This is a genomic window from Oscillibacter hominis (assembly GCF_014334055.1).
Lineage (GTDB): Bacteria > Bacillota > Clostridia > Oscillospirales > Oscillospiraceae > Oscillibacter > Oscillibacter hominis.
This window is the reverse complement of sequence record NZ_CP060490.1, coordinates 622,631-851,590: the sequence shown is the minus strand read 5'-3', so window position 1 is coordinate 851,590 and position 228,960 is coordinate 622,631. Positions and strand designations below refer to the sequence as shown.

The window sequence follows — 228,960 nt, the reverse complement described above, 5'->3', positions numbered from 1 at the left end:
CAGCCCATGTGGTCTCCCCTTTTATCCGATGAATTTCACTGTTGGTTCTTTGCTGGAATCATAGCCGATCCGGAACCGGTAAGAGGTCTTCCCATCCGAGAGCACAAGGTCCGTGGTATCCTTGGCGCCATTGATGATCTCCGGATCGCTGATGAGGTAGAGGTTCATTCCCGGCGGCGCAAGCTCCGGCATCTTGTTGAGCGCGCTCAGGTTCATGCGGACCGTGCCGCCCCGGCTGCTGGTATAGGTGACCGTCCACTCCGATCCGTCCATCCGTCCGCTGAGCAGGATGCCATAGCCCAGAGGGTGCCAGTTTTTCTCCCGCACCGGCCACTGGGACGCCGGTTCTCCATCCAGCCCGATGCTCAGGCCCACGATCTCGGAGTTCCCGTCCGGCCCGCCTGCGCTGTTTTCCCCGCAGAGGATCACAGCCCCCAGATCTCCGGCGGCAATCTGCTCACTGCTCAAAGGCCAGTCTCCCCAGTGGTCCAGGGCAGAGAGCCGCGGATAGGGATAGGCTTTCCCCTGAAGCTCCTGCGCCCAGGGATGGCTCTGCTCCACCGCCGTGTCCAGTGTCCAGGGCCCCGCCATGCGCAGCACCCTCAGTTCGGCCAGCGTGATGGGCTGGCCCACGCCGCCCTGAAGTGCATCGTTGTATCCCGGCCCATAGCCCCACAAGCACGCTTCCGCCGTACCTAAGGGAGCCACTCCGTACTGCCAGGAGCCGCCTTTGATCTCCGCCACGCTGTAGCAGCGCTCCGCACGAAGGCTGCCTCCGGTCACGGCGGCGATTCCCGCGGCGGTGTTTCTTGCCGTTACGGAGCCCGCGGCGTAGCAGTCTGTGATGGTGCCCCCTGTGCAGACCAGGGCGCCCGCGCTGCCGCGCTCCGCCGTCACCGTACAGTTTGCATAGGAAGAGGCGATGGTGCCGCTGTTTTCCACCACCAGCCCCGCCGCATTCCCCAAGCCCGAGGACACGGTTCCCGCCGCATAGCAGCCGGAAACCGATCCGCCGCTGCGGAAGATCAGTCCGCCGGAGGCTCCCTGGCCCTCCACATCGCACCGGGCCCAGGAGTCGATCACGTAGCCGCTGTTCAAAGAGACCAGTGCAGCGGCGGAGTCGCTTCCCGTCCCGGTGATGCTTCCCGTAACGCCGCAGCGCTCCACCCATCCGGTGTTGCTGTTTACCAGCGCAGCGCAGGCATCCAGCTGCCGGATATCCACCTCCTCCAGCAGGAGGTTTCGCAGCGTGCCGTTGTTCCAGAGGAACAGCGTATCCTGTAGGCCCGTGATCCGGTTGCCTCCTCCGTCCACCGTGCAGCCCAAATAGTTGTCGATCCGCGCCGTGGAAGCTCTGGCCTCAATGTCGTGGGTCTGCCGAAAGTTCCACCAGCTTCCGGCGTGGCCGCCGATGTTCTCCAGGTGCTCCGCCGTGCGAAGCTGGAAGGGCTCCTGCTCAGAGGGATAGAGGGTGTCCAGGGACAGCGCCGCTCCAAAATAGAGATTGAAGGTCAAGGTGCGTCCGGTCTTCGTCTCATAGACCGCCTTCCCAGGCAGCAGCAGTGGGCTGAGAAGCTCCTGCCCCCTGTCGCTGAGGGGGTGCAGGTCGCCGCTTGCCCCGCCCCATACCACCGCGACCGAAGGGTTCAAAACCGCGTCGCCGTATCCCTGGAACCATCCGTCCGCCGATTCACCCCTCAGCAAGAGAACGCCGTAACCGGCCTCCGCAATGGACTTCTCATTCCCGGCAAGGCTGTCTTTCAGCGTGTTTTCCCGGTCATATCCATAAAAGCCCCAGGAACCATCACCATACCGCTCATAATAGCAAAGGCCATAAGGCAGTTCCCACTCCACAGGGGCTTCCGTCTCCAGAGGCCAGTCGCCGTAGTGGTCCGACGTCACCATGGGGAAGGGGAATGCCAGCCCCCGCAGTTCGTGGCTGTGGGGATGGCTGTTGCGCACGCTGTTGTCCGCCCGCTCCAACTCCCCATAGGAGGCTGCCGTCAATCCGGCCTGACCGGCTTGGGGGAGGTCATCGTTATAGCCGCTCTGAACCAGGTAGACACATCCGCTTGCACTCAGCGCGCCCTTTCCGAAAAATGCGCCGGAGGCGGTTTGAGCCGTCACCTTGCCGTAGACACGGCAGTCGACACACCGAACCGTGCCGCCTGCATTGCCGATGGCGCCGCCGGCCTGGTCCTCCTCCGCCCGCTGGGCGGTGACCGGGGCGCTGAGCGCGGCGGTCACGGAGGCCGTGGTATAGCACTCCCTGAGTTCCAGTACTCCGCCTGCGCTGCAAAGCCCCGTCAGGCCGCCCACCCTTGAGTTGCCGGTGACCGAACCCGAGGCATAGGAACGCTCCACATGCAAGCCGCCGTCCACCTGGCCCACCAGGCCGCCGACGTACCAGTTTCCGGTGACGTCTATTGCCGAAAAGGAGTCTTTTATCCGCAGTGTGCCGCTTTCGCACCGGCCCGCCAGGCCGCCCACAGCGCTGCCCCGGGCCGTCACAGAACCGGAACTCCCCTGCCAGACGCCGCAGTTTTCCACCGCCGACTCCCCGCCGATGCTGCCGGCCAAGGCTCCCGCGTAACTCCCGGCGGCACTGACAGCCACATCCTTCATCCGCACATTGCGCACGGTGCACCCCCGCAGGGAACTGAACAACCCCACAGAGTCAGCGCCGGCGATCCGAAACCCCTCCAAAAGGTTCCCGCAGCCGTCATAGCTGGTGCCGCCGCTGAAGAGGGGCTCATTTACAATGGGGGAAAAGACGGACAGCGGCCGTTCCCCCGACGATGCGCCGGGCATCACAAGCTCCTGCCAATTGTCCGGGGCAAAAGCGATGTCCGCCGTCTGGCGGATGCTGGTTCCGGCCCGGCCCTCATAGCAGTCGCCGCGCAGGTTGTTCAAATGGCGCAGGCAGGCCACGTCCAACTCCACAGCGCCCTCCGCCTCCCGCTTCTGCGCAAAAAGGCTGTTCACCGCGATCCAGGTCTCGCCCCGCAGGACCTCTTCTTTTCCACTGTAGGTGATGACCGCCGTCACGGTCAGGTTGTCGCCCGGCGTCAAACGCCCCTCGGTGAGCTCCGCAAAATGCTCTCCCTGCCGCAGGCTGTCCAACAGCAGCCTCGTGGTCACCTCTCCCGTGGCAAGCACGCTGAACTCCGCGTCGCCGCCCGTGTAGCTGCGGCTCCAGCGGTGATCCGCCGCTCCGGACTCGTCGGCCACGGTGATCGTCAGCGTCAAATTCCTCTGGTCAATCACCGCCTCTTTCAGGCCGGCACAGTGAAACACTATGTAAAGATCCTCGCTGTTCACTGCCTCCAGCGTGGGCTTGAGCGCCGGGTTCTCCCCGGCGGCAGCAGCGGAAAAGCCGCCGTAATAGCCGATCTCCACCGCTTTGCGGTCCTCCCTGCTGCGGCTGGACAGGGCGGTGACCTCCGAATAGCGCAGCGGCCGCTCAGCATAAAAAAGCCCGTACAGGCTGCCGCCGGCCGGGTCCAACTCCAGCAGGAAGCTGCCCTCCGGTGCCAGCGTAGAAAGGGTCAGGCAGGCGTCGGGAAAGAGCTCCTCCGCCTGGGAGGAAGGGATGTAATAGAGTCCGGTCCAGGTGTCGTCCTCCGCATCCTGGGGCTTTGCTCCCAAAACCTCCAGGCTCTGCTCCGGCGTCAGGGCCGCCTGGAGGTCCGGCAGGGTGCCTGTGGCCTTTCGGACGGTCAGCTCATTCTGCACGGTGAGATACAGAGAACGGGCGGTGTCGTCCAGCTCCCGAAGCTTCAGGCTCTGGCGCAGTGTGAGCACGGATGGAATCGCGATGGACGCCAATACAACGACCAGCACAACGGCCAACAGCGCCTCCTGAAGGGTGAAGCCGCGATTTTCCCGATTGCCCATTGCTGCTTCCCTCCCACAAGCGTACGCCAACCACCCCGGCCGAAGTAAAAAACTGCCGCTGTTGAGTTGCAGCGACAGTTTTAACACGGTTTCACATCAATACAGGGAAAAATTAAAGTTCCCCAATTTCTGTGTTGCAGCTGGCTGTCGTAGATGTCTGACGATCCTATAGCTTTGCGTCGCCGGCTTTCGCCGGGTTTGCCCTACACATGGGTTTATGTTACCACGCAGGCTTTGAAATTTCAACTTAAATCTCTTGTTTCTTCTTTATTTTACAGCATTTCCCACGGCTCCATCCATGAAGATCACCCGATCTCACAGCCTCACTGCCCTTTATCACGGGGAAGCCCATAGAGATCGTGGGCCCAGCGGAGGATTTTTTCCTGGCAGGCGATCAGCCCCTCCCCCCGCAAAAGCTCCCGGAACAGGTCGTCGGCATCCATCTGTCCCTCCGACGCGTCGTGAAACTCCGACTCTGACATCTCCGGCACTTCCTTGATTCCCAGCGCGTCCACAAGCTCCAACAGCGTCAGTCTGGTCATATTGTCCCTCCCTTACATCATGCTCCTATTTTGGCTCAAGATGGGAAAACTATGCAAAAAAATCCCTCCCCGGAGGGAGGGATGTCTATTCGATCTGATCCAGTAAAAATGCGATGGCAAACCCGCCGAAAAAGCACACCGCCGCCCCAAGGGCCTCTCCGGCGCCTGTATAGGCCGTGGGGATGATCATGACTGTGGAGGCAATGACGATCCCCACCACCCCATGAAACGCCACCGAGTAATGGGCGCGGAACAGATAGCTCATCAGCCTGGACAGCAGCGCCACCGTCACCACCAATCCCGGAATCCAGGCGGTCATCACCACGATGTCCAGATTGGAGATACCCTCTGTCAGATGCTGGTAGAGCCCCAGGGACATCAGGATGGAGGCCGTGGTCATGCCGGGGATCACAATGCCCAGTCCCCAGAGGAATCCGCAGAAGGTGTACCACCAGAAGTTAGGCTCCACCTGCACGGTGGCAACATGGCCCACATAATAAAGCCCTGCCCCCATGGCAAGGGCACAGACTGTCAACGCCGCCCAGGAGGGCCATCCGCGGCCCTCCTTTCCCGCCTCCCGGAAAAGCGAGGGCATGGTGCCCACGATCAAACCGATAAAAAGCCAGGTGGCCAGCAGCTCCGAGGCGCTGAACAAGACGGCAATCAGCTTGGCAAAGCCGAAAAAGCCCAGCACCCAGCCCATCGCCACGGGCACGAACATCCGCCAGTATTTGCTCAGCCCCCGCTTGGGGTGGGTCAGAATTTCCATCATGGGGCGGTAGTAGCCAAACACCACGCACAGCACGCCGCCGCTGACGCCCGGCAAAATCGCGCCGCCGCCCATCAGTGCGCCGCAAATCAGCCCAAGAACCCAGTTTTTTTTCTCTTCCCTGTCGCTCATAGCGCGCCTTCCCAACGTATGATCTGTTTGTCCAGAAGTATAACAGGTTTTTTCACAAGTTTCAATTCCACTGCTGAAGAATGCGGCCCCGCCCTGCTTTTTTCTTTATTTTGTACAGAATCAAATATTTTGTACAAATCCGCCCCGCTATTTTTCAATTTTTGCGTGCAACACGCACAGTTGACAAATCTGGCGTTTCCATGTAAACTCAAAACAATAACAACTGAATATGAAAAAGACAATGAAGAGAAGAGTAAGCGTTGAGATACGTTGCAGAGAGCCTCGGCCGGTGGAAACGAGGTACGGAAGGCATCGCTGAACATGGTCTTGGAGTTGCGCACCGACTGCTGGAAACCGCATAGGCTGCGACGGAAGCGCCCGTCATCGCGCAGGAGTGTGCTGGCACTCTCAAAGGCCGCTTTTGTGAAGAAGCGGCGAACCAAGGTGGTACCACGATTTTCGAATCGTCCTTGATGCAATGCATCGGGGACGATTTTTTTGTTTCGCGGCCCTTGGGCCAATTCCGTTACAGGAGGGATTCATTCCGTGAGTGAACCGATTATTCAGATTGAGCACCTGAGCAAGACCTTTGGCACCGGCGAGGGAGCCGTGACGGCGCTCAACGATATCACCTTATCCGTGGAAGCCGGGGAGATTTTCGGCATCATCGGCCTCTCCGGCGCGGGGAAGTCCACGCTGGTGCGCTGTATGAACCTGCTGGAGCGCCCCACCGGCGGCTCCGTGCGGGTCAACGGCGCGGAGATCACGTCTCTGCGCCCCAAGGAGCTGCGCCAAGCCCGCCGGTCCATCAGCATGATTTTCCAAAGCTTCAACCTGCTGATGCAGCGCACCTGCCTCAAAAACATCTGCTTCCCCCTGGAGATCAACGGGGTCGGCGCCGAGCAGGCCAAAAATCGGGCCATGGAGCTGCTGGACCTGGTCGGGCTGTCCGATAAGGCCGACGCCTACCCGGTGCAGCTCTCCGGCGGCCAGAAGCAGCGCATCGCCATCGCCCGCGCCCTGGCCACCGACCCCAAGGTGCTGCTGTGCGACGAGGCCACCTCCGCCCTGGACCCCACCACCACCCAGTCCATTCTGGCGCTGCTGAAAGATTTAAATGAGAAGCTTGGCGTCACGGTGGTGGTCATCACCCATCAGATGAGCGTCATCGAAGAGATTTGCTCCCGGGTCGCCATCCTGGACGGCGGGTCGGTGGCTGAACAGGGCCGGGTGGAAGACATTTTCTCCAACCCCACCACCGACGCGGCCCGGCGTTTGGTCTACCCCGGCGGCGCCCAGATCGAGCAGTTCCCCGCCCAGCGGGTGGTCCGGGTGGCCTTCAACGGCGGCTCCGCCTACGAGCCCCTGATCGCGTCGCTGGCCATTGAGTGCGGCGTCAAGGCGAACATCTTGGGCGCCGACACCCGCAACGTCAACGGCAAGGCCTTCGGCACCATGCTCCTGGGCCTTCCGGGAGACCCCAACGAGGCCGCAAAGGCCCTCTCCTACATCCGGGCCCAGCCCGACGTCACGGTGGAGGAGGTGGAAGAAAATGCTTGATCTCTTTACCTCCGGCTTTTGGTCCGAATACGGTAAGCTGCTCTTGGACGGCACCTGCGACACACTGGTGATGGTCCTTGTGTCCACGGTGTTCGCCTATGTGATCGGCCTTCCTCTGGGGGTGCTGCTGGTCCTGACCCAGCCCCACGGCATCTGGCCCCACAGGATGCTCAACCGCATCCTGGGCTGGATCATCAACATCGGCCGGAGCCTGCCCTTCATCATCCTGATGATCGCCATCATGGACTTCACCAAGCTGATCGTGGGCACCAAGATCGGCGTCAAGGGCGCCATTGTTCCGCTGATCGTCTCCGCCGCGCCTTTCATCGCCCGCATGGTGGAGACCTCCCTGGCCGAGGTGGACGCCGGTGTGGTGGAGGCGGCCCAGTCCATGGGAGCGTCCATCCCCCAGATCGTCTGGAAGGTCTATCTGCCGGAAGCCATGCCCTCGCTGGTGCTGGGCGGCTCCATCTCCGTCATCACCATCCTCGCCTACACCGCCATCGCGGGCGCCGTGGGCGCGGGAGGGCTGGGTGACCTGGCCATCCGCTACGGATACCAGAGAAACGTCCCCGCAATGATGTTAGCCACGGTCATCCTGCTGATCGTGCTGGTGCAGGTCATTCAATCCGTTTTCAGTTTGCTGTCAGCCAAGCTTGACAAGCGCTTGAAATAATCCAAACATCTTAAGGAGGAAATCGTATGAACAAGAAGGTATTGTCTCTCATCCTGGCCCTGGCCCTGAGCCTGTCCCTGGCCGCCTGCGGCAGCAGCGGAAACGGCAGCGCCTCCGGCTCCGGTTCTCAGTCCGGCAGCGGGAGCAGCTCCGCCGAAACCGTGGTTTTGAAGGTCGCCGCCTCTCCCACGCCCCACGCCCAGATCCTGGAGCAGGTGAAGCCCGTCCTGGCCGAGCAGGGCATCGATCTGCAGATCACCGAATACGGCGATTACGTGGTCCCCAACACCGCTGTGGAAGAGGGGGACGAGGACGTGAACTACTTCCAGCACCAGCCCTATCTGGATGAGTTCAACGAGGGCAACGGCACTCACCTGGTCAGCGTGGCCACCATCCACTATGAGCCCTTCGGCATCTACCCGGGCAAGACCGCCTCTTTGGAAGACCTGCCTGACGGCGCCACCGTGGGCGTGCCCAGCGATGTGACCAACGAGGCCCGCGCACTGCAGCTGCTGGAGGCCCAGGGCCTGATCAAGCTGAAGGAGGGCGCCGGATTGAACGCCACCCCCAACGACATCGAGGAAAACCCCAAGAACCTGCAGTTCAAGGAGTTGGAGGCAGCCATGCTGCCCAACGTCACCTCTGAGGTGGACATCGCTGTCATCAACGGCAACTATGCCCTGCAGGCCGGCTTCTCCTCCGCCCAGGACGCCATCGCCCTGGAGGATTCCTCCTCCGAAGCCGCCCAGACCTTTGCCAACGTCATCGTGGTGAAGGAGGGCAACGAAAACAATGCCGCAGTTCTGGCTCTGGTGGAGGCGCTGAAGTCTGACGCCGTCCGCGACTACATCAACGACACCTTCCAGGGCAACGTGCTGCCCATCTTCTAAGGCAGACTCTAAGGAGCCCCGGTTCCCAATTGGGAACCGGGGCTCTATTCTTCCTTCGACGAGACGATGGCTGCATCGGGCTCAGATTTCCCGTGCGGCGGCCATCTATATTCCCCCACTTTGCTTTTCGCCTCCGGTGTGCTATGATGTCTTATAGTTTAAATGCCGGCTATTCCGCCGGAGCATGTAAGGAGCGATTTTATGAACGTTTCTCGCACCGTCACCGACCTGGTGGGCCACACCCCTCTTTTGGAGCTGCGGCGGTTTGGGCAGGGCCTCCCGGCCACGATACTGGCAAAATTGGAGTATCTCAACCCCGCCGGCAGCGCCAAGGACCGGGTGGCCAAGGCCATGGTGGAGGACGCGGAAAAAAGGGGCCTTCTGAAAAGCGGCTCCGTCCTCATCGAGCCCACCTCCGGCAACACCGGCATTGGCCTTGCCTCCGTGGCCGCCGCCCGGGGCTACCGCATCATCCTCACCATGCCGGAGACCATGAGCGCGGAGCGCCGGGCGCTGCTGAAGGCCTACGGCGCCGAACTGGTGCTGACAGAGGGCGCAAAGGGGATGCAGGGCGCGGTGGACAAGGCGGAGGAGCTGGCCAGAACCATCCCGGGCAGCTTCCTCCCCGGCCAATTTGTCAATCCCGCCAACCCGGCGGCCCACTACGCCACAACAGGCCCTGAGATCTGGGAGGACACAGAGGGCCATGTGGACTTCTTTGTGGCTGGCGTGGGCACCGGCGGCACGCTCACGGGCGCGGGCCGGTATCTGAAGGAGCAGAATCCCAATCTGAAGGTGGTGGCGGTGGAGCCCGCCTCCTCCCCTCTGCTGTCCCAGGGCAAGGCCGGCCCCCACGGCCTTCAGGGCATCGGGGCCAACTTCATCCCCGACACGCTGGACCGGAGCGTCTACGATGAAATTCTGACGGTCAGCGACGAGGATGCCTATCGAACTGGCCGTTCCATCGCCCGCCAGGAAGGGGTTTTGGTGGGCATCACTTCCGGAGCCGCCCTCTGGGCCGCGGCTGAGCTGGCCAAGAGGCCGGAAAACCGGGGAAAGGTCATCGTCGCCCTGCTCCCGGACAGCGGCGAGCGGTATCTCTCCACCCCTCTCTTTTCTGAATAGCAAACGGAAGAAGCCGGCTGACAGCCGGCTTCTTCCGTTTGCCTGGTCGAACCCAGTCGACATTGGATTTGACTCACCTGCGGAGCTATGCTATTCTATAGTTATATTGGGAGCTTTTTTTCTTGAGGAGGAATACTATGACATTGGATCAACTTGCCGTCGGCCAGTCTGCGGTCATCACCAAGGTGGGCGGAGAGGGGACGCTGCGGTGCCGGCTGCTGGACATGGGCCTGATTCCGCGAACCGCTGTGACGCTCAAAAAGGTGGCGCCCATGGGAGACCCCATGGAACTGCGGGTACGGGGATATGAGCTGACACTGCGCCGGGACGACGCCGCAAAGATCGAAGTGGAGGCGCGGCAGAGATGATTTTTGCACTGGCCGGCAATCAGAACTGCGGCAAGACCACCCTGTTCAATCAACTCACCGGTTCCAACCAGCACGTGGGCAATTTCCCCGGCGTCACAGTGGATCAGAAGTCCGGCGTGATCCGGGGCCACAGAGACTGCACGGTGGTGGACCTGCCCGGCATCTACTCTATCCGCCCCTACAGCGGCGAAGAGATCGTCACCCGGGATTTTCTCCTCAATCAAAAGCCCGACGGCATCATCAACATCGTGGATGCAACCAACATCGAGCGCAACCTCTATCTGACACTGCAGCTTATTGAGCTGCAGGTACCCATGGTGCTGGCGCTGAACATGATGGACGAGGTCCGCTCCGGCGGCGGGACCATCGACGTGAAGAAGATGTCCCAGCGGCTGGGCATCCCGGTCATCCCCATCAGCGCCGTGAAAAACGAGGGCATTTCAGAGCTGTTAGACGCGCTGCTCCAGGTGGCCAAGAACCGGGTCCGGCCGGCTGTCACCGACTTTTGCAGCCAGGAAAGCCCTGTCCACCGCTGCATTCACGCCGTGTGCCACCAAATTGCCGACCATGCGGAAGCTGCGGGGATTCCCATCCGCTTTGCCGCCACCAAGCTCATTGAGGAGGACGGCGACATTGTGGAGCGGCTGCACCTGGCCCAGAATGAGATCGAGCTGACAGAGCATTTGGTGGTCCAGATGGAAACGGAGCATGGGATGGACCGCAACGCGGCCCTGGCGGATATGCGCTACGACTTCATTGAATCCGTCTGCCGGGACACCGTGGTGCGCTGCCATGAGAGCCGGGAGCGGGCGCGCAGCGAAAAGTTGGACAATCTGCTGACCCACCGGATTCTCGCCATCCCGCTGTTTCTTGGCATCATGCTGTTTATCTTCTGGCTGACCTTTGATGTGATCGGCGCCTTTTTGTCCGACCTGCTGGCCTCCGGAATCGGCGCGCTGACCGCCTGGACCGACGCCGGACTGAGCGCCTACGGCATCAACCCGGTGGTACATAGCCTGGTGATTGACGGCATCTTTACCGGCGTGGGCAGCGTGCTCAGCTTCCTGCCCATCATTGTGGTGCTGTTTTTCTTCCTCTCCATCTTGGAGGATACGGGATATATGGCCCGGGTGGCTTTCGTGATGGACAAGCTGCTGCGCAGGATCGGCCTTTCGGGCCGCAGCATCGTCCCCATGCTCATCGGCTTCGGCTGCTCCGTGCCCGCCATTATGGCCACCCGCACCCTCTCATCGGAGCGGGACCGGAAGATGACCATTCTCCTGACGCCGTTTATGAGCTGCTCCGCCAAAATCCCCATCTACTCCGTCTTTACCGCCGCCTTCTTCCCCCGCCACCGGGCGTTGGTGATGATCGGCCTGTATGTCACCGGCATCTTAGTGGGTATTGTAGCCGCCAAGGGCTTTGGAAAGACGCTCTTTCGCGGCAACCCCGTCCCCTTTGTCATGGAGCTCCCCAACTACCGCTTCCCCTCCCTCAAGAGTGTATTTCAGCTGTGCTGGGAAAAGGCCCGGGACTTTCTCCAGCGGGCGTTTACCGTGATTTTTGTGGCCACGCTGATCGTGTGGTTCCTCCAGACCTTCGACACCCGCCTCAACGTGGTCTCCAACAGTGCCGACAGCCTGCTGGCCCTGGTGGGCCAGTTCCTCACTCCCCTTTTCGCCCCGTTGGGCTTTGGGGATTGGCGCGTGTCCACCTCCCTGATCACCGGGTTCATTGCCAAGGAGTCCGTCATCAGCACCCTGGGCGTTCTCTTGGGCGGCAGTTCCAATGTGTCCGCCGCAATCGCGGGCCTCTTCTCCACGGCTACCGCCCTCAGCTTCCTCGTGTTCACCCTACTCTACACCCCCTGCGTTGCCGCCATCTCCGCGGTCCGGAGGGAACTGCACTCCGGGTGGAAGGCCGCGGGCGTGGCCCTGTTCCAGTGCTGTGTGGCCTGGGCCGCCGCCTTTTTGGCCTACCACGCGGCGCTGCTGCTCTTTTGAAAGGAGGCTCTTTTGGGCAGTTTAGACTATGGCATCCTGCTGTTGCTGGGCCTCTGGCTCATTTTTGCCCTCCGTCCCCGGAAACGGGGCTGCGGCGGCAGTTGTGAATGCTGCTCCAGGCACTGTGGGCAGAATCCCCGCGCCAAATAAAAAAAGCTGCCGCGGCCAAAAGCCGCGGCAGCTTTTTTCTAAAACCATTTCTTCTTTTTAAAGTACCAAATCAGCCCCGCGCAGATCAGCAGGCTGCACAGGATAAAAACCGGATAGCTGTAAGGCCAGGACAGCTCGGGCATATTCTTGAAGTTCATCCCGTACCACCCCACCAACAGCGTCAGCGGCAAAAACACCGCGGTGATCACCGTAAAGATCCGCATCAGATTGTTCTGCTCAATGTCGATCTGAGATTGATAGGCCTCCCGCATCTGCGTCACGTAATCCCGGAGATTCAGCACACTGCCCCGGTAGCGCTCAGTCCGGTTGGCGAGGATCGCAAGATGGCGGACCGCGTCCTCTGTCAAAAGGCCGTTGTCATTGGCCGTCAGATTGTCCAGAATGGCGTCCAACTGCTCATAATACCGCTTCAGACGTAAAAGCTCCTTTCGGTACTCCACGATCTTGTCCAAATAGTCCCGCCGGGAACTCTTCAGGGCCGCGTCCTCCGCATCGGTGATCTCCCCTTCATACTGCTCCAGATGGGCCAGGTCCTCCTGCAGAAGACCCAGGAAAAAGCGATACAGTGTCCGCTCATTCCCCTCCCCTTCCGGGAGCAGGGCCCGCACCTTTTCATACGCCTTTTTGTCCTCACAAAAGAAGAACAGGTCCTCCCGGTCCAGATAGATCAAAATGCGGGAGGTATCCGTTCCCGCATAGCTCACATCATACCAGTCAAAGGCCAGAAGGTCATACTCCGCCATGCCCTCAAATGTCACCACCTGGCCGGAGCGGATGTGCTCCGCCACCCGATCATCCATGTCAGAGGAACAGGTCTCCATCTCATTTATATAAAGGACCTTCTGCATCGGCACGCCTCCCATCTCAACAGTTGTGATTGTATCATATTTTCTATAAATTACAACCGCTCTTTGCGCTCCAACTGTTTCCAGCTATTCCGGTTGCATAAGCAACATGCATTTTGACGGAGGTATGCTACAATGAGTGCATCTTAGAGAGGAGGCGTCATATGGAAAAAACCTGCGCCGGCTGCGGGGCCTGCGGCCATCCGCCCCAGTTTCCCCAATTCCGTCCCGGCCGCCCGCCCATCCCCATCTGCCGCCTGAGCGGGGAACCAGGCGCCTTTGACAACACTCATCTGCTGATCGCCGCCTCCTGCACCGCTTACACCTGCAGTGAGTTCCATCAGCGCTTTGTCCGCAGCCGCACGGTTTTGATCGGCTGTCCCGACGCGGAGCACTCCGACTATCTTGAAAAGCTCAGCACACTGATTGCCGAAAACGACGTCAAGACCGTCACTCTGGTCCGCATGGAATCCGCCTGCTGCGACGCTTTGGCCGCGGCAGTCAGAGCCGCGCTGCTCGGCAGCGAAAAGTTCATCCCCTGGCAGATCATCACCTTGCGCCCCGACGGCTCTGTGGTGGAATGAGATCGTATCCGATTTTTTAAACGGAGGACCGCGTGGCTTTGCTTCCCTGCTCACCTCCTTTTTCCCTCATATGGATTTCAGACGTATGTCATGCCCTGTGAGTCCAGCTCCCAACGAAAACCAGCCTGCCGCAGTCGCAGCAGGCTGGTTTTCATATTTTCTTGTTCAATGCATGTTCCTTGATCTTCTGGAAGGTTTCGTCACTGAGATCGTGTTCCACCTTGCAGGCGTCCGACGCCGCCACCTCAGGGTCCACCCCCAGCCGGACGAAGAACTCCGTCAGCAGGCGGTGGCGCTCATAGATCCGCTCTGCAATCTCCCGTCCGGAGGGCTGGAGCTGAATGGACCCGTCGCCGCAAATTTCAATAAATCCGCTCTGGCGCAGCTTTTTCATTGCCACGCTGACGCTGGGTTTTGTAAAATTCAGAGCATTTGCCACGTCGACGGAGCGCACAGAGCCCATCTGCTCCTCCAGCCTGAGGATGGCCTCCAAATAGTTTTCAGATGATTCATAAATATTCATAATCAGATTCTCCTTGAATCCGCCGATTTTTCTACAGGTTACCACAAACCTTTTCATTTGGCAAGAAATCACAAAAGAGGGCTTGACAAAAAAACACATCCGGATTATATTAGTAGTCATCCAGGGAGTTAGCTTACACTAACTCCCATCAAAACCCCGTATTGTTAGTCTTGGCTAACCATTTGAGGAGGGAGGCAAAATGATACCTTTGACGATGGCAAAAACAGGCGAAACGGTGATCATCCGGAAAGTAACCGGGAAAGACGAGGTGCGCCAGCACCTGGCGGAACTGGGGTTTGTGGTGGACGGCACAGTGACTGTGGTCAGCGAACTTGCCGGAAATCTGATTCTTCAGGTAAAGGACAGCCGCATCGCACTGGACAAAACCATGGCAAACCGGATTATGATTTAAGGAGGCGAATGGAGAATGAAAACATTGAAAGACGCCAAGGTGGGCGAGACCGCAGTCGTACTGAAACTCCACGGTGCGGGTGCCGTCAAGCGCAGGATTATGGATATGGGCATCACCCGCGGCGTGGAAATCCACGTGCGCAAAGTGGCTCCGCTGGGCGATCCCATGGAGCTGAACGTACGCGGCTATGAGCTGAGCGTACGCAAGGCCGATGCGGAGATGATTGAAATCGGCTGAGGCCGCTTTTTTTGAGCCAAGTAGTTAGTATATGCTAACTAAAATCAGGAAGGGAGATTATCCATGGAACTCAAAATCGCGCTGGCAGGCAATCCGAACTGCGGGAAAACCACACTGTTCAATGCCCTGACCGGCTCCAATCAGTATGTGGGAAACTGGCCCGGTGTCACGGTGGAGAAGAAGGAGGGCAGGCTCAAAGGCCATAGGGGCGTGGTCATCCAGGATCTGCCCGGCATCTATTCCCTTTCCCCCTATACGCTGGAAGAAGTAGTGGCCCGGAGCTATCTCGTGGGCGAACAGCCGGACGCCATACTGAATATCGTGGACGGCACCAACATCGAGCGCAACCTCTACCTGACCACGCAGCTCATCGAGTTAGGTCTGCCCGTCGTGGTGGCGGTGAACATGATGGACCTGGTGCGGAAAAACGGGGATCAGATCAACCTGAAAAAGCTGGGCGAAGCCCTGGGCTGTGAGGTGCTGGCCATGAGTGCCCTGAAAGGCGAGGGCGGCATCGAGGCGGCGGACGCCGCAGTCTCTCTTGCCCGGCAGCACGCTTCCGCCGGCATACTGCCCCATGTCTTCACTGGAAGCGTGGAGCACGCCATAGCCCACATTGAGGAGTCCATCGCGGGAAAAATGGACGACCGCTTCCTCCGCTGGTATGCCATCAAAGTCTTTGAGCGGGACGATAAGGTTCTCTCAGAGCTGAATCTGAGCAGCAGCCTGAGCGAACATCTGGAGGGACATATCGCCGAATGCGAACAGGAGTTGGATGACGACGCCGAGAGCATCATCACCAACCAGCGCTACGCCTACATCAACAGCGTGGTGGAGCGGGCCGTGCGGAAAAAGGCCCCCAAGCACAGCCTGTCCGTTTCTGACAAAATTGACAAAGTCGTCACCAATCGCGTTCTGGCCCTGCCCATTTTCGCAATTGCCATGTTCCTGGTCTATTGGGTCGCCATGGGTCCGTTTGGTACCTTCCTCACCGACTGGACCAACGACGTGCTGGGCGCCGAGTGGCTTCAGGCCGGATCCCGGGCGCTGTTGGAGAGCTGGGGCTGCGCGGAGTGGCTGGTGGGCCTGGTGTCCGACGGCATTGTGGCCGGCGTGGGCGCGGTCCTGGGCTTTGTGCCCCAGATGCTGGTGCTGTTCCTGATGCTGGCCGTGCTGGAAGACGTCGGCTATATGGCCCGGGTGGCCTTCATCATGGACCGGATTTTCCGCAAGTTCGGACTCAGCGGCAAGAGCTTCATCCCCATGCTGATCGGCTCCGGCTGCGGCGTGCCTGGCGTCATGGCCTCCCGCACCATTGAACATGAACGGGATCGCCGGATGACCATTATGACCACCTGCTTCGTCCCCTGTGGCGCCAAGATGCCCATCATCGGCCTGTTCGCGGGCGCCCTGTTCCATGGCAGCGGACTGGTTGCCGTCTCCGCCTACTTCATCGGCGTGGCCGCCATCATCCTCTCCGGCATCATCCTGAAGAAGACCAGGGGCTTTGCCGGCGACCCCGCTCCCTTTGTCATGGAACTGCCCGCCTACCATGTGCCCGCGGCGGGAAACGTGCTGCGCGCCACCTGGGAGCGGGGCTGGTCCTTCATCAAGCGTGCCGGCACCATCATCCTGGCTTCCTCCGTCATTTTGTGGTTCCTCCAGGGCTTTGGCTTTACCGGCGGCTCCTTCGGCATGGTGGAGGACAACAACTCCTCCCTGCTGGCTGCTGTGGGCAGCGCCGTTTGCTTCCTGTTTGCCCCCCTGGGATTTGGCGACTGGCAGTCCACCGTGGCCACCTTCACAGGGCTCATCGCCAAGGAGAATGTGGTGTCCACTTTCGGCGTCCTGTTCCATATCGGCGAGGAGGTCGCTGAGGACGACGCGGCGCTGCTTGCCGCTGTCGGCGCCCATTATACCGCCATCTCCGCTTACTCCTTCATGATCTTCAACTTGCTGTGCGCCCCCTGCTTCGCCGCCATAGGCGCCATCAAGCGGGAGATGAACAATGCCAGGTGGACCTGGGCCGCAATCGGCTACATGTGCGGCTTTGCCTATCTGGCCTCTCTGATTGTCTACCAGCTTGGCGGGCTGATCACCGGTGAGGTCGGCCTCGGGCTGGGCACTGCGGCCGCGGCCGCAACCCTTGTGCTCCTGCTCTACATGCTGTTCCGCAAGAACACATACAACAACATCCTCACCGTCAGCGCTGTGGAGGCCGCGGTCTCCGGTAACAGCTGAGCTTTGAAAGGAGAGAATTTATGAATTTGCCCACCATCCTCATCGGCCTTCTCGTCTTGACGGCCTTCTTTTCAATTGTGGCCCGGGGCGTCTACAACAAAAAGCACGGCAAGGGCGGCTGCTCCTGCGGCGGCGACTGCGTCGGATGCTGCCACTGCAAATAAGCAAAAGGGCGCGGACGGATATGTCCGCGCCCTTTGATTGCCTCGCTCTACAGGAACACCTCTCCCGCACTGGGCGTAATAGTGCTGAACTGCAATTGACTTGGACTGGAGATTTCCCCAAGCACCCTCATCTTCCGGGGGTTGGCGGTATCTGGAGTGGGTTTCCCATATGCCGGGCGGGCCCGGAACCCTGTATGGATGAACTCTTCAGCCATATGCGGCCTCCTGTGTAGTAAGGGCAAGTTCCCTCCGCATACAGCTCATAAATGAAAAAAGCTGCATAGTTAGTGCAGCAAAATTAAGAGAAAATAAAAATCGGAGCATCCCATAAGGATGCTCCAATTGGTCGGAGTGTAATTATAGGACTTAAAGAAACCCTATAATATCAATGGTTTACAGGCTGTAGGCAAGAGGCTTTATCCTAAATATTCCATAACAATATCGACAAATTCCCCAATATCCAAGAAATAGTTTGGATAAGCTACCTTCAGGCTTTTAAATGATGCAGCGCGAACCAGCACAGCGTCAATCTGGGCGTCAGCTCGTGTAGCTTCGATTTGGCTATACATTTTGTTCGCCTCTTCAATGTCACCAGGCAAAAAATACTTAATGCGTAACCGTTTAGTGTTATAATTAAAAATCAGAATATAATAGCCTTTTTTATCTAAACGCTCATCCTCTTCATGATCAACTGCTACTCGAATTGCTTTCAACATGTCTAATAAATGGCGATCATCATTTATTTGTTCGATTTCTGCAATAAGCTCATTTACCTCATTAAGTGTGTTGGGAACAACAGGACAATTTTCTCTTATTGCAAATAACGAAGAAATCAGAACAAAAAAACGCTTAATCTCTGCATCTCCTTGCCCGGCTTTTAGTGCCTGTTTTGTAAATAAGCCAATGGTTTCTACTGCAGTTGCCCAAACATGTTGTAAATGTGTGCGAAATTGAAGTTCTATTAACATATTTCGATTATAAGTTTCTTTTGTGTCACTGTTAAAACGAAATACTAAATGTAAACTTCGATAGCCAGATGTTTTAGGGCTTTGTATGTAGTCATAAGTCTCGATATACTGATGTCTAATTCGTGAAGACTTATATTTTTTCGCATACTGATAGACTTCTGGCACGGTTGGAACTATAAATCTACAGCCACCCAAATCTTGCATTTCCCACAAACTCATAGTAGGTTGACGTTTCAGCTTAGCTACAATAGAATCCAAACGTTTCAACCGCTCAGCAACAACTATATCTTGCCTATTTGCTGCCATACCACGTAAGTGTATATAGATAACATGAAGAGGATAGGCATGGGCTGCTCGCCAGTTGTTAATTATAGTAGTCGCTTGAGCAATTTCCTCTTCAGAAGCCTCGGTTTTACGAATGGTTTTTCCTGCCTTAATAATTTGCGATCTTGAAAATTCAACTTCTTTCCATCTTGCCACTAATTTATCCTTCTCTCAAAGATTAAGAAATTCCAATTTTATTAATTATACTATGGAAATCTGATTCTGTCACCTGATTTTGTGTTGGAGTGTAATTATAGGATTTCTGAGTGTCTCAAAATCCTCAGCCTTGCATGAATACAGGCAAAGCAAAAGACCGCCGACAAAAGTCGACGGTCTTCTCAATTGTCGGGTGTTGACAGAAAAGATGCAGGAGCAAAGTCTTGTGTCGCAAGGGTTTGCGGGCTTTTGAGGCTCGATTTTCCGTTTTGCAATTCGAACCCCCAGCATCTTGTGATGACGGATGAATGATCTGTAAATGTGCGCGTGAATCTGTAAATTAAGTATACGTGAAAATACATAAAACGTCAATTCCAATAGACCAATTTTACGAGCCTTTCATTTGAAGATCCTTTGCGCTATCAATCGTCATGTTTGTTTCCTCCTGTTTTTTGTCTTGGGCGTAGCCTGCGTCAACACAATGGCATAACGTAGTCGGGAAAGCTATTCGTGAACCCGGACAAAGATTTATGCCTGAGCTTGTGAAAAACTTACTTAAATAGAAAGTGGAGACACATTAGCCAATCGCCAGTGCGCCTCCACTCATCATTTCAGTCGGATAATCTGATTATAGAGCATTACGAACTCTTTCTCTACCACCATGTTTTCGTGGTAGTGTCCGAAAAACCAGTATTGGAATCGGCATCGCTCTCGAACCTCATCGAGAAAGTCTGTCAGGGCATCCCGTTGGAACAATCCGCCGCTGAATGTGTCCTGAATGCTACTGGGGCAGCAGTGGGTGATGATGTAGTCCAAGTCCCAACCTGTTTTGTCCAGTGCTTCTCTTGCGGTCCGGTATTCGTCCTCGCCGGGCAGTTCCTCTTTCCACCAGGAGCGGTGATTGACTCGGTAGAGAGCGCCTGCGGCGTTGAGCTGCCACAGCTTTCGCTCATAGTCCGGATTATCTGGTTCCAGAATGCCGTCCCGGATATCGTGGCTGCTGGCGCCGCCCATGGTAAATATCCGCTTTCCGCAGATGTTATAAAGCTGGCCCCGCATCAGATGCAGGACGCTGGGGCGTATGGCCTGTACCAAGCCGCCGTGCCATTGGCTGATTGGATAGTTGCGGAGCAGATCATAGTTTTCATGGTTTCCGCTGACGAACAGCGTGGTAAAGGACCTGGTCTCCAGCCAGTCCAGCCACTGCTGCTCCGCATCGCCGCCATCCCAGACACCGCCGAAGTCTCCACAGATGATGAGGTAATCCTCTTTGGTCAGGTCACGTTGCTCATGGAATGCTGCAGGCAGGAGCCTGCTGAAATCACCGTGCGTATCACCGGTTATAAAAATGGCCATTTCCTTTCTCCCTTTTCTATTCATTCTACTTCCTGTTCCAGCACCACATCCGAGTCTCGGAAGTGGATGTGGATGGTTTCCGCATCCTCCACCGTGATCTTTTGGATGACCTGCCGGGCGAGCTCATTGTCAAATTCCGTGTAGCCCGCGGCGCATTCCATGATACTGTCCCACATCTGCCGGCGTCTGGCAGCCTGTTCCTCCAGATCGACCTCTGCCTGCTGCGCGTCTGCGATCTGCGCCTTAAGGGATTCCTTCTCATCCGTCAGCGCTTTCATTCTGGCATTCAGCTCGGTATCGGCCATGTTGACGAGCAGCCGATCCAGCACATCGCTTTGCTCCCGGCTCACCGCATCCATACGCTTCTTCAGCTGCAGCAGCCGTGCACCGGCCTGAGATAACGCCTGCCTGGCTTCCTCCGCCATGGCCAGCACATCGGGGCAGACCTCCTGCCGGATGGCGGCGTACTCGTTCATGGCCGCGAGGATGGCGCTGTGCAGCTTGCCTTCATCCAGTGTCGGAGAGTGCTGGCAGTATTTTGTACCGAACTCCAGCCGGGAGACACAGCGCCACACGATGCGCTTTTTCCCATTTCTGGCCCATGTGACCCGCTTGTAGGGGGAGCCACACTCGCCGCACACCAACAATTCTGTCAGAGCGTATTTGCCGGAGTATTTCCCAAGTTCCGTTTTTCCGCTCTTTTGCAGCACCTTCCGTTTGCTGGACCGGCGCGTCATCTCCTGCTGCACCTGATTGAACAGGTCCCTTGAGACAATGGCCGGATGGCTGTTCTCCACATAGTACATCGTGCGTTCACCACGGTTCTTTTTGACCTTTTTGTTGATGCAGTCCGTCACATAGGTTTTCTGCAGCAGGGCGTCTCCAATGTACTTTTCATTGGTCAGGATATTGTGGATGATGGAGGGAGACCAGCGCTCTACACCCTGTGCGGTGGGAACACCGTCATCGTCCAGCTCCCGCTTGATCTGTCCCAGGGTGCAGCCGTCCAGATACCTGTGGTAAATGCGGCGGATGATCTCCGCTTCCTCCGGTACGATCTCCGGCTGTCCGTCCGCCCCCTTCCGGTATCCCAGCATCTTTTTGTACTGGAAGGTAACCTTTCCCGCCTCCGCGCTCTTCTGCTTTCCCCATGCGACATTCTTGCTGAGAGACTCGGATTCCGCCTGGGCGAAGCCGCTGAACAGGGTGATGAGAAATTCGCTGGATTCCGTGAGGGTGTTGATGTTTTCCTTCTCAAAGTACACCCCAATGCCGTTTGCTTTCAGGAGCCGCACCGTATCCAGACAATCCACCGTGTTTCTGGCAAAGCGGGAGAGGGACTTGGTGATGATGAGGTCGATGTGTCCCCGCTTGCAGGCAGTGATCATCTTGTTGAACTGCGTCCGTTTTTTCAGGCTGGTGCCTGAGATACCCTCATCGGCATAGATCCCTGCCATCTCCCAATCCGGGCTGTCCTGGATCTTCTGGGTGTAGTAGGTTTTTTGCGCCTCATAGCTGTTAAGCTGCTCTTCACTGTCCGTCGAGACGCGGCAGTAGGCCGCTACGCGCATTTTCCCGTCATGGTCTCTGTGCAGTTCTTCCAGTTTTCTGGTTGCGGGGATCACCCGCACCCGCCGCTCTAAGGTGGCTGCTGTCGCTTCCATGGATCATTCGTCCTTTCCTGTCGCTTTTTTATCCGTAAATATAAGAGTTACTTCGGTATCCTGTGAGATGGTGATATGGGAAACCGCTCGTTGGAAGCGTCTCCAATCCGCCTCTGTTAGACTATCTGACGGCTCAGATTCGGCAGACGGCTCTGGGCAGCAGGCATACCGCGCTGCCGCACCCTGCAGGATCAGCGCCATCACCGCTTCCGGCGAGTCTGGCTGCTCCAGCCCCCGGTTGATGGCATTGTCCAGCCGCATGACCTCCGCAGAGGGCGTGTAGGCGGTGTAGCTGGGCTGTTCATGGTCCCGGAACTGACGGACGATCCCGTTTACCGTCGCCTCCATGTCCATGACCGCGGTATTTCCGCAGCCTTCGCATCTCAGATACAGCTTGCCGCTGTTCTGCCAGCCGCCGCCCAGCCGGGTCATCTTCCCGCCGCAGGTGCAGCGGAAGTATGGAGTCAACCGCGCAATGGCAGGCTTCTCTCCGTGGGACTGCTTCCTGGCATTCTTTTCCGCCGTCTTTCCCTGCGCCGCTTGGAAAATATCCGCTTCCACCAGTATGGGGTATCCCTCCTTACCGGTGTAACGGGGATTTTCCAAAAGGCGCTTTACCTTGTGCTTGTTCCAGAGCGGCACTTCCAGGCAATACGGAATACCCTGCCGGTTCAAGGCGTCTGAGATGGCCTGATAGGAAGCCCCGGCGTTATAGAGCGTAAAAACCATACTGACGGCCCGCTGCTCCTCCGGCACGATCTCCAACGCGCCGTTTCGGATCTGATACCCGTATAACACCTTGCGGTTGATCATCTTGCCGCCACCTCCCATTGTTCTGTCAGCTCCAAGCCTCCGTAAAGCCGGAAGCGGATACGGTTTTGAGACTCTGCAATGATCTTCTCCACCAGATGTTCGAACAGCTCTTCATCGAAGCCGTCCAGCCGTTCCGGTCCGTTGAGAAGCGTCTGCTCCACCTTGCGGAGCGCATCCATCGTTTCGTCTATCGCTTCGTTCTCTGTCAGCCTGCGCCGTTCTCCGCGAAGCTGCGCCAGTCTGGCGCTGATGGCATTCATGCGGGCGGCGCAGATATCCGCGTCCAGCAAGCCATTGGCCCGCAGAGTGCTGATCTTATGGCTTTCTTCTGTTGCTTCCGCGATGGCCCGGTTGATGGTCAGCAACTGCGGATGATTCTGCCGCAGGATCGTGTCCAGTGTGTTCAGCTGCCGGAGGGCCGGGGCCAGAATGATGTCCGCGTTGCTTTTGAGCCTGTGGTACATCCGCAGGAAGGCGGCATGGATCTCCGCTTCCGGGATGCGTCCTACAGGGCAGTCCGCGGCGTAGCGGTCGTGGGTTCGGCAGACCCAGGTCACATATCCGTTCTGGCTGCTTCGGCGCTGAAACACCGTCCCGCAGTTCCCGCAAACGATTTTTAAGGCAAGAGGGCTTTTTTCTCTGCGCTTTTTCTCTTTCTGCGCTTTCTTTTGCAGCAGTGCCTGCACCCGCTCAAAGGTGTCCCGATCGATGATAGCTGGATGGGAGTTCTCCGTGTAGTATTGCAGGCGTTCCCCGTGATTTCGTTTCTGCACGAAGGGGAAGCCGCAGCTGTAGGATTTCTGGCTCAGAGCGTCTCCGATGTACTTTTCATTGGTCAGCAGGTATCGAATCCCCGTTTCTCTCCAGCATTCCGCGCCGGACTGGGAGGGGATGCCTTTCGCCGTCAGCTGCTCCGCGATCCATCCGGAGCTGCGTCCCTTGAGGTATGCGTCGAAGATCCAGCGCACCGTGGCGGCTTCCTCCGGGACGATCTCAAGGTCTTTCTTATTTACGATTCGGTATCCGTAAGGGGCGGTGCAGGTGATAAATTCCCCACGCTCCATCCGCCGCTGATAGCTCATCTTCTGATTGGCGGAGATGGAGATGGATTCTTGCTGGGCAAGAGAACCGGAAACGCTCACCATCAGTTCGGTGGTGAGCGTTTTCGTGTCGATATTTTCTTTTTCAAACCGGACGCTGACGCCCATGGCGGATAACTCCCGTAGGGCGGACAGGCAGTCTCTGGTATTCCGGGCGAAGCGGGATACGGACTTCACCAGAATTCGATTGATCTTACCCTTCCGGCAGTCCCGCATCATGCGGTTGAAGTCATCCCGCTGATCCATCCGGGTGCCGGTCAGCCCTTCGTCGGCATACACATCCACCAGCTCCCAGCCGTCATGCTGGGCGATCTCTTCCGTATAATTGCGGATCTGGGCGGCGTAGGAATGCAGCTGATCCTTGGAGTCCGAACTGACCCGGCAGTAGGCTGCCACCCGCAGATGTTCCGCTTCCCGCGTCTGCGGCGCGATGATTTTTACCTGTGCCATGTTTTCACTTCCCTGTATCTTTTTTGTCAACACACAAGCTACCACACGATCCGCAGAATATCCAGCACTATTCCCAAACAGTCTGCGGGGAATATTTCTCTCTGGCCAGTCTCTTGGCGTAAGACAGTTCTTCCGCGCTCAGCAGGCCGATTTCCGCCAGATGCTCCAGCATCCTGACTGCCAGCCGATACTGCAATTCTTTCTTTGCGTCGATCATCTTTCTACCTCAAAATAGCTCTCCGGCTTTTTCTCCCGCAGAAACCTTGTCACTTCCCGCAGGCTGCCGGTCCTCCGCATTTCCGGCAATGCCTCACTCACAGCCTGGGCGTATCTGCGGCCACGGCAGGCCCGTTCATCCAGAATGGCGATGACGCAGGTATCGCTCTCCGTGCGGATGGCCCGTCCAAAGCCTTGGCGCAGCTTGATCTGCATCTCTGGTACAGCTACCTCACGGATGAATGCGTGAAGGGAAGAATACTTCTCCAATTCCCGTTCCTTTCGTGCGTCTGGGTAGGCGAAAGGCAGGCGTGGGATGATCAGCAGAGATACACAGTCGCCGGGGAAATCAAAGCCCTCCCATGCCGCGCCGGTGGCCAGCAGCACCGCTCCCGGCGTGTGCCGGAACTGTTCAATGATGTGGGGCGCGTTGCGGCCCAGCGTCAGCAATGGGAATGGGAGAGATTCCTCCCGCAGCCGCTCCTTCACAGCCGACATGGCTGCGTAGGAGGTAAAGAGCACCAGCGCGTGACCGGAAGCTGCTTTAATGAGTCCGACGAGCTCGGCAGTCAGCTCATTAAAGTACACATCCGTATCCTCCACTCTCTGGCGGGGCGGGATTTGCGGAAGGTAGAGCAGGCAGTTGTTCCGGTAGTCAAAGGGGGATGGAGAAACGGATTCCATAACGCGGTGTCCCTTCTTCAATCCTGCCTGCGTTTTGAAACGGCGGAAATCGCTTCCCACCGCCATGGTGCCGGAGGTCAGAACAAACGCCTGATCCGGCTGCCACAGGATCTTTTTTATTCGCTGCGTGATATCGCCGGCTGCGGCGCACAGCATGGCGCCGCCTGTGCTGACATCTTCGGCAGTGTAAAAAATCATATCTGTCTGGGAACTGGTGAACAGCTTGACCGCGTCCAGCACCGTATTCAGCTGGCGGCTTCCCAGCGGGGAGAGCAGGCTGCCGATCTGCCGCTGGATGATGGGCAGTGTGCAGGATGGCGCGGTCAGCAATCGCAAACAGGCTTCCACCGGCTCCGCTTCCTCTCTGGGCTGTGCCAGCTTGCGCAGCAGAGGGCCGGTGCTGTCCTCCAGCATTTCTGCCGCCAGTAAGTACCGTTCCTCTTTTAGCTGAAGGATAAGGTTTCGTATCTCTTCTACGGTCAGCGTCACACCCAGCATCTGCTGTGCGGTTTCCGGGAGCTTATGGGCTTCATCCACGATGATGATACTGTGCTCCGGGAAGATGGGGCGTTTTCCCTCGCTGCGGTGGATGGCGTCTGCCACCAGCAGATTATGATTGCAGATTTGAAACAGGAATTGACCTCTGTCGCAGGTTTTGAGAAACCGCTGATAGCGGCAGTCCTTCTGCTTGCAGTCGCAGACCTGCGGTACGCAGACACGCTCCCGGTCATAGCCGCTGAGATGGGAAACGCCGTCCATGTCCAGCGTTTCCTTAAGAGTCCGGAGCGCTGCCAACGCTTCCGGATTTTTCTTTGCAAGGTTTACCTGACGCAGCCGCCTGTCCAATCGCTCGTCGCAGACATAATGGCTTTTGCCTTTGCGGATGACCGCTTTCAGTGGCTTGGTAAGAATCCCGTCCGCCATTAGGACACAGGACAGCAGCGGCAGATACTCCGTCAGCACCGCGTTTTGCAGCGCGATACTGGAGGTGGAAATGATGATGGGGCGGGCGATCTGCCCTGTCGGGAAAGCAGACGCTGCCGTGGCAGCCGCCAGATAAGCGTAGGTCTTGCCGATGCCCGTCCCGGCATCGCACAGGGCGATCCTCCCGTCCTGCATGGCGTCCAGCATCCGGTGGCTCAATTGGATCTGCTCCGGGCGCTGTGCCATACCGTGGGCGGGAAGAAGGTCCTGAAAAATATGGTCGATCAGTTTATGGGCTTTCAGCCTGTTGTCATTGGTATTCATCCGATAATTACCTCTTTTCTTGTCATGCTTTGTTTTCGTTTCCACCGTATTTGCAGCGCGCGCCCCGGTGTGAAAAGGGAACAATACGGACAAGGTCCGGCAAGACCTTCACGGGCGTATTTCCGGGATCTCTACTGCTTTCAATCCCGGAGCAGCCCAGCCTCTTCATGCTGGCCAGTGCATTGTGTCTCATTATCTGCCCGAACAGCGTCTCTGCGGGCGGCGCTGCCAACGCCGCCCCCGCGCAGGTAAAATCGCTCGCCGCCAGAAGCTGCAAGGCTTCCCGCGGGTCGTGGCGCACACTGCGCGGATCGCTCTTCTGTCCGGGTGGTTATCCGTATTGCTGGTATGCAATTTTCAAGGAACAGCGAGGGGCATTCGGAGCCTCTCACTGTCCTCCCGAAAATTGCGTTCGGTGAATACCCTTATTTCGAGGAATTTTCAAAAAACTTTTTGAGATCCCGCAGGATGCGGTCTCTCCGCTTGATGACCGCCCGCTGGCTGACGCCCATTCTTTGGGCGTATTCCCGTGTGGATGCGCCGTCGAAGAACAGGGCGTTGATGAGTTCCCGGTCGGTATCCTTTAGTGACAGCAGCGCCAGCAAAAGGATCTGCTTCTGTTCTGCCAGATTCCGAAGTTCCTCACGCTCCAGTGCCTCAGTTTCGGCGCTGGGGGCCGTTTCTGCTCCGACATAGTCCGGCAAAAGCGCATCTTCCTCCATCTGCTCCAGAGAGAGCAGTTTTCCGGAGGACTGTTCCTCCGTGATATAGCGCTCCCTGCGGTCTGCCTGCGCATAGGCGAGGTAGACATCCTCCGGCACCTCTACGTCCATACCGTCTACAGTGATGATATTGGCGATGACTTCGCCACCTTCGTTTCGAACGCGCCGATAGTTGCGTTCTTCCTGCCATTTTTTCATGTTTCATGACTCCAATCTCAGATTTTTTGAAATGTCTGAGATGGGGTCACGGATATTTAGCGATATAGGGCTGCCAGCGTCTGCGCATTGTGTGCCTTTCCGCTTTTCAGCCGAAGAAAGGCGCAAAAAAAGAGCCTTACGCATAGCTGAAAAGCTACTTGTAAGGCTCCTAACTCAATGTTCCCATATTCGATGATGGGTGGCTGGTGCGCTTGACGAAGTCATATCAATTGATTTTTAATTTATGCCTGAACATATCCCATAAAGGGGATGGACGTGTGGATCAGGGGATGAGCATCCGGTGTCAGCACCGTGATGCCGATCTGTTCGCCGCACTTGGGGCATTTGGCAATCAGGTCAGGGTGTTCCGCTCTGTGCAGCGCAAACAGCCTGTACTGAGACTGTTCCGCACCGCTGGGGATATCCGCGATGCGGCCCTTGCCGCACAGCGGACAGCGCAGGGAATTGGTTTTTGACATAGCGCCTCGCTTTCTCTGTTCTCTTTTTTGAGAACAGCACATGAAAATTTTTTACAGCAGGTTATGGTTCTCCAACCGAATGCGCATGGCCTGTTTGGATACCTGAAAGATACCTGCCATATCCGTCACCAGCTGTTGGTTCGTCCGTCCGGAGCGCAGCTGATAGAAGCAGCGCTTGACCTGCGGCAGCGGCAGCAGAAGGATAGAGCCCAGCAGGTTCGCTTGCACTTCCAATGTGTTGTCGCTCTCATTGCCGGAACGGAGCGCCGCGTTTTCGCCGGTCCCGCAGAACAGTTTCTTGTGGAGCAGCCAGTGCCCCAGCTCATGGGCGCAGGTAAAGCGCAGCCGCCCGGTAGATGCTTCCTCTTCGCAGAGAGAGCAGTCGATGAGGATGGTGCCGCCCTTGACGGGAAGAAGGTCATAGCGGTGGTTTTCCCGGTCATAGATCGCTGTGAGACCGTCGTCAAAGATTGTCTCGCCCAAAACCCGCCCATTATTCCGCAGATATTGATACTCCAGCACCAGCCCCTGTGCCTCGATGATGTCCTCAATGGGAATGGCTGCGGGGGAACCGTAATAAAGTCTGGGGTCATAGGCGGTGATCACATCGCGGGCGATCCGCTCCAGCGCCTGTTCGCGGTAATATGCTTTTTTCATGTGTCTATTTCACCGCCCTCTTTGGATTTCTTTGCGCGCTGGGTGATCCGGTCGATAAATTCCTGCCACTCCTGGTCTGTGGCGTCTGTCTCCTTCGCCGTGCGGAGCGCGGCCCGGACGATCTCCCGATCCATGATGTAGTCCGGCAAGTCTGCGGATACACGGTTGTTCTGAGACTTGGCGGCAAGATCCAGCATCTGCTCGGTTTCCGCCTTGTTCAGATGCAGTTCCTGCTCCAACCGTTCCAAATATGCGCGCGTCGGCGCCGGTCTGCGGTCGTTCTCAATGTTGCTCAGATAGACCGGCGACAGATCCAGCTTTGCCGCCAGTGTGCGCAGGGACAATCCGATAGATTGCCGTTTCTCTCGAACGAAGCTGCCGAATGTCTGTTCCAAGTAATTCACCTCCTATCCGTGTGTTCTCTTCTCTGGAAACACTGTAGCCTCAGTATAGCAAACATTCGTTCGATTGGCAAGACGTGAAAAAGATGGTGTTCCCCGCAGGGAACACCATCCAGAAATTATTTCAGCCACGCTGCCATATCCCGCATTTCCTCCAACACTGCTGCTGGGCTGACGATGCGAATCTTACCGCTAAAGGTAAAGACCCAACTGAAGAACGGAGGGCTTGGCGCGACCTCGACTGTGGCACGGAAATGCTGTTCATCTACAGTTTCCGTCTGCACATTTTCACCGAAGCGGTCGATCACGCTGCGCATGACCTCATTATCGCACAGCAGCTCTACGGTACAGAGGTTGTCCGGGTACATCCCAAACACCTTTCGGACATACTCCGCCGGATCAAAGTCCAGTGTCTGGACTGCCGTCTGTTCCAGCGGTTCGACTGCCGTCATGCGATCCACCCGAAATTGTGCAATCTTTCCGTGCTTTTCCGACCAGCCTACGGCATAGTAGCAATCTCGGCTCCAGATAAGGGCATACGGGCTAAACTGATAGCGGTAGCCGTTATGCTTGAGTATCTTTTCTTTCTGCGGGGTGTATTCGTAATACTGAAAGGTGATTTGCTGTTTCTTCTGGACGGCGTTGTGGATGGTATCCACATTGTAGTAGATGCTCTCATTCTCCGGCTTTGGAGTGCCGCCCATGTAAATGCGGCGGTTCAGCTGTTCCGCCTGCGCTGTGCTGGTGAGATGGCCCAGCTTCTTGATGAGGGCGGTGCTCTTTTTCTCCGTGATAAACCGGGAGGATTCCACCGCATCCACCAGCAGCTTCAGCTCCGGCAGTTCGAAAAGCCGCTGCCCAACAAAGTATTTGTTCTGGCTGCTTTTGACGCAGACGATATCCATCCCGGCGTACTGCAGCAGTTCGATGTCAGTGTAAACACTCTTGCGTCCGGCCTGAATGCCGTGCTGCTGCCAGAATGCGAGAATGTCCGTGACCGAGACCGGATGCTGCTCGTCTGTCTGCTGATATAGATATTGCCGGAGAAGCAGCAGACCATATTGGGATTCATTTTTCATGTAGCTGTACTCCATTCAAATGGGAAACGGCGCGGCGGCAATACGTAACCGTCAAACGCAGCAGCGGATGGAAGATTTTCCGTGAAAATGAGAGAATGCCCCGTATAGAGCGTAGAGTTCACGCACTATGCGTGTACTCTACGCGAAAAAATGGAGGAGCGCTGGCGGTAGAGGCTGAGAAAGAGGCTTCACTTGATCTCCTGTTCCAGCGTATCGAATTCAGGCGTGGAGAAGAACTCACCGAGGGTAATGTCAAGACCATCACAAAGCTTCTTAATCGTCACGACGCCCGGATTTTTACTTTCATTATTAAGGATACTCTTGATGGTTGCTTGAGGAACGGCAGACAGATTTGCTAATCCGTTCGGTGTAATTTTTCGTTCTGCGCAAAGTTGGCGGATGCGAAGTGCAACAGTTTCCCGAGTATCCATAGTGTAAACCTCCATGACGATTTATCACTATGGTAAATTATTTGAGAAAAGGTTATTAGTGATACTTCACTAACAGAAAAATATGTGCTATAATAGTGATATAACACTATATTGTCCATGTGGCCGGCACCTGGCTTACAATTTATCCACCGATAAATTGGGAGGTCAGCACATGGAATACGGTTATGCAAGAGTTTCGACCAAGGAACAGAATGAGTTGCGCCAACTCATCGCTCTGCGGGAATTCGGTTTAACGGACCGGGCGATTTTTGTGGACAAGCAGTCCGGCAAGGATTTTGACCGCCGCAGCTACCAGCGGCTGCTGCGCAAACTGAAAGACGGCGATACGCTTGTGATCAAGAGCATCGACCGTCTTGGCAGAAACTATGAAGAAATTTTGGAGCAATGGCGCATCATCACAAAGGAAAAGAGTGCGGCAATCGTTGTGCTGGATATGCCTCTGCTTGACACGCGGCGGAATCGCGACCTCACCGGAACGTTGATCGCGGACATCGTGCTGCAGCTGCTATCCTATGTGGCGCAGACAGAGCGCGAGTTCATTCACCAGCGGCAGGCGGAAGGGATCGCCGCAGCGAAGGCGCGCGGCGTGAAATTCGGCAGACCCCGCAAGGCGCTGCCAGAAGGGTTCGGCGAAGTCAAAGCGCGTTGGGAGCGCGGCGAGCTGTCTGCACGTGCGGCAGGAAGACTGCTGGGCGTCACCCACCGGAGCTTTTTGCTCTGGGCGCAGGATGACGGATGTAAAGAAATTGTTAAGAAAGAGCGGACGGAGATGCTTGGATAAAAAAGTACAGGTTGCCGACCACAGCGATATACACAAAATCTTATACATCTACCATAGCACTCCCCCAACAGAATAGCAATAGGCCAACGGCTTAAATCCGACTAAAAAAACGTACTTTTTTAGCCACTGTGCCGGATACACGATCAGCTAAAAAAGACCCTTCCGCCTGTGTTGCAGGCGGCCAACTATTCTGCGGGAGGTGAGCGGTAATGCGTCCGTCTCTGTACGATTTCTGCACCGGGCATGAACAAACTCACCTGCTGGCACAATGGGACGGTGAACGCAATGCGCCGCTCACGCCGAAGGATGTGACCTACGGAAGCCATCAAAAGGTATGGTGGTACTGCGCCAGCGGGCATCACTGGCAGGCAAAGATCTATTCTCGCTCCGCCGGCAGCGGATATCCATACTGCTCAGGGCGTTTGGCAGAGCCAAAGAGGGCCCTGCGAATGTGCTATCCAGAGCTTGAGCCGGAATGGGATGCAGAGAAGAATGGCCCGCTGCAATTCTCTGAGCTGACGGTTGGCAGCCGAAGGCTTGTATGGTGGCGATGCGCTAAAGGGCATTCTTACCGCTCTGCAGTTAAAAGCCGCACGCAAGGGACGGGCTGTCCCATCTGCGCTGGCCGCATCGTTCTGCCGGAGGAAAACTCTCTGGCGGCAAAATTCCCTGATCTGCTTTCGGACTGGGACACAGAAAAGAATTCCCCGTTGCTGCCGACGCAGGTCATGCCGGGAGCACACCGGAAGGTCTGGTGGAGGTGCCCGAAAGGACATAGCTGGCAGGTGAGCGTTGCCAGCCGCGTCACATCAAATGCAGGCTGTCCGTTCTGCGCGGGACAAAAGGTCCTGTCCGGATTTAATGATCTCGCTTCGCTGCATCCGCGGCTTGCGGTCCAGTGGGACCGGAAAAAGAACGGCGCGCTGACGCCGGAGGCGGTGAGCGCATATTCCAATCGCCGCGTGTGGTGGCTCTGTGACAAGGGCCATTCCTTCTGTGCGGTCATCGCCCACCGTGTGAATAAGGGGAGCGATTGCCCGTACTGCACCAACCGCAAGGTCCTGCCGGGATTTAATGATCTGGAGACCAAGGAGCCGGTGATCGCGTCGCAATGGCATCCAACCCTTAACGGCAGCTTCACGCCGCAGCAGGTGACGCCCGGCAGCAGCCGGAAGGCCTGGTGGCTGTGTGAAAACGGCCATGCGTGGAAATCGGTCATCAGCAGCCGTACAGGAAAACAGCGCTGCGGCTGCCCTGTTTGCGCAGGCAGGCCGCTGAGCCAATGTACGGCGATCTTAGCCGGGCAGCCGGAGAAACCGACACACTAATATAATAGGTGCTCAACTGCGGGGAGCCGCAGAAAACATATACTGTAGGAGGAGATCACATGAAAAGATTGCTTTCGCTGCTGCTGACATTCTGTTTGACGGCATCACTGCTACCGGCACAGGTTCAGGCAGCGGAGAACGCAAGCAGCGGCGGACTTGGCCGACTGGGTATCCGGCAGATATCCGAAAAGGAATATGCCATGACACCCGATGTCAAGGAATACGAATGGATCTTGAACAATGGCGCACTGACCCAGCAGATGATGGGTCATGTGATGGAGGTCAAAGTGGGCGAAGGCTCCACAGCTTCCATTGCGGCTGGTTACAGTGATGATGATATCGAAACCATCAAAACCGGCAGAAACTGGGCCATGACGGAAACGACCAAGCAGGCGCAGAGCATGCAGACCCGTCGCGCAACCAATGTTGTCGGCGCGATCAACGCCGGCGGCTATGACATGAGCAACGGTCGCCCAAGCGGCGCGTTTATCATGAGCGGCACGCAGATCAATGCGCCGACCAATACGACCTTCTGGATCGATGCGAGCGGCAACGCGCACATCACCAGCGCACAGGAATGCAGCACCGCCTTTGCGGCAGGCAATGTTCTGGAAGCTGTCGCCAGCTTTGGCGATATCTTTGTGGACGGCCACGCCCGCAGCGATCTTGACAATTCTACCCGTGCTTCCCGCACTGCCATCGGCATCAAGGCTGACGGCACGGTGGTGATGTTCATGGTGGATGGCCGTCAGGCACCCTATTCTGTCGGCATGACCATGGCAGAGGTTGCGGCCTCCATGGAAGATCTGGGCTGCGTGCAGGCCATCAATCTGGATGGCGGCGGCTCCTCGACCTTCGCCACCCAGCGCGAAGGCGAGCCGGAAAGCAGCACCGCCGGTCTGACCCTGCGCTGCCGTCCGTCCGACGGCTACGAGCGTAAGGTGTCCAACACCATCATGGTGCTCTCCGCGGCGAAGCCCACGGGTCAGTTCGACCACGCGGTGGTGACGCCCAATAACGAGGTCTATACCCCCGGCAGCACGGTGCAGTTTACGGCGACCGGCATTGACGCCGCTGGCGGCAAGGCGGATATCCCCGCAGGTGCTTCCTGGGCGGTTCTCTCCGGCAATGGCCACATTGATGCAAACGGCCTTTACACGGCTGCCGGTACCTGCGACGAGGTCGAAGTCGGTCTGAAGGCCGGCGGCCAGATCATTGGCCAGACCAAAATTCAGGTGCAGTGGCCGGATAAGCTGGGCTTTACAAACAATAGTGTTTCCATCGATTTCGGAGAAGAGAGCGACCTCACCTTCAAACCTACCTGGCAGGGGCGCGAGGTCAACTACAAGGATGGAGACTTTGCGTGGAGCATCAGCGAAAATGGCCTGAGCTATAAGCATACTGTCGCGCTGGAACAGTATTATACCCCGTTTTGGCAGGCTGCAAGCGTTCGCTGGGCGCAGTTGTATCTTCCCTTGACTGGAACTGAGAAAATCGGGGATGAACTCCATCTTATTTATAAGTACGATAGTGATGTGCTCTATGATTCCGTATATATCGAATCCGGACGCACAATCACAACCATTCCCGACGGGTCTGTGCAGGTAGAAGAAACGCTGAAGCATAAGACGGCGACAATGTATTCTATGGCGGACCCGACGCAAGTTGTCAAGGCGGATGTTACCGAGAACTTTGAAGCAGCAAGTCTTTCTGACGGAAAGGCCTACGGCATCCGCAACTTGAACGCAGAAAACACATTTACGTTTTCACTGGGAAAATTCAATAACAATAAGTTTACCGCTGATGAGGATACCTCTCTGCGCGGCACGATCCATGTAGCGCTTGCTAACGATTCCGATGTCAACGGATCGGTTGATGTTGTCGTTGGTATGGAGCCGTTTGTGCTGATGGACTTTGAGGATCACGGTGATACGGCTGCGACGGCATACTGGGAATGCCATGTCGGTCCGTCGTCTGTCGGCGGCAGTGGGCAGCTTCTCCCTGAAGAAGTGAAGGCGAAGCGCCTTTGGATTCGTCAAGCGAACGGCACGGGTATCGTTTTTCCTGAGGGGTATAATAGGGTTGTGAGTGCCGACGAGGACGAGAATGTCCGTTTCGGTCAGTACGCGTTCAAGCTTGGCTATGATTTCACCAATGTTAAGCCGACGACGGTTGCAGCGGCAGACTTTGGCTTCTCTGGTGACCTTCTTGTCAACACGACGCAGCCGACCAAAATCGGCATGTGGATCAAAGTGCCAACCGCTTGTGCGGGCGATAACTCTGTTCTGAAGGCCATTTTGAAGGGCGGCGCGTTTGAAGCCGATCTGAATACCGCCTACATGAAGTTCAACAACGACGGCAGTGTCAGCTATGTTGACGGAAAGCAGCTCAACGGTACGGCGGCTTACGTTCAGTACTACAGCTACAATGCCGACGGCACGGTAAGCGGCAGTACGCTCAGCGACTGGGCGGGCAAGGACTGGACCTGGGTCGAAGCGGATATTTCCGCGTTCCAGATGCCCGTGGATGTTTCGCGCGCTTATACAGTTCGTGTTACATCCCCCCAGAACTGCACCAAGAGTACCGGCTATCTTTACATCGATAATCTCCAGTTCATCTACGGCACGAATACCAACGATATTACCCGGCCGGTGCTGGAATCGGTCACCGAGACTTCCTCCGGTACGGCGCTGGCAGGAGACGGCTCCACCGTGCTGAACGGCGGCAATCTTACCTTTAATGCCGTCTACTCCGACAGCGAGATGACCGATAAGTATGCCACCGGCATCGATACCAGCGGTATCCGCGTGCTGCTGGACGGTACGGACTATACCGGCAAGCTGGAGATCAATGACGGTTCCCTCTACCTCAAGGGCGTGGCGCTCCGTAACGGCACGCATACGCTCACTGTCCGGCTCAAGGACTTCTACGGCAACGTGACCACCGAAACACGCACCTTCCGTGTGGAGGACGCAAAGGGGATGCAGTCTGCCATTGATATTCTGCCCCAGCCCGAGCCGCCGGAGATCGGCAAAGACTACGTCTTTGCTATCGTAAATAACACTGGCGAGCCTGTCACAAAGGCAGAACTGACGGTGGATTTCCGCGCCATGGGCAACGCTGCGGAGTATCTTAAGGGCGCTGAGGTCGAGCCACTCAGCAGCGACTATACGCTGACACTGGACCAAAGCGCTTTGGCAAAGGGACTTGCCAAAATCACGGTCACAAAGCCGCAAGCTATGCAGGCCCGGCGGGCGATGCGTACCGGTGCGCAGGACACGGATTACAACTATGTTTCCGAGTTGGGCTATCTCATCATCAATATCCCCAAGAACGCCGCATCGGACAGCGAGCTGAAATGCACGGTGACGCAGGGCAGCTACACTATCGCGGGCGATACCGAAACCGGAACGACTTATACCTTCTCCGGTACGGAAAAGGTCGTCCCCATGACGGCAAGCTATCAGCTCACCTGTGAGCAGGCCATTGCCGGGATGCCTGCCGAACTGACCGTAACGGATGCCGACGGCAAGCCGATTTCCCGTGCGGATATCTATCAGGTGAGCAGTGACGGCAGCCATAAGTTGGGCCGCACCAGCATGAAGGGTACATTTACCAAAACCTTTGACACGGCGGGTGAATACACCTTCTACGCCGAAAAGGCCGGCAGCGGCCGCTCCTGGAACCAGCGCGTGATCGTCTGCGAAAGAACGGCTGAGAACGACGGCAAGCCCTTCGGTATCCTCACCAACGGCGTGACGACTGCCGGAACCAAGAGCATCACCTGGCTTACCCAGATTGATGACTCTGCGGCAAAGGCGCAGGTAAAGTATTCCACCGATGCCGAACTCAACGGCGCCGCTACGGTGGATGGAACCTCCGCGATCCAGACCTTTGTGCAGAGCACCCGCGGCGACGCGCTGCGGAGCAACAAGGTAACGCTTACCAATCTGGCACCAGACACCACCTACTACTATCAGGTGGGTGATGGCGCTACTTGGTCTAATACGCAGAGCTTTAAAATGCCTGCCGCGGACGCGGTAGCCACCAACTTCTTCATCCTGGGCGACATTCAAACAGGCGACACAGCAAATCTGGCTGCAGCGCTGGAAAAGCTGAAAGCAGAAAGCTATGACTTCGGTGTTCAGACCGGCGATGCCATCGACAATGTGACAATGTATGAAACGCATTGCCGCCCGTTCCTGAATGCGGTCAACAGCGGTACGCTGGGCGGAGTGGATCTGATCCATGTGCTGGGCAACCATGAGTATTACGGCGATGCGGATGGCAAGATCAGCAAGGCAATCTATGATCTGCCTGAGAGCGCGCAGAACAGCTGGTACAAAATGGAATACGGCAAGGTCTGTGTAGTCGTCGTGAACCATGGCACGAAGCTCTCTGAGACGTTGGCGGACATTGCAGAGAATCTGACCACCGACTGCGTCTGGAAGGTACTCGTGTCGCACGAGCCCATCTATGGCACCGAGTCCGTTTCCGCAACACCGGAGATCCTTGCCAGTATTGAGAAGGCAGGCTTCAGCTTCGTCTTCGGCGGTGATGACCATGCCTACGCCCGCACCTATCCCATGCTCGGCGGCGTGAAGCAGGCGGAAAACAGCCGGAACGGCGTTGTGTACTTTGTCTGCGGTGATTTGAGCAGCAAGAGCAACAAGTTTGAAAATCGAGAGTACTATGCGTGCGCCAAGCCTCATACCGAATACGACGGCATGTATCTCACAGTGCAGGCAACGGAAGCGTCCTTCACAGTCAAGGCTATCAAGTACGATGGCACTGAGCTGGATTCCTACACCAAAACGCGCACCGACTGCGAGTTGGGCAAGCACACGGTGAATGGCACCAGCAAGTACGATATGACCGCTGGAACGATCACTTGCACAGTCTGCGGGACGGCACTGAAACCTGAAGGCGACTATGCTTTCAGTGGTCTGCTCTCTACCACAGACAGCAAACAGGTCATCCTTGCAAACGGAATCGTCAAGAAAAACGAGTTCTCTTCTCAGGGCGAGGACAGATACCATTCCTGCGCGGACGGCTACGCCTTCCGGACCACGGAGAGCGACAGCCGCACCTGCGTGACCGGTGGCTATATTACCTATACCTGTCCGCAATGCACGGCAACGGATCGATCTGATTTTCAGCGCCCCGTCGATCACAAATGGGATGAAAACCATATCTGCACGGTCTGCAAGTTCCACGGCATCGATATCAACAGCAAAGATGTCGACTTCAAATTCGGAAGCCCTGAAAAGCCTCGCGATATCGAACCGGCCCCCAACTATTATTACACCGACACCGGTGTTCGTCCCGGCAGCTTTGCCAAACACGGTGACTATGTGCTGACGCAGAACAATGATGCCAACCTCATCAACGGACAGATCCCCGATCTGTATGTGGAATGGCCGGACAGCAAGAATGTCGGCAAGGCCGAGATCAAATGCGAAGGCCGAGGAAATTACTACGGCAATAAAACGCTGACCTACTACATTGTTCCGAACAATGTGGAGAATCTGAGATGCACCTCTGCTGCGATAGATTCCCTGACCCTTGCCTGGAGCGTGGCTCCCGGCGCGGAGTATTATGAGGTCTTCCAATGCGACGAGAAGGGCCAAAACCGTACATCGTTGGGAACCACTGAGAATACCGCTTTTGAAGTCACGGGGCTGAGCGCGGACACAGCGTATTATTTTGTAGCGGCTGGCCGGACTAAGGTTCCGACAGAAGACAACAAGGTCTACACCAGCGTAAAATGGTCCAATATCCTCTGCGCAACAACGTCTCCTCTTTCGGCAAATGTAACGGCTATGACTGCCACAGTAGATGGCATACAGATTCCGGCGGTCGATGTGGACGGTACAAATTATCTGTTCCTGCCTGCCTCGGCAGATCTTGCGAACCTGAATGTAACCATCACCCGCTCGGCTAATGACGGCAGTCTGGTGGTTGCAGGCGATCAGGGCAGCCAGCCCGTTAACGGCAATGCTGCTGCACTGAATGTTTCCGCACTGGCTTCTGAGACGGACGGCTATCGCCTCCTGACTGCAAAAGTCGGAAACGGTACAGCGTTCACCGTCCGCATCATGCAGGCGACGAATTTGCCGACCATCTATCTGACCAGCACGAATGCGAACACGCAGGGACGCAGCTATGTGGATAGTAGCAAGCGGAACACCACGACGGCGGCACTCAAGATGATCGACGCAGCCGGCAGCGAGATCAGTACGATGGACATCAAAGAGCTCAAGGCACGCGGCAATTCCACCTTTACCTACGCTGCGAAGAAGTCCTATCAGATGAAGCTGGAAACGGCCTCCGATCTGCTGCAAAACGGCGAGAACGTGAAGACGTGGGTGCTCCTGGCAAACTACTTCGACGCTACACTGATGCATGACAAGCTGTTCAAGGACATGGCGGCTGCTTTGGGAATGCCCTATACTGCGAGCTGCGATTGGGTGAACCTGTACTACGATGGTGAGTATCGCGGCGTGTATCTGCTGAGCGAAAAGAATGCGGTCAAGGATACCGGCATCAATATCACCGATCTGGAAGCTGCGTACAAGGATCAGAATCCGGAGTATGGGACGAACATGACCACCGCGACCGGCACCAATGCCTATGGTGGGAGCTATACCTATACGACCAGCCTTACTGACCCGACCGACATCACGGGCGGATACCTGCTGGAGCTGAACCACGACGCACCGGATGAGGTCAACGGATTTGTGACCAAGAAGGGTAAGGGCGTCAATGTCAAGAGCCCCGAATGGTGCGGCGATGCAGCTATGGAGTACATCAGCGAGTATTATCAGGCGTTTGAGAATGCGGTCTATGCCATGGACGAAAACGGCAATTACACCGGCATCAACGATGACGGCAGGCACTATTACGAGTATGTTGACCGTGATTCGCTCGTGAAGATCTTCTTGCTGCAGGAACTGGCGCTGAGTCCGGACGGCTTCATTTCCTCGCTCTATTTCTACAAGGATGCCAACGGAATCATGTATGCCGGTCCCATCTGGGATCAGGACATGACGCTCGGCACCGGCTGGACCAAGTATATCTCACCGGACACGACCGACTATCACTATCTGGCGGATGCGCTGATCCAGATCCCCGACTTCCGGGAGGCCGTCATCGCATACTATAACGAGACATTTGCTCCGCAAGCCAATGCTCTGATTGCGGAGAACGGTACGATCTATGGTTATGCGGACCGCCTGACAGATAGTGCGGAAATGAACTTCGTCCTCTGGCCGTATATCCGAGTGGGAGATCCGAATAATACCGAACACATTTGGAAGAACACCACCTATGCTTCGGTTCTTGCAGATATGCAGAATTGGCTCACACAGCGTATCGCAAAATTGAATGTGACTTTTGCGGAAACTGTCTTTGTGACGGGCGATGTGAACGGCGACGGCGTGGTCAATATTTCTGACGCAGTGGCTCTGCTCCGTTACCTCGCGGGGGATGAGAGTGTAAATATAATCATCGGAAATAGCGATATGAACGGTGATGGCACCGTAAATATTTCGGATGCCGTAACGTTACTGCGACGCTTGGCTGGCTACAACGATTGAGGTTCTCTTTTCTACCGAAGGATGCTGGATAGGGCATCCTTCGGTAGAAGCACCAATCCTTTGTGTATCATGTGATACAACATTTTTTATAAAAGAAAGGAACAGAAAAACATGAAGAATGCAAAACACTGGTTATCGGTGCTTCTTTCCGTAGCGGTAGTGCTCACAATGGCAATCACCCCTGCTATGGCAACTGGCACTGATGACAGCAGTGCGGCGACTATCACTGTTGAGACTGTGACAAAAGCAGTTACAGCGGGTGAGGAAGTCACACTGAATGTTTCCCTTGCGGACAACCCGGGCTTTGCTGGCCTTGATTTTACCGTTGTGTATGATCAAAACAAGCTGGAATTGAAGGACGTTGTCAAAGGAGCCCTGCTCAGCAATGGTTTCTTTACGCCCAATGCAAAACAGAATAAAGTAGTCTTTGCTAACACAGAACTCCTTAGTGGCGATGGTGCACTGTTTACTCTGAAATTCATTGCTAAGGCGGATTCGGATAATGCTAAGGTGGACATCGAAAACAAAGGATTTACGGGCATACAAAATGAAAGTTTCCAAGTGAATATCATTCCCGGCGGAGTGAATGTGCCTGGCAGCACGACCGGTGGCAGCACGACCGGCGGCAGCACTACCGGCGGCAGCACTACCGGCGGCAGCACTACCGGTGGCAGCACGACCGGTGGCAGCACTACTGGTGGCAGCACTACCGGCGGCAGCACTACTGGCGGCAGCACTACCGGCGGCAGCACTACCGGCGGCAGCACTACCGGTGGCAGCACTACTGGTGGCAGCACTACCGGTGGCAGCACTACTGGTGGCAGCACGACCGGCGGCAGCACTACCGGCGGCAGCACGACCGGCGGCAGCACTACCGGTGGCAGCACTACCGGCGGCAGCACTACCGGCGGCAGCACTACCGGCGGCAGCACTACCGGCGGCAGCACGACCGGCGGCAGCACGACCGGTGGCAGCACGACCGGCGGCGGCACGACCGGCGGCGGCACGACCGGCGGCGGCACGACCGGCGGCGGCACGACCGGCGGCGGCAGCACCGGCGGTGGCGGCAGCAGCTCCGGAGGCGGTTCCAGTTCTTCCACCAGACGCTATGACGTCTCCGCGCCCTCTGTCAAGCACGGCGATGTGACCGTTGACCCCAAGAACGCCAAGGCGGGCGATACCGTGACCATCACCGTCAAGCCCGACAGCGGCTATGAGCTGGACACCCTGACCGTGAAGGACGCCAGCGGTAGCAAGATCAAGGTGAAGGACAAGGGCAACGGCAAGTTTACCTTTACCATGCCCGCCTCCAAGGTGACGGTTTCCGCTGAATTCGCTGAGATCAAGGCCATGGACTTCGTGGACGTTCCCTCCAGCGCCTATTACTATGACGCTGTGAAGTGGGCCGCTAAGGAGAGCATCACCGGCGGTATCGGCGGTGGTCTGTTTGGCCCCGACCAGCCCTGCACTCGCGCTCACATTGTGACCTTCCTGTGGCGCGCCGCTGGCTCTCCCGAGCCTAAGAGCACGGTTAGCTTCGCGGATGTTCCCGCAGACAGCTACTACGCCAAGGCTGTGGCCTGGGCTGTGGAGAATGGCATCACGCTGGGTACCGGTGACGGCACCTTCAGCCCCGATGCCACCTGCACCCGCGCCCAGAGTGTGACGTTCCTGTACCGCGCGCTGGGCACCGCGCCCAGCACGGCGAACGGCTTCACCGATGTGGCGACTGATGCTTTCTATGCTGATGCAGTGGCCTGGGCTGTGGAAAACGGCGTGACCAACGGCACGACGGACTCTACGTTCAGCCCCGACAACGGCTGCACTCGCGCCCAGATCGTGACCTTCCTGTTCCGTGCCTATCAGGGCAAGTAAGGGAAGCGACTGACGGGTAACCCAAAGTGAATCAGAACGGCGGCTCGGAATCAATGATTCCCTGCCGCCGTTCTTTGGTAAGCTGTGTAAGTGCTCAGTAACCACCCGGTAACGTAAGCGTCAATTCCAGCGGCGTCTATACAGGCGAGGGTAAAGTGACAACTGCACCTACCCACGAAAAAACAGGCGTCAAAACTTACACCTGTGGGATTTGCAAGGCCACAAAGACGGAGAGCATTCCCAAATTGGTAAGCAGCGGCAGAGTCAGTAGTGGTGGCGGTAGCAATAATATCCCTGGCGGTTAGTTACACTCGACGCCTATACCGTCAAAGCTGAGGGCGGCTGGACACACATAGGACAATAACGTGCTGCGGTACATCAAAATAAACAGGGGCTGTCCCAGAACAAATATTCTGAGACAGCCCCTGACGCTATTTACTGTAGTAAAATGGTCTGCTAACGGCAGTAAATCCTTCCTTGCCGGTAACCACCACATTGTTCGCGCCACTGGCGCAGTGGATGATCATGATATTACCGCCGCTGTCAAAGCCGCAAACAATGCCGACATGGCTGTCACCCGGATAAAAGACAAGGTCTCCCGGCTGGGCGTCACTCCAAGCAATAGGCGTACAGTAGCTGTGCTGCGCAGTGGCCCCGCCGCCATGCCCAATGACGTATTGTCCGCCGCTCTGGTTGTAGAATACCCAATCCACCATTCCCGAACAATCCAGTCCGAAGGGCCGCACAGTGCCGGTGGTGGAGCTGCCCTCGGCTGTGACCTCCATCGGCATTCCCCAGCGGGAGTCCCAGCCGATTACCAAAGATTTTCCTCCCCAAAAATAATGGACTCTGCCCAAGAGCTGATATGCTGTCAGCACAACTTCTCTGCGGGCCTCGCTGAGATCGGCGGGGAGGTTTTCCATGATCTTCGCTACCTCGTCGGGACTCAGCTCAATGTCCTGGTAGCTACCGGTGAGCGCCGCGAACAGTTCCTGATACTCCGGCTGCATCAGTTCCTCCAACAGCTTGTGCTGCTCGGCGTTGAACCGATACTCGTCCGCCATTTGCAGATGATCCTTGACTGTGACAGTGATGTGCAGGATGACGGTATCGCTTTCATCCTTGTCGCCTGAGATGGTTTCCACCCAATAAGAGATGGCGTTCATATCCCAGAAAATCTGCCGCAGAATATCCAGCTTTTCTTCCGTCAGCGTCGCCACCTCGTCCGGCGACGATGCATCTGTCGTTGTCCGCACAGCATAAACAGCCAGCACATCCCGCCAGTTAGAGATCATGGCGGCGCTGCCCGCGTTGTCCATATCCAATTCATCATGCGGATTCTCCGCCTTGATCTGCTCGATGCGGTCTGTAAACTCTGTATTCAGCATAGTCACAGCCTCCGGCATCGTATATCTGGTGCCGCTGTCCTCGCCGGAAAAGAATATCCCAAACGGTGACGCGACCAGGAGTCCGATCAGGCAGATAACTAACACCATCGAGAGGACCGTACTGCCGCCAGCCATCATCGCCGCCGCAAGACTTCTGGCGGCGGACAGGATGGCCCGCAGCGCCCGTCCTGCCGCCTGGGATGCTTTCTGCGCCGTGGCCTGCACCGCTTTCGCGGCTTGCTGATACCGCGTTGTCTGCACCGCTGCTTCCCGTGCGGCATGGGCGTTGCTTTGCAGCATGGCCGCCTGCTTCTGTGCGGACTCCAAAGTTTTCGCTGTATCAGCCATCTTCCGGGAATGCGGTGAAGCGGAGACGATGTCACGTTCCACCGCCAAGTGGTCCTTCCGCGCCGATTTGGGCAAGCTGCTCATCGTCCGCTCTTTGATGCGAGGAGCCTGTGCTGAACGTTTCCTGTCGGGTATGGCGCTGCCGCCCCCATCTGAACGCAAGGCTTGTGCCGTCTTGACCTGGCGGCGCGATACGGCTCTTTTTTGTTCTGCCTGCCATTGGGCGGCTTTGCGCCCGCGTTCCTCCATGAATACTCTCTGTCCCTGCCGCTGCGGATCTGCTGCCACTGTGACCTGTGTCTCTGTTTGTGCGCCGATATAGATATCTTTTGTCTTGACCTTGGCGGCTTTTTGTGCGGCGTTCTGACGTGCCTGCTGCCGTCCATGCTCCGCAGCGGTCTGCGTCTGCGGCCCGGCAGAAGTGGTATCTTTTCCCTTGATAGCAGAAGGCTTCTGCACTGTGCCATCGGCAGCAGGAGTGCCGCCCTCTGGCGCCTGCTCCTGCGGTTTCTTCTTCCGCTGCCGGGTGAGTTCCTTTTCGGCGCGGTGCAGGCCGCTGGCGGCGGTGTCCTCAATGGCGTCGCCGCCGTACTCGTCTGCCTGCCCGTGCTGGGCCGTATCCCGCAGCTGCGTCCGCAGCCGCTCAGAGCCGTCGTCTAAGCCTTTGCGCAGCAGTTCTCTGGGTGTCGATACCGCCTTTTCTTTAACGCGCTGTGAAAGCGCGGGCTTTTCCTTGACCTTCTCCATAACAGATCAAGCGGCAAGGTCGGAGGGGCGGGTCGTCATCATCTGATACAGCCTGGTGTGGCGGGGAAAACTGTCCACGAAGGGCACGATGGCGCTGCCACATTTGATGAGTCCCCGACCGGAGTCCACATTAGTGATATAGGAGAGCTGATTATCCGAGATGTTCAGCAGGCGCGCCAGCTCCTCCCGATCTGTGGCCGCTTGGTTCAGCATGATGAGGAATTCACTGTTTGCCAGCATGGTGCGGGCCGTGTGGGACTGCAGCAGGTCCTCGATATTCTGGCTGATCCCCGTTCCGCAAGCCTGATACTTTCTCATACGTTTCCACAGGGTGAAGAGGAAATTGGCGCTGTACTCATGCTGGAACAGCAGATAGATCTCATCAATATAGATCCAGGTGTTGCGCTTCAGCCCACGGTTGCGGATGATGCGGTTGAAGATGCTGTCCAGCACCACCAGCATCCCCACCGGCAGAAGCTGCTTGCCCAGATCCCGGATATCGTAGCAGAGGATACGGGCATTGGTGTCCACATTGGTGGGCTTGGCAAAGGTGTTGAGACTGCCGTCCGTAAACAACTCAATGGCCAGCGCCACATCCTGTGCTTCCTTTTCTGGCTGGCGGAGCAGCTCCGCGTGAAAGTCCTGCAAGGTGGGGACCGCGCCGTGATAGCCGCTGCGGATATAGTCCCGGTACACCTGCGCGGTGCAACGGTCGATGACGGACTTTTCCTTGGCAGACAGCTTGCCCGCCCCAATGAGCTGTTCACAGAGGGAAAGCAGGAACTCGGATTTCAGCACCACGGGGTTCTCTCCATCCCCATAGCCCTGCTCCATATCCATGGCGTTGATATGGTTGGGTGAGGTGGCGGAGATATTGATGACCTGACCGCCCAGCCCTTCTACCAGCGGGCGGTACTCGGATTCAGGGTCGATGATGATAATATCATCGTCGGTAGACAATGCCAGTGACACCATTTCCTTCTTGGCGCTGAAGGATTTACCGGAGCCGGAGACGCCCAGAATGAATGCGTTGCCGTTGAGAAGCTGCCTGCGGTCCGCCACGATGAGATTTTTGCTGATGGCGTTCTGCCCGTAGTACACACCGCCACGATCCCAGATCTCCTGGGCCTTAAAGGGCATGAGAACAGCCAGCGCCTCGGTGGTGAGCGTGCGCAGGGCATCGATGCGGCGCAGGCCCAGCGGCAGCGCCGTCACCAGCCCGTCCGCCTGCTGCCAGTTCAGTGTCGTAAGCTGACAGAGGTGCTTGCGGGCAATGGACTGGAGCGTTTCCGTATCACTGTCCAGCTCTTCCTTGCTGTCTGCCAGATGCACCAGCGTCACCACGGCAAACATCATCCGCTGATCACGGGTAGTGAGATCGTCCAGCATCTCACGGGTCTCCTTGCGCTGCTGCTCCAGATCGTAAGGTACAACGGCAGAAAAGTTATTGTTAGCGTTCTGCCGGCGCTGCCAGTTGGTCACATTGGTTTCCACACCCAGCAGGCGGTTCTGCATCTCCCGTACCGCCTCATCGGTAGGGACAGGGATGATATCAATGGACAGCATAAGACTTCGGTTCAGGCTGGTAAGCTCATTGATCATGGAATCCTTAATGTAGCTGGCATACTCCTTCAAAAAAAGCACCCGGCCATATTTACCGCCCATGATAAAGTGATCCTTTTTGAATTCCATGCTGTCCGGGCAGATGGCGTCCTTGAAGGAGCGCCCATTTTTCATGTTCTCCCGGAGGTCAAAGCGAAACTCGCTTTCCTCTCCCACACGGTAGAAATCATGCAGGATGTGGAGACGGTCTGCCGCGTCCAGTTCCTCGCAGTGGGAGTCCATGTGGTTCAGACGGGAAGAGGCGTCATGGACCGTGCGGTCAAAAAATGCGCGGGCTTCCTCCACATTTTTCTTGTGGACGGACAGGGTGATGTAGCGTTCCTGCACCACACTGTTGGAGGAGTCCGTCACCTTATCCAGCAGCATGGCGTTGTATTCCTTGCGCCCGCCGTCCAGATCATCGCCCTTGGGCGGGATGAGGATCTCCTGCTCAAAATTGCGCCGATCCAGGCGCTTATTGTTGATGGTGATTTTTGTGGTGGAGCCGGTGTCCAGTGCGTTCAGCAGCTCGGAATAGCTGAGAAACATGGCTGTCTTATCCTCTTTCGAGGCGATGGCATAATTGATGTCGCTAAAACGCAGTGTTTTAGAATACTTGCTGCCAAATTGAAAGACCCCATCCGGCCAGATGCGGCGGATGGGGATGATGTCCTGTACAGATCTCGGAACCGTAAATCTTTCTTTGTCCTGCTTCAGTGTATTTTGCAGAGTTTTAATCAAGTTTGAGAGCCTCCTTTATCGTTGAATTTTCCAGAGCTTTGGCGTATATGTTGTCCGATTTGAACACGAGCCTGCGGGGAAACAGGAATTCCGAGCGGATATACGCGAGCAGAAAACGTTCCAGCGTCATGCCGTTATACTGAAAAAAGCCGCCCAGGGCAAAGGGAAAGGCTGCAAGCACGCAGACCCAGCCGATCTCCCCATTCCCCAGCACAGGGCGCAGGCCGAAATATACGCCCACTGCCACGGCGACCGCCAGCAGTGCGAACAGCAACTGCCGCAGGGACAGGCCGAAAAATAAACTCTCCTGGTAATTTCGTACTTCTTTGTTGATGCGGACCTCCAATGGATCACCTCCGAGTTTTTTCTGAGTTTTGCTGAACAGACTCTTGCTTTGTCTGTGCAGTCATGGTACTATGCCACAAACCCGATGAAGGAGGTCGTGACACATGATCGCTTTTTTGATGATCGCCGGACTTGGCGTCCTGGCGCTTCTCTCCCGGCTGGCCGCGCTGACGCGGATGACCATCCCACTTTTGTACACCGTGTCCATGCTGACGGTGTTCCACGGCTGGTACCGCGCCCATACCGTGCTGGCAGACCGCATCCTGTTCGTCCTTGTAGGGCTGGTAGTACTGTCCTGGCTGCTTTCGCTGATCCGCTTTGTCTGCGATCTTGTTATGCAGGCACGGGATGACGCTGCCGCTATGGAGGATTTCTCCTACCGTGTTCGCAAAGCACGGGAGAACGGCGAAGACACCGTCAGCACTGAGGGTCTGTGGCGCTGAATCAGCCAAGGCCCATCAGCTCCCGAATGATGCGGTCGCTCATCTTGATCGCGCCCACCAGCACCAGCATATTGAAGATCAGCTCGCCCACATAGTTCCACACGATGGTGGCTGCCGCCAGCGTATCGTCCGCGATGGCGGGCGGGGACGATGCAAAGGCGGAGAAGATCACACAAGCCAATACAATGACACAGCCCTCCAGACAGATGGCGGCATAGCTTTTCAGAAAGGCTACGCCAATACTGCTGGAGGGCTGTCCTGCGAAGCTGGCCAGCGGGATAGGCGCGATGGCCGTGGCGATGTAGAGCTTAAAAAAGCGGCTATACACCGTCAGGATCATGACAAGGGAGAGCACCCAGATAAAGAGCGAGCCCAGCAGCGTCACCGCCCAAAGGGGGATGGAGTCAATAAAGCCCACATCCTCGATGACACTCACCAGCTCGTCCGGCAATGTTGTGGCAGACATCGCCGTCAGCCCGGAGGAATCCATGATGGTCGTCACCATGCCCTGGGCAACGCGAAACGCACCGGTCATCAGCTCCATGCCCCACGATACCGCCGCCTGCGCCAGCACAAAGCGGATGAAGCATTTGAAGGCCACCTCCGGCTTTTTCATCTCGGCGAAGCTGCCGCAGGTCTTGACCACGCCCATGACGAAGAACAGCACCAGCAGCGCATAGCCTACAGCCTTCAATCCATCGTTGATATTCACGATGACATTCCAGACACCGCCGCCCTTGAAGGACTCCGGCGAGGTGCTGATGAGCTGCCAGATCTCTGCCAGCCTTCCGTTCCACATTTCCAGCGCGGAGTTTAAGTTGTCTACGATCCAGTTTCCACTTCCCATTCAAAATCACCTCCTACGGGAAGAACAGGGTGAACGGTATCATGCCGTTCACCCTGCCGCGTTTTTCAGCCAGTGATGAGAGTGAGGATCTCCTTGGTGAAGGTAATGACGATGCCGCCTGCCACCGTCAGCATACCGTTGGCGCGCTGAGAGGGGTCATGGCTCTTGAGGGACAGTCCCACCTGCAGGATGCCGAAGCCCAGCAGGATGAGACCAATGGCGCGGATCAGCGAGAAAATGAAATCAGACAGGTTGTTGACCACCGTCAGCGGGTCATCTGCCGCCAGCGCAGGCACCGCGGTGACTGCCAGAAGCAGGGCGACACAGGCAAAGACGGAATAGACCCGCTTTGCCTTTCTCTCAAAATTTTTGTTGTTCAAATCATGTTTCATGCTGCAGCATTCTCCTTTTCATTGTCAAAATCAGTTTGGAACAGCGGCTCTCCCGGAATAGGAGGCTCCGCCGTCCCGTGGTGGATGTAGGGCGGTGCGCCGCCATCCATCGTATAGCGGATGGCGGGATGCTCCATGAGCTCATACTTTTCGTCCATCACCGGCCGTGTGCCGCGGATGAACAGGATGCAATACCGGTTATCCAGCATCCGCACCTCGTCCGGCGTCAGCAGTTCTCTGCCGCTCATCTGGAAGTTAGTGGAGTAAGACCCGGACCGCCCTTTGGTCTGCCCGTGGGTCTTTGTGTCAATGGTGGACTTGCCCAACGCCTCGGAAATGTACTTGTGGGTGCTTGCCTCGTTGCCGCCCAGATAGAGCAGCGTGTCCGAGTTGCCTGGGATTGTTTCCCAGGAATCCTTGTATAGTTCCTTGATCTGTGCCATGTTCTGGATGATGGTACTGCAGGAGATGTTGCGGGAGCGCATGGTCGCAAGCTCCCGCGGCAGCCCCGGCAGATTGACCGATGGAGCCTCGTCCAAAATAAAGTGGACATGGCACGGCAGCGCCCCATGGTGGATCTGGTCTGCACAGTAGTAAAGCGTCTGGAATATCTGGGAGTACAGCAGGCTGACGAGGAAGTTGAAGGTCGTGTCATTATCCGGGATCACGGCATACAGAGCGCACTTTCGCTCTCCCAGCGTGTAGAGATCCATGTCATCATGGTCGGTGACAGCTTTGATCTGCGGCAGATTGAAGGGTGCCAGCCGCACAGCGGCAGACACCAAAATGCTTTTCGCTGTCTTGCCCGCAGCCTGCTTGAAAACCTTATATTGCCGCAGGGCAACGCTTTCCGGGTTCTCATACTCCATTGCCCGGAACAGCAGATCCAGCGGGGAGACATACTCGTCATCGTCCTCCTTCACTTCGGCATATTCCAGCACGCGCATCACCATGGAAAAATTCTGCTCGTATTCCGGCGCTTCCTGGAACAGCATGAGGATGATGGCCTGCAGCAGTGCTGTCTCGGACTTCGACCAGAACGGATCGGACTCGTGACTGCCCTTGGGCGTCGTTGCCTGGATCAGCGTGTTGACCAGCTTCAGCGCGTCCTTCTCATCCCGCAGATAGTGGAACGGATTATAGCCGTCTGACTGCGACAGATCCACCAGATTCAGCACTCGGATGTCGTATCCCTGCCGTTTCAGATACCCTCCGGTGGCGGTCAGTACCTCCATTTTCGGGTCCGTGATCACATAGTTGCTGTTGGCTTCCAGAATGTTGGGCTTGACATAGCCGCGGGTCTTGGCGGCGCCGCTGCCGCCAATGACCAGCACATTGAGGGAGCGCCGATGCTTGTGGGTATCCAGCCCCAGCCGCACATGGCGGGTGAGGATCTTGTTCTGCTTCTGCCGGAACTGCACATTGAGCTGCCGGGGCGAGCCCCATGCGGCGGAGCCGTGTTCCTCTCCGTCCCGTGTCCTGCCCTGTCCGGAAGCATAGAGACACAGCCCCATGAAATACGCGCCGGTGCAGACGAGAATGGACAACAGGCTCTTGTCTGTCCATTGGATCTGGAAGGGTTGTTCCAGCGCGGCGGTTAAGTTTGATAGCAGCTCCGGCAGACCGCCGCCAAGGGACTGGGCGATCAGCAGCGCCGCCCATATCACAGGGATATAGAGGAACAACGCAAGTACCAGATCCGTTGTTTGGGATGTCTTTTTCAGCCGCATCACCTCCTGCATAAAAAATACGAGGCCGGCAGAGCATTCCACTCTGCCGGCCTTACTGACGAAACGGCTTTCTTACTTTGTCCTGTCCGGTCGTACTTTTTGACGGATCTTTTCCTTGGCCGGGGCAGACTTCTGCCGGGTATCCAGCTGCGCCTGATAGCCTTTCAGCCGTTCCAGAACCGAAGGCCGCTCATTCGACATCGTCCCGGCAGCCGTTTCCCTGCCGCTGGATGAGGTCGATCTGCCTTTGGTATCTGGCAAGTCTGTTCCCGACCGAGATCCTTTTTTTGGCGTCACCTCCTGCCGCTCGCCCACAGGCGGCGTTACAGGCGTTTCTTCCTGCCGGGGGCGTTCCTGTTCGCACTGCGGCGCCTCCTGTCCCACACGGGCTTCCTGCTCCTTAGAGGGGGCATCCTGCCGCGCCTGCTCCGGCTGCCCGGTATATCGGATGCGCTCAAAGATCATATTGGCGCGGTCGATCTCCGTTACCGGCATGATCACATCCACGACTTTTCCCTTGTTATCCGAATCACGGATGGCAGAGAACAGGATCTTCTGTTTTCCTGCCCGCTGCCTGAATTGCTGATACTGTTCCGGTGACATGGAAAATCGCCGCACATCGCGGGTCTCCTTCAGCATCTTGACCAGATTGACTTTACCGGAAATGGTCTTGTGGTTTTTCGCCAGCGCCATGGTGAGCGCCAGCATATTTTTGATGGCGGAGCCGCTCAGCCGGACAGCGACCTCGCTGCCGGAGAGCATCATGCGTACCAGCTGGTCCGCCGCTTCACCGCCTCCGATGTTCATGCTCCCGCACCTCCTTCTGGTGTTCTTCTGTTTTCTGGATGTCCTGCTCCATTGCAGGCGTCTGCTGGCAGATTTCCCGACAGAGCTTCCACTTTTCCCGCTCCGCCCGGATCTTCCGATTCACCTCTGAGAGCTGTTCATACACTTCTGTCTTTTCTTTCTTCAACACCTCCTGCGGAATGCCGCTGTCCTCCAGCAGCTTCACGGCTTTCATATACTGCTCAAACTCCTGCTCCATGCCGGTGAGCCCTTCCTCGTATAACGCCCTGCTGGGTTCCAGCGCCTCCGCGTCTGCCAGCGCCGCATAGAGCGGCTGGCGTTTCTTCTTCCGCACATTGAGGAGGGTCCGCTGCTTTGTCAATCTGCCCAGCGTTTCCTCTGTGCGTTGTTCGAATGCCGCCATGTCAGCAGGCGTTCTGATGTCATTTTCCCGCAGGAACGCGAACTGCGCCTGGTACCGCTCAAAGTGCATGACCGCCTGCCGCAGATGCGGCGTCATGCGGGGCGGATACTGCCGCTTTTCGATCTTGCCCAGCAGATAGAGATAATGGACATAGAGAGCAAGGAAGCCGCTGTACTTGGGATGCTTCCGGTACGGCTGATACGCCAGACGCGCAGGCAAGACAGGCCGCAGTCCCGCTTCAATCTGTTCCAGGTTGCCCTGGATGGCAGCACGGATTCCGTCCTCTGTGAACAGCGGATCTCGCCTGCCGGGGTACTGGAAACGATCCTGTCCCCGCAGGCGGAAGCCGAGCCTGCCTCCATGATGGATCTCATACCCCTTATGCTCCATGAGCAGGAAGAAGTGGCCGAGGTCGTTGGCGTCCCGGATGGCATCCCGCAGATCTGCCTCCAGCATGGAGCGGAAGGTGGGCTGCCCCTTGGACTGCCGCAGCCACTCAATGTAGCTGACCGACCTGGCAGGCTCGCCCTGCACGATGACGGATAATCCATGCTCCCGGCAGAGCCGGTCTGAAATGGCACGGATCTGCTGGTAGTAGCTTCGGGCGTTGCTGTGGTATTTTTCGCCGGTAAATTGATTGACGGAATTGAATATGATATGGGCGTGGATGTGTTCCCGGTCTGTATGGATGCCGATCACCGCTTGATATCCCGGCAGATGCTCCCGCACGAATTCCTGCGCGATCTCCAGCGCCAATCCCGGCGTGATCTCGCCTGGACGGAAGGACTGGATGATATGATAGAGCTGCACTCCGTCTGTTTTATTCCAGCGGATCTTGGCATCCTGCATCTCGGCGCAGGCGCTTCCGATTGAGCACCCCTGCGTGGCAGTCAACACCTGTTCCTCCGTCTTGTCACCGTTGACCACATAGGCAATGGCCTGAGCCAAACCGCCTCTGCGGGCAAGGATTTTTGTGACTGCCATTACTGTTTCACCAATTCTGTCATTTTTGTCTCTATCGTCCGCATCAGGAATTTCAGTTCCCTGACATCCTCTTTTGTTGCAAAGCCGGCGTTGGCTTTGCGGGCGATCTGATTGATGTTATTGCCGATGTGGTTGATCTCCACATACAGGTCGTGAAGCTCCTGCGGCGGCCGCTGACGGATGGTAACGCCGCCGATCATCTCCCGGATCGCCGCGCTGACCGGCAGGCCGGAAACGGCGCAGATCTGCGACAGCTTCCTGCGCTCCGCGTCCGTCAGCCGGACGGAGATCATGTGTGTTTTTCCGGGCATATCGCCCTCCTTTCCCGCGGCGCTGCCGCAAAATCTTCCGCCCGCAGGCGGCATTGGGGACTGGGGATGCCCCCAGCAAGCGCGTTTGTCATACAAACGCTATGCTTGCGCCAGCGCCGCCCACGGCGGCGTTGGCTGTTCCCCGCCGATGGCGGGGCGCTTTTTGAGAGGTAGGTTGATTCCAATACAGGCGGACACGGTCCGCACCTTTTCCAGAAAAAAGAAATGTCTGGCAGCAGCGCCAGACATCCGGTTTCGCAGGGTCCTTCCGCACAGGGTGTCAATGTAACACCCAAAATAGAAACGGCAGGGTGTCATCAAGACACCCTGCCCGTTCAAATATTGAATCAACGCTCGATCTCTTCCGTTTTCTGCCTGCTGTTTCGTGCAGTAGTTCGAGCTGCGTCGAAAGGAAGGACGAACGAATCCTTCTACCTGTTGATAATAGCTCGTCTGTTCCTCTACAAAGAATGCCACAAGAGGCGCATAGCAAGTGCTGTTGCCACACAGCGCAGGCTCAGGCGGCGCACGCCAGTTCCTTCCGAATACGTTCCCGTGCCAGCTCCGCATAGGTGTCTGTGACTTCGATGCCGGTGGCGGTATAGCCCTCCTGCACAGCCGCCAGCACCGTGGTACCGCTGCCGGCAAAGGGGTCCAGAATATGCCCGCCCGGTTCCGTAATCTTCACAATGTCCCGCATCAGCTGCAGCGGCTTCTCCGTCAGATGGATGCGGCTCTGGGGATTGCCGTATTTGAACACCCCCGGCAGACACGGGACCGGACGGCTGATGGGCATATCGCCGTTGGAGCCCCAGACGATATACTCCGCCTGCTGACGGAAGCGCCCCTTCTGCGGGCGGCTGTTGCCCTTATCCCAAACTGCGGTGCCGCGCCAGATCCAACCGGCCCACTGGAGAGCGTCTGTCGCCGCGGGAAGCTGCCGCCAGTCGATGAACATACATACCGGCGCACCGCTCTTGCATACCTTTCGCGCTTCATACAACCACTCCGCCGCCCAGCGGGTCCAGGAGCGCTGGTCCTTGGCGTCCCCATCGAAAGGGGGCGGTGCGTTCTCGCCCATGCTGGAATACTTTCTGGCTGTGGATTTGTTTTTCTCCGTCTGGGTGCGCCCACCGGACGCATAGGGCGGATCGGTGATGACAGCGTCAAAGGTGTTGGGGGCAAAGGTCCCCAGCACCTTCAGGGCATCACCCTGGAGGATGCTCCATTTCTGATTATCGCTCATGCTCATGCTTCTCCTTCTTTTTCGTTCGATTTTCGCGGGGCGGAGACAGCTCCGTTTCCACATATTCGCTGATGATTCCCAGTGCTTCCTCGTAGCTGTGGCACGCTCCGCCCATGATGCGGGTCTGCATTTCCTTGGCTTCTGCCGCCATGCCATTCTGCCGAAGAACTCTGGCGGCAATACCCATCAGATGGAAGATGTTGCCGTCCTGCCCCAGCAGAGGGCAGAGAGGGCGGGGGTTCTCCTGCCGGACGGAGCGAAACTCGCCCAGCCTGTTGGGAACATAGTCAGAAAGCCATGTGCCGCCGAATGCGCCGTGGGTCTGCAAACGCCACATCGCCAGTTTCCCCATGTCCACCTGAATGTCCTCGAAGGGGAACAGCAGATTGGTGAGTCCATCGTGCTGAAAAACCTTGACCGTCTCAAAGCGGTTGCCATTCTGCAGGATGCCGTCCTGCGTCAACAGGTCATTGATGCCATCCAGCCACTCCTGCGCCTCTCCGCCGCAGCCCTGCAGCACCAGTCCCTCCTGATGCTCCATATCCCGCAGATCGTCCGCAGTGATCCTCTCAATTGGCATTTATCTCTCCTTTCTTTTGGGATGCCGTGCAGGCGGCGTCCGGCCAATGGTCTTCTGATCCGTCAACACGGGGATGCCCAGCTCGCCGGCTTTGTATATCTCCTGCCACATCCCATCCGTCCAGACCGGACCGTACACATTCATCTGCTGACAGGATTCCAGCAGGCGCAGTCCCATCGCCCTGGCTTTTTCATCCTGGGCGGGATCGTCGGGATCTGCGACAGGCGGGAACAGCAGGTGCGGACAGATAGGGATATTTCCCTCCGCAAACACCTCCTGCGCTTTCTGCCGCGCAAACTCCACATTGTTTGTCACATCGCCCCGCAGCGGAGCACAGATATAGACCAGCTTGGGGCCGCTCCGTTCCAGCTCCGGCGTGCGCTCCCGGAATGCGGACAGATACTGACCGACGGCATCCCGCAGAGCGGCATAGTCCGCGGCAGTGGGATGATAGGCGTACCATTCCACTTTTCCGTAGTCATCCCACAGGTGGGGAATGACGCCGCTGCGGAAGTTGGGATTGTTCGGCACCTGCTTTTTACCCCAGACATCCTGAAAGCGCAGCAGCGTCCGGTCCACCACGCCCTCCGTGCGGTTGAGCACCGTGAGGCGGATGGCGTCATATTGGCTGGAGATATGGGTAGAGAGAAACTCCACCCGTACACGCAGGTCCTTTCCGAGATCTCCCACGCACACACGCCCGGAGAATTGAGGCCGATCCACGAGATCGCTGTGTTCAAACAGCTTTCGCAGCTCCTGCTCATACACGGTCATCGCTCCACACCTCGTTTCTTTAGCGTTTTTGTTTTCATAGGACTTACTTCTTTTTGCAGAGGTTTCAAGGTCTCACGCCCGATGCCGCGGATCACGCTGCGGCTCTTGCCGCTCAGGACAAAGGTATCCCTTGTATCGTTGCGGACTTCCTCGCAGGGCAGGATCACGGCAGAACCGGTGATGCGGATATCCCCCTGCACCGTGCCATACACCTTGCAGTTGCCGGACAGGATGGGAGTCCCCATCGTATGGGGATCGTGAATGATCTGCGCGTTTCCGGAAGCCAGTGCTTTTCCGGTCATGGAGGCCCCGCGGAGATAGGCGTTGTCCTCGGCGTGGCTGTGGCCGCTCATCACGCTGCCTTTAGAAACATAGGCGCTGCCACAGGCAATGGCGTCGCCCCGCAGACAGGCATCCCGATCCACATAGGCGTCACCCGCTGCAATGGCGTCATCGAAGATCCACGCGCAGTCTCCCGGCTCCGCGGACAGGTTGCTTTCGCTTTCCACGAAGCCACCTATGTCGCCTGCGCGGATCTCGCCGCAGATGTCCCGCAGCGCGCGGATGCGGTGCAGGAACGGATATTCCTCATGGGCCATGTCTGTGATCTCATATTTTTGATTGCTGATGGTTCTCATCTCCTTTTCCTTTTTTATGCCGCTTTTTGGCACAGGGCATCTTCTTTTCGGAATGCCGCATCGATGTCGGAAAAGCGCTCCGTGCGGTTGAATTTCTCGGACACCTTTCCCGGCATGGCCTGCAGCTCCAGCATTCTTGCCCACAGCTCCGGATGGTGGTCATAAAGGTGCCGCAGTTCCTTCCGCTTGGCATTCGGGCAGAACCAGCAGCCGCCACGGTCTGTGAACGCATAGACAGGTGAAAGCAGCCCTGCCGTTTGGCAGAGCTGCTTTGCATCCTCTTCGGTGTAGTGATATTTTTCCAGCAGGGACACCTGATCTCCCTGCAAGCGGCGCAAGCGCACCGGCTCATCGCTGGCGATGCCCACATACTGCACAGTATCCGGCGTCAGAGTCCTATTATACCGGCGGATGGGACGGAGCTTACAGTCCCGCTGAACGTAGCAATGCCCGCACAGAGGGAATCCGCGCCGAAGTCCTTTTTTCGGACCGCGGGTAACTGTTCCTGCAAACAAATCCAGATAGGTCTTATCCGAACGCAGCACACGGACCGGGATGCCCAACCGTTCCAGTCTGGGGAGCGCAGTCTCATAGATGAATGCCCGATGCTCCGGCACCTCGCCGGAGGTCCTTTTATCGAACATCACCTCACAGTAGACCGCTTCATCCAGCGGTTCCCCGTGCTCCAGCGCCAGCAGGATCGTGGCAAGGCTGTCTTTGCCGAAGGAGCAGGACGCAATATGCAGGGTGTTCTTCTTTTCTTTTGAAATCATGATCATCCTCTCTGATTCTGTTTTTGCTGGCAGTATTGTCAGCAGGTGGGGAGTCTGCTATAATAGCGCATATCATTTCCAGTCATTTTTAGATATGAAGGAGACGAAATACGATGAATAAAACAGAACTGATCACCGCCATGGCGGAAGCCAGCGGCCTTACCAAGAAGGACTGCGACACCGCTCTGAATGCGTTTGTCGACACGCTGCAGACTGCGTTGAAGTCCGGTGACAAGGTACAGCTGCTGGGCTTTGGCACCTTCGAGGTGAAGGAGCGCGTCGCCCGCACCGGCAAGAATCCCGCCACCGGAGCCACCATTGAAATCCCCGCTTCCAAGGCGCCGGCTTTCAAACCCGGCAAGGCGTTCAAGGATTCCGTGCAGTGATAACACGCCCGCGAGAGACCATCTCTCGCGGGCCTTTTCTGTTATCGGTGCGATACGCCCATGTCCTTGGCACGACAGGCACATTCCAGCACCTCTGTCATATCCGTGCGCTCCCAGGGCGCGTCCGCATGGGTGAAGTGACCGTAATTGCAGAACTTTTGGAACATAGGCTGATCCAGTCCCAGCGTTCCGATCATGCCGTCCGGCGTCAGGTTGAATACCGTGCGGACTGCCTGCTCCAGCACGTCATCGGAATAGATGCCGGTATGCTCCGTATCCACCGTCACCGCCACAGGCTGTGCCTTGCCGATGGCATAGGCAAGGCTGATGGTGCAGCGCTTTGCCAGTCCTGCCGCTACGATATTCTTGGCAATGTAACGGGCCATGTACGCGCCGCTGCGGTCCACCTTCGTTCCATCCTTGCCGGACAGCGCGCCGCCGCCATGAGGGACGAGGCCGCCGTAGGTGTCCACCATCAGCTTGCGCCCGGTGAGTCCGGTGTCCGCTTCAAAACCGCCCTGGACAAATCGACCGGAGGGATTGACCAGCACTTCGGTATGCTCGTCCAGCGGAAGTTCCTGCATGGCGGGTCGGATCACATGGCGCAGGATGTCCCGGCGCAGTTCCGGCAGGGGCAGTTCCTCCTCATGCTGGCAGGATACCACCACTGCGGCAACGCGGTACGGGACTCCAGAGCGGTATTCCACAGACACCTGTGCCTTGCCGTCCGGACGCAGGCCGGGGATGATGCCCTGCCTGCGGGTATCGGTCAACAGGCGGGCCAGTCGATGGGCCAGCACCACAGGTAGGGGCAGCAGCTCCTTTGTTTCATCGCAGGCAAAGCCGTACAGGATTCCCTGATCTCCTGCGCCGGTCTCCGTGCCGCCGCACACAGCTTCCGCAATGTCGGGACTCTGCTCATGGGTGATGACCTCCACTTCATAGTCGCTGCCGCCGTATCCGGCTTCCCGCACCGTTCTGCAAATAATGGCAGGGATATCCGGAATCTTCGCTGCCGTGATCTCACCTGCGGCGATGATCTTTCCGGCTGTGGCCATGACCTCACAGGCAACGCGGGCAGCGGTGTCCTGCGTAAGACAGGCATCCACCACCGCGTCCGCGATGGTGTCGCAGAGCTTGTCGGGATGTCCCTCGGTGACTGACTCAGCGGTCAGAATGCAGTTATCTTTCATGTTCATGTTTCTCCTTTTTCATCGGTTTCTTATGTGCCTCCGGCTGTTTCGGAACAGAAAGGATCATTTCATGGCTGTATTTGTCCTGATACTTTTCGATCTGCTGCTCCGTCAGCGAGGCAAAATCATCCTCTTTAAGACCGGCAACAAAAAATGTGCCGCAGACAATGTCATACGGCACACCGTGATCATCGGTCAGGGTGCGGTTCCACGGCAGGCCCAGCAGCTTGCCCTCGTCATTACAGACGAGCGCCACCGGGTCATCGAAGGGGTAAACTGCCTGAATGGTGCCGCCTACCAGTTCCTGCATGGCAGAAAGAGTGTGGTCGATCTCCTGCACTTCAGGCATTTCCATGGGGCGCACCACAAGGACTTTCATTTTTTCTGTGCTGATATGGGTTCCTCCTTCTTCAAAAGAAAAGCGGCAGCGACAGATTCCTCTGCCGTTGCCGCAAATGGTGATTCTTATTCTTTTTTGGATGCCAGCGTCCGGGTCTTCAGCAGGGCATTCTCCAACGCCCGATGATCTTCATGCTCCGGCCACCATTGGGGACGCAGGAATCCCAGCGTCGCAGCCGCCCATTCATAATCGGCCCGTTCCAGAGCGCCGCGCATCAGTCCCTGCCGGAATTTCCGGTGCCGTTCCCGCACGGCCGGGTCCACGCTATCCCGGTCCAGATACAGTTCCAGAAAACCGCCGAGGACAGCGGCTTCCTCCATCGTGTAAAACATATCCGCACCCCTCCCGCAAACAGGGGATATTGTAACACAGACCGCGGAAAATGAACACCTCTTTTTTCGCTCCGACTGTCTGTTGCGCGGATACCGCGCCTGTGATACACTGTGCTTACGAACAAAAATATGAGGAGGCTGCTGTGATGATATGGCTTTGGGAGCTTTCATGGCTGTGGAAGATGCTTGGCGTCGCTTTACTGGTTTCCGCGGTATGCGTCGCCGCGGCCGCGTTGATCGGCAAGGCGGCAAAAGTCCGCCCCGGCGGAAAGGCTTTCCTGCTCGTTGGGATCTTGGCCTTTGTGATCTCTATTCTGGTGATCTTCTTTCTTGCACAGACGCCGGCGCTGCTCTGAGTTACCGCTCCGGCCCTCTGTTTCGCTCAGGCGCTCGCTTTGGCTTGTCGATCCTGCCGCTCCATACCTCGTCAATGGTCCTGCTCCACGCAGCCTGTAATGACTCCACCGGCAGGCCGTTGGCTTCAAAGCCTCGCTGGATCACGCGGTAATAATACGGGGACGGCAGTGCAGGCTGGCGGCAATACGGCTCCGCCATGATATAGACCATGACTGGGAGCTCAGCGCCAGCCGCGTCTTTAACAGTCACGGTTTCTTTCGTGTAATGGCGGGGATACCCCTCATACCGATCCAGAGACTGTTCACAGTTTGGCGTGATCTTCCACACCAGTCCGTGGACAGTACTGCCTTTTTTCGGTGCAACGGTAGCGAAGCCGCTGCCGCGGAAGCGCAGTTCGTAGTTTTCAAGCCTGACCGGTCCCACGATCTCGGCGTCCGGACAGCGCTGTGCCATCTGCTCCAGATCAAGGTTGCTGCCGTAGGCAAAATACAGGTTTTCCTCCACGTCACACCTCCAGCAGCTTCAGAGCGCCAAAGCGGTCCAGATGACGGAGCAGGGCTGCCGCCTGTGTCTCCGCATCGCCATCCGGCAGCGGACAGTCCATTCCCGTGGTGCGGATGACATTGTTCTGTACAAACCAGATGTAGGTCTCCACATCCGGGAACTCTGTGGGATCAAAGCTGAGATCCCGAAGCTGTTCCATGATCCCGGCTGCGGTCCCTTCGTACACGGTATCTTCAATTTGAATCTTCAAAGGCTTCACCTCTCCATTTCTCTGGATTTTTTCTTCTTTTGATTGACTGTATAGCTGTCCTTATCGAAACGCCACGCCCGATCACCGTCCAGATTTGCCAACAGGTGGTCACGGGTATGCTTGAATTCCTCGCCGTTGAGTCCCAGCCGCACCAACCAGACCCGGAAGGTGAACAGTTCATTGTCGCTGTGGGTCTTGCGCATGACCGTGCTGCGCTGGGCGATAGCCTGGGCGGAGATGGCAAGGCACAGATTCACATAGGCGGCAACTTTTCCCGCGTGGAGCGTGGAATTGAAGCAGCGCCATTCCACCGTCCCTCGGTAAAAGACCGAATGCAGATTCAGCGCGTAATAGCGGGTCCAGTTATAATGGTCTGCGCTGCCGTTATCTCCCTCATACCAGATATTCTCCAGCTGCGTCAGATCCCTTGTCTCATCCGACGAGAGCCTGCGTGCCTGCTTCAGCATGGGTTCCCGCACCTTCTGGCACCAGCGGGACGCCCGGCTTTCATTGACCTGCAGCGCTTTGAACAGGATATCCTCCTTGGAGTACATGATGCCGATGAGGTTTTTCAGACTCTGCCGGTTATGATTGGCTGCGTCCACATGGACATGGATGCCGCAGGAGCTGTTGGCCTTGGCTCCTGCGTGGCGTACCTGCCGGACACATTCCTGCAGCTTGGGCAGTTCCGCATAGGTAAGCTTTGGCGTTACCATCTCCACGCGGTATCTGTAGTCACCCGTTGCACGATAGCCGCTGCCGATCTTCTGCTCCCCGTGGATGCTGGAGTCACTCATGACTGTCCACTCTTTGCCGTCCCGATCCGTCACACACCATTTATCGTAAGCGCCGCCCACATAGCGGGCGTCCGTTGCAAAATACGCGGCCAGCGCTGTTGCCGCCTGCTCACGGGTGATGCCGGTCATTTCAACTTCCACGCCGAAGCACTGGTCCTTCAGCCCGATCATGCGGCAGCACCGGCTTTCAGTTCCGCATCCACCTCCCGGATACGGCGCCCGATGGCTTCAATGACATTGGCGGTGACGCTGTTGCCTGCCTGCTTATACGCCTGTGCATCAGACTGGATGGCGAGGATGCGGTCGATCTGCCACTCATCGAAGCCATGCAGCCGCAGACACTCCCGCGGCATCAGACGCCGGATGCGTCCGCCACGTTCCACGATGCCCTGGATGCAGCTCGTCTCCAATGTATGGGCGATATCCTGTCCCACACGACCACGGCGGGTATTGCTCCCGGAAAAGCCGAGATCGACGCTGTCACCGGGATTCGCCTCTTTATAGCCTTTTTTCGTGGCTTCCTTGATGAGCAGAACGCCGGAACGTTCTGCTCTATGATTGGACAGCGTTGTCTGTCCATAACGGGCAGTGAGGCAGCGGGCAGCCTCCGTTTGTCTCGCCTCCCCGGCACATAGATCCACAAAGGGTCTGTCCTGCGGAATGATATACAATCCTGTTTTGCCGCCCACACCTCCAGCGCCCGCAGTCTGCGTGCAGGCTATTCCGTCTGCGTCGTAGACACGGGAGCCTTGCGAGCCTCCGAGGACTTGTATAAGAGCTTTTCCACCTGTGCCGAAGACAGGAAATATTTTTCCGGCGCATCGGGGATCAAGATAGCAGATAAGGAACAGCCGCCTTCTGGATTGCGGGACTCCAAAATGTTTGCTGTTAAGCACCATCCATTCCACGCGGTACCCCAGGTCATTAAGCGTGGCGAGGATGACAGAAAACGTCCGGCCTTTGTCATGCGACAGCAGTCCCGGAACGTTTTCGAGCAGAAGATACGAAGGTCGTTTGGATTGAGCCAATCGGGCAATTTCAAAGAAGAGAGTGCCGCGGGTGTCGTCAAAGCCCTTTCTTCTGCCAGCGATTGAAAATGTCTGACAAGGGAATCCTCCGCACAGAAGGTCAAAGTCCGGCAGGTCTGCGGGGTCGATTTTTGTGGCATCGTGATAATATCGTTCCTCCTTTCCCGGCTCATAAATGGCCTCATAGCTGGCATTGGCGTATTTGTCGATCTCGCAGTGTCCTACACACCGGAAACCGCCCGCGCGGGTCAATCCCGTGCGGAAGCCGCCGATGCCGGCGAACATATCAAAATATCGGATCAGGTCATCTCATCTCCTTCCTGCAGGGCAAGCAAAAAGCCGAGGACGCTTTCATCTACATCCCCGGCGCCGCCGCTATCCTGCGCTTCTTCTTTGGTGAGCTGCACTCCCCGCAGTTCCTGCCGAATGGTCTGGCGAACGGCGTCCAGCAGTTCCTGCTGCCCTTTATACTCACAGACCATGCGGCAGACCGCGGCGGTACGCTGTCCTGCGGGGATCTCCGTCAGCTTCTTCCACGCCCTGCGCTGGATGGGCGAGGACATGGAAAAGGACAGATTGATCCGCTTTTTGTTACTGCTCATCGTTCTTGGAAAGACGTTCCGTCAGCCGCTCATAGCCTTTGGCGTTGAGGGATACATCGTCAAGGATGACTGGGCGGCAAAGACCGTCCGCGGCGGATACAGTCCGCTTCAGAAGCGCTGCGCCGCCGCCCAGAAAAACAGCAGGCATGGCACGGGTATCCAGTCCGCTCTCCGTAATGGCGGAGAGCAGACGATGGACATAGGCGTCTGCCTGCCGGTCAATAATTTTTCTGGCATCATCGTTGATATGGACAGCATCGCCGCGCAGCACGCTTTCCATCTGTGCTGCCGTCATAGACAGGCCCAGCGTGCGGCGGATCTGCTCACCGATCTCATCCAGACAGCGGATCATGCCAAGTTCCAGACTGCGGCAGGTCGATGCATTGGGAATACGGTTGTCCATGCGCATCAGATCCACGGTCCAGCCACCGATATCCGCCACGATCACAGAAGGCTCATCCAGCAGGATGCTCTGGGTCAAAACTGCGGCATAGCCCTGCGGGAACAGGGACACCTTGCGGATGGCGATGGAGTATTCCTGTCCCTCATAGCGGAAATTTACCGTTTTCCCATCCCGGAGCAGATAGTCCCGGAATGCATTTTTCTCCCGTCCAAAGCTGGTAAGGGGCAGTCCGGCCGCCAGATGGATCTCTGTCGCAGGCTCCGCATGACGGAAGGAAAGCTCCTTTGCAATGGCCGCCAGCGTGAGGAGGTAGTAGTCCTCTGTCTGCGTTTTGTTCTTCTGAAGCGCCTGACGCCCGCTGCCCACCACATAGAATTTTCCGCCGTATTCCAGCACGTCCTTCAGCGTATATGGCTCGTGCTCATACGCCACCAGGCCGGAGGGGAACGAGAAATGGGCCGTTTTCATAGCGGCATAGCCGTGGTCGACACCAACAATCATGGACTCGCTCATCTTGCTTCACCTCCACGGCTGCGTTTCTTCTTATTTGATGTCTGGCGCCGGTCATAGTCCTTTCCGGCATGGATCAGATCCCGGATCTCCTTCAGCTGCAGATTCCAGCGCGTTTGACCGTCCCACTCCGGATGCTTCGCACAGAGCCGGGGCAGATATTTCTTCAGATCCGCACCCTCTCTGGGAAACTCGATGCCGTCCTTATAGACGATATCTTGTTCCAGCTTCATCAAAAGCGCTTCATATGCGCTCCAATCTGTCTGATCATAGGCGCTTTTCCCGGTGAGCTGCTCGTAGGCATAGTCCCCGACATAGCTCAACTGCTCAAAGCAGCAATCGCCGTAGGGAACGACATCCGCAAGGCTGTCCGGGTCTGCCAGCGCGGCAAAATAGACCTCGCGCCCCTGTGCGATGAGCCAGGCGCGAAAATCGATAAACCCATCATCGCTGCAGCCGTATTCCTTCATGATCCCTGCCGCGTCCCACAAGCCGAACTTGTCCGCGAGATCTTCATAGGCGTGGATAATGTCGTGAAAATTCTGTGCCTGCGTGGGGCCCATAGAAACCAGCCGGTCTTTCAGATTGGCCAGCATGGCGTCCATATCCTGCCCGCAGGCGTTTTTTGCCTCATGGATCAGGTCCCAGAAGGATTCTTTGTTGATCTCTGTGATCGGTCCCTTCACATTCTGTCTCTCCTTCCCAATACGCTTTTTGATGTGCGCTGCCGCACCCGCGCAGATCTTCTGATAAAACGCGCGATACTCCGGTGAGGTCTTATCCACTTCACCGAGAATAGCCCGCTCATAGGGCGTGCCGGGGACGATTTCCCAGGTAACGACCCCAAAGTATGCCGCTTCCAGATACCGCAGCAGCGTGTGACCGTCTGCCATCTCAAACATTCCATGGTTATCCTCATAGGGAAATTCCTCATAGACCTTGAGCCCGGTGACTTCTTCCGCGGCGGCATACAGCGAGAAACCGTCTGCGTCCAGCGTCGGCGCAAGCTGCGCGTACTGTTCCTCCGGGGACAGCATTTCCTCATGCCGCTCCATCTGACCGCTCCTTTCTTACCCAGCCCATAAAACGCTCTAAAAAGTGAACGCGACCATGCACCTTCCCGGCAGACACATCCAGCCCATTCATCTGCGCCTGAATGCGGCGCTGGATGGCTTTCAACTTCTGCGGGTCATTGCAGCAGTCTACGATGACATACTCGCCGCCGCTGGTGGAGAGGATTTCCCGCTTGCCGTTCTCGTCCCGGATGCCGGACAGGAGACGCTGTCCCAGCCGTTTCCGGTAGGCGTCCTGGAGCGCGTCCATATCTCCGCAGACATCATGCTTTTTCAAGATCTCCGCGATCTCACAGGAAGTGATCTTCGTCTCGGCAGACAGCTTTTGCAAAATCTCCGCCTGCGCGTCAGGCGGGATTCCCGTCCGGCTGGGCATCGTTTTCTTCGCTTTCTGCATCGGCACACCTCCAATCCGCGGGCAGGATCTTCTGCTCGATGATATCCGCAATCGTCCGGAACACCTCCGCCAGATCGCGGGATTCCTTCACGGTATCCCGCATTTCCTCCGGGGTCATCCGCGTCCCGTCCGTCCAGCAGCGGACATTTTCCTCGGACGGTGTCAGCAGGACGGCTTTTTCATACGCTTTGCAGAAAAGTGCCGCGATCTTTCCTTTTCGGTCGATCTCGGCATCCTGCTTTTTCAGTTCTTTTTTCGCTTTTTCGTATTCCAGCGCTTCGGCGGCCGCCTGCTCCCGCTGCTCTTCCGGAAGGTTCTGAAGCTGCCGGGTCAGGTCATAACCCTTGTTGATGGACAGTTCCTTCTTATCCAGAGCCTCCTTGATGACCTCCGGGGCGTTCTCATCGATCTGCATGACCTTGCCCATGGTGCGCTCACCCAGGCCGACTGCTTCTGCCAGCTCCTTGCGGGTGTCCACAGTATCGGAACTTTCCGGCAATGTTGCCGAAAGGTCTGTGCGTGTCCCTTGGTTTGCCCTGGCTTTTGCCTCGATCTCCGGCTTCAGCTTCAGCGCGATCTTACCCAGCTCCCACTTTTCCAGATTTCTGCGATTTTTCTGCGTGTCCAGCGCCCACTGCTTGGCTTCCAGCAGATCCTCAAAGGAAAATACCGCCATCGTATAGGGCAGGCCATGCTTTTCACACAGCGACTGACGGTTATGCCCGTCCACGATCACCATGTCCTCATTGACGATGATGGGGGAGTAACAGCCGTTTCGCAGCAGATCCTCTTCCAGAGCGGCAGACTGCTCCGCGCTCAAAGGCGGGAGCAGTTCGGCCATCTCCGGCAGGATCACAGGACTGCGCTCTGCGCTGGTGTATGTGATCCCGGTGTTTTTCATCAGGCGGCGTCCTCACTGGCGGACATATCCTCCACCGCCTGTGCCGCGTCCTCCGCCTTGCGGGGAGACAGGAATTCCACATCGCTGGCTTTGATGAGGAAACCGGGCTGGCGCTGGGGATCGTCCGCGAAGGTGATGGTCTCGAAATCGCCGGTGGCTACCAGCTTACAGCCCTTCCACGCAAACGCCGCGCAGCGCTCGGCCAGAGGGCCGCGCACCTTGATGGAGATAAAATCGGTGAGCTTGTTGCCGTCCTTATCCTTATAGCGGCGGTCCGAAGCGATACGCAGGATGGCATAGGGTTTGCCGGTGGCCTCATTCATTTTCAGTTCCACATCGTGGGTCAGATTGCCAATGGCAGTGATTTTCAGCATGGTTCATTTCTCCTTTTTAATTATGATGTTTGATGTTAGAAAAGCCACCCTCCCGGCATCGGGAGGGTGGCAGGGTGTTTACTTGCCCCAGCTTTCGCTGTCACCCAGAATGGCGGTATGGGCGTTGGCGGCTTCCATGACTGCGTAATACGCCCAATGCTTGCGGCTCACATCCGGGAAGGTGTTGAGCTTGCGGAGATTGTCCGCGATGTAGTCCTCATCCGCTTCGCGGCCCAGCAGGCGGTTGACGATGGTGACGACCTCGGCGCGGTTGATCTCGCGGTCTGCGTGGAACGAGCCGTCCCCGTAGCCGTTAATCCAGCCGTGGAGCGCGGCGTACTTGATGTATTCTGCCGCCCAATAGCCGGAAGAAACATCATTGAAGCCGCTGAACTGCTCCATGATCTCAGCGTCGCCGTCGCCGTACACATCAAAGAAACGGACAGCCATCGTGGTAAACTCAGCACGGGTAATGGCATCGTTGGGGGCAAAGATGGTCTTGCTCTTACCATAGGTAATGCCGTTGTTGCACAGATACTTCACATAGCCGCTATACCAGGCGTGGGCAGGAATGTCCGCAAATTTGGTATTTGCCGCCGTGGAAATGGTGTCACCGTTCTTCTCCGCCAGCAGGCGGGCGAAGATCGCGGCGGCTTCACTGCGGGTCATGCTGCGGCTGGGGCCAAAGGTGCCGTCCGTGTAGCCGACGATGTAAACGCCGTGGCGCTCGGTCTGCTCCACTTCGGGGACGGTCAGCTCACCGTTTTTGTCGGTCTTGCCTACGGCAGACTGACCCAGATCACCCTTGACCGTGACATTTTTCCCCTGCTGGGGAGCCTTCTTGTGGTCGGTCACGATGACCGTCACCTGATGCTTGGCGTCCAGATCTGTGCCGTCCGGCAGCTTCACCGTGATATTGCCGGTCTTGCCGATGGACACTGCACTGCCGGAGATGGGGCGCTTCGTGTCCGTGCGGATGACCTTGACGGTCAGCGTCCAGCGGTCGCCGTCCGCGTCCTCATAGCCAGTAGTGACCTTGCCGTCCTCGTTGGTCTTACCGCTGCTGGTGGGGACGGTGATCTGACCTGCCTTGTCGGTCTTGCCGAAGGCGTAGTTGTCATTCTTATCCGTGACAGCGATGCTCATGTCCGGCACAGCGGACTTGTCCTTGACAAGCTGCACGGTCACGGTGGTCTGGTCGGCGTAGTCCAGCAGGCGGCTGTTCGGCAGGCGGATGGAGATGCTGTTATCCTTGTGGAGCGCAACTGCGGCGTTTGCCACAGGATTTTTGGTGTCGGTATCGGTGACGGTCACAAGATAACCGCCTACAACGGCTTCACCCTTGCTGTCCGTGGTGCCGCTGTTGTAGATTTTCTCGATCTCTGCCGTTTCCAGCTTCTCGCCGCAGTTCTCGCACTCCTTGTGCTTGCTGCCCGCAGCGTCGGTGGTAGGCTCCTTGTCGATGATCCAGTCGCCGGGTTTATGACCGGCAGACTCGGTATAGTCGGTCTTGGTAGTGTCGCCACAGCGGGTGCAGGTGTTGGTGGTGTATCCCATCTCCGTGCAGGTGGGGGCAGTCACTTCGGACTTGTAATCGTGTCCCAGCGCATTTTTCAGCACCGCGCCGCAGCGGGTGCAGAGCTGGGGTTCCGTGCAGGTAGCAGGAGCGCCGGGGATGTGTCCATCCGCAGGGTCGGCATCCAGACGGTGGTAGCCACAGCGGGTGCAGCGGTATTCCATGACCCCCTCGCCGGTGCAGGTGGCGTTGGTAACAAGGGTTCCCTTATCCCAGCTATGACCAAGCGCGTCGGTGTAGTCTGTGACGAAGCTGCTGCCGCAGCCGTCACAGCGGTGGATGGTCTTGCCGCCGTTTTCGCAGGTAGCGGCGATGACATGGGATTCGTAATTGTGAGGCAGCGCCGCCGTGATGTCCTCAATGTGACGATCCCCACAGGCGGAGCACTCGCGGACGGTATAACCGGGGCTGGTACAGGTGGCAGCCACGGTGTAGACCTCATAGCTGTGTTCGCCCTTGGGCGTGGCGGTCTGCTTCATCTGTCCGCAGCGGGAGCACAGTTCCAGCAGCTTGCCATCCGTTTCGCAGGTGGCGTCGCGGATGACGATGCTCTGCCATGCGTGACCGAGGGAGTCCACATAGTCGCGCTTTTCGATCTTGCCGCACTCCGTGCAGAGGTAGCGGTCATAGCCGAGGCTGGTGCAGCCGGCCTTGGTGCTGTCCAGCAGAATATACTTGTGGTTTTCACCACAGCCCTTGTCGGCACAGCAATTTCCGTTGCAATTCTTGTTCTGGCAGCCACAGTTGGGGTTAGAACAGCCGCAGTCGCAGTTGCCGTTTTCATCCGTCGTATCATCACGGAGCCAGACATAGGCCACACCGTTTTCCGTCATATCCACACCGTCACAGGTGTAGGTGATCTCGTAATAGACAGTGTACTGACCCTCGTCCGTATAGTTGGGCGCGGAGGTCATGGTGCAGCTATCCGCGCTGTTGCCGTAACGGATAGAGGTGCGGACACCGGCTTCAGACAAGTCCGTAACGCTGATGGTATGGGGCTGTCCGTCTACCACGCCGTAGTAGCTGGCAACAACGGCCTTGGCAGCCGTATAGTCATAGCGGGTATAGTCGCACAGACTGCATTTCTCTACCGTAGCAAAGCGGCCGTTTGCCGGCTGGGGCAGAACTTCCGTCACCATGCTGTGGCGCTCCAGCTTGCGACTGACCGTATGATTGGTACCGTAGCAGAATGCGCAGTAGGTGCCGCCCTTGGTGGTGACAGTGTGATAGGTATCGTCCGTGTACTCGTAGGAAACGGTTTCGTCCAGTTCCTGCGTAAATGCGGCGGCACAGTCATACAGCCAGTAGACATTTTTCAGATAGCCGTACTCGCTTTTGCTCATATTTGTGTTGATGCCGCCGCAGGTTTCACAGACGGCTTTGGTGTAGTGATATCCGGTATAGGTAGCGTCCTTGCCGGGGATGCCGTCCATGGTATCACCCTTACCGACACCATCTACCATCGTGCCGTCCGAATATTTCACATTGCGGCTAAGTGCCGGCTGGCCATTGCGGGTATATTCGGGAACGCGGAACACCTCAAAAGATGTGGCTTTGCCGCACTCACCGCACTTGAAGGTCTCGCGGGTCACAACACTGTTGGCGTCCAGCTCATTGGTACGGCCGGACGCCTGCATCCAGTGCTCGGCGGGGTCGTGGTAACTGTTCTGCTGGGCGGCAAAAGCGGTGGGGATCATGCCCACGCACATGACCAGCGTCAGCAGCAGTGCCAGCGCCCTGCGGGAATAATGGTTCTTTTTCAGATTCATAGGTCCTCCTTATATTTTTTGTTTTTTATCCGCGTTGAAAACAATGTTCTTTTGACTATCGCCCCCTTTCCCGGCTGCAAAGCCGTTTTTGCAGATACTCGTTCCAATCCTTGCCGCAGCGCGGTTTCTCCACGGTAACGGCATACCCCTGTAACTGATACTTTTCCTGTAATTGCTGGGCGGCTTTCTGCCCAGGCTCGTCCGCGTCCAGACACAGCGCAATACGGCGGATCTCCGGATGCGCCTGCAAATAGGTCTGCAGTGCGCCGTCATAGAGTCCGCACAGAGCAAGGGCGTTGGTTGTGTCTCTGTGGAGCGTGAGGTAACTCATCAGGTCAATGGGCGCCTCAAAGACAAGCACCAGATCTGAGCGCGGATCGTGCGGGAGGGAGAAGCCTGTGTTTTTGTCGCTGCCGGTTGCGTCTCCCTTGAAGCCGGGGCTGTCCAGATCATAGGTACCACGCAGCCCCGCGTACTTTGCCTGTCCGGATTCATCCCTGCCGACGAAGACGCAGTTATGATGTACCGCATCCTCATACAGCAGGCCGCTGTTCATAAACTGCCGGATCACCTGTGCGGCGATGCCGCGCTTACGGAGATAGGCGAAAACCCTTCTGTCATCCGCGTTGCGGAGCGGCAGGGAAAACTCCTGTTTCGGGCTGATCGGCTTTGGCTGCGGAATGGGCGCGTCTCTGGCTTTCCCATGGAAGGTCAGAAGGTACTCCACCGCTTCCGGAAAGGATTTTCCGCAAAACTGCTGGAGGAAGGTAATGGCATCCCCGCCGGTATTCTGGGAATACCGGAACCAGGTACGCCGATCCTTGATCCGCAGGCTGTCCATCTCCGTGGTAGTATGGAAGCGTCCCACGCGCTTCACCTGATAGCCGAGGTGGGAGAGCAGATCCGGCAGGTCCGTTTCTCTGGCGATCTGCATTTCTGTGTCTGTGAAGCGATTTCTGATCTCGCTTGCCATAATGTGTGCCTCCTTTCTGATGAAACGCAAAACGCCACCCAGGGCATCCGATATATTCGGATGCCCTGGGTGGCGTTTCCCTAAATCGTGTTCTTTTGTTTGGGCTTTAACGCGGGCCTAAACGGCGTTATCTTCATGGGGGGTGTCCGTGCCCGCTGGAGCGGTCACGTCGGCCACACGGGGCGCGACAGAGGCCTCAGTGGGGGCGTTCTGCTCTGCGGTGTTCTCAGCGTCCGCTTCGTCCAGCGCCTGCGTGATCAGGTTCAGCACGAAGTCTCGCTGGGTGAGCTTTTTGCCGGTTCGGAGCGTCTCGCGCTCCAGATGACGCTTGATGCGCTGGAAGAGTTCTTCGGGGATTTGGAATGCCATCGTTCTGCCTTTTTCAGTCATAGTGATGCCGCCTTTCTGATTTTCCATCATGTTGTAATAGTCTTGGATGAGGTTGGCGATGTACTCGCTGGTGGTCTGGCCCAGCCGTTCCCGTTCTTCGCTGACCCGCTCATGCAGGTCGATGGGGATCTGAGCACACAAGTTTTTAGTGGTTGCCATTCTCGGATACCTCCTCGTTTTTTGTAACGCAAGCATACCCGAAAGGTCCAGTAAAAGCTATTACCAACACCACCAAGGAATGATAGACAAACGAAGCGAAAGCAACATAAGCACCTATGAGTCGAAAAAGGCCGCCGTCCGCTCCCACATAGGGAGCCGAACGGCGGCCTGCCTTCTTATTCTTTATTCTTTTTTAAGCCTCAGTGTTCGAACCACACCAGACCACAAATCTGGCAGGGCGCATCTTCAAAATGTCGCCTCTCGCTGGGCAAAACTGAGATTTTGAAAAATCGAGTTTTTGCAACTTTTTCATTCTAAAAGTGGCGCATTATATGCGAAAACGCCGCACTTTCGTGCGGCGTTTTCTGTGCTGCATCTTTCATCAACACATTTTGGTCCGAGTGACTGGATTCGAACCAGCGGCCTCTTGAACCCCATTCAAGCGCGATACCAAACTTCGCCACACCCGGATAGCCAGCTAAGATAGAATAGCATATCCGGATTGACTTTTCAAGTCTCAATTTCGATTTTTTTCGAAAAACTTATTCTTCACACTGCGCATGTCCGCAGCTGTCACAGTGACCCGGGCACTCCCGCAGTTCATCTCCATAGGCAATGCCGTTTTTATCGTAATAGTCCCGCACCGCTGCGCGAACCGCCTCTTCCGCTAAAACGGAGCAGTGCAGCTTCTGGGGCGGCAGCCCATCCAACGCCTCCACAACAGCGTGATTGGAAAGCTCCAGCGCCTCGCTGACGGGCTTGCCTTTGATGAGCTCCGTCGCCATGGAGCTGGTGGCAATGGCGCTGCCGCAGCCAAAGGTGTTGAACTTCACATCCGTGATGACCTGGGTCTCCGGGTCCACCTTGATATACATGCGCATGATATCCCCGCATTTGGCGTTGCCCACCTCGCCGATTCCGTCGGCGTCCTCCATCTTGCCCACATTCCGTGGATTCTGGAAGTGATCCATCACCTTTTCACTATATAACATGCGTACGCTCTCCTTTCTCAAGTTCATCCCAAACCGGAGACATCTCCCTCAGGTAGGAGACGATCCCCGGCAGCACATCGATGATATAGTCCACTTCCTCTTCCGTATTGTATTCGCTCAGCGAGAGGCGGAGTGAACCGTGGGCCACCTCGTGGGGCAGCCCCAACGCCAGCAGCACGTGGCTCGGGTCCAATGATCCGGAGGTGCAGGCGGAGCCGGAGGATGCCGCGATGCCCTTAGCGTCCAATAGCAGCAGCAAAGACTCCCCCTCGATACCCTCAAAGCACAGATTCACGTTGCCCGGCAGTCTGCGCGTTAGGTCGCCGTTGACCACGCTGTGGGGAATCCGGCTCAGCTCTCGGATCAGCTTATCCCGCAGGTCGGTCAGCTTTTTTGCGTTCTCTTCCATATTGGCGCAGGCCTCATCAAAGGCGGCAGCAGCGCCGCAGATCCCGGGCACATTCTCCGTGCCGGCCCGTTTTCCCCGCTCCTGGGCGCCGCCCTGGATCAGGGCGGTCAAGGGGATCCCCCGTCTGACATAGAGCACGCCCACGCCCTTGGGCCCGTGGAACTTGTGGGCCGAGAGGCTCATCAGGTCAATGTGCATGGCCTCCACATCGATGCCCAGGTGCCCCGCCGCCTGAACCGCGTCCGTGTGGAACAGGACACTGCGGCTGCGGCAGAGCCGGCCGATCGCCTCGATGGGCTGGATGGTGCCGATTTCGTTGTTTGCAAACATCACGCTCACAAGGCAGGTGTCCGGCCGGATGGCCTGTTCCACCTGCTCCGGATCGATCACGCCGGAGGTTGGAATATCTATCAGCGTCACTTCAAAGCCCTGCCGCTCCAGTTTATTCAAGGTATGGAGCACCGCGTGGTGCTCAAATTTGGTGGAGACGATGTGACGCTTCCCCTTCTTCTCTCCCAGGGCCGCCGCCGAGCAGATGGCCTGGTTGTCCGACTCGCTGCCGCTGCCGGTAAAGGTGATCTCCTTTGGGTCGGCATGGAGCCGTGCGGCAAAAACCGCCCGGGCCTCTTCTAATTTCTCCGCCGCCCGCTGGCCCCAGCCGTGAAGGCTGGAGGGGTTGCCGTAGTCCTCCCTCAGGCAGGGGAGCATGGCGCCTAAGGCAGCTTCACTCACAGCGGTGGTGGCCGCGTTGTCCGCATAAACCTTCATCAATTTAATGCCTCCTTCCATTTCCTCTATTTCCTATTTGATAACTATGTTATAGTTGTATCACGCCCCTCCCTTTTTGTCAATAGCAAACAAAGCGCTTTTCCAGCCGCGAAAAAAGGCCGCCTCATTACTGAGGCGGCCTTTTGCAAGCGTAAGCCGCCTTTGAGAGGGCGGCTATTTATCTTTGAGAAAACATCCTGCGGCAATGAGGCCAAATCCCAGCACACCGCCCAAAATGGCGAAGAAATTGTTTGTACTGAGCGCAATCCCCAGAAGAATGACTCCAATCCCAAGCAGTTCCAGCCGTAGGCTCCTCATATACCGCTCCTTTCCGCTTCCGCACCATCAAGTGATCCGCCGCGCTTTTTCTGTTCCTCGCTCTCCACCAGATCAGCCAGCGTGTAGCGGTCAATGTAGTCGTTGACGGTTCGGTAGAGCCCCGTCCAAAAGTCCAGCGTGCCGCATTGACTGCAGCGGCTGCACTGGTTTTCCGCATCCTCCAGACAGGATACCGGCGCCAGGTTTCCTTCCGTCAGGCGGAGGATCTCCCCCACGGTGTACTCCTCCGGCCGGCGGGAAAGCCGATACCCGCCCTGGGGGCCTCGGCTGCTGCGCAAAAAGCCAGCCTTGCTCAAAAGCCCCACGATCTGCTCCAGGTATTTGACGGAGATTTCCTGCCTCCGGGCCACGTCCTTCAGCGCCACCAACTCCCCATTGGAATGCACGGCAATGTCCATCATCAATCGCAGGGCGTAGCGCCCTTTGGTGGAAATCTTCATAGTATCCCTCCTTGGTTCCCCTATTATGACATAGGAATTCCGGGATTTCAATCCCCCGTCAGAGGAACGCAGGCAATCAGCTCAAACCGGCCGTTGCGCACCAGCGTATCCAGGGTGCCGCCCCGGCGCTCCGCGATCTCCCGCATGCCGGTGATGCCGAATCCGTGGACGCTCTTGTCCGACTTGGTGGTCTCAAAACAGCCCTTGCGCTCCTTCAGTGTCCCGCCCACCGGGTTTTCCACCCGCAGCATCAGCATTCCCTTGTCCGCCCGGGCCCGGACGGTGATCCGCTTGTCCTCCGCCTTTCTAACCGCTTCGATGGCATTGTCCAGCGCGTTGCCCAGGAGGGCGCACAGCTCCGGGTCCGGAATGGAGAGGGCTTCCGGCAGGGAAACGGAGAAGTCCGCCTCCATTCCCTCGCTCTCCATGACCGCCCGTTTGCTGGAGAGCACCACGTTTGCGGTTTCATTGGCGCAGATGCGCCGGGATCCCTGGAGCGCCGGGGACTGGGCCATCTGATCCAAATAGCCCCGAACCTTCTCATAGTCCCCCTGGTCCATCAGGCCCTGCACCACCGTCAGATGGTTGCGCAGATCGTGGCGCAGGATGCGCACCTGGGCCTGCTCCTGGCGGACACCCTGGTAATAGATCTCCCGCAAATTGGCCAGCTGGTGCTCCTGCTCCAGCCGCTCCTGGCGGGAGAACACCGTCAGCGCGTACAGCAGGGCCAGCGCGGAGAGGAAGACAAAGGGAAGCACCGTGTAAGCCAGGGGCTTGGTCAGTTCGTCGTAGTCAAAGGACAGCGTCCAGCGCCAGCGCATATTCCAGATGGAATAGGAGAGCGTGCCGAACAGGGGCGCAAGGCACAGCGCCCCCACCGTGCCCCAGAGCCTCTGGGGCAGCTGGATGGCGCCGCCAGCAGGAATCAGGCGGCGTATCAGCAGCCACAACGCCAGATAAACCGCCGCCTTAAGGAAAATACCGACCGCGTCGTCCCCCTTAAACGCCATGCCCCAGTACCACAGGGTATCCACCATCATATTGACCGGTATCACCAGGATGTAAAAGAGCAGCGCCGCCACCAACCGGGAAAGCCGTGTTCCCTCATAGCAGCAGCAGATCACTGCCAGAAAGAAGGGCAGCAGATACAGGGGGTTTTCATCGCCGACCCAGCTGGGCATTTCGATCACAACAAAAAAGAGCGCATAGGGCGCAATGCGCTGCAGCGGCTTCCGGCCCTGGGGCAAAACACGGGAGACGGCCCGCTCCATGCAGGCGCTCCCCGCCGCCATGCAGGCCAGTACCACGAGGCCCTTTAAAACCGCAATCCATGTCATCGTCTCTCTCCTCACTCAAGCAGGCAGCGGGTCAGAGCCGCCAGCGCCGCGCTTTGGCAGGAGCGGCTGATGGGCAGCGCCCTGCCCTCCACCATCACCTCGCCGCTCTCCACCCGCTCCACCGCCGCGGCGCGGACCAGATAGCGCTGGTGGATTCGGATAAACCCCTCCCCCACTTCCCGCTCCACATCGTCCAACTTGGCATAAAAGGTGTAGGACTTATCCCGGGTCACGCAGGTGACCTGGCGGCGGTCGGAGCAGAAATAGAGGATTTTGCTTTTGGGCAGGCGGTAGGTCACCTCACCGCTGCGGCAGAGATAGGTCCGTCCGGCCCCCAGGTGCAGCGCCGCCTGGGCCCGGGTGAGCACATCGGCCAGCTGCTCCCGTTTGGGCGGCTTGACCAGATAGCCCAAGGCGCCCACGGAGTACCCGTCAAATACGTAATCGGTGTACCCGGTGACAAAGACGATCTGGAGCCCCTCGTCCGCGCTCCGCAGCCGCCGGGCCGTCTCCATCCCGCTCAGCTCACCCATCTCCATATCAAGGAAAACGAGGTCCAACTCCCCGGCATGGTTGGAAAGCCAGCCCAGCAGCCCCTCCCCGGAGGAGAATTCAAACATCTGGCAGGCGATTCCCTGGGGCTCCAGGATGCGCTCCAGCGCCGCGGCAAGGGCTGCCCGGGCGTCATAGAGATCGTCACAAATTCCAATGCGAAGCATACGCTCACCTCTTTTTCATCCAAGGGTACGGGGATATGATACCACATCTTTTCTCCCCGGCCAAACCAAAGTTGACGCCAAAGGCGCCGTTTTTTACATCCCGGGCCATCGGGCTGCAAAACTTTACATCCCAGCCGCCGGATATGACGGCTCCTTCCCCGCCTTCATCAAAGCAGCGCTACACTGAAGCCAGATAAGGAGGATTCAACCCATGTTAGAAACCAAGCTGAACACCAATCTGGACACCAACCTGCTGAAGCTGATCGCCATCACCTCCATGCTGGTGGACCACGTGGGCGGCGCTCTGTATCCGGATGCCGTGTGGATGCGCTGTGTGGGACGGCTGGCCTTTCCCATCTTTTGCTACTGCATGACGGTGGGACTCCTTTACACCCACGACATCAGACGCTACCTTCTCCGGCTGGGACTTTTTGCCCTCATCAGCCAGCCCTTCTATGTGCTGGCCTTCCACCCCCACGACTTCTGGGCCCAGTTCACCAACTGGAACATCTTCTTTACGCTGTTTCTCAGCCTTCTCGCCATGTACGGCTTCCAGTCCCACCGGTGGTGGCTCTTTGCCCTGGCGCTGTTTGCCCTGTGCTGGTGGAACTTTGACTACTCGGGCAATGGCGTGATCCTGATGCTGATCTTTTACCTCTGCCGCCGCAGCCCCAAATGGATGGGCATCCTCTACACCCTCTTTTACCTGCCCATCCTCTTTTCCACCGTGGACCCTCTGGACCCAATGGCCCTGTCGGTGGGCGGCTTCCTGCTGAATGCCCAGATTTTCGCGCTGCTGGCGCTGCCGCTGCTGCTGATTCCCATGCAGGTGCCCATTAAGCTCCCCAAGTGGTTCTTCTATGCATTTTACCCCGCCCATCTCGCGGCCATTGCCGCGCTGCAATTTCTGATCTGACGGAAAGGAACGATTGACATGTTGACTGTCGAAAATCTGCACAAAAGCTACCAGGTGGGAAAGACCACCTACGAGGTCCTGAAAGGAGTCTCTCTCTCCGTGGGAAAGGGGGAGTTTGTCGCGGTGATGGGGCCCTCCGGCTCCGGAAAGACCACGCTGCTCAACTGCATCTCCTGTTATATCCCTGTGGACTCCGGCAGCATCCGCCTCGGAGACACAGAGCTTTCCCAGTTGAGCGAAAATGAGCTGGCAGCCCTGCGCAACCAAAAGCTTGGCTTTGTCTTTCAAGACTTCCTCCTCCTGGACGGACTCAGCGTCCGGGACAACATCCTGCTGCCCCGCATCATCGCCGGCCGCTCCTACCAGTCCATGGAGGAGTCCGCGGACCGGCTGTGCGGTGTGTTCGGCATCTCCCACATCCGCGGCAAATACCCCGCGGAGATCTCCGGCGGGGAAAAACAGCGCACCGCCATCGCCCGGGCCCTCATCAACGACCCGCTGCTGATCCTGGCCGATGAGCCCACCGGAAACCTGGACTCCAAGTCCTCCCGGGCGGTAATCGACACCTTCCGCCAGGCGCGCAGCGCCTTGGACGCCACTATCTTCATGGTGACCCACGACTCCTTTGCCGCCTCCTTCTGCGACCGGGTGATCATTTTGCGTGACGGCGTGGTCTGGCGCACGCTGGAGCGGGGGGAAAAGCAGCGGGGCGAGTTTCAGGATGAGCTCCTGGATGGTATCCGGGAGATGGGCAAGGAGTGACCCCCTCCGCACGGGAATCGTTCCACTACAACCTGAAAGGAAGAACTCCACTATGAAACACTTCTCTGAAGTCTATGCGGCACTGCGCCGCCGCAACCGCAAGCAGTACTCGCTGCTTGCCGGATGCAGTTTCTTCTCCGTTTTGCTCATCACCGCCTATGTGTCCATGATGCGCTCGCCCACCGTCCTCTCCGTCCTGCCGGAGGGCGGCGATTCCCGCAAGCAGGTGATGATGATTTTCGTCCTGGCCGTTGTGGGCTGCGGCGTGTTCACCACCTACGCCTCCGGTCTCTTCTTCCGCAACAAGTCCCGGGAGACCGGCATCTTCCTGGCCTTAGGCGCCACGCGCCGTCAACTGAAGTCCGAGATGACCCGGGAGCTTGCAATTTTATCCCTTGGCTCCTGCGCCGCCGGCGCCCTTTTGGGCGCGCCCCTGGCCTGGCTCTTGTGGCAGGGGTTCCGGCTCGGCGTGGTGGATACCGCCGAGATGTCCCTCTCCTTTGACCCCCAGGCCTATCTTTTTGCCCTGGCTTTCTCCGCCTTTGTCATCCTCATGCTGTTCTTCTTAGGCGGCCGGTCCATCCGCCGCACCAACATCATCGACATCGTCCAGGAGTCCCACAAATCCGAGCCCATCCGGGATGTACCCCGCTGGTACGGGCCCGTGGGCATCGTCCTTGTGGCCGCCGGCGCCTTTTTCGGCTACAGCATGCCCTCCTTCTTCGTCTTTGTGATGCACTGGTATCCGCCGGAGGGCCTCAGCGCCATCTTCTACCTGCCCGCCCTCATCGGCCTCTACATGATCCTGCTCCACACAGTGGTCAACGGCTGGCGGCGGAAGGGGAGCCGCTATAAAGACCTGATCTCCACCAGCATGATGAAGTTCCAGGGCCGCCAGACCGTGCGGAACATGCTGGTGATGACGCTGCTCATCGCAGGGGCCTATTTCGGCGCCTTTTACACCCCCATGTTAGGCACCGGAGCCATGATGACCTACGACGCCCGCCCGGTGGACTACGCCTATCACTTCCGCTCGGACCAGGATATCCCCATGGAGGACGAGGTCCGCTCCATGGCCCAAGAATACGGTGTCACCCTCACCTCATGGGCCCAAGCCGGCGGCGCACGGTTAGGTGTGGACGGCTGGGAGCACGTGGAGCAGGAAGGGCCTCTTGGCACCACCTGGGAAAAGGAGTACCGGGAGCTGAACAGCAGCGACATCTTCCTCTCCGAATCCGCCTATGCGGCCCTCACCGGCGAGGCGGTCGATGTCCTGCCCGGCACGGTGGCCGGCGTCTTTGATGCCACCGGCGACGGCCAGGGCGTGTTCGGCGGCGACGCCACCCAAATCACCAACACCGTCACCGGACAGAAACTGGCTGTCACGCCCACGGAGGGCCTGCGCAGCGACATGCTCTTCGGCCGCTATGTCATGGATGACGGCGACTACGCATCCATCACCGCCGGCCTTCCCCGGGACTGGCTGGAGACACTGGTATTCTTCAATGTGGAACACTGCGCCGACACCTATGACTTTGCCAAAGCGCTGTTCTACGAGATCGTGGACCGCTCCGGCCCCGAGGTGGAGCAGTACGACGCCTACGATCCCGTCCGCAGGCAGATGAGCGAGGAAGCGGGCGAGCCCTATTCCTTCGACCGGGACAATCTGGCGGCACACGGCTTTGAACGCATCGACTATGCCCAGCGGGATAGCTCCGCCTTCCGCCTGTACTGGCAGTACATGCCCCAGTTCCGGGTCCTGGACAAGGCGGATTTCGTTAAGACCACAGCCGTCTTTTTGATGCTCTTCATCTTCATCGCCATTGTGTGCTTTGCGGCCGTGATCGTCATCGCCTTCACCCGGTGCATGACCATAGCCCTGACCAACGCCAGGGTCTATGACGACCTGCGCCACCTGGGCGCGCCCAACAACTACCTCTTCCACTCCGTACGGGGCCAGATCAAGCGGGTGTTCCTGGTGCCTATTCTGGCGGGGACCGGGCTGATCTACGCTTTTTACGCGATGATCCTGTACTTCAACGACAACCGCCTCACCGTCAACGAACTGGCGGGCATGGGCAGCTGCCTCACCGTCATCGCGGCGGTCTCCCTCCTTTTGTACCTGGTCTACCGCCTGACGCTGCGCCGGGTCTGCGCCAAGCTGAATATCCTGAGCCCCAGGTAGCGCCGGGGCAGTGGGGCGCATATGATGAAAAGGAGCTCCTGAAAGGTGGTTTTCAACAATGGATTCTACCCTGTATGACTGCGGCGGATGCTGCTACTGCTGCCCCCGCCCCCTGCGCCCCTTCAACACCGCCTACGCGCAGTTCGGCGCGAGCGGCACCGGCCCCTCCCGCAGCAACGTGTCTTATCTTTTGCTCTCCGAATCCGGTGGGCTGGTGCGTGCCATTGCGCCCGACCTTCTGACCTTAGAGAGAGGATATATTTACCAAGTCAGCTATACCTTCCTGGCTACGCCCGAGGAGGGCCAATATTACCAGATTCTCCCCTTCATCAACGGCCAGGCCCGGCTGCTCTACAGCACCGTGGCCTCCGCCTGCGGCGGCCGCAATGCCTCGGCATCCGGCACCTTCTTAGTGACAGAGACCGCCGAAGGCCCTGCCGAGCTCACCCTCCAACTGACCTACGGTCCGGGCACCAACAACATCGACCTGACCGGCGTGGTGGTGGTTGTCCCCGTCGCCTCCGCCTGAGCAGCTGATCGGATATTCCCAAAAAGGGAGGCTGATTGCATCAGCCTCCCTTTTCCTGTTCATTTTCCCCTATCCCTGGAAATCCCGGCGGCGGTATGATACAATTCCAAACATCACTTCAATTCATCCGCAGGAGTTTCCTATGAATATCATCATCGCCCCGGCCAAAAAAATGAATACGGATACAGACAGCATGGAGATCCGGAGCCTTCCCCTGTTCTTGGAACGGGCGGAGTATCTCTTGGGGCTTCTCCGCACGATGTCCTATGGGCAGCTCAAAACCCTTTGGGGCTGCAACGAGAAGATCGCCGCCCTCAATTATGACCGGCTTCAGGCCATGGACCTGCGCCGCCGTCTCACTCCCGCCATTTTGGCCTATGAGGGCATCCAATACCGGTATATGGCCCCCGGCGTCTTTACGGACGACCAGTTTCAGTACATCGGCTCGCACCTGCGTATCCTGTCCGGCTTCTACGGGCTGCTGCGGCCTTTTGACGGCGTCGTGCCCTACCGCCTGGAGATGTGCGCAAAGCTCTCCGGCCCAGGCTTTTCCTCCCTTTACGAATTCTGGGGGAGCGCTCTCGCCGACGCCCTCGGCTCTGAGACGGACACCCTTGTCAACCTGGCCTCCCGGGAGTATGGAAAAGCCGTCTGCGGCTGTTTTCCCGGCCGCGTAATCACCTGTGCATTCGGCGAATGGGCCGGCGGCAAAGTGGTGGAAAAGGGCATCCCATGCAAGATGGCCCGGGGAGAGATGGTTCGCTTCATGGCGGAGAACCACATCCTATTTCCCGAGCAGCTCAAAGACTTCCGCCGCCTGCAATACGCCTTCTCCCCGGAGCTGTCCACCGACAGCTGCTACGTCTTCCTGAAAGGGGCGGCGCGGCCCTGACCGACGCTCCCTTTCAGGCCGCCTGAACGCAGTCACTCAGATGAGAATCCCCTCGCAGTGATCCACCTCGTGCTGTATGATTTGAGCGGTCCAGCCCGTGAAGGTCTTCCGCCTGGTCTGGAACCGTTCGTTTTGATACTGCACCTTGATGGATTTCCAGCGCCTAACTTTCCGCAGCCCATCCAGGGACAAACAGCCCTCCTCCGCCTCGTAGGGGCCCGAGGTCCGGATGATCTCCGGATTGAACATCAGAAGGTACCGTCCTTCGCAGTCAAAGGCAATGATCCGCTTGTTCACGCCGATCATGTTGGCCGCCATGCCCACACAGCTGTCCCGGTGGGCCGCCAATGTCTCCAGAAGGTCCTGAGCTGCCGCAAGGTCCTCTGAACCGGCGATCTCCGCCCTTTGGGAGAGGAACGCCTCATCCTTCACGATTTCCCGTACCACTGTTTTCCTCCCATTTTCATAAAATCGCCCTTAGGACCGCCCGGAGAAGCAGCAGCCAGACCGCCGCAACCGGCAGGGCAAAATACCACTTTTTCGGTGCCCCGCCTTCCCACATTCCACTGGCCTCCTCCCGGCACCGGGCAAACGTCTCCGCCGGGATGAGATGGATGGTCAGCGCCACCAGCGCGGGCAGTACAATAAGATCGTCCAGATAGCCCAGCACAGGAATAAAGTCCGGAATCAGATCGATGGGAGACAGGGCGTACGCCACGCTCAGCCCTGCCGCAATCCGGGCAATGGCCGGCGACTCTTTGCTTTTCAGGGCAAGGTATACCGCGGGAATGTCCCTTCTGAGCCCTGCGGCCCGCTTTTTCAGCGTCATAGGTGGGCTTCCTCCCAGGATCGCAGAAAAGAGAGCTGCTCCGGAGTGTGAAACCAGTGCTCGCCGTCCTCCATCACAGAAAACCCGCAGCCAAAACGGCGGACAAACTCCTCCACTGTCGCCCGTCCGGTCAGGTGGTCCTGTCCGGCGTACAGGATCGCGGTGGGCGTATCCCACCGCTGAACCGAATGGGCTATGGCATACTGGAGATACGCAAAGGAGAGCGTCTCACCAAACCCGGTGTCGATCTCTCCAGCTGCCTTCAGCTGCTCCTCACTGACTCCGGCCCAGCCCATCATGTCCCGGATCAGCCGCTCCATATCCAGCACCGGAGAGACCAAAAGGGCCTGTTTCAGCTGCGAGGAGCCAAAGGCCAGCAGGGAAAACCAGGCCCCCAGGCTGGTGGCGCGCAGGGAAATAGTCTCCCACCGCTGCCGGGCCCAAGCCAAAAGCGCCCGGAGCTCCGGCACGGTGTCCCACGGGGCAAAGGACTCCGCCGACTCTTTCCGCCCCCCGTGCTTCGGAAGGTCCATGGCCAATACCTGGGCGCCTTTGGGACAGGCGAGCCGGGCAAACGCGGCCCCCTCCTCCTTACAGCCGCATTTCCCATGGACATACAGCCAAACCTCCGGAGACGGTGCTCCATATAAAATAGCGGGCACCGCGCCAAAGGGCAGTTTCAATGTGGTTTCCTGCATCCTTTTTTATCCTCAGCGTTTTCTCCAGCCGCTCTGCGGCCGGGATTTTACCGTATATAGCGCGCAGCGGTCCGAAGCCGTCCATGCGGAGGAACGGATAGGCCGGCAGCCACGCTACCGCTCCAGCCGCTCCAAAATCTCGTCCGCCAGATCCTCCAGTTCCTCGTGGCGATCGCCCCAGTTCTCATAGGATTCGCTCTCCATATCCTCCGGTTCTTCCCGATCCAGCTGTTTGATCTGTTCCTGGACCGCCTCCAGATAATCGGCAAGCTGTTCCCGGCTCATGGCGTCCAGGTCCGGTTCTTCCGCAAATTCGCTGAATGAAATGATATCGGCCATACTCCGCTTCCCCCTGACTCAAAATTTAAATCGATTGTACCAGATTCCGCCGCTTTTGCAACAGTTCCCGCCTGGGCCTTGTCGCAGAATCCTTTAGTTCCCAAAAAGGAGAGTTTTTGAAAGCAGCCCGTTTCGTTCTGCTTGTCCCGTGGCTCCGGGACTGGCCCTATGGGGTCGAGTCTTCCTGCGATCCGCGCGTGCTGAAGCAGCCATGCGGCTTCAGCGTTTGCTCTGCGAAAATGCAAAGGCCTCGGAAATCCAGCCCATCAGCTCCTTGTCGATCTGCTCCTCCCCCGTCACAAGGACATGGTGGGTCCACCGGTTGGGGTATGGCTCCACAGCCACGGCAATCCGGGATGATTCCAGCCGGTGGGAGAGGCCGAAAGTCACAAGCAGGGCGTGAACGCCCTTTTCCTTCCGCCTCGGAAGCGACGCGGCGGCAAAAAGATGGCGGCCGTAGAAGCTGATCTGGCTCTTTTGCACCCTCACTTCCGCATCCGGAAACCCATCGCACATGTGCTGAAAAAAGGCTTCATACAGCTCCAGCTCCTCAGGCTTTCCTGCAAAGAACAGCAAGCAATCCGTTTCGTAGTGTTCCGGCATCTTCATAAAGGCCCTCCTCCCCTGTTTTCCCCATGATACCATGCACCCGGTTAATTGAAAAGCAGTCAAATATGGTGTAACTTTGACGGAAAGAGCGGAAGAGCGAGTACACTACCGGCGAAACAGGTATGCGCACCATCAACCTGCCCCGGAGCATGGCCGAATCCTGCGGCGGCGCAAGGCGGATGCCATCGGTCGGCGGATCTTCCCCGACCCGGTGCCCATCGATCCCAGCGCGGCCTGCCACCACATGAACACGCTGCTCCAGCGGGCGGGCCTGCCCAATATCCGCATCCACGATCTGCGGCACACCTTCGCTATCCACGCCCTCACCAGCGGCGTGGGCGCCAAGACGCTCTCCGGCATGCCGGGCCACCACAGCGCGTGATTTACGCTGGACACTTATACCCATGTCACCAACGATCTGAAAAAGGGCGCGGTGGAAAAATCAGCTGCTTCATAGAGTCGGCAATGGCACAGAGCCTCCCGACCCAGCGGTGAGGCGCTCTTCTCCTTTTCCATCCGAGACTTTTTCATTTTTCAGAAATATAATTCACGATTGTTTCGACCGTTTTATCAATACCAACAGAAGAATCCAGGACAAGCTGATAGTTCTTTCCATCACCCCAGCGCTTGCCGGAAATATGGCGATAGTAGGCACCTCTGGCTTTGTCCGAACGGAGGATATTCTGCCTGGCTTCCTTGGGCGTGTCACCGTAAATTTCCATGACACGCCTGATACGATAGTTCTTCGGTGCATGGATAAATACACGAACCACATTGTCTTGATCCCGAAGCACATAGCCTGCGGCTCTGCCAACGATCACACAGCTGCCATTATCCGCAATTCTGCGAATGATTTTCTCTTGTGCGCGGATCGCATGACGAACAGCACCGGTGCTTAAGTACAGATCACGAAGTACATCAGGTGAATTCTTGTGAATATCAGAAATAAACTCCGCATCCAGTCCGCTTTCGTGGGCAGCCAATGCGATCATCTCTTTGTAATAGAACGGGATGCCCAGCCGCTGCGCCACCAACTTGCCAATCTGCTTGCCAGAGGAGCCGTGCTGCCTTGCTATGGTGATAATAACGCCCGGTTTGGATGGCTGCAGAGCTGGAGCGGCACCAGAAACAGGAAGCTCAGGCCTTCTATGTTTAACATAGTCCGCCTCCAGAAACTGACGATAGAATACGATACCCGCAATACTTGTGATGATCTCCGTTACCGGAAAAGTCATCCAGAACCATGTAAGGCCAAAGCGGGAAAATACATATCCCAACGGTACAAACAGTACCACTGTGCGGATGACGGTCAAAGCTGTGCTTTTCAAGCTATAGCCCACAGCTTGGAAAAATACAGGGAACGTCAGAGATGTGACCAGCGGCAGGAAACTGATACCCACGAAGCGGAAACCGATGCACCCAATCTCGATCACAAGAGGGTCTGCAGTGAATACACGGAGCATCGGTCCGGGAATGGAGACAAAGCACAGCGTTCCCACGACCATCATGGCAAGACCAAAGCCAATCGCAGTCATCAACGTTTTTTTGCAGCGGTCAATGTTTCTGGCGGCATAGTTAAAGCTGATGATCGGTACGATACAGGTCTGCATGGCATTCAGCGGAATAAAGAAGAACGTCTGCCACTTATAGTAAAGCCCCAGTGCAGTAACAGCCTGATCGCAGAAGCCCGCCAGAATCAGATTCAAGCCAAGGATGTAAAAGGTATACGCAGACTGCATGAGAATGCTGGGCGTTCCCAAGCGGAAGATCCTTGCAATGTATAAGGGATAGACCTCTTTTGCGGGAGAAGGACGATAACCCTTCTTCATAACGATCAGAGCGGCAACGATCTGTCCTGCAACGGTGGCGATAGCAGCGCCTGCAATGCCCATGCGGGGCAGTCCAAACATACCAAAAATCAGCAGGGGATCTAAAAGAATATTCGTCACCGCGCCGACAATCTGCGCAATCATAGGCGTTTTCATATCGCCGTTGGCCTGTAAAACCTTTGTCCAGATGCTTTCCAAAAACAACCCAAAGCTGAATACGCAGACGATCCTTCCGTAAGTGATCACATCCTGAACAACCGGCTCGGATTCGGTGGACATCCTGGCGTAGGTCGGCATAATGGCCCAACAGATTAATGCGAAGATGAACCAGAGCACAACAGCAAGGGGTGTGCCCACACCGGCATATTCGTTGGCTTCCTTTTGACGCCCTTCTCCAAGCTTGGCGGCAATGACCGTGTTGATGCCCACACCTGTACCCACAGCAAGGGCGATCATCAAAAGCTGAAGGGGATATACGATGGACAGCGCTGTTAAACCGTTATCGGAAAATCTTCCGATGAACAGGCTGTCAATAATGTTATACAGCGCCTGAATGAGCTGTGCCAGCATAACAGGCGGCGCCAATTTCAGAAGTATTTTGCTGATTTTTTCTTTTCCGTAAAATTCTATGGCATCCATATTCTATTCCTTCTTTACTTCCATAACGGTATATAATGCCTTGTCATATTCCGACAAAAGCTGTATCAGCATAGCCATTTTTTCGCTGCCAAGCCGTTCCAATGCACCGGATTCCAATATGTCCAGTGAATCGAGTAATGGAGCTGCATAAGTTTCTCCCTTATCGGAAAGCACAAATGCCTTTTCCCGGCCAACAGAGTGTTCGCTGCTATATACCAGCAAACCATTTTTCCGCATTCCGCTTATGACATTGTTCATCGTCTGACGTGGGAGCAGATAACTATCACAGATATGTTTTTGTGTGCAAAATCCAAACTCACGGATGGTATAGATCACGAGCATCTCATGATAGCTGATTCCGTGATTGGCAGACCATGCGGAATATAAACCGCGGCACTTGATGATCGCCCGGTTAATATCATTGAATAGATTCTGCGACTCTATTTTCATATCGTGCCCCCTTCAAAATCCCAGACGGGATTATACTGCATGCTCTCTGTTTTTTCAATACACTTCACTGAAATTACAAACAAAAAACAGTCACTTCGGCTTTAATGCCGCAACGACCGTTTTTATACCGCAAAGGCACACATTTCAATGTATTTGCATCCAACGGATGTGATAATATCTACCGATTGTCCAGTTAGGGATGGTTAGGGATTATGCAGTTTTGGCGGCATGATTTTGTCTGCCGCCGTGTTGCTTTTTTCTGGCGTTTGGCCGTTTGACCACATTTGCTATGTGGAGAACTTCACCATAGACATCACCGCCGATCAGGTATCAAAGCGGTGAAAATGTGTGAGAACACGGTGCGCAAGTACGTGCTTAGTCTGGAGGAGAAAGGGCTCATCTGCACCGAGGCGACTATGATCACCACGAAGGATGGCCGGGCGCGCAACGGAAGTCTGCGCTACACCATCCGGCCCATTCAGGGAGCGATGGACTCATCGTCGATCATGATCCCATGACCGTCGCAAAGCGCACTCGAGACACCGTTCTCTACATCCAAAGTGAATGGAGCAAGAGCCACGCCGAACCCATCGATCCAGGCCAACTCCATCTGTTCCTCTGCGATGAGCGCAGCGGCAAACTGACAGAGGATCAGAAGGTCTTCGTCCGTTCGCTCCGTGACGAGATGCGCAGTGTCTACGGCGCGGTGGTGTGCCGCCTGATGCTGTGCGAGGAAATGCTGCGCCGAAACATGGTGGCGGATGCCGATGCCTACCGCAGTGTATTTTATCCGGAAGGAAACAACGCACTGTGGCAGCTTCACAGGGCGGGATGACCGCCGATTTGCCGCTGTCGAAAAAGAAAGGATCGGCGCCGTTAGCGGCTCGGTCCACCCCACAAATGCCCGCAGTGCGGGCATTTTCAAGGGTTTTTGACCGGGGACGTGGTGACGCTCTTTTACAGATTGCGGAACCTTTTTGACGCTCCAAATCCGAAAAAGTCAGTGTTTGCAAGGGCTTTCACCGACGGCGTACCGGCCCCATGGCCCGTTTTTAAGGCGGGTACGGTGCGCCCCGGCACCCTCACCGGTTACCGCCGCTACATCGACAGCTACATCAAACCGCAGCTGGGCGACAAGCAGATCTCCCTCATCTCCCAGCAGGACGTCCAGCGGATGTACCGCCGACTGAAAACGGATGGGCGCATCCACGAGCATCCCGAGCTGGGCCACCAGCTCTCCGACTCCATGGTCCGCCACATCCACTCCATGCTCCACGCCGCGCTGAAAGACGCAGTGCAGGCTCATGTCATTCCCCGCAACCCCACCGAGGGAACGACAGCGCCCAAGCCCAACTACAAGCCCAAGCGCATCCTCACCAGCGCGGAGCTGGACGCCTTCCTCGAGGTAGTGGAACAGGACGAGCTGTGGCGTGACTTCTTCCAGACGGAGCTGATGACCGGCCTGCGGCGGGGTGAGATCTGTGGTCTGCAATGGAGCGACTTCGACGGAGAGGCCGGGACGCTGAAGGTGTGCCGCACCCTCCACAGCAAGCGCAAGGGCGAGTACACCACCGGCGAGTCAAAGACCGGCCAGGGCATGCGCACCATCATCCTGCCCCACAGCGTGGCCGATATTCTGCGGCAGCGCAGGGCGGATGCCATCGGTCCGTGGATCTTCCCTGACCCGGTGAAGCCGGAGGACCCCGTCTATCCCAATGCAGCCTATCACCACATGAAGACCCTGCTCCAGCAGGCGGGCCTGCCCAGCATCCGCTTCCACGATCTGCGTCACACCTTCGCCACCCACGCCCTTACCAGCGGCGTGGACGCCAAGACGCTCTCCGGCATCCTGGGCCACACCAATGCGTCCTTCACGCTGGACACCTACACCCACGTCACATCGGATATGCAGAAGATAGCCTCTGGCATCGTGGGCGGCTTCATGGAAGACCTGTTCGGAAAGGAGTTGAAACCGTGGCAAGAAAACGAAAGGCCGGCGACGGAACCGTAAGACAGCGCAAGGATGGGCGCTGGGAGGGCCGCGTCGTCATCGGCTACGATGACAACGGATATCCCAAGACGAAAAATGTCCTCGCAAAAACGAAGAAAGAGTGTCTGGAGAAACTCCAAACACTCAAGGAGGAATGCGGCGGACTGAAGCCGGAGAAGGTGCGATCTGAGATACCTTTCGGGGACTGGATGGAATACTGGTACGAGAACTACTCCAAGCCCAAGATCCGCCCCACCACCCAGGAGACTTACGAGAGCCGCATCCGCCTGCACATCGTTCCAGAGATCGGCGACATTCCTCTGAACAAGCTGACGCAAAATGATCTGCAGCAGTTTTACGGGCGGCTCAAGAAAAACGGCCGGAAGCGCTTCACCGAACAATATGGCGAAGGGCTGTCCGACCGGATGGTGCGTATGTGCCACGCCACCTGCCGCTCCGCACTGGAGAAGGCGGTGCAGGACGGGCTGATCCGTGTGAACCCGGCCATTGGGTGCAAGCTGCCGCCCAAGAAGGCGCGGGAGATGCAGGTGCTGACGCGAGAGGAGCTGCAAGGTTTCTCATTCAGGCCAAGGCAGAGGGTTACTATGAGTTGTTCCTTCTGGACTTGGCCACCGGCCTGCGCCGGGGCGAGCTCATGGCGCTGCAGTGGGACGACCTAAACTTCAAGACCGGCGTGCATAAACAAGCAGGTCTACGATGTGCGGGGTGAGCTTCAGGTCAGCGCACCGAAGACCAAGAACTCCATCCGCAAGATCGTCCTGCCGCCTGCCGTGGTGGAGGTGCTGCGTGAGTACAAGAAAACGGTGGACTCCCGTTGGATGTTCCCGTCTCCGGTGAAGGAGGACTGCCCCCTCACCCCCGGCGTGGTGCGGCGCAGGCTGCAGCTCATTCTGGAGCACGCGGAGTGCAAGCATGTACGCTTCCACGACTTGCGCCACACCTTCGCAACACTGGCGCTGGAGAACGGCATGGATGTGAAGACCCTCTCCGCCATGCTGGGCCATGTGTCGGCAGCCACCACCCTGGACATCTACACCCACATCACCGACGATATGCAGCGCATGGCCGCCGCCAATATCGACCGGGATATCGGCAAAGTGGAGCCGCAGGAGGCCGCTTCGGCGCCGGGGCAGGAAACTGCCCCGGCCACAGCGGAAAAGCCGAGGATGACCGATTTCAAGCCCTACGTGGGCCGCAAACGCAAGCCCGGCACCGGCTGCGTCACCGGAATCAACGACCACCTGTTCGAGGGGCGCTACTCCCCCAAATGGCCGGACGGCAAAAAGCACTCCCGCAACGTCTACGCCCACACCCGCGAGGAGTGCGAGGAGAAATTAAAGCAGCTCATCGTGGAGATGAAAGCTGACATTGCGGAGGTGTAGCGGCTGAAGGATCTGGGCGAAGGAAATGGAGCGTCTCCGGAGGGGAAGAGGGGCAGGCATAAAGGTTAATTATTAAAAGGGCAATGAGTACCGTCATATACTCATTGCCCTTAATATAAAAATTATTGTAGAATATAAGCTCCTACCAGAATAATACTATCAACAGCAATAGTGTTAAATCATTTGGGGGGAAATACAGTGAATAAACTAATTGAACTGTCGATTAGAGGGTCCTTATACTTTTATTTAAGCACAATTACAGACAAGCAATTATTTCAACTCCGACAATTTGCCAGTCAGTTCTACAAATCGAACCCAGTGTACGAGCATATGTCTGATAATGAAATTATGAGATGCTTTACTTCGACCGTAAATCAAACATTTGATATCAAGTTGAAAAATATCCCTGTAGCCGCAGCGCTTGTTATTAAGTAGTCTCTAATTCCTCATCAGTAAAGTCAAATGCTTCGGCGAGTATCTTTCCAGAAAACTTTCTATACTGGCTTGATGTATAAGGGAAACCGTCTTTTGAGAAATCAATAGATAGCTTTCTTACGCAGCCGCTATAAAACGGATAATCCCGAACTCCGTATTTATTCAACTGTCTATTAAACGCAATGATAAAACCATTGATAGAAATTACGGAAAGAATTTTCGATGCTGGATCGTTCCAAGCAAGTTTAAAAGCGTCCCTAATTGCCGAGAAATACAAATCTATGCTTTTGGCGCAAAACTCAATATAATCATTGAGAGCAGTTTCGTCCTTTTGCTGAAACGCTTCCTTGTCACCCGGCCAGTAAGCATATAAGCTTGTCTTTTCTTCGGCAGGAGTAGTGGTTACCAGATAGCGAAGCGCAAATTTAATAATAGACGCAACTTTAATCTTGCTTTCATCAAGGGCAGATAATTCAAAGCAATTTAAGAATACGCGCTTCTTATTTAGTCGCTCAATTACGCGACGTGCCAGACCTATGTCAGAGAATGGGTCTTTAACCATCTCAATATGCGTGAGTACATTGGGAGCAACTTTCTTAGTATTATCATTAATATCTAAGAAAATCTGGCTTTGAATTTGTTTGCGTTCGGCCTCCTTCATCTCTGCGGGGAAAATTAGTCCAGTAACTAAAAGATGCAGTTGTTTTCTTAACGGCGCAATTTGTAGCTCGTACTTTTCAGTGATAGGTGCTTCATAATGAGCAAAAATTCTATGCTGTCCATCAATAACACAAATGCTATTCATTTCATCGGGTAAAACGAGTTTACAGTGCTGGAAATCTCCAATATTCTCCACTAAGATGGGATTTCCAGTATCATCTTCGAACGTTACGTTGTCAGGAAGGGCTACAATGATATTATTGTAAAATGCCTCACCTTTTTGCGCTAAAAACGCCCTGATACTTTTTACCTTATCTTTTTCGATCAATCTTTGATACAAAAACATGGATTCTTCCCAGCTATCTTTTCGTAAAACATAGCTGGTGCGCAACAACTTTTCAGCAGACATCATAAACGACACGACTCTTACACCGTTACGCAAACCGGTTGCATCCTGGGGATAGATGATGGGGGCTTTGATTGTTGTTTTTCCGCCTTCACTTCCGCTGAATCCGATCTCGTCATTCTTTAACCCCAAATAGCGGAATATCTCATATCGAGCTGAATGCTGGATACATTGAGCCATTCTATTAAAAAAGGACAGTGTCTCAGTATCCCAGAAAAGCAAATTACTATATCTCTTTTTCTCTTCTTCTGTAATCTCAAGTTCTGTTTGAGAAATATAAATGTAGTACAAAAAGTATCGCTCAGGAAGGTATTGCTTTACCATAGCTGCTTTTTCTGGAAAAGTACTTGCAAGCCAGCTAAGGAAAGCAGTCTTATTACTCCTGATTTCTGCAAAGCTTTCATTCTTGTTCCTAATATGGTTAATATCCTTCTTTTGCTTGGTATTGTCCTCGCAAATAACGATGATATTTTCATGCAAAAACAGATAGTCTAATTCTACAATCCGGGTACCGATCGAGAAATGCTTGCCCAGTGTGGAGAAATATGTAAAACCTGCTTCGGTGAAACTACTGTGAATTTTCTTTCTAAATGCAAGTTCTTTGTGCTTTTTCAATTGTGCAGCCTTTTGCTCTGCGGTCAGTTTTTTCTTCGTACGCTTCGTTTTCATAATATCTTCCCTCGTGCCTTTGCAAATTCATCTGGGAGCTTCGCTACAGCTGTATTTGTGTTAGGTTCGGCAACAGGTTTATCTTCACGAATCTTAATATTTCCACATACAGTTTCCTCAAGCCGGTCTATGGCAATGTCATAATACTTTTTTAGAATTTCGGCACCTACAAATCGCCTGTTCTCTATATATGCGGCTACTCCTGTAGTTCCAGATCCCATAAAGGGATCGAGAATCAGGCCGTTTGGTGCAGTAAGTGCCCTAATAAGACGCTGAGGAATGGCAACAGGAAACTGGCATGGATGATCTGTTTTTTCAACATGCATTGCTTTTACATTAGGAATATCCCAAACATCCGAAGGATTCTTTCCTAATGGATTCCCGCTAAGATTTCCCTTGTTAGGACCCTTATATGACTTCTTTCCGGGATATTTTTGTGGAACCCGCACATCATCAAGATTGAACACACTTTGTTCACCCTTGGTAAACCAAAGGATTATTTCGTGTCTCCCGCTAAAGCGTTTTGTGCTATTTAGTCCGTGACCAAAAGTCCAAATAATACGGTTGCGCAAGATTAACGGGTTTTCAAAACCGGCACTTTTACTGGTGAAGATGTCGTATACAATATAGTCAAGTGGAATGACACATTGATCTGAAACGTGATAACCTACTTGCCAACAAATGCTTCCACCTGTTTTTAACACACGATATAAGTCAACAAAAATATCCTCATGCTGTTTTTTGAACGTTTCAATATCATCACTGGGATCTTCATAAGCCTTTCCAATACAATACGGCGGGGAAGTAATAATCAAATCTACTGAATTCGACGGAATAGTCTTCAAGAGTTTCGAGCAATCCCCATTGAAAAGTGTCAACTTATTCGATTCGTTAAATTCTTTTTGTATCATGCTCACAGCGATTGGCCCCTTTTTGACGGAAATTGCTGACGGCATAAACCGCCTATATTAATAAAATTATACTCTATATCGACAGCAAATTCAACAAAATTGTATATTTAGGCTGGTGTATTTTAGAAAACGGAACTGTTGTTCAAAACAATACCAGTAGTTTCATTCCGAACAATACAAAAATCCTTCGTACTGCACGTAGAAGCATCTCAAATCTTCTTTTCGCTATCCCCGAAATTGACGGTGAGATACGCACTTGTAAGTTCAGTAATCGTCCCACATCCATAAACCTTGTGAGTCACTTTCCTCCCGACCATATCAGCACCTCCTTTTGTTAGACATTTTATCATTTACTACTAAAAAAGGCAAATTGCAACGAATGATATCAGCAGTTCAGTATCGTCAGAGTGTAGTTAAAGATTCACTCTAAAAGAATTCAGTTCTTACCAGTGGCTATTTCCCTCTTTCTGTGGTATTGTTCGGTTGCCAAAAGGAGGCGACGATATGCAGAACGAAAACAGCTACACAGTAGGCCAGTGGTGCGACCGTTGGTTCTGCAAGAACCGGGGCAGATGGAGCGGCAGCACCGTGGGCGGATACCGAAACCTGATCTACCGCCACATTCTCCCCAGAATCGGGGCATCCCGCTGGCGGAGCTGACCGAAGACACCGTCACCATTTTCTATGACAGCCTGCGGAGCCAGGGGCTCAGCGCCAGAAGCGTCTGGTGCGTCCATCTGCTCCTACGGCGTTGTATGGATGAAGCGGCCCGTGACCAGCGCATCCCCTACAACCCGGTACGACTCTGCCGGGAACCGCAAGCAGAAGCATATAAAACAGCCCCTTTGCGCCTGGGGCAGATCCAGCGGTACCTGAACGCGGCGGAACAGTTGGGCGCACTCCCCCTCATCTACACAGGACTCTCCAGCGGCCTGCGGCAATGTGAACTCATCACCTTGTCGTGGGCCGATTTTCATATCCGCTGCCGGTACATTCTCAAGGGACAGCGCCTGCTGACCCTTAACAGCAAAGCGGAGCATCTTCTGGGACGGATACCGGAAACCGGCTTCTATGTGTTCCTCAACCCCAAGACCGGAGCGCCATATCATCTCCATGAGTTCTACTATCTGCACAAGCGGATTCTGAAACAAGCAGGGCTTCCGTGGGTGGCCTTCCGGAATCTGCAGCGCCAGTGCATGGAGGTGGGGATATGACGCTGAGAAAGTATATCCTCAACTGGCAGGAGGTCTACGACAAGAGCCAGAGCCGTCCGACCACATACGCAGCTCATGGCTACATCTTCAAGAACCACATTCTCCCCGGACTTGGAGAGATCCCGCTCTCTGAATTGACCGCAGAACAGGTGGGAGATTTCCTGGAGGAACGAAGGCACTTTGGCGGTCATCGCCCGGAAAGCCCTGAATACCCAGGGCTGGGGGAGCATACCATGCGGCACATTCACCGCCTACTCCAGCAATGTCTGGATCAAGCGATGCGAGATAGCCTGATAACGGAAAATCCCGCCCGAGCGTTTCACTACCCAAAGCCCAAGAAGGTCAGCGCCAATGTGCTGACGCCAGCAGAAGTGGAGGACTATCTGGACGCGGCAGAGCGGCTGGGTCACCTCCCCATGTTCCTGCTGGCGCTGACAGCAGGACTTCGGCAAGGCGAACTGATTGCCCTGAAGTGGAGCGACCTGGACACGAAGAAGCGGACGCTGACCATCACTGAGAAACGCTCGGTGGAACGGCGGGAACTGGTGGAGTACGAAGGCGGCACCAGGATCGTCAGTCTGACCCCGGAAGCGGTTGAACTCCTGCGCCTGGAACACGCTAAACACCCAGGAAGTCCGCTCATGTTCATGCACCCGGCCACCCAGAGGCCCTACTCACCCCAGATGGTGCGCCGGCTGCACAATGAGATCATCAAAGAGGCCGGGCTGGATCACATCCGGTTCGCGGATCTCCGGCACACCTGCGCCGTCCTGTCCCTGCAAAACGGAATGGACATGAAAGAAGTTTCTCAGATGCTGGGCCACTTCAGGATCGCAATGACGCGGCAGAACTATGCACCATACCTGGCCCATACTGCCGCCAAAAGCGAAAGCAAGCCCAATGAAACATCCACGGAAGATCTTAGGGAAGCGGCAAATATTCTGGATAATCTTCTGAAATTCTGATGGATATTCTGCGGAAGGTGTGGTATATGTTTGGGTCGCAAGGAGATGATGACGGTGGAAAACAAACTGCTCAAAGAGCTGTATGATTACTTTTATGTCCGCCCGGAGCTTGACGAACAGGAGAACGAAGTGGAGGAGTGCCACAAAGCATTGATTGCAGCTTTGGAAAAGCCGGAACGAAAACTGGTGCTGCGGATTATCGACGCCCAAAACTATATCACAGAACAGACCTCCCTCGACAGTTTTATGGCTGGCTTTGAACTGGCGTGGAGGCTCTCAATAGAACTGCAAAATGAGGAAAACGAGCGCTCATTCTCCTATCGGACCAGGAGAACGGGCGCTCGTTGTGTATGGGATGACGAAATATAAAATGAGCCTGGGCAGCCCTCGAAAAGCTGCCCAGGCATTCTGCGTGTGGGCTTGGTTCAGCGTTCCCACAGAAGGACCGCATCCGCCACGGCCTGCTCAAATTCGGCCTGCGCCAGACCGGGGAGCTGTAAATAATCTCCCACCAAATAGTAGACCGCATCCACCTGCCGCTCCACCTGATAGGTGGCTGTCTCAAAGTCGGTCAGCAGCCCGTTGCCGATGCACAAATGTCCCTCACGGTTCGGCATCACATCCGAGCGAAGGGTACGGTCAAAATAGAGGAAAACAGCATTCCGTCCGTCCACCTCCCGGCTGAAGCCATGGAAAGAATCGTAGCTCCCGCCGTGATAGTAGAGGTCGATCACTTCATCCACCGCAAGCTCTGCCGTTACCAGACCGTCCGTATAGGATACCGGCTGTGGGACATCGGCTGCCCCCGCCAAAACAATAGAGAAGATCAGCATGACGGCCACAGCAAGCAGGACCGCCCACCGGCGCCCACGGGAAAACTTCTTCTTCACTCCCTGAAGAACACGGGCTTCCGTTTCCGACTCCTGAGAGAGCGATAGGACGGGAGCCTCCTCTTTCATTTCCGCCAAGCAGGTGCGGCATTCCTGGCATTGTACCACATGGGCTTCGATCTCTTGCTTGCTGGCCTCGCTGCACAGCCCGTCGCAGTACAGGGGCAGCAGGTCGCGGATGATATCACATTTCATCATAACCCCTCCTTGATTTTCTGTTTCGCACGATAATAAGTCACTCTGGCCCAGTTTTCAGATTTGTCGAACAATTCACCGATCTGCATATAGGGCAGTTCCGCAAAAACCCGCAGGGTAAACACCTCCCGATATGGCTCTGGCAGAGCATGGAGTCGCTGGTGGATCTGGCGAGCATTTTCCTGGATGAGCAGATCCTCTTCTACATTCTGAGGGGAGGTCATCTGCTCCAGGGCTTCGTCTCCAGCCTGCCGTTTTGCCTTTCTCAAGTAGGAAAGCCAACAGTTCTTCCCAATTTGGCACAGCCATACGGACAGACGGCATTTTCCTTGAAAAGAGGCGCTGTGTTCAATGGCACGGCAGAAGGTCTCCTGGGTCAATTCTTCCGCCAACGCTTGGTTTCCACTGAGTCCTGTCAGATAGCGGTACACTACGGGGAACTGCTCCTTGTACAGTTGGTCAAAATCCATCCACACCACCTCGCTTTCTGCCTATATGACGCGCATGAATGCGGGTTGTTACAAAATTGGTACTGCCTTTTTATTTTCTGGAGAGAACAACTCTGCCGCTCGTTTTTGAAATAGTGAATGATGAAAAGCAAATGATAGCCGCACCGCTTGGGAATAGAATGAAATCTGAGGATGTGCTGGTAGATACTTTCTTGAAGATATGCTATACTTCTAAATGAAATTTTACAGCGAAAGACCTGCCGGAAGAAAGAGGAGGACACTTCATGAAGGGCTCAGAGACGAGAATGACCTCGTTCATGGAAGGTGCAGACAAACGGTATGTGATCCCGGTTTACCAGCGGAAATATGACTGGAGGCAGGAGAACTGCCGCCAACTCTATGAGGACCTCAAGAAGGTCATACAGGCTGGCCGATCCAGCCATTTCTTCGGGAGCATTGTCTCATCGGTAGTCCCCAACGGGAGCAAAATTGAGTATCACATCATAGACGGACAGCAGCGCCTGACCACCGTCTCGCTGTTGCTCCTGGCTATCAGCAATCTGATCGCAAAGGGAAAACTGACATCCCGGGAGGCGCGGCTGGATGAGCAGATCAGCCACCGCTTTCTCATTGCACCCTGGGCCGGCGAGGACGACAAGATCAAGCTTTGTCCCGTCAAGAGTGACCGGGAGGCCCTTGCCAGATTGTTCGGCCCGGAGGAGGACTATGACCGCACCTCCAACCTGACCCTCAACTATTTGTTTTTCAGGGATATTCTGCTGAAGGAAGAGGTTGCCGTTGATGAGATGTATGCCGCCATTGGCAAGCTGGAGATCATCAGCATCACGCTGGAACCGGACGACAATGCCCAGTTGATCTTTGAAAGCCTGAACTCCACCGGCCTGGCTCTGGCGGAAGGGGATAAAATCCGCAATTACATCCTCATGGGCCTTCCGCCCAAAGAGCAGAGCAAATACTACACCGAGTACTGGGAGAAAATTGAGAAATGCACCCGGAATGATGTCAGCGCTTTTGTTCGGGACTATCTCAGTATCAAACAGCAGATGACTCCCAATGTCAACACGATCTACCAGGCGTTCAAGCGATATGTGGAGGGGATTCAGCTGCCCATTGAGGCACTGCTGGAGGACCTTTTGAAGTATGCACGGCTCTTTGAAAAGCTTCTGACTTGTAAAAGCGGGCTGGGAGAGAAACGGCTGGATAACTGCCTGTACCGCATGGCCCGCCTGGAGATCACAGTGACCCGCCCCTTCCTGATGGAGGTGTTGCGGCTGAACCAGGATGGCAAACTCTCCGTAGAAACGGTGCGGGATGTTTTCGAGATCACGGAGAACTACCTCTTCCGGCGGAACATCTGTGAAGTTCCCACCAATGCGTTGAACAAGGTGTTCTTGACGCTGAATAAGGAGATCCTGCGCTACGACAATACTGCCGATAACTATGTAGACAAATGCATCTATGCTCTGCGAGCCAAGCGGGAGAGCGGGCGCTTCCCGGATGACCGGGAATTTTCCGATGCCCTGGCGGTTAAGCAGATCTATTTGATGCGGGGCAAATACAAAGCATATCTGTTTGAGCGGTTTGAGAACTTCGGTACCGTGGAGACCAAGGATGTCTACGCCCATTTAGACGACAATGAGCACAGCATTGAGCACATCATGCCTCAGCACCTGACGCCGGCCTGGACGGAGGAGCTGGGACCCAATGCATCGGAGATCCATGCGACATGGCTGCACCGCCTGGCCAACCTGACGCTGACTGGCTACAACCCCAATCTCAGCAATAAGAGTTTCCGGGAAAAGCGGGACGAGAAGAAGGGGTATAAAGACAGCGGTTTGCGGATGAACCAGAAAATCGGGCAGAAGGATGCCTGGGGCCTGCCAGAGTTGGAGGAACGAAGCAGCGAGATGGTTGCCCGGGCTCTCCAGATCTGGCCCTGCCCGCAGACGGACTTCAAGCCGGCGGAAAAGGAGTTTGATTCTTGCACTCTGGATGATGAGGATGTGGATCTCACCGGCCGGGAGATTGTGAAATACAGCCTGCTGAATATGGAGCAGCCCGCAGCCAGTTGGACAGATATGTTTGAACATGTGGTAAAGTTCCTGCACCAGAAAGATAAGTCTGTCCTTTCAACTTTGGCGTGCAGCACGGATCAGGCGACGGACCTGGCGGGGTATGTCTCAGGTACCGGAAGTGAGCTGCGCGGTGCGCTGCAAATTGACAACACGGTTTATTTCGAGAAGAACACCAGCACAGCACTGAAACTGTCGATACTGCGGCGGCTGTTTGCCCTTTATGATGTAGACCCCATGGAGTTGGTGTTTTACCTGAAAGATCCGGACAGCGAAAAAATGGCGGAGGCCAGCCGGTTTGAACTTCGCAGGCGGTACTGGACTTATGCCCTGCCACTCATTCAGAAGCAGCATATGCACCGGGGCAGTTTCAGCAATGTCAGCTCTGGCACATCCAATACCGTGGCCGGATTCTTTGGCATCAGTGGATGCTCGGTTCAGTGTATCGCCAATTATGACGGAGCACGGATCGACTTCTATTTGGGAAGCAGCGATGCCGCATGGAATAAGGCCTCCTTTGATTTGCTGTACAGCCATAAGGACGAAATTGAGGAAGAACTGGGAGTCTCCCTGAATTGGGTACGGGCCGACCAGTATAAAGCGTCTTGGATTTCTTATGAGCTGAAAGATGTGAGTATTGTGGATGAGGGAGACTGGCTCCGTATGGCAAAGTTCCATGCGGAATGGAGTGATGCCATCTGCAATGCGGTCCTCCCATATTTGCAGAGCGAGGATGCACTGGGGCAGCGCCTTTCCGAGATTGCCGGTATCCTACGGGAGTGGACTGTAAGCCGGCCGGAAGTAAAGGAAAATCTGGCGAAGTGCAACCGTACCCTGACCCGCTTTACAACGGATAAGATGTCGGAAATCTTTCCGGACCTTCCCGGTGCTCCCAGTGGCTGGAGCACGGAGAACCATTACTTCTACGAAATCGTCAACCGGACGGGAGACAAGATACATATTCAACTGGCCCTTAGTTCAAAGAACGCAACGGAGGACTTTTGGGAAACCTGCGCCCGTGTCAGCACCTTGCCCATTGTCCGCCCCAGAAAGGACGGATGGAAGTGGTGGACGATTTTCCGCACGGAGAGCGTGTGCATCAGTGAGTCCGTTGATAAAGAGGAGATTTTTGAAAAATTGGACTTGTGCATGGAAAAGGTGCGAGCCTTTGAGGATGAACTAAAACATAGATTGGTCGAGATGTGATTCATTGCTGGAAACCACGAATCAGCGGGAAAATCGTATTTAGCAGCCTGAACTTGCCGAACCAAACATCCGTCGCAGAGATTTCTTTCTGCGGCGGATGTTTTTATATCTGCCAGTCTATCGAATAAGAGTCTTCTTGATATTTTCAAGAATTCCTTGAAGAAATTTTGCTTTCTGTTATACTGAAATAAAGTGAGTTTATGAGTTTTTCAGTCAAGTGGAGGCGGAATATGGCTGTCTGTTATAACAAACTTTGGAAACTCTTGATTGACAGAGGACTGAACAAGACGCAGCTTTGCAAGGAAGCGAACATTACTACCAATGCCATGGCCCGCCTCGGACGGAATGAGGATGTTCGTGTCGATGTTCTCGTAAAGATATGTACGGTGCTGAATTGTACGGTAGATGATATTCTGGAGATTATTCCAGAGAGCGATTTACAGAAAAGGGGGTCCCAGGGATGAGTCCTGTTTTACCCAAGAAAAGCATGACAGAGGAGGATATTAAGCTCCAGTACATCACGCCCGCTGTGACCTCCAAGTGGAGCATCGGGAAGATCACCATGGAGACACAGATCACCGACGGCAAGATCAACCTCAAGGGGAACTTTGTCTTCCGTGAAAAGCCGAAAAGGGCTGATTATCTGCTATATCTGAGCGCCAACAACCCCATTGCGGTGATTGAGGCGAAAGACAACAACCACAGTATTTCTCATGGCCTTCAGCAAGCGATGGAGTATGCCAAAATGCTGGATCTGCCGTTTGCGTTCAGCTCCAACGGAGACGGGTTTGCCGAGCATGATTTTCTTACGGGGAAAGAGCGTGAGTTTGGCCTTAACGAATTTCCTACAGAAGCGGAGCTCATTGCACGCTATAAAAAAGAATCCGGCCTGACAAATGCCCAGGAAATTGCAATCGACCAGCCGTACTATACCAGCCAGAATACCTATCCGCCCCGGTATTACCAGCGGATCGCCATCAACCGTACAATAGATGCCATCGCCCGCGGCCAGCAGCGGTTGCTGCTGGTCATGGCCACCGGTACTGGAAAAACCTATACCGCATTTCAAATCGTCTACCGCTTGCTGAAAAGTGGAATGAAGCGAAAGGTGCTCTATCTGGCAGACCGCAATATTTTGGTGGATCAATCCATCCTGCAGGACTTTGCTCCATTGGAAAAGACGATCCATAAAATCAATGTGGCAAAGGATGATCCGAGCACCATTACCTCCCACGAAGTGTATTTCTCTCTGTATCAGCAACTTGTAGGGGATGACGATAAGGAACATTTTAGTGAACTGTTCCAGCCGGATTTCTTTGATCTGATCATTGTGGATGAGTGTCACAGAGGCTCGGCTAAGGAGGAAAGCCGCTGGCGCAGGATTCTGGAATATTTCCAGTCTGCCACCCAGATCGGTATGACGGCCACCCCCAAGGAAACCAAGTATATTTCCAATCTGCACTATTTCGGGGAGCCAGTCTATACATACAGCTTGAAGGAAGGCATTGAGGATGGATTCCTTGCGCCCTTCAAGGTGATCAATGTCATGACGGACATTGGCGATGGCTGGCGTCCCCGAAAGGGACAGCGGGACATCTACGGCAATGAGATCCCGGATCGGATTTATACCAACAGCGACTACGACTATAACATTATCATTGAAGACCGCATTCAGCAGGTGGCTGCCGAAATCACGCGCTACCTGAAAAGCACCGATCGTATGGCCAAGACGATCGTGTTCTGCGCAACGGAAGATGCCGCTGAGCGAATGAGGGTGGCGCTGGTCAATTTGAATGCGGACATGGTCAAGCAGAACCCTGATTATGTGGTGCGAATTACCGGCAGCGATGAGTATGGCAAAAAGAAACTGAGTTATTTTATCTCAGTGTCTGCCCAATATCCGGTTATTGCAACTACTTCTAAATTGCTCTCTACTGGGGCCGACTGTAAGATGACAAAGTTGATTGTTCTGGATGAGATGATTGGCTCTATGACTGAGTTTAAGCAGATCATCGGGCGCGGCACCCGCCTGCGGGAGCAAGATGGAAAGACCCATTTTGTTGTGATGGATTTCCGCAATGTAACGCGGCTGTTCGCCGACCCGGAGTGGGACGGCCCCATTGAGATGGACCCTGGCTTTGGTACAGGAGGTACGAAACCGGCGACTCCGCCTGACGGTGCAGGAGATCCCCCTGGTGGTGACCCTCCGCCGCAAAGTCCCAAGCCCATCGTAGATCGCAACGGCTGCAAGGTGGAGATTATCCATAAGACGGTCTCCGTCTACGACGCCAATGGGAAACTTCTTCGACAGGAGAGCGTTGTGGACTACACCAAGGAGAATATCCGTGGAGAGTATGCGTCTCTGGACAACTTCATCCGCCAGTGGAGTGCCCAAGAAAAAAAGGAGCAGATTCGGGATCTGCTCCGGGAGCGGGGCATTGATTTGGAACTGCTGAAAGCGGATCAGGGGATGGTCGATGTGGATGACTTTGACTTCATCTGTCATGTGGCCTTTGACAAAAAGCCTCTGACCCGGAAGGAGCGGGCCAACAATGTCAAAAAGCGGGACTTTTTCAGCAAGTACAGCGGCGTTGCCCGTGAGGTGCTGGAAGCACTGCTGGACAAGTACATGAACACAGGTATCTATGAAATCGAGAAAACGGAGATTTTGAAGCTTGATCCGTTCCTGAAACTGGGAAAACCTGCAAAGATAGCCGGATATTTTGGCGGCAAACAGGGGTATTTGAAGGCAGTTCAGGAGTTGGAGCAGGCAATCTATATGGACGAGGTCATATAAATGCAGAAAATGACATCATGGCATGTTGGTGTGGCGGCCGAGGCGTTTGCTGCGGCACAATTTGCGAGGTTTCGATACGATGTGTCCGTTCAATATGGAGCCAACCAGCCGGAGTATGATCTGATTGCCGCCTCCGGAGAGAAAATGCTGAAAATCTCGGTGAAAGGCAGCCAGGACGGCGGATGGGGTTTAACCCAGAACTATAAAAAAGGCTATGACTATCATGAGGCCATCCAAAAGTGGCTGGACGGCCATCACAAAAAGACCATTTTCTGTCTGGTTCAATTTCAGGGAACCGCAGAAAATGAAATGCCCCGGATGTATTTGGCCTCTCCCGCTGAGATTGCGGAAGTGATGACTGCTTCTGCCGGAGGGCGGGGTGAAACCATTCTGTATGAATATCATAAATGGGGACCGCGCGCGGCTGGTAGCGGCACCATAGACCGTATTCCCGAGGAATGGAAGTTCACAGAGGAACGGGCGCAATATATGTTTGAAACTTATGGACGGTAGAGAGGGAACACCACAATGAGCAACTTATCTGGATTTGTAAAGCGGCTGCGGGACATTATGCGCAATGACGCGGGCATCAACGGTGATGCCCAGCGCATTGAGCAGATTGCCTGGATGCTGTTCTTGAAAGTATATGACGCCAAGGAACAGGACTGGGAGTGGGATGAGGAGGACTATCAGTCCATCATCCCGGAACCATGCCGCTGGGCTAACTGGGCCCATGACGATAAATCCGGCAATGCCATGACCGGCGACAACCTGTTGGACTTTGTCAATAACACCCTCTTTCCTGTCCTTAAGGGAAAAGATGTGAAGGACTCCAACGGGACAATTCTGGTGGAAGGCATCGAGGTGGATGCGGACACGCCCATCCGAAAAGCCATCGTTCAGACCACCTTTGCCGATGCCAATCAGTACATGAAGGACGGCGTTCTGTTGCGGCAGGTCCTGAATGTGATCGACGAGTTGGATTTCAGCGACTACGAGGAGAGCCACGCCTTTGGTGAGATCTATGAGACCATTCTAAAGGAACTGCAAAGCGCCGGTTCTGCCGGTGAGTTCTACACCCCCCGAGCGGTCACCGACTTTATGGCCCAGATGATTCGTCCGCAGATTGGAGAGCAGATGGCCGACTTTGCCTGCGGCACCGGAGGTTTTCTTATCAGTTGGCTGAAAGAACTGCAAAAGCAGGTAAAGAGCACTACCGACGCCAAAAAGTACGGCGGCTCCATCTACGGCATCGAGAAGAAGCAGTTCCCTTATATGCTTTGTATCACCAATCTGCTGCTCCATGGCTTGGATGTGCCCAGAGTGTACCACGACAATGCCCTGCTCCGGGATGTGCTGGACTACACCCAGCGGGACCAGTTTGATGTGGTGCTGATGAATCCTCCCTATGGCGGCAGCGAAAAAGCTGAGGTAAAAAATCACTTTCCTGCGGATCTGGCCAGCAGTGAGACGGCGGACCTTTTCATGTCGGTCATTATGTACCGCCTGAAAGAGAATGGCCGGGCGGCAGTGATCCTGCCGGACGGGTTCCTCTTCGGTACCGATAACGCCAAGGTGAATATCAAGAAGAAGCTGCTCTCTGAGTTCAATCTGCACACGGTGATCCGTATGCCCGGCAGCGTATTCTCGCCGTATACCTCCATCACCACCAACATTCTGTTCTTTGACCGAACCGGCCCCACCCAGGAGACCTGGTTCTACCGGCTGGATATGTCGGAGGGGTACAAGCACTTCTCCAAAACAAAGCCTATGCTGCTGGATCACTTTGCTCCGGTGGTAGAGTGGTGGAACAACCGGCAAGAGATCACCGAGGACGGCTTTGACAAGGCGAAGAAGTTCACCGCCCAGCAGCTCACAGAGGAGCTGGGCTATAACCTGGACCAGTGTGGCTATCCCCATGAGGAGGAAGAAATCCTGGCCCCCATGGATTTGATCCATCGGTATGAGGAGCAGCGATCCTCCCTCAATGCGGAAATCGACCGGGTGCTGGCTAAGATCACCAACCTGCTGGGAGGGAACGCTGAATGACCCCACAGGAACTGAAAAACAGCATTTTGCAGTTGGCTATCCAGGGCAAGCTGGTGGAGCAGCGCCACGAAGAAGGGACAGCGGAGGCACTTTTTACCCGGATTCAGCAGGAAAAACAGCGGCTGATTGCTGAGAAGAAGATCAAAAAGGAAAAGCCCCTGCCCGAAATCACCGAGGATGAAAAGCCCTTTGACATTCCAGAGAGTTGGAAATGGGTGAGGGTTCAGAAAATTGTCTGCTTAAATCCGAAAAATGATTTATCGGATGAACTTGAAGTTTCTTTTATCCCTATGGCATTGGTGGATGATGGTTATCGTAACAACCATTCCTTTGAGATTAAAAAATGGGGTGACATCAAAAAAGGATTCACTCATTTTGCGGATGGAGATATTGGCATTGCCAAAATAACGCCTTGTTTCCAAAATAGAAAATCCGTCGTTTTTCGCAATCTGAAAAACGGCTGTGGTGCAGGTACAACTGAACTATCCATTGTTCGGGTTGTAAATGATTTGCTATCACGAGATTTTTTGCTATGGTTTTTTAAGTCTGCCTATTTTATTGAAAATGGAGTGAAATCTTTTACTGGAACAGCAGGACAGCAGAGAATACACAAAGATTATCTCTCTATGTGTTGTTTTCCCCTCCCACCCCTTGCTGAGCAAAAGCGGATTATTGCTAAAATCGAGGAACTGCTGCCCTATATTGATCGCTACGAGCAGGCATGGAGCAAGCTGGAGCAGTTTAACAGCCGCTTCCCGGAGGATATGAAAAAATCCCTCTTGCAGTACGCCATTCAGGGCAAGCTGGTGGAACAGCGCCCCGAAGAAGGTACGGCAGAGGAACTCTTTGCCGAGATTCAGCAGGAAAAGCAGCGGCTGATTGCCGAGAAGAAAATCAAAAAGGAAAAGCCCCTGCCCGAAATCACCGAGGACGAAAAGCCCTTTGATATTCCGGAGAGCTGGAAGTGGGTAAGGCTGCAACAAATTGGCGAATTAAGTCGAGGACGATCTCAAAAACGGCCAAGAAATGATCCGAATTTGTTTATAAATGGGACATTTCCATTTATTCAAACTGGAGATGTTGCCAGAGCTAATGGTCATATTTTTTGTTGGTCAACTATGTACAATCAAGAAGGTGTTGCGCAAAGTAGAATCTGGCCATCGGGTACAGTTTGCCTTACTATTGCAGCAAATATCGGTGATGTTGCAATTTTAGACTTTGACTCTTGCTTTCCGGATAGTGTAGTGGGGTTTAATGCCTATAAGCCTATTATGTCGAATGAGTTTTTTATGTACGGACTAATGTGCTATAAAACGATTCTTGATAAACTGTCTCGTTCAACAGCACAAAAAAATATTAATATAGAAATATTGTCTCAAATAGCATTTCCCCTCCCACCCCTTGCCGAGCAAAAACGCATTGTAGAAAAGCTGGAACAGCTGCTGCCGCTATGTGAGCGGTTGAAGTGAGGCGTTACGATGGAAAATCAAGAAAAAGAATACGAACAGGATGAATGGAAAATTGCATTACATACGGCAATCCTTACTGCAATGACAGGGAATCCAGTTGAAAAGGCTCATGCTTATGCAGAAATCGGATATTATTATCAATGTTGTGCGCCTGCCTCATTGTACAAATATTATAGTGATACACCCGAAAAGGTCAATGCTGTTAAAAAGAATAAAATGTGGTACTCCGCACCATGTAATTTCAACGATGTGTTTGACTGTGACATTTCTATTGATGATAAAAAAGTTTTTGACGAAGCATTAAAATTGTTTCCAGACAATCGAGGAATCCGTCCAGGGAGCAATGCGTGGAAAAATTTTCGGGCAACGATGAATCAGCAGCTTCGAGAACTGCGAGCCCAATTTAATGAATTGAGAGACACAACTGGAGTTTCCTGTCTTAGTGAATCGGAAAACTCTTTGCTGATGTGGGCGCATTATGCAAATAATCACCGAGGGATTTGTGTGGAGTATGATCTATTGGCAATAAATAATATGCTAAAATTTACAGCAGTTCCGGTAATATATTCTGGAAAAAGAACATGTTTTGATTTTCTTAATCCACAAAGTATTGAAAACGACACAATGAAACTTTTTATTCAAAGCCTCACTTCAAAATCACCTGAGTGGGGCTACGAACAAGAGTGGAGAATTATCCGAAATCAAAAAGCTTGTGGTGATCAATGGAATGCAGACAAAAAAGGAGCATTGCTTGATATGATCCCACCAAGCTCCATCATTCTCGGATGTGCGGCACAACCAGAATTTGAGCGGGAAGTAACAGATTATTGCTCTACTAACAGAATCGACCTCTATAAAATGGAAAAAGACCCTATTACTTATTGTCTAAATAAAAAAGTTGTTTCGAAGTTTGGTGAAGAATATTAGGTCAATGCAACTACATTGTAGAAAAGCTGGTACGAGCACTGCTGCTATATGAACGGTTAAAGTGAAGGCAATTATTAGAAAGCAGTACATCTTCAAATCACAAAAGAACCTCAGAATAGGAGTGCATATAATGAGCTATAAAACCGTAATTTTATTCAACCATAAAGGTGGCGTGAGTAAGACCCTAACAACATTTAATTTAGCATGGATGCTCACAATGAAAGAGAAAAAAGTTCTCATAGTGGATGCTGATCCACAGTGCAATATGTCTGCTCTTTTCTTGGGCGATGATTTCGATGATTACTACACCAGAGAAGAAACCAAAAATATGAATGTCAAGGATGCACTTCGCGTAGCGTTTGAAAGCCGACCTGAGCCCATAAAAGAGATTGAATGCTTTCCGTCATCCAATAATACTAATCTATTCTTGCTTCCTGGTCATATGGATTTATCTGAGTTTGAGCCATCATTGAGTTTGGCTATGAATAGCAACAATGCAATGACTGCCTTACAAAACCTCCCAGGCGCATTGTCTCAACTGACCAAGCTGTGTGCAGAAAAATATGGGGTGGATTATGTTTTCATTGATGGCACCGCATCCAATGCACGCTTCTCTGTTACCAGCGGATTAACTGGGCTTGAAATGCTTGAAACAGCTTGAAATACGCTCATTTTCATGATAATTTATTACCCTTAAAAATCCGCGCCATTGCCAAGACCACATATTTGCCCACAGACAGCAAGAATCGCCGCACCGGGAGGTTTCCCATCCCGATGCGGCGATTCTTTTCAGCTTGCCCTGGCTTCCGCTTTCAACCGTTCCTTTTGGGCCGCCATCTCCGCTCTTGCTGTGGCGATCAGCTCAGCCAGCTTTGCCTCACATTCCTCCTCGGTCCTTGCGGAGACGCAGCGGTATTTCTTTGTGCCGTCCGGCATGACCATCCTGTACCGGCCCTCCCAGCGGTTTTCGCTCCGCTGCATCAGACAGCCTGTGTTATTTTTTCGCCGTTTGTCCTTTGCGGGCTGGAAGTCCGTCATCGTTTTTTGCGGCACGGCCTGTTGAATGGACTGCGGCTCTGCCTTGCCGATGCCTCTGTCGATGGTGACCGCGGCTTTCTGCTTCATCTCATCGGTGACATGGGAGTACACATTCAGCGTGGTTGCCGAGGATACATGACCGATGACGGTGGACAGGGTCTTGATATCCATTCCGTGCTTCAAAGCATTGGTGGCAAAGACGTGCCGAAGGTCATGAAACCGGACATGCTTACAATCAGCGTTCCGCAGTATCTTCTGCAATTTGTGACTGATATTTCCTGGACTCATGGGCTGGTCGTCTATTTTGGGAGATGGGAACAGCCAGCGGGAATCCACGGTTTTCCTGTATTCTTTTAGTGCGTCCAGGACAGGGGGAGGCAGGATCACCGTGCGAACGGCCGCTTTCGTCTTTGGCTCTGAGACCACCAGACCGTCCTTCGTGCGGGTCACTTGTTTGTTGACGCGAAGCTCTCCTGTGGTGAAGTTCAGGTCCTCCCACTGGAGTGCCATCAGCTCTCCCAAACGCAGGCCCGTGGCAAGCTCCAGCAGGAACACTTCGTAATAGCCCTCGTACTTCGCTTGGATCAATAACCGCTGCATCTCTTCGCGGGACAGCACCTGCATCTCCTTTCTCTGCACAGAAGGGAACTTACAGCCTGCGGCGGGATTCTGTGGGATCAGCCCCTCTTTGACCGCCTGCTCCAAGGCGCGGGAACAGAAGCTATGGCAGCCGCGCACCTGGCTGTCGGAAAGACCGCCGTTTCCATCCCCCTGTTCCAGACGAGCTTCTGTTTTCAACCATGTGTAGAGCTGCTGAAGGTCGTTGGCAGTCAGCTTGTTCAGCGGGATATGGCCCAGCTTCGGTTTGACATACAGCCGGATGATCCCCTCGTAGTACCGCTGGGTACTGGGACGGATGGCAGATTTGCTGTGAGTCTCGTACCAATGCTCTGCCCACGCACCGAAGGGCATATCCGCTTTGACCTTTGCGGGGGTAGGCGGTGTAATGGTGTTCTTCAGCGCGTTCAGCTTTTCCTCGCACTCCGTCTTGGTCTTGGCAAGGACATTTTTGGTTTTTGGGAGGCCTTTGTCATCGTAGCCGATGACCACCCGGCCTTCCCACCGCCCATCCTTTCTCAGGCGGACGGTGCCATCCCCGCTTTTGCGCTTTCTTCCCATGGCTTCAACTCCTCTCCGAAGATGTCTGTCATAAATTTGCCCACGATCTCCGCAGCACGCTTCTGCATATCGCCGGTGGTGTGGGCATAGGTGTCGAGAGTGAATGCAGTCCTTGTATGTCCCAGAATGCCGGACAGGGTTTTGATATCGACCCCGCTGGCAAGGGCGTGGGTGGCGAAGGTATGACGCAGATCATGAAATCTGATGCTGGGCAAACCCGCCTGTTTCAGCAGAGTTTTCAAGCGATTATATGCCGTGCCGGGATCAGTGGGTCGTTCCGGTCTGATAGGGTCTGGGAATATCCATTCGGTCAGAGCCTTCTCTTTCCGTTCCTTGAGAAGTTCTATCACGCTGGGGGGCAGAACGATATTGCGCGTTCCCGCGTAGGTCTTTGTGTCGCCTGTGATCAGACCGGTCGCTTTTTCACGGCGGACGGTGCGTCTGATGCGCAATGTACCATCTACCTCATCGAAGTCATCCCACATGAGACCGCAGAGCTCGCCCCGGCGTAGGCCGGTCATCAACTCCGTGTAGAAGAAATCGTGCCAGACATCATCTTCTTTGATAGCGTCCATGAAGATGTCCAACTGTTCATCGGTCAGGATGCGTTTCGGTGTCTGCGAGAATTTGGGAGGCATAGCATCCTCGGTGGGGTTCCGTATGATGAGGCGAGCCTGTTTTGCCGCGTCAAGCGCTTCGTGCAGCATGCCGTGGATGCCGCGCACTGTGTTGTTGGACAGCCCTTCGCCGCTGTTTAGGTTTCCGCACGTCAGCAGTCTGTCATAGAATTTTTGAATGTCCTTTGGCGTGATCTGCGAGATGACCTTTTGCCCAAGCTGCGGCTTGATATGATTTTTGATCGTTCCGCGGTAACGGTTCAGCGTGTTGGGGCGAATGGTCCCGGCGACATCCTCCAGCCATAGCTCCAGCCATTCAACCAGGGTCATGCTGCTTTGCTCACTCAAGTCCGCACCCTGATAGGCGGTAATGTGTTTGCGGAGCTTTGCCGTCAGTTCCTTCTGCGTGTCCGCGTAGACGTAGCGGAAGATGGAGTCGCCGTTTTCCTTGTGGCCTACCACAATGCGGCCTTCCCAGCGGCCATCGTCACGTTTGCGTACCATGCCATCACCGGACGGTCTTCGTTTCGCCATTTGGTTTCACCTCCGAAGGTTTTATCATTGATTAGGCATCGCATCTCCTGCGCTGCCTGTTCATCACTTTACCTGCGGAAACTTGTGCGGCTCTGCCACGCACTGGTAGAGAATCGCTCCGCATCTGCCGCAGATGTAAAGTCTCAGACGGTTTCCCATCCAGCCATGCTTCTTGAAAGTGACCAGGGCTTCATCGTGCTGCCAGCCGACCCGGATATCTTCGCCGCCGCAGTAGCGGCACTGCTTCACTGGGATCTGATGATTCATGTTCATATCTCCTTCCGTGCTTTTTGTCAGCAAACACAATTACCACACTTCTGCGAGAATAGCTATCCCAAACCAGAAACTTTTCGCAACTATTTTGAGTTGTTTCTGCCTGAAGGTAACGCTGTTCCACCCCGTTTCATTCGTTATCCAAACATTCTTGAAACGCGGCATGATGTCATCAATGGGGCATGAAGAACCCTTTGTTTTGTAAGCGTTGGAGCCTGTGGTAATGCCAAATGTGGCAACCGTTGGCAAAAAATGATGTCATGGTCATAATCAACAAATCGTGAGGAAAACCCCCACAACCCCGCTGTTTTTCGGCACTCCCGACCCGCGTTGCGGGGCGGTGTGAACGGCGGTGATGTCACCGCTTTATCCCGCACCTTTTTCGACCGCCCTTGAAGGTACGAAAACGAGCGTGATCGTGCAAATCGCCGAAGGGTAACAACCCTCCTAAGCGGGGCGCAAATTCGCCTTGTTGGTCCACGCCTGTCCCCGCCCGGCACGCCGCACACAGCGGCCTGTGCGGGGCAAAGGCGGGGCGTTTGGGAGGGGGTGCTATCACTACCCTCGGCTCGTGCCGCGAGTCGTCGAACTACCCGGGGGCGGGTGTCAGAATGGTTTATTTTCCGCTTTATGCGCTGCTCTGTCCATCGCACGCCGGGAGGAACTCAACGCCCAGCTTTTCAGCTTTTGCGTTGGCTTTCTGCTGTGCGGTGACGAGTTCCAGTTCTGCCAGCCGCCGTTCGTGATGACGGTCGAGCGCATTCTGCATCGGCAGGATGTGATACCGCAGACAGCCGTTGCGCTTGCGTCCGTCCCTGGTCACGATCTCCGTGCGCTCCGTGCGGATGAGGCCGCGCTCCTCCAGCGTGCGCACATACTTCGCCACCGTGTTGACCGAGATGCCCAGCGCACCCGCGATGGTGGGATAGCTGACGATGCACTGGTACGTGCGCCGGTCTTCGGTGCGGATGAGGTAGGCGTAGATGTGGAACTCATACTTGTTCAGTTGCAGTTCGAAGATGGCGTTTGGGAGCAGGAAGAAATTCTTCTGTTTCATGTTCTGCTCATACTGAGAGGTCAGCATCATGTCACCCCCTTCGTATGCGTGGCGATCCACTTACGCAGTTCTTCCTTCGGGACGACGATCCATTTGCCGATGCGCAGAGAGGGAAAGCCATCCTCCTGGACGAGCTCATACGCGCTGGAGTCTGAGACACCCAGCAGGTCGGCCAGCTGCTTCACATTCAGAAGCAGCGGCAGCTCGTCGTAGTTTGTGAACACAGATTTTTTATTTTGAATTCCTCCTTGGTTAGATTGGGGGATACATGATCTCCCACTTGTATAGGGGAAGATATCCCGCTTTTATTAACCCACAATTTTTCTGTCTGCACTAAATTCAGAGGGATGCATAAATTTAGCTTCTTCGTTTCGTTCAATTTGACAACTGTTTTTTCATTGATTAGGCATCGCAGCGGGTGCTTGGAGGCAGAGACGATCTCCATGGTGCGCTCTAAGATTCTTGCTGAATCTTTTCCTCTGTTTTGCAATTCATCTTTTGTGTTCAATATAATTGTAACGGACTTGCAGCTTCTTTTTTATGGCCTCGTAGGTCGGGTTTTTAGCGATTTTCCCGACCTACCAGTCCGGGTTCAGAAAAAAGACAGACTCGGCTGACATCGTCAACTGAGTCTGGTGTTCTTGTTATGCTGCCGCGTTTTGGATACTGCGCCCCAATACGACAAGAGCACTCTCTTTCAACATGCGACTTCGTTGAATAGGGAGTGCTCTTATTCATACATATTCAGTTCTTGACGGAGTGCTCAATCTCGGCTGTGAGCTGCATCAGCGAGAGTCCTCGTAGTAGTTGTCGTATAGGGATTTTAGCAGTTTGCTCATACGCCTGCATCCTGACAGCAAGACACAATAGCACACGAGAATAGAAATTGCTACTATTTTATTCACCGTGGGAGCAAGTAGTCAAGTTTACTTTCGTTCAGCAGTCTCTTTCGTTCCTGCCACTGTGGCATATATTGATTCAGAATTGAGACAAATTCTGGTCCGTGGTTTTTTACCCTCAGATGCGCCAGTTCATGCAAAATCACATATTCGAGACACTCTACCGGTTTCTTCGCGAGCTGTAGATTCAGCCAGACTTTTCGGGTGCTTGTATTGCAAGTGCCCCATTTGGTGGTCATGTATTTGCTTTGCCACCCGCTGCAATAAAGTCCGGTGATCTTTTCCCATTTTGGGAGATGCTTTGTGACCTCGTTCTTCAGCTGCTCACGGTACCACTCGTTGACATAGGCCTCGCGTTGCTTTGCCGTACTTTCCTTACGAACTGTGAGAATCGCTTTGTCTCCCGAGAGTACAAGCGCATTTCCTTTGTAGCTATGCTCTACCTGCAAAAAATACTGCCTGCCCCAAACATATAGTGTTTCTCCGGACACATACTGTCGTTCACTTTGACGCGGCTGCTGTTGGAATTTCTCCTGCTGTTTTTTGATCCAGCCGAGTTTTGTCCGAACAAACATCGTGATTGCTTCATTGGTTAGCGTCACTGGTGCGGATACACGAACCCTGCCGTCCGGCGGAAGCACAGAGAGATGCATATTCTTAATGTTTTTTCTGATAACTTCCACAGGAATATTGGAAATAACTATCTGCATCAGTACTCCTCTTGTTCTACAACGATTTGGTAAATCCGCTTAACTTCATCGTCATCATTCAAAAGTTGATATAGCGCCCGCTTGATTTTGTTTGCCTTAACCGGATTGTTGCGGAAGCCGTCGAGCCGCGCTTTGACGATTGCCTTATGCAGCTTCAAAGCCGTTGCCTCGTCTTCTCCGCAATTATCATAGAGCGCCCGCAGCGCGCCGTTGGAACGAATGCTCTCGGGATACTTGGTGTTTTCCTCGGGCTTGGCGACATTTTTCGCCAGTTCCATGTACATATCCAGTAACTGTCCGTAGGCGATCACACCGCGGCGACGGTCGAGAATCAGCTGTTCCAGAATGGCCGACATCTTTGCGTAATATGCCGGGTTGATGACCATTCTCTCAACAACCTTTTTGCGGATATTGTTCTCAATCGTTTCTGCTGCGCTTTCCTGTTCGCCTTTTTGCTCGCTCTCCAGCTTATCCTCCTGCGTGATGATAAAATCAAGCAGGGTGAAGTCGTCCATACTGCCGATCTTCTGCGATTCGCTGGCCGAAATGTAGTTGTCAATCAGATACCGCATCCCTGGCTCATAGGCTTTCAGGTCTATAAAATCGCCACTGGCTCTGCCAATCGTGTCACGCAAGCCCACGTAGAACGCAACCTTATCATCCAATGCATTTTGCTCAGATGCTGTATACCCCAAATCCATCATGCGGGGTTTCAGCTCCGCAAAAGCGCGAATCAAACGCCCAACAAGCTTGTAAAGTTTCTCTCGGATACGGGCAAAGGCTTCATCTTGGTCTTCATCGCGGCCACTTTCGCCACAGAAGTAGTGGATATAGTCAAGTTCTTCTCTGGGCAATTCAACGCCCTCGCAAAGTTCGTCCAACTCTTCCAGCGTGTCAACAAAATACTTTTTGGCTTCCGTAGCTCTATCCTTTAAAAGCCCATCTACATCCTCCGCATCGTAACTTTCAAAGGCGCCGGCAGTATACTTATTCATTGCGTCTGCCAAGTCGCCGAACAGTTCCTTATAATCCACGATATAGCCAAAGTCTTTGCTCTCACCATCCAAACGGTTTACACGGCAAATCGCTTGGAACAGACCATGGTCGTGCATCGCCTTGTCAATGTAGAGGTAGGTGCAACTGGGAGCATCAAACCCGGTAAGCAGCTTGTCCACCACAATCAGCAGCTTCATGTTTGCAGGCTCATCCACAAACTTGCGTTTTGCTTCCGTTTCAAAAGCCTCTACTTTTTTAGCGATCTGCGCCTTGTCCTCCAACGGATCAACACCAATCATTTTCAGATATGTGCTGTATTTTTCAAATGTTTCGGTTTCTTCCTCGTCACTGACAGTATCCGTCCTCAAATCCCCGGCTTGCGGTGTATAGGAGGAAATAATCGCGCATTTCCGGAAAGCTTTGCTTTGAAAGATTTCATAGTATCGGCACGCCGAATACACAGAACCGGCAACAAGGATAGCATTTCCGTTCCCATCCATCAGCCTTGCCTTGGTAGCAAAATCGAAGATGATATCGTTGGCAATCTGCTCTAACCGGGAGCGGGAGGAGAAAATCTTCTGCAAATTACCCCAATAAGCTTTGAGCTTGGCTTTTGCTCTGGGGGCCAGACCAACGGTTTTCGCTTCAAACCATGCATCGATCCTGTCCTGCGAGGTAATTCCCTGCGGCACATCTCTGGCCTCATAGCGCAGATCCAGAACAACGCCGTCCCGAACGCCCTCATTGAACTTATAAGTATGGATGTATCCGCCAAAGGTTTCCAGACTTGTCTTTTTATCCTTTTTCAAAAGCGGTGTGCCTGTGAAACCGATAAAGATGGCATTGGGAAGGATTGCTTTCATAGCCTCGTGGAGCTTACCGGACTGAGTGCGGTGACATTCATCCACAAAAACTACGATATCGCCCTTTGCGGAAAAATCCTTGGGCAGCGAGTTTTTCAGATCCTCAATATATTTCTCATAATCAGTTTCCGAGCTGTCGCTGCCGCGTTTTCCAAATTTATGTACCAGAGAGCACAAAAGCCGGTCATCGAAAGCATTCAGACGCTCAAGAAGATCCTTGCCGCTCTTGGTGCGGATGATATTCTCATCAACGCCCTTATAGTTCTTTTCAATCTGCTCGTCCAATTCTTCGCGGTCGGTAACAACCAACACACGCGCATTGGGGTTGTTTGCCAGAATCCACTTGGAGAACCAGACCATGGTCAGGCTCTTGCCGCTTCCTTGGGTATGCCAGACAATGCCGCCTCTGTGCTTGTCCATCAACCGATGCTGCGCTCGTTTGATGGCATAATACTGATTATAGCGGCAGACCTTTTTGATCCCCTTATCGAAGATCACAAAGTTGTGGATCAAATCAAGGAAACGCTTTTTGTAAAACAGCGCAAAAATCTGCTTCTCCAGCTTGCCGGGGATGCCTTCGCAGTATTCTTCAACCTCAATGTCCACAATATCGCGTTCCGGCTGATGTTCGGAGAACCCGTCATCCTTCCATTCCAGATAGTGCTTTTCCGGGGTAAGCAGCGTGCCATAACGCAAGCCTTCGCTGTCGTTACCGGCCATGCAAAACTGAATGGTCGTAAAGAAATCTTCGATGAAATTCGCTTTCTGATTGGTCAGATTCTGGCGGATGCCGTTGGACACGGACACGCTGCTCTTTTTCAGTTCAATCACGGCAAGAGCAATGCCGTTGACATAGAGAACGATATCCGGGCGCTTGGTGTTGTTGCTGACAACGGTGACTTCCTCTGCGATATAGAAGTCATTTTTGCTGACATCCTCAAAGTCAATAAAATATACCGTCTTGGGGGACTGCTCCACGGACTCCTTTACCTTGGCTCCATATTTCAGCAGGCTGTAAACTTCCTTGTTGACATGGTACAGCCCCTGCTGCAGATTGGTGGAGGTTTTTACCAAGGCGTCCACGGCGTTACTCGCCAGTTTTTCGGAATAGCCCTGTTTCAGCAGCCAGGCATGCAGCCGCTCCTGCATGATGTTGCGGTTCTCGCTGTCATGCAGGTTGCCCAGATATGTATAGTGCAGCTTGTCCCGGAAGAACTTGACTACGCGGTTTTGAGTTTTGCGCTCGCTGTCGCCAATGTTGGGCATGGAGGCACCTCCTATGTGCTATTATCTCGCAAAATTATTATCGATAAATTGTTCGATATTATTCTGGAGGGAAGCAAAATTCTCTTTAGCGAAAAGATACTCACTGAAGTCTCTGATTAGAGTCTCTTCGTCAACCCGTTCTGTGGCAAGTTTTTTCAGAATCAACTCATACAGAGCTTTGCCGCTTATGTCTTGCATTACGTAGGCATTGCTGCGGCATCCTTTTACTATTTCATCAAAAAAAGTAAGCGTAAAATATCTGTTCCCAAAGTATGCGATAAAGTTGGTATCTTTATCTACAAGGATCTTCTGATAAAGGTACTTTTCCAAACTTTTGATTGGCAAAAACAGCTTTTTCAGAGATTTATACTCACTATGTTTGTTGACTTCTTTCTTGACATCTCCGTCAATGATGGAAAAAGTAAACTTATCTCTACCGAGTATGTTCTGCTCGCAGAAATTCTTTTGAAGCTCAAGGGTATTGTTCCAACCGCCAGCAGGGAGAACATTCATCAATAGATTGTTTTTTGTCCGATAATCAGCAATTAATCTACGCACCATCAATTCAGCTACCTTGTCTTCGACCAAGATAGTACAATCATATCCATCATGGTTGTAGAGGCTTCTAATTGCATATTGCGGATAACAAGGAGAAATGATTTTGGCTGCGCCGGAATCATTTTTCATATAATAGATGTTACGCGGGTTAAGCCTTCTGATTAGTTCGGACGAGTGAGACGAAAACAAGACCGTAAGATCCTTTGTGGAAATCATTTCTTGGAGGTATTCCATAAGACGATCTATGGCACTCGGGTGAAGTGCCAATTCCACTTCGTCAATAAATGCAAACAATTTGTTGGAAAGGACTTTGTGCTTGTGGCGAATGATTTCAGGCTTTAAGGCCGAAGAATTTATAAAGTTCAAGAGCGAAATAAGCATACATTCGCCAGAACTCATTTTATATTTACTTATGTATTTTCCAGAGCTTAGTTTCAGAAAATACGGCATATTGCCCAGCTTGTATTCACGCGCAACATCCATATTTTTTAGTTTGTAAAGATCTTTGTAATGACCTTTTTCTCCATGTAGAATATAACTAAGTGTATCTTTGAGTTCAGTAGTGGCCGGGACAAGCTTTTCAACAAATTCAGCATCATTCGTCAAATCATCGAGGTTTTTCATATCCTCGAATCTTGTTCCTGTAAAAACACTACCTTCATAAATGCCATAAAACTGAATACTCAGATCTGACGGAACCAGTTTTTTGGTTGCAGAATCATATGACCAAACTGTTTCCTTATCAGCGCATTTCAGCGTTATGCTTGAATCTTCGCACAATTCAGCTTCTCCCAGTTTTCTTAGAGTCTGCCTATACACAACAGATGCAACCGCCGACATAACCGTGCTTTTTCCAACTGCATTTTCGCCGACAAGAGCATAAATCCCTTTATCAAAAGCAAAAGTATACTCAAAATGATTGATATTTTTTATCTTCTCAATCCCTAAATATAAATCTAAAGGCATTCTATCTCTCTCCTTTACATCAGCCTGATTTTGCCCGTCAGCAGTTGCTGCATCATGCCTTGCTTGACTTGGCGGTATTTTGCGAGTTTCTGCTCCAAAGCTTCGATTTCAGAATCCATAGCAAGTAATGCAGTTGCAATGGATTCTTGTTCTTCGACATTTTCTGGAATTGACATGATTTTAGCATGTACGTCATTTCTGTTTAATGTTGGAACACCCGAGCCAGTCATATAGTCTGTCCAGTTCACTAAATTAAACAGATAATAGATGAAACGCGGATTATTGCCTTTGAAATCTGTTACCCATAATGTTGTATTATGAGGCCAATAATCACCATCTACATAGTGGAGTTTTCCAATTGTTCCCGATCTGCCAGTAATCACGCCTGGGCCTTTAACCATTGCTACGCGGTGATATGCATTTATTCCATTTGAAAAGATAACAGGGACATGTCCGTTCTCTAATTTGGAATATGGTAAATCTAACCCACGTTGCAAAGGCGCAATCTCGCATAGTTTTTTATTAATCCATGGCATAGAATATCCCGGCAGGCGGCGTTCGCCGGTCAGCAGTTCCTGCATTGCACCCTGCTTGATTGCCTTTTTCTTAGCAAGTTGATTTTTTAGAAGTCTAATCAAAGCATCAGTGTCATTCAGAGTAGCTGCTATATTTCGCTGTTCTTCTAACGAAGGAAGCGGAATTACAAAATCAAAAACGCTTTTTGCAGACAGATTTGGCTGAGAACTGCCATTATTTTCTACCTCAATCTGCTTTTGGAATATTGATGAGGCAATGATTTGCAATAAGTAATCTGGATCTATTTTCTCGGTATTTGGGCGAATAACAGCAATAGATGAAGCAGGTGCACCACCATCAGTAGTTACAAAGGCATATTTCCCAAGCGAACCTCGCAAACAAAGAAGAATATCATTACGCTGAATTTTTGCGCCACTCAACTGGTTGTATTTTTCATAGGAAATATAGTCCATTGAGGAATAGTCAACTTTTCCCCCCTGTAAATGACCTGCATTTATAAAAGGGATGCCAGTGTCTTGAAACTCATCACCAGAAGGGTAATTGCTACTTCTATCGCCGTTAAGGATCTGTGCAACAGAGCCGAGTCTTACCATACAAACCCCATCCTTTCCAGATGAGCCTTGACCTTGGCTTCATAGTCTGTTACAGCAGCAGTCAGTTCCGGCAGGGTATCCTCATACCGCTCCACCAACTCCACAATGCGATTGGTCATCCGGTGAGAGGTGGTAACATACAGCGCTTTGATACCCTCAAAGATGGCGGCATACCACTTGCGGTTGATCAGCAGATCCAGAATCTCCTCGTCCGTCAGCAGGGCATACTTCTTCCGCACCTTTTCTTCCAGTTCGGCGTTCATTTCTTTGATAGCCTTATTCTGTTTGGCAAGAGAATCCGTCAAATCGGCAAAACGCTTCAATGCCGCATATTCTTCGTCCTTGGGATCGGCCTTTTTCAGCACCTTCAGACGGGCGGCGACAGCCTTGGCATCCACCTTGTCCTTATCGTTGAGGTGTTCCTTCAGATAGCCCTCATCCCCGGTCTGCTCTTCCACGAACTCATCCAGCTGGCTCTGTGTTTCCTCAGCAACGGCCTGCGCATCGTTGATTGCCTTGCGCTCGGCGGTAAAGAATACCGATTCTATCAGCGCCTTGGGCAGCAAAACGCCCTCCCATCCAACGACCTTCTCCTGCCCCTTTTTCTTGCCGGAGGTATATTCACCCATGATATTTTCCCATTGCCGGGCCGCACCATAGCCGTCCACAGACACCAGATACATGTCGTCGCCCATGACTTCATGCCAGTAGGAAAGCAGGACCTCATACACATCGTACTTGTCCACCAGCTCCATACCTTCAAAGCAGTCGATCAGCTGCTGGGCCAGTTCCACGATATAAGGTTTTAATTCCGTGTCTTCATCGATGCTGCGCAGTCCTCCGTCTACCTTCTGCATCCAGGCATCGAAAGCATCGTCAATGCGCTCCGCATAAGCAGAGAACTCGGGATTATTATAAACGGTATTGCGAATGTCGTCTTTTGGAATGTTCAGCTGATAATAGCCATCCCGCATCTGGGAAAACAGCTTGGTCTTCAGGCTGGGGAACAGCGCCCAATACTTGTCCATGGAATCCACATCCGCTGCAGGGATACCACCATGGAGATGTCCGTCAATGTCCTGTAGATCTTCCGGGGTGGAGCTGTCAATGTAACGGGGAATATTCAGGTTATACTCGTTTTTGACCTTGATCTCCCAGTTAGGAACAAACCGGGCATACTTGGGATCGTCCGTGACCTGCTGATTGAATGTGGTGACGATTTTATAGATATCCCGCTCACGCAGACGGTTCTTGTTGCCGTCCTTTACGAAGTCGTGGCTGGCATCAATCATAAAGATGCCTTTGCCGGCAGACGATTCATCAAGTAATATACTCTGTAGAGCCTCTGCATCCAAGTCCTGATACTCGCCAGATGAACCGGTTCGCTGATCAGCTGATTCCTTGTCGATTACCAGAATGCAAGCAGGGATACTGGTGCCATAAAAGAGGTTGGCAGGCAGACCGATGATGCCCTTGATATAGCCCTTGTCAATAATGGCCTTACGGATGGTGGCCTCGGCGTTGCCGCGGAATAGAACACCGTGAGGCAGAATGACCGCTGCTTTGCCTGTACTCTTCAGAGATTTCAAGATATGGAGCAGCCATGCAAAGTCGCCATTCTTTTCGGGCGGTCTGTCACCGTAACCATCAAAGCGGCCATAATCCTTGAGGCCGTCCATCCAGTTTTTCAGAGAAAACGGAGGATTAGCAACGGCAAAATCAAAGCGTTTGAGCACCTCATCGTCGGAACCGTCTTCAAAATAGTGAGGCGAGGAGAACGTGTTTCCGGCTTTGATCTCACCGGCTGCCTTGTTGTGCAGAACGAGGTTCATCTTGGCAAGACCGGCGGTAGTCACTTCCTTTTCCTGTCCCCAAATGGCAATCTCAAAGGGAGCTTCATCCGCTGCACGAATCAGCAAAGAGCCGGAGCCGCAGGCTGGGTCATAGACGGAATAGCCTTCGTCGCGCTCTTCAATCTTATCAATGCCGATGACCTTGGCAAGAATACGGGATACCTCAGCAGGGGTATAAAACTGTCCTTTGCTCTTGCCGCTTTCCGTAGCAAAATGACGCATCAGATATTCATAGGCGTCGCCGAGAATATCGTCGCCGCTGGTCTTGTTCTTTTTGAAATTGAATTCGTCACGCTGGAAAATGGCAATCAAACCGGTGAGCTTATCTACCATTTCCTTGCCGCTGCCCAGCTTTGCTTCGTCATTGAAATGGGCATTGTCAATCACGCCGCGAAGATTGTTCTCCCCAGCTTCTGCCAGTTTGGCAATGACTTTATCCATTTCCTCGCCGATGTTTTTGTTGCCCTTCAATGCAATCAAATCGTCGAAGCTACCGCCTTCCGGAACAGTAATATCGGCATATTTTACGCCCTTAAACTTGTCCGTAACATATTTAACGAACAGCAGGGTTAAAATGTAGTCCTTATATTGAGAGGCATCCATACCGCCTCTCAGCTTATCGCAGCTCGCCCACAGGGAACTGTACAGTTCGTTTTTCTTTATGGCCATGTTTGCTTACCACACTTCTCTTAATTTGATGTTTTCGTTTCCTTGCGAGCCTTTTCTTCTATAGATTCGCGTTGCTTTTCCCTATTACGCCGCTTTGCATAAATTGTCATTTCGATTTATGATTTCAACTTATAGCTGCGGTTGCGATTGCCACCCTCAGCCACAACAATTCCCTCTGCTATCAGCTCATTCAGATAGTCCCTTGTGCGAGAAGGTTTCAGTCCGATATACTCAGCTATGGGGGATGCCTTTGCCTCGGCATGGTCGGTGAGATACGCCATGATAGTTTCCTTCATTTTTGCGTTTATCGCCGATTTTTTATCACTGGTTTTTATCGCCGATTTTTTATCGCCGATTTTTTCAAATGTGAGCGATAAAATCGTTCTTTCCGGCTCAAGCTGCTCTGTGAATGTCGGCATGACCCAACCCTGCTCCCGCCAGACGCGGAAGATATTGGGGATGCCGCTGCCGGCACGCTCGCCAATATCGATCAGGTTGAACATTTTCAGCATTGTCCCGTTACGGGGGTCGGACACGCCGCCGCTCTTTGCCGCGTCGATCTCGATCCGAAAGCTGCCAGGGTTGGACATGGTGATGGTGTCCCGCTTTTTAATGATGACCAAGCCCTGCCTGCCGTAATAGTCAGCGTTGACCAAACAGTTGGCCAGAGCCTCACGCAGGGCCTGATGGACGGAGGTGTCATCTACTCTGGCTCCGCCCTCCATTTTGAAAGGCACCTTGATATCCTGAATCAGCTTGTTATAAACCCGGAAATAGAAGTCATACACATTACCGCTCCAGTCTCCGGAGGAAGAGATAATGCGGTCAGTCCAGCGGGTGTCGGCGTCGTACTGTTCTTGATAGTCCAGAAAGTAGGTGTTAAACTCCCGAACGATGTCGTATTCGTTGCCAAACATGAGGAGTCCGGCAGAGGTGGGGTGCTTCTTGCCATCGGAGCCGATCCCCACAGCGCCCAGCTTCAGCAGGAAGTCCTCGTCCTCCAATGCCTCCCACACATGGCCGGGACGGGAGAGCCGCATTCTCTGGCGGTAGCTGCGGACGCTCTCCTTGTTGAACACATCCATGTCCATTTCCTCGAGGACAAGCATATCCTGAGTCTTCACAGAGGCGTCCCGCACCATGGCCTGATATTCTTCTTTGGTCAGCGGTAGTCACCCTCACCGTTGCGGCGATAGGTGTTGAGGGGATTGCCGTCCACATAGACCGGCTTATAGGAGCGCTCGGCACGGGGGACATTGATGACCACGATGTGGTCGCCGTCCACCTCCTGCACAAACACATCCTTGGAGGACAGCACATTTACACTGGTCTTGTTGGGGTTGTTGACGATGTCCCAAAACTCCTTGATGAGTCTTTCCGGGTCAGGCAAATTGACTGTCCGGAAGGATTTGTCCGGCAATTCCTCCACGCCCAGCAGAATGATGCCGCCATAGGTATTGGCAAAGGCAGAATAGGTTTCCCAGATGCTCTTGGGCAGGCCGCCGAGAGCCTTCTTTGCCTCGATGCGGTTATTCTCCCGATACTGCTCTATTTTGGTAAAGTCAATCATGCCGCTCCTCCTTCTCCGGTTCAATCATGTAAGAAGTTACACTGATACAGGATATATTTTATCGCAGAGAAGCCAATTTGTCTATTTGAAATCCAGCTTTCGGATTTCAAGCGCTGGTTTCAGAGCGCCTTACTGTGCAGAACAGGGGGATTGCTTTGGGGCCTTATTCTTTGATTATAGCATCCCACCTCGTGCATTGCCAAAGCGAAGAAAGAACTGCTTTGTATGAATAACCGCTATGTTGCAAAGGCAGAGTCTCGTTGGGATAATTCCAACGAGGCTCCGGTTTTGACCACATAAACAGCCACAGACAGCTCCGGGACACATGGAAAAGTTGCAGCCAAAGGTGCTTTGAAAAGAAATAAAATCGAGAGGAAACGGCTAAAAACGGTTAGAAATAGCACGAAAAAGTTTCTTTTAGCTTATTGATTTTAACCCTGGATTAGGTGCTCTTAATCAGATTGCATTTACTATGTCTGATAGATTTATTGTGCCAACTAATCCAGATCCATTTTCATTAATGGCCTTAAAGACATTATTAAAAGTGTTACCCAGATGGAAGCGTTGGGCTGATAGTACACGCCCCATTTTAGAAGATGCATCCTATCCCTTACCAGAAGCCGAAATGAAATTTGTCGGTGAAATAAGCCAGCGTTTTAATAGAAGAAATCGTAAACCAACGGCATCATATCAAACGGTTATAACAGATATAAGAAATTTTGTGAATGATACTTTTGCAAAAACTCTTGAACAGTATGGTATGACATGCCATCGAGACAATTATCATCTTTCAGAGATTCCTGATTTTGGTGCAATGCTACAAAAAGCAAATGAACTTCGGATTCCTGTATTCTGTCTTAAAGATAATGAGCTACCAGGCGGAGCCTCATTTGATAATACAACCGCAAAGCGCGATGAGATTAAGAACACTTTCTCGCAACTTGCAGATATATTGCAGGAGACTTTCAAATGAGGCAAGCAAAGGTAGTGTTCTGTGCACTAATGGCACAGAAAAATGTGACGGCAGGATTATACGAATATTTATCAAATAGCCGAATACCACTTGATTCGTCGGATCTGTTACGGTGGCAATGGGTATTAGCAGTATCAGCTTTAGATAAATACATACATGATATTGTTGCTGCTGGAATGGTTGAGCAATACCTCAATAGAAGACCTACTACACCCAAATTTGATGCATTTCAGCTCAGTATGAATGTAATTTCCAACATTTCAGTTGCTCCAGTACCTGAAATTGAGTTTAGAAATGAAGTTATTCGTAAAAATAGTTATTTGGCATTTCAAGAACCCGATAAGATAGCTGATGCACTATCATTTATTTGGAATGAGTCCCAGAAATGGTTGGTAATTAGTAGAAATATGGCTACACCCATTGACCAAGCAACCCTGAAAACAAAACTCAAAAATATTGTTATGCGAAGAAATCAGATCGTGCACGAGGGAGATTGCCTATCGACAAATATACCATTGGTTCAGCAACCGATCTCTCTATCTGATACAGAGGATGTGATTCATTTTATTACAGAACTTGTGGACGCAATAGACACATGTGTTGTTTGAAAAACCTCGAAACACTCATCGCTCACCAAGGATTAAACCGGTGGCAATGTTGTATTCATACAAGACTATCCAGGCACCGGGTTTAGCCTTTTTAATGTCTGCTCTTTTGCTTTCTCCACACCGGAACTTTAGCAGAAGGTGTCCTCAAATGTTGCGGAGGAATAAAACAATAAATGCCTCCGCTACTTACAGCAGTCCTGTATTCCGCTATATTGAAAACAGAAAAGCAAGGAGGTGCGCTGATGGCGGGCAGACGGATCAGTGCCGGATACTACCAGCGGCATGACGGCAAGGTGGTTTATGTTGTCTCTCTGGCCACCGATGCTGACACCGGCGAGGAAAGTGTCATCTGGACCACCTACCCTTTTGCAACTGTCCCCAGATACTACACCTCCAGCAAAAAGTCCTTCTGCGCTTTTATCGAAGTGAACGGTGAGCGGAAAGCTAAGTATAAGCGAATGCTCAATATGAAGATCTCAGGGGAAGCCATAGAGCGGCTGGAGGAAGAGGGCTTTCGGGGACCGGTTCGTAAGCGAAAAAATTGGCAACTGGATGAAGCTTATGACTCCCGAGATTATCAGCAGTCTCTTACCTATTATGCATACGCAAAAGATCTCTGCGAGCACTACAATTTCGACCGGAGCAAATATCGCCTCTGCGTAAAGGAAAAGAGATTTGCTGCCATCACCAAAAGTGACTTCGCCAAGTTGAAAGAGGATCTACAGTTTCTGGACAATGTCCTGAAAACGGTGCTGGCTACATACCAGGGCTATTTCCAGGAGCGGTTCGTGGATGGCCTGTCCATTCGCAAGTACGCGGAAGCCCATCAACTGAACCGTGGCAGCGTGGACTATCAGCAAAAGAAATTCTTCTCTGCTCTGGCCTCTCTGCTGAAAGAGCGGGACGAGGCGGAGGGAACATGCCGGCTGCTGAAACCAGCACAAAAGTAAATAATCCAACCTCAAACGGAGCGTCTGCGACAAAGCAGGCGCTCCGTTTTTCTGTCAAATGTATGTCAGTGGGATATATTTTCCCCAATACAAGTAGAGAGACAACTGGGACACCATCCAAAGGTTATGTCAAACCTATGTCACATGCAAATGTTCGCGGCTAAAGAAGTAGAGGGAGTTTTGAGAAGGAGATGGTCAACATGAGAGAATCTGTCTGCAAGAACTACAACGAGGCGAAGGTGCTGGGAACATCACCGTCCGGTGGGTATGAACTGATGCACCAACCGGATTACCTGGTACTGCGTGTGGGCCGCTGTATGGTGGTGCTGCAAGAAAAGTTCATTCAGTGGATGGAGGAGCATACGGGAGGTGCTATATGAAGTTCCAACAGTGGCCCAAACGAGATCCCGACAAAAACTATTTCAAGGTTCCCAACGAAATTTTTCACATCGGTCCTACCCGGAGATCTCCATCTACTGTTATCTGCTGAGCATCGAGGACAGAGAAACCTACCAGTGCTACCCGAGCTACAAAACCATCGGCAAGGCGCTGGGTATGAGTGAGAACACCGTGAGCAAGTATGTGCGCAGCCTGGAGGAGAAAGGTCTCATCCGCACCGAGCCGACGATAGTGCGGAGCAAAGACGGCAGGCCCCTCAATGGAAATCTGCTCTACACCATTCGACCGATCCAGGCGGCAGTCGAATTGTTCTACGAGCGGCAGTTCCGGCAGTTGGAGGAGAATGCCGCCCGCCAGAGAGCGGCGGAACGCCTCGCAGAATTGGCCCGTGAAAGCCCCCAGAACGCCCTGTGTGCGTCTTTCGGAGAGGAAGCGAGTCCCAGTGCCGATCCGGGGTTAGAGGCCCAAGTTGGCCCGCTTTCGGAGACGATCCCGAGGACGAAAGAAAAAGCAGGATAAACGACGGGGTCGCAAGCGCCCCCGTCAGAAGCACCTCCGCCCGCAGTGCGGGCAGTTGCGGGGGCTTTTGCAGGGATTGGAAATGGAGTCAAAATCCGGGCCGTGATATCATCTCTGCGGTCACTATCCCCAAAAGCCTACTGCCACAAGGAAAAAACAGGGGTCAACCCCCGGAAAGGAGAACATTATGAGCAAAAAAGAAAAATTCCCCCTCTACCTCTCACCGGAGAAAAAGGCCATCCTGGAGCGCCGGTATCAGGAGGACGGGAGCCGGAGCATCACCGCCTTCATTGAGCGGGCGGTGGACTTTTACCTGGACTATCTCAGCGCCAACAATGCCGGACTGTTTCTCCCCACCTCCATCAAGTCCTACCTGGACGGAAGGATGGGACAACTGGAGGAGCGACTGTCCTCCATCGCCTTCCGGCAGGCGGTGGAGCAGGACATGGTAGCCGGTATCCTCGCCGACGCGTATCAGTTCAGTGGCGAGGATCTGCGCCGACGGCGGGCGGAGAGCGTTCAAAATGTGCGGAAAACCAATGGCCGCATCTCGCTGGAGCAGCGGGTGCGTGGTGCGTGGGAGGAGGACGATGAGTGGCAGGATTGATCGTGAAAAGCCCTTATCTCAAGTGCGGAGGCAGCGATTCAGTCAGCGGCTATCTGAGGTACATCGGCACACGGGAACGGGTGGAGATCCTCCCGGATGACCGTCCGCCCACTCAAAAGCAGGAGCAGCTCATCACCAAACTGACCAAGGATTTCCCGGAGGCCAGGGAACTGGGTGAGTATTCCGATTACACAGACAAGCCTACCAAGGCCAATGCCTCTGTCTTTATCACCCGAGCATTGGAGGAGAACTGGTCTCAAGTGCAGCAGTCAGACGGCTACATGAAGTACATCGCTACTCGGCCTCGTGCGGAACGGCTTGGTGATCACGGGCTCTTTGGTGATGAAGATGCTGTGGACTTGGAGCAGACCATGCAGGAACTGGATCAGTACAACGGGAATGTGTGGACGCATATCCTCTCACTGAAGCGGGAGGACGCTGCGCGTCTTGGCTATGACAATGCCATAGCGTAGCGGAACCTGCTCCGAGCAAATCGCAATGACATCGCCGCCGCCATGAACATTCAGCCGAATCACTTCCGCTGGTATGCCGCCTTCCACGATGAGGGCAAGCATCCACATGTTCACATGATGGCGTGGTCAACACAGCCGGGAGAAGCATATCTCACGCGGGATGGTATCCGCAACATCAAATCCGCATTGACCAATCAGATCTTCAATCAGGAGATGCTCCACACCTACGAACAGAAGTCACAGTCGAGGGATGAACTGGTGCGGGAGGCCCGCCGCGTGATCCGGCAGCTCACCCAGGAGATGATACGAAGCATCTGTACGGCTCCTGAGATTGAGCATAAGATGGAGCAGCTGGCTGGACAACTGGAAACGGTCAAGGGCAAAAAATCCTATGGCTACCTTCCCAAGTCCGTGAAGAAAACCGTGGATGAGGTAGTGGACAAGCTGGAGGAGCTGCCGGTGGTTCGTGAGTGCTACGACCGATGGTGCAGGCTCCAGGGCGAGGTGGAGAGTTACTACCACGACAACCCCAGAGAACGGAAAAAGCTGTCCCAGAAGAAAGAGTTCCGGCAGATCAAAAACTCTGTCATCCAGGAGGCGGAGCACATCCGTCTTGGTGATATCTCCTTCGAGGATGATGACTTGGCTGAGCACGACGAACCAGAACCGGCGCGTCATGAGTCCGATGCCTGCCGGGAACTGTGGCGAATCATTCGGAACGAGGACATTTCTCTGGACTATCGTGACCGAGCGGCAGAGAAGCTGGAGCAGGTGGCGGAGCGCGGCGACGCCCATGCCCAATACCGGATGGGACAGCTCTACCGGGATGGTCCTCTGCTGATCCCGGACAACCGCAAGGCAAAGCACTGGCTCAGCCAGGCGGCAATACAGGGTCTGCCGGAAGCACAGTATGCCCTTGGCAAGCTGCTTCTCTCCGACGATTGGGAGGTGCGGGACATGGACGAGGGCATCCGCTGGCTGAGACGGGCGGCGGAAAACGGAAGCCACTTCGCCGCTTACCGTCTGGGCAAAGAGTATCTGGAGGGAAACGCTGTCAACAAGGACACCTCCAGAGCGGCGGATTGGTTCACCAAATCGGCGGAGGCTGGAAACCAATACGCCCAGTACATGCTGGGTAAGCTGTGCCTGACGGGACAGGGGCTTCCTCAAGACCAAGACCAGGCAATGGTGTGGTTCAGCCGTTCCGCGGTTCAGGGAAACCAGTATGCTCAGTTTTTTTGGGAGCAGCGAAACCATCTCCGCACGCCCTTTGTGATGCTGGCGGTCACCCAACTGCTCTACCACATGAGCCGGATCTTCCAGGACAACTCTGTGCCGCCCGCTGTCCCAATGGGCCAGCAGGTGGATCGGAAACTCAGGCGGAAGATCCAGGAGAAGAAGATTGCTATGGGCCACAAGCCGGATGACCATGAGGAGCAGTGGCCTGAAATGACCATGTAAGCGGTGCAGAATATGAGCCGCAAAACAAAGAATAAAACCCCTTCCGCGAGAAGGGTAGAAAGGAATCCGATGAAACGATCCAAGTACAACTCTTTCAATGAACTCCCTCTGATGCTGACCGTGCAGGATGTGGCCGATGTGCTGGGCATTGGACTGGCCCACGCCTACGAGGTTGCCCACCGGCAGGATTTCCCCACTATCACCTTGGGCAGCCGGATCATCGTTCCCCGTGATAAATTCATGGCGTGGATCGACGAGCAGGCGGCCAAAAAGACGGAAATATTTTAGTGGCTATTTCAAAAATTCTGTGGTATTTGTTTGTGTTGCAAAAGGAGGGATGAACAATGGCAAAGAAACGAGCAAACGGCGAGGGCAGCATCCGGAAAAAGCCCAACGGCCGCTGGGAGGGCCGATACACCCAGGGCATCGATCCCAGCACCGGCCGCGCCATTCAGAAAAGCGTGTCCGCCCGGACGCAGGCCGAGTGCAAAGAGAAACTGGCGAAAGCCATCCGGGATAACCGGGGCATACCGGTCAACCACAACGAGGACTATACCGTAGCGGAGTGGTGCAGGCTGTGGTTTGAAACCTACAGCAAGCCTGTGATCCGCCCCAACACCGCAAAGACCTATGAGAACATGATCGAAAACCACATCGTACCGGCCATTGGAGGAGTAAAACTCAAGCGACTCACCGCCATCCAGATCCAGAAGATGTACAACGATTCTAAAACCAATGGGAGGGTACAGCGATTCGAAAAAAAGACTGACACAGCCCTGTCTGGAAGTACGGTGCGACGCATCCACATGGTGCTGTCCTCGGCACTGAAGCAGGCGGTCAAGGAACGAATCATTCCCTACAATCCCTGCGACAACTGCCGCATCCCGCCCAAGGAGAAAAAGGAGATGACCATCATCCCGCCGGAGAAACTGGGGGTATATCTCAGCGAGGCGGAGAAGTACGGCGTCCTGCCCATGTTCTTCCTGGAGTTATCCAGCGGCCTGCGGCGTGGAGAGCTGCTGGCACTACAGTGGGATGACCTGAATGTGAAAGACCGAATCTTATCGGTGAGCAAGCAGGTCACTCGGATCGACGGCGAACTGGTGGTGACGGAGCCGAAAACCAAGAACTCTGTCCGCAAGGTGGCGCTCAGCAGGCGGTGGCCCTGCTGGTGCGAGAGCATGAACAGCACCCGGACAGCCCCATCCTGTTCCCGTCGCCCCGCACCGGCGGTTACTGGAGCCCGGACGCGGTGTCCAGGATCAACCGGAAACTGCTGGCGAAGGCGGGCATTGAGGAGCATGTTCGCTTCCACGATCTGCGCCACACTTTCGCCACGATGGCCCTATCCAGCGGCGTGGATGTGAAGACGCTGTCCAGCATGCTGGGCCACTACAGCGCCGGATTTACCCTCGACACCTATACGCACATTACCAATGATATGCAGAGAGGTGCGGCGGAAAAGATCGGCGGCTTCATGGAAACGGCTACGGCCAAACCGGAACCGGGGCCGCCTGACCCTCCGGAGGAGAGCCGGTGCAAGGTGATACCGTTCGAGAGAGTTGGGTAAAAGAAACAAAGTCCAAGGGACGAGATATCGTCCCTTGGACTTTATAATTTTTGGGGGTAACCATAAATCAAAAGATTAAAAAGTTGTGGAACATTCAAAGTCATCTGCTACAATCTCGACTGCATCATCAGCGGAATCTTGATCGCCAGAGAAGTCTCCTTCAAAAAACCATTTATACGCTCGAGCACTTATAACTTTGGTTTCAACCAAATCAAGGCCACCGCCAATAACAGCACCAACACCAGGAACAAGTTTTCCTAAATTGATAATGCCCTTGCTTCCGAATTTCGTAATAAATCTAAATCCTACTTTTTGGTTGATTTTGGTCAAAACTTTCCCAGGAACTTTCTTGATCAATCCGTTAGTGAATTTCAATCCAAACTTGATTCCCGCCTGTTTAACCAATGCATTTACGGATACACCTGCAAGGCAGGCATAGACAAATGTTTGTGTTTGGTCACAATTCAGTTCAAAGCCGGCCATATATGCTGTGCAGGCAATCATGCGCATTTGCACATATAAAACACTGCCAATATTAGCAGGCAAGGTAACAGGCATTGTAATAACCCCACCGAATCCGGTAATGAAGCCAGAGGTAGTGCATTTGATGATTTGATTATTGATCATGGCCTTGCATGCCTGCTGCTTGGTGGGATATTTGTCTAAATAGTCGTTGGCCAATTCCTCTACGGATGGGCTCACATAGGGCACGCCATTCAGACATTTCTCGTAGCAAGTATCAAGAAGAGCCATGATATCTTCTTGAGAAATACCTTTCTTTTCTTTGCTCATAACACACTCACCTCAAGGCTGATTCCCTGAACTCAGGATGCGCCCGTTCTGTTTTCAAAGTTATTATATGGGGTATAGACAAAAAACTCAAGAATTCGTTGTATCTGAAATGAAAATGCGGCAGTCATGCTAATTAGGGATAGGTTAGGGATTTGGCGGTTTCATCGGCTATCTTCGCTCATGCTCACGCCGCTTTTCTGCCCCTGAAACCACCGCTGAACAGCAGTTATCCAAACTGCAAAAATAGAACTAAAAATGCAGAAAAACCGCCTAAAAAGGCGGTTTTTCTAAGAAAGGTGGTCCGAGTGACAGGATTCGAACCTGCGGCATCCTGCTCCCAAAGCAGGCGCGCTACCAACTGCGCTACACCCGGATATGAAGTTGTGGGGTGGCCCGGGCGTATTCTCCCAAATCAAGCGCGCTACCAACTGCGCTATACCCGGATATTTGATTTTGGACTATTATAACACGAAAACTGTGCGATTGAAATAATTTTCTGTCTGTGGTCATTCATGTGGTCAAATCGGTTTTTCCGCCCGGTTTGACCGAGGAAGCAAAACCCGCAAACACAGGTGCTGCAAGGCTTTCCGGCGTTTCATCTTTACCCGACCCGGATACAGCCACGGCACACCCAAATCAAGCGCGATACCACCTTCGCTACACCCGGATATTTAGTTTTCGTCCATTATAGCACGAAACCCGTGCGATTGAAATAATTTTCTGTCTGTGGTCATTCATGTGGTCAAAACCACTTTTGCGGAGTTTTTGAAAAGCCGGGAAACTGCCGCTTTCACCCGTGTTCCAAGGGCTTCCGGGCTTGTGTCAGAGCGGCTCATGGATGAGGTAGGGCCACTCCCAGACCAGGCGCGATACCAACTTCGCTACACCCGGTTGTTTCCGGTTTGCGGCGCTCCGCGTGTGCTGCACGGGGATTATACGTGAATCTGCTTATTCCATTGCAGCACAAAACTCGCGCAAACGGTTCCCGGCAGTGCCCAATGGCAGCGCTGCGGCACTTCCAATATTCCACCAACTGCCAAAATCCGTACCATGTACGGTCTCCCCCTGACCAATTTAGGCAGAAGGATGGCCGCCCGACTGGGCGGCCAGATTATTATATCAGGTCTTTTTCCATTTTGCAAACCTTAATTCCAGCGGCAGTCACGGCAAATAAATACCAAAACATGCACATTACCCGGGGGTAATTCCAGAGATAATCCGCCATTCCGCAGACCATTGCACCGGCAATTGCAGAGGCTCCGGCCAGCGTGATGAATTTCGCCTGGCGGGACACTTTGCCCTTAATCGCAGCAGCTGCAGACTTATAGCCCCAGAGCATTGTGCCCAGGAAGGCCAACAACCCCAGAATCCCCTGCTCCACCCAAATCTGAAGGTAGATATTGTGGGAATGGACAAAAGGCGCCCGTGCGTGATAGAGGTTGTGGACGGAGATATACTCCTTCACCGCGTCCGTGCCAAGCCCCGCGCCAGTGACAGGGCTCTGGCGGATCAGAGCCAAGGCCGCCTCATACAGCGGGAAACGGCTGGACGTAGAAGTGTCCTTCAGATTGGTAATGGTCATAACGCGGTTGAGAATGGTGTCTGGCAGCAAGGGTATGCAGGCGATCCCAAGCAGGATCAGCCCCGGCAGCAGCTTTGGCTTCCACAAAAAGACAAACAGCAGCAGCGAAACCGCCAGCCCAATCCAGCTGGCCCTTGAGTAAGTCATCAGCACAACGCCCACTCCCATGCAGAACACGCCCAACGCAGCCAGAACGCTGTACCAGCGCTTGGAGCAAAAAACCAACGCCAGCACCAGGGGTAGGAAGAAAATCAGCATCTCCGCAAAGGCGTTGGGATTGTCAAAAAAGGAGTAAACCCGCCCGGGCATCCCCTTGTTCAGCGTCAGATCCACGTAGGAGGCGTTGACCTCTACACCCTGAATCCGCTGAACAACTCCATAGGCGGAGGACGTAAAGACGCCAAGGCCCGCCCCGGCGGCCAGGCGCACCAGATCGCCGGCATGGCGCACTGCGCTGACCGTCACGATCACCAGGATCATACAGGTCAGGTGGAACAGGAAGAACCGGTAGGAGAGTCCGCGATAGGCGGAAAACACCACCGCCAGGCACACGGATGCAGCCAAAAGCACGGCGTACGGGCCCACAGCAGCTGCGTTCAGCCGGAAGGTTCTGCGGCGCATCCCGCCTGCTACCAACAGCAGCAGGCAGAGGAAAAATCCCATCAGGCTGTAGGCATTGTTCCAGCGCTCATAGGGAATGGACAGCAGCAGCGCCACCAGCCAGGACACGGCGATGGCGGTGGACTCCCCCATGTCAAAGGCCAGGGCGGCAAAAAAACTGCCGTCAAAATAAGGCTGCAGCTTCCGGTACAGCCAGTGGAGCGCCGAGGCCGGCAGGTTGATGAGCCAAGTCAGCAGCCGGCAGGAAAGGCTGGGTGCCCAGGAGGCGCTCAGTGTCCCCTCCCTGGTAAAAAAGCCAACCAGCGCGCTGCCGTGCCAGCCCCGTTCACACCAGGCTTCAAACCGATGGATCGCTCTCCCGGTCCGGCTATCGTTCCACACCTGGCTGAGGGCCGTCCAAAACTTTAGCAGGGCGCAGCAGATCAAGCTCTCTTTGATCGTATCTACCATTTGCGTAAATTCCTCTCAGCTTCTATTTTTCATCCGATACAGCAGGGTCAGAAGGCCAAACCACCGCCGGCGCACCAGCGCCGTCACAATCTGCTTGTTCCGGGACTGGCCCTCTGGGCGTACGGTCCGCAGTGCCTCCTCCATCTCCGGAAGCGATGCGATTTGCCGCACCTGTTCCCTTTTCTCCGCCGCCGCAGCGCTGTTGCCGGCGGCGTATTCGTTTCCTATGGCGATCAGCAAACCAGCAAAGTTGGAATTCTGCCGCCACTGGGGGCGGCGGCTCTCCAGCCCCAGGCGCTCCACCAGCTCCCCTTTGCGCTCCATAAACCGGTGGAAGGTATCCATGTAGTTCTTCATGTACCGGTGGGTCACAGAGCTGGGGTTTTGCAGGTAGCAGTACAGGGGCTGATCTACCATGACCAGCTTTTTCGCGTAGCAGAAATACTCCATCAAAAAGAGCTCGTCCTCCAAATAGGCGCCTTCAAAGGACATGCTGTGGGAGCGGAGGACATCGGCGGAAAAGAGGAAGCGCCAGATGAATCCGTTGACCACGTTTGTCCCCACCCGGTCACCTAAGAGTGGATCCACAATGCCGCGCATCATCTCATCCGGCCCATAGATGCCGGCGGGGAGAACGCCTGCCTCCGGCCAGTTCTGCCCGGAAGGGGTCACGTTGAGATGGGCGCAGCCCGCGCTGTCCGCCTGCGCGGACTGCAGGGCGGTGTAGAGCGTCTTGAGCATCTCCGGCTCCATCCAGTCGTCACTGTCCACAAATGCGATATAATGCCCCTTTGCCTGAGCCAGCCCCAGGTTCCGGGCAGAGCTGACACCGCCGTTTTCCTTGTGGAACACCCGGACGCGTCCGTCCTCCCCGGCGATGGCGTCGCACAGCGCCCCGCTCCCGTCGGGTGAGCCGTCGTCAATCAGCAGCAGTTCCAAATCAGGCAGCGTCTGATGCAGCACGCTGTCCGTACACTTGCGCAAAAAGGGCTCCGCCTTATAGACGGGAACGATCACAGAAACGGCGGGCATGGCGCACCTCCTGGTTTGAACTCACAGATTGGTATATTATACGCTCTTTTTCCCTGTTTGGCAACGGCATCCGCGTATGCTTTTCTCCGGGGAGCGGCGGCCCGTTCCGCCGTCCCAGGCGCACAGGGCCACACCGCCCAAAATCACCAAAGCGCCCAGGACCGTGGAGAGCGGCGGTATCTCCTGCAAAAAGAGGATTCCCCACACTGAGGCAAAGACCGGCTCCAAAAATTTCACCGTGGAGATGTAGGCGGCCTTTTCATACTTCAGCCCCCAGCTGAAGACGCTGTGGCCCAGCAGGGTGCAGAACACCGCAAGGCCCAGGCCGATCCACAGGTCCTCCCTTCCCCAGCCGGTCAGGGGCACACCGGTGGCCAGGGCCAGGGCCGCAGCGGTCAGAAAGCCCGCGCCGTAGACCAGGGCGGTATAGAGCGTGGTGGATACCTCCCGGCGCAGCAGCCTCCCGATCACCGTGTAAACCGCCATAAACGCGGCGCCGGCCAGGGCGATGAGGCCGCCTTTCACGCTTCCGCCCACCCCCTCTGAGAGCACCACGGCAATGCTGCCCGCAAATGCCAGGGCGATGCCCAGGGCCCCCCACTTCCCCACTCTCTCCCCGGTCAGCAGGAACATCAGCCCCGCCACCCAGAACACCTCCGTATCCACCAACACCACGGAAGAGGCGATGGAGGTGTATTGCAGCGAGGCAAAATAGGCAAAAAAGTGGAGCCCAAGGAAGAGGCCCGACACACCGCACAGCAGCAGCTGGCGGAACCTAAGGCGCCGCAGTTCATTGCGGTGGAAGGCCCCGGCCCACGGCAGCAACAGCAGCGCCGCAAAGGCCATGCGGTAGACCACCAGCGTCAGGCTGGGCGCGGTGGAGTACCGGACCAAAAGCGCCGAGACGGAGACTCCGGCCACGCCCAAAAGGACGATCAGCTTCTTCATAGGCTGTCCCGCTCCCCGTCGTAAAGACGGATGGAGGAGAGGCCCGAGGCCAGCACCAGGTTCCGCAGCAGAGGCTGGTACATAAAGGGGCACTTCAGGTTCTTCAGCGTCAGCTTCCAGCGCAGACGGCGGGTGCGGCGCAGGTACTCCCGGCCCGGATCCGACGTCTCCAGCGACTGGCGCAGCGCCACAGCGCTGACAATGGCGGAGCTGATCCCCTCCAGGGAACTGGGGCTGATGAGTCCCGCCGCCTCACCGATCAGGTACACGCCGCTGCCTCCGCAGCAAAAGCTGCGAAGCCCTGTGGGCCGCAGCACCATGCAGGCCTCAGTCTTCACCGGCTGGCTCAGGCGGAAGCCAAAAGGTGCCAATTTCTCCTTTTGGCGTTCAAAGCTCTCCCGGCAGCCGTGCGGCGCAAAGGCCCCGCCAAAGATCATATAGTCGTCTTTATGGATGGACCAGGAGCAGCAGTCCGAGGTATCCGGGTCGAAGATGCAGGAGTAAAAGGCCTTGCATCTCTCCTCTTGGAGGGGAAACCACTGTTGGATGGCCACATAGCTCCGGGTGTGCAGCGGGGGGAAAAAACTGCGGCGCACGATGGAGTTTGCTCCGTCGGCGCCCACCACCACCTTGCCCAGAACGGTCCGGCGCTCCCCCGCATCGGTCCGGTAGGTGACGGCCACTCCGCCTCCGGTCCGGTCCAGAGCCGTACACCTCCCCCTCCGCACCTGAACCGCCGAATCTGCCAGAGAGAGCAGCCAGCGGTCGAATTTGTCCCGGTTTAAGTTGATATACATGCGCTGGTAGTACCGCTGCCTCGCAGTTTTCAAATCAATGGTGCGCACGGCAAAAATCTGGGGGTCCACCAAAATGTCTTTGGGCAGCGTCAGGTCAAACCGGGCCAGGGCCTTCTGGGCGTCAGGCGCCAGCAGGCCGCCGCAGGGCTTTCCCCGAAGGTTTCCATCCAACAGCAGAACGCTGCGCCCTCCGCCGGAGGCAATCCGGGCAAAGGTGGCCCCTGCCGGCCCGCCGCCCACCACAACGATGTCAAATGTCTCCATCCAGTTCCCCTTTCCACGCGTCCGCTTCCATTTCAGCGCACCCAATGGATTGCCGCGGCCCGGCCAATCGCTCCAACCACCCGCGCACCCAGTTGGTTCCCCACTTTTGCGCTTATTGTACCATGCTTTTTCCGCCCGCGCCACAGCTTTTGGATGAGGGCTCTCCAACACGGCAGCTGAACAGCCGTCTTTTTCTGTTTCCAGTGCAAATCGATTCTGAACGCAGCAGGAGCCGCGAAACAAATTGTTTCGCGGCTCCCGTTCGCCTGCTTGCAGGCTTTGATTCGATTTTACCCTTAGGCAGCGGCCCGGACGTTGACGGCCCGGAGCTTCTTGCTGTCCTTGGGGTCGGTCTCCGTCTCAAAAGTGACCTTCTGGCCCTCCTGCAGCGTGCGGAAGCCCTGGCCCTGGATGGCGGAGAAATGCACGAACACATCGCCGCTGCCGTCGTCGTTGGAGATAAATCCAAATCCCTTTTCCTCGTTAAACCATTTAACAGTACCGTTATTCATCAACATGTACCTCCTGAAAAATTGTGATTCAAAATCTGGCAAACAAAAAACCACTGGGCATAAGTCAAAATGAAAATTGACTTACATCCAGTGGCAATCAATCACTACATTTAGAACACAAGTTTATTATACACCCTTTTCCGGAAAAAGCAAGCTTTATTTTTTTACAAAATCATCCTGCCCGCTTTCCCCGTCATATGCGCTTGGGGGGCAGGCTCAGGAGGCCGCATGGCAAAGGCAGCCTGTTCCAAACGCCGGGATGAAATCATCAGGGCATTCCGGAAGCTCCGGAATGCCCTGACAAGGGATCAGTTGCCCTGTGCAACGGCGGCCTTCAGCGCCTCGGTCCGGTCGGTATCCTCCCAGCGGACCTTCAGATCGGTGCGGCCCATGTGGCCGTAAGCGGCCAGCTTCCGGTAGATGGGCTTGCGCAGGTCCAAATCCCGGATGATGGCGGCCGGACGCAGATCGAAGACCTTGCGCACCGCGGCCTCCAGCACGTCATCGGACACCGTGCCGGTGCCAAAGGTCTCCACCAGTACGGAGACCGGCTGGGCCACGCCGATGGCATAGGCCAGCTCCACCTGGCACTTTCTGGCCAGCCCCGCGGCCACCACGTTCTTAGCCACATACCGGGCCGCATAGGCAGCGCTGCGGTCCACCTTGGTGGGGTCCTTGCCGGAGAAGCAGCCGCCGCCGTGGGGCGCGCTGCCGCCGTATGTATCCACAATGATCTTTCGGCCGGTGAGGCCGGCGTCCGCCGCCGGGCCGCCCTTTACAAACCGGCCCGTGGGGTTGACATAAAATTTCGTATTCTCATCCAGCAGCTCCGCGGGGATGGTGTGCCGGATCACAAGCTCGATCATATCCTTGCGGATCTGCTCCAGGGAGACCTCGGGGCCATGCTGGGTGGAGACCACCACCGTGTCCACGCGGACGGGCTTGTCCCCCTCGTATTCCACGGTGACCTGGGTCTTTCCGTCGGGCCGCAGGTAGTCCACCGCGCCGCTCTTGCGGATTTCCGTCAGCCGCAGGGCCAGCTTGTGGCTCAGCGAAATGGCCAGTGGCATCAGCTCAGGGGTCTCGTCACAGGCGTAGCCGAACATCATGCCCTGGTCCCCGGCGCCGTTGGTCAGGCTGTCCTTGCCCTCCTTGCTCTCCAGGGACTGGTTCACGCCCATGGCGATGTCGCCGGACTGTTCGTCAATGGAGGTGAGGACGGCGCAGGTCTCGCAGTCAAAGCCGAACTTGCCCCGGTCGTAGCCGATCTCCCGCACCACCTCGCGGGCAATCTTGGGGATGTCCACGTAGCAGCTGGTGCTGATTTCGCCCATGACGTGGATCAATCCGGTGCAGGCCGTGGTCTCGCAGGCCACCCGGGCCTCGGGGTCCTTCTCGATGATCGCGTCCAGCACCGCGTCGGAAATCTGGTCGCAGATTTTGTCGGGATGCCCTTCCGTCACAGATTCAGAGGTGAAGAAATGCTTTGCCATATTGTTGCTCCTTTCATGTTCCCTTTGGAGCGCAAGCCAAAAAAAAGCACGCTCCGCACTCGACGGATCGTGTCAGTAAGCTTTTACCGCTCCTCATCTTTCGATAGACCGTCGGATTTGGCACCTTGCAGTGCAGGTTGCCGTGGTTTCACAGGGCCGTTCCCTCCGCCACTCTTGATAAGGGATTTAATTGTGTTTACTATACTACGCAGTTTTTGGCGAATTGTCAATATACACTTACTGGATTTTATGAGGATTTGCACTTTTTTTGATGCCTTTGCAGGAAATTCAAAAAATAGACATGACTTTTTGCACACTCTATGGTATGGTATATTGCGTTATGATTTGTCGCAATGGAGGTTGTGATTTTGAGAAAACTGTATGATGCGGTGGACCGGTTCTGCGCCTCCCATCCGCGATTCGGTATCCCCAACCTGATGATGACCATTGTCATCGGCAACGCCATCATCTATCTGCTGGCCCGGCTGAGCAATTACGGTGCCGTCGCCTTTTTGAGCTTTGACCTCTACCACCTGCTCCACGGTGAGATCTGGCGGCTGGTGACGTTCCTTTTCGTCCCCAACACCTTTGACCTTTTCTCCCTGGCCATCTCGCTCTATTTTTACTATTTCGTGGGCAGTGTGCTGGAGCGGGAATGGGGCACGGCCAAATTTACTCTCTACTATCTCAGCGGCGCGGTGCTGACGCTGCTGGCCACAGTGATCGCCTCGCTGATCAGCGGCAACTGGCATCTGATGCTGTCCGGCACCTACTATGTGAACATGTCCATGTTCTTCGCCTTTGCCATGCTCTATCCCGACATGCAGGTGCTGCTGTTTTTCATCATCCCACTGAAGGTCAAGTGGCTGGCATGGGCCAACGCGGCACTCTTCGCGGTGGACATCCTGCGCTCCCTCATCTGGTTCAACCTCAGCGGTATCCTCTTCCCCCTCATTGCGCTCTTTAACTTCTTTGTCTTTTTCGCGCCGGACTTTTTCCACTTTGCCGAGCGCAAGCGCTACCAGCACAGCCGGCAAAGCAGCAGCTTCCGCAAGACGATGCATAAGGAGGAAGCCGCAAGACATCCTTACCGCCACAAGTGCGCCGTCTGCGGCCGCACCGACGCGGATCATCCAGAGCTCCAGTTCCGCTACTGCTCCCGCTGCACCGGCTACCACTGCTACTGTCAGGACCACATCTTCAACCACGTGCATTTCACCGACGACCAGCCCTGATGAAAAACGCCTCTTCCTATTTGGAAGAGGCGCTTTTTTGTATAACTGGTCAACTTAAGTCCTTCAGGCGGAAGGCCGTCCCCTCCTCCAGGCCCAGGCGCTCCAAAAGAGGCTCCGGGACCTCTCGGCACACCTGGCCCCGGCGGGTGAGAATCCGGAGGAACACCCGGCGCTCCTCTTCCTCCGGCCGCTCCTCGCAGCCGTAATCCGCCTCTCCAATCTGCATCACAACGGCGTCCAGGTCACCCCGGAGCTTGAAAAGCAGCTGTTCCTGATCCATGATATTCCTCCCGTGGGTTTCGCCATTGAGTTCAGGCCTCACTCCATGCGGCAAGCGGAAAAGCGCGCTTCTTCCCATCAGAACGCGGAGGCGTTCCGCCGTTAACGGCAGCGCTTCAGCACCTCCAGCAGGAACGTCCAGACCCGCTGGACGGAGGAGATGCTCATCCGCTCCTGGGCGGTGTGGATTTTGGTGAGATCGGGGCCAATGGACACGCAGTCCAATCCCGGCATCTTCCCGGAGAGAAGGCCGCACTCCAGTCCCGCGTGGATGGCCTCCACCTTGGGGGCGCGGCCATACTGCTCCTTGAAAACGCCCTCCATCACCTGGCGCAGGGGCGAATCCTTGCGGTACTCCCAGGCCGGATAGTCGCCGCTCAAGTGCAGCGTCCCGCCGATCTGGCCTGACAGGAGGGCCAGCCGGTCCAGCATCATCTCCTTCTGGCTGGCCACGGAGCTGCGGACACAGTAGGCGGCCACCACTTGGTCTTCCTCCGTGGTGAGAATCCCCAGGTTCAGCGAGCTCTGCACCAAGCCCGGGATATCCTGGCTCATGGCCTGGATGCCGCTGGGAGAGAGGCCCAGGAAGAGGACAATCCCCTGGGTGGAGGCCCTGGTCATGGCCTTCCCGTCCCATCCTTCGCAAGCGGCCAGGGTGACGCTCACCTCCGGGTCGGAGGACGCCAGCTCCTGCCGGAAGGCACTGTTCAGCTCCTCTACCGTTTCCTTCACCGTCCGGGCGTCTTCGCACAAAAATCGGGCGGAGGACTCCCGGACAATGGCGTTGTCCTTTGTGCCGCCGCTGACGGACACCAGCCGGAACTCCGTCCGGCGGCTCAGGGCACAGAGAATCCGGCCCAGCAGCTCGTTGCCCATGCCCCGGCCCTTGTCGATCTCCACACCGGAGTGGCCCCCCTTCAAGCCGCCCACCGTCACGGTATACACGGTTCCGCCGGCCTTTTCCCACTGGACCGGCAGGTCACACCGGGCCACCACGCCGCCGGCACAGCTGACGGTGAAGATGCCCTCCACCTCGGAGTCAATGTTGATGAGCTTGCGGCCCTTCAGCGGCGACACATCCAGCGCCGCCGCGCCCAGCATGCCGATCTCCTCATCCACGGTGAACACCGCCTCCAGACGGGGATGGCAGATCCCGTCGGATTCCAGCACGGCAAGGGCCATGGCCACGGCAATGCCGTCGTCTCCGCCCAAGGTGGTTCCCTTTGCGTAGACCTGGTCGCCGTCCACCGCCAGCTCCAACCCCTCTTTCTCCATATCAAGGGTGCACTCCGGCGCTTTTTCACAGACCATGTCCAAATGGCCCTGCAAAATCACCGGCTCCGCCGATTCATATCCGGGAGTGGCCCCCTTGACGATGATGACGTTGTTTGCCGCGTCCTGGTGGCATTCCAGGCCCCGGGCCCTGGCAAACTCCACGCAGTAGTCGCTGATGGCCTTGGTATTCCGGGAGCCGTGAGGGATTTTGCACAGCTCCTCAAAATAGTAGAATACCCGACTGGGTTCCAGCTGTTCCAATACACGCATCGCTCTATTTCCTCCTTGCGGCGTTGGCCGCCTAAGATCACCCCCGCGCCCTGCGGGTGCCGCGACTTGCCGTTCCCAGCGGCAGGGAAGCGTCCACAAACCGGATCAGCCGTCCGTTCCAAAGGGTGTTCAGGTAGCTGACCAGCCTGTTGTACAGCGGCTCCACTTCAGGCCCAAACCGCTCCAGCATTTGCTCCGCCAGCTGGCCCACCGTAGCCGTCCCGTCCATCAGGCGCCACAGGTAGCTGCCATAGCCGTCCAGTGCGATGTGGCTCACCGGCGGGGTATGGGCCACAGTCTGGGCAATGCGGTCAAAAACGCCTCTGTGGGCCACATGGATGACCACCGTGCCATCCTCCCGCTCCTCCCACTGGAACGCCGGGTTGGCCACAGGCACCCAATCCAAAAAGTTTCCCTTCTTTGCCACGTTTCCTCCTCCAGTTGACCGGGAAGGCCGTACAGTAAAAGTATACAGCCCTCCCGCCTTTCTTGCAAGCTTCAATTGCTGTCCCGGCCCCGTGAGGCGGCCCACCAGAGGCTCGCAAGCAAAAGCCCAAAGGCGATCAGCCCGCCCGCGCTGCCGATGCCGGCGCCCCGGCTCGAGAGGTCTATAAACGCGCCGAGGGACGCATATCCCCGGAAGGGGATCACGGCAAACAAGGCCAGCACAATCCCCACAAGCCCCTCTCCGGCAATGAGCCCGGAGGCATAGAGCACGCCGGAACGCACCGCGCCGCCCTTCTCCTCTTCCGAACGGTAGCGGCGCTTTTCCACAAAGTGCCGGACCAGCGCGCCGGCCATGATGGGGGTGGAGAGGTAGATGGGCAGATACAGCCCGATGGCAAAGGGCAGCACGGGTATCCCCAGGACCTCCGCCGCCAGGGCGATCATCACACCCACAAGCACCAGCGTCCAGGGCAGGTTCCCGCCCATGACGCCTTCCACCACCAGCTTCATCAGCGTGGCCTGGGGGGCGGGCAGTTCTGTGGAGTCGTATCCCCAGGCGATGGAGAGAAGATACAATATTGCGCCGATGGCGATGGCCGCCGCCGTACAGCCGATCAGTTCTCCGATCTGCTGCTTCCGGGGCGTTGCGCCTAAGAGGAAGCCGGTCTTCAGGTCCTGGGAGGTGTCGCCGGCAATGGCGGCCACAATGCAGATCACGGAACCGATGGTGATGGCCGCGGTCATTCCCTCAATCCCCGTCTTGCCCGCCGCCTTCAGCAGCAGCGTGGAGATCAGCAGCGTCGCGATGGCCATGCCGGAGACCGGGTTGTTGGAGGAGCCGATCAGCCCCACCATCCGGGAGGACACGGTGGCGAAGAAAAAGGAAAAGACGATGACCAACAGCGCGGTGGGCAGCGTGAGGGGGATCACCGGAATCAGCCACAGGGCGGCCGCCACCACGGCCACCGCCGCCAGCAAAGTGCCCATGGAGAGGTCCTGCTCCGTGCGGAGCGTCCCCCGCCCGTTCTTTCCGTAGCCTCCCAAGGCATCCCGGAAGGTACGCACAATCAGAGGGAGGGACTTGATGAGGCTGATGATTCCGCCCGCCGCCACGGTGCCCGCGCCGATATAGCGGATAAAGCTGCCCCAGAGCGCCGAGGCCCCCTCCTGAAGCAGCTCATTGACCGGCACGGAGGCGGGGAACAGCACCGCATCCCCGCCGAAGAGCGCGATGAGGGGCATGAGCACAAACCAGCCCAGCACGCCGCCGGCAAAGAGATAGGAGGACACCCTGGCCCCGCAGATATAGCCCACGCCCGCCAGGGCCGGCAGAACATCCACACCGATGCCTGAGCCTCTGTAGCCGGGGATATCATACGCGATCTCACTGGGAAAGACCTTCAGCCCGTCGGCAATGAACTTGTAAAGCCCGGCAATCCCCAGACCGGAGAACACCACCGAGGCATTGGTCCCGCCCTCTTCCCCGGCTATGAGCACCTCGGCGCAGGCCTGCCCCTCCGGATAGGCCAGCACCCCGTGCTCTTTGACGATCAGGGCGCTGCGCAGCGGAATCATCAGCAGCACGCCCAGGATTCCGCCGCACAGGGCGATCAGCCCGATCTCAAGGAGCGACGGTATGTCACCCAGGCCCTCTCCTGCCCACATGAACAGCGCCGGCAGTGTAAAGATGGCCCCGGAGGCCACCGATTCTCCGGCAGAGCCGATGGTCTGCACCATGTTGTTTTCCAAAATGGAGTTGCGGCGCATCAGCTTGCGGATCACCCCCATGGAGATGACCGCCGCGGGGACAGAGGCGGAAACCGTCATTCCCACCCGCAGCCCCAGATATGCGTTGGCACCCCCAAATAGGACGGCCATCACCACACCCAGCACCACGGAGACCGCCGTCAGCTCAGGCATCACCCGGTCCGCAGGGATATAGGGTTTGTTTTCTTCCATGACTCTCTTCCTTTCCGATCCGGCCGGATCGCGCCGGACAGGCTTTTTTGATAAAAGCCCCCGGATTCAATCTCTCCCTTCCACAAGCTTTCATTCCAGGAAATTTCCGGAAATCCGGCCCGCGCTTCACGTTTGACCGCCGGCGGAATGATGGGATGGCCGCGGAACCCGATCAAAAAGCACCCGGTGGACACTCCACCGGGTGCTTTTTCACTCTTTATTCCTGGGGACCGGCGCTTTCAGAGGTACCGCCCGTCTGCCCCATGGTGGCCACGGCCGCCACCGACACCACGGCGCTGGCAACGCCGGCGGCCAGAGGCATGCACCACACGCCGTCCAGGCCCCACAGCGGGGCAAGGATGCCAAGCGACAGCACCGGGAACACCAGTGTGCCGCAGAGCGTGACGGCCAGGGACCTGCCGGGCCGGTCCAGCGCGGTCAGATAAGAGCCAAGGCATGCGTCCACCCAGCTCACCACATAGGACAGGGAAAAAAGCTCCATGGCCCGCAGGCTCATCGTCAAAAGCGAACTGTCGCCCTCTTGGACAAAGAGTGCGATGAGCCCTCCGCCGCAGCTGCGCATAAAAATCAGCGCCGCCAGGGAGATGGCCGCCGCCGTGAGCAGCACCCGCTTTTCCAGCGCCCGGACCCGCGCCCTGAGCCCACAGCCATGGCAGTAGCTGATGGCAGGCTGCATGGAGTCCGCAAGCCCAAAGATCAGGGAGTTTACTATGCTGTCCACATACATGACCACCGAAACGGCGGCCACCGCCAGCGACCCTCCGATCCGAAGCAGCACCGCATTTAAAATCAGCATCATCGCGGAGCTTGCGATGTTGGTGAACAGCTCTGAGGAGCCGTTGGCCAGCAGGTGGCCAAGCTGGCGGAGGGAGAGAATCCCCCTGACAAAATAGAGCTTCAGCTTCTGCCGGAAAAAGGGCACCATCGCCAGCACTGTCCCCAGGGACAGGCTCAGGCAGCTGGCCAGGGCCGCGGACCAAATTCCCCAGCGCAGCAGGACAATGAACACAAAATCCAGCAAGATGTTCCCCAGCGCCGTGACCACATTCAGCACCATGCTGTAGCGGGCCTTCCCGCAGACGCGGAGGTAGTTGTCAATGGCGAAAAACACCATCACAAGCGGGGAAAACACGGCGTAGACCCGGATGTATTGGGCGGCCAGCTCCGTCACGTTCTCCCCCGCCCCCATGGTCAGCAGGGCCGGTCTTGCCAGGAAAAAGCCAAGAAGCCCCGCGAGGCAGGAGAAGGCGGCAATCAGTTTGACACAGGAGGAAAAGATCACCCTGGCCTGATCCTCCTCTCTGCGGCCCAGCAAAATGGAAATCTGGACCGACGAACCCACCGCCACCATATCCGCCAGGGCAAAGCAGATCATCACCAGCGGCATGACCAGGTTCACCGCCGCCAGGGCGTCCTGGCCGATGAAGCGGCCCACAAAGATGCCGTCCGCCACCGTATAAAGGGAGCTGACCGCCATACTGACCATACTTGGAATCGCGCAGTGGAAAAACAGCCTTGTGGGCTGCATGGTTTCAAAATACATAAGATACTCCGTCCTTGATTCAATCCGTACTCAGCGGCGCTCCTCCTTTCCCCCAAAGGCCGCCGTCAGCTGCGCGGCAAATTCCGAAAGGGCATCGATCCAGCCCGCCGGATACCGCTCCAGTGTCTTTTCCAGCGCCGTGCACTCCATTTGATAGAGGTCTGAGAGGAGGGCGTCCGCGTGCGCCTTTCCCGCCGGGGTCAGGAAAAGCGTCTTTTCCCGCCTGTGCTCCCCCGGGTCAAAGGACACATACCCCTGCTCCACGCACTCTTTTACCACCGTGTTAATCGTGGTCTTGGGGATGAGCCACTGCTCACTGATCTGGGTCTGGGTATGGGGCTTCCCGTCATTGAGCGCGTAGAGCAGGGCAAGCGCGTTCTCCTTCAGCCCCGTGCGCTTTGCACACAGATAATAGAGCCCGTCGATGCGGTTGATGCCGATCATGATGCTGCGCACCTGGTCCATCGTCCCATCCATGACAATCCTCCTTATTATACGAATTCGTATTATTTTAGTACGGATTCGTATAATTGTCAACTACAAAAAGCCCCCATCCGGTACGGATGAGGGCTTCTCTCTTCTTATGCCGCGTATCCCAACAGCGCTCTGCCGTAGTCGCTGAGGTAGGGTTCTATGAAATCCCAGGAAATCTGGAACTGCTGGGGGCCGGCGGCATAGCAGACCAGTTCATAGGAGGAAAACCCCACCTCCATCCCCTCCTCGTTGAAGGAGACGGCATAGTTGGGCCAGCAGGCCACAATTTCATCGTAATCATCCCAGTAAAGCGGGTCTCCCGGTTCAATCTGAGCCAAAATCTTACGGGCCACCGCCTCTGTAAAGACGGCCTGGTCGGCAGCAAGCTCCAGCGGGCCGATAAACCTCTGGCTGGCCAAATCGTAATTCCAGCCCAACAGCACGGTCATGCCGTGGGTGCCGCCGCTGCAGTCATAGTAGCGTCCGTCGATGCTGATGAGATCGGCGGTCATATAAGAGGTGAACGAGAGGTCGTACAAAAACTCAAGATTCCACACGTCCCCGCTTTGAGCCTTCTCCTGCTCCGTCTTCCAGTCCTCGTAAAATGCACGGGCCTCGTCCGCCTTCTCCTGGAAATCCTCACCGCTGAGCCACTCTTCAAAGCGTCCGTTGAACGTCTCCAGGTTGGCGGCCACAGTGTCGTCCCGGCAGGGCCACGGCTCTCCGTTTTCATTCCAGGCAGCCAGATGGGGCACCTCATAGCGGTAGTTGGCCAACAGCGCGCCATCCTCATCGTAGACAGTGTCGGCGCAGACCTGACTCTCCACCGTATAGACGGCCGCCTGGACCGCAGCGCCGTAGACGGCAGATTTCTCCACCGACTGGGAGATTTCCTCCGTCAGAGCCCCCTTTTCAAGCGGCGCTTCCCCCAATTCCGGCGAGGCGCTGGCACAGCCGGCCATCAGGCAGAGCGCGCAGAACAGGGCGATCAGCTTTTCCATAATAACACTCCTTTTCAGGGGGTTTGGATGTGCGGTCCCGTTGTCCATTCGCTTCCGCCGGCGGCCTGACAAAGGGATGGATATGCAAGGGCATAGAGGTCGGCGGCCCGGGCCTCCAGCGCGAAGACGCGGTTTGCCTCCGGTGAGAGGCAGCGCACATCGGCGGGCTTGGTCAGTACCGGCAGTTCGGCACACCGGCGCATCCGGGCCAGCAGCTCCCGTCCCCGGGGGCCGGCGGCCAGAACCCGGAGATAGGGTATCTCCTCCGGCAGGTCCCGAAGCCCCAGATAGGCCCGCAGCAGCATCCGGCGCAGCCGCGCCATGGGATAGCGCTTGGTTTTGACGGTGCGCAGCAGCTCCTCCACCGTGGCGCAGGAGATGGCCGCATCGTAAAACCGATGGTAGAGGCCCTCCGCCCCCTCGTCATAGAGAGCCCAGTCCGCCTCTTCCATGGTCCGCAGCCGGGCCAGCACCGCCCGCTCCGAGGCCGCCAGGTTCACCGGGGCGCGGCCGGCGGCCAGCTCCTCCCGATAAAGCCGCGCCATGTCAGGGGTCATGTAGCGGTCTGCCTCTTTCCCATCCTCAAGCAGCGCGCGGATGGCCGAGGCGGATGCAATTCCCCCCACCGCCTCGCCGTCATGCCAAGCGCCGGTGCGCAAAATGGCCAACGGCTCGATCTGGGGTGCAAGCTGCACCAACGCCTTACAGTATTCCACGCCCAATAGGTCATTGGGCTGTTCCAGTCTATGCGCCCGCGTGCCCAAAAGCTGCTCCAGCGCCCGCTGGCGGGCACGGGGAAAGCTGTCCCCCGACCGCAGCTCCTGCCGCAGCAGCGGGGGAAAATCGGGATGCAGCAGGCCCCGGGCCAGTTCCATCAGCAATGGCGCGTCGCCGCTTTCGCTGCCGAAGGAGAGGTGGCTCACAACGCCGGCAGCCTGCAAAACCCTGACTCCGCCCCGGGCAAACCGCTCCGCCGAGGCAAGGGCCCAGGGGAGGGGCAGTTCCAGCACCAGGTCCGCCCCCGCGCAGACCGCCGCCTCCGCCCGCACATGCTTGCGGACAATGGCGAAGGCTCCGCGCTGGACAAAGTTCCCGCTCATTACACAGACGATGGGCGTCTTCTCTCCCAACAGGGCGCGGGTGCGCTCCATCTGATACCGGTGGCCCAGATGAAGTGGATTATACTCTGCTATTATACCTGCCGCCCCCATGGACTTCCCCCTCAAAAAGTGACAATTGGTTACAATTTTTTCATCCAAAAACCGTAAAGTCCAGGAAAATAACGGTTGTATCCAGGAAAATTTTTGCTATAATAAAGGTGTTGTCCCGAAAACAATCGGGAAAACTGATTGTTATTATTTTATATCATTTGCGGGCGTTACGCAAGCGTCTGGAAAAAAGGAGTTAAAAACATGAACGTATTAGTCATCAACGCCGGAAGTTCTTCCCTGAAGTATCAGCTGCTCAATCCCGACAGCGGCGCGGTGCTGGCCAAGGGCCTGTGCGAGCGCATCGGCATCGACGGCAAGTTCACCTATAAGCCCCAGGTGGAGGGCAAGGAAGCGCTGAAGGAAGTGGACGTGGCCATGCCCACTCACTCCGAAGCCATCCAGGCTGTGCTGTACGCCCTGGTGGACGCCAAAAACGGCGTGATCGCCTCTATGAAGGAGATCGACGCTGTGGGCCACCGCGTGGTGCACGGCGGCGAGGCCTTCAACAAGTCCGTCCTCATCACCGACGAGGTGATGAAGGCCATTGAGGACTGCATCCCCCTGGCCCCCCTCCACAACCCCGCCAACCTGACCGGCATCCGCGCCTGTGAGAAGGTCATGCCCGGCGTGCCCATGGTGGCCGTGTTCGACACCGCCTTCCATCAGACCATGCCCGCCAAGGCCTATATGTACGCCCTGCCCTACGAGTACTATGAGACCGACAAGGTCCGCCGCTACGGCTTCCATGGCACCAGCCACAAGTATGTGGCCGGCCGCGCCGCCGCCATGCTGGGCAAAAAGAGCGAGGAGCTGAAGCTGATCTCCTGCCACCTGGGCAACGGCTCCTCCGTCACCGCCGTGGACGGCGGCAAGAGCGTGGACACCTCCATGGGCTTCACTCCCCTGGCCGGCCTGCCCATGGGCACCCGCTCCGGTGATCTGGACGCCGGCATCCTGGAGTATCTGATGGCCAAGTACAACATGGACATCAAGGAGATGGTCTCCATCCTGAACAAGAAGTCCGGCGTGCTGGGCGTGTCCGGCGTCAGCTCCGACTTCCGTGATCTGGAGAACGCAGGCAAAGAGGGCAACAAGCGCGCCTCTTTGTCCGTGGAGATGTTCAACTACGGCGTCAAGAAGCTCATTGGCTCCTATGCCGCCGCCATGGGCGGCGTGGACGCCATCATCTTCACCGCCGGCGTGGGCGAGAACTCCGCCTCCCAGCGCCTGGCCATTGCCTCTGATTTGGAGTTCATGGGCGTGAAGATGGACGCCGAGGCCAACAAGGTCCGGGGCGAGGAGGCCGTGATCTCCGCCCCCGACTCCAAGGTCAAGGTCCTGCTGATCCCCACCAACGAAGAACTGATGATTGCCATGGACACCGCAGCCATCGTCTCCGGGAAATAAGCACCTTTCAAAAGGGGCGGGCCGGCTGGGTCCGCCCCTTTTTCCGGACTCCGGCCCGCCCGCAGCCACCTGCAATGGATCGAAAGGGACGCGATAAACGATCCAAAAAACCTCTTTGACTACAAGCTTTCGGAGGACCCTCTCCGGATTCCGTCAGATACCTGGTGGAGCGGCTGGACGGCGAACGGCAGCGGGCTTTTGAGAAGGCCGCTTATGCCCAGGCCAAGGACGACGCCTGGAGCCACTTTGGCGTACCCTCGGACGCCCCCGCCGTCGACATCATCACCTGCCCTTAGCGCCTCAGGAAAACGGCAGATGCTCCTATCGCGCTTTGAATATTCCGTGCCGGCTCTTTCTGGAGGACGGCCGCCTGTGCGTTGCGGCCCCACAGGAAAAGCTGGCCCTCCCGGTGGAGCAGAGAGTCCGGCCCGTTACGGCCAGAAACAATCACAACAAGGAGAGCATCATGAAAATCGGTCTTCAATTCGCCATGCCCGCGGAACTCCATGCCCTGCCCGGCGCCCGGAACCTTGCCCCCCTGGAAACTGTGTCCGGCATCCCGGTCTTTGAGGTGGCGGAGGGCATCCTGGCCTGCGCCGGAGGCGTGAGCAAGGTGAACGCCGCCATGGCCGCCGAGCTTTTGTGCCTGCACTGCGGCGTGGAGCTGATCCTCAACGCCGGCGTGGCCGGTTGCTGCCGGGACCTGCCCATCGGCACGCTGGTGCTGGCCCGGGACTTTGTGCAGCACGACGTGGACACCTCCGCCGTAGGCGACCCGATCGGCCTGGTCTCCACCGTCAATCGGGTGGACTTCCCCACCTGGCGGCCGGAGCACTGCCAGGCGCTCCTGCGCCAGCTGGGCTTCTCCGCCCAACTGGGCCGGGTGGCCACCGGGGACTGGTTCGCCGTGGGCGGGGACCGGGCCCGCTGGGTGCGTGATACCTTCTCCCCCACCCTCTGCGAAATGGAGGGCGGGGCCATTGCCCAGGTCTGCCTGCGCAACAACGTGCGCTTCGTATCCTTGAAGTCCGTGTCCGACCGGCTGTTTTCCGAGAGGCAGGCGGAGGAGTATTTTGATTTCAGCCAGGCCCTGGAAGCCCTGGGCAGGGTGGTTCTGCCCTTTGCCAAAAAATTGCAGGAGGAATGCTGATATGGATCGTATTGCAAGCTTTGCCGTGGATCACAACAAACTGCTGCCCGGGCTCTATTTCTCCCGCCGGGACGGTGACATCATCACCTTCGACCTTCGCTTGAAAAAGCCCAACACCGGCGATCTGCTCTCCAACAGCGAACTCCACTCTACAGAGCATCTCATTGCCACGCTGCTGCGCAACGCACCGGAGAAAGAGGCCGTGATTTATTTCGGTCCCATGGGCTGCCAGACCGGCTTCTACTTCCTCTTTGACAATCGCCTGCTCTGCTGCGAGGATGCTGTGGAGCTTTTGAAGCGGGTCTTCCGGCAGGCTGCCGGCTTTGACGGCGAACTGCCCGGAAAGAGCGCCGCCGAGTGTGGAAATTATGTAAACTTAGATGCGGAGGCCGCAAAAGCGGTCTGCAAGTGGTATGCGGAACTGATCGCCGGCTGGACCGTGGAGCAGCTGTCCTACACCAATGAGTAACAAGGAGTGTCCGCTATGAACCGTTCTCCCCGATTGATGCTTCTGCTCCGGACGCTCCAGGCCGCCGGGGGGCTTTTTGTAGCCGCTTTTGGCATCTATCTGACCATCCAGGCCAACATCGGCCTGGCGCCCTGGGACGCTTTGAACATGGGGCTCTCCCGGTGCTTCGGGGTCAGTTATGGGACTGCCTCCATCGTGCTGAGCATCTTTGCGGTGGCGGCCGACCTGCTGCTTGGGGAGCGGATCGGCATGGGCACGCTCCTGGACGCAGTCCTGGTGGGGCTCAGCATAGACCTGTTCACCGCTTTGGAACTGGTGCCACTTCAAACCTCCCTTCCCGCCTCCCTGGCGGTGCTGATCCTGGGCCTTTTCATCGTGGCGTTTGGACAGCTCATCTACATGCGCTCCGCGCTGTGCTGCGGCCCCCGGGATTCCCTGCTGGTGGCCCTGGGCAAACGGATGCGCCGCCTCCCCATCGGCATGGTGAACGTCATGCTGTTGGGCGTGGTGATCTGCGCCGCGTGGCTGCTTAAGGGGCCAATCGGCGTGGGGACGCTGGTCTCCGTCTTCGGCCTGGGCGCAACCATGCAGGCGGTGTTCCGCCTCTTCCGCTTTGAGCCCCGGGACGTGCGGCACACGGACTTTTTGGAGATGGGCCGCCTGCTCTGCGGACGCGCCGCGCCACAGGATCAAAAGGTCTGAGACGATCTGCCGCAAAAGCGCCGGGATTCTCCTGTTTTTTTGCAAATTTCTTCCGGAATCCATTGACAATCCGAACTTTCGCTGATATACTTGATAAGCCGCTTTGAATGGGTTGACAAGTGAGAATTCTTCTCCGCCCCCGACAGCGAGTCCGTAATAAAGGAAAGAGAGGTGCAAAGTATGCACGCAATCATTGAAACCGGCGGTAAGCAGTACAAGGTCGCCGAAGGCGATGTCCTGTTCATCGAAAAGCTGCCCGCAGAGGCTGGCGACAGCGTCACCTTCGACCGTGTTCTGGCTGTCCTGGACGGTGAGAACACCAAGTTCGGCGCTCCCGCGGTGGAAGGCGCCAAGGTGGAGGCCTCTGTCGTGAAGAACGGCAAGGGCAAGAAGATCCGCATTTTCAAGTATAACCCCAAGAAGGGCTATCGTAAGCGTCAGGGCCATCGTCAGCCTTATACCAAGGTGTCGATCGGCAAGATCTCCCTCTAAGAGAATGACCACCGTTACGTTCCATTTGGAGGGCAATCGGATCGTGGGCTTTGAAAGCCGGGGCCACAGCGGGTACGCCGAGGCCGGGTCGGACATCGTCTGCGCATCCATCACTGCGGTCATCACCCTGGTCGAGGCCACCGTCAATGACGTGATGGGCCTGGCTGCAGCGGTGAAGATCAGTGAGCGGGACGCGAAACTTTCGCTCCGGCTGCCCGGGGGGCTCTCCCCCACGGCGGAATCCACCTGTCAGACGCTTTTGACGGGGCTGATGGTCTATCTCTCTCAATTGCACGAGGATTACCCGGACTATGTCGAGGTGCTGGAGGGCTGACCTCCTTCCTCTTCCAACATCATCTTACAGAAAGGATGGTACTTTGCTATGATCCGTATTGGTCTGCAGTTTTTCGCTCATAAAAAAGGTATGGGCTCCACCAAGAACGGCCGTGATTCCGAGTCCAAGCGCCTTGGGCCCAAGCGTGCCGACGGTCAGTTTGTCAAGGCCGGCAACATCTTGGTTCGTCAGCGCGGTACGCACATTCATCCCGGTGTGAACGTTGGCAAGGGCAGCGACGACACGCTGTTTGCCACCGCCTCCGGCGTCGTTCGTTTTGAGCGCCTGGGTAAAGATCGCAAGCAGGTTTCTGTTTACGAAGCCCAGTAATGAGATTGTGAGAAGAGCCTCGAACGTTCCGTTCGGGGCTCTTTGTCTTCCTGGGCGTATGGCCTGGGCGTCAATTGGCATACTAAAGAGAAAACGGAGGGTACCATGGCGACATCTTTTATTGACAAGGCCCGCATCACCGTCCGTGCTGGCAAGGGCGGCAACGGCGCCGTCTCCTTTCACCGGGAGAAATACGTGGCCGCAGGCGGCCCAGACGGCGGCGACGGCGGTCAGGGCGGCTCCATCATCGTCCAGGTGGACGACAACATGTCCACGCTGATGGACTTCCGCTATAAGCGCAAGTACGTGGCGGAAAACGGGGTGGACGGTCAGGGAGCCCGCAAGTCCGGAAAGGACGGGAAGTCCCTCACCATCAAGGTCCCCCGGGGCACGCTGATCCGGGATGCGGAGACCAATGAGATCATCAAGGACATGTCGGACTCAGAGCCCTTTGTCCTCTGCCGGGGCGGCAAGGGCGGATGGGGAAACACCCATTTCGCCACCCCCACCCGCCAGGTGCCCCGCTTTGCCAAGGCGGGGCTGCCCGGAGAATCCCACGACGTGGTCCTGGAGCTGAAGCTGCTGGCGGATGTGGGCTTGGTGGGGTTTCCCAACGTGGGCAAATCCACGCTGCTCAGCGTGGTCTCCAAGGCCCAGCCCAAGATCGCCAACTATCACTTCACCACCCTCTACCCCAACTTGGGCGTGGTGTATGTGGATGAGGGCGTCAGTTTTGTCATGGCTGACATTCCCGGCATCATTGAGGGAGCCAGCGGCGGCGCCGGTTTGGGCCACGACTTTCTCAGGCACATCGACCGCTGCCGCCTGCTGGTCCACGTGGTGGACGTCTCCGGCAGCGAGGGCCGGGACCCGGTGGCGGACTTTGACGCAATCTGCGAAGAGCTGAAGCAGTACAGTCCGGAGCTGGCCACCCGTCCCCAGATCGTGGCGGCCAACAAGACCGACATCTGCGAGACCACAGAGGGCTTGGACGCCCTCCGCCGCCATGTGGAGGCCCTGGGCTATCCCCTCTATGAGATTTCCGCAGCTGCCCACAAGGGCACCCGGGAGCTGGTGCGCAAGGTGGCTGAGGCCCTTTCCGCCCTGCCGCCCGTGGCGGTTTACGAGCCGGAGTACGTGCCCCGGCCCGCCGAGGTGGACACCTCCGCACCTTTGAGCATTGAGGTAGTGGACGGCGTCTGGATCGTGGAGGGCCCCTGGCTCCAGCGGCTTATCGCCAACACCAACTTCGGCGATTATGAAAGCCGCAACTGGTTCGACAAGATGCTCCGGGAGTCCGGGCTCTTTGCCCGGATGGAGGAAATGGGTATTCAGGACGGCGACACCGTCTCCATGTACAACCTGGAATTCGACTACCAGCGCTGAATCTCTTTTAATTTTGGCCGGGGCAGATCACTGCCCCGGCTTTTCTTTTGTACTCTGCGCGCTTTTACGGCATGAGGCCGCTCCATCCCCTGCCTTTCCGCTGCCGGCAGGATTTCCCCTAAATAAGCAACAGCCTGCCGGGAAACCGGCAGGCTGTTCTTTTCTTTACAGGACCGCGGCTGCACTGTCGCAGCGGGATTCCGTGCCCACGCAGAGGATTCCCGTCTCCGGGTCCCGCCAGATGATCTGTCCCCGGCCAAAGGAGTCTGATCCCTGAGCAAAACGAACCTCGTGGCCCCGGCTGCGAAGCCCCTCCGCGATTTCCCGGGAAAAGCCGGGCTCCACCAGAATCTCCCGGCCGCCGGTCCACTGCCATCGGGGAGCGTCCAAGCTGTCCTGAGGGCTGAGGCCAAAATCGATGGTGTTGGTGACCACCTGGAGATGGCCCTGGGGCTGCATGGCCCCGCCCATGACGCCGAAGGGCCCTACCGCCTCGCCGGCTTTCATCAAAAATCCAGGAAGGATGCTGTGGCAGGGCCTCTTTCCTCCTCCCAGGCAGTTGGGGTGGCCGGGACGCAGGTTGAAGCCGCACCCCCGGTTTTGAAGCGTGATGCCGGTGCCGGGCACCACAACCGCGGAGCCAAAGCCGACATAGCTGCTCTGGATGAAGGAGACCATGTTCCCCTCTGCGTCAGCGGTGCAGAAGTACACCGTGCCCCCCTTCGGCGGCGCGCCCGGCGCCGGGTCCAGCGCCTGATCGCCGATGAGGTCCGCGCGGGCGGCGCCATAATCAGGGGAAAGCAGCTCCGCCGGCGTATAGTCCATGTACTCCGGGTCCGCCACGTACTCCCTGGCGTCGATGTAGGCAAGCTTCATGGACTCCATCAGCTTGTGATAGGTGTCCCCGTGCTCCCTTTCCCCCAGGGAGAGGTTTTTTAAAATATTGAGAGCCATCAGCGCCGCGACGCCGCAGCCATTGGGCGGCAGCTCACAGACCTCATAGCCCCTGTAATCCATGCGGATAGGCTCCACCCACACCGGGCGGTAGGCGTATAGGTCCTCCTTGCGCAAAAAGCCTCCGTCCTTCCGGCTGGCCCGGTCGATCCGCTCCGCCAGGTCTCCCCGGTACAGGGACTCGCACTCCGTCCGGGCCAGCTCCTCCAGTGTGCGGGCGTGCTCCTCCGAATGCCAGATCTCCCCCGGCCGGGGCGCGGCGCCGCCGGGGGCAAACACCCGGAACCACTCTTTAAACTCCGGCCCGTGAAGCTCCCGGCGGTGCAGCTCCAGAGCCTGGCGCCAGCTGCGGGCAGTGGTGGGCTGCACCACCACGCCATTGCGGGCCGCGTCCACAGCCGGTTGGAGGAGCCTTGGAAAGGGCAGCCGCCCGAAACGGCGCCAGAGCTCCGCCCACGCGCCGGCCGCTCCCGGCACCGTCACCGGGGTCCAGCCGAAGCGGGGCACCTCCTTTTGGCCGGAAAGGGCCTGGGCTGAAATGGACGCAGGCGAACGGCCGCTGCCGTTGAGGCCATAGAGCCGCTTCCCGCTCCAGATCAGGGCAAAGGCGTCGCTTCCCAGGCCGTTGGATGTGGGTTCCGCCACCGTCAGCACAGATGCCGCGGCGATGGCCGCGTCCACGGCGTTTCCCCCCTCTTTGAGGACGTCCAGCCCCGCCTGGGCGGCAAGGGGCTGGGAGGCGGCCACGGCGCAGCGGCCGAAGACCACCTTTCGCCGGGAGGGATAGCGCTGCTCCAGCGGGTCAAAGTTCATTGGCCTGCCGCGCTTTCATCCACCCCTCGATCTCGTTGAGGTTCTTTGCCAGGACAAAGTCGCCGCCCTCTTTCAGCGTGCGGAGCATCTCCTCCTCCGCCGCCGTGCGTTGGGGCTTCGCCTCCAGCTTTTCTCCCATCATCTTGCTCATATAGAGCAGCATCCAGCGATTCAGGCCATGGAGTTTTTTGTAGTCAATGCCGCCCTGGAGGTAAAAGAGGCCCACATCCTCCGCCACGCCGCAGTTGACGCGCATCTGCCGGGTGGCCTCCGGATCCGGTGCATAGGCGCCGCAGGCGGCCACGCCCCGGACTTGGTACCATTTTGCGGCCTGGCGGATGCCGGAGATCGTTCCGGCCATCACCCAGCCCATATAAAAAATTTCCTCGCCCTTGGGCAGCACGCTCCTGGCCTCCGCCAGGGAGTAGGCCGGGAGGCCGGTACTTTTGGAGAGCATCCGGGCATAGCGCTCCGTGTGGCCCGCCTTGGAGGTATAAACGATTGCTTTCATTTCTTTGCCTCTTTCTTTTCTTTTTTCCGGCGCTTGCCGATCAGCTCCTCCTGGATCACCTGGGCCTTGCTCAAAAAGAGCTTCCGGAACGCGTAGAGGAGCACATCCCGGGTCTCCTTATCCATATCCGCCATAGCCTTTACCATGGCGGCCGCCGTCTTGAACCCGTCCTCCGTCAACTCGGTCAGCGTCTTGGCATCGGAGCCGGAAAGGATGTCAAAGAGGCCCTCCGTAAACCGGCGGCGCTGCTCGTCGCTCATGCCGGAGATCCAGCCCTTCAGCGTCAGGTCGTTGCGCCAGCGCTCCGGAGCGTCCTCGGTCAGGTGGACAAAGCCGTGTCCCATTACCTCCCAGGAAAAGCCATCGTGCTGCAGAATCCCCTTTTGGGCGCTCTTGACCAGGGTAAAGGTCTCCTCGTGCTCCATGATCATTCCCACCACGGAGGATTGGGGCACAATGGTGGTGATCCGGTCCGCGATCCGGATGTGTTCCGCCTTTTGCAGCATACTGGTGCGAAAGCCGGGGCCGTCGTTGTTGTATACGGTTAGGATTCTGCGCTGGATGGCCGCGCCGCAGTGGACAGCACTGTAAACCGCCAGGTTGCCGCCCTTGGAGTGGCCGCCGATGCGCAGCTTCCGCCTCCGGTGCTGGGCCGCCACAGAGCGCAGGTACGATACGGCCTCCCGCTGGGCGGGGACCACGTCCATGAAGCTCATGTTGAAATCCTCTTTCCACCCCACGATGGTGTCGTCCGTGCCCCGGAAGGAGACATATAAACTTCCGTCTCCCACCTCCGCCGTGCAGGCGGCAAACTGAAGCCCCTGCTCCTCGTCCAAAAGGTCGGTAAAGCAGCTGAGCACCATGCTGGAAAACCGGGCGCTTCCCGCCGCCTTTTTCAGCAGATCCGGGATGCAGTCGGGCACGATCAGGCCCATGTCCCCCTCCCGGCCTGGGTGCAGCCTGAAATAGACCTCCGCCGCTTTTTTCAGCGGAATGCCCGCTCCACCGCCCACAGGCGGCACAATCCCCTCAAAATCCAGAAAGGAAAGTTCCGCCAGGATCAGGTTATCCACCTCGTTGAACGGTGACATCGCAAAGGTCAGGTCTCCGCGCCAATCGATATAGTCCAGCAGATTTGCCACACGCAATCCTCCATCCGGCCGGGTTCACCCGGCAATCTACCGGGTATTATACGCCGAAAAAGCGTTTTTGAAAAGAGGTCTAATCGGGACGTGCCCTTCATATCGTGTACTATTCATCAACAACAGAGGTGTACGGATATGACAAACAGTAAAAACCAGGTGGAGCTGTGGGGCGTCCCGGAGTCCTCCCCTGTCCTCTCCCACGAAAATCACGGTCAGACCTTCTACCAATTCCCGCTGCTGGTGCCCCGCCTTTCCGGCCAGACAGACCGGCTGCCGGTTCTGCTGCCCATGTCTCTGAGGGACCAGGTGCAGGCGGACGCCCCCCTTCGCCTGAGCGGGCAGCTGCGCTCCTTCAACAACAAAAGCGGACAGGGAAACCGCCTGGTGATCACCGTCTTCGCCCAGTCCATCTCCCCCGGCGACGAGGAGACCCGCAACGAGATCCAGTTGACCGGCGTCATCTGCAAAGCCCCGGTCCTGCGCCGCACGCCCTTGGGGCGGAACATCTGCGACATCATGCTGGCCGTGGGGCGCCACTACGGCCGGGCTGACTACCTGCCGGTCATCACCTGGGGTCAGCTGGCCCTGCGGGCCGGCGCCATGCAGGTGGGTGACCCCCTGGCCCTGGAGGGGCGGGTGCAGAGCAGGACCTACACAAAGCTCATCGACGGCGTTCCTCAGGAGCGAATCGCATACGAGGTCTCGGTCATGCACCTTCTTGACCCGGAAGAAGAGGAGCCGTTAGAGCCATAGTGACGCGCCAGCGGTGCGGCATGCATCCTTTATATAAAAAAGCACCTTTTCATGGCGAGGCGGCCGCCATGAAAACGCTCCAGCAATAAGAAAAGAGCGCGGAAGGGCCCGGCCGCATAAGGGTATCATTTAAAACCGTCCAGGTTCAGTAAGTTGGGACACATGCTACACACCGTGTGGCATGTGTCCTGCTTTTAATTATACTTCAATTACATATCCTTGTTGAAATTAGAATACACTTGCGTTATCATTTTCTTTAGTCAATCACGATTTCCAAGAAAGGGCAAATAAGTATGGCTGATGTTGTTGATATTCCGGAATTCAGAGCATTTTATTATACAGATGATACGCCCCGCCAGTTTTATACCCTCCGGCGATACGAGGATGAGAGCGGGTCTGGGAAAATGCACTGTTATAATATTGCGCCAGGTATTCAACTGTCTTTTAATGATCTAAATCTAAGTTCTTGCTATCAGCCACTAAATGTCCAAAAAGATTTTTTAGAAATAAATTATTGCCTTGAGGGCGGACACGAAGTTGAAATGGTCGGAGGCGGAATTACCTTCTTGGGTGAAAAGGATTTAAGTATATCTGGCCTATACCATGATAAACGGGTTATTGTCAATTCAAGAATCCCTTTCAATAAATATAAAGGTATAACCATTCTCTTGGAGCTAGAAACAGCCCAGACGACTCTCGACAATGAATTCTCTAAGTGGCATATAGACTTGCAAAAAATCCGCACAACTCTATGTCCGGAAGGACGTGTTCTTTTAATAAAATCCAAACAAAAAATCGACCATATTTTTGCAGAGATCTTGAGCGTTGAGAACCAGATAAGATTGCCGTATTACTGGCTGAAAATCCTGGAAATCTTACTTTTATTAAGCCAACTGGATAACAGTTATGTGGAGCCGCCCCAACAGTTTACGGAGAAAGTATCCCGGCGGACTCAACAGGTCTATCAGTATATTATTGAAAATCCTTTTACACAAAAAAATATTTCTGAGATAGCAGAGATTTATGGGGTTTCGGAATCAAGTATGAAACGCTGCTTTAAGTCAATTTCCGGTGCTTCTCTAGGCACGTTTATGAAAAGGAAACGGATGGAGGCTGCTGCGGAATTACTTAGGTCAGAGCCGACATTGAGTGTGGGTGAAATTGCCAGTCTTGCAGGGTATGAAAATCAAGGAAAGTTTTCTGGGGCATTCAAATCAGTATACGAAATGACTCCTATCGCATATCGTTTGAAATACTCGTGACCTAAATGGATTAAGACTTGACCTAAACAGTTATAGACGAATATATGATCTTGTGCTATCATAATTGACGTTAATTAGAGAATGGTGAAAAGAGCCGCGTTCAGCGGTTCTTTTTAAGGGTGTTAGTTAGCGATGTCTAACCTCGAGCGAATGGGGGGCAAATCAGTTGTTCAGTATGGGGATCAGTGCGCGAATTGTAAAACGTATTATAACCTTGCTAATTGTGACTTTGGGAGTCGTTACTCTCAGTTTTTGCTTGCAGATATTTACCGGTACAGATCCGGCAGAAATGCTTGTAAGAAAGACTACATTGTTCGCAACAGAAGAGCAAATCCAAGCAATGAGAGTTGAACTTGGCCTGGATGGTACACTCTCTGAGCAATATGCAGATTATATAAAAGGACTACTTACCGGGGACTTGGGTATTTCAATTACCAATCGAAAGCCTGTCATTGATAATATTAGAAATGCCCTTCCTGTTACATGTATGTTAGTTATTATGTCTATGCTCTGGGTTGCTATTTTAACCGTTTTAATATCAGCGTTTTCTGTCATATGGAAAGACAAAGCATTTGACCATGCAACAAGAGTTATCTGCATAATTGGTATATGTGTTCCGAGTTTTTGGCTGGCACTCATTCTGCTAATTGCTTTTGCAGTTGAGATTCCGATATTTAGTGTGATTTCAGACGGGAGTATTAAATCCCTTATATTGCCATCTATTTCTATTGCCATTCCAATTGCTTGTATTTCTATCAGAGTTTTGCGCGCTGCTGTAATAAACGAATTAAAAAGTGACTATGTTACTTACGCTAAAGCGAGGGGGTTTTCCACATCTAAAATTGTATACGGCGAGGTCCTGAGGAACGCATTTCCATCGGCCATAACACTTTTCGCACAATATTGCGCATCAGTTTTTGGAACCTCTGCACTGATAGAAACTGTCTTTTCCATTCAGGGTCTTGGATACTATTTAACTGAAGCGTGCGAAAGTATGGATGTATATGGAATATCGGGTGTGGTACTTATTTGCGCAATCCTATTTGTTCTTTTTAATACTGCAGCAGACATCTTCTCGGGCATTATTTGCCCTGCGTATAGGAGGAAACGTGTATGAGGAAACATCCACAAATTGTCATTGGTGTTTTGCTTATTGCGTTATTTATTTGTATTGCGATAACTGCACCCCTCCTTGCCCCAAATGACCCAAATGCAACAAACCTTGCACTAAAAAATGCCCCGCCATCAGCCGAGTATCCTCTTGGATGCGATCAAATGGGGCGGTGTGAACTTTCGCGCTTAATTTACGGAGCGCGATATTCACTAAGCCTTACGGTGCCTGTGCTGATAGTACTAGCAGCGATTGCATTGTTTATTGGATGCTACACTTCTTATAAAGGTGGCCTAATAGATGAGGTCATCCGATTGTTGTGCGATATATTTATGGCATTTCCGCTTTTAGTAATAGCAATGTCATTAGTGTCAGTTATTAACAATTCTGTTGCGAGCATTATCACTGCAATTGGTATTTCTATGTCTGCGTGGTTCTTACGCATGGCGCGTTCTTATGCAAAGACCGAGTGTGGAAAGGGGTATGTAGAATCCGCAAGAGTATCTGGTGCATCTGCAATGCGGATCGTACTTCACCACATTATCCCGAATGTATTGCCACAGTTTGTTGTCTATTTTACCACGGGAATAGCATCAGCAATTCTATCGGTATCAAGTTTTGCATTTTTGGGTGTGGGCCTTATTGCTGGTACTCCGGAGTGGGGAGCCATGCTTAATGACGCTCGAAACAGCATTTATACAAATCCCGCCCTAATTGTTTATCCCGGCATATGCCTCATTATCTGTTGTGCGGGCTTTAATTTATTAGGTGAAGGTATTCGGGATTTTATTGGCAAGGAGGACCAGATCAGTGTTTCTTGACGTCAGAGATCTCACTATTACTCTCAAAACGGGTGAAGAAATTGCAAAGGATATTTCTTTTTCAATAGATGGAGGAGAAATGTTGTCCATTGTGGGCAGCTCTGGGGCAGGAAAAACGACGGTATGCAAGGCCGTTATGGGCTTACTTAGTTCTAATTATTCCATTTCAGGTGAGGTGCTTTATAGGGGGGAAAACTTGCTGCACTGTTCAAAGAAACGATTGCAGGCAATCTACGGTAAAGAAATATGCTATATTATGCAAAACCCCATGACAGCATTTAATCCATCGCTGCGTATTGGAAGGCAATTAGAAAAAACATGTTACTTACATAACCCCCAAATATCGCGGCAGGAATTACAACTATTAGTGAGCAACACACTACAACAGTTGGGCCTTGATGATTTGAAACGGATACTGAAGAGTTACCCTGATGCCCTTTCAGGTGGGATGTTGCAGCGGATTATGATTGCAGCAGCACTAATCAATCAGCCTACTATATTGGTTGCTGATGAAGCGACTACAGCAATAGATGCCTGTAACCGAATTGAATTGATGCAATTACTTAGGCAGTTATGCAGTGGCGGCATGGCGATCTTATTTGTTACACATGATTTAAGAGCGGCGTCAATGGCGGATCGAATTTTAATAATGAATGATGGCCAGTTGGTCGAGGCAGGGACAACAGAGCAGATATTCAATGAACCTAAAGAAGAATATACAAAATATCTGCTTAGTGCTTGTACGTTGGAAAGGCGGTGATTATCTATGATTGAGGCGAAAGATGTAAGTTGCACTTTTGCCCGCAATCCGTTTTCCAAAGAGGGATTCATGGCGGTTTCCCCAGTTTCAATCCAATTCATTGATGGTGAACGGTATGCCATCGTTGGTGAGTCAGGGTCAGGTAAGACAACACTCGCCAGAATGATTGCGGGCCTCCAGCGTCCTACGACGGGGAATATCTATGTCGATGGGATGCCTGTTTACGGTAAACACAAGGTTCATACAAATTACTTCAAGGAAGTCCAAATTATTCAACAGGACTCTTCATCTGCATTAGATCCTAAAATGTCCGTGGGTAGATCAATCGAAGAACCTCTTTTGTGTTTTTTTCATTTAGACAAAGGAGAACGCAAAAAAAGGTGTCATGATCTGATGGATTTATGTAATTTGCCTGTTGAATACTACTCGCGTCTTCCCGCAGAATTATCTGGGGGCGAGCAAAAACGAGTCGCTATTGCAAGGGCCTTGGCAGCAGAACCTAAGTGTCTAATTTTTGATGAGGCAACAAATGGCTTTGACCTTCCTTTACGCAAGAAGATCATTGAAGAAATTGTTGACTTGCAGAGGAAACTCGCATTTACCCTTATATTTATTACACATGATATGGAGTTAGCCGTCGTTATTGCTGACGTAATTTTGGTTATGAGAAATTCCACCTTGATTGAACAGGTTGAATTTTCTGGAGATATATCAGTATTTACAAGCGAATACAGCAAGACGCTTTTATATGCGAGTGGAATTACTGATACATAATCATTGTTGGAATTGATCATAGCAGAAATAAAATGAAAGGATAGTTTGCGATGAAATTCAAAAGACTTGCAACGATTCTTATGGCTGCGGCCATGATGGTTTCGTTGGTTGCCTGTACAGGCGACAATGGCGAAAACTCAGAAACGCCTGTTACTTCGGGCAATGATGTTGTGGAGGAAACGGAAACCAACCACATCACTTTGGCCGAAAGTTGGGGATTTGAAAATTTCTATACAATTATGACGCCCGATGTATCGGCAAGCAACTTCGGTATCACATATTATCTTAGCAATTTCTACGATGTGCTTGTAGAATATCAAGATGGAGAATACGTTGGTGGTCTGGCCGAGGATTGGACAATTAGCGAAGATGGAACGGTCTACACATTCAATCTACGGCATGATGTGAAATTTTCTGATGGTAGCGATCTGACTGCGGAAGATGTTGCCAAATCGCTTTTGGCCGTTCCCATCAATTTGGGGCAATACAATGGAACCTATGGCCGCCTGTCTACAATTATTGAAGATGCAGTGGTCGTTGATGACTATACTGTTGAAATGCATCTGACGCAACCTTATTATAATGCGCTGCGGGAGCTGTGTTTGGCGAATCCATTCGGAATCGTATCGAGTGAACAACTTAATGATGATTTAACGAAAAAGGATACTTTTGAAACTGCAACCTATGGTACAGGTCCCTATATGTATGCTGGAGATAATGACGGGCAGACCTGGAATTTCGAGAGCAATCCCTACTATTGGGGTGAAAGACCTGATGTTGAGAGTTTTTCTATCAAGAGCATTCCTGACAATGATGCTAAAATTCTCGCATTGAAAAACGGGGAGATTGATTTTGTCGCAGGAATCACGAACGTCTCCAACGAAAGTTTTGTGGAAATGCAAAACACTGAGGGATTTGGCGCCAAGGTTGACGACAAATCTTTCCGCACCGGATATATTGGTTACAATTTAAGTAGCTCTATGTTCGGTGATGAAGTTGTTCGCCAAGCCATTACATTGGCCTTAGACAAAGATGCAATTTCTGAGAGCATTTATGGCGGCCTGTATGAAAAAGCAGATACATTCTTCCCGAAGACCCTACCCTATTGTGATGTAGAGCAAACCGTATACTCTTATGATATAGACAGGGCAAACCAATTGCTTGATGAAGCAGGATACATTGATACGGATGGCGATGGCATCCGTGAAAAGGACGGTGAGAAACTATCCTCTCCGTTCCAGTACCAAGCAGGCTCCGCTTCTGATGATAACTTGGTTGTTTATATCTGCGACCAGTTAGGGAAAATCGGAATCGAACTTACACCGCAGTCTGCACAAATGATGGACTGGTATGCAATGATTACAACTGGAGAGTACGGCCTTACCTTATTTAAAACACAAGGCGGTTTCTATGATCCGGGCAATACGATCGGTAATATCGATCCCAGCATGGCCATGGACCCAATTATCTCCCAGGTCGCTGCATACTTGCCGGGCGGTGCCGATCTGATTACAGAATTGGAATCTACTACTGACGAGGAACGAATCCAAGAGATTTATGGAATTATTTTGACTACGATGGCGGATCAGTGCCTTACTACACCTCTGGTGTATCCTCACCAACTTGCAGTATATAGTGATAAGATTGCAAACTACGATTTTCCGCCTGATGCAAACTTTACTGCTGTACAAAATATCACATTAAAGTGAGCATTTTCCCATTCTGCAAACGGCGTGCTATGCAAAACATAGCACGCCGTTTGTAGAAAGAGAAACGACATATTGCAAATAGATTACAGAGAAGTTATGTTAAACCATATATTTGCTCTGCCGGTTGAAAGGAGTCCAGATATTGGTGAGCAATCAATCAAAAGGAATTAAGCGGATTCTCAGTTTTGCCGGCAGATACAGGGGCCTCTTGACTTTTGCCCGTTGCCTTTCCGGCATCAGTGCGTTGTTTATTATAGGCCCTTTTATCTGTGTATATTTTGCGGCAAGAGAACTTATCGCTGTATTTTTAGGCGATCAATTGAATGGCCAAGCATTATTGAATTGGGGCCTTTTTGCATTAGGATTAGAACTCGTGGGAGTAGTACTCTACTTTTTGGCTTTGCTATCTTCTCATATCGTTGCGTTCCATATTCAAAAAAACCTGCAGATGGCAGCATTAAGGCACCTTGCTCATATGCCAATTGGCTATTTTAATGCCAATCCAAGCGGAAAATTGCGTAAAATAATTGATGAAAACAGTTTTCAAACGGAGACCTTTATTGCACATCAGTTGCCAGATTTAACAGGCGCCCAAGTAACCCTGATTGCTGGTGTTTGCTTTATGATCATTTTTGACTGGCGTATTGGAGTTCCACTTATTATCTTATATGGAATGGCCTTTTATCTGCAAAGCTCTCTCATGGGAAAGAATAGTGCTGAGTTTATGAGAATTTATCAAGACGCTCAAGAAACAATGAACCATGAGGCTGTTGAATATATTAGAGGAATCGCCGTTGTCAAGGTGTTCGGACAAACTGTAAAGTCGTTCGCCAAATTTCATAATGCGATAGAGACCTATAAAAAGTACGCACTTGCTTATACTATGTCTTGCAAGAAAGGCATGGTTGCATTTAATGCTATCGTAAACTCATCCTTTTTAGTGCTGGTTCCGATTGGCTTTCTAGTTGGATTTACGACCCCGACACTCAGAGATTTTATTCAAAGTTTTCTGTTTTACGTGATTTTCTCTCCGGCATGCGCAGTGATGCTTAATAAAATTATGTATATGACTAGTTATAAAATGCAGGCAGAGGAGTCTATGCGTAGAATCGATATGATTTTAACTTCTAAACAGCAACCAGAACCAGCGATCCCCCAATATCCTGATACATATGAGGTCGCTTTTGAAGATGTGACATTTGCATATGATAATACCGATCACCCCGCAGTTTCACATCTCACTTTTATGGCAAAAGCAGGAGCAATAACGGCCCTTGTGGGACACTCCGGGTCAGGTAAAAGCACAGCGGCCAGTCTGATCCCTCGGTTCTATGACGTGCAGGATGGCGCAGTAAAAATTGGCGGCGTTGACATCAGGGAAATCCCACAGGGTGATTTAATGAAAATGGTGGCATTTGTGTTCCAAGACCCCAAGTTGTTTAAGGATAGCCTATTAGAAAACATAAGAGCCGGAAGACCATCGGCAACCCGTGAGGAAGTTCTAAAGGCAGCTCATCTGGCGCAGTGCGACGACATACTGAAAAAGCTTCCAAACGGAATAGATACAATTATTGGAAGTCAAGGTATATACCTGTCCGGGGGCGAAACACAGCGCATTTCTATTGCCCGCGCTATTTTAAAAGATGCTCCTATTGTAGTTTTAGATGAGGCGACAGCATATGCTGACCCCGAAAATGAGCATCAAATCCAGAAGGCCTTTGATGGACTTATAAAGAATAAAACGGTTATTATGGTTGCACATCGGCTTTCGACTGTCCAGGATGCAGACCAAATATTGGTGATGAAAAACGGTGCGATAGCGGAAAGCGGAACACATTCTGATTTGATAAAGCATCAGGGCGAGTATGCTAAAATGTGGGACAATTATAACAAAACGGTGCAGTGGCATATAGAAAGTTGAGGTGCTGTCTATGCTAAAACGTGCGTTTGCATTAAGCGATCAAGGCGCAAAAGATTTAGCGAAAGGAATTATAGCAACTGCCTGCGCCAATTTGATACAGATCATTCCAGCAAGTTTGTTGTTGATGGTAGTAATGATGCTTTTAGAAAAAGCGGCGGGGACTCAAGTTAATGTAGGTCGGAATATTCCGTTCTTTGTCGGAATTACCCTGGTGCTTTTTGGCATGATCGCGATTGCCCAATTAGTACAATACAATTTGACATACACTGCTGCATATAAGGAAAGTGCAAACCGAAGAATTGTGCTGGCTGAAAAACTCAGAAAACTTCCACTGTCATTCTTTGAAAAGAAAAATTTAGCCGATCTGACAACTACTATTATGGGGGATTGTACAGCATTAGAAAGGACATTTTCTAATGCGATTCCACAGTTGTTAGGCACAATTCTTATGTTTGTTATTATGTCCGTGGGGCTGGCAGTTTTAGACTGGAGGATGGCTCTTTGTATTATTGTCCCGGTACCAGTTGCCTCAATTGTTGTTGTTCTTGCTCGTAAGGCACAGAGTAAGGCGGAACTTGAAAATCTGGAGGCAAAAAGGTGCGCCTATGACGCAGTACAAGAATATATTGATACTATAAAAGAATTAAAAGCATACTCAAAAACGGATGTATACTTGGATGAACTTGATAAAAAGTTAGAGAATGTTATTCGTTGTTCCTTCCGAAATGAGTTAGCCCCCGGAGCATCTACAACAGCTGCTCAGTTCATCCTGCGCTTTGGTTTAGTTGCTGTTTTGCTTATAGGGGGAAACTTGGTGATTGAAGGTATGCTTTCTATTCCCATGCTCATACTGTTCCTTCTTTTCGCTGGTCGAATCTATGATCCATTCACCAACTGTTTCATGCTATTAGCGGAGGTTTTTGCCGCACTTGTAAGCATTGGCCGGATGAAACAGATAGACAATACACAGGAACAAACCGGCTCAGACTGTTGCAATAACATTGGCTGCGATATTGAGTTCAAGGATGTTTACTTTTCTTATAACGAGGAACCAGTTCTGACAGGAGTATCTTTTGTAGCAAAGCAAGGCGAAATAACTGCTTTAGTCGGGCCATCTGGCAGTGGAAAATCAACAGTTTCAAAATTAGCAGCGCGTTTTTGGGACGCCGATTCCGGACTCATAACACTTGGAGGCATAGATGTCAAAACTGTTGAACCAGAAGTATTGTTAAAAAACTATGCAATCGTATTCCAGAATGTCACCCTTTTTGACGAATCGGTAATGGAAAATATACGGCTTGGCCGTAGCGGAGCTTCTGACGAAGATGTTAGAGCCGCAGCAAAGGCCGCCCAATGTGATGAGTTTATTGATCGTTTACCGCAAGGCTATGACACGAATATCGGGGAAAACGGAAGTAAATTATCCGGTGGCGAGCGCCAGCGCATTTCTATTGCCCGTGCCTTGCTAAAAAATGCTCCTGTTATTCTTCTCGATGAAGCAACTGCATCTATGGATGCAGAAAGTGAAACAATGGTACAAACTGCCTTGTCAGCGTTATTAAAAGGTAGGACAGTGATAGTTATTGCGCATCGAATGAGGACCATAGCAAATGCAGACAAGATAGTTGTTTTGGACAAAGGAAAAGTGACTGAAGTGGGGACTCCCAGCGAGTTGGCTAAAAAAGGCGGGTTGTATGCGCATTTGGTTGCACTCCAGCAGAAACAGCAAATGTCTTCCTTACCGACATGAACGTCCTAAGAGGGAAATATGAAAAGAAAACAGCAAGCCACCACATCGGGTGAAGATTATTTAGAGGCAATTTTAGTGCTCCAAATGCAGAAAGGAACAGTGCGCTCTGTTGATGTCGCCCGGCATATGGAGGTGTCAAAGCCCAGCGTGAGCCATGCGGTGGCGACCCTGCGGGATGGAGGTTTTCTGACGATGGACAGCGACTATTTCCTGCACCTGACCGACATTGGCCGGGAAGTGGCGGAACAGATTTACGAAAAGCACCGTTTCTTTACCGAGCGTCTGATTGCCGCCGGCGTGGATCCGAAAACCGCAGAGGCAGATGCCTGCCGGATTGAGCACGTCATCAGCGACGAGAGTTTCCAAAAATTAAAGAAACAACTCATGTAACCTGTGGAGATCGAACTCATTACACCAAGAGTGTCTTCGAAATTGAGGATGACCAATATGCAAAACGATCCGCGCTCCCGAATTCTCCTATTGCTACAACTTCTCCTGAAGCAGACAGATGAGCACCACTACGCAACTGGCGCGGATATTCTCCGTTTTTGGGAGACTCATGGCATCCAGACCACCCGGAAAAATGTGTACAGCGATATCCAACTGCTCATGGACTTCGGCCTGGACGTCATCTGCATCAAAAGCACGCAAAACCGCTACTTCGTCGGTTCCCGGCTGCTTGAGCTGCCGGAACTGAAACTGCTGGTGGACGCTGTGGAGTCCTCCCACCTCATCACAGAGAAGAAAAGCACCGCCCTCATTGAGAAGTTAGGCCATCTTACCAGCAGACACAACGCCGCGCTCCTGAACCGCCCCGTCTACATGGACGGCACGGCCAAGCCGGACAACGAGGCCGTGTACTACGCCATCGACGCGATCCAGACGGCGATTCACAAACAACGGGCCATCTCCTTCCAGTATTTCGAGTACACGCCGAAAAAGGAAAAGGTCCTGAAACACAAGGGCTACCGCTATGGATTCAGCCCCTATGTCCTCATCTGGAGCCGGGATTTCTATTACGCCGTGGGCTGGTCGGAAAAGCACGGCAAACTGGCCCAGTTCCGGGTGGACCGCATGACGGCCATCCAGGATTCAGATGCCCCTTACATAGCGGATCCGTCCTTTGACCCAGCGTCCTACATCCGGGAAATCTTTGGCATGTATCACGACATGCCCCAGCGGGTGACGCTGCTGTGTGAGAACCGCACCATGCGAAACATCATAGATCACTTCGGGGAGGATGTGGACACGGAGGTGGTGGACGCCAACCACTTCCGGGCCACCGTGGATGTGGCGCCCACGCCGCCGTTCTTCTCATGGGTATTCACCTTCGGCGGCGCTATCCGCATCGAGGGGCCTGGGGAGGCGCTGGCGAAGATGCGGGATATGGCCTCGTGGCTGCATACATAAAAGCAAGAGGGATCCGCCCAGGAAACGCTGGGCAGATCCCTCTCACCTTTACGGGGCAGGAGGACCGCTGCGGGGTGTATCCCCGCAGCGGTCCTCCTGATTTTAGTCCGAAAAGTATACCGGCCTGCCAATGGATGTAAAGCCCTCGATGCCGGTGATCACCACATTGTTGTATCCGCTGGCGCAGTGGATGATGAGCAGATTGCCGCTCTCATCCCTGCCGCCTACGATGCCCACATGGGAGTCCTCTGGGTAAAATACCAGATCGCCGGGCAGCGCCTCGTCCCAAGAGATGGTGGTGCAGTAGGTGTGCTGCGCGGAGGCCCCTCCCCCGTGACCGATGATATACTCGCCGCCTGTGGCATTATAGAATACCCAATCAACGTACCCTGAGCAATCCATCCCGTAGGGCCGGTAGGTGCCGGAACTGGAGCTGCCGGGGGCAGTGACCTGCATGGTGGTACCCCAGCGGGAGTCCCAGCCGAGGACCAGGCTCTTGCCGCCCCAGAAGTAGTTGACCTTACCCACCAGTTGGCAGGCGGTTTCTATGATCTCCCGGCGCTCGGCGCTCAGGCCCGCCGGCAGCGAGGCAAGCAGTTTTTTGGCGTCGGCCTCCGTCACGGCCAGATTCCCAATGGCCCCGCCCAGCAGGTCGAGGTTCTCTAACAGGTCATCCAGCATGTCGTTCTGTTCGTCGGTAAAGGCGTAGTGTTCCCGCATCTCGTCCACGGTCTTTCCCGTGACGGAGATGGTCAGGATGGTTTCCGTCCAGCTGTCGTCCTCGCCGTCGTCCGGGTCGCTGTCCGGGTGGTCTATGGTTTCCGCCTCGGAGGAGAGGGATACCATATCCCAGAACACCTCCCGCAGACGCTCCACCCGGCCGGCGTCCAGGGTGACCACATCCACGCCGTCATTGGTCCCTGCGGTTTTCACCGCAAACACCGCCACGACCTCCCGCCAGTCCGGCGGGGCGCCGTCTATGATAATCTGGTCGTAGTCCCCGGCCTGCAGTTCCTCCAGCTTACCAGCGTATTCCTCATTGATCTGGGCGATGGCCGTACTGAGCGCCACAGAGGTACTGTCAGCAGGCTCGTTGGCGAACAGGATACCAAAGGGGGAGGCGATTAACAGGCCGACGACACAAATCAGGACCAACAGGGCAAGGACGACAGATCCTCCCGCAGCCGCAGCGGCGATCAGGCTCTTGGCGGCGGCATAGATGGCCCGCAGGGCGTTTCCAGCCTTGGCAGCGGCCTTTTTCGCCGCACTCCCCGCCTGTTTTGCCGCCTGCCGGAACCGGGCCGTTTGCTGTGCCACATGGGCTGCTTTGGCGCTCTGGGCGGCACGGGTGGCCCCACGCCCCGTCTGGGCCGCAGCCCTCCCAGCATGGTCCGCTGTTTTTACCACCCGCCTGGAGGAGCCGGCAACCGGCTTTGCGTGGCGCACGGCCCTGCCACGGCCTGCCTCCTTTATGGCAGGTGTTTTGCGTTTCCCTTTTGGCAGGGGGCCGGCATCTTGGGCAGGCTCCACCTTTGGCCGCATGGGCGATACAGTCCCGTCCCGCCTGCCCCCATTCCCATGTGCAGTTCTGCCGGAAGACCGGCGATCTCCTACAGGTTGCATAGGCTCTTGCCCGCTGCCTGCTGGCTGACGCATCCGCTCGACTCTGTCCTGCGCGGACTTCTGCGCTGCCTGCCGCCCGCGCTCCCGGATGAAGGGTTGCTGGCCCTGGGTGCGCTCTGGTGACAGGCCGGAAACCTGCGTTTCCGTTTGAGCGCGCAGGTATGCGTCCTTGGTCTTGATCCGCTGCCCGGCTTTTCCGACCGGTTCCGCCGGCTGGTCTGCCGCTGCGGCGTTGACACGGCTTTCATGCTCCCGTGTACGGATCTCCGGCGCGGGATCCCCAGCGGTGGAATCCGCGGAACTGCCGTCGCGGGAGGCACGGTTCTTCCGTTTCTCCTTAATGAGCTTTTCCGCACCGCGCTCCATGCGGCGCATGCTGTCCGCAGTGGTATCCTCGATTTGGTCGCCGCCATAGTCATCCCGCCGCCCCTGCTGGGCGGCGTCACGGAGCTGCGTCCGCAGGCGGTCCGTCCCATCCTCCAGGCCGCGATGGACCAACTCCTTCGGTACGGCCGTTATCTTCTCCCGGATGGAGGATGTGGCCTGCGGCTTCTCCTTGATCTTATCCATCCAAGCACCTCCCCATGGAAACGGGCCGCGTCACGCGGCCCGCCCCATCCCGATGGTGCCATCTGTGTCAGAGGGCTTGGTAGTCATCAATTTATACAGTCGGTTCTTCGGGAAGTTGTCCATGAAGGGTACGATAGCACTGCCGCACTTGATGAGGCCGCGGCCGGAGTCCACATTGGTGATGTAAGAGAGCTGGTTGTCCGAGATATTCAGCAGCCGGGCCAGTTCTGTCCGGTCCGTCGCCGCCTGGTTGAGCATGACGAGGAACTCGCTGTTGGCCAGCATGGTCCGGGCGGTGTGGGACTGGAGGAGGTCGTCCACATTCTGTGTGATGCCGGTGCAGCAGGCCCGGTATTTGCGGACGCGCTTCCAGAGGGTGAACAGGAAGTTCGCGCTGTACTCATGCTGGAACAGCAGATAGATCTCGTCAATATAGATCCAGGTATTCCGCCCCTGCTGGCGGTTGCGGATGATACGGTTGAAGATGCTGTCCAGCACCACCAGCATGCCCACGGGCAGAAGCTGACGGCCCAGGTCCCGGATGTCATAGCAGAGGATGCGGGAATTGGTGTCCACATTGGTGGGTTTGGCGAAGGTGTTCAGGCTGCCCTCGGTGAACAGTTCGATGGCCAGCGCCACGTCCCGCGCTTCCGGCTCCGGCTGGCGGAGCAGCTCGGCATGGAAATCCTGCAGGGTGGGCACCGCGCCGGTGTAGCCCCTGCGGATGTACTCCCGATAGCACTGGGCGGCGCAGCGGTCGATGATGGACTTCTCCTTGGCGGAGAGTTTCCCGGATCCCATGAGCTGCTCACACAGGGACAGCAGAAACTCGGACTTCAGCACCACCGGGTTCTCCCCGTCGCCGTAGCCCTGCTCCATATCCATGGCGTTGATGTGGTTGGGCGAGGTGGCGGACACCTCGATCACCTCGCCGCCCAGCCCCTCGATGAGTGGCCGGTACTCGCTCTCCGGGTCGATGACGATGATGTCGTCCGGCGCCCCGCCGTCACCATTCTCCGCCGCCAGGGCCAGCCCCACCATCTCCCGCTTGGCGGTGAAGGACTTGCCGGAGCCGGACACGCCGAGGACAAAGCCGTTGGCGTTGAGCAGCTCCCAGCGGTTGGCGAGGATGAGGTTCTTGCTGATGGTATTCTGGCCGTAGTACACGCCGCCCTGATGGAGGATCTCCTGGGCCTTGAACGGCATGAGGACGGCCAGCGCCTCGGTGGTAAGGGTGCGGAGGGCATCGATGCGGCGCAGGCCCAAGGGCAGCGCCGTCACCAGCCCCTCCGCCTGCTGCCAGTTGAGGGTGGAGAGCTGACACAGGTGCTTGCGGGCAATGGACTGGAGGGTTTCTGTGTCGCTGTCCAGTTCTTCCTTGCTGTCCGCCAGATGCACCAGCGTCACTACGGCGAACATCATGCGCTGGTCACGGGTGGTGAGATCGTCCAGCATCTCACGGGTTTCCTTGCGCTGCTGTTCGAGGTCATATGGTACAACGGCGGAGAAGTTGTTGTTGCTGTTCTGCCGGCGCTGCCAGTTGGTCACATTGGTTTCCACGCCCAGCAGCCGGTTCTGCATCTCACGCACCGCCTCGTCCGTGGGGACGGGGATCACATCGATGGACAGCATGAGCGTCCGGTTTAGTTCCGTCAACTCGTTGATCATGGAGTCTTTGATGTAGGAGGCGTACTCCTTGAGGAACAGGACCCGCCCGAACTTATCGCCCATGACAAAGTGGTCCTTCTTGAACTCCATGCTGTCCGGGCAGATGGCATCCTTATAGGAGGCCCCCTTCCGCATGCTGTCCTTCAGGTTGAAGTGGAACTCCGTTTCCTCACCTACCCGGTAGAAGTCGTGGAGGATCCGCAGACGCTCGATGGCGTCCAGTTCCTCGCTGTGGGAGTCCAGCTTATTGAGCCGGCTGGTGACGTCGCCGATGACACGGTCAAAAAAGGTCCTGGCCTCATCTACATTTTTCTTATGGGTGGATACGGTGATGTACCGCTCCTGCACCACGCTGTTGGACGAGTCGGTGACCTTGTCCGTGAGCATGGCATTGTACTCGGCCCGGTATCCGTCCAGAAAATCCCCGCGGGGCGGGAGAAGGATGGTTTCCTCGAAGTTCTGGCGGTTGAGCCGCTTGTTGTTGATGGTGATCTTGGTGGTAGAGCCAGTGTCCAGCGCATTGAGCAGTTCGGAATAATTTAGGAACATCGCCGTCTTGTCCTCTTTGGAGGCGATGGCGTAGTTGATGTCCGAAAAACGGATGCACTTGGAGAACTTGCTCCCAAACTGAAAAACCCCATCCGGCCAGATACGGCGAATGGGGATGGCGTCCTGTACGGATTTTGGCACGGTAAATTGTTCTTTGTCCTGCTTTAATGTATTTTGCAGGGTTTTAATCAATCTTCAGGGCCTCCTTCATACTCGAACGCTCCATGAGTTTTGCGTACAGGTTGTCCGATTGGAAGACGAGCCGGTGAGGATATATAAATTCCGTGCGGATATAAGCAAGTAGAAACCGCTCCAGCGTCATGCCGTTATACTGGAAAAATCCGCCGAGAGCGAACGGGAAAGCGCACAGGACGCAGACCCATCCGATCTCGGCGGTCGCCAGCACAGAGCGCAGGCCAAAATACACGCCTACGGCAACAGCGACGGCCAGCAGCGCAAAGATGAGCTGGCGGAGCGACAGCCCGAAAAACAGGCTCTCCTGATAGTTTCGGACCTCTTTGTTGATGCGTACCTCGATTGGATTTCACCTCCGTTTCCGTTCCTGGACTTTTGGCAGACAGGAGTTGCCATGTCCGCCGGGGTATGCTAACATCAAAGTGAAAAAATAGCGAGAGGGGTGTACCCATGTTCTATGCATATATTTTTCTGGGGGCCGGGATCCTGATCCTGTCCATCCTGTTCCGCCTGGCCGCGGTGTTCCGTCTGACGATCCCGCTGCTGTATGCGCTGGTGGTGCCGACGCTGCTGAGCGATTGGTACTACGCCCACTACACGCTGGCCAATGTGATCTGGTACATCCTGCTGGCGGTGACGGTCCTGTCCTGGGTGTACTCCCTGGTGCGGAAACTCTCCGCCATCATGGAGCGGCGCCGGCGCGGGAAAGAAAAAGAGGAAATTTTGATCCAGCGGGTGCGCGAGGCCGGCCTCAACGGCGGCGGTATCGTCCATATTGACGACCTGCAGGATTAACCAAGGCCCATCAGTTCCCGCACCAGCCGGTCGCTCATCTTGATGGCGCCCACCAGAACCAGCATATTGAAAACCAATTCCCCGATATAGTTCCAAACGATGGTAGCGGCAGCCATGGTGTCGTCCGCAATAGCGGGAGGCGCCGCGGCAAATTGGGAAAAGATAATACAGGCCAAAACGATCATACAGCCCTCCAGGCAGATGGCGGCGTAGCTTTTGATAAAAGCCACGCCGATGCTGCTGGAGGGCTGCCCCGCGAAACTGGCCAGGGGGATGGGCGCGATGGCCGTCGCCATATAGAGTTTGAAAAAGCGGGAATAGACGGTCAAAATCATGACCAGCGACAAAACCCAGATAAACAGGGATCCCAGGAGCGTTACCGCCCACAGCGGGATACTCTCCAGAAAGCCCACGTCCTCGATGATGGTCACCATCTCGTCTGGCAGGGCCGTGTCGGACATGGCCGTGAGGCCGGAGGCGTCCATAATGGTGGACACCGCGCCCTGGGCGATGCTGAACAGGGTCATCATCAGCTCCAAGCCGTAGGTGACGGCCCCCTGCGCCAGCGCGAACCGCACAAAGGTCTTGACCGCCACCTCCGGGCGCTTGAGTTCCGTAAAGCTGCCGCAGGTCTTGACCACGCCGGCGACGAAAAACAGTACCAACAGAGCGTAGCCGATGGCTCTCAGCGCGTCATGGATGTTGAGAATGACGTCCCAGATCCCGCCGCCTTTGAATTCTTCCGGCGACGTGGAGATGAGCGTCCAAATCTCGGTGAGTTTTTCATTCCAGGTAGCAAGGGCTGAGTTCAGGTTGTCAACGATCCAGTTTCCACTTCCCATTGTGCATCACCTCCGTGTGGGAAGGGAGCGGGAGGACGCTGTGTGCGCCCTCCCGCTTTGCCCACTCAGCCGGTGATGAGGGTGAGGATCTCCTTGGTAAACGTGATCACAATGCCGCCCGCGATGGTGAGCATGCCGTTGGCGCGCTGGGAGGGGTCGTGGCTCTTGAGGGACAGGCCCAGCTGGAGGACGCCGAAGCCCAGCAGGATGAGGCCGATGGCCCGGATGAGGGAAAAAATGAAGTCGCTCAGATTTGTCACAACCGCCAGCGGATCGTCCGCCGCGAAGGCAGGACAGACGGTCATGACCGCGACCAGCACAAAGCAGGAAAGCATGGCGTAAATGCGCTTGACCCGCTTTTCGAATTTATGATTCATGCTGCATTCTCCTTGTTTTCATTGGCGTCATCGGTGGAAAATGCCGCAAAAAATTCATGTCCAGAAATCACCGGTGCTTGGTTCTGCCTGTGGTGAATATAGGGTGGCCCGCCAGCCAGTGAGGTTTGCCGGACGGCGGGATGTTTCATTAAATCGTATTTCAGGTCCATGACCGGTCCGGCACCGCGAATGAGCAGGATGGCGTACCGGTTGTCCAACCGGCGCACTTCGTCCGGCGTCAGCAGCTCCCGGCCGCTGATCTGCATGTTGGTGGACCATGAGCCGGACTTACCTTTGGTTTCCCCATGAGTCTTGGTATCGATGGTGGATTTGCCCAGGGCCTCGGAAATGTACTTGTGGGTGCTGGACTCGTTGCCGCCGAGGTACAGCAGGGTGTCCGAGTTGCCGGGGATGGTTTCCCAGGAGTCCTTGAACTGCTCCTTGATCTGCGCCATGTTTTGGATGATGGTGCTGCAGGAGATGTTTCTGGACCTCATGGTTGCCAGTTCGCGGGGCAGCCCCGGCAAATTGACCGAGGGCGCCTCATCCAGGATGAAGTGGACATGCCGGGGCAGCGGACCGTGGTGGATCTGGTCTGCACAGTAGTAAAGGGTCTGGAACACCTGGGAATAAAGCAGACTTACCAAAAAGTTATAGGTATTGTCATTGTCCGGGATAACAGCGTACAGGGCACATTTCTTCTCTCCCAGCGTGTACAGATCCATATCGTCGTGGTCCGTGATGGCCCGGATCTGGGGCAGGTTAAAGGGGGCCAGACGCACAGCGGTCGACACAAGGATGCTCTTGGAAGTCTTGCCCGCCGCCATCTTAAAGACCTTATATTGCCGGACGGCGACGCTGTCCGGCTTCTCCCGTTCAATGGCGCTGAACAGCAGATCCAGCGGCGAGACGTGGTCCTCGTCGTCCTCTTTTACCTCCGCGTATTCCAGCACCCGCATGACCATGGAAAAGTTCTGCTCGGACTCCGGCGCCTCCTGAAACAGCATGAGGATGATGGCCTGCAGCAGCGCCGTTTCGGCCTTGGTCCAGAACGGATCCGACTCATGGCTGTTCTTGGGTGTTGTGGCTTGAATGAGGTTATTGACAAGCCGCAGGGCATCCTTCTCGTCCCGGATATAGCGGAAGGGGTTGTATCCGTCCGACTGCTCCAGATTGACAAGGTTCAGCACCCGCACATCGTAGCCCTGGCTTTTGAGGTAGCCGCCGGTGGCAGTCAGCACCTCCATTTTGGGATCGGTGATCACATAGTTGGTGTTGGCCTCCAAAATGTTAGGCAGGACATAGCTGCGGGTCTTGGCCGCGCCGCTGCCGCCGATGACCAGTACGTTGAGGGACCTGCGGTGCTTGTGGGTATCCAGCCCCAAACGGACATTTTGTGTCAGGGGCTTATTCTGCTTTTGACAGAACATAGCGTTGACCTGTTTGGGAGACGCCCACTGTGCCGAGCCGTGTTCCTCGCCGTCACGGGTGCGGCCCTGTGTGGTGCAATACAGGCAGATGCCTATGATGTACGCGCCGGTGCAGGCGAGGATGCTCATCAGGCTGTGTTCCGTCCAGCGGATCTTCAAAGGAGTCTGCAGGGCCGCGGTCAGGTTCGTCAGCAGCTCCGGCAGGCCGTTCCCGAGGGACTGGGCAATCAGGAGAGCGGCCCAGACCACGGGGATGTAGAGAAACAGATACGGGAGGATCCCTCCCGATCTGCCCGGTTTATTCAGCGGCATTCACCTCCAACTGAAAAACAGGGGCGCACCGCATTGGTACGCCCCATAGGCTGTTTGGATGTATGCCTGTTTGCTTAGTCCTGTTCGAAGGGATACAGGATGTCCACACCGAGGGCGTGCATGTGATCCTCATACTGCAGGAGGCCCCGCAGGTCGTGGCCCCGGTAGATCCGATCCTGTTTACAGGACAGGATGTAATCCATTTTCTTTTCGGCAGCCTCCCGCGCCAGGAACCGGAGGCTGGGCCTCCGGAGGTCCCATCCGCACATATAATCTTTGTATACGCCGACGATCTGCATGCTGTTTACTTCTGCAAATTGGCGCAGGTAAGTGTCCTGTCCGCTGATACCGATCTCGTCTGCTGCCGGATTGTTCGTGTTCACCCGGAGATACAGCCAGCAGCGTTTCCCTCGCAGCTGCGCTTTGGGCGGCAGGCTCCCGTGCGCAAACAGCCTTTTCAGCAGTGCCATATCCTCCGGGAGCAGGAATCCTGCGCTGCCGGTGCGTCCTCTGTAGTAGTAAACGACCTTCATGGTATCTGGCCTCCTTCACTTTTTCTGTAACGCAACCATACCTGAACCGGCCCGGAATATCCAGCACTTTCCCCAAACAGCACTCAATTATCTGGTCTTGGTCCGCGTCTTGGTTTTCTGCCTGGCCGGGGCGCGCCGCCGCTGTTCCTCCAACTGTGCGCGATAGTCCTGCAGGCGGCCCTCAACGGAGGGCCGCTCATCACTCGTCGTCCTCGCCGCGCTCCCGGCGTGCATAGGAGAGCTGGTGCTGGTATCGCGCGAGGCGCGTCCCGACCGGGAATCTTTTTTTGGCGTTCCAGGTTCCTTCTCCGGTTGCCGCTCCCGTTCCGGCTGCTCCTTCTGGGGGGCCTCCGGCTGCTGGTACATCATCTTCTGGAACACCAAGTTGGCCCGTTCCACCTCTGTGGCCGGCATGACAACATCTACCATGCTTTTGGGGTCATTGGGATCTCTGGAGTTTTGGATGGCCGCATAGAGCAATTTCGGTTCCCGCGCCTTGTGCCTGAACTCCCGGTATTCCTCCTGCGTCATGGGGAATACCCGCAGATCCCGTGTCTGCTGCAGCATTTTGCCCATGCGGACCTTGCCGCTGATCTTCTTGTGGCTTTTCGCCAGCGCCAGCGATATGGCCAAAAGATTTTTCACTGCCGAACCGGTCAGCCGAACTGCGACCTCACCACCAGAGAGCATCATGCGGACCAGTTGGTCCGCAGCTTCACCGCCTCCGATATTCATCTCGTTCCACCTCCTTTGCCTTGGCCTCGGCCACATGGATGTCGTGTTCCATCTGAGGCCGGTTCCGCTCAATGGTATCGCACATGGAAATCTCCTTCCGCGCCCGCCGGATCTCACGGTTGACGTCCGCCAACTGCCGGTACAACTCCGCCTTTTCCGCCATGAGCTGCTCCCTATGGATCCCACACTGCTCCAGCGCGGAGACGGCGTCCATGTAGCGGGCGAAGGGTTCCTCCATGCCGGGCATGCCGGACTCATAGCAATCCCTTGCCGGGGCGAGGGCCTCCGCGTCGGAGAGGGCGTCGTAGAGCGCCCGCCGTTTCTTCTTCCGCACGTTGAGGATGGTGCGCTGTTTCATCAGGCTGGCCAGCGTTTCCTCTGCGCGGGCGCGGACGGCACTCAAATCCTCCGCCGTAGTAATACCATGCGCCCGCAGGAAGGCGAACTGCTCCTTGTAACTCTCGAACTTCATGATCTCCCGTCTGAGATGGGGCGTCATCCTCGGCGGGTACTGCCGCTGCCCGGCCTTGCCCAGCAGATAGAGGTAATGGACATACAGGGCCATGAATCCGGTGTACTTGGGATGCCTGCGGTACGGCTGGTACCGCGGCCGGTAGATGATGGCGGGGCGCGTACCTGCGGCAATGGCATCCAGATTCCCTCCAATGGCGGCGCGGATGCCGTCCTCGGTGAACAGCGGGTTTTTTCGGCCCGGTACCATGAACCGATCTTGGCCCCGCAGACGGAAACCGAGGCGATTCCCATGCTTGATCTCATATCCCTTGTGCTCCATGATGAGGAAGAAGTGACCGATATCGTTGGCATCCTCTATGGCCTCCCGCAGATCCGCCTCCAGCATTGCCCGGAAGGTGGGCTGGCCCCTGCTCTGCCGCAGCCACTCAATGTAGCTGACGGCCTTATCTGCTTTTCCCTCCATGATGACGGACAGGCCATGTTCCCGGCACAGCCGGTCTGAGATGGCGCGAATCTGGCTGTAGTAACTGCGGGCATTGCTGTGGTACTTCTCGCCGGTATCCGCATTCACGGAATTGAAGATGGTATGGGCATGGATGTGCTCCTTGTCCACATGGACGCCGATGACCGCCTGGTAGCCGGGCAGATGCTCTGCCGCGAACTCCCTGGCGATCTCCAGCGCCAGCTCCGGGGTGACCTCGCCGGGCTTGAAGGACTGGATGATGTGATAATACTGGACGCCGTCTGTTTTGCCCATTGCACGTTTCGTATCCAGCATCTGCCTGCATGCGTGGCCGGGATCGCAATTCAGATAGGCTGTAAGAATCTGTTCGTTAGTCTTATCGCCATTGAGCACATAGTGGATGCCGACATCCAGACGACCTTTCCTGGCAAGAACTTTTGTAACAGCCATTTACTTTTTCGCCACTTGGTACATGAGTTCATAGACACGATCCAGCATATACAGCCCGTGTTTGGCATCGTCCGGTTTGGCAATTCCAGCATTGACACTGCGGGCGATTTGATTGATATTGTTGCCGATATGATGGATCTCCGTGCGGAGGGCTTTGATCTCCTGAGAAGGGAGCGCGCGAACCTCCGCCCCCAGAATGAGGCGCCGGAGGTAGGCGGTTTTGGAAAGGCCGCAACATCGGGCGCTGTTCTCCAGCAGCGTTTTTTCCTCTTGGGACAGCCGTAGGCAAATCTCGTATTTCTTCTGCATGCTCACTCCTTCCACGGCTCACAGCCGGCAATTTTCCGCCTGCAGGCGGCATTGGGGCCAGGGGGATCCCCCCTGCAAGCGCGCAAAAGATATCTTTGCGCTATGCTTGCGCCATCGCCGCCGAAGGCGGCGGTGGCCTCGCCGCGCAGGGCGCGGCCATTTTCAAGCGGTAGGTGGATTTCAATTCCCTCTCCTGCGGAAAAGAAAAATGCTCACCGCTCATGGGCCTTGAAGTCCAGGTTATCCCGCGGGACGCCGGCCAGTTCCAGTTCGCGCTTGTCCCGCACATACGCCGCATAGCGGGCGTAGGTGTAACCTTCGCTGTCAACGAGGATGCCGTCCTGCCGCCTGCGGGCGGTGACCAGCAGGCAGCGGAAGCGGCCGAACTTCTCGCTGTACCCGGTGAGCTGGGTCCTTGCGGCGATGAAAGGGGCCTCGGCCAGCAGGTCCGCTTGAAAGCGGCGGTATTTGGATTCCGGCAGGATGATCTCCCGCACCACCGTAAAAGGCGCGGTCTTGATGATCGGGGTGTCGTTTTGCAAATCAGCAACAGAAGCCGCCTTTCTGAAAAATCGTGCTTGCTGCTCTTTTGCTATGGTGCAGACCTCCCTTCAATGGCAGGGCGTGTCATTGGACGTCCTTGCCGTCCACGGTTGAAAAGCAAGGGCGTGTCATTGGACGTCCTCCAGCGCCTGGCGGATCCGGCCTCTGGCCAGTGCGGCATAGGCGTCCGTGACTTCGATGCCGGTGGCGGAGTAGCCCTCCAGCACAGCGGCCAGCACCGTGGTGCCGCTGCCGGCAAAGGGGTCCAGGATCCGTCCGCCCGGCTCGGTGATCTTCACGATGTCCCGCATAAGTTGCAGGGGCTTTTCCGTCAGGTGGATGCGGTTCTGGGGGTTGCCGTACTTGAACACGCCGGGCAGGCAGGGCACAGGCCGGCTGATGGGCATGTCCCCGTTGGATCCCCAGACGATGTACTCCGCCTGCTGGCGGAAGCGTCCCTTCTGGGGCCGGCTGTTGCCCTTGTCCCAGACGGCGGTGCCGCGCCAGATCCAGCCAGCCCACTGGAGGGCGTCCGTAGCTGCGGGAAGCTGCCGCCAGTCGATGAACATACACACCGGGGCGCCGGGCTTACAGATTTTTCTGGCGTCGTACAGCCACTCCGCCGCCCAGCGCGTCCATGACCGCTGGTCCTTGGCGTCCCCGTCAAAGGGCGGCGGAGCATGGTCGCCCATGTTGGAGTATTTCTTGGCCGTGGACTTGTTCTTTTCCGCCTGGGTGCGCCCGCCGGATGCGTAGGGCGGGTCTGTGATCACCGCGTCGAAGGTCCCAGGCGCAAAGCCGGACAGCACCTTCAGCGCGTCGCCTTGGATGATTTCCCACTGGGGGTTATCGCTCATAGGCAGGTTTCTCCTTCTTCTTATTCTTTTTGGGTGTTTGCAGTACAGGTTCCTGATATTCTTCCAAATGCACTGTTCCGTCTTTTTCCGTTATGATTGCAGGCCGGTGGACCCGCTGGCCGAGATCCAGCAGTGTTCCTTCGATGGCATCCGCTACTTCGCCTATATAATGCATATCCCAGGGAAATTCATCTTCCGTCTTGTTGAGGAAGGTGAGGATCGTTTGGTAAACGGTATTGTCAATCGCATCTAACTGCTCGATCTGCCTGCCTGATAATTCGATCTCCAGTTCTTCTGGCGGAATGTTGTCCACCATCACATCATCGCTCCTTCCCTTGCTTGGTTCGCCGGCGCGGGGGCTTTCCCAGCTCCTTTTGGTCTGTCAGGACAGGGATCCCCAGCCTCTCGGCGTGGTTGATCTCCGCCCACATGCCCTCCGTCCAGACGGGGCCGTAGACGTTGACCTGCTGGCAGGACTCCACCAACCGCAGGCCCATCTCCCGTGCCGCCTGATCCTGTGCCGGGTTTTCCGGGTCGGCAATGGGCGGAAACATCAAATGGGGGCAGATGGGCACGTTGCCCGCTGCGAATACCTCCCGCGCTTTATCTCTGGCGAAGGCGATATTCTTCTCCACCTCGCCGCGGAGCGGGGCGCAGATGTAGACGAGTCTTGGGCCATCCTGCCGGCGCTCCGTCACACGATCCCGGAACACTCCCAGGTACTCGCTCACAGCCTGCCGCATGGCGGAATAGTCCGCCGCGGATGGGCGGAAGGCGTACCACTCCACTTTCCCGCTATCTTCCCAGATATGCGGCGCTACGCCATTACGGAAGTTGGGGTTGCCCGGCACTTGCTTGACGCCGAGGACGTCCTTCAGCCGGAGGCGGAGCTTATCTACTACGCCGTCTGTGCGGTTCAGCACCGTAACGCTGATGACGTCATAGTGGTCCGCGTGGCCTGATGTCACAAACTGCACACGGGCACGGAGATCCTTTCCCAGCGTTCCCAAACAGGCCCGGCCTGTAAACTTGGGGCTGCCGATCACCGTGCCGTCTGCAAACAGTTTCCGAAGTTCCTGTTCGTAAAATGTCATCTCGCCGGCCCATCCTTGGTGCGTTTTGTTTTGGATGGGTCCTCATGGTACTCATAGGTGCTTTTATCCGCAGAGAGATAGAGGTCAAAGTCTGCAAGGTCGATCCCCATGATATCCGACGCCAGTTCATACGCCTCTCTGGATCCGGGTTCCGGGATGTTTGCATCGATCATTTCTCCGTTTTTGTATACAGCCTCTCCCACATTGCTCCCGATGTCCTCGTCTGCCCAGCAGTAGGAGATAGTCTGATCCGGGTACTTTCTCGAAAGGGCCTCCAAAATTGTCGGGACGCTGCTCCAGGCAGTAAAGAACTCCAGGGTATCATCATCCTTACCCAGTTCCACACAGGAATACGCATTCCATTTGGTTCCCCAATTTTTATTACACCACTCGTACCAGGTGGGGGAACCGTACTGCTGAATATTCTCATACGCCTGTTTCCCAAGCGCCCATTCCTCCGGATGTTCTTTTTGGAAAGCTTCCGCGCCGGCTTTGTCACCAGTTATAAACCGGCGATATGCGTCAAGGCCGTTGGTTGTCCTGGTTCCGGATTCAATGTCTAAGGCTTTTGGCATAGGGATGAGTTTGTTAAAATCGATGCTCCCGTAAACACCATCCTTCTGGCGCAGATCCCGCAGCATTTGATGGAAAGCGGCGACCTGCTCCGGCTGATCTCCAAATGAGATCAAATTTGTGATATGATTTGGCATGAAACCTCCCTTCACCGCTATGCGGCGTTTTTCCATAGGCTGAGTTGTTCATCTTCACGCCGAAAACCTGCGTCAATTTCCGAAAATGTCGTGGTCCGGTTAAACTTCTCAGTGACCTTTCCCGGCAGGGCCTGCAGTTCCAGCATCCTGGCCCACAGATCCGGGTGGTGGTCATAGAGATGGCGGAGTTCCCGTCGCCTGGCGTTGGGGCAGAACCAGCAGCCGCCCCTGTCGGTGAAGTCATAGACAGGAGAAAGCAGCCCCGCCTCCCGGCAGAGCTGCTTTGCGTCCTGTTCCGTATAGCCATACTTGTCCAACAGGGAAACACGGCGTCCGTCCAGCCGGAGCAGCCGCTCCTGCTCATCCCTGGCGATGCCGATGTATTGGACCGTGTCCGGCGGGAGGCTTCTCTGGTACCGTAAAATCGGTTTCAGTTTGCAGTCCCGCTGGACGGCGCATCGCCCACAGATGGGAAAGGAGCGGAGCAGGCCCTTTTTCGGCCCGCGGGTGATCCGCCCGGTGAACAGCCCCACATAGGTCTGCAGCCCACGAAGAATGCGGATCTTTACGCCCATGCGCTCCAGTGCGGGGATGGCCGTGCCATAGATGAAGTCCCGGTGTTCCGGCACCTCGCCGGAGATATGGCTGTCAAACATAACTTCGCAGTACACCGCCTCATCCAGCGGTTCCCCGTAGCGGAGCGCCAGCAGGATGGTGGCGATGCTGTCCTTACCAAAAGAACAGGATGCTATATATTTCAGCCGCCACCATCTCCGTGATCCAACTGCGCACACAGCTCCGCAAACTTTCCGGCCTGACCGGTCTGCTCCCACGGCAGGTTTGCCCTGGTAAAGTGGCCATAGTTGCAGGCGTCCGCAAAAATCGGCTGGTTCAACTGCAGGGTATGGATCATACCTGCGGGCGTGAGGTCAAAGAAACAGCGGACCGCCTGTTCCAGCAGTTTGTCCGAGTATGTACCGGTGAGGTGGGTATCCACGTCGACGGCCACCGGATCGGCCCGCCCGATTGCATAGGCCAGAGCGACTGTGCATTTCTCCGCGAGGCCGGCGGCCACAATATTCTTGGCGATGCAGCGGGCCATGTAGGCGCCGCTGCGGTCCACCTTGGTCCCATCCTTGCCGGACAGCGCGCCGCCGCCGTGGGGGGCCAGCCCTCCATAGGTGTCCACCATCAGTTTGCGGCCGGTCAGGCCGGTGTCCGCCTCGATCCCACCCAGTACAAAGCGGCCGGAGGGATTGATGAAAATCTCCGTGTCCTCATCCGCGGGGAAGATGCGGAGGGCTGGCTGGATGACGAATTCCAGCAGTTCCTCCCGCAGTTGGGACAGATCCTTATCCTCCGCATGCTGGCAGGAGAGGACGATGGCGGAGATCCGCCGGGGTGCGCCGAAGACATACTCCACAGACACCTGCGCCTTTCCGTCCGGCCGCAGGCCGCTGATCCTGCCCATCGTCCGCGCACAGGTAAGCAGGGCGGTCAGGCGGTGGGCCAGCACTACCGGCAGTGGCAGGAGATTTTCTGTTTCACTGCAGGCGTAGCCGTACATGATGCCCTGATCGCCGGCACCTGCTTGGCCGCTGTCTGCGACAGCGTCTGCAATGTCCGGGCTTTGGGGGTGGATGAGAACCTCCACATCAAAGTCCCTGCAGTTGTATCCGGCCCGGCGCACCGTGTCGCGCACGATGGAAGAGATATCCGGGATCGTCAGCGCGCTAATCTCGCCGGCCACCACAAATTTGCCCGCCGTCGCCAGAACTTCACAGGCGACGCGGGCGTTGGGGTCGTGTTCCAGGCAGCAGTCCAGCACAGTATCCGCTATGGTGTCGCACAGCTTGTCCGGGTGGCCCGCTGTGACGGACTCCGCTGTCAGAATGGTCTTATCTTTCATGCTCATTCCTTCTCTCTTTCTTTTTGGGGAGTGGGAACAACATCTCCCGGCTGTACAGGGATTCATATTTTCGAAGCTGTTCCGGCGTCAAAGACACAAAGGTTTCCCCGCCGAGGCCGGCGAGGAAAAAGGTGCCGCACACAACATCATACGGATCCCCGTTTTCCAGCCGGAGGAGGCGGTTTGGCTGCAGGCCAGCAAACTTGCCGCTGCTGTTAAATATAAGCGCCACGGGATCCTCATAGGGGTATGTGGCGTCGATGTCCCCGCCGACAATCTCCTGCATGGCCTGCAGGGTGTCTGGGATCTGCCGGGGATATGGCGGTTTCCCCGGCTCTACAACGAGGATTGTCAGATGGTTATCGCTCATGGCAATCCTTCCTCTTGGCGGGAGCGCCCTGTTGACTGCTGCGGCCTGTATCCCGTTGCACAACTTCGCGCTCCCGTTCTATCTGTTGGAACATTTTTAGCGTTTCCCGAAATGCCACATATTGCCGGATCCGTTCCGGGTCATCTGTAATGGTACGCACGGTTTCCCAAAAGGGACTTCCATGCAGGCTGACATCTTCCTGAACAACCAGTGCCGGCCGCTCACCATTCTCCAGTGTGACACGGCAATCCCGCAGATCTTCCGCATGGTCATAAACACCATATGCGATACCAACGATTTTCAATGTTTCCAGTGCATCTACGGTTACGGAAAATCCTGTGGCATTCATGTGTAGTTCTCCCGTCAGAGAGATGGTTTTTCTTGCCATACCGCGCCTCTCTTTCCTTTATCGCTCATGGTGGCCCTTCTTCCTGCCTGGCTTTTCGCCGAAAAACAGGTCCATTTCCTGCATGCGCTCAAAGTGCCGGGCCTGCCGCACCTCGTCGTGCACATTTTTCAGCGCGGCCTCCAGTTCCGGCACCGGCAGGCCGTTTTGGCGGTATCCCTCCAGAATGCCGCCATAGTAGGCGGGAGAAGGGATAGTGGGATCCCGCCATAGTTCCCCTGTCATGATGTAGGCCATGACGACCACGTCTTTGCCGTCCCCGGTGCGGACCGTGATATTCTCTTTCTCATACAGGCGCGGGTATCCCTCATAGACGTCCAAGGATCGCTCACACTCCGGCGTCAGCTTCCACAGAAGGCCGTGGACCTGGCTGCCAGGCAAAGGCTCGATGGTAGCGACGCCGGTTCCGCGCCGGTTGCCGCGGAACAGCAGTTCATAGCCATCCAGCACCGCAGGTCCAACCACTTGAGCGGCGGGACAGCGGACAGCCATCTGCTCCAGATTGATATTGCTGCCATAGGCAAAATACAACCGTTCCGCCATATCAGTCCTCCAGAATCGTGAGGGCACCTACTTTCGCCAACTGGGAGAACATCATGCGGGCCTGCTGCTCCACATCCCCCTCTGGCAGTGGGAAGTCCAGGCCGGTGGTACGCACCACATTGTTTCGCAGGAACCAGATGTAACTCTCCGTGTCAGGGAACTCCGTGGGGTCAAATACACGGGCGCGCAGCTGGTCCATGATCTCCGCCCCGGTACCGGACAGGATATCTTCTTCAATGCGGATCTTCATCTCGTCACCTCTCCATCTCTCGGTTCTTTTTCTTCTTTTTGTTGACTTCGTAACTGTCCTTGTCGTAGCGCCAGGCACGGTCACCATCTAAGTTGGCCAGCAGATGGTCGCGGGTGTTCTTAAACTCCGGCCCGTTGAGGCCCAGGCGCACCAGCCATACACGGAAAGTGAATAGTTCATTGTCGCTGTGGGTTTTCCGCATGACAGTGCTGCGCTGGGCTATGGCCTGGGCCGACATGGCGAGGCACAGGTTGATGTACGCCGCGGCACGGCCTGCATGGAGGGTGGAGTTGAAACAGCGCCACTCCACCGTGCCGCGATAGAACACCGAGTGCAGGTTTAAGGCATAATAGCGTGTCCAGTTGTAATGCTCTCCTGCGCTGACCTCCCCTTCATACCAAATGCTCTCCAGCTGTGTCAGATCCTTGGTTTCCTCAGCGGAGAGGGTGCGGGCCTGCCGCAGCATGGGTTCCCGCACCTTTTGGCACCAGCGGGCGGCACGGGCCTCATTCACCTGCAGGGCCTTGAACAAAATGTCCTCTTTGGCGTACATGATGCTCAGGAGGTTTTTCAAGCTCTGGCGGTTGTGGTTGGCCGCGTCCACATGGATGTGCAGGCCGCAGGAACTGTTGACCTTTGCCCCCGCATGCCGGATCTGCCGCACACACTCTTGGAACTTTGGCAGCTCCGCATAGGTCAGTTTGGGCGAAACCATCTCCACTTTATATTGCCTGTTATTTGTTTGTTCGTAGCCATGCAATGTCTTTCGCTCTGCACGGATGCTTCCGTCACTCATCAGTTTCCACTCTTTGTTTTCTGTGTCTTTGACGACCCATGCATCATAAACCCCACCTTTGTACTGTGGGATCGTTCCGAAATAATCTGCCAGCGCCTGCGCGGCCTGTTCACGGGTGATGCCGGTCATCTCCACCTCGACGCCGAAATACTGGTCCTTCATCCCGGTCACGCAGCCGCCTCCTTTCGCAAAGCCTCGTCCACGGCCCGGATGCGCCGGCCAATGGCCTCGATCACTGTAACGGTGACGCTGTTGCCTGCCTGCTTGTAGGCTTGGGCGTCCGAGTTGATGGCGAGGATCTTGTCGATTTGCTCATCGTCAAAGCCCTGCAGGCGCAGGCACTCCCTGGGCATCAGGCGGCGGATGCGTCCGCCGCGCTCCACAATGCCCTGCACACTGGCGGCGTCATGGGCGACACCGACCCCGACCCGACCGGCGCGTGTGGCGCTGCCCGGATAGCCCAAGTCCACGCTGTCGCCAGGCGCCGCCTCCTGATAGCCTTTTCGGGTGGCTTCCTTGATCAGCAGCGCCCCGGAGCGTTCCGCCTTATGATTGGACAGCGTCGTCTGCCCATAGCGGGCAGTGATGCATCGGGATTGCTGCGTCCGTTTCGGATGCCCCGCACACAGATCCACAAAGGGCGCGTCCGGCGGCAGCAGGTATAACCCGGTTTTCACACCGAGGCCGCCACCACCGGCTGTCTGGGTACAGGCTACTCCTTCTGGGTCATAGACCCGGTGTCCTTGCGCCCCGCCGATGAGTTGTATAAGAGCTTTTGCACCATTTCCGAAGACAGGTAATATTTTTCCGGCGCATCGGGGATCAAGATAGCAGATAAGGAACACCCTCCTCCTTGACTGCGGGACTCCAAAATGTTTGCTGTTAAGCACAGCCCATTCGACATGGTACCCCAGGTCAGAAAGCGCGGAGAGGATGGCCGCAAACGTCCGGCCGCCGTCATGGTTAAGCAGTCCTGGCACGTTCTCGAGCAGAAGATACGAAGGCCGTCTGGTTTCAGCCAGGCGGGCAATTTCAAAGAAGAGAGTACCTCTTGCATCGTCAAATCCTTTTCTGCGGCCAGCGAGAGAAAACGCCTGGCAGGGGAATCCCCCACACAAAAGGTCGAAGTCGGGCAGGTCGTTGGGGTCAATGGCTCGGGCGTCTGGATAGTATCGCTCCTCCTTCCTGATGTCGTGGATCGCGCGGTAACTGGCTTCGGCATATTTGTCGATCTCGCAGTGTCCGACGCACTGGAAGCCGCCGACGCGGGTCAGCCCCGCCCGAAAGCCGCCGATCCCGGCGAACATATCAAAATATCGAATCAGATGGTATCATCTCCCTCCTGCAGCGCACGGAGAAAGCCGAGGACGTCCTCATCGACGGCCCCGGCCTGCTCCTGCTGCGTAGTGGTCTTTGGGAAGGAAACGCCTGCCAGTTCCTCCCGGATAGCGCCGCGAATGGCCTCCAGCAGTTCCTGTTGTTCCATATAGCCGTTGATCATCCTGCACACGGCGTCCATGCGCTGTCCGGGCGCAACGGCGGACAGGCGCTCCCATGCGTTCCGCTGCTCCCGCTGAGTCAGGGAGAAGGAAAGACTGAGCCGTCGCTTTTCAGGCATGGGCGCCGCTCCCCGACATCTGCCGTACAAGCCGTTCATAGCCCTTGGCGTTCAGGGATACATCATCGAGGATCACGGGCCGACACAGGCCGTTTGTGGCCGAAACACGCCGCTTCATGAGCGCCGCTCCGCCGCCTATAAAAATAGTAGGCATGGCGCGGGTGTCCAGGCCGCACTCCGTGATGGTGGAGAGCAGGTTCTGCACATACAGGTCCGCCTGGGCATGGATGATTCCTTTCGCCTCGTCCGGGAGGCTGCTGGCATCACCCCGCAGGACGCACTCGATCTGCGCCGTTGTCAGAGAAAGACCCAGGACGCGTCGCACCTGTTCGCTGATCTCATCGATGCAGCGGATCATGCCCCACTCCAAGCTGCGGCAGGTGGCGGCATTGGGGAGGCGGTTGTCCAAGCGCATCAGGTCCACTGTCCAGCCACCGATGTCCGCCACGATGACGGACGGTTCATCCAGCAGCTCCGTCTGGGTCAGCACAGCGGCATAGCCCTGGGGGAACAGTTTCACATCCCGGACGGTGACGGTATAGTCCCGGCCCTCATAGCGGAAGGGCACCGGTTTGCCGTCCCGCAGCAGATAGGCACGGAACTTCTTCTTGTCCCGGCCAAAACTGGTCAGGGGCAGGCCGGCAGCCAGAATGACGGAGCAGGTGCGCTCGGCATTGCGGCAGTCCAGTTCCCTGGCGATGGCTGCCAGGGTCAGCAGATAGTAGTCCTCCGTCCGGGTCTTGTCTTTCTGCAGAGGCTGCCTGCCGCTGCCTACCACATAGTACGTACCGCCGTATTCCAACACATTCTTCTGGGTGTACGGCTCGTGCTCATAGGCCACCAGCCCCGAGGGGAAGGAACCGTGGACAGTTTTCATGGCTGCGTAACCGTGGTCCACGCCGATGACGTATCCCTCGCTCACCGAGCGCCGCCCCCTTTCTCTTTTTTGGTAGCCATGTCCTGGACCTTGCCCTCGTCCAGCAGCCGGCGGATCTCATGGAGGTCGTAATTCCATGTGGATGGCGCCGCCAGGAAACGCTCCGGCCCGCCGTATTTTTCGCACAGCCGGGGTAGGAACCGTGGCAGGTCCTTCGGCTCCCTGGGGTATTGGATGCCGTCTTTGTAGACGATATCCTTTTTTAGCTCGTCCCGCATCTTCTCGATCCTGTCTGGTTCCATCTCGTCGTAGGCGCTGCGGCCGGTGAGCTGCTCATAGGCGTAATCGCCCACATAGGACAGGCACTCGAAACAGCAATCGCCGTATGGCTCTATATCCGCCAGCGTGTCGGGATCCCTCAGCGCATTCATGTACACCTCTTTGCCCTGGGCGATCAGCCAGGCGCGGAAGTCGATAAAACCGTCATCCGAACAGCCATACTCCTTGATCACGCTGACGGCGTCCCACAGGCCGTATTGGTCCGCCAGATCCTCATAGGTTTGCAGAATGTCATGGAAATTTTTCGCCGCGGCAGGCCCCATAGACACAAGCTGCTCCCGCAGGTAGTCCTCCATAGCGTTCAGATCCTGGCCGCAGGCGGTTTTTGCCTCCTGAATCAGCGCCCAGAAGGCATCCTTGCTCATCCCATTGTCAGGTTTCTGTTCTATCGCTCAGCACCTTCCTTCCGTTTTTCTTTTTGCTTGCCGATCCGCCGTTCCTGCTCCTGGGGCAGAAGGCCCTGAAAACCTAAGTCACGCAGGGCCTGCGTATAGAGCTGCTTTTCAAAGGCCCGGTACTCCGGGGTGGCGGTGTCCACATCCAACAGGACAGCCTTTTCATAAGGTGTCCCCGGCACGACCTCCCACCGAACGGCATGGAAGTGCAGGGCGGTCAGGTACTTCAGCAGTTGATGACCGTCCGCCTCATCAAAGACACCGCGGTTGTCCTCATAGGGGAACTCGCCGGGGAGATTGGGATAGCCGGAGATCGCCAGGGCGGCGTCGTAGAGGCGGAAACCACCATCATCAAAATCCGGGGCGATGGTGTCATAGAACCGCCGGAGCTGCTCCGTGCTGTCCAGGGCCGGGCAAAAGGACGCAAGGGCTTTCTTCAGTGTTTCCACTTTCTGGCGCTCCTGATTGGCGGCATATTCCTTACCGCAGCTCTCCTGGTAGTATTCATCGACGAGCGGTTCCAGTTCATTGATCTTGCTCTGCAGTTGCGCGCATTCCATCCGGCTGAGGTCCAATTCAGTGTTGGATTCCTCCAACGCCTGCCGCAGAGCGGGGTAGTCCCGGACCGCGGCGATCAGATCCTTGATCTTCATGTCACGCCGCCTTTCTGAGCCGGGCGATCAGGCGATCCAGCACAGCGATGCGGGATCTCACCTTGCCGGCGGAAGCGTTCAGGCCATGCGCCTGATTTTGAATGCGGCGGCGGATGGCCGCGAGCTGTTGGCGATCCCTGCAGCACTCCAGCACAACATACCGCCCCTTCCCATTGGACAGGACCTCGCGCTCACCAGAGGCATCCCGGAGGCTGGCCATGAGGCGCTGGCCCAGCTGCCTGCGGTAGCGGTCCTGCAGGACGTCGGCGTCGCAGGAGACATGGTGTTTTTTCAAAATGGCCGCGATCTCGTCGCCGCTGATCTCCATGTTGGCAAACAGCACATGGAGGATCTCATCCTTGGCGTCGGGCGGCAGCGCGGGGCGGCCGTGGGATCTCCTGGTCATCGCGTCTGCTCCTTCCTGCGCTGTGCGCGCCGCACCACATAGTCGGCCCTGTCCAGAGCGGGGGCCTTGCTTGGGAAAACATAGAGCATGCCGTGCTGTTCGGCCCGCTCCGCGGGAAAGCCCTGGGGAACATTCTCCGGAGAGTCCGAAACCGCGACAGTCCGATATTTCCAGTCGCGGGAGGATTGGTAGGCGAACAGGTGATCCCCCTCCCGCCGGATGCTGTAGGCGGCTTTCCCTTCATGCTGCCGGACATATTCCCCCACAGCCGCTTTCTCCAGCACGAAGCGAGGCTGGATCCCCTGGGCCAGTTCCGGCGCCATGGCGTTGATATAGGCGGTCATCTCCCGCACATTCCCGCAGCAAAACTCCGGCGCGTCATAGCCATACCGCTCTGTGTACAGCGTCCACTTGATCAGTTCGTGGTGGCTGTCCAGGGCAACAAGAAAATATTTCCCGTCGCGCTCCCCGGTGAGAGGCTCAAACCGGACGTCGTCATAAAGCGGTCCCTCCAGCGGGCAGTTGTTCTTGAACCACACATAGTAGTTGTCCAGAATGAAGGGGTCCGTGATCCCCAGCACCACGCTGGAGATCTTCTTCAGGCGTCCGGCCAGGGCGTCGTCCCGGCAAAACCAGTCATACCAGCCGGCCTCGCACTGCACAGCACGGTCCCGGCTGCTGAAATCCCCGGCACGGAACCGCTCCTGCCATGTTCGCACACTCATCTCATTCATAGCGTCCCCCTTTCCGGCAGGAGGTGTTCCATGAGGCCGGCAATGGAGGTAAACACCCCGGCCAACTCATGGGACTCCTGGATGGTATCCTCCATTTCTTCCTTAGTCATGCGGGTGCATTTGACCCAGATGCGCACATTTTCCTCTGTGGGCGTCAGCAGAACGGCCTTTTCATAAGCCTTGCAGAACACGCCGGCGATCTTGCTCTGGCGGTCGATCTCCGCATCCTTCTCCCGGATCTCCTTTTTCGCTTTTTCCAGCTCCACCAGGTCCAATGCCGCCTGCCCCTGCTCGTCCTCCGGCAGATCCTGTACCTGCCGGGTGATCTGATACCCTTGGTTGACGGACAGTTCCTTTTTATCCAGGGCCTCCTTCACGGCGGCGGGGGCGTGTTCGTCGATCTGCATCACCTTGCCCATCGTGCGCTCTCCGAGGCCAACGGATGCAGCCAATTTTTTGCGGGTGTCCACAGGTGCGGAACCTTCCGGCAATGTTGCCGAAAGGTCTGTACGGGCACCCTGGTTGGCCTTTGCCCTGGCCTCGATCTCCGGCCGCAGTTTCAGGGCGATCTTGCCCAACTCCCATTTGTCCAGGTTGCGGCGGCCCTTCTGGGTATCCAGCGCCCACTGCTTGGCCTCCAGCAGATCGTCAAAGGCAAACACCGCCATCTTGTAGGGCAGGTCGTGCCGGGTGCAGATCTGCTGCCGGTTGTGGCCGTCTACGACGACCAGATCCTCATTGACAATGATGGGCGCATAGCAGCCGTTTTGCAGGATGTCCTTCTCCAGCGCGGCAAGCTGCTCCCCGCTGAGAGGGGGGAGCAGTTCCGCCAGTTCCGGTAGAATGGTGGGGGTGCGTTCCGCACTGGTGTATTCAATGCCTGTATTACGCATGGCGCTCAGGCCGCAGCCTCATCCATACCGTCCGCAGGCATGGACACGGCGCTTTCCTCCACGCGGCGGGGAGACAGGAACTCCACCTCCGTGGCTTTGATGAGGAAACCGGGCTGACGCTCCGGCTCGTCCGCGAAGGTGATGGTTTCAAAGTCGCCGGAGGCGGCCAACTTGCAGCCCTTCCATGCAAACTCCGCGCAGCGTTCCGCCAGCGGGCCGCGGACCTTAATGGAGATGAAATCCGTCAGGCGGTTGCCGTCCTTGTCCCGGTAGCGGCGGTCCGAGGCGATCCGCAGGATGGCATAGGGCTTGCCGGTGGCCTCATGGACCTTCAGTTCCACATCGTTTGTCAGGTTTCCGATTGCTACGATCTTCAGCATAGGTGCATTTCTCCTTCTTTATTTAATGTAGAGTGAATTGTGGGATAAAAGCGCCGCGGCCCACAGTGGGGCCGCGGCACAGCGGTTGGATCACTTGTCCCAGGTTTCAGGGGCGGTGAGGATGGCGGTGTGGGCGTTGGCGGCCTCCAGCACGTTGTAGTAGGCCCAATGGCGGGAGGACACGTCGGGGAACATCACCAGACGGCGGTGATTATCGGCAATATAGTCCTCGTCAGCCTCGCGGCCCAGCAGGCGGTTGACAATGGTGACGACTTCCGCCCGGTCAATGGGATCGTCGGCCCGGAAGGTGCCGTCGCCGTAGCCCTCTACCCAGCCGTGGATGGCGGCGTCCTTGATATACTCAGCAGCCCAGTAGCCGTCGCTCACATCGTCAAAGCCCTCGTACTGCTCCATGATTTCCTCGGCTCCATCGCCGTACACATCAAAGAACCGCGCCGCCATAGCGGTAAACTCGGCGCGGGTGATGGCCTTATCACCCCGGTAGGTGCGGTCATTGTAGCCCACGGCCACGCCGTAGCCAGTGAGATATTCCACATAGCCCGCATACCACATATCCGGGTCAATATCCTTGAACTTCACATTATTTCCGCTGGGGATGCGCTCGTCCAGCCGGTCAGAGAGCAGGCGGGCAAAGATGGCTGCGGCCTCGCTCCGGCTCATGCTGCGCTCCGGGCCAAAGGTGCCGTCTGTGTAGCCATAGATATAGGCCCCGTGGTACTCAGTTTCTGTGACAGCGGGGACGGTGAGTTTGCCGTCCTCGTCGGTTTCTCCGCGCTCACTCTGGCCCAGATCACCCTTGACGATAACCGTCACACCCTCCTGGGGGTCGCGCTCATTGTCCGTGACCGTGACGGTGATGCGGTTATCCTCATCCATATCGGTTCCGTCCGGCAGGGTGACGGTAATATTGCCGCCCTTGCCGATGGATACTTCCGCGTCCTCGATGGGGCGTCCGGTTTCGTAGTCCTCTACAGTGACGGTCAGTGTCCAGCGGTCGCCGTCCTCGTCCTCCCAGCCAACGGTGGTATTGCCGTCCTCATTGGTCTTGCCGCTGGTGCCGGGAACAGTGACCTGCCCATTGCTGTCAGTGTTACCGGCACAGTAGTTATCGTGCTTGTCAGTCATAGTAACGAACATACCCTCCACGGCGCTCTTATCCTTGGTGAGCAGGACAGTCACGGTAGTCTGGTCGGCATAGTCCAGCTGGCGGGAATTGGGGAGACGGATGGACAGGGTATCGTCCGCATGGAGAGTGACAATAGCATTGGAAACGGGGTCTTTAGTGTCGGTATCCGTGACAATTACCAGATAGCCGCCCACAACGGCCTCGCCCTTACTGTCCGTAGTGGCCTGATTGTAGATCTTCTCAATGGTTTCTTCCTCTAACTTCTCACCGCAGACCTCGCACTCCCTGTGCTTGCTGCCCTCGCTGTCGGTGGTAGGCTCCTTGTCGATGATCCAGTCGCCGGGCTTATGGCCTGCCGCCTCGGTGTAGTCGCCCTTGTAGGCGTCGCCGCAGCGGGTGCAGGTATAGGTGGTGTAGCCCATCTCGGTGCAGGTCGGCTCGGTCACTTCCTCGGCATAGTCATGGCCCAAAGCGTTCTCAATGACGGCGCCGCAGCGGGTGCAGAGTTGAGGATCGGTGCAGGTGGCCGGGTCGCCGGGGATATGGCCCGCGGCCTCGTCGCCCTCCAGACGGGTGGCTCCGCAGCGGACGCAGGTGTACTCGGTCATGCCCTCGCCGGTGCAGGTGGCCCCGGTGATCTCCTTGCCTTCGTCCCAACTATGCCCCAGCGGGTCGGTGTAGTCGGTGATGAACGAACTGCCGCAGCCCTCGCAGATATGGAGGGTGCGCCCGCCGCCCTCACAGGTGGCCGGGGTGGTCTTGCTTACATAGTTGTGAGGCAGCGCGGCGGTGATGTCCTCGATGTGGCGCTCCCCACAGACGGTACACTCCCGCAGGGTGTAGCCAGGGCTGGTACAGGTTGCCGGAATGACGGTGGTGGAGAACTCATGCTCGGTCTGAGGCAGGTCGGTTTCTTTCACATTGCCGCACCGCTCACAGATGTCAATGGTCTTACCGGGGACTTCACAGGTGGCGTCCCGGATGACCACACTCTGATAGGCGTGGCCCAGCGCGGCCTCATAGTCCCGCTTTTCAATCATGCCGCAGTCCACGCACAGATAGCGGTCATAGCCCAGGGTCAGGCAGGTGGGGTCTACGCTATCCAGCAGTGTCCAGTTGTGGTTCTCGCCGCAGCCCTTGTCGTCACAGCAGCAGCCGTCACAGTCCGGATCCTGGCAGCCGCAGTCAGGATTGCCGCAGCCGCAGGAGCAGGAGCCGTCCTCGGTGGTGGTTTCATCCCTGAGATGGACATACGCCACACCGTCCTCCACCATGTCCGTGTCGTGGTAGGTGTAGGTGATCTCGTAGTAAACCGGGTAATCCCCCGCCTCGGTGTAGTTGGGTGCGCTGGTCAGGGTGCAGGCATCTGCGCTGTGGCCGTAGCGGATAGCGGTGGTCACGCCGGCCTCGGACAAGTCCGACACGGTGACGGTGTGGGGCTGGCCGTCCACCACGCCGAAGTAGTCCGCAATGACGGCCTTGGCGGCGGTGTAGGAAGTTTCAGCATAGCCGCAGTCGGCGCAGGTATCCATCTCCACAAAGCGGTCATGGGCCAACTCGGGCCGGATGGCATTCTCCATGTGGTGACGCTCCAACGTGGAATTTTCCTCCTTGAATGTGCCGTAGCAGAACCCGCAGTATTCGCCGCTGGTGGTGATGACGCGGTGATACTCGCTGTCCGCTTGCTCAATGGTCTGGGTTTCCGGCAGTTCCTCGAAAAAATTGTTCGCGCAATCGTAGAGCCAATAGACGTTCTTCAGGTAGCCGTAGTCCGTCTTGGCCATGTTGGTGTTGATGCTGCCGCAGGTTTCACACACGGCTTTGGTCCAGTGATAAGCCGTGTAATAGGCGTCCTGTCCCGGTACGCCGTCCAGAATGGAACCCTTGCCGGAACCATCTACAAAGGTGCCGTCCGAGTATTTCACATTCCGGCTCATGGCCGTCTGGCCATCCCTGGTATATTCCGGGGTGCGGAACACGATAAAGGAAGTCTGCTGCTTGCAGACTTTGCAGTTAAAGGTTTCGTGGGTCACGGTGGCGTTGGCGTCCAGTTCGTTGGTGCGGTTGTTGGCCTCCTGCCAGTTCTCAGCGGGGTCGTGGTAACTGTCCTGCTGGGCGGCAAAGGCGGTGGGCACCATGCCGACGCACAGAACCACGGCCAGCAGCAGGGCCGTCATGCGCTTCAGGCCATGCCTGGTTGTCTTGCTTTTCAAGCGTTCTTTCCTCCTTTTGTGTAGAAATTGCTGGTTCAGGTTTTTATTTTCGTTTACTTGGTCACCGCCCCCTTTCCCGGAACTGCTGCACAAAGGTCAGATAGGCGTTCCAGTCCTTCCGGGAGGGAGGGGACAGCGTCTGCACGACATATCCCTCCGCCGCGTATTTCCGGCCCATGCGCTCCGCGGCCTCCTGGCCGGGGCGGTCGTGATCCAGGCACAGGACAACCTTCCGCACTGTGGGATGCTCCCGAAGAAACACCGACAGGGCGCGGTCATCCAGGCAGCACAGGGCAAGTGCATTGCTGTGGAACTCCCGGTGCAAAGTGCAGTAACTCATGAGGTCGATAGGTGCCTCGAACACATACACGGTCCTGCTGTCCGGGGCATACGGCAGTCGGAAACCGATGGATTTGTCGCTGCCGGCGGCGTCGCCCTTGAAACCGCTGCCGTCCCGGTCGTAGGTGCCCCGCAGGCTGGCGAAGGCAGCCTTGCCGTCCCTGTCATACCCTACGAACACGCAGTTGTGATGCTCGGAGTCCTCATACAGCAGTCCTGCGGAAATAAAACTCCGAATAATCTGGGGAGAAACCCCGCGCTTTTTCAGGTAGGCGTACACTCGGCGGGCATCGGTGTGCCTGGGCGGCAATGCAAACGGTTTCGGCGGTTCCGGCGCCTGCTCAGTTTGCCTGCTCCGCTCCGCGGGGGCGTCCCTGGCGCGGCCGTGGAATGCCAGCAGATCCTCCACCGCCTCCGGGAAACTTCTGCCGCAAAAATGCTGTAGGAAGGTGATGGCATCCCCGCCCACTCTCTCGGAGTAGCGATACCAGGTGCGGCGGTTCTTGATCCGCAGGCTGTCCATCTCCTTGGTGGAGTAGTAGCGGCCTATCCGCGTCACGGTGTAGCCGAGAGACGCCAGCAGGTCCGGCAGGTCCGTCCCACGGGCAATCTCCAACTCCTGTTCTGTGAAACGATTGGCTCTCTGTTCCGACGTTTTCTCACCTCCGGTTCTCTTGTGAAACAGACCGCCCGGAACGTCCCTGTCGGGCGCTCCGGGCGGTTCTGGGATCCTGATTTACTTGGTTGTTCTCTTCCTGGGTGGCCGCTCCACATACTCGGAGATGTCGCAGTCGCAGCTGATGAGCTGCCCTCCGCACACCGGGCACCGCTCCGCATCACACCCCACATGGTGGTAATGCCCAGGCCTGGCGCCGCAATCGTGGCAGCGGGCATCGCCATGCGCCATGCCATCCTCGCCGTACTTAATGCGGCGGTAGTACCGGTTGCCGCATTTCACATGGGTCCAGGTGCAGCCGTCCGCTTTCAGCATCCGCTGGCCGCAAGCCCTGCAGGGCGCTCCGCCGGCCGCAATCATGGCCTCCAGTTCATTCTGCCACATTCTTGGCTCCTCCTTCCGTTTCTTCAGCCTCCCAGGACGGGGCGCTGTCTGCCGGCTCATCTATGGGATCCAGCGTGTCAGTTGGTGCGCCGGGATCGGCATCCGCTGTTTCCTGCTCCCACCGCTCCAGAGCGTCCTCGATCAGCCCAATCACGAACTCCTTCTGGGTCACTTTCCGGCCCTGGCGCTCATTCTCGTGGGCCAGATAGTCCTTGATCCGCTGGAACAGGTCCTCACTGATTTGAAATGCCATTGTCCTTGTCTGTGCCATGTCTTTTTTTCCTCCATTTTCATAGTAGTTGGTAAGTAGTCCCGTGATGTACTCGCTGAGGGACTGGTTTGCCGCGACGCGCTCCGCCGTCACCCTGGCATGCAGGGATTCCGGGATTTGGCATGAGAGGCCCTTGGTCTGCTCCATGTCTGACTGCCTCCTTTTCTTGATTTGCAACGCAAGTATAGCCGGAAAGCATCACGAAAGCCATTACCAACACCACCAAGGAATGGCGAACAGACGCAGCAAAGGCAACAATTTCATCCTGCGTTGGGGAGCCGGAAATAGCCGGCGTCCTTGTGGGCACGGTAGAAATGTTCCACGGCCCGCAGGCTGCCCGTCACCGGCATCCCCGGCAGGGCCTCTGCCATGCTCTGGAAATATCTCCGGCCGCGGGCGGCGCGGGGATCCAGCACAGCGACAACGCAGGTGTCCGTTTCTGTGCGGATGGCCCGGCCAAAGCCCTGCCGCAGTTTGATCTGCATTTCCGGGACAACGACGGAGCGCAGGAACTCCCGCAGGTTCGGGTAGTCCTCCCGCTCTTTTTCTTTTACAGCGTCCGGGTAGGCGAAGGGCAGGCATGGGATGATGAGCATGGACACGCCGTCGCCAGCGAAGTCCAGCCCCTCCCACGCCGCGCCGGTGGCCAGCAGGATACTGCCGGGAGCGGCGCGAAATGCCGCCAGGGTGAGGGCCGGGCGTTTGCCCATCGTAAATACAGGGAAGGGCAGCGCCGCGGCCTGCAGCCGTTCCTTGACCGCCGACATGGCGAAGTAGGAAGTGAACAGCACCAGGGCGTGGCCGTGGGATGCCGCCGCCAGCTGCCGGATCTGTGCGGCCAGCCGGTCGTAGTAGTCCGCCGCGTCCAGCGGGATCGGGTCCGGGGGAAGATAGAGGAGGCAGTTGTGCTGATAGTCAAAGGGTGACGGACACACAGTTTCCGTCACGGGCCGTTCCCCTGTCAGGCCGGCGGCGGTGCGGAACCGGCTGAAATCCTTCCCAACGGCAAGGGTGCCGGAGGTCAGGACAATGGGCTGTTCCTGCCGCCAGAGCGTGGCCTGGAGCTGCGCGGCCAGTTCCGACACCGTGCCGCACAGCATGGCCCCGCCGTGGTCGTCGTCTGCCGCGTAGAAGATCATCTCGGGATTCCCCAGGTAAAAGAGGGATACTGTGGAGGCGACGGCGGACAGCAGGCGCCAGGTTTCCCTGGTCAGCAGGCCCTCCAGCTGCCGGCAGATCACCGTCAGGACCTGATGCGGCCGCTCCAGGAACATCTGGTAGGCGTCAAATCCGGCCCCTTCCTCCACCGGGAGCGACAGTTTCTCCGCCAGCGGCTCCACGGCCTCGGACAGCAGTTCCGCCGCGAGGACATACCGCTCCACATGCAGGCTGCGGATCAGCTCCGCAAAGTCCTGGGCATTCAGCGTTACGCCGAACATCTGCCGTGCGGTTTCCGGCAGCTTGTGGGCCTCGTCTATGATGATGGCCGCGCTGTCCGGCAGGAGGGGCTTTTTCTTTTGGCTGCGGTGGATGAGGTCCGCCAGCAGGAGGTTGTGGTTGCAGATCTGAACCGTGTACTGCCCGCTCTGGCAGGCGTCCAGGAAACAGCGGTATCGGCAGTCCTTCCGCCGGCAATTACACCGCTTGGGAACGCAGATCCGCCCCCGGTCATAACTGCTCATCCCGGACAGCTGGTCCAGATCCAGCACATGCCAGGCGGTGTGCAGGGCTTGGCGGGCGGCGGGATTCTTATGGCTGCCCTCCACCTGACGGACCCGCCGTTCCAGCCGGGCGTCGCAGGCGTAGTGAGCCTTGCCCTTGCGGATGACCGCCTCAATGGGCGCGGAGATCAGCCCCTCGGACAGCAGCACGCTGGACAGCAGGGGCAGGTACTCCTTCTGGATGGCGCTCTGCAGCGCGATGCTGGAGGTGGAGATCAGGATAGGACGCTGCGGTTTACCCTCTGCCGCCCGGCACTTGCCATGCAGGATGCCGGCGGTCAGGTAGGCGAAGGTCTTGCCGATGCCGGTCCCCGCGTCGCACAGGGCGATGCTGCCGTCCAGCATGGCGTCCAGGATGCTGTGACACAGCCGGATCTGTTCCGGCCGCTCCGCCATGCCCCTCTGAGGCAATAGGGTTTTAAAAATATAGTCGATTTCCTCATGGGCCTTTTCATGGGTATATTTCTTCATGGATACTTCCGTCCTTTTATCTTTTTTCGTGTTCCCATCGTATTCGCACTCGCCCCCCCGATGGGTTCGGGAACAATGCGGGCAGGCCCCTGGCCGGGGCCTCACGGGCATATTTCCGGGATCTCTACTGCTTTCAATCCCGGAGCAGCGCCGCCTGTCTTACGCGCAGGCCGTGCTTGGTGTGTCATTATTCGAGCCGTTCCATCTCTTGTCCGGCCTGCCAGGGCCGACCGCAGGCTGGATCGCTCGCCGGCCGCTGGGGCCGGGTCTTGGCGCGCGCTGTGGGGTGGGTACGGCTGCGTGTTACCCGCATTGCTGGTATGCACTTTTCAAGGAGCAGCGAAGGGGGAGGTATTTCCCCCTTTCGCTGTCCTCCCGAAAAAGGGGCTGGGTGAATACCCTCACGCCGCAAATTTTTCAAAATATTTTTTCATGTCCCGCAGGATCCGGTCCCTGCGCTTGATGACGGCCCGCTGGGTCACGCCGATTCGCCGGGCGTATTCTCTGGTGGAGAGGCGGTCATAAAACAGCGCGGTGATGAGCTGCCTGTCCCGGTCCTCCAAGGCGATAAGCGCCGCCAGCAGCAGGCTGGTCAGTTCTTCCCGCTCCCGTTCCGACTCCCGTGCAAGGACGCAGTCCTCGGCGCTGGGCGCCGTTTCCGCGCCCACATAGTCCGGCAAAACGCCGTCCTCTGCCAGCTGTTCCATGGAGAGGACCTTGCCAGTGGGCAGATCCTCGCTGAGATACCGCTCCCGCCGGTCCATCTGGGCATACGCCGCGAATACGTCCTCTGTGACCGCCACATCCCTACCATCCACGGTGATGATGTTGGCGATGACAGTTCCATTCTCGTCCCTGATTTTTCTGTAGTTGCGATTTTCCTGCCATTTTTCCATAGTCGTGATCTCCAATCTCAGATTTTTTAGGGGAAACTTCTGAGTTGGGGATCACGGGTACTTTGCTATGTAGGGCTGCCAGGCGTTCCGCATTTCGTGCCTTTCCGCTGTTCTGCCGCGGAAAAGCGCAAAAAAGAGCCTTACAGCACAGCAGAACTGCTGCCTGTAAGGCTCCGAACACGGTGGATCCCGCTGCTGATGCGGGCGGTTGGTGCACTTGACGAGGTCGATACTCTATATTTTATTTGCTTTTAGGAATGTCCTGCCTTTTCAAAGGAGATGCCAATCTGCAGCCCGCACTTTGGACATTTGGAGAACAGCTCCGCCTTGTCCGCATGCTCCGGGCCGTAGAGGTGCAGGCGCCCCGGATCCACGTCGGCTGCGGCATCAATGACGCGCCCTTTACCGCACACAGGGCAGCGCACCGCATGGGTTCTTTTCACTTGTTGCATGGCGTTCCTCCTTCCAAAGTGTTCTCAATTTTGAGAACACCACAGTAAAAAATTTTACAGCAGATGGTGGTTGGTGAGCCGGATCCGCATGGCCTGGCGGGATACCTGAAACACCTCCGACATGGCCTGAACAATGGCCTGATTATCCCGACCGGACCGCATTTGGTAGAAACACCGCTTGACCATTGGCATGGGCATGAGCAGGGCGGACCCAAGCATATTCGCCTGGATCTCCATACTGGTTTCCCTGACGGCAGGCTGCAGCGCCGCGCTCTCCCCGGTGCCTGTGTACAGCCCCTTGTGCAGGATCCAGTGGGACAGTTCGTGGGCCTCGGTAAATCGCAGGCGGCCGGTGCTGGTTTCTTCTTCACACAGCGAGGCATCTATGAGGATCGTGCCGGCTTTCACCGGGAACAGGGTATACTCGCCCAGTTCCATGTCGTACACGGCCTCCAGGCCGGTGTCAAAAACGGTTTTCCCTAGGATCCGGCCATTTTTGCGGAGGTACTGGAACTCCAGCGTCAGTCCGTGGCGCTCGATGAGGTCCTCGATGGGGATGGCGCGGGGCTGCCCCCGGTAGAGGCGCTCATCGTAGGCATCCAGCACACGCCGGGCGATGCTCTCCATCGTCTGCTCGGTATAATACTTCCGCATGTGCCTGCCTCCTATTTCAGTTTCCCGGTTTCTGCCGCTGGGTGATGCGGTCTATAAACTCCTGCCATTCCTCGTCTGTGGCGTCCACTTCCTTGGCTGTCCGCAGGGCGGCCCGGACGATATCCCGTTCCATGATGTACTCCGGCAGGTCCGCGGACACCCGTTGCGTTTTAGATTTGGCGGCCAGATCCAACAGCAGTTCCGTGTCTGCCTGGCATAGCCCCAGGATCTCAATGAGGCGGTCCATCTTCTCCTTGGTGGGAGCCGGCCTTCGGTCATTCTCCATGTTGCTCATGTAGACCGGGGATACCTCCAGTTTCGCCGCCAAACCGCGCAGGGACAGTCCGCGGGCCATCCGCTTTTCCCGCACATAACTGCCGAATGTCTGCTCCATTATGGCGTGCCTCCTATTCTGTGTTCTCTTTTTCGAGAACGGCTACGCTTAGTATACACGCCTCCATCTCATGCCGCAAGAGGCCAAACGCGAGGTGCTCCTTTTATGGAACACCTCGTGCCTTTTCTTAATATGGGTATTCACTTGCCCTGTTTTTCGGGAGGTGGATGAAGGGGATTTTTCTTTTCGGGCATAAACGTAAGGCGGGACCGGGTTTGGCAACGCTGCCGGACCCGATATGCCGTTTCCTGGCCCCTCACATTTTGTAGAGGAGGGACGCAATGCCCAAAGTTATTCCCATGCCCGGCCGGGTGGAAAAAGTTGTGGCCGAGCGCGACCAGCTGAGCCACGGACGGCTGATTCATGTGGTTTCCGTGTTCCCCGCGGACGGCGCCTGCTCGCCGGAGGACAAACTCAAAACGCTCATTGACATGGATCTCAAAAATTCCCACACAGTTGCGGAAAGGGGTGGACAAACCGCCCCGTCAGAGGTAACATCACACAAACTCTGGACGGTTTGACTGGAGAGAAGGAGGCTTTTATGAGTCAGTCAAACCAAGGGAAAATCACCGCCCTGTACTGCCGCCTGAGCCAGGACGACGGTCTGGACGGGGAGTCCAACAGCATCCAAAACCAAAAGAGAATATTAGAGCAGTATGCCATTGACCACCGCTTTCCCAACATCCAATTCTATGTGGACGACGGATACTCCGGGGCCAGTTTCAACCGACCGGATTTCCAGCGCATGATGTCCGACATGGAGGACGGGAAAATCGGGATCATCATCACCAAGGATCTCAGCCGTCTGGGGCGAAACCAGTTGCACACAGGGCTGTACATCGAGGAGCGGTTCCCGCAGTTCGGCGTCCGCTACATCGCCATCAACGACAATGTGGACACGGAAAACGCCGAGAGCAACGACCTGATGCCCTTCAAAAACCTGTTCAACGAGTGGTTCGTGCGGGACACCAGCCGGAAGATCCGGGCGGTACAGCGGGCCAAGGCTCAGCGCGGGGAGCGCCTGGGAACACGGGCACCCTACGGCTACAAAAAGGATGAGAATGCCAAGGGCAAACTCGTTGTTGATGAGGAGGCCGCCGCTGTGGTGCGTCGCATTTTTGCCCTCTGCGCTGCCGGCCGCGGCCCGAGTCAGATTGCTAAACAGTTGAGAGCCGAAAACGTGCTTTGTCCGGCGGTCTACACCTACCGCAAGTTGGGATCCGGCCATACCTGCCTCGATCTGTCCCAGCCCTATAACTGGTCCGACAGCACCATCGCCAACATCCTGGAGAATGAAACCTACCTTGGGAACACGGTCAACATGAAGTTCACCACAAAATCCTATAAGGACAAGCGGTATGTGCAGCATCCCAGGGAGGAGTGTCTGGTGTTTGAGGGGACCCATCCGGCGCTGATCACGCGGGAGGTTTGGGATATCGTCCAGCGGGTCCGGCAAAACCGGAAGCGCCCCACAAAGATGGAGGAACTCAACAAGTATTCCGGCCTCGTCATCTGTGCCGACTGCGGTTCCACAATGGTCCTGCATAGGGCGCGCACCATGAAACCAACGCAAAACAATTTCACCTGCCGAACCTATAAGAAAGCAGGGTCTGAGGTCTGCACGGCCCACTACATTCGGGAGTGTGTCCTCGACGAGATTGTGCTGGAGGACATCCGCAGGGTGACGGCGATGGCGCGGGAGCATACGCAGGAGTTCGCCGCCTATATCTGTGACCGGCAGTCCGCTGAACTGCGGCGGGAGATCCGCAGGCAGGAGTTGGAACTTTCAGGGATGAAAAAGCGCGAGGCGGAATTGGAGGCCATCTTCAAGCGACTGTATGAGGACAGCGTACTGGGCCGCATCACCACGGAGCAGTTCCAGACCCTCTCCGCCAGTTATGTGGCGGAGCAGGAGCAGTTGAAAACTGCCATCCCGCAAAAGGAGCGGGAGGTCGCCAAACTGAAGGCCACGGTGTCCGGCGCAGACAACTTCATTGCCAGGGCCAAACGCTACACAGACATTCAGAAGCTGACGCCGGAGTTGCTGCGGCTGTTTATTGAGAAAATCGTGGTGCATGAGAAGGATGTGAAGTGGTCCAAACACGCCAGCCAAACGGTGGAAATCCATTACACGGATATTGGCGTGATTGGGAATATGAACATCACGAAAAGTGCGTAAAGGAACAGGCAGGTGCTGCCAATGCAACACCTGCCTATCCTTAAAATTTGTAGTTGTCCCTGTCAGGCCGGACCTAACCATCCGCGCTCTTTTTTCACTGCCTCCTGGCCAGGGTGTAGTCGTCGCCAGGCTGATAATATGGGCAGCGGTCCACCTCCGCCTGAAGGAATCTGGCCATTTCATCCTCATCCAGGTCCATCTCGCAGACGTAGGAGTCCAGCTCCTCATCATAATCATAGTGAAAGCAGTCCTCGCATTTCGATCTTCCCGCCAAGGTATCCTCTCCTTCTACAGCATCAGCTCATAGGTGCCGTCCACATCCAGGCCGTGGGACGCCACAACCCGCTCCACCTGGATGCGATCCTCCGGCCGCGCCATCCAGCACATGCCGCACCCGGCGCTGATCGCCCGGGGAACAGGAATCAGCCGGCCTGGGACGCCCTCTTCCTTACACCATTTTTCCATGGCCATGGCGCCCACGGTGGTGTGGAAGGTGACGATCAGCTTCAACGTCTTTTCCCGCATCCTTATTCCTCCGCCAGGGTCCGGACAGCCCGGGCCGCTGTGTCGACTTCCTCCTCGGTGTTGAACCAGGCAAAACTGAACCGGACCAGCCCCTGGTCCTGGGTGCCAAGGGCCCGGTGCAGCCGGGGCGCGCAGTGGGCGCCGGGACGGGTGGCGATTCCCCAGCGCTCGGAGAGCTCGTCAGAAACCTGGGAGGAGTCATAATCGCCGATGTTCAATGAGACGATGGGCGCGCGCAGCTTTGCGTCAAAGTTCCCGCAGATCCACACGTCCTTCACCTGGGACACCTGTTCATAAAACCGTCGCATCAGCCCCTGCTCATACTCGCAGATCACCTCAAGTCCGGTCTCCACAATGTAGTCCAGCGCAGCGCCCAGGCCCGCGATCCCGTGGCCGTTCAGCGTACCCGCCTCCAATCGGGTGGGGTACTCTTCCGGCTGATCCGGGTTGTAGGTCTGGATGCCGGTGCCGCCGGCCTTCCATGGGCGGATCTCCACCCCATCACGCAGGCAGAGCCCGCCGGTACCCTGGGGCCCCATCAGGCTCTTGTGGCCGGTAAAGCAGATGACGTCCGCATCTTCCAATCCTATGGGGAACACGCCCGCGGTCTGGGAGGCATCCACCACAAAGACCAGGCCGTGGTCGTGGGCAATCCTCCCCACGCGGCGGATATCCACCAGGTCTCCGGTCAGGTTGGAGCCATGGGTGCAGACTATCCCTTTCGTATTGGGCCGGATCAGGGCCTCAAACGCATCATAGTCGATCCGGCCGGCACGGTCGGCAGGGACAAAGCTCACCTTCCCGCCCTGATGCTCCAGGCGGTACAGCGGCCGCAGGACGGAGTTGTGCTCCAGGTCTGTGGAGATGACATGATCCCCGGGGCCAAAGAGCCCGGCGATGGCGATGTTCAGTGCCTCCGTGGAATTTGCAGTAAAACAGACGTGATCCGGCTGCTCGCAGCCAAAGAGGCGAGCCAGCTTCTCCCTGGTTTCGAAAATGGTGCGGGAGGCGGTTAAGGCACTGCCATAGGCTCCACGGGCGCTGTTGCCCATGGAGGACATGGCCGCCGTCACCGCGTCGATGACGCAGGGCGGTTTATGCAGCGTAGTGGCTGCGTTGTCCAAGTAGATCACGGCTTGACCACTTTAGCTGCGGCGGTCAGCTTCTCCACAATGGTGTACATGTTGGTGACTCCGCCCACCACGGGAGTCAGCTGGTAAAAGTTTGCGCAGGTGCCGCAGGTGAGTATCTCCACGCCCATGGCCTCCATGTTCCGCAGGTCCTCCAGGGAGTCGGAGCCCTCGGCGGTCAGGTGCGCGCCACCGTTATAAAAGAGAATCGTCCTGGGCAGCTGCTCCAACTGGCTGAGCGCATAGAGGAAGCCCTTCATCAGCGTCTTGCCCAGCTCGTCGCTGCCCCGGCCCATGACGCTGCTGTCCACAGCCACCACGAAAGCGCCCAGGGCGTTGGGCGCGCAGACGATCTCCTCTTCCTCCGCAGCGCTCTCCGCCACCGGATTGACCACATCCAGCGTCACCACATAGTGCTTTTCATCCTGCTTCTCCGAGCGCATTTTGCAGCCAAATTTTGCAGCCATGCGATTGAGGTTCTGCACAGCGATATCGTTGTCCACATGGACCTCCAGTTCGCCTGCCTCCTTCATGGCTTTGAGGGCCTTTGTGGCCTTGACCACGGGAATGGGGCACTGCTCACCAATTGCGTTTACAACTATCTTTTCCATGTATCATCGTCCTCCTGTTCGTGGGATCGTTTTCATTTCCAGTATAGTGCGCGTCCAGCCAAATTTCCAACGCCAATTTTCGATCATAACCTGTTTATCATTCAAACAATCAATAAAAATCCCATTTGGGCAATTGCCTTCAAAGAGGCGGGCGCGCGGGATTCCACAGCGGGAATTCGACTCAATTCCCTGTTTTTATCTTAGCAGATCGGACCGCTAAAATCAATGTGCAAGGCGGCTTGGTCCCTGCTGTTTCAGCATTCACTTGACAGCGGTGCTCTTTTCTCTTAAAATAAGTAGGATTTCCCTCCTTCCCTACGGAAAGAGGCAAGAAGAAAGAGGAATTGCCATGAAGACACCGTTTGTCACCGCCGAGCAGCTGCGCTCCATTGCGGAGCGCTACCCCACACCTTTCCACATTTACGACGAGAAAGGCATCCGGGAAAATGCCCGCCGTTTGAAACGTGCCTTCGCATGGAATCCCGGCTTCCGGGAATACTTTGCCGTCAAGGCCACGCCCACTCCCAAGATATTAAAGCTCCTCCACGAGGAGGGCTGCGGCCTGGACTGCTCCTCTTTGACTGAGCTGATGCTGGCCAAGGGGTGCGGCGTTCGGGGAGAGGACGTCATGTTCTCCTCCAACGACACTCCGGCTGAGGAGTTTGAGATGGCGGCTCGGATGGGCGCCATCATCAACCTGGACGACATCACCCATGTGGACTTTTTAAAGAATACCCTGGGGTATGTCCCCCAAAAAATCAGCTGCCGCTTCAACCCCGGCGGCATGTTCACCGTTGGGAAAAGCCATGAGGACTTCCAGGTGATGGACAACCCCGGTGACGCCAAATACGGCATGACCCGCTCCCAGATTGGACAGGCCTTCTGCCGCCTGAAGGAGTTAGGCGCCCAGGAATTCGGCATCCATGCCTTCCTGGCCTCCAACACCCTCTCCAACGAGTACTACCCCACCCTGGCCCGCATTCTGTTCCAGCTGGCGGTGGAGCTGAAGGAGGAGACCGGATGCCGCATCACGTTCATCAACCTCTCCGGAGGCATCGGCATCCCCTACCGTCCCGAGGAGCCCGCCGGAGACATTGACCTCATCGGCGAAGGCGTCCGCAGGGCCTATGAGGAGCTCCTGGTCCCCGCCGGCATGGGGGATGTGGCCCTGTGCACGGAGTTGGGCCGGTTTATGCTGGGGCCCTACGGCCACCTGGTTACCACCGCTGTGCATGAAAAGCACACCTACAAGGACTACGTGGGCGTGGATGCATGCGCCGTCAACCTGATGCGGCCCGCCATGTACGGCGCCTATCACCACATCACCGTCATGGGCAAGGAGCAGCTGCCCTGCGACCACAAGTATGATGTGGTGGGGTCCCTTTGCGAAAACAATGACAAGTTCGCCATTGACCGGATGCTTCCAAAAGTGGACTTAGGCGATCTGTTGGTGATTCATGATACCGGCGCACATGGATTCTCCATGGGGTATAACTACAACGGCAAGCTGCGCTCGGCGGAGCTGCTGCTCCGTGAGGACGGCAGCGTGGAACTGATCCGCCGGGCGGAGACGCCGGACGATTACTTTGCCACCGTCGTATGGTAAAAAAAAGAGGGAGACCGCAATGCGGTCTCCAATAAAGAAGTATTGTCACAGCGAGCGGCATAGTCATTTTGGCTATGCCGTTTTGCTGTCCGTTTCGTTGGTGTCCGGTAGTTCAATCACACCGATACAGTTATAGCTGATTTCCACCTGCTGCACCCGTTTCCCGGTACTCTTGTCCGGGGCGTGGACGATGATTTTTTCCACAAATTCATTCAAGATGGTGGGCGTCAGTTTTTCTATCTCGGTGTACTTCTTGACGATTGAGAGGAAGCGGTCAAGGTTCATGGCCTGTTCCTCCTGCCCCGTCAATTCCGCTTGCAGGATAGCAACCTTTTCTTGTAACTCTTTCTGTTCGGCTTCATAGCCGCCGGACAGCTTTGTAAACCGTTCGTCAGAGATTTTCCCGGAAACATTGTCCTCATAGAGCCGCTGGAAAAGTCTGTCCAGTTCCTCCATGCGCCGCTGGGCCTGCGACAGTCCCCTGCGCTTTGTGGAGATTTCCTTGCGGCGGTCTGCCGCCGATTTCTCCCCCATAGACTGAACAAACTCGCTTTCGTATTCCCGCACATACTGGATTGTCCTTTGAAGGTGTTCCAGCACCAGCTTTTCCAGAACCACGGCCCTGATAAAGTGGGCCGAGCAAGTCCCCGTGTTGCTCTTGTAGTTGGAGCATACAAAGTGGTCTTGCCGTTCCTCAAAGTAGTTGGTGGTGCAGTAATACAGCTTTGCCCCGCAGTCGGCGCACTCCACCAGCCCGGAAAACATATTGTGCTTGCCCGTCTTTGTGGGGCGGCGTTTGTTCTTCCGCAACTCCTGCACCCTGTCCCATTGGGCCTGTTCGATAATGGCGGGGTGGGTGTCGGGAATCACCTGCCATTTTTCCGGCGGGTTCTTGATACGCTTCTTGCTCTTGTAGGACTTCTTCGTGCTTTTGAAGTTCACCGTATGCCCCAAGTATTCCATACGTTCCAGAATGGCGGCAACCGCCTTGTTGTCCCAATGGTACGGGTCAGCGGGCGTAGGATTGCCCACAGTCAGCCCGTGGGCTTCCCGGTAGGCGGTGGGGTTCAGCACCTGTTCTTTCCGCAGACGCTTTGCAATCTGCAACGGCCCAAGCCCGGCAATACAAAGGCTGAAAATCTCCCGCACCACCTTTGCGGCTTCCTCGTCCACCAGCCAATTTTCCTTGTCCTCCGGGTCTTTCCTGTACCCATAGGGGGGATTGTTGCACAGCCGTTTCCCGGCGCTGCTTTTTGCCCGCCACACGGCCCGAATTTTCTTGCTGGTGTCCTTCGCGTACCATTCGTTGAACAAATCCCGCACCGCTACCATATCGTCCAGCCCTTTGAGGGAATCAATGTTGTCCGTTACAGCGATATAGCGGACGTTGTGTTCCTCCAAAATCTCCTCTAAAAGCTGTCCAATCACAAGGCGGTTCCGGCCCAGCCGGGAGTGGTCTTTCACAATGATGGCTTCCACCACGCCGTCCTCCACCAGTTCCATCATTTCCTGATAGGCGGGACGGTCAAAGTTCGTGCCGGAATACCCATCGTCCACGAAAAACCGGGGGTTGGGGAAATGGTTTTCTTCGGCGTACCTCCGTAAAATCTCTTTCTGATTTACAATACTGTTGCTATCGCCTTGCAGTTCATCATCACGGGAAAGCCTGCAATACAAAGCGGTAATCATGTCTGGCTGTCTGTTCATAGTCGTGTCCTCCTTTATGGGGGACAGCCGGATAAACGGTAATGTATGGTTATATTATACCGTGTCCGGCTGTCCGTGGCAAGGATGTTACTGGCCGCTGTCGCTCATAATGAGCCGCTTGACTTTAGCGACCATATCCTCCTTTGCCTGCTCATTGAACCGGGAGGAAACGATATAGGTAGTGCCGCCGATCCGCCGTTCCAGCGTGACGGGCGGCACAGATTTTTTCCGGGGTGCGTTGTTTGCAGTTTGACTTTGATTGATAGGCTGTCACCTTTCCTTTCTATCATGCTGTTGACGTTGCAGTTCCGTCAGCACGTCCGGGGGAATCCGCTCCACAAGCCGCTGGATATTATGTAATTCGCTTTCCAGTTTCGCCCGTTCCATGCGGTCTTTCAGCTTGCCGCTTTCCCCGGCCCTTGCCCTTGCTTCCAGTTTCTTGTTTTCTTCCAGCAGGTCAGTAATCGTGACCTTGTACTTTTTTAGTTGCCCGCTGAAACTCTCCATCTGCGGAAACCACTTTTTCAGCAGGGCGATGGCCTCCTCTTTCTTCTTTCCGGCGTTCAGCGGGTTAATGCCGTCCAGCGCCGCTTCAATGGATTTTGCCTGTTTGGAGAGGGAAACCGCCTGTTTGAATAGGCGAGTGGGGATATGCTTGCGGCCTGTCTTGTTGGCGCTCTCCCCGCGCTCCAAGTCGGAGTACTTCTCCACCATGTAGGCATGAAAATCGTCCTGCCATCTGGAAAGGCTGGCCCGGTTGCCTAAAATCTCTTTGGCGCACAAACGATTATCTTTCGTCAGCGGCACAAAGGTCAAGTGCATATGGGGTGTGTGCTCGTCCATATGCACCACCGCCGACACGATATTCTCTCGGCCTACCCGCTGGATAAGGAAGTCAGCCGCACGTTGGAAAAATGCCTGTATCTCCTTTGGAGACTTGCCCTTGAAAAACTCCGGGCTGGCGGTTATGAGGGTATCTACAAATCGGGTGCTGTCCTTGCGGGTGCGGCATCCGGCCTGTTCAATGCGGTTTTGGATAAAATGGTAATACCTGCCCTCCGGCTTGACGATATGGAAATTGTACTTGCTCTTTGTCGTGTCAATATCCGGGTTGCTGGAATACTTTTCTTTCTGCCTTTCGTGATGGGCTTCCAACGGCCTTGCCGGGTTGCCCTTGTGTTTTGCAAATCGCAGAATTGCGTATTGCGGCAATCTATCAATCCTCCCTCCTGCGGACATTTCGGGGGCTGTTTCGGGGGCGGGGCATACAAACATACAGCCCCGCCCCAGACAGGCCCTTAAAGTCCTTGATTTATGGGCTTTTGTTGGCCCTTATTTGTCCGTGTTCCTGCGGCGTTTTCTGTCGCTGGCGTTCTTCTGCCGCCTATGTACCCTTGCGGCGCACTCTGGGCAGTATTTGGCCCGGTTGGAACGGGGGACGAAAGCCGCCCCGCACTCGGCGCACCGCTTTACGCTGGCGCTGCGAAATATCCCCGCTTCCAGCGCCTTGTCCTGCGGCAGCACCGCCCAGCGGAACCACTTACAGCAGACGGAATAGGAAATGGTCTGGGGGCAGACACATTCCTCCCCATCGTCCAGCAATAGGCAGTTGCCGCCGTTGTAATTACAGCAGGTTTTGCGAATAAGGGCGTTTGCCCGTTTGCGCTGTGCCGGGGTCATACGGGGCAAGCCGCCGCCCGGTGTGCGCTCTATCTCTGGTAGTTTTTTGCTCATGCGTTCCTCCGCTTTTTTCATATTCTGCCGTTCTCCCGAAAGCCATTCCTGCCCCCTCCCGGCGGCGTGTCCCGGCGTTGGTACGCTGACCTGCTTCGGGCCAACTTGGCCCGAAGTGACTTCTGGACATTTTGTCCACAAGTTGCGGCGTTATGGCGGTACTTCCCCAGTCGGTAATATCTCTTTCGGACGGTCATTCACTTGTGATTGTCCATCGATGAACTAACACAAGTCTACACTTTTTTGACCGCCCATCCCGTATATCCGAAAGGTTGGAAATCTGACTGGAAAACGCACTATTTCCACGCTCTCGGATTTGTGGTAAAATGAAAGGAACAGTAAGCTGACAAGGAGGACGAGCCATGAAAATGCCAACTGAAAAAATTGATACGGCCATGTTTGCCTCCTGCGGCATGAACTGTTTGGTCTGCTATAAACATTGTTATCATAAAAAGCCGTGTGCAGGTTGCTTAAACAGTGATATGGGAAAGCCGGAACACTGCCGCAAATGCAAGATAAAAGATTGTATCAAGGGCAAAGGGCTATCCTATTGTTTTGAGTGTCCCGACTATCCATGCAAGCTGATAAAAAACCTCGAAAAAAGCTACAACAAAAGGTATCAGGCAAGCCTTATGGAGAATAGCGAGTTTGTTCGTCAACACGGTTTGGAAAGGTTCATGGAACAGCAGAAAGAGAAATATACTTGCCCAAAATGCGGGGGTATCATTTCTATCCATGACAGAGAGTGCAGCGAGTGCCAAGAAAGCATGAAATAAGCATTAGAGGAGGTGTGCAGATTGGCGTTGACAATACAAGAACGACTAAAAGACCTGCGTGTGGAGCGCGGCCTGACGCTGGAGCAGCTTGCGGAGCAGACCGGGCTTTCCAAGTCCGCGCTGGGCAGCTATGAAGCGGACGACTTTAAGGACATCAGCCACTATGCCCTTATCAAGCTGGCAAAGTTCTATGGCATGACCGCCGACTACCTGCTGGGGCTGACGGAAACAAAAAGTCACCCAAACGCCGATCTTGCAGACCTGCGTTTGAGTGACGAGATGATAGACCTGCTGAAAAGCGGTCGCATTGACACCGCACTGCTTTGTGAGCTGGCGGCGCACCCGGATTTTGTGAAGCTGCTGGCCGATATACAGATTTATGTGGAGGGTATCGCCGCAACACAGATACAGAACTTGAACGCATGGGTAGACGTGGCGAGGGCTGAAATCGTGGAGAAGTACCAGCCGGGGGAGCATGACAAGACCGCCGGTGTGCTGCAAGCCGCCCATGTGCGGGAGGGCGACTATTTCAGCAGCCGGGTACATCATGACATAGACGCTATCATGGAGGACATACGGGAAGCCCACAGGGGCAGAAGCGACAGCGCCCCGGAGAATACTATTGTGGACGAACTCAAGCGGGATTTGGAGGAAGTGGCGAGATTCAAGGGCAGTCGGGCGGAACAACTGCTGATGGTGTTCTGCAAGCAGACAAAGCTGCGCTATAACAAGCTGACAGAGGAAGAAAAACAATGGCTGACCCGGATTGTCCAAAAATCCGAACTGGCGAAAAGTTATGTGCCGCAACGGGGAAAAAGAAAATAACAAGTACGCCTTAGGCGGATAAGGCGTACTTGACAAATTGGAATTTGGCGAGCTAAGATATTTTTACTTCAGTGAGGTGGTGTGAATGAAGAATAGAAAAAAAACCACCGTATACAACATTGTATTCGCTGTGATTTGTACGGCCTTGTTTTATTTGCTACCATACATTGGGTTGCTTACAATGCCCGGAGATAAAACGGATATTCTTATGGGTATGATGTTTGTCTATGTACCTTTCGGATTGATGATGTTATCTTTGCTATATGGACTTTTTACTGAGCGATTATTTGCTTCAATATGTATTGCCCCAACAATAAGCATTCCATATTTATTTATTCCAGTTGTATCAGGCCATTCAATAACAGAAAAAATAGCTGCCGCAGGGCTTGTTATACCTTCAATTGTTTTGGTTGGTTTACTTGGAGCTTCTATTGGTATCCTTTTGCGTAAATTAATATCTGCAATCAGATGTAAATTGCGGACAAAATAAGTATAATCCACCTCAGCAACTTCCAGTTTGTCGAACTGATTTATTACGCCTTCTTGGCATAAGACGCACCCTTAGGGAAATAGCAAAGACGAGCGAGCCAGTCAACGGTCAAGATGAACGGCGCTTACAGCGCCGCCGTTGACAGTCTCGCCCGTCTTTGCTAATGGGTAATCAAGGCAGGAAAGCCCCCTTGTGGCTTTCCTGCCCTATGCCATTTTGAAAAAGATTTACTTCCGGTAAAATTGATAGTCTGCCGACAAGCACAGTATGGGATTGTCCGCCTTGTCTACCCTTTCAGCGGGACGGCGGGCGGCAGTCAAGGCCGGGCGCAAGCCCGTTTATTTCAGCCTTGACGGTTGCCTGCTGTCCTGCTACTTTTCCGGGAGTGTGGCCAAACTTCGGGACATTTTGTCCACAAGTTAGGAAGCGGACGAGGGACGGGGGGCTTTTATATACGCCCTGTCTGCTGATGAAACCAGCCCTGCGCTTGCGGCGTTGCCCCGCAAGCACAGCCCTGTTTTCCTGCCGTTTCAAACGCCCTTGCCCTCCACGGCGGCAACGGCGTTTGAAACGGCAACGCAGACAGAGCGTATAACACACTACACTTTGCTACGCAAAGTCGTGTGCCAAAGGGTGCCCCTTTGGAAACCCCGCCCAGCGTGTCACGGCTTCGCCTGTTCCCGCTGGGCGCAAAAGAGGGACTATCAGCTTACCGCCGATAGCCCCTCTTTTGTTGTCACATTCCGCTTACCGACTGCCCAGACTGAATGTTCCTCAATACTTCCTTATTGGGTGTCGGCCTTGCGGTCTCCCTCTTTTTTTCCTCTGTTTCCGTTACAGCATCCCGGCAAACACCGGGGCGCACAGCACGGTCAGAAGGCCCGAAACTACGATGGAGAGGCTGCTCATGGCGCCCTCCACCTCCCCCATCTCCATGGCTTTGGCAGTGCCCATGGCATGGGAGGCGGAGCCGATGGCGATCCCCCGGGCCACGCTCTCCCGGATGCGGAACAGCCGGCAGATTCCCTCTGCCGCCACGTTGCCGAAAATCCCGGTGACAATGATGGCCGCCGCTGTGATGGTGGGGAGCCCGCCAAGCTCCTCCGCCACGCCGACACCGATGGCGGTGGTGATGGACTTGGGCAGCAGCGTCGCGTAAACAGCGTGATCCATCCGAAACAGCCTGCACAGCAAAAATACCGTGGTCATGCTGGCCAGTACGCCGGACGCCACACCCGCCAGGACGGCCCTCCAGTTTTTCCGCAGCAGCTGAAGCTCCTCATAGAGGGGGATAGCCAGGCACACCGTGGACGGCGTGAGAAAATAATTCAGATAGTGGGCCCCTTCATAGTAGCTGTCGTAATCGATCCGCAGGACTGCCAAAGCCGCGATTACCACCACGGTGGAGACCAGCAGCGGGTTGAACACCGCCAACTTCCATCTGCTCTTCATCCACATGCCTAAGCCATAGGACGCAAGGCTGATGGCCACGCCGAAAAAGGCGGACTGGCACAGAATCTCCTTCACCGGCGCTCTCCTTTCCGGATCGCCCACTGGGTCACCCGCCCGGAGACCGCCATCACCACCACGGTGGAAAGAAGCACGATGGCAGCAAAGGGCAGCAGGATGGACTGGAGTACCGGCCAGGAATCCATCATCCCCACCGTCAGGGGAATGAACAGCAGCGGCATGATCTCCACCAGGAATTTTCCGGTCTCCTTCACCCGGCTTAAGGGGATCAGGCCGGTACACAGCGCCAGCAGCATCAGCACCAGGCCGTAAATGCTGGCCGGAAACGGCAGGGGCACCAGCGCGTGAACCACCTCGCCCAACAGGGAAATGCCTAAGATTATAGAGAGCTGGAGCATGAATTTCATGAATCGTTCCTCTTTTTCTCAGTATCCATTGACCATGGCGTCCAGCACCTTGCCGGCCACCGTACCCGCCACGGAGGCTCCGCCTCCGCCATTTTCCACCAACACCACAAAGGCATAGGGATAGTCCTCATCCTGCAAAAAACCGGCAAACCAGGCGTTGGCATTGGCGTCTCCCCCCACCTCCGCGGTGCCGGACTTGGCACAGATGGTCATATTGGGGAACCGCCCGGTGCCGTAAGTCTGCTCCACGTTGCGGCGCATCATTTCGGAGAGCGTTTGGGCCGTCTCGGAGCGGATCAGCGTCCCGGTTTTCCTTGTCAGCTGCAGTGAGGAGGGCACGCCGCCGCCCGTGGTGCTTTTCAAGAGAATCCGGGGCACCGCTGCCTTGCCTCCGTTTGCAATGGCACCCATATAGACCATCAGGGAACAGGGGTTCACCAGGTCGTTGTGCTGCCCCACTCCGGACCAGCCCAGCTGGTTCTCCGTGGCGTCCCGGAAGGAAAAGCTCCCTTTTGCGCAGGGCAGGCCGTTGACGGAGTAGGAGTCCGTCAGCCCCGCCTTTTCCGTATACCGCTCCATGACGGCCGGGCCCATCTCCACCGCCAGGCGGGCAAAGGCGATGTTGCAGGAGTTGGACAGCGCGCCGTAGATATCCATGGTCCCGTGGGCGTGGGGACAGGTGACCACATTGTCCCCCACTTGGGCGGAGCCCTCACAAGTAAAGGTCCGGCTGAACAAATCAGGCAGCTGCTCAATGGCCGCCGCTGCAGTCACGGTTTTGAAAACCGACCCGGGCACAAAGGCGGAGGAGAGAAAGCGGTTGATGTACGCACCGTCGTAACGTTCGTTTGTAGCGATGTCCGATGGGACGTTCAGTGGGTCATAGGAGGGCGCGGAAACCAGGCAGAGGAGTTCACCCGTCTCATAGTTATAAACCGCAACGACTCCCTTTTTTCCGTTGAGGGCATTGTAGGCGATGTAATTGTACCGGGCGTCGATGGCCAGGTACAGGTTGTTCCCCTTGTCCCCGTAATAGGCCCCGTTTAAAAAATTGTAGCCTGTGAGCTTGTCGGCAAAGGCGCTGAGGGCACCGGTGCCGATGTTGCCGTACAGGTCCCCCACCACATGGAGCGTGGCCTTGCGGACGGTCTCATTGTCGTAATAGGTGCGCCGGCCGTCCACAGTGGTGGTCAGCACGTCGCCGTCCCGGTCCAAAATCGTACCGCTTTTGAGCACGCCCGCATTGTTATAGAGGTGGCGGTTGAAGGCAGAGGAGGCCCATCCCCCGCCCTGGGTAAACCACCGGAGGGTAAAGAAGCACAGGCCCGCAAGCAGCAGAAGGGCCAGCATCCAGCAGACCAGAGCCCGCTTTTCAATCTTCTTCATGGGCGCGCGCCTCCTTTCCATCGCTTTGACGGGATGAGAGGAACCGGGTGGCAAAGCTGGCGTTCTCCCGGGTGTCGGTGGCCTTCAGGAATGCCAGCAGCCCCCAGGCGGACATCATGGCCGAGCCGCCGTTGGATACAAAGGGGAAGGTGACGCCGGTCAGGGGCAGCAGGTCCACGGAGCCGAAGACATTGAGGCAGGTTTGGAATACCAGCAGCGACGAAGCGGCGCAGGCGGCGATGGTGTAGAAGCTGGACCTGCCCACCCGGCAGGCCCGGGCGGCGAAAATAGCCAGGGTGATGATGGCCAGCACCGCCAAAATGGCGATGAGCAGCCCCCACTCCTCACACAGCATGCCAAATACCAGGTCCGTGTCCGCCGCGGCCACATTGTGCAGCCACCCGTTGCCCGCGCCCACGCCCACCAGGCCGCCGGATGCGGCCGCAGACATGGTGCGGGTCTGCTGGAAGCCGGCGCCGGAGGCCTGCTCCCAGGCGTGGCCCCAGGCGGCAAACCGGTTCAGGATATAGGGCTTGAACTCCAGAATGATGATGCCGCCGAACACCGCCCCGCCGCAGATCAGGCTCAGCGTGGCAAAATCCCCGGAGCGCAGGTATGCGATCACTAAGAAGGTCACAAAGAAGATGGCGGCGGTTCCAAAGTCGCTCATCAGCCCAAGGCAGCCGATGCATACGCCGGTGAGTACGATGAACAGGCTCAGATTCCTCCTGCGGAACAGCCGGTCCAGCGTGGCGGAGCCGGCAAAGATATAGCAGATTTTTGCGATCTCCGAGGGCTGAAAGGAGAGCCCGCCCAGCACCAGCCAGTTGGAGGCGCCGTACTTGCTCTTGCCCAGCACCAGCGTGATCCCCAAAAGGGCGATGGCGCCGGCCGCCATCAGCCACCGGATTCTCTGCACCCGGCTCAGGTCACGGAGAAAAATTCCCAAAATCAAAAAAAGCCCCAGCCCCAGCAGCACAGCGATCAGCTGCTTGGGCAGCGCCGAGGGCGCCGAGGAGGCAGTCACGGCCAGGGACAGCGTGGAGAGGAAAAAGGCGATGGTCTCCATCTCAAAGCCCACGCACCGCGTCAGGCGGATGACGATGAAATAGAGCCACATCACCACGATGAGGCACAAAAACACCACCGGGATCATCACCGTGGCAGCTTCTCCCGACGCGACAATCAGCTGGAAGCAGGTCAGCACCTGGAACAGCGTCAGCCACAAGAAGGAGGGCCAGATGGTGGCTGGCCGCTCCGCCTTCCGGTGGGCCAGCTGCGCCTGCTTTTCCTCCGCCGTGATGGGCAGCAGCATCAGGGGCACGCCGCCCAGGGTGATGGTGTCTCCCTCCCGCACCTGGGCGGAACCCTCGATCTTTTCCCCGTTCACCAGTGTGCCGCCCTTGGAGTCCAGGTCATAGACGGTCCAGACCGCATCCTCACCGCGGATCAGCGCCGCGTGCTGGCGGGAAATGCTGGGGTAGTTGAGCACCACATCGGCAAACCTGCTGCGGCCAATGATATTTTCCCAATGGGTCAAAGGCGCCGGCGCTCCGTTGGGCATGGACAGCTGGGCCCAAGTCTCCGGTGTGTGGGGCACGCGGAGCAGCGAGCGGATGGCCCGGAGTAAAATCAGCAGGGCCAGCACCGGAAAGAGAAATCTAACAATGGTGGTATACCACTCCCCCACCGCCGGATTGGCGGCGATCAGAGCGGTCAGATGGTCAAAGACTGCCTGCATGTCACACCTCCCTATCTTGTTCAGCCCATTATATCAAGTTTTAATTGTAGCATGTGTGTCAACCGCATGCTATGTTATTTTGTAAATTCTCTGGAGAAAGGCGGGTTCCCCCTGCTATTTTGACAGGTTGTAAACCGATTCGGAGACTGGTACGCCGTCCGCAAGAGCAAACAGTTTTACCTCACATGCTCCCGCCGGCGCCTCTCCTAAGGGCTGCTCCGTCTCCAGGCCGGCCTCCGCCTCCAGCGTGAACCCCTCTATCCTGTCGATCCGGAGCATCCGCCCATCCTGGCGGTAAAAGGCGGCATAGAGGTCAAAACGCACCGGATTCCCCGTGGTATTGCGTACATAGAGGTACTGTCCCCGGGCTGATGCGGCGTCTGTCAGCGTATAGGACCATGCAACCTGCACCGGCATGTTCGGATCCGTGGCCCGCACGTTCAGCAGGCAGTTCCAGACGGTGGAGTAGTCGAATTTTGCGCTGAGGGTTTTGGCTTCCGCAATGTTGGTCTCCCTGCCAAAGGCAATGCCTGCTTCCAAACCGCCTGTATCGCCCAAATAGACCCACTGGAGGGGACTTTCCCAGAGGGCGCTGCCGTAGACCTTCCCGTCGGAGGCGGCATAGAAATAAGTCCCGCTCTCATCGTCGTAGGCTGCGGAATACACAGCGCCTGTGGGGGACGACACCGTGCTCCCGGAGGAAAATCCGCCGCCCACCGGATAGGCTGCAAGGTCTGTGCCCTGCATCACATAGAGGCACTGTTCCCGGGTGTCCAGGAAAACAGGCGTCTCGCCCGCCGATTTCCAAACCGTGCTGCCGCCGTAGGCGGACGGGCAGGAAACGCTGTTCTCCGTGGTCCAGCCCAAGTGGTCCAGCGCTGTGATCTCCTCATCGCTGAGAAGCAGGTGTTTGTGGAATGCCGTGCCAGCCAAATCACCGATTTTCGGAAAAATCGGGTCGTCCCAGGTGACATCCAGGTGATACCAGATGCCATTCAGCTCAACCATGTTCCAGGCGTGGTTCATGGCATCGCTGGTTGCCAGGCAGCAGGGCACCTCCGCCCGGTCCATCAGCACCTTCATAGCCAGGGCATAGCCCTGGCAGACACAGTTTCCGTCGACAAACGCGCCGTACGAGGTGTAGACCGCAGGGTTCTCCCCATAGACCGTGCCGTCAATGGCGGTATAGTCCTTTGAGCCGTACCCCACGTAGGGGTCGTATTGGCAGGAGGCGGCCAGATAGTCGTGGGCAGACACGACCTTTTCCACCGGCGTCATCGCTTCGCTGATGCAGGCGGCATAGGCCGCGTCCACTGCGGCGGTGTATTGCGCTTGATCCACATCAAGATAACTGATAGGAAAAGAAATTTTTTTAGAGGAAACCCAGCCGCCCTCCCCTATCTGCGTACGCACGCGGAAAGTTGCCTCCGGATTATCATAAAGCGTGTTGAAAAATAATGCTGCGATTCTGCGTTGTAATGCGTCGCCATCCAAACTGCTGTCAAACCGATTGGTAATCACCGCAGGGTTTGCCCCGGCCGCCAGCTGCTCTGTCAGCTCTTGTTTCATCAATTCCAGCGCGGATTCTCCGGTATCACCGCTAATGGACGCTATACCGTTCTCTGCCGGCAAGTTTCCAATACTCAGATCAACAAATTCGTCGTCCCAATAGAATTCCATCCCCTCCTGGGCATAAGCGCTCACGCTTAGCGCCAGCATCAGGGCAAGAGCCAGCAGGGCGGTTCTCCAGGTTTTCATCTGCGTCACCTCATTGATTCCAATTTCAGCGCGGCCCTCCTCCGTTTGAAACGGAGGAGGGCCGCGGTTCCGGCTTTTCCGGAGTTGTTATTTGGTATAGGCTTCCATAAAGCGCATCAGCATTGCGGCGGCCTGAGCGCGGGTAGCTGTACCCTTGGGCATCAGATACCCGTTGTTGCCGTTGACAATGCCTGCGCCGCAGGCCCACTGCAGCGCGGGAATCGCATACCCGGCAACGCTCTGCACATCCAGATAGGAGAGGATGTTGGTGTCCTCGCCCACAGAGACGTCGTACCCCTTGAGGTCTGCATAGCGGTACAGGATCGCCGCCAGCTGCTCACGGGTGATGGGATCGTCTTTGCCGAAGAGGCCGTTTTCATAGCCATTGACCACTCCCTTGGACGCAGCCCAGGACACGGCCTTGACACACCAGGTGTCAGCGGCCACATCGCCGAACTTGCCGGTGAGGGCCACCGTGGGCTCGCCTTCCAGGCGGTAGAGCATGGTGACGATCATGCCACGGGTGATGGTGCCGTTGGGAGAGAAGGCTGTGGCGCTGGTGCCGTTCATCATGCCCGCATCGTAGACATACTGCACCGCGTCGTGGAACCACGCGTCAGCAGCCACGTCGGAGAAGATCACGGCCACGTCGTCCGCTTTCACAAAGGTGACGGAGATGCTGTGGGCCTTGGTGACGGACTCGAAGGTGTAGCTGCTCACTGCGCCCACGCTCTTGCCGTCCACCACCACGTCGGACACCGCGTAGCCTGCGTTGGCCTTGATGGTGAAGGTCTGATTCTTGCCGGAGGGCACGGAAACTCTGCCGCTGGGGCTGATGGAGCCGCCCTGTCCGGCGGAGGCCGTGATGGCGTATGTGGTGCTGACACTGCCGCCGCCACCGCCGGAACCGCCGCCGCTGCTGAAGGCGCTCTCCGCAGTGTAAGTGCCGCTCTCCAGCAGAAGGAACAGCTCTTCCGTCAATGTGGTGTACTTGTTGGCGTTGACCGCAGTGCCGTCCTTGCTCAGCTTCCAGCCCTGGAAGCCGCTCTTGCTGTCATCCTTGGGCAGAGCCGCGCCGATATCCGCCGCAGTATAGGTCAACGTCTGCTCTCTGCCGTCATGATAGGTGTAGGCGACGGTTATGGATTTATCCGCCACGTTCACCAGCGTGAAGGTGCCGAATCCAGTGGTTTCAAAGGTGCTGTCCGTGATGGGCAGATAGGCGGTCTTGCCGCCGGAGGCGTACTTGGCATAGTTATAGGCTGCTCCGCTGGTATGCAGCGTAACCTGAATGCTCCCGCCCAGGCCGGTCAGTTTGGTCTCCGCCTGAAGGGGCTCTGCGTCGGCAACGCCTTCCTTCACAGCCAGGATGGTGTAGTACGGAGTGATCTCCACGCTCAATCCCTTGGCCGCGTCATATCCGGTGGCTTCCACCTTGGCATAGACCTTGACCTGGGCCTCATAGCCCTCCTTGATCTGATCGCTGCTCAGCTTGGAGGCGGCGGCACTCAGCACACTCTGGGGCACGGCTGCGTCCAGTCCATCGGTGGCGGCTGCTGTGATGGAGACGGGGAACTCCCCGGGCTCCACTCCGGCAGCGCCTTCCACGATCGTGACATGGCCGGGAATTTCCGAGATACCGGTAAGGTCCAGGGTATAGACCACTTCCGTACCATTGACGGAGACGGTCACGGTCTTCTTTACAAGGTCCACCACAGGGGCGGAAACGGTCACGCCCTCCACTGCGGCAACCGCAGGCGTCAGGGTCAGCTCGGTGCCCTCGGCCATGGTTCCGGCAACGGTGATCCTGGTGCCGGAGACAGTGGCCGTCAGGCTGCTGTTAGCTCCGGCGGAAGCGGCGGCCCCGGTCAGAGGCTGGGGCAGGGCGGCGATCTCCAGCGTATCGCTGTCGGAAAGATAGTTGTCGCTCTCCAAAATGCTGAGCGTCACGGTCGCCTTGCCGTTGGACACGGCCGTGACCTTGCCGGTGCTGCTGACCATGGCGACGCCGGAAGCACTGCTGGTGCAGGAGACGTTGGCGGAAGCGCTCTGATCCAGATCGTCGCAGGTGTAGGTGATGCCGGCGGTCAGCTTGCCCACAGTCAGCACCATGGGCTCTGTGGTAATCCGGACATTGCGCGCAGCCTTGGCAATGGTATATTCCTGCTCGGCGGCGGCGCCTTCAGGAAGCGCGTAGTTGGGGTTGCCCAGCTTAGTGGCAACGGCGGTATAGGTGCCCGCGTTGGTGGCGGTGTTGCCGGTCAGTGTGACCTCGCACGCATCGCCGCTCTCCAAATTGCCCACAACGGCATTGACGGTCTTGACAGTCTTGTCGTAGGTAAGGCCGGTGTGGCCGCTCCAGGTGAAGGTTGCCGTCTTGGGGCTGACGGTAAAGGCACATTTCGCCTCACCATAATGGGTTGTGTTCTCATAGACCGCGATGCACTGGTACGTGCCCGCGTCTTTGGGCGCGGTCTTGCTGCGCTGATAGTTCGTGGCACCCGTGCCCTCGTAAAAATACTGCATCTCCGTCGCAGCACCCAGGCCGTTCCCGGCATCGGTGGCGGCGGCTGCGGGGGTTGCAAGCGTCCCACCATAAACCGCGTCCGTCACCGGCGTGGTGAATGCCACGTTCACGGGGAAGCTGTTGGTGATGGTCACGGTGCACTGAGGCAGGCCGTTTGCATCATACGTGGCCCAGGCGGGCAGGGTCTTTGCGCTGAGGGCGACCGTGATCTCTTGGTTCTTGGCCGCGGTGACCCTGTTTGCCGCAGCCTTCAGATCGGCCACAGTCTTATTCCACTGGGCCTCCACCTCTGCATTGGCAGCGGCCAGGTCGTAGGACAGAACAACCTTTTCCGGCAGACCCAAGGGCGTAAGGCTGCCGCTCAGCGCCGTCACGGAACTCTTGGCCACGGTCAGCGCTGCGGGGACAGTTGCGACGCCCGTCAGCTTGACCGGGGTCACCGTCAGCGTCACTTTCAGCTCAGGCTGGTTCGCATAGTTGGAATCCTCATTTATCTTGCCCACATAGGTGTAGGCTGCGCCCTTGATGTTAAACTTGGGGGTGGAAGCCGCCCAGGTGATGGCGGCGTCGGTCTCGTCCATGCTGGGGGCCGTGACCTTCACCGTGCCGGGCAGGGCCATCATCGTCTTCAGCGACTCAGCATCCGTGTTGGCCGGATCGTTGGCATAGATGGTCTTGTTCAACCCGGCGGGCTCTGTTGTGATCTTCACCACGGCCTTGCCGATGGAGAAGGACTTGGTGGTGTTGGTCAGGACATAGTTGCCGTTGGCTGTCTTCATCGCGGCGGTGGCGGTATAGCTGCTGCCCACAGCAGCCTTGCCGCCGGTGACGGTCAACTCAACCGTCTCGCCTTCAATGCCGGTCTCCACCGCCGCTGTGGGAGATTGCTCCTTGCCGGTGTAGGTCAGACTGGTATTGCTCCAGGTGACGGCAAGGGGCTTGGGCGCAATGGTAAACGGGCAGGTGGGGTTCTTCAAAGTATAGTTGCCATTGGTGATTTTTGCCTCAGCCGTGTAGGATTCGCCGCTGGCGTCCTTCTTCTGGCCGGAGACGCTCAAGCCCAATTCGTCTCCCGTCAGCACGCCGGAGGTCACCGTTGCGGCGGGGCCCTGCTCCTTGCCGGTGTAGGTCAGCTTCACGTCGCTCCAAGTGACGGTGAGGGACTTGGGGGCAATACCGACCTCCACATCGCGGGTCAGTTGAACACCTTTGTACTCATCAACCTTGTCGCCCACAGTGAAGATCACCGTAATGGTTTTGGTTCCGGCGCCCTGGATTTCCGCCGGCTTGGCGTAAGAAAATTCGCCGCTCAGCTCGGTCTCGCCCACCGTGGCGGTGCCGGTGCCCAGGGCTCCGGCCTTGTCGTTGCGGTCGCCGTAGGTGTAGGTCGTCCCCTTGATCTTGCTTTCCACCCCGGACCAATTTAACTCCAGGTCCACCACCTGCACGGTGAGTGTGTCCTTGACGGACTCCGCCGCAGAATCGGCGGCGGTCAGGGTGAAGGAGCCCTTGGAAGCTCCGGAGGCCACGCTTACCTGATTGTTGGTGCAGGTGACGCCCTCAGGCGATTGGCTGCTGCTCCAGTTGACGGTACGGCCGGTCAGCTCCGCGCCGTACTGATCCAGTACCTTGGCTGTATACGTATAGCTGTTGGCCGGCTTGCCCTCCAGCGGGATGACAACGGTGGCAGGGCCGGTGAGCTTCAAGCCGGTCGGGACGGACTCCGCGCGCTTCACCGTGACGTTCTTGCTGTCAGAGGCAGTGCCGCCCTGAACCGTGGCGGTGACGGTGAACGATTTTCCGGTGGTGTCGGCAATGGCTGCAGCAGCCGCCTTGGTGACGGTCAGAACGCCTTCGCTGCTGATGGTAACGCCGTCCACCTTGGGGCTGACGG

Annotated in this window: 224 protein-coding genes, 2 tRNA genes, 4 pseudogenes, 2 riboswitches and 1 other annotated feature (2 of these 233 only partly in view); of the genes and pseudogenes, 77 read left to right on the top strand and 153 right to left on the bottom strand. The window is 55.9% G+C overall.

Going from position 1 to position 228,960, the window contains the following annotated elements:
* The 4 genes from H8790_RS04250 to H8790_RS04235 all read right to left on the bottom strand — a co-directional run.
* Positions 1-8 carry the 5' end (the start) of a hypothetical protein gene (locus H8790_RS04250; protein ID WP_187333690.1) on the bottom strand. 658 nt of this gene lie to the left of the window's left edge, so 8 of the gene's 666 nt are visible here — the first part of the coding sequence; the start codon lies at positions 6-8; the stop codon falls past the left edge of the window.
* Positions 9-21: 13 nt separating this feature from the next.
* Positions 22-3,897, bottom strand: a complete 3,876-nt coding sequence (locus H8790_RS04245) for a hypothetical protein (protein WP_187333689.1) — start codon at positions 3,895-3,897, stop codon at positions 22-24.
* Positions 3,898-4,029: 132 nt separating this feature from the next.
* Positions 4,030-4,110: riboswitch (cyclic di-GMP riboswitch) on the bottom strand.
* 110 nt (positions 4,111-4,220) lie between these two features.
* Complete coding sequence (locus H8790_RS04240; RefSeq protein ID WP_187333688.1) at positions 4,221-4,439, bottom strand: hypothetical protein; 219 nt, start codon at positions 4,437-4,439, stop codon at positions 4,221-4,223.
* Between the two features lie 85 nt (positions 4,440-4,524).
* Positions 4,525-5,340 carry a DUF368 domain-containing protein gene (locus H8790_RS04235; protein ID WP_187333687.1) on the bottom strand — a complete coding sequence of 272 codons (816 nt, stop codon included), beginning with the start codon at positions 5,338-5,340 and terminating at the stop codon, positions 4,525-4,527.
* 232 nt (positions 5,341-5,572) lie between these two features.
* Positions 5,573-5,815, top strand: a binding site (T-box leader).
* An 83-nt stretch (positions 5,816-5,898) separates the two neighbouring features.
* Between H8790_RS04235 and H8790_RS04230 the strand changes: the two genes are divergently transcribed.
* The 7 genes from H8790_RS04230 to H8790_RS04200 all read left to right on the top strand — a co-directional run bounded on the left by H8790_RS04230 (position 5,899) and on the right by H8790_RS04200 (position 12,112).
* Complete coding sequence (locus H8790_RS04230; protein WP_187334224.1) at positions 5,899-6,900, top strand: methionine ABC transporter ATP-binding protein; 1,002 nt, start codon at positions 5,899-5,901, stop codon at positions 6,898-6,900.
* The gene (locus tag H8790_RS04225) at positions 6,893-7,576 is read left to right on the top strand and encodes a methionine ABC transporter permease (protein ID WP_187333686.1); all 684 of its coding nucleotides are present in this window, start codon (positions 6,893-6,895) and stop codon (positions 7,574-7,576) included. Before H8790_RS04230 ends, H8790_RS04225 begins: the two co-directional genes overlap by 8 nt.
* A gap of 26 nt (positions 7,577-7,602) precedes the next feature.
* Positions 7,603-8,466 (top strand): MetQ/NlpA family ABC transporter substrate-binding protein, encoded by an 864-nt coding sequence (locus H8790_RS04220; RefSeq protein ID WP_187333685.1) that lies wholly within the window; start codon positions 7,603-7,605, stop codon positions 8,464-8,466.
* A 201-nt stretch (positions 8,467-8,667) separates the two neighbouring features.
* A complete protein-coding gene (cysK, locus tag H8790_RS04215; protein ID WP_187333684.1) occupies positions 8,668-9,591 on the top strand; it encodes a cysteine synthase A in 924 nt (307 codons plus the stop codon).
* A 137-nt stretch (positions 9,592-9,728) separates the two neighbouring features.
* The gene (locus tag H8790_RS04210; protein ID WP_187333683.1) at positions 9,729-9,959 is read left to right on the top strand and encodes a FeoA family protein; all 231 of its coding nucleotides are present in this window, start codon (positions 9,729-9,731) and stop codon (positions 9,957-9,959) included.
* The gene (gene feoB, locus H8790_RS04205; protein WP_187333682.1) at positions 9,956-11,962 is read left to right on the top strand and encodes a ferrous iron transport protein B; all 2,007 of its coding nucleotides are present in this window, start codon (positions 9,956-9,958) and stop codon (positions 11,960-11,962) included. The genes H8790_RS04210 and feoB (H8790_RS04205) overlap by 4 nt, the downstream gene beginning before the upstream one ends.
* A gap of 12 nt (positions 11,963-11,974) precedes the next feature.
* A complete protein-coding gene (locus tag H8790_RS04200; RefSeq protein ID WP_187333681.1) occupies positions 11,975-12,112 on the top strand; it encodes a hypothetical protein in 138 nt (45 codons plus the stop codon).
* 38 nt (positions 12,113-12,150) lie between these two features.
* Here H8790_RS04200 and H8790_RS04195 read toward each other — a convergent pair whose 3' ends face one another.
* On the bottom strand, positions 12,151-12,981 hold the full coding sequence (locus tag H8790_RS04195; protein ID WP_187333680.1) for a magnesium transporter CorA family protein: 831 nt from the start codon (positions 12,979-12,981) through the stop codon (positions 12,151-12,153).
* 161 nt (positions 12,982-13,142) lie between these two features.
* On the opposite strand from H8790_RS04195, the gene H8790_RS04190 reads away from it, so the two are divergent.
* On the top strand, positions 13,143-13,562 hold the full coding sequence (locus H8790_RS04190) for a hypothetical protein (RefSeq protein ID WP_187333679.1): 420 nt from the start codon (positions 13,143-13,145) through the stop codon (positions 13,560-13,562).
* Between the two features lie 151 nt (positions 13,563-13,713).
* Here H8790_RS04190 and H8790_RS04185 read toward each other — a convergent pair whose 3' ends face one another.
* Positions 13,714-14,085, bottom strand: a complete 372-nt coding sequence (locus tag H8790_RS04185; RefSeq protein ID WP_187333678.1) for a metal-dependent transcriptional regulator — start codon at positions 14,083-14,085, stop codon at positions 13,714-13,716.
* Between the two features lie 199 nt (positions 14,086-14,284).
* Between H8790_RS04185 and H8790_RS04180 the strand changes: the two genes are divergently transcribed.
* The 4 genes from H8790_RS04180 to H8790_RS04165 all read left to right on the top strand — a co-directional run bounded on the left by H8790_RS04180 (position 14,285) and on the right by H8790_RS04165 (position 17,139).
* Entirely contained in the window at positions 14,285-14,497 is a 213-nt protein-coding gene (locus tag H8790_RS04180; RefSeq protein ID WP_187333677.1) for a FeoA family protein, read from the top strand.
* A 15-nt stretch (positions 14,498-14,512) separates the two neighbouring features.
* The gene (locus H8790_RS04175; protein WP_187333676.1) at positions 14,513-14,734 is read left to right on the top strand and encodes a FeoA family protein; all 222 of its coding nucleotides are present in this window, start codon (positions 14,513-14,515) and stop codon (positions 14,732-14,734) included.
* 63 nt (positions 14,735-14,797) lie between these two features.
* Entirely contained in the window at positions 14,798-16,975 is a 2,178-nt protein-coding gene (gene feoB / locus H8790_RS04170; RefSeq protein ID WP_187333675.1) for a ferrous iron transport protein B, read from the top strand.
* 20 nt (positions 16,976-16,995) lie between these two features.
* On the top strand, positions 16,996-17,139 hold the full coding sequence (locus tag H8790_RS04165; RefSeq protein WP_187333674.1) for a FeoB-associated Cys-rich membrane protein: 144 nt from the start codon (positions 16,996-16,998) through the stop codon (positions 17,137-17,139).
* A gap of 47 nt (positions 17,140-17,186) precedes the next feature.
* Here the strand turns inward: H8790_RS04165 and H8790_RS04160 are convergent, their stop codons facing one another.
* The 14 genes from H8790_RS04160 to H8790_RS04095 form a co-directional block, all read right to left on the bottom strand.
* Entirely contained in the window at positions 17,187-17,354 is a 168-nt protein-coding gene (locus tag H8790_RS04160; protein WP_187333673.1) for a hypothetical protein, read from the bottom strand.
* 201 nt (positions 17,355-17,555) lie between these two features.
* Positions 17,556-18,587: a RelA/SpoT domain-containing protein gene (locus H8790_RS04155; protein WP_187333672.1), complete on the bottom strand. Its 1,032-nt coding sequence runs from the start codon at positions 18,585-18,587 to the stop codon at positions 17,556-17,558.
* Positions 18,588-19,193: 606 nt separating this feature from the next.
* Positions 19,194-19,943, bottom strand: coding sequence for a metallophosphoesterase family protein (locus H8790_RS04150; protein WP_187333671.1), 750 nt, complete (start codon positions 19,941-19,943; stop codon positions 19,194-19,196).
* Positions 19,944-19,963: 20 nt separating this feature from the next.
* Positions 19,964-21,607, bottom strand: coding sequence for a recombinase family protein (locus tag H8790_RS04145; RefSeq protein WP_187333670.1), 1,644 nt, complete (start codon positions 21,605-21,607; stop codon positions 19,964-19,966).
* A gap of 3 nt (positions 21,608-21,610) precedes the next feature.
* Positions 21,611-22,420, bottom strand: a complete 810-nt coding sequence (locus tag H8790_RS04140) for a recombinase family protein (protein WP_187333669.1) — start codon at positions 22,418-22,420, stop codon at positions 21,611-21,613.
* Positions 22,417-23,970, bottom strand: coding sequence for a recombinase family protein (locus H8790_RS04135; protein ID WP_187333668.1), 1,554 nt, complete (start codon positions 23,968-23,970; stop codon positions 22,417-22,419). The genes H8790_RS04140 and H8790_RS04135 overlap by 4 nt, the downstream gene beginning before the upstream one ends.
* 67 nt (positions 23,971-24,037) lie before the next feature.
* Complete coding sequence (locus H8790_RS04130; RefSeq protein ID WP_165449874.1) at positions 24,038-24,187, bottom strand: SHOCT domain-containing protein; 150 nt, start codon at positions 24,185-24,187, stop codon at positions 24,038-24,040.
* Complete coding sequence (locus H8790_RS04125) at positions 24,184-26,118, bottom strand: ATP-dependent DNA helicase (protein WP_187333667.1); 1,935 nt, start codon at positions 26,116-26,118, stop codon at positions 24,184-24,186. The genes H8790_RS04130 and H8790_RS04125 overlap by 4 nt, the downstream gene beginning before the upstream one ends.
* A gap of 425 nt (positions 26,119-26,543) precedes the next feature.
* Complete coding sequence (locus H8790_RS04120; RefSeq protein WP_024722999.1) at positions 26,544-27,038, bottom strand: AsnC family protein; 495 nt, start codon at positions 27,036-27,038, stop codon at positions 26,544-26,546.
* Between the two features lie 242 nt (positions 27,039-27,280).
* A complete protein-coding gene (locus H8790_RS04115) occupies positions 27,281-27,517 on the bottom strand; it encodes a hypothetical protein (RefSeq protein ID WP_187333666.1) in 237 nt (78 codons plus the stop codon).
* Positions 27,518-27,568: 51 nt separating this feature from the next.
* On the bottom strand, positions 27,569-28,174 hold the full coding sequence (locus H8790_RS04110; protein ID WP_187333665.1) for an ImmA/IrrE family metallo-endopeptidase: 606 nt from the start codon (positions 28,172-28,174) through the stop codon (positions 27,569-27,571).
* Positions 28,171-28,569, bottom strand: a complete 399-nt coding sequence (locus tag H8790_RS04105) for a helix-turn-helix domain-containing protein (protein WP_187333664.1) — start codon at positions 28,567-28,569, stop codon at positions 28,171-28,173. Before H8790_RS04105 ends, H8790_RS04110 begins: the two co-directional genes overlap by 4 nt.
* Before the next feature lie 125 nt (positions 28,570-28,694).
* The gene (locus H8790_RS04100) at positions 28,695-29,654 is read right to left on the bottom strand and encodes a helix-turn-helix transcriptional regulator (protein WP_187333663.1); all 960 of its coding nucleotides are present in this window, start codon (positions 29,652-29,654) and stop codon (positions 28,695-28,697) included.
* A gap of 188 nt (positions 29,655-29,842) precedes the next feature.
* Positions 29,843-30,085: a helix-turn-helix domain-containing protein gene (locus H8790_RS04095; RefSeq protein WP_187333662.1), complete on the bottom strand. Its 243-nt coding sequence runs from the start codon at positions 30,083-30,085 to the stop codon at positions 29,843-29,845.
* 172 nt (positions 30,086-30,257) lie between these two features.
* On the opposite strand from H8790_RS04095, the gene H8790_RS04090 reads away from it, so the two are divergent.
* The 5 genes and pseudogenes from H8790_RS04090 to H8790_RS04075 all read left to right on the top strand — a co-directional run bounded on the left by H8790_RS04090 (position 30,258) and on the right by H8790_RS04075 (position 41,688).
* Complete coding sequence (locus H8790_RS04090; protein WP_187333661.1) at positions 30,258-30,887, top strand: recombinase family protein; 630 nt, start codon at positions 30,258-30,260, stop codon at positions 30,885-30,887.
* Positions 30,888-31,096: 209 nt separating this feature from the next.
* On the top strand, positions 31,097-32,215 hold the full coding sequence (locus tag H8790_RS04085; RefSeq protein ID WP_187333660.1) for a zinc-ribbon domain-containing protein: 1,119 nt from the start codon (positions 31,097-31,099) through the stop codon (positions 32,213-32,215).
* 59 nt (positions 32,216-32,274) lie between these two features.
* Positions 32,275-39,813, top strand: a complete 7,539-nt coding sequence (locus H8790_RS04080; RefSeq protein WP_187333659.1) for a phosphodiester glycosidase family protein — start codon at positions 32,275-32,277, stop codon at positions 39,811-39,813.
* 111 nt (positions 39,814-39,924) lie between these two features.
* A pseudogene (locus H8790_RS14060) lies at positions 39,925-40,353 on the top strand (cohesin domain-containing protein); the annotation flags it as partial.
* A gap of 21 nt (positions 40,354-40,374) precedes the next feature.
* Complete coding sequence (locus H8790_RS04075) at positions 40,375-41,688, top strand: S-layer homology domain-containing protein (RefSeq protein WP_243208570.1); 1,314 nt, start codon at positions 40,375-40,377, stop codon at positions 41,686-41,688.
* Between the two features lie 431 nt (positions 41,689-42,119).
* Here H8790_RS04075 and H8790_RS13865 read toward each other — a convergent pair whose 3' ends face one another.
* The 3 genes from H8790_RS13865 to H8790_RS04060 are packed head-to-tail and all read right to left on the bottom strand — an operon-like array spanning position 42,120 to position 46,860.
* A complete protein-coding gene (locus H8790_RS13865) occupies positions 42,120-44,171 on the bottom strand; it encodes an NlpC/P60 family protein (RefSeq protein ID WP_243208569.1) in 2,052 nt (683 codons plus the stop codon).
* Positions 44,172-44,177: 6 nt separating this feature from the next.
* Positions 44,178-46,514, bottom strand: a complete 2,337-nt coding sequence (locus tag H8790_RS04065; RefSeq protein ID WP_187333657.1) for a VirB4-like conjugal transfer ATPase, CD1110 family — start codon at positions 46,512-46,514, stop codon at positions 44,178-44,180.
* Complete coding sequence (locus H8790_RS04060) at positions 46,507-46,860, bottom strand: PrgI family protein (protein WP_075704031.1); 354 nt, start codon at positions 46,858-46,860, stop codon at positions 46,507-46,509. The genes H8790_RS04065 and H8790_RS04060 overlap by 8 nt, the downstream gene beginning before the upstream one ends.
* 103 nt (positions 46,861-46,963) lie before the next feature.
* On the opposite strand from H8790_RS04060, the gene H8790_RS04055 reads away from it, so the two are divergent.
* Positions 46,964-47,302: a hypothetical protein gene (locus tag H8790_RS04055; RefSeq protein WP_187333656.1), complete on the top strand. Its 339-nt coding sequence runs from the start codon at positions 46,964-46,966 to the stop codon at positions 47,300-47,302.
* Position 47,303: 1 nt separating this feature from the next.
* Here the strand turns inward: H8790_RS04055 and H8790_RS04050 are convergent, their stop codons facing one another.
* The 11 genes from H8790_RS04050 to H8790_RS04000 form a co-directional block, all read right to left on the bottom strand.
* Positions 47,304-48,149: a hypothetical protein gene (locus H8790_RS04050; RefSeq protein WP_187333655.1), complete on the bottom strand. Its 846-nt coding sequence runs from the start codon at positions 48,147-48,149 to the stop codon at positions 47,304-47,306.
* A 65-nt stretch (positions 48,150-48,214) separates the two neighbouring features.
* Positions 48,215-48,541 (bottom strand): formate hydrogenlyase, encoded by a 327-nt coding sequence (locus H8790_RS04045; RefSeq protein WP_187333654.1) that lies wholly within the window; start codon positions 48,539-48,541, stop codon positions 48,215-48,217.
* Positions 48,538-50,271 (bottom strand): VirD4-like conjugal transfer protein, CD1115 family, encoded by a 1,734-nt coding sequence (locus H8790_RS04040; protein WP_187333653.1) that lies wholly within the window; start codon positions 50,269-50,271, stop codon positions 48,538-48,540. Before H8790_RS04040 ends, H8790_RS04045 begins: the two co-directional genes overlap by 4 nt.
* A 72-nt stretch (positions 50,272-50,343) precedes the next feature.
* Positions 50,344-51,078 carry a DUF3801 domain-containing protein gene (locus H8790_RS04035; protein WP_187333652.1) on the bottom strand — a complete coding sequence of 245 codons (735 nt, stop codon included), beginning with the start codon at positions 51,076-51,078 and terminating at the stop codon, positions 50,344-50,346.
* Positions 51,059-52,465: a relaxase/mobilization nuclease domain-containing protein gene (locus H8790_RS04030; RefSeq protein ID WP_187333651.1), complete on the bottom strand. Its 1,407-nt coding sequence runs from the start codon at positions 52,463-52,465 to the stop codon at positions 51,059-51,061. The genes H8790_RS04035 and H8790_RS04030 overlap by 20 nt, the downstream gene beginning before the upstream one ends.
* Positions 52,465-52,776 carry a plasmid mobilization protein gene (locus H8790_RS04025; protein ID WP_187333650.1) on the bottom strand — a complete coding sequence of 104 codons (312 nt, stop codon included), beginning with the start codon at positions 52,774-52,776 and terminating at the stop codon, positions 52,465-52,467. The genes H8790_RS04030 and H8790_RS04025 overlap by 1 nt, the downstream gene beginning before the upstream one ends.
* Positions 52,777-53,293: 517 nt before the next feature.
* Positions 53,294-54,022, bottom strand: coding sequence for a DNA-methyltransferase (locus tag H8790_RS04020; RefSeq protein ID WP_116722050.1), 729 nt, complete (start codon positions 54,020-54,022; stop codon positions 53,294-53,296).
* The gene (locus H8790_RS04015) at positions 54,012-54,602 is read right to left on the bottom strand and encodes a hypothetical protein (RefSeq protein ID WP_118624448.1); all 591 of its coding nucleotides are present in this window, start codon (positions 54,600-54,602) and stop codon (positions 54,012-54,014) included. Before H8790_RS04015 ends, H8790_RS04020 begins: the two co-directional genes overlap by 11 nt.
* Positions 54,603-55,376, bottom strand: a complete 774-nt coding sequence (locus H8790_RS04010; protein WP_118624450.1) for a DUF7768 domain-containing protein — start codon at positions 55,374-55,376, stop codon at positions 54,603-54,605.
* Positions 55,373-56,014, bottom strand: a complete 642-nt coding sequence (locus H8790_RS04005) for a hypothetical protein (protein ID WP_118624578.1) — start codon at positions 56,012-56,014, stop codon at positions 55,373-55,375. Before H8790_RS04005 ends, H8790_RS04010 begins: the two co-directional genes overlap by 4 nt.
* 14 nt (positions 56,015-56,028) lie before the next feature.
* Positions 56,029-56,787, bottom strand: a complete 759-nt coding sequence (locus H8790_RS04000; protein ID WP_118624452.1) for an adenine nucleotide alpha hydrolase family protein — start codon at positions 56,785-56,787, stop codon at positions 56,029-56,031.
* Positions 56,788-56,900: 113 nt separating this feature from the next.
* On the opposite strand from H8790_RS04000, the gene H8790_RS03995 reads away from it, so the two are divergent.
* The gene (locus H8790_RS03995; RefSeq protein ID WP_118624454.1) at positions 56,901-57,173 is read left to right on the top strand and encodes an HU family DNA-binding protein; all 273 of its coding nucleotides are present in this window, start codon (positions 56,901-56,903) and stop codon (positions 57,171-57,173) included.
* 41 nt (positions 57,174-57,214) lie between these two features.
* Here the strand turns inward: H8790_RS03995 and metK (H8790_RS03990) are convergent, their stop codons facing one another.
* From metK (H8790_RS03990) to H8790_RS03980, 3 genes are all read right to left on the bottom strand, one after another.
* Positions 57,215-58,366, bottom strand: coding sequence for a methionine adenosyltransferase (gene metK / locus H8790_RS03990; RefSeq protein WP_118624456.1), 1,152 nt, complete (start codon positions 58,364-58,366; stop codon positions 57,215-57,217).
* On the bottom strand, positions 58,356-58,745 hold the full coding sequence (locus H8790_RS03985) for a DUF3846 domain-containing protein (protein WP_118624458.1): 390 nt from the start codon (positions 58,743-58,745) through the stop codon (positions 58,356-58,358). The genes metK (H8790_RS03990) and H8790_RS03985 overlap by 11 nt, the downstream gene beginning before the upstream one ends.
* Before the next feature lie 86 nt (positions 58,746-58,831).
* Positions 58,832-59,098, bottom strand: coding sequence for a hypothetical protein (locus H8790_RS03980; protein WP_118624460.1), 267 nt, complete (start codon positions 59,096-59,098; stop codon positions 58,832-58,834).
* A gap of 146 nt (positions 59,099-59,244) precedes the next feature.
* Between H8790_RS03980 and H8790_RS03975 the strand changes: the two genes are divergently transcribed.
* Positions 59,245-59,454: a hypothetical protein gene (locus H8790_RS03975; protein WP_118624462.1), complete on the top strand. Its 210-nt coding sequence runs from the start codon at positions 59,245-59,247 to the stop codon at positions 59,452-59,454.
* A gap of 1 nt (position 59,455) precedes the next feature.
* Here the strand turns inward: H8790_RS03975 and H8790_RS03970 are convergent, their stop codons facing one another.
* From H8790_RS03970 to H8790_RS03880, 19 genes are all read right to left on the bottom strand, one after another.
* Positions 59,456-59,959: a gamma-glutamylcyclotransferase family protein gene (locus tag H8790_RS03970; RefSeq protein ID WP_227152332.1), complete on the bottom strand. Its 504-nt coding sequence runs from the start codon at positions 59,957-59,959 to the stop codon at positions 59,456-59,458.
* A gap of 1 nt (position 59,960) precedes the next feature.
* On the bottom strand, positions 59,961-60,209 hold the full coding sequence (locus tag H8790_RS03965; protein ID WP_118624464.1) for a hypothetical protein: 249 nt from the start codon (positions 60,207-60,209) through the stop codon (positions 59,961-59,963).
* A 5-nt stretch (positions 60,210-60,214) separates the two neighbouring features.
* Positions 60,215-61,177, bottom strand: a complete 963-nt coding sequence (locus tag H8790_RS03960; protein WP_118624466.1) for an amidoligase family protein — start codon at positions 61,175-61,177, stop codon at positions 60,215-60,217.
* Complete coding sequence (gene dcm / locus H8790_RS03955) at positions 61,174-62,319, bottom strand: DNA (cytosine-5-)-methyltransferase (protein WP_118624468.1); 1,146 nt, start codon at positions 62,317-62,319, stop codon at positions 61,174-61,176. Before dcm (H8790_RS03955) ends, H8790_RS03960 begins: the two co-directional genes overlap by 4 nt.
* 14 nt (positions 62,320-62,333) lie before the next feature.
* On the bottom strand, positions 62,334-62,636 hold the full coding sequence (locus H8790_RS03950) for a hypothetical protein (RefSeq protein WP_243208568.1): 303 nt from the start codon (positions 62,634-62,636) through the stop codon (positions 62,334-62,336).
* Entirely contained in the window at positions 62,626-63,552 is a 927-nt protein-coding gene (locus tag H8790_RS03945; RefSeq protein WP_118624470.1) for a ParM/StbA family protein, read from the bottom strand. Before H8790_RS03945 ends, H8790_RS03950 begins: the two co-directional genes overlap by 11 nt.
* Complete coding sequence (locus H8790_RS03940; protein WP_243208567.1) at positions 63,549-64,604, bottom strand: DUF4240 domain-containing protein; 1,056 nt, start codon at positions 64,602-64,604, stop codon at positions 63,549-63,551. Before H8790_RS03940 ends, H8790_RS03945 begins: the two co-directional genes overlap by 4 nt.
* Positions 64,591-65,019, bottom strand: coding sequence for a synapsin-1 (Synapsin I) (locus H8790_RS03935; RefSeq protein ID WP_118624472.1), 429 nt, complete (start codon positions 65,017-65,019; stop codon positions 64,591-64,593). Before H8790_RS03935 ends, H8790_RS03940 begins: the two co-directional genes overlap by 14 nt.
* On the bottom strand, positions 64,970-65,920 hold the full coding sequence (locus H8790_RS03930) for a hypothetical protein (protein ID WP_243208566.1): 951 nt from the start codon (positions 65,918-65,920) through the stop codon (positions 64,970-64,972). Before H8790_RS03930 ends, H8790_RS03935 begins: the two co-directional genes overlap by 50 nt.
* On the bottom strand, positions 65,920-66,294 hold the full coding sequence (locus tag H8790_RS03925) for a single-stranded DNA-binding protein (protein ID WP_118624474.1): 375 nt from the start codon (positions 66,292-66,294) through the stop codon (positions 65,920-65,922). The genes H8790_RS03930 and H8790_RS03925 overlap by 1 nt, the downstream gene beginning before the upstream one ends.
* Positions 66,295-66,372: 78 nt before the next feature.
* Complete coding sequence (locus tag H8790_RS03920) at positions 66,373-69,639, bottom strand: S-layer homology domain-containing protein (RefSeq protein WP_187333649.1); 3,267 nt, start codon at positions 69,637-69,639, stop codon at positions 66,373-66,375.
* Between the two features lie 55 nt (positions 69,640-69,694).
* A complete protein-coding gene (locus H8790_RS03915) occupies positions 69,695-70,612 on the bottom strand; it encodes a toprim domain-containing protein (RefSeq protein WP_243208565.1) in 918 nt (305 codons plus the stop codon).
* Positions 70,613-70,729: 117 nt separating this feature from the next.
* Entirely contained in the window at positions 70,730-71,161 is a 432-nt protein-coding gene (locus tag H8790_RS03910; protein WP_243208564.1) for a translation initiation factor 2, read from the bottom strand.
* A 393-nt stretch (positions 71,162-71,554) separates the two neighbouring features.
* Positions 71,555-71,631 (bottom strand) — tRNA-Pro (locus H8790_RS03905).
* Between the two features lie 72 nt (positions 71,632-71,703).
* A complete protein-coding gene (gene nifU / locus H8790_RS03900; RefSeq protein ID WP_187333648.1) occupies positions 71,704-72,153 on the bottom strand; it encodes a Fe-S cluster assembly scaffold protein NifU in 450 nt (149 codons plus the stop codon).
* Positions 72,143-73,330: a cysteine desulfurase NifS gene (gene nifS / locus H8790_RS03895; protein WP_187334221.1), complete on the bottom strand. Its 1,188-nt coding sequence runs from the start codon at positions 73,328-73,330 to the stop codon at positions 72,143-72,145. The genes nifU and nifS overlap by 11 nt, the downstream gene beginning before the upstream one ends.
* A gap of 314 nt (positions 73,331-73,644) precedes the next feature.
* Positions 73,645-74,109, bottom strand: a complete 465-nt coding sequence (locus H8790_RS03890) for an RrF2 family transcriptional regulator (protein ID WP_187333647.1) — start codon at positions 74,107-74,109, stop codon at positions 73,645-73,647.
* Positions 74,110-74,156: 47 nt separating this feature from the next.
* Positions 74,157-75,446 (bottom strand): sensor histidine kinase, encoded by a 1,290-nt coding sequence (locus H8790_RS03885; RefSeq protein WP_187333646.1) that lies wholly within the window; start codon positions 75,444-75,446, stop codon positions 74,157-74,159.
* An 11-nt stretch (positions 75,447-75,457) separates the two neighbouring features.
* On the bottom strand, positions 75,458-76,165 hold the full coding sequence (locus H8790_RS03880; protein ID WP_187333645.1) for a LytR/AlgR family response regulator transcription factor: 708 nt from the start codon (positions 76,163-76,165) through the stop codon (positions 75,458-75,460).
* A gap of 211 nt (positions 76,166-76,376) precedes the next feature.
* On the opposite strand from H8790_RS03880, the gene H8790_RS03875 reads away from it, so the two are divergent.
* The 5 genes from H8790_RS03875 to yaaA all read left to right on the top strand — a co-directional run bounded on the left by H8790_RS03875 (position 76,377) and on the right by yaaA (position 81,449).
* Positions 76,377-77,081 (top strand): TraX family protein, encoded by a 705-nt coding sequence (locus H8790_RS03875; RefSeq protein ID WP_187333644.1) that lies wholly within the window; start codon positions 76,377-76,379, stop codon positions 77,079-77,081.
* 18 nt (positions 77,082-77,099) lie between these two features.
* A complete protein-coding gene (locus tag H8790_RS03870) occupies positions 77,100-77,843 on the top strand; it encodes an ABC transporter ATP-binding protein (protein WP_187333643.1) in 744 nt (247 codons plus the stop codon).
* Positions 77,844-77,895: 52 nt separating this feature from the next.
* On the top strand, positions 77,896-80,028 hold the full coding sequence (locus H8790_RS03865) for an ABC transporter permease (RefSeq protein WP_187333642.1): 2,133 nt from the start codon (positions 77,896-77,898) through the stop codon (positions 80,026-80,028).
* A 58-nt stretch (positions 80,029-80,086) separates the two neighbouring features.
* A complete protein-coding gene (locus H8790_RS03860) occupies positions 80,087-80,557 on the top strand; it encodes a hypothetical protein (RefSeq protein ID WP_187333641.1) in 471 nt (156 codons plus the stop codon).
* Between the two features lie 142 nt (positions 80,558-80,699).
* Entirely contained in the window at positions 80,700-81,449 is a 750-nt protein-coding gene (gene yaaA, locus H8790_RS03855) for a peroxide stress protein YaaA (RefSeq protein WP_187333640.1), read from the top strand.
* Positions 81,450-81,485: 36 nt separating this feature from the next.
* Here yaaA and H8790_RS03850 read toward each other — a convergent pair whose 3' ends face one another.
* The 5 genes from H8790_RS03850 to H8790_RS03830 all read right to left on the bottom strand — a co-directional run bounded on the left by H8790_RS03850 (position 81,486) and on the right by H8790_RS03830 (position 83,924).
* Positions 81,486-81,896, bottom strand: a complete 411-nt coding sequence (locus H8790_RS03850) for a peptide deformylase (RefSeq protein ID WP_187333639.1) — start codon at positions 81,894-81,896, stop codon at positions 81,486-81,488.
* 16 nt (positions 81,897-81,912) lie between these two features.
* Positions 81,913-82,278: a YkvA family protein gene (locus H8790_RS03845; RefSeq protein WP_187333638.1), complete on the bottom strand. Its 366-nt coding sequence runs from the start codon at positions 82,276-82,278 to the stop codon at positions 81,913-81,915.
* A complete protein-coding gene (locus H8790_RS03840; protein ID WP_187333637.1) occupies positions 82,275-82,976 on the bottom strand; it encodes an alpha/beta hydrolase in 702 nt (233 codons plus the stop codon). The genes H8790_RS03845 and H8790_RS03840 overlap by 4 nt, the downstream gene beginning before the upstream one ends.
* 114 nt (positions 82,977-83,090) lie before the next feature.
* Positions 83,091-83,315, bottom strand: coding sequence for a hypothetical protein (locus H8790_RS03835; protein WP_187333636.1), 225 nt, complete (start codon positions 83,313-83,315; stop codon positions 83,091-83,093).
* Between the two features lie 219 nt (positions 83,316-83,534).
* Positions 83,535-83,924, bottom strand: a complete 390-nt coding sequence (locus tag H8790_RS03830; RefSeq protein WP_187333635.1) for a DUF5655 domain-containing protein — start codon at positions 83,922-83,924, stop codon at positions 83,535-83,537.
* Positions 83,925-84,000: 76 nt separating this feature from the next.
* Here H8790_RS03830 and H8790_RS03825 point away from each other — a divergent pair, with 76 nt between their 5' ends.
* Positions 84,001-84,306, top strand: coding sequence for a tyrosine-type recombinase/integrase (locus H8790_RS03825; RefSeq protein ID WP_243208563.1), 306 nt, complete (start codon positions 84,001-84,003; stop codon positions 84,304-84,306).
* 145 nt (positions 84,307-84,451) lie between these two features.
* Here H8790_RS03825 and H8790_RS03820 read toward each other — a convergent pair whose 3' ends face one another.
* Both H8790_RS03820 and H8790_RS03815 read right to left on the bottom strand, forming a co-directional pair.
* A complete protein-coding gene (locus H8790_RS03820; protein WP_187333634.1) occupies positions 84,452-86,392 on the bottom strand; it encodes an MATE family efflux transporter in 1,941 nt (646 codons plus the stop codon).
* 3 nt (positions 86,393-86,395) lie between these two features.
* Positions 86,396-86,842 carry a MarR family winged helix-turn-helix transcriptional regulator gene (locus H8790_RS03815; RefSeq protein WP_187333633.1) on the bottom strand — a complete coding sequence of 149 codons (447 nt, stop codon included), beginning with the start codon at positions 86,840-86,842 and terminating at the stop codon, positions 86,396-86,398.
* Between the two features lie 514 nt (positions 86,843-87,356).
* Here H8790_RS03815 and H8790_RS03810 point away from each other — a divergent pair.
* The 3 genes and pseudogenes from H8790_RS03810 (at position 87,357) to H8790_RS03800 (ending at position 90,235) form a co-directional block, all read left to right on the top strand.
* Positions 87,357-87,677 (top strand): hypothetical protein, encoded by a 321-nt coding sequence (locus H8790_RS03810; protein WP_187333632.1) that lies wholly within the window; start codon positions 87,357-87,359, stop codon positions 87,675-87,677.
* Between the two features lie 168 nt (positions 87,678-87,845).
* On the top strand, positions 87,846-88,853 hold the full coding sequence (locus H8790_RS03805; RefSeq protein ID WP_243208562.1) for a tyrosine-type recombinase/integrase: 1,008 nt from the start codon (positions 87,846-87,848) through the stop codon (positions 88,851-88,853).
* A pseudogene (locus H8790_RS03800) lies at positions 88,817-90,235 on the top strand (tyrosine-type recombinase/integrase). The gene H8790_RS03805 and the pseudogene H8790_RS03800 overlap by 37 nt, the downstream one beginning before the upstream one ends.
* A 427-nt stretch (positions 90,236-90,662) precedes the next feature.
* Here H8790_RS03800 and H8790_RS03795 read toward each other — a convergent pair.
* Both H8790_RS03795 and H8790_RS03790 read right to left on the bottom strand, forming a co-directional pair.
* Positions 90,663-92,405, bottom strand: coding sequence for a DGQHR domain-containing protein (locus H8790_RS03795; protein WP_187333630.1), 1,743 nt, complete (start codon positions 92,403-92,405; stop codon positions 90,663-90,665).
* Complete coding sequence (locus H8790_RS03790; RefSeq protein ID WP_187334220.1) at positions 92,402-93,316, bottom strand: DNA-methyltransferase; 915 nt, start codon at positions 93,314-93,316, stop codon at positions 92,402-92,404. The genes H8790_RS03795 and H8790_RS03790 overlap by 4 nt, the downstream gene beginning before the upstream one ends.
* A gap of 504 nt (positions 93,317-93,820) precedes the next feature.
* Between H8790_RS03790 and H8790_RS13855 the strand changes: the two genes are divergently transcribed.
* From H8790_RS13855 to H8790_RS03775, 4 genes are all read left to right on the top strand, one after another.
* Positions 93,821-93,976, top strand: coding sequence for an N-terminal phage integrase SAM-like domain-containing protein (locus H8790_RS13855; protein ID WP_243208561.1), 156 nt, complete (start codon positions 93,821-93,823; stop codon positions 93,974-93,976).
* Between the two features lie 95 nt (positions 93,977-94,071).
* Entirely contained in the window at positions 94,072-94,530 is a 459-nt protein-coding gene (locus tag H8790_RS13850) for a site-specific integrase (protein ID WP_243208560.1), read from the top strand.
* Entirely contained in the window at positions 94,527-95,495 is a 969-nt protein-coding gene (locus tag H8790_RS03780; protein WP_187333629.1) for a tyrosine-type recombinase/integrase, read from the top strand. Before H8790_RS13850 ends, H8790_RS03780 begins: the two co-directional genes overlap by 4 nt.
* A gap of 48 nt (positions 95,496-95,543) precedes the next feature.
* Positions 95,544-95,864: a DUF6809 family protein gene (locus tag H8790_RS03775; RefSeq protein WP_318646869.1), complete on the top strand. Its 321-nt coding sequence runs from the start codon at positions 95,544-95,546 to the stop codon at positions 95,862-95,864.
* Between the two features lie 56 nt (positions 95,865-95,920).
* On the opposite strand, the gene H8790_RS03770 is transcribed toward H8790_RS03775, so the two are convergent.
* Complete coding sequence (locus tag H8790_RS03770) at positions 95,921-96,583, bottom strand: anti-sigma factor family protein (RefSeq protein ID WP_187333628.1); 663 nt, start codon at positions 96,581-96,583, stop codon at positions 95,921-95,923.
* A complete protein-coding gene (locus H8790_RS03765) occupies positions 96,580-97,050 on the bottom strand; it encodes an RNA polymerase sigma factor (RefSeq protein ID WP_187333627.1) in 471 nt (156 codons plus the stop codon). The genes H8790_RS03770 and H8790_RS03765 overlap by 4 nt, the downstream gene beginning before the upstream one ends.
* A 263-nt stretch (positions 97,051-97,313) precedes the next feature.
* Between H8790_RS03765 and H8790_RS03760 the strand changes: the two genes are divergently transcribed.
* The 8 genes from H8790_RS03760 to H8790_RS03725 all read left to right on the top strand — a co-directional run bounded on the left by H8790_RS03760 (position 97,314) and on the right by H8790_RS03725 (position 108,231).
* Complete coding sequence (locus H8790_RS03760) at positions 97,314-100,328, top strand: DUF4268 domain-containing protein (RefSeq protein ID WP_187333626.1); 3,015 nt, start codon at positions 97,314-97,316, stop codon at positions 100,326-100,328.
* A 200-nt stretch (positions 100,329-100,528) separates the two neighbouring features.
* Positions 100,529-100,792 (top strand): helix-turn-helix domain-containing protein, encoded by a 264-nt coding sequence (locus tag H8790_RS03755; RefSeq protein ID WP_318646862.1) that lies wholly within the window; start codon positions 100,529-100,531, stop codon positions 100,790-100,792.
* On the top strand, positions 100,789-103,125 hold the full coding sequence (gene hsdR, locus H8790_RS03750; RefSeq protein ID WP_187333624.1) for an EcoAI/FtnUII family type I restriction enzme subunit R: 2,337 nt from the start codon (positions 100,789-100,791) through the stop codon (positions 103,123-103,125). The genes H8790_RS03755 and hsdR overlap by 4 nt, the downstream gene beginning before the upstream one ends.
* Positions 103,126-103,638, top strand: a complete 513-nt coding sequence (locus tag H8790_RS03745; RefSeq protein WP_207724196.1) for a hypothetical protein — start codon at positions 103,126-103,128, stop codon at positions 103,636-103,638.
* A gap of 15 nt (positions 103,639-103,653) precedes the next feature.
* The gene (locus tag H8790_RS03740) at positions 103,654-105,174 is read left to right on the top strand and encodes a class I SAM-dependent DNA methyltransferase (RefSeq protein WP_187333623.1); all 1,521 of its coding nucleotides are present in this window, start codon (positions 103,654-103,656) and stop codon (positions 105,172-105,174) included.
* Positions 105,171-106,643 carry a restriction endonuclease subunit S gene (locus tag H8790_RS03735; RefSeq protein ID WP_187333622.1) on the top strand — a complete coding sequence of 491 codons (1,473 nt, stop codon included), beginning with the start codon at positions 105,171-105,173 and terminating at the stop codon, positions 106,641-106,643. The genes H8790_RS03740 and H8790_RS03735 overlap by 4 nt, the downstream gene beginning before the upstream one ends.
* Positions 106,644-106,652: 9 nt before the next feature.
* Positions 106,653-107,570 (top strand): DUF2971 domain-containing protein, encoded by a 918-nt coding sequence (locus H8790_RS03730; protein WP_187333621.1) that lies wholly within the window; start codon positions 106,653-106,655, stop codon positions 107,568-107,570.
* Positions 107,571-107,700: 130 nt separating this feature from the next.
* Complete coding sequence (locus H8790_RS03725; protein ID WP_187333620.1) at positions 107,701-108,231, top strand: ParA family protein; 531 nt, start codon at positions 107,701-107,703, stop codon at positions 108,229-108,231.
* A gap of 128 nt (positions 108,232-108,359) precedes the next feature.
* On the opposite strand, the gene H8790_RS03720 is transcribed toward H8790_RS03725, so the two are convergent.
* The 12 genes from H8790_RS03720 to H8790_RS13845 all read right to left on the bottom strand — a co-directional run bounded on the left by H8790_RS03720 (position 108,360) and on the right by H8790_RS13845 (position 123,748).
* Complete coding sequence (locus H8790_RS03720) at positions 108,360-109,787, bottom strand: tyrosine-type recombinase/integrase (RefSeq protein ID WP_187333619.1); 1,428 nt, start codon at positions 109,785-109,787, stop codon at positions 108,360-108,362.
* The gene (locus tag H8790_RS03715) at positions 109,745-110,938 is read right to left on the bottom strand and encodes a tyrosine-type recombinase/integrase (RefSeq protein WP_187333618.1); all 1,194 of its coding nucleotides are present in this window, start codon (positions 110,936-110,938) and stop codon (positions 109,745-109,747) included. The genes H8790_RS03720 and H8790_RS03715 overlap by 43 nt, the downstream gene beginning before the upstream one ends.
* A gap of 63 nt (positions 110,939-111,001) precedes the next feature.
* Positions 111,002-111,205, bottom strand: coding sequence for a hypothetical protein (locus H8790_RS03710; RefSeq protein ID WP_187333617.1), 204 nt, complete (start codon positions 111,203-111,205; stop codon positions 111,002-111,004).
* Between the two features lie 634 nt (positions 111,206-111,839).
* A complete protein-coding gene (locus H8790_RS03705) occupies positions 111,840-112,298 on the bottom strand; it encodes a helix-turn-helix domain-containing protein (protein WP_243208559.1) in 459 nt (152 codons plus the stop codon).
* Positions 112,295-112,492: a helix-turn-helix domain-containing protein gene (locus H8790_RS03700; RefSeq protein WP_243208558.1), complete on the bottom strand. Its 198-nt coding sequence runs from the start codon at positions 112,490-112,492 to the stop codon at positions 112,295-112,297. The genes H8790_RS03705 and H8790_RS03700 overlap by 4 nt, the downstream gene beginning before the upstream one ends.
* A gap of 677 nt (positions 112,493-113,169) precedes the next feature.
* Positions 113,170-113,877, bottom strand: coding sequence for a M48 family metallopeptidase (locus H8790_RS03695; RefSeq protein ID WP_187333616.1), 708 nt, complete (start codon positions 113,875-113,877; stop codon positions 113,170-113,172).
* Positions 113,877-117,002 (bottom strand): type I restriction endonuclease subunit R, encoded by a 3,126-nt coding sequence (locus H8790_RS03690; protein ID WP_187333615.1) that lies wholly within the window; start codon positions 117,000-117,002, stop codon positions 113,877-113,879. The genes H8790_RS03695 and H8790_RS03690 overlap by 1 nt, the downstream gene beginning before the upstream one ends.
* 21 nt (positions 117,003-117,023) lie before the next feature.
* Positions 117,024-118,526, bottom strand: a complete 1,503-nt coding sequence (locus tag H8790_RS03685; RefSeq protein ID WP_187333614.1) for an ATP-dependent nuclease — start codon at positions 118,524-118,526, stop codon at positions 117,024-117,026.
* Between the two features lie 14 nt (positions 118,527-118,540).
* On the bottom strand, positions 118,541-119,656 hold the full coding sequence (locus H8790_RS03680) for a restriction endonuclease subunit S (RefSeq protein WP_187333613.1): 1,116 nt from the start codon (positions 119,654-119,656) through the stop codon (positions 118,541-118,543).
* Entirely contained in the window at positions 119,650-122,178 is a 2,529-nt protein-coding gene (locus tag H8790_RS03675) for a type I restriction-modification system subunit M (RefSeq protein WP_187333612.1), read from the bottom strand. Before H8790_RS03675 ends, H8790_RS03680 begins: the two co-directional genes overlap by 7 nt.
* 116 nt (positions 122,179-122,294) lie before the next feature.
* Positions 122,295-123,287, bottom strand: coding sequence for an ATP-binding protein (locus H8790_RS03670; protein ID WP_187333611.1), 993 nt, complete (start codon positions 123,285-123,287; stop codon positions 122,295-122,297).
* Positions 123,288-123,340: 53 nt separating this feature from the next.
* The gene (locus tag H8790_RS13845) at positions 123,341-123,748 is read right to left on the bottom strand and encodes an AlbA family DNA-binding domain-containing protein (protein WP_187333610.1); all 408 of its coding nucleotides are present in this window, start codon (positions 123,746-123,748) and stop codon (positions 123,341-123,343) included.
* A 472-nt stretch (positions 123,749-124,220) separates the two neighbouring features.
* Here H8790_RS13845 and H8790_RS03660 point away from each other — a divergent pair, with 472 nt between their 5' ends.
* The 10 genes and pseudogenes from H8790_RS03660 (at position 124,221) to H8790_RS14100 (ending at position 131,308) form a co-directional block, all read left to right on the top strand.
* Positions 124,221-124,721: a P-loop NTPase family protein gene (locus tag H8790_RS03660; RefSeq protein ID WP_187333609.1), complete on the top strand. Its 501-nt coding sequence runs from the start codon at positions 124,221-124,223 to the stop codon at positions 124,719-124,721.
* Positions 124,718-125,329, top strand: coding sequence for a HEPN domain-containing protein (locus H8790_RS03655; RefSeq protein WP_187333608.1), 612 nt, complete (start codon positions 124,718-124,720; stop codon positions 125,327-125,329). Before H8790_RS03660 ends, H8790_RS03655 begins: the two co-directional genes overlap by 4 nt.
* 242 nt (positions 125,330-125,571) lie before the next feature.
* Positions 125,572-126,279: a hypothetical protein gene (locus tag H8790_RS03650; protein WP_187333607.1), complete on the top strand. Its 708-nt coding sequence runs from the start codon at positions 125,572-125,574 to the stop codon at positions 126,277-126,279.
* 200 nt (positions 126,280-126,479) lie between these two features.
* The gene (locus H8790_RS03645; RefSeq protein WP_187333606.1) at positions 126,480-126,659 is read left to right on the top strand and encodes a DNA-binding protein; all 180 of its coding nucleotides are present in this window, start codon (positions 126,480-126,482) and stop codon (positions 126,657-126,659) included.
* A 10-nt stretch (positions 126,660-126,669) separates the two neighbouring features.
* The gene (locus H8790_RS03640) at positions 126,670-127,197 is read left to right on the top strand and encodes a helix-turn-helix domain-containing protein (RefSeq protein WP_318646861.1); all 528 of its coding nucleotides are present in this window, start codon (positions 126,670-126,672) and stop codon (positions 127,195-127,197) included.
* Positions 127,198-127,384: 187 nt separating this feature from the next.
* Positions 127,385-127,804: a hypothetical protein gene (locus H8790_RS03635; RefSeq protein WP_008980526.1), complete on the top strand. Its 420-nt coding sequence runs from the start codon at positions 127,385-127,387 to the stop codon at positions 127,802-127,804.
* A pseudogene (mobP3, locus tag H8790_RS13840) lies at positions 127,792-129,378 on the top strand (MobP3 family relaxase); the annotation flags it as partial. The gene H8790_RS03635 and the pseudogene mobP3, both read left to right, overlap by 13 nt.
* Positions 129,379-129,405: 27 nt before the next feature.
* On the top strand, positions 129,406-129,738 hold the full coding sequence (locus H8790_RS13965; protein ID WP_256404963.1) for an SEL1-like repeat protein: 333 nt from the start codon (positions 129,406-129,408) through the stop codon (positions 129,736-129,738).
* Between the two features lie 69 nt (positions 129,739-129,807).
* A complete protein-coding gene (locus tag H8790_RS03625) occupies positions 129,808-130,026 on the top strand; it encodes a helix-turn-helix domain-containing protein (protein WP_008980528.1) in 219 nt (72 codons plus the stop codon).
* A gap of 56 nt (positions 130,027-130,082) precedes the next feature.
* A pseudogene (locus H8790_RS14100) lies at positions 130,083-131,308 on the top strand (tyrosine-type recombinase/integrase).
* A gap of 75 nt (positions 131,309-131,383) precedes the next feature.
* Here the strand turns inward: H8790_RS14100 and H8790_RS03615 are convergent.
* The 8 genes from H8790_RS03615 to metK (H8790_RS03580) all read right to left on the bottom strand — a co-directional run bounded on the left by H8790_RS03615 (position 131,384) and on the right by metK (H8790_RS03580) (position 139,799).
* Positions 131,384-132,100, bottom strand: coding sequence for an EcsC family protein (locus H8790_RS03615; RefSeq protein ID WP_187333605.1), 717 nt, complete (start codon positions 132,098-132,100; stop codon positions 131,384-131,386).
* A gap of 297 nt (positions 132,101-132,397) precedes the next feature.
* Positions 132,398-132,473: transfer RNA gene (locus tag H8790_RS03610), tRNA-Pro, on the bottom strand.
* A gap of 741 nt (positions 132,474-133,214) precedes the next feature.
* Positions 133,215-134,753, bottom strand: a complete 1,539-nt coding sequence (locus tag H8790_RS03605; protein ID WP_187333604.1) for an O-antigen ligase family protein — start codon at positions 134,751-134,753, stop codon at positions 133,215-133,217.
* A 15-nt stretch (positions 134,754-134,768) separates the two neighbouring features.
* Positions 134,769-135,785: a glycosyltransferase gene (locus H8790_RS03600; RefSeq protein WP_187333603.1), complete on the bottom strand. Its 1,017-nt coding sequence runs from the start codon at positions 135,783-135,785 to the stop codon at positions 134,769-134,771.
* 36 nt (positions 135,786-135,821) lie between these two features.
* Positions 135,822-136,733, bottom strand: a complete 912-nt coding sequence (locus H8790_RS03595) for a DMT family transporter (protein WP_187333602.1) — start codon at positions 136,731-136,733, stop codon at positions 135,822-135,824.
* Positions 136,730-137,794 (bottom strand): FAD-binding protein, encoded by a 1,065-nt coding sequence (locus H8790_RS03590; RefSeq protein ID WP_187333601.1) that lies wholly within the window; start codon positions 137,792-137,794, stop codon positions 136,730-136,732. Before H8790_RS03590 ends, H8790_RS03595 begins: the two co-directional genes overlap by 4 nt.
* Before the next feature lie 296 nt (positions 137,795-138,090).
* On the bottom strand, positions 138,091-138,306 hold the full coding sequence (locus H8790_RS03585; protein WP_187333600.1) for a cold-shock protein: 216 nt from the start codon (positions 138,304-138,306) through the stop codon (positions 138,091-138,093).
* Between the two features lie 308 nt (positions 138,307-138,614).
* Positions 138,615-139,799 carry a methionine adenosyltransferase gene (metK, locus tag H8790_RS03580; protein ID WP_187333599.1) on the bottom strand — a complete coding sequence of 395 codons (1,185 nt, stop codon included), beginning with the start codon at positions 139,797-139,799 and terminating at the stop codon, positions 138,615-138,617.
* A 90-nt stretch (positions 139,800-139,889) separates the two neighbouring features.
* A riboswitch (SAM riboswitch) is annotated at positions 139,890-139,983 on the bottom strand.
* Between the two features lie 184 nt (positions 139,984-140,167).
* Here metK (H8790_RS03580) and H8790_RS03575 point away from each other — a divergent pair.
* Positions 140,168-141,034, top strand: a complete 867-nt coding sequence (locus tag H8790_RS03575) for a rhomboid family intramembrane serine protease (RefSeq protein WP_243208556.1) — start codon at positions 140,168-140,170, stop codon at positions 141,032-141,034.
* A 49-nt stretch (positions 141,035-141,083) separates the two neighbouring features.
* Here the strand turns inward: H8790_RS03575 and H8790_RS03570 are convergent, their stop codons facing one another.
* The 8 genes from H8790_RS03570 to H8790_RS03535 all read right to left on the bottom strand — a co-directional run bounded on the left by H8790_RS03570 (position 141,084) and on the right by H8790_RS03535 (position 149,514).
* On the bottom strand, positions 141,084-141,314 hold the full coding sequence (locus tag H8790_RS03570; RefSeq protein ID WP_187333598.1) for a hypothetical protein: 231 nt from the start codon (positions 141,312-141,314) through the stop codon (positions 141,084-141,086).
* Positions 141,315-141,415: 101 nt separating this feature from the next.
* Positions 141,416-142,858, bottom strand: coding sequence for an aminoacyl-histidine dipeptidase (locus H8790_RS03565; protein WP_187333597.1), 1,443 nt, complete (start codon positions 142,856-142,858; stop codon positions 141,416-141,418).
* A gap of 37 nt (positions 142,859-142,895) precedes the next feature.
* Positions 142,896-143,285: a PqqD family protein gene (locus H8790_RS03560; RefSeq protein ID WP_187333596.1), complete on the bottom strand. Its 390-nt coding sequence runs from the start codon at positions 143,283-143,285 to the stop codon at positions 142,896-142,898.
* Between the two features lie 71 nt (positions 143,286-143,356).
* Positions 143,357-145,264: an OPT family oligopeptide transporter gene (locus H8790_RS03555; RefSeq protein WP_187333595.1), complete on the bottom strand. Its 1,908-nt coding sequence runs from the start codon at positions 145,262-145,264 to the stop codon at positions 143,357-143,359.
* Positions 145,265-145,481: 217 nt separating this feature from the next.
* Positions 145,482-146,828, bottom strand: a complete 1,347-nt coding sequence (locus H8790_RS03550; RefSeq protein WP_187333594.1) for an MATE family efflux transporter — start codon at positions 146,826-146,828, stop codon at positions 145,482-145,484.
* A gap of 30 nt (positions 146,829-146,858) precedes the next feature.
* Positions 146,859-147,305, bottom strand: coding sequence for a MarR family winged helix-turn-helix transcriptional regulator (locus tag H8790_RS03545; RefSeq protein ID WP_187333593.1), 447 nt, complete (start codon positions 147,303-147,305; stop codon positions 146,859-146,861).
* Between the two features lie 104 nt (positions 147,306-147,409).
* Complete coding sequence (locus H8790_RS03540; protein WP_187333592.1) at positions 147,410-148,303, bottom strand: RsiV family protein; 894 nt, start codon at positions 148,301-148,303, stop codon at positions 147,410-147,412.
* Between the two features lie 14 nt (positions 148,304-148,317).
* Positions 148,318-149,514, bottom strand: a complete 1,197-nt coding sequence (locus H8790_RS03535) for a tRNA(Met) cytidine acetate ligase (protein ID WP_187333591.1) — start codon at positions 149,512-149,514, stop codon at positions 148,318-148,320.
* Between the two features lie 201 nt (positions 149,515-149,715).
* Between H8790_RS03535 and H8790_RS03530 the strand changes: the two genes are divergently transcribed.
* From H8790_RS03530 to obgE, 8 genes are all read left to right on the top strand, one after another.
* Positions 149,716-150,921, top strand: coding sequence for an acetate/propionate family kinase (locus H8790_RS03530; protein ID WP_187333590.1), 1,206 nt, complete (start codon positions 149,716-149,718; stop codon positions 150,919-150,921).
* Positions 150,922-151,387: 466 nt separating this feature from the next.
* Positions 151,388-152,071, top strand: coding sequence for a 5'-methylthioadenosine/S-adenosylhomocysteine nucleosidase (locus H8790_RS03525; RefSeq protein WP_187333589.1), 684 nt, complete (start codon positions 151,388-151,390; stop codon positions 152,069-152,071).
* Position 152,072: 1 nt separating this feature from the next.
* On the top strand, positions 152,073-152,540 hold the full coding sequence (locus H8790_RS03520) for an S-ribosylhomocysteine lyase (protein WP_187333588.1): 468 nt from the start codon (positions 152,073-152,075) through the stop codon (positions 152,538-152,540).
* 15 nt (positions 152,541-152,555) lie between these two features.
* Positions 152,556-153,242, top strand: coding sequence for a YczE/YyaS/YitT family protein (locus H8790_RS03515; protein ID WP_187333587.1), 687 nt, complete (start codon positions 152,556-152,558; stop codon positions 153,240-153,242).
* A gap of 180 nt (positions 153,243-153,422) precedes the next feature.
* On the top strand, positions 153,423-153,734 hold the full coding sequence (gene rplU / locus H8790_RS03510; RefSeq protein WP_187333586.1) for a 50S ribosomal protein L21: 312 nt from the start codon (positions 153,423-153,425) through the stop codon (positions 153,732-153,734).
* Positions 153,735-153,738: 4 nt separating this feature from the next.
* Entirely contained in the window at positions 153,739-154,068 is a 330-nt protein-coding gene (locus tag H8790_RS03505; protein ID WP_187333585.1) for a ribosomal-processing cysteine protease Prp, read from the top strand.
* Between the two features lie 48 nt (positions 154,069-154,116).
* A complete protein-coding gene (rpmA, locus tag H8790_RS03500; protein WP_187333584.1) occupies positions 154,117-154,398 on the top strand; it encodes a 50S ribosomal protein L27 in 282 nt (93 codons plus the stop codon).
* A 105-nt stretch (positions 154,399-154,503) separates the two neighbouring features.
* Positions 154,504-155,784 carry a GTPase ObgE gene (obgE, locus tag H8790_RS03495; RefSeq protein ID WP_187333583.1) on the top strand — a complete coding sequence of 427 codons (1,281 nt, stop codon included), beginning with the start codon at positions 154,504-154,506 and terminating at the stop codon, positions 155,782-155,784.
* 165 nt (positions 155,785-155,949) lie between these two features.
* On the opposite strand, the gene H8790_RS03490 is transcribed toward obgE, so the two are convergent.
* Genes H8790_RS03490 through H8790_RS03480 form a run of 3 tightly spaced genes read right to left on the bottom strand, consistent with a single transcriptional unit; the run spans position 155,950 to position 159,204 of the window.
* Positions 155,950-157,551 (bottom strand): gamma-glutamyltransferase family protein, encoded by a 1,602-nt coding sequence (locus H8790_RS03490; protein ID WP_187333582.1) that lies wholly within the window; start codon positions 157,549-157,551, stop codon positions 155,950-155,952.
* On the bottom strand, positions 157,541-158,062 hold the full coding sequence (locus tag H8790_RS03485) for a hypothetical protein (protein ID WP_187333581.1): 522 nt from the start codon (positions 158,060-158,062) through the stop codon (positions 157,541-157,543). The genes H8790_RS03490 and H8790_RS03485 overlap by 11 nt, the downstream gene beginning before the upstream one ends.
* Positions 158,059-159,204: a DUF2974 domain-containing protein gene (locus tag H8790_RS03480; protein WP_187333580.1), complete on the bottom strand. Its 1,146-nt coding sequence runs from the start codon at positions 159,202-159,204 to the stop codon at positions 158,059-158,061. The genes H8790_RS03485 and H8790_RS03480 overlap by 4 nt, the downstream gene beginning before the upstream one ends.
* A 138-nt stretch (positions 159,205-159,342) precedes the next feature.
* Between H8790_RS03480 and H8790_RS03475 the strand changes: the two genes are divergently transcribed.
* The 11 genes from H8790_RS03475 to H8790_RS03425 all read left to right on the top strand — a co-directional run bounded on the left by H8790_RS03475 (position 159,343) and on the right by H8790_RS03425 (position 171,478).
* A complete protein-coding gene (locus H8790_RS03475) occupies positions 159,343-159,960 on the top strand; it encodes a single-stranded DNA-binding protein (protein ID WP_187333579.1) in 618 nt (205 codons plus the stop codon).
* A 293-nt stretch (positions 159,961-160,253) separates the two neighbouring features.
* Positions 160,254-161,222 (top strand): helix-turn-helix domain-containing protein, encoded by a 969-nt coding sequence (locus tag H8790_RS03470; RefSeq protein ID WP_009260270.1) that lies wholly within the window; start codon positions 160,254-160,256, stop codon positions 161,220-161,222.
* Positions 161,223-161,397: 175 nt separating this feature from the next.
* Complete coding sequence (locus H8790_RS03465; protein ID WP_081029069.1) at positions 161,398-162,339, top strand: ABC transporter permease; 942 nt, start codon at positions 161,398-161,400, stop codon at positions 162,337-162,339.
* A complete protein-coding gene (locus H8790_RS03460) occupies positions 162,336-163,154 on the top strand; it encodes an ABC transporter permease (RefSeq protein ID WP_009260272.1) in 819 nt (272 codons plus the stop codon). Before H8790_RS03465 ends, H8790_RS03460 begins: the two co-directional genes overlap by 4 nt.
* Entirely contained in the window at positions 163,144-163,914 is a 771-nt protein-coding gene (locus H8790_RS03455; RefSeq protein WP_009260273.1) for an ABC transporter ATP-binding protein, read from the top strand. Before H8790_RS03460 ends, H8790_RS03455 begins: the two co-directional genes overlap by 11 nt.
* A 6-nt stretch (positions 163,915-163,920) precedes the next feature.
* Positions 163,921-164,688, top strand: coding sequence for an ABC transporter ATP-binding protein (locus H8790_RS03450; RefSeq protein ID WP_009260274.1), 768 nt, complete (start codon positions 163,921-163,923; stop codon positions 164,686-164,688).
* 50 nt (positions 164,689-164,738) lie between these two features.
* Positions 164,739-166,397: a nickel ABC transporter substrate-binding protein gene (locus H8790_RS03445; RefSeq protein ID WP_009260275.1), complete on the top strand. Its 1,659-nt coding sequence runs from the start codon at positions 164,739-164,741 to the stop codon at positions 166,395-166,397.
* A gap of 145 nt (positions 166,398-166,542) precedes the next feature.
* The gene (locus tag H8790_RS03440) at positions 166,543-168,318 is read left to right on the top strand and encodes an ABC transporter ATP-binding protein (protein ID WP_044945071.1); all 1,776 of its coding nucleotides are present in this window, start codon (positions 166,543-166,545) and stop codon (positions 168,316-168,318) included.
* 10 nt (positions 168,319-168,328) lie between these two features.
* Positions 168,329-170,068: an ABC transporter ATP-binding protein gene (locus H8790_RS03435; protein WP_009260277.1), complete on the top strand. Its 1,740-nt coding sequence runs from the start codon at positions 168,329-168,331 to the stop codon at positions 170,066-170,068.
* 18 nt (positions 170,069-170,086) lie between these two features.
* Entirely contained in the window at positions 170,087-170,458 is a 372-nt protein-coding gene (locus H8790_RS03430) for a metal-dependent transcriptional regulator (RefSeq protein WP_009260278.1), read from the top strand.
* 57 nt (positions 170,459-170,515) lie between these two features.
* Positions 170,516-171,478: a helix-turn-helix transcriptional regulator gene (locus tag H8790_RS03425; protein WP_009260279.1), complete on the top strand. Its 963-nt coding sequence runs from the start codon at positions 170,516-170,518 to the stop codon at positions 171,476-171,478.
* Between the two features lie 102 nt (positions 171,479-171,580).
* Here H8790_RS03425 and H8790_RS03420 read toward each other — a convergent pair whose 3' ends face one another.
* Genes H8790_RS03420 through H8790_RS03410 form a run of 3 tightly spaced genes read right to left on the bottom strand, consistent with a single transcriptional unit; the run spans position 171,581 to position 176,426 of the window.
* Positions 171,581-173,671: a C40 family peptidase gene (locus H8790_RS03420; protein ID WP_009260280.1), complete on the bottom strand. Its 2,091-nt coding sequence runs from the start codon at positions 173,669-173,671 to the stop codon at positions 171,581-171,583.
* 30 nt (positions 173,672-173,701) lie between these two features.
* Positions 173,702-176,080 (bottom strand): VirB4-like conjugal transfer ATPase, CD1110 family, encoded by a 2,379-nt coding sequence (locus H8790_RS03415; protein WP_055270875.1) that lies wholly within the window; start codon positions 176,078-176,080, stop codon positions 173,702-173,704.
* Positions 176,073-176,426, bottom strand: coding sequence for a PrgI family protein (locus tag H8790_RS03410; RefSeq protein WP_044944356.1), 354 nt, complete (start codon positions 176,424-176,426; stop codon positions 176,073-176,075). The genes H8790_RS03415 and H8790_RS03410 overlap by 8 nt, the downstream gene beginning before the upstream one ends.
* A 107-nt stretch (positions 176,427-176,533) precedes the next feature.
* On the opposite strand from H8790_RS03410, the gene H8790_RS03405 reads away from it, so the two are divergent.
* Positions 176,534-176,878 (top strand): hypothetical protein, encoded by a 345-nt coding sequence (locus H8790_RS03405; RefSeq protein WP_009258932.1) that lies wholly within the window; start codon positions 176,534-176,536, stop codon positions 176,876-176,878.
* Here the strand turns inward: H8790_RS03405 and H8790_RS03400 are convergent.
* The 37 genes from H8790_RS03400 to H8790_RS03220 all read right to left on the bottom strand — a co-directional run bounded on the left by H8790_RS03400 (position 176,875) and on the right by H8790_RS03220 (position 206,194).
* Entirely contained in the window at positions 176,875-177,720 is an 846-nt protein-coding gene (locus H8790_RS03400) for a hypothetical protein (RefSeq protein WP_055270877.1), read from the bottom strand. The two genes, H8790_RS03405 and H8790_RS03400, sit on opposite strands and share 4 nt — an antisense overlap.
* A 65-nt stretch (positions 177,721-177,785) precedes the next feature.
* A complete protein-coding gene (locus H8790_RS03395) occupies positions 177,786-178,097 on the bottom strand; it encodes a hypothetical protein (protein WP_009258928.1) in 312 nt (103 codons plus the stop codon).
* Complete coding sequence (locus tag H8790_RS03390; protein ID WP_009258927.1) at positions 178,094-179,839, bottom strand: VirD4-like conjugal transfer protein, CD1115 family; 1,746 nt, start codon at positions 179,837-179,839, stop codon at positions 178,094-178,096. Before H8790_RS03390 ends, H8790_RS03395 begins: the two co-directional genes overlap by 4 nt.
* A 74-nt stretch (positions 179,840-179,913) precedes the next feature.
* Positions 179,914-180,372, bottom strand: a complete 459-nt coding sequence (locus H8790_RS03385; RefSeq protein ID WP_009258926.1) for a recombinase family protein — start codon at positions 180,370-180,372, stop codon at positions 179,914-179,916.
* 87 nt (positions 180,373-180,459) lie between these two features.
* Positions 180,460-181,107, bottom strand: coding sequence for a DUF3801 domain-containing protein (locus H8790_RS03380; RefSeq protein WP_009258925.1), 648 nt, complete (start codon positions 181,105-181,107; stop codon positions 180,460-180,462).
* Positions 181,088-182,494 carry a relaxase/mobilization nuclease domain-containing protein gene (locus H8790_RS03375; RefSeq protein ID WP_055270879.1) on the bottom strand — a complete coding sequence of 469 codons (1,407 nt, stop codon included), beginning with the start codon at positions 182,492-182,494 and terminating at the stop codon, positions 181,088-181,090. Before H8790_RS03375 ends, H8790_RS03380 begins: the two co-directional genes overlap by 20 nt.
* Positions 182,495-182,803: a plasmid mobilization protein gene (locus H8790_RS03370; protein ID WP_009258923.1), complete on the bottom strand. Its 309-nt coding sequence runs from the start codon at positions 182,801-182,803 to the stop codon at positions 182,495-182,497.
* Between the two features lie 212 nt (positions 182,804-183,015).
* On the bottom strand, positions 183,016-183,345 hold the full coding sequence (locus H8790_RS03365; RefSeq protein ID WP_009258922.1) for a DUF6329 domain-containing protein: 330 nt from the start codon (positions 183,343-183,345) through the stop codon (positions 183,016-183,018).
* A 129-nt stretch (positions 183,346-183,474) separates the two neighbouring features.
* Positions 183,475-184,203, bottom strand: a complete 729-nt coding sequence (locus tag H8790_RS03360; protein ID WP_009258921.1) for a DNA-methyltransferase — start codon at positions 184,201-184,203, stop codon at positions 183,475-183,477.
* Positions 184,193-184,519 (bottom strand): hypothetical protein, encoded by a 327-nt coding sequence (locus H8790_RS03355; protein WP_009258920.1) that lies wholly within the window; start codon positions 184,517-184,519, stop codon positions 184,193-184,195. The genes H8790_RS03360 and H8790_RS03355 overlap by 11 nt, the downstream gene beginning before the upstream one ends.
* A gap of 4 nt (positions 184,520-184,523) precedes the next feature.
* Entirely contained in the window at positions 184,524-185,297 is a 774-nt protein-coding gene (locus tag H8790_RS03350; RefSeq protein ID WP_009258919.1) for a DUF7768 domain-containing protein, read from the bottom strand.
* Positions 185,294-186,007: a DUF1281 family ferredoxin-like fold protein gene (locus tag H8790_RS03345; protein WP_009258918.1), complete on the bottom strand. Its 714-nt coding sequence runs from the start codon at positions 186,005-186,007 to the stop codon at positions 185,294-185,296. The genes H8790_RS03350 and H8790_RS03345 overlap by 4 nt, the downstream gene beginning before the upstream one ends.
* A 17-nt stretch (positions 186,008-186,024) precedes the next feature.
* A complete protein-coding gene (locus tag H8790_RS03340) occupies positions 186,025-186,768 on the bottom strand; it encodes an adenine nucleotide alpha hydrolase family protein (protein WP_044944404.1) in 744 nt (247 codons plus the stop codon).
* Positions 186,765-187,916 (bottom strand): methionine adenosyltransferase, encoded by a 1,152-nt coding sequence (metK, locus tag H8790_RS03335; RefSeq protein ID WP_009258916.1) that lies wholly within the window; start codon positions 187,914-187,916, stop codon positions 186,765-186,767. Before metK (H8790_RS03335) ends, H8790_RS03340 begins: the two co-directional genes overlap by 4 nt.
* Positions 187,906-188,286: a DUF3846 domain-containing protein gene (locus tag H8790_RS03330; RefSeq protein ID WP_009258915.1), complete on the bottom strand. Its 381-nt coding sequence runs from the start codon at positions 188,284-188,286 to the stop codon at positions 187,906-187,908. The genes metK (H8790_RS03335) and H8790_RS03330 overlap by 11 nt, the downstream gene beginning before the upstream one ends.
* A complete protein-coding gene (locus H8790_RS03325; protein WP_009258914.1) occupies positions 188,276-188,674 on the bottom strand; it encodes a hypothetical protein in 399 nt (132 codons plus the stop codon). The genes H8790_RS03330 and H8790_RS03325 overlap by 11 nt, the downstream gene beginning before the upstream one ends.
* 18 nt (positions 188,675-188,692) lie before the next feature.
* Complete coding sequence (locus tag H8790_RS03320; protein ID WP_009258913.1) at positions 188,693-189,235, bottom strand: gamma-glutamylcyclotransferase family protein; 543 nt, start codon at positions 189,233-189,235, stop codon at positions 188,693-188,695.
* 1 nt (position 189,236) lies between these two features.
* Positions 189,237-189,485 carry a hypothetical protein gene (locus H8790_RS03315; protein ID WP_009258912.1) on the bottom strand — a complete coding sequence of 83 codons (249 nt, stop codon included), beginning with the start codon at positions 189,483-189,485 and terminating at the stop codon, positions 189,237-189,239.
* A gap of 4 nt (positions 189,486-189,489) precedes the next feature.
* The gene (locus H8790_RS03310; RefSeq protein WP_009258911.1) at positions 189,490-190,452 is read right to left on the bottom strand and encodes an amidoligase family protein; all 963 of its coding nucleotides are present in this window, start codon (positions 190,450-190,452) and stop codon (positions 189,490-189,492) included.
* Positions 190,449-191,588, bottom strand: a complete 1,140-nt coding sequence (gene dcm, locus H8790_RS03305; protein ID WP_009258910.1) for a DNA (cytosine-5-)-methyltransferase — start codon at positions 191,586-191,588, stop codon at positions 190,449-190,451. Before dcm (H8790_RS03305) ends, H8790_RS03310 begins: the two co-directional genes overlap by 4 nt.
* 14 nt (positions 191,589-191,602) lie before the next feature.
* Positions 191,603-191,899 (bottom strand): hypothetical protein, encoded by a 297-nt coding sequence (locus H8790_RS03300; RefSeq protein WP_009258909.1) that lies wholly within the window; start codon positions 191,897-191,899, stop codon positions 191,603-191,605.
* Complete coding sequence (locus H8790_RS03295; RefSeq protein WP_009258908.1) at positions 191,892-192,821, bottom strand: ParM/StbA family protein; 930 nt, start codon at positions 192,819-192,821, stop codon at positions 191,892-191,894. The genes H8790_RS03300 and H8790_RS03295 overlap by 8 nt, the downstream gene beginning before the upstream one ends.
* Positions 192,818-193,480, bottom strand: coding sequence for a DUF4240 domain-containing protein (locus H8790_RS03290; protein WP_009258907.1), 663 nt, complete (start codon positions 193,478-193,480; stop codon positions 192,818-192,820). The genes H8790_RS03295 and H8790_RS03290 overlap by 4 nt, the downstream gene beginning before the upstream one ends.
* Before the next feature lie 20 nt (positions 193,481-193,500).
* Positions 193,501-194,163 (bottom strand): hypothetical protein, encoded by a 663-nt coding sequence (locus H8790_RS03285; protein WP_187333578.1) that lies wholly within the window; start codon positions 194,161-194,163, stop codon positions 193,501-193,503.
* Between the two features lies 1 nt (position 194,164).
* A complete protein-coding gene (locus H8790_RS03280; RefSeq protein WP_009258905.1) occupies positions 194,165-194,569 on the bottom strand; it encodes a hypothetical protein in 405 nt (134 codons plus the stop codon).
* Positions 194,566-195,303, bottom strand: a complete 738-nt coding sequence (locus H8790_RS03275; RefSeq protein ID WP_009258904.1) for a hypothetical protein — start codon at positions 195,301-195,303, stop codon at positions 194,566-194,568. The genes H8790_RS03280 and H8790_RS03275 overlap by 4 nt, the downstream gene beginning before the upstream one ends.
* Positions 195,300-196,196, bottom strand: a complete 897-nt coding sequence (locus H8790_RS03270) for a ParB N-terminal domain-containing protein (RefSeq protein ID WP_009258903.1) — start codon at positions 196,194-196,196, stop codon at positions 195,300-195,302. Before H8790_RS03270 ends, H8790_RS03275 begins: the two co-directional genes overlap by 4 nt.
* 5 nt (positions 196,197-196,201) lie before the next feature.
* On the bottom strand, positions 196,202-196,576 hold the full coding sequence (locus tag H8790_RS03265; protein WP_009258902.1) for a single-stranded DNA-binding protein: 375 nt from the start codon (positions 196,574-196,576) through the stop codon (positions 196,202-196,204).
* A 90-nt stretch (positions 196,577-196,666) separates the two neighbouring features.
* Positions 196,667-199,936 (bottom strand): S-layer homology domain-containing protein, encoded by a 3,270-nt coding sequence (locus H8790_RS03260; protein WP_226928278.1) that lies wholly within the window; start codon positions 199,934-199,936, stop codon positions 196,667-196,669.
* Between the two features lie 61 nt (positions 199,937-199,997).
* Positions 199,998-200,891: a DUF3991 and toprim domain-containing protein gene (locus H8790_RS03255; protein ID WP_148337871.1), complete on the bottom strand. Its 894-nt coding sequence runs from the start codon at positions 200,889-200,891 to the stop codon at positions 199,998-200,000.
* Between the two features lie 120 nt (positions 200,892-201,011).
* Positions 201,012-201,335 carry a hypothetical protein gene (locus tag H8790_RS03250; RefSeq protein ID WP_009258899.1) on the bottom strand — a complete coding sequence of 108 codons (324 nt, stop codon included), beginning with the start codon at positions 201,333-201,335 and terminating at the stop codon, positions 201,012-201,014.
* Positions 201,322-201,753 carry a hypothetical protein gene (locus H8790_RS03245; protein WP_070103425.1) on the bottom strand — a complete coding sequence of 144 codons (432 nt, stop codon included), beginning with the start codon at positions 201,751-201,753 and terminating at the stop codon, positions 201,322-201,324. Before H8790_RS03245 ends, H8790_RS03250 begins: the two co-directional genes overlap by 14 nt.
* 113 nt (positions 201,754-201,866) lie before the next feature.
* Entirely contained in the window at positions 201,867-203,798 is a 1,932-nt protein-coding gene (locus tag H8790_RS03240; protein WP_009258897.1) for an ATP-dependent DNA helicase, read from the bottom strand.
* 401 nt (positions 203,799-204,199) lie between these two features.
* Positions 204,200-204,694: an AsnC family protein gene (locus H8790_RS03235; protein ID WP_009258896.1), complete on the bottom strand. Its 495-nt coding sequence runs from the start codon at positions 204,692-204,694 to the stop codon at positions 204,200-204,202.
* A gap of 251 nt (positions 204,695-204,945) precedes the next feature.
* Entirely contained in the window at positions 204,946-205,146 is a 201-nt protein-coding gene (locus tag H8790_RS03230; protein WP_009258895.1) for a hypothetical protein, read from the bottom strand.
* Positions 205,147-205,200: 54 nt separating this feature from the next.
* Positions 205,201-205,800 carry an ImmA/IrrE family metallo-endopeptidase gene (locus tag H8790_RS03225; RefSeq protein WP_009258894.1) on the bottom strand — a complete coding sequence of 200 codons (600 nt, stop codon included), beginning with the start codon at positions 205,798-205,800 and terminating at the stop codon, positions 205,201-205,203.
* A gap of 16 nt (positions 205,801-205,816) precedes the next feature.
* Entirely contained in the window at positions 205,817-206,194 is a 378-nt protein-coding gene (locus H8790_RS03220) for a helix-turn-helix domain-containing protein (protein ID WP_009258893.1), read from the bottom strand.
* A 281-nt stretch (positions 206,195-206,475) separates the two neighbouring features.
* Between H8790_RS03220 and H8790_RS03215 the strand changes: the two genes are divergently transcribed.
* The gene (locus H8790_RS03215) at positions 206,476-206,715 is read left to right on the top strand and encodes a hypothetical protein (RefSeq protein WP_009258892.1); all 240 of its coding nucleotides are present in this window, start codon (positions 206,476-206,478) and stop codon (positions 206,713-206,715) included.
* 20 nt (positions 206,716-206,735) lie between these two features.
* Positions 206,736-208,373, top strand: a complete 1,638-nt coding sequence (locus H8790_RS03210) for a recombinase family protein (protein WP_009258891.1) — start codon at positions 206,736-206,738, stop codon at positions 208,371-208,373.
* A gap of 94 nt (positions 208,374-208,467) precedes the next feature.
* Here the strand turns inward: H8790_RS03210 and H8790_RS03205 are convergent, their stop codons facing one another.
* From H8790_RS03205 to yedF, 4 genes are read right to left on the bottom strand one after another with little or no spacing between them, the layout of a single operon-like run.
* Positions 208,468-208,647 (bottom strand): DUF6472 family protein, encoded by a 180-nt coding sequence (locus H8790_RS03205; protein ID WP_187333577.1) that lies wholly within the window; start codon positions 208,645-208,647, stop codon positions 208,468-208,470.
* Between the two features lie 14 nt (positions 208,648-208,661).
* Positions 208,662-208,898: a DUF3343 domain-containing protein gene (locus H8790_RS03200; RefSeq protein ID WP_187333576.1), complete on the bottom strand. Its 237-nt coding sequence runs from the start codon at positions 208,896-208,898 to the stop codon at positions 208,662-208,664.
* A 2-nt stretch (positions 208,899-208,900) separates the two neighbouring features.
* Positions 208,901-210,031: an aminotransferase class V-fold PLP-dependent enzyme gene (locus H8790_RS03195; RefSeq protein ID WP_187333575.1), complete on the bottom strand. Its 1,131-nt coding sequence runs from the start codon at positions 210,029-210,031 to the stop codon at positions 208,901-208,903.
* The gene (yedF, locus tag H8790_RS03190) at positions 210,028-210,639 is read right to left on the bottom strand and encodes a sulfurtransferase-like selenium metabolism protein YedF (RefSeq protein WP_187333574.1); all 612 of its coding nucleotides are present in this window, start codon (positions 210,637-210,639) and stop codon (positions 210,028-210,030) included. The genes H8790_RS03195 and yedF overlap by 4 nt, the downstream gene beginning before the upstream one ends.
* A 349-nt stretch (positions 210,640-210,988) precedes the next feature.
* On the opposite strand from yedF, the gene H8790_RS03185 reads away from it, so the two are divergent.
* Positions 210,989-212,245 (top strand): diaminopimelate decarboxylase, encoded by a 1,257-nt coding sequence (locus tag H8790_RS03185; RefSeq protein WP_187333573.1) that lies wholly within the window; start codon positions 210,989-210,991, stop codon positions 212,243-212,245.
* A 72-nt stretch (positions 212,246-212,317) separates the two neighbouring features.
* On the opposite strand, the gene H8790_RS03180 is transcribed toward H8790_RS03185, so the two are convergent.
* The 4 genes from H8790_RS03180 to H8790_RS03165 form a co-directional block, all read right to left on the bottom strand.
* Entirely contained in the window at positions 212,318-213,952 is a 1,635-nt protein-coding gene (locus tag H8790_RS03180; RefSeq protein ID WP_187333572.1) for a DUF4368 domain-containing protein, read from the bottom strand.
* Positions 213,953-214,039: 87 nt separating this feature from the next.
* On the bottom strand, positions 214,040-214,171 hold the full coding sequence (locus H8790_RS03175) for a transposon-encoded TnpW family protein (RefSeq protein ID WP_121586105.1): 132 nt from the start codon (positions 214,169-214,171) through the stop codon (positions 214,040-214,042).
* A 51-nt stretch (positions 214,172-214,222) separates the two neighbouring features.
* Positions 214,223-215,164: a MobV family relaxase gene (mobV, locus tag H8790_RS03170; RefSeq protein ID WP_187333571.1), complete on the bottom strand. Its 942-nt coding sequence runs from the start codon at positions 215,162-215,164 to the stop codon at positions 214,223-214,225.
* Between the two features lie 120 nt (positions 215,165-215,284).
* Positions 215,285-215,707: a cysteine-rich VLP domain-containing protein gene (locus tag H8790_RS03165; protein WP_243107400.1), complete on the bottom strand. Its 423-nt coding sequence runs from the start codon at positions 215,705-215,707 to the stop codon at positions 215,285-215,287.
* 341 nt (positions 215,708-216,048) lie between these two features.
* Here H8790_RS03165 and H8790_RS03160 point away from each other — a divergent pair, with 341 nt between their 5' ends.
* Together H8790_RS03160 and H8790_RS03155 are read left to right on the top strand one after the other, a co-directional pair.
* Positions 216,049-216,462: a DUF3795 domain-containing protein gene (locus H8790_RS03160; protein WP_121586103.1), complete on the top strand. Its 414-nt coding sequence runs from the start codon at positions 216,049-216,051 to the stop codon at positions 216,460-216,462.
* Positions 216,463-216,483: 21 nt separating this feature from the next.
* Positions 216,484-217,287, top strand: coding sequence for a helix-turn-helix domain-containing protein (locus tag H8790_RS03155; protein WP_187333570.1), 804 nt, complete (start codon positions 216,484-216,486; stop codon positions 217,285-217,287).
* 225 nt (positions 217,288-217,512) lie between these two features.
* On the opposite strand, the gene H8790_RS03150 is transcribed toward H8790_RS03155, so the two are convergent.
* The 7 genes from H8790_RS03150 to H8790_RS03120 all read right to left on the bottom strand — a co-directional run.
* A complete protein-coding gene (locus H8790_RS03150; protein ID WP_187333569.1) occupies positions 217,513-217,788 on the bottom strand; it encodes a hypothetical protein in 276 nt (91 codons plus the stop codon).
* 823 nt (positions 217,789-218,611) lie between these two features.
* Complete coding sequence (locus H8790_RS03145; protein WP_187333568.1) at positions 218,612-219,304, bottom strand: LrgB family protein; 693 nt, start codon at positions 219,302-219,304, stop codon at positions 218,612-218,614.
* Entirely contained in the window at positions 219,301-219,654 is a 354-nt protein-coding gene (locus tag H8790_RS03140; protein WP_187333567.1) for a CidA/LrgA family protein, read from the bottom strand. Before H8790_RS03140 ends, H8790_RS03145 begins: the two co-directional genes overlap by 4 nt.
* A gap of 18 nt (positions 219,655-219,672) precedes the next feature.
* A complete protein-coding gene (locus H8790_RS03135; protein ID WP_187333566.1) occupies positions 219,673-221,040 on the bottom strand; it encodes a penicillin-binding transpeptidase domain-containing protein in 1,368 nt (455 codons plus the stop codon).
* The gene (locus tag H8790_RS03130) at positions 221,027-222,781 is read right to left on the bottom strand and encodes an FtsW/RodA/SpoVE family cell cycle protein (protein WP_187333565.1); all 1,755 of its coding nucleotides are present in this window, start codon (positions 222,779-222,781) and stop codon (positions 221,027-221,029) included. Before H8790_RS03130 ends, H8790_RS03135 begins: the two co-directional genes overlap by 14 nt.
* Positions 222,782-222,895: 114 nt before the next feature.
* Complete coding sequence (locus tag H8790_RS03125; RefSeq protein WP_187333564.1) at positions 222,896-224,539, bottom strand: transglutaminase domain-containing protein; 1,644 nt, start codon at positions 224,537-224,539, stop codon at positions 222,896-222,898.
* Positions 224,540-224,626: 87 nt separating this feature from the next.
* On the bottom strand, positions 224,627-228,960 hold the 3' portion of the coding sequence (locus H8790_RS03120; protein WP_187333563.1) for an S-layer homology domain-containing protein. The gene runs 838 nt beyond the window's last position; only the last 4,334 of its 5,172 coding nucleotides appear in the window; its start codon lies off the right edge, out of view; its stop codon occupies positions 224,627-224,629.

Bases quoted from the DNA above. Each gene is read 5' to 3' on its own strand.
- H8790_RS04245 (WP_187333689.1), bottom strand. From the start codon at position 3,897: ATGGGCAATCGGGAAAATCGCGGCTTCACCCTTCAGGAGGCGCTGTTG.
- H8790_RS04240 (WP_187333688.1), bottom strand. From the start codon at position 4,439: ATGACCAGACTGACGCTGTTGGAGCTTGTGGACGCGCTGGGAATCAAG.
- H8790_RS04235 (WP_187333687.1), bottom strand. From the start codon at position 5,340: ATGAGCGACAGGGAAGAGAAAAAAAACTGGGTTCTTGGGCTGATTTGC.
- H8790_RS04225 (WP_187333686.1), top strand. From the start codon at position 6,893: ATGCTTGATCTCTTTACCTCCGGCTTTTGGTCCGAATACGGTAAGCTG.
- H8790_RS04220 (WP_187333685.1), top strand. From the start codon at position 7,603: ATGAACAAGAAGGTATTGTCTCTCATCCTGGCCCTGGCCCTGAGCCTG.
- cysK (WP_187333684.1), top strand. From the start codon at position 8,668: ATGAACGTTTCTCGCACCGTCACCGACCTGGTGGGCCACACCCCTCTT.
- H8790_RS04210 (WP_187333683.1), top strand. From the start codon at position 9,729: ATGACATTGGATCAACTTGCCGTCGGCCAGTCTGCGGTCATCACCAAG.
- feoB (WP_187333682.1), top strand. From the start codon at position 9,956: ATGATTTTTGCACTGGCCGGCAATCAGAACTGCGGCAAGACCACCCTG.
- H8790_RS04195 (WP_187333680.1), bottom strand. From the start codon at position 12,981: ATGCAGAAGGTCCTTTATATAAATGAGATGGAGACCTGTTCCTCTGAC.
- H8790_RS04190 (WP_187333679.1), top strand. From the start codon at position 13,143: ATGGAAAAAACCTGCGCCGGCTGCGGGGCCTGCGGCCATCCGCCCCAG.
- H8790_RS04185 (WP_187333678.1), bottom strand. From the start codon at position 14,085: ATGAATATTTATGAATCATCTGAAAACTATTTGGAGGCCATCCTCAGG.
- H8790_RS04180 (WP_187333677.1), top strand. From the start codon at position 14,285: ATGATACCTTTGACGATGGCAAAAACAGGCGAAACGGTGATCATCCGG.
- H8790_RS04175 (WP_187333676.1), top strand. From the start codon at position 14,513: ATGAAAACATTGAAAGACGCCAAGGTGGGCGAGACCGCAGTCGTACTG.
- feoB (WP_187333675.1), top strand. From the start codon at position 14,798: ATGGAACTCAAAATCGCGCTGGCAGGCAATCCGAACTGCGGGAAAACC.
- H8790_RS04165 (WP_187333674.1), top strand. From the start codon at position 16,996: ATGAATTTGCCCACCATCCTCATCGGCCTTCTCGTCTTGACGGCCTTC.
- H8790_RS04160 (WP_187333673.1), bottom strand. From the start codon at position 17,354: ATGGCTGAAGAGTTCATCCATACAGGGTTCCGGGCCCGCCCGGCATAT.
- H8790_RS04150 (WP_187333671.1), bottom strand. From the start codon at position 19,943: ATGGCCATTTTTATAACCGGTGATACGCACGGTGATTTCAGCAGGCTC.
- H8790_RS04145 (WP_187333670.1), bottom strand. From the start codon at position 21,607: ATGGAAGCGACAGCAGCCACCTTAGAGCGGCGGGTGCGGGTGATCCCC.
- H8790_RS04140 (WP_187333669.1), bottom strand. From the start codon at position 22,420: ATGATCAACCGCAAGGTGTTATACGGGTATCAGATCCGAAACGGCGCG.
- H8790_RS04135 (WP_187333668.1), bottom strand. From the start codon at position 23,970: ATGGCACAGGTAAAAATCATCGCGCCGCAGACGCGGGAAGCGGAACAT.
- H8790_RS04130 (WP_165449874.1), bottom strand. From the start codon at position 24,187: ATGATCGACGCAAAGAAAGAATTGCAGTATCGGCTGGCAGTCAGGATG.
- H8790_RS04125 (WP_187333667.1), bottom strand. From the start codon at position 26,118: ATGAATACCAATGACAACAGGCTGAAAGCCCATAAACTGATCGACCAT.
- H8790_RS04120 (WP_024722999.1), bottom strand. From the start codon at position 27,038: ATGAAAAAATGGCAGGAAGAACGCAACTATCGGCGCGTTCGAAACGAA.
- H8790_RS04115 (WP_187333666.1), bottom strand. From the start codon at position 27,517: ATGTCAAAAACCAATTCCCTGCGCTGTCCGCTGTGCGGCAAGGGCCGC.
- H8790_RS04110 (WP_187333665.1), bottom strand. From the start codon at position 28,174: ATGAAAAAAGCATATTACCGCGAACAGGCGCTGGAGCGGATCGCCCGC.
- H8790_RS04100 (WP_187333663.1), bottom strand. From the start codon at position 29,654: ATGAAAAATGAATCCCAATATGGTCTGCTGCTTCTCCGGCAATATCTA.
- H8790_RS04095 (WP_187333662.1), bottom strand. From the start codon at position 30,085: ATGGATACTCGGGAAACTGTTGCACTTCGCATCCGCCAACTTTGCGCA.
- H8790_RS04090 (WP_187333661.1), top strand. From the start codon at position 30,258: ATGGAATACGGTTATGCAAGAGTTTCGACCAAGGAACAGAATGAGTTG.
- H8790_RS04085 (WP_187333660.1), top strand. From the start codon at position 31,097: ATGCGTCCGTCTCTGTACGATTTCTGCACCGGGCATGAACAAACTCAC.
- H8790_RS04080 (WP_187333659.1), top strand. From the start codon at position 32,275: ATGAAAAGATTGCTTTCGCTGCTGCTGACATTCTGTTTGACGGCATCA.
- H8790_RS13865 (WP_243208569.1), bottom strand. From the start codon at position 44,171: ATGGAGAAGGTCAAGGAAAAGCCCGCGCTTTCACAGCGCGTTAAAGAA.
- H8790_RS04055 (WP_187333656.1), top strand. From the start codon at position 46,964: ATGATCGCTTTTTTGATGATCGCCGGACTTGGCGTCCTGGCGCTTCTC.
- H8790_RS04050 (WP_187333655.1), bottom strand. From the start codon at position 48,149: ATGGGAAGTGGAAACTGGATCGTAGACAACTTAAACTCCGCGCTGGAA.
- H8790_RS04045 (WP_187333654.1), bottom strand. From the start codon at position 48,541: ATGAAACATGATTTGAACAACAAAAATTTTGAGAGAAAGGCAAAGCGG.
- H8790_RS04040 (WP_187333653.1), bottom strand. From the start codon at position 50,271: ATGCGGCTGAAAAAGACATCCCAAACAACGGATCTGGTACTTGCGTTG.
- H8790_RS04035 (WP_187333652.1), bottom strand. From the start codon at position 51,078: ATGAACATCGGAGGCGGTGAAGCGGCGGACCAGCTGGTACGCATGATG.
- H8790_RS04030 (WP_187333651.1), bottom strand. From the start codon at position 52,465: ATGGCAGTCACAAAAATCCTTGCCCGCAGAGGCGGTTTGGCTCAGGCC.
- H8790_RS04025 (WP_187333650.1), bottom strand. From the start codon at position 52,776: ATGCCCGGAAAAACACACATGATCTCCGTCCGGCTGACGGACGCGGAG.
- H8790_RS04020 (WP_116722050.1), bottom strand. From the start codon at position 54,022: ATGAGCGATAATCAGAAATGGAGCATCCTCCAGGGTGATGCCCTGAAG.
- H8790_RS04015 (WP_118624448.1), bottom strand. From the start codon at position 54,602: ATGCCAATTGAGAGGATCACTGCGGACGATCTGCGGGATATGGAGCAT.
- H8790_RS04010 (WP_118624450.1), bottom strand. From the start codon at position 55,376: ATGACCGTGTATGAGCAGGAGCTGCGAAAGCTGTTTGAACACAGCGAT.
- H8790_RS04005 (WP_118624578.1), bottom strand. From the start codon at position 56,014: ATGAGAACCATCAGCAATCAAAAATATGAGATCACAGACATGGCCCAT.
- H8790_RS04000 (WP_118624452.1), bottom strand. From the start codon at position 56,787: ATGATTTCAAAAGAAAAGAAGAACACCCTGCATATTGCGTCCTGCTCC.
- H8790_RS03995 (WP_118624454.1), top strand. From the start codon at position 56,901: ATGAATAAAACAGAACTGATCACCGCCATGGCGGAAGCCAGCGGCCTT.
- metK (WP_118624456.1), bottom strand. From the start codon at position 58,366: ATGAAAGATAACTGCATTCTGACCGCTGAGTCAGTCACCGAGGGACAT.
- H8790_RS03985 (WP_118624458.1), bottom strand. From the start codon at position 58,745: ATGAAAGTCCTTGTGGTGCGCCCCATGGAAATGCCTGAAGTGCAGGAG.
- H8790_RS03980 (WP_118624460.1), bottom strand. From the start codon at position 59,098: ATGTTTTACACGATGGAGGAAGCCGCTGTCCTCGGCGGTTTTCTGGAA.
- H8790_RS03975 (WP_118624462.1), top strand. From the start codon at position 59,245: ATGATATGGCTTTGGGAGCTTTCATGGCTGTGGAAGATGCTTGGCGTC.
- H8790_RS03960 (WP_118624466.1), bottom strand. From the start codon at position 61,177: ATGATCGGGCTGAAGGACCAGTGCTTCGGCGTGGAAGTTGAAATGACC.
- dcm (WP_118624468.1), bottom strand. From the start codon at position 62,319: ATGTTCGCCGGCATCGGCGGCTTCCGCACGGGATTGACCCGCGCGGGC.
- H8790_RS03950 (WP_243208568.1), bottom strand. From the start codon at position 62,636: ATGAGCAGTAACAAAAAGCGGATCAATCTGTCCTTTTCCATGTCCTCG.
- H8790_RS03945 (WP_118624470.1), bottom strand. From the start codon at position 63,552: ATGAGCGAGTCCATGATTGTTGGTGTCGACCACGGCTATGCCGCTATG.
- H8790_RS03940 (WP_243208567.1), bottom strand. From the start codon at position 64,604: ATGGAGCGGCATGAGGAAATGCTGTCCCCGGAGGAACAGTACGCGCAG.
- H8790_RS03935 (WP_118624472.1), bottom strand. From the start codon at position 65,019: ATGCAGAAAGCGAAGAAAACGATGCCCAGCCGGACGGGAATCCCGCCT.
- H8790_RS03930 (WP_243208566.1), bottom strand. From the start codon at position 65,920: ATGAAAAACACCGGGATCACATACACCAGCGCAGAGCGCAGTCCTGTG.
- H8790_RS03925 (WP_118624474.1), bottom strand. From the start codon at position 66,294: ATGCTGAAAATCACTGCCATTGGCAATCTGACCCACGATGTGGAACTG.
- H8790_RS03920 (WP_187333649.1), bottom strand. From the start codon at position 69,639: ATGAATCTGAAAAAGAACCATTATTCCCGCAGGGCGCTGGCACTGCTG.
- H8790_RS03915 (WP_243208565.1), bottom strand. From the start codon at position 70,612: ATGGCAAGCGAGATCAGAAATCGCTTCACAGACACAGAAATGCAGATC.
- H8790_RS03910 (WP_243208564.1), bottom strand. From the start codon at position 71,161: ATGGCAACCACTAAAAACTTGTGTGCTCAGATCCCCATCGACCTGCAT.
- nifU (WP_187333648.1), bottom strand. From the start codon at position 72,153: ATGTTATATAGTGAAAAGGTGATGGATCACTTCCAGAATCCACGGAAT.
- nifS (WP_187334221.1), bottom strand. From the start codon at position 73,330: ATGAAGGTTTATGCGGACAACGCGGCCACCACCGCTGTGAGTGAAGCT.
- H8790_RS03890 (WP_187333647.1), bottom strand. From the start codon at position 74,109: ATGAAGATTTCCACCAAAGGGCGCTACGCCCTGCGATTGATGATGGAC.
- H8790_RS03885 (WP_187333646.1), bottom strand. From the start codon at position 75,446: ATGACATGGATTGCGGTTTTAAAGGGCCTCGTGGTACTGGCCTGCATG.
- H8790_RS03880 (WP_187333645.1), bottom strand. From the start codon at position 76,165: ATGCTTCGCATTGGAATTTGTGACGATCTCTATGACGCCCGGGCAGCC.
- H8790_RS03875 (WP_187333644.1), top strand. From the start codon at position 76,377: ATGTTAGAAACCAAGCTGAACACCAATCTGGACACCAACCTGCTGAAG.
- H8790_RS03870 (WP_187333643.1), top strand. From the start codon at position 77,100: ATGTTGACTGTCGAAAATCTGCACAAAAGCTACCAGGTGGGAAAGACC.
- H8790_RS03865 (WP_187333642.1), top strand. From the start codon at position 77,896: ATGAAACACTTCTCTGAAGTCTATGCGGCACTGCGCCGCCGCAACCGC.
- H8790_RS03860 (WP_187333641.1), top strand. From the start codon at position 80,087: ATGGATTCTACCCTGTATGACTGCGGCGGATGCTGCTACTGCTGCCCC.
- yaaA (WP_187333640.1), top strand. From the start codon at position 80,700: ATGAATATCATCATCGCCCCGGCCAAAAAAATGAATACGGATACAGAC.
- H8790_RS03845 (WP_187333638.1), bottom strand. From the start codon at position 82,278: ATGACGCTGAAAAAGCGGGCCGCAGGGCTCAGAAGGGACATTCCCGCG.
- H8790_RS03840 (WP_187333637.1), bottom strand. From the start codon at position 82,976: ATGCAGGAAACCACATTGAAACTGCCCTTTGGCGCGGTGCCCGCTATT.
- H8790_RS03835 (WP_187333636.1), bottom strand. From the start codon at position 83,315: ATGGCCGATATCATTTCATTCAGCGAATTTGCGGAAGAACCGGACCTG.
- H8790_RS03830 (WP_187333635.1), bottom strand. From the start codon at position 83,924: ATGAAGATGCCGGAACACTACGAAACGGATTGCTTGCTGTTCTTTGCA.
- H8790_RS03820 (WP_187333634.1), bottom strand. From the start codon at position 86,392: ATGGATGCCATAGAATTTTACGGAAAAGAAAAAATCAGCAAAATACTT.
- H8790_RS03815 (WP_187333633.1), bottom strand. From the start codon at position 86,842: ATGAAAATAGAGTCGCAGAATCTATTCAATGATATTAACCGGGCGATC.
- H8790_RS03810 (WP_187333632.1), top strand. From the start codon at position 87,357: ATGACCGTCGCAAAGCGCACTCGAGACACCGTTCTCTACATCCAAAGT.
- H8790_RS03795 (WP_187333630.1), bottom strand. From the start codon at position 92,405: ATGAAAACGAAGCGTACGAAGAAAAAACTGACCGCAGAGCAAAAGGCT.
- H8790_RS03790 (WP_187334220.1), bottom strand. From the start codon at position 93,316: ATGATACAAAAAGAATTTAACGAATCGAATAAGTTGACACTTTTCAAT.
- H8790_RS13855 (WP_243208561.1), top strand. From the start codon at position 93,821: ATGCAGAACGAAAACAGCTACACAGTAGGCCAGTGGTGCGACCGTTGG.
- H8790_RS13850 (WP_243208560.1), top strand. From the start codon at position 94,072: ATGGATGAAGCGGCCCGTGACCAGCGCATCCCCTACAACCCGGTACGA.
- H8790_RS03780 (WP_187333629.1), top strand. From the start codon at position 94,527: ATGACGCTGAGAAAGTATATCCTCAACTGGCAGGAGGTCTACGACAAG.
- H8790_RS03775 (WP_318646869.1), top strand. From the start codon at position 95,544: ATGACGGTGGAAAACAAACTGCTCAAAGAGCTGTATGATTACTTTTAT.
- H8790_RS03770 (WP_187333628.1), bottom strand. From the start codon at position 96,583: ATGATGAAATGTGATATCATCCGCGACCTGCTGCCCCTGTACTGCGAC.
- H8790_RS03765 (WP_187333627.1), bottom strand. From the start codon at position 97,050: ATGGATTTTGACCAACTGTACAAGGAGCAGTTCCCCGTAGTGTACCGC.
- H8790_RS03760 (WP_187333626.1), top strand. From the start codon at position 97,314: ATGAAGGGCTCAGAGACGAGAATGACCTCGTTCATGGAAGGTGCAGAC.
- H8790_RS03755 (WP_318646862.1), top strand. From the start codon at position 100,529: ATGAGTTTTTCAGTCAAGTGGAGGCGGAATATGGCTGTCTGTTATAAC.
- hsdR (WP_187333624.1), top strand. From the start codon at position 100,789: ATGAGTCCTGTTTTACCCAAGAAAAGCATGACAGAGGAGGATATTAAG.
- H8790_RS03745 (WP_207724196.1), top strand. From the start codon at position 103,126: ATGCAGAAAATGACATCATGGCATGTTGGTGTGGCGGCCGAGGCGTTT.
- H8790_RS03740 (WP_187333623.1), top strand. From the start codon at position 103,654: ATGAGCAACTTATCTGGATTTGTAAAGCGGCTGCGGGACATTATGCGC.
- H8790_RS03735 (WP_187333622.1), top strand. From the start codon at position 105,171: ATGACCCCACAGGAACTGAAAAACAGCATTTTGCAGTTGGCTATCCAG.
- H8790_RS03730 (WP_187333621.1), top strand. From the start codon at position 106,653: ATGGAAAATCAAGAAAAAGAATACGAACAGGATGAATGGAAAATTGCA.
- H8790_RS03725 (WP_187333620.1), top strand. From the start codon at position 107,701: ATGAGCTATAAAACCGTAATTTTATTCAACCATAAAGGTGGCGTGAGT.
- H8790_RS03720 (WP_187333619.1), bottom strand. From the start codon at position 109,787: ATGGGAAGAAAGCGCAAAAGCGGGGATGGCACCGTCCGCCTGAGAAAG.
- H8790_RS03715 (WP_187333618.1), bottom strand. From the start codon at position 110,938: ATGGCGAAACGAAGACCGTCCGGTGATGGCATGGTACGCAAACGTGAC.
- H8790_RS03710 (WP_187333617.1), bottom strand. From the start codon at position 111,205: ATGAATCATCAGATCCCAGTGAAGCAGTGCCGCTACTGCGGCGGCGAA.
- H8790_RS03705 (WP_243208559.1), bottom strand. From the start codon at position 112,298: ATGATGCTGACCTCTCAGTATGAGCAGAACATGAAACAGAAGAATTTC.
- H8790_RS03695 (WP_187333616.1), bottom strand. From the start codon at position 113,877: ATGCAGATAGTTATTTCCAATATTCCTGTGGAAGTTATCAGAAAAAAC.
- H8790_RS03690 (WP_187333615.1), bottom strand. From the start codon at position 117,002: ATGCCCAACATTGGCGACAGCGAGCGCAAAACTCAAAACCGCGTAGTC.
- H8790_RS03685 (WP_187333614.1), bottom strand. From the start codon at position 118,526: ATGCCTTTAGATTTATATTTAGGGATTGAGAAGATAAAAAATATCAAT.
- H8790_RS03680 (WP_187333613.1), bottom strand. From the start codon at position 119,656: ATGGTAAGACTCGGCTCTGTTGCACAGATCCTTAACGGCGATAGAAGT.
- H8790_RS03675 (WP_187333612.1), bottom strand. From the start codon at position 122,178: ATGGCCATAAAGAAAAACGAACTGTACAGTTCCCTGTGGGCGAGCTGC.
- H8790_RS03670 (WP_187333611.1), bottom strand. From the start codon at position 123,287: ATGCTTGTCCTCGAGGAAATGGACATGGATGTGTTCAACAAGGAGAGC.
- H8790_RS13845 (WP_187333610.1), bottom strand. From the start codon at position 123,748: ATGATTGACTTTACCAAAATAGAGCAGTATCGGGAGAATAACCGCATC.
- H8790_RS03660 (WP_187333609.1), top strand. From the start codon at position 124,221: ATGTCTGATAGATTTATTGTGCCAACTAATCCAGATCCATTTTCATTA.
- H8790_RS03655 (WP_187333608.1), top strand. From the start codon at position 124,718: ATGAGGCAAGCAAAGGTAGTGTTCTGTGCACTAATGGCACAGAAAAAT.
- H8790_RS03650 (WP_187333607.1), top strand. From the start codon at position 125,572: ATGGCGGGCAGACGGATCAGTGCCGGATACTACCAGCGGCATGACGGC.
- H8790_RS03645 (WP_187333606.1), top strand. From the start codon at position 126,480: ATGAGAGAATCTGTCTGCAAGAACTACAACGAGGCGAAGGTGCTGGGA.
- H8790_RS03635 (WP_008980526.1), top strand. From the start codon at position 127,385: ATGAGCAAAAAAGAAAAATTCCCCCTCTACCTCTCACCGGAGAAAAAG.
- H8790_RS13965 (WP_256404963.1), top strand. From the start codon at position 129,406: ATGCTGGGTAAGCTGTGCCTGACGGGACAGGGGCTTCCTCAAGACCAA.
- H8790_RS03625 (WP_008980528.1), top strand. From the start codon at position 129,808: ATGAAACGATCCAAGTACAACTCTTTCAATGAACTCCCTCTGATGCTG.
- H8790_RS03615 (WP_187333605.1), bottom strand. From the start codon at position 132,100: ATGAGCAAAGAAAAGAAAGGTATTTCTCAAGAAGATATCATGGCTCTT.
- H8790_RS03605 (WP_187333604.1), bottom strand. From the start codon at position 134,753: ATGGTAGATACGATCAAAGAGAGCTTGATCTGCTGCGCCCTGCTAAAG.
- H8790_RS03600 (WP_187333603.1), bottom strand. From the start codon at position 135,785: ATGCCCGCCGTTTCTGTGATCGTTCCCGTCTATAAGGCGGAGCCCTTT.
- H8790_RS03595 (WP_187333602.1), bottom strand. From the start codon at position 136,733: ATGAAGAAGCTGATCGTCCTTTTGGGCGTGGCCGGAGTCTCCGTCTCG.
- H8790_RS03590 (WP_187333601.1), bottom strand. From the start codon at position 137,794: ATGGAGACATTTGACATCGTTGTGGTGGGCGGCGGGCCGGCAGGGGCC.
- H8790_RS03585 (WP_187333600.1), bottom strand. From the start codon at position 138,306: ATGAATAACGGTACTGTTAAATGGTTTAACGAGGAAAAGGGATTTGGA.
- metK (WP_187333599.1), bottom strand. From the start codon at position 139,799: ATGGCAAAGCATTTCTTCACCTCTGAATCTGTGACGGAAGGGCATCCC.
- H8790_RS03570 (WP_187333598.1), bottom strand. From the start codon at position 141,314: ATGGATCAGGAACAGCTGCTTTTCAAGCTCCGGGGTGACCTGGACGCC.
- H8790_RS03565 (WP_187333597.1), bottom strand. From the start codon at position 142,858: ATGCGTGTATTGGAACAGCTGGAACCCAGTCGGGTATTCTACTATTTT.
- H8790_RS03555 (WP_187333595.1), bottom strand. From the start codon at position 145,264: ATGGAAGAAAACAAACCCTATATCCCTGCGGACCGGGTGATGCCTGAG.
- H8790_RS03550 (WP_187333594.1), bottom strand. From the start codon at position 146,828: ATGTATTTTGAAACCATGCAGCCCACAAGGCTGTTTTTCCACTGCGCG.
- H8790_RS03545 (WP_187333593.1), bottom strand. From the start codon at position 147,305: ATGGATGGGACGATGGACCAGGTGCGCAGCATCATGATCGGCATCAAC.
- H8790_RS03540 (WP_187333592.1), bottom strand. From the start codon at position 148,303: ATGGAAAAGCTGATCGCCCTGTTCTGCGCGCTCTGCCTGATGGCCGGC.
- H8790_RS03535 (WP_187333591.1), bottom strand. From the start codon at position 149,514: ATGGGGGCGGCAGGTATAATAGCAGAGTATAATCCACTTCATCTGGGC.
- H8790_RS03530 (WP_187333590.1), top strand. From the start codon at position 149,716: ATGAACGTATTAGTCATCAACGCCGGAAGTTCTTCCCTGAAGTATCAG.
- H8790_RS03525 (WP_187333589.1), top strand. From the start codon at position 151,388: ATGAAAATCGGTCTTCAATTCGCCATGCCCGCGGAACTCCATGCCCTG.
- H8790_RS03520 (WP_187333588.1), top strand. From the start codon at position 152,073: ATGGATCGTATTGCAAGCTTTGCCGTGGATCACAACAAACTGCTGCCC.
- H8790_RS03515 (WP_187333587.1), top strand. From the start codon at position 152,556: ATGAACCGTTCTCCCCGATTGATGCTTCTGCTCCGGACGCTCCAGGCC.
- rplU (WP_187333586.1), top strand. From the start codon at position 153,423: ATGCACGCAATCATTGAAACCGGCGGTAAGCAGTACAAGGTCGCCGAA.
- H8790_RS03505 (WP_187333585.1), top strand. From the start codon at position 153,739: ATGACCACCGTTACGTTCCATTTGGAGGGCAATCGGATCGTGGGCTTT.
- rpmA (WP_187333584.1), top strand. From the start codon at position 154,117: ATGATCCGTATTGGTCTGCAGTTTTTCGCTCATAAAAAAGGTATGGGC.
- obgE (WP_187333583.1), top strand. From the start codon at position 154,504: ATGGCGACATCTTTTATTGACAAGGCCCGCATCACCGTCCGTGCTGGC.
- H8790_RS03490 (WP_187333582.1), bottom strand. From the start codon at position 157,551: ATGAACTTTGACCCGCTGGAGCAGCGCTATCCCTCCCGGCGAAAGGTG.
- H8790_RS03485 (WP_187333581.1), bottom strand. From the start codon at position 158,062: ATGAAAGCAATCGTTTATACCTCCAAGGCGGGCCACACGGAGCGCTAT.
- H8790_RS03475 (WP_187333579.1), top strand. From the start codon at position 159,343: ATGACAAACAGTAAAAACCAGGTGGAGCTGTGGGGCGTCCCGGAGTCC.
- H8790_RS03470 (WP_009260270.1), top strand. From the start codon at position 160,254: ATGGCTGATGTTGTTGATATTCCGGAATTCAGAGCATTTTATTATACA.
- H8790_RS03465 (WP_081029069.1), top strand. From the start codon at position 161,398: ATGGGGATCAGTGCGCGAATTGTAAAACGTATTATAACCTTGCTAATT.
- H8790_RS03460 (WP_009260272.1), top strand. From the start codon at position 162,336: ATGAGGAAACATCCACAAATTGTCATTGGTGTTTTGCTTATTGCGTTA.
- H8790_RS03450 (WP_009260274.1), top strand. From the start codon at position 163,921: ATGATTGAGGCGAAAGATGTAAGTTGCACTTTTGCCCGCAATCCGTTT.
- H8790_RS03445 (WP_009260275.1), top strand. From the start codon at position 164,739: ATGAAATTCAAAAGACTTGCAACGATTCTTATGGCTGCGGCCATGATG.
- H8790_RS03435 (WP_009260277.1), top strand. From the start codon at position 168,329: ATGCTAAAACGTGCGTTTGCATTAAGCGATCAAGGCGCAAAAGATTTA.
- H8790_RS03430 (WP_009260278.1), top strand. From the start codon at position 170,087: ATGAAAAGAAAACAGCAAGCCACCACATCGGGTGAAGATTATTTAGAG.
- H8790_RS03425 (WP_009260279.1), top strand. From the start codon at position 170,516: ATGCAAAACGATCCGCGCTCCCGAATTCTCCTATTGCTACAACTTCTC.
- H8790_RS03420 (WP_009260280.1), bottom strand. From the start codon at position 173,671: ATGGATAAGATCAAGGAGAAGCCGCAGGCCACATCCTCCATCCGGGAG.
- H8790_RS03405 (WP_009258932.1), top strand. From the start codon at position 176,534: ATGTTCTATGCATATATTTTTCTGGGGGCCGGGATCCTGATCCTGTCC.
- H8790_RS03400 (WP_055270877.1), bottom strand. From the start codon at position 177,720: ATGGGAAGTGGAAACTGGATCGTTGACAACCTGAACTCAGCCCTTGCT.
- H8790_RS03395 (WP_009258928.1), bottom strand. From the start codon at position 178,097: ATGAATCATAAATTCGAAAAGCGGGTCAAGCGCATTTACGCCATGCTT.
- H8790_RS03390 (WP_009258927.1), bottom strand. From the start codon at position 179,839: ATGCCGCTGAATAAACCGGGCAGATCGGGAGGGATCCTCCCGTATCTG.
- H8790_RS03385 (WP_009258926.1), bottom strand. From the start codon at position 180,372: ATGAAGGTCGTTTACTACTACAGAGGACGCACCGGCAGCGCAGGATTC.
- H8790_RS03380 (WP_009258925.1), bottom strand. From the start codon at position 181,107: ATGAATATCGGAGGCGGTGAAGCTGCGGACCAACTGGTCCGCATGATG.
- H8790_RS03375 (WP_055270879.1), bottom strand. From the start codon at position 182,494: ATGGCTGTTACAAAAGTTCTTGCCAGGAAAGGTCGTCTGGATGTCGGC.
- H8790_RS03370 (WP_009258923.1), bottom strand. From the start codon at position 182,803: ATGCAGAAGAAATACGAGATTTGCCTACGGCTGTCCCAAGAGGAAAAA.
- H8790_RS03360 (WP_009258921.1), bottom strand. From the start codon at position 184,203: ATGAGCGATAACCCCCAGTGGGAAATCATCCAAGGCGACGCGCTGAAG.
- H8790_RS03355 (WP_009258920.1), bottom strand. From the start codon at position 184,519: ATGGTGGACAACATTCCGCCAGAAGAACTGGAGATCGAATTATCAGGC.
- H8790_RS03350 (WP_009258919.1), bottom strand. From the start codon at position 185,297: ATGACATTTTACGAACAGGAACTTCGGAAACTGTTTGCAGACGGCACG.
- H8790_RS03345 (WP_009258918.1), bottom strand. From the start codon at position 186,007: ATGCCAAATCATATCACAAATTTGATCTCATTTGGAGATCAGCCGGAG.
- metK (WP_009258916.1), bottom strand. From the start codon at position 187,916: ATGAAAGATAAGACCATTCTGACAGCGGAGTCCGTCACAGCGGGCCAC.
- H8790_RS03330 (WP_009258915.1), bottom strand. From the start codon at position 188,286: ATGAGCGATAACCATCTGACAATCCTCGTTGTAGAGCCGGGGAAACCG.
- H8790_RS03325 (WP_009258914.1), bottom strand. From the start codon at position 188,674: ATGGCAAGAAAAACCATCTCTCTGACGGGAGAACTACACATGAATGCC.
- H8790_RS03320 (WP_009258913.1), bottom strand. From the start codon at position 189,235: ATGGCGGAACGGTTGTATTTTGCCTATGGCAGCAATATCAATCTGGAG.
- H8790_RS03315 (WP_009258912.1), bottom strand. From the start codon at position 189,485: ATGAAGATCCGCATTGAAGAAGATATCCTGTCCGGTACCGGGGCGGAG.
- dcm (WP_009258910.1), bottom strand. From the start codon at position 191,588: ATGTTCGCCGGGATCGGCGGCTTTCGGGCGGGGCTGACCCGCGTCGGC.
- H8790_RS03300 (WP_009258909.1), bottom strand. From the start codon at position 191,899: ATGCCTGAAAAGCGACGGCTCAGTCTTTCCTTCTCCCTGACTCAGCGG.
- H8790_RS03290 (WP_009258907.1), bottom strand. From the start codon at position 193,480: ATGAGCAAGGATGCCTTCTGGGCGCTGATTCAGGAGGCAAAAACCGCC.
- H8790_RS03285 (WP_187333578.1), bottom strand. From the start codon at position 194,163: ATGAAGATCAAGGATCTGATCGCCGCGGTCCGGGACTACCCCGCTCTG.
- H8790_RS03280 (WP_009258905.1), bottom strand. From the start codon at position 194,569: ATGACCAGGAGATCCCACGGCCGCCCCGCGCTGCCGCCCGACGCCAAG.
- H8790_RS03275 (WP_009258904.1), bottom strand. From the start codon at position 195,303: ATGAATGAGATGAGTGTGCGAACATGGCAGGAGCGGTTCCGTGCCGGG.
- H8790_RS03270 (WP_009258903.1), bottom strand. From the start codon at position 196,196: ATGCGTAATACAGGCATTGAATACACCAGTGCGGAACGCACCCCCACC.
- H8790_RS03265 (WP_009258902.1), bottom strand. From the start codon at position 196,576: ATGCTGAAGATCGTAGCAATCGGAAACCTGACAAACGATGTGGAACTG.
- H8790_RS03250 (WP_009258899.1), bottom strand. From the start codon at position 201,335: ATGTGGCAGAATGAACTGGAGGCCATGATTGCGGCCGGCGGAGCGCCC.
- H8790_RS03245 (WP_070103425.1), bottom strand. From the start codon at position 201,753: ATGGAGCAGACCAAGGGCCTCTCATGCCAAATCCCGGAATCCCTGCAT.
- H8790_RS03240 (WP_009258897.1), bottom strand. From the start codon at position 203,798: ATGAAGAAATATACCCATGAAAAGGCCCATGAGGAAATCGACTATATT.
- H8790_RS03235 (WP_009258896.1), bottom strand. From the start codon at position 204,694: ATGGAAAAATGGCAGGAAAATCGCAACTACAGAAAAATCAGGGACGAG.
- H8790_RS03230 (WP_009258895.1), bottom strand. From the start codon at position 205,146: ATGCAACAAGTGAAAAGAACCCATGCGGTGCGCTGCCCTGTGTGCGGT.
- H8790_RS03225 (WP_009258894.1), bottom strand. From the start codon at position 205,800: ATGCGGAAGTATTATACCGAGCAGACGATGGAGAGCATCGCCCGGCGT.
- H8790_RS03220 (WP_009258893.1), bottom strand. From the start codon at position 206,194: ATGGAGCAGACATTCGGCAGTTATGTGCGGGAAAAGCGGATGGCCCGC.
- H8790_RS03215 (WP_009258892.1), top strand. From the start codon at position 206,476: ATGCCCAAAGTTATTCCCATGCCCGGCCGGGTGGAAAAAGTTGTGGCC.
- H8790_RS03210 (WP_009258891.1), top strand. From the start codon at position 206,736: ATGAGTCAGTCAAACCAAGGGAAAATCACCGCCCTGTACTGCCGCCTG.
- H8790_RS03200 (WP_187333576.1), bottom strand. From the start codon at position 208,898: ATGCGGGAAAAGACGTTGAAGCTGATCGTCACCTTCCACACCACCGTG.
- yedF (WP_187333574.1), bottom strand. From the start codon at position 210,639: ATGGAAAAGATAGTTGTAAACGCAATTGGTGAGCAGTGCCCCATTCCC.
- H8790_RS03185 (WP_187333573.1), top strand. From the start codon at position 210,989: ATGAAGACACCGTTTGTCACCGCCGAGCAGCTGCGCTCCATTGCGGAG.
- H8790_RS03180 (WP_187333572.1), bottom strand. From the start codon at position 213,952: ATGAACAGACAGCCAGACATGATTACCGCTTTGTATTGCAGGCTTTCC.
- H8790_RS03165 (WP_243107400.1), bottom strand. From the start codon at position 215,707: ATGAAAAAAGCGGAGGAACGCATGAGCAAAAAACTACCAGAGATAGAG.
- H8790_RS03160 (WP_121586103.1), top strand. From the start codon at position 216,049: ATGAAAATGCCAACTGAAAAAATTGATACGGCCATGTTTGCCTCCTGC.
- H8790_RS03140 (WP_187333567.1), bottom strand. From the start codon at position 219,654: ATGAAATTCATGCTCCAGCTCTCTATAATCTTAGGCATTTCCCTGTTG.
- H8790_RS03135 (WP_187333566.1), bottom strand. From the start codon at position 221,040: ATGAAGAAGATTGAAAAGCGGGCTCTGGTCTGCTGGATGCTGGCCCTT.
- H8790_RS03130 (WP_187333565.1), bottom strand. From the start codon at position 222,781: ATGCAGGCAGTCTTTGACCATCTGACCGCTCTGATCGCCGCCAATCCG.
- H8790_RS03125 (WP_187333564.1), bottom strand. From the start codon at position 224,539: ATGAAAACCTGGAGAACCGCCCTGCTGGCTCTTGCCCTGATGCTGGCG.